Here is a 229,683-nt window from a genome sequence, read left to right on the forward strand (position 1 = left end):
CTGGGTCGTTCCGCAGGCTCTACTCCCGCCCAACTGGGTCGTTCCGCAGGCTCTACTCCCGCCCAACTGGGTCGTTCCGCAGGCTCTACTCCCGCATCAACACGACCGACGCCGCTGCCGTCGCCGCCGCCACCGAACCCACGGCAGGCCAGGCGCCGATCTTCTTCGCCAGCGGGTGCGAGGCCCCGAAACCCACGAGGTAGGTCGCCAGGAGCGCGCCGGCGACCTTCGGGCCCGAGGACGCATTCCATGAGAGCGTGCATGCGACACCTGCCGCCGCGAGGACAGCGCCTCCGAGTTGCCGGTTCTTCGTCTTCCGTGCCACCGCGAAACCGCCGAGGAGTCCGCCGGCCGCGAGCGCCGACGTTGCAATCGTATTCAGAGCCATACCCCCGACAGTAGTGCCGAAGGGCGCCGCACGCCGCATACGAGGTCGGTCAGGACTTCGCCGCTTCACGCACCCGAATGGCCCGGGCGAGGTGGTCCCGCTGTTCGATGACGAGCCTGCGAAGCGCCGCAGGCGCCCACTGGTGAGCAGCGAGCCACGCGTCGGCGTCCTCGGTGCTCTGCTGCTGCGGGAACAATCCGATGACGAGCCTCCGGGCGATCTCGATACTTCGCCCGGCCCAGAGGTCAGCGATCGCCTCGAAGTAGCGAGAGTCGAAGGACGTCGACACATCACGTCGCCCACCGGCACGGAACCCGGAGACCGTTGCGTCGACTGCGTCGTTGGACAGGTCGTCGGAGTCCATCAAGGCCGACCACGCCGCAGACTTCGCTTCGGACGTCGGTCGGGCCGAGATCGCAGCGCGATACGAATTGCGGCTGGAAGCCGAGGCGTCCAAGGTCAATTCGGCATCGATCGCGTCCTTGTGGGCGCGGCCGGATGCGCTGAGAGCGCGCATCAGCAACCACCGTTGCTGTGGATCGAGATCGAGGCCCGCGAGGGGCAGGGTGCCGTCGAGTAGTCCGAAGATGTCCTCGGCCCTGGAATCGGAGTTCTGGGCCGCCGCGCCGACCGCGCGCAGCCACACCACTTGGGCGTCACTTCCAGCATCGGCCGACATCAGTCGAGACCAGCACGTGTCCAACCAGAGTCGAGCCGCATCCTGACCGTCCGGAAGGTAGTGATCGATCGTGTACTGGGCGTTGGCGAGAACGGCCTCCAAGATGCCGACCTTGCTCTCCGACGGCGCGAACCGCGAGACGAGGTCCAAGAACTTCGTCGGTGCGAATTCTGCGTCCCGTGTCGCGTTCCACAATGCCGACCAGATCAATCCCCGAGCCAAGGGATCGACAATTCGGTCCAGAGAGCCGGAGATAGTGGCAAGGGATTTCTCGTCGAGTCGAATCTTGGCGTATGTCAGGTCGTCATCGTTGAGGAGAATCAATGCGGCACTGGGCAATTCGATAGGTGTACTCGCATCGACGATATCGACCTCGCGACGCTCCGTCCGAACGAGATTGCCATCGGCATCCGCGTCGTACAGTCCGATGGCCAGGCGGTGCGGGCGTGGATCGGTCTGCTCGACGCTGCTGCCGGTGTAGGAGAGTGTCGATACGCCGCTGGTCTGTAGCCAGGCGGTGGCCCAGCTGTCCAGATTCCTCCCGGAGGCGGCGGAGGCATGAGTCAGCAGATCGGCCAGTGTCGTGTTGCCGAAAGCGAACTCGGCGAAATACCTCCGCGAGGCCTCGAAGAAAGCCTCGTCGCCGACGTATGCCGCCAGTTGTTTGAGCACGCTGGCGCCCTTGGCGTAGGTGATGCCGTCGAAGTTCAGTTTGGCAGCTTCGAGGTCGGTGATGTCGGCGACGATGGGGTGGGTGGTCGGGAGTTGGTCCTGCAGATACGCCCAGGCCTTACGCCTGTTCGCGAAACTGACCCAGGCGTCGGTGAAGCGCGTTGCGTCTGCGGAGGCGAATGCGCCCATGAAGTCGGCGAAGGATTCTTTCAGCCACAGGTCGTCCCACCACTCCATGGTCACGAGATCGCCGAACCACATGTGCGCCATTTCGTGCAGAATCGTGTTGGCACGAGCTTCGTACTGAGCATCTGTTGCAGCGGAACGGAATACGTAGGATTCGGTGAACGTGACCAAGCCGGGATTCTCCATTGCGCCGAGGTTGTACTCGGGAACGAAGATCTGGTCGTATTTGCCGAACGGGTACGGGTATCGGAATTTGTCGTGGAAGAAGTCGAGCCCCCGACGAGTGATATCGAAGATGTCCTCGGGATCGAAGTATTCGGCGAGCGAAGCTCTGCACAGTGCGCCGAGCTCCACGGTGAGATCGTCTCGAGTCCAGGATGAGTCGGACCGGTGATAGGGGCCTGCGGCGACGGCGGTGATATACGTCGAGATGGGCAAGGTGGGGGCGAAGGTCACCGTGTCTCCCGTGCGGATTCCAGTCCGGTTGGAGAGAACTTCCCAGCCCGACGGCGCGGTGACCACAAAGGTGAACGGCGCCTTGATATCGGGCTGTTCGAAATTCGCGAACACGCGTCGGGCGTCGGCAGGTTCGAACTGGGTGTAGAGATATACCTCGTCGTCGACAGGGTCGACGAAACGGTGAAGACCCTCACCGGACCGGCTGTAGCGAGCCAACGTGTCGACGACGACCGTGTTTCTCGAGGCCAAGCCGAAGAGCTGAATGCGTGCGCCGTCGTAGACCACTGGAATTTCGACGTCGTTGAGCCTGACCGATTTTACTTCCGCGCCGAGGAAATCGATCCAGGTCGCCGGGGTGGACGCGTCGAAGTCGATGGTGGTGCGAGAAGTGAACGTGTCGGTGCCGGCGTCGGTCGCACCGAGTAGATCCAGCTCGATCCGATACGAGACTTCGGTGATGTGTCGCGAGCGACGGCGTGTCTCGGTACGGGTGAGGTTCGCAGTGTTCACCTGTCGAGCGTAAGCCGCTCGGTAGCGCTGCGGGTGGGCACACCCGTCGCCGCTGCGCCGCATAGTCTTGTGCGCATGACATTTCTGGTACGGCTCGTTATCAACGCTCTTGCGATCTGGTTGGCTGCGCAGTGGGTCGGTGGCATCGAACTCGCGAGCTCAGGCCGTGGAACAGGATGGGATTTGATCGTCCTGGCGGGTATTGCAGCGGTCTTCACCATCGTCAATGCGTTCATCAAGCCGATGGTGAAACTGCTGTCGCTTCCCCTGGTCATTTTGACGCTCGGACTGTTCACCCTCGTCATCAACGCGCTGATGCTGCTCCTCACCGCATGGATTTCCTCGGTGACCGATTACGGCTTGGCGATTGCCGGCTTCGGTGCAGCATTCTGGGGCGCACTCATCATTTCGATCGTCAACTTCCTGCTCGGCGCGTTCGTACCCGAGAACCGCTGACGGTCTACGCGAACGCCAATGCGGCTCCGGTCGTCAAGCCCCACACCAGCATCGCCAGACCGGAGTCGCGAAGCGCCGGGATGAGTGCGAATCCTGTCGCACCCGTACGTACCGGCGTGTTTGCGCGTGCCGCCAGCGGCAACGCGAGCAGCGCGAGCAGCGCCCACGGCGTACGCGCGACGAGCGCGACCGTCACCGCGAACGGAACGATCATCAGTGCAAGGTGGAGCAGGCGGGTGCGGGAGTCACCCAGTCGCACAGCGAGTGTGTGTTTTCCGGAGTCCGGATCGGTGTCGATGTCACGAAGGTTGTTGGCGACGAGCACAGCGCTCGAGAACGATCCGACTGCGACGGCCGCGACCGCTCCGACCCAGTCGACCCGACCCGCCTGCACGAACTGGGTGCCGAGAACCGCGACGAGGCCGAAGAATACGAAGACCGCTACCTCACCCAAGCCGCTGTATCCGTAGGGCTTCTTGCCGCCGGTGTAGAACCAAGCACCCGCGATGCAGACAACACCGACGAGGATGAGCCACCATGCGCTGGTCACCGCCAACGCGATCCCGGCAACTCCGCCCACTACGAAACATCCGACGGCAGCAGCCTTGACGGAACCGGGCGAGGCAACCTTCGACCCGACGAGCCGGAGCGGGCCGACGCGTTCGTCGTCGGTTCCACGGATGCCGTCGGAGTAGTCGTTGGCGTAGTTGACACCGATGATGAGCGCCAGCGATACGACGAGCGCGAGCAGCGCCTTCCACCACACTGCGTCACCGAGTGACGCCGCTGCACCTGTTCCGACGAGAACGGGCGCAATCGCGTTGGGCAACGTGCGCGGGCGTGCGCCTTCGATCCATTGAGCAGTGGTGGCCATGCTGTGATCCTTCCGCATCGCCGTCGTAGATCTACTCGGAGGGCCGAGTAACAAGGCCCGAATCAGGGAAGAGGCAGACGAGGCAACTCGGGTAGCTGAAATTTCGGCAGCTGAAGCGGCGGCAACTGGAACGGCCGCGGAGGTGGCGGAGCGGGTGGGGCTTCGGTGCTCTCATCGTCAGGCACGTACCGAGTTTCGGTTGTCGAAGCAGGAGGCGGCGCAGTGGTCGTAACGGGCGGAGCATCCGCCGTCGGGACCACGACCGTGGTGGTTACCACTGCTTTCGGCAAGGACGTCGTGGTGGGCACGGCCTCAGCAGTGGGTTTCTCGACGGCGGTGTCCTGGGTTCCGGTCAGCGACGGTTCCTCACCGGCGCCGGGCCACAGCATCCAGATGAAGAAGCCCAATGCAGCGACGGTGGGAAGTCCGAAACGTGCGAGCGGGGTCAACAGTGATGTGACGCTCCAGGTTGTGACGCTCCAGCGTGAGGCCCCGGATCCGGCTGTCTGCTGCTGGTCGACCCGCGCCGCGTACAGGGCTGCGCCGCGAGCACTGATCAGCTCCGGATCGCCCGGAACGACAACCGGAATCCGGAGATATCGCCCGAGTACCTCTTTCAACAGGGGAATTCTGGCGCCGCCACCGACTGCGACCACCACCTCGGGCGGAATCTCGGACATGTCGGCGAGATCGCGAAGGGCGATTGCCGAGTGCTCGGCCGCCCGCATGATCTGCAGTTCGAACATGTGCCGATCCAGCAGTCGGAATGCGCCGTCGGAAGTCTGCGTCGCCTCGTGCGTGGACAGTGCTTCCTTGACTTCACAACTGAATTCCAACAGCGCGTGTTCTTCGGCTTCGGTGCGCGGTATCGCAAGGATATCGAGGGTGAGGAGATGATCTCGCACAGCGCGATCGAGGACCTCACCGCTCATCTCGGATGTTCGAGTCGCGGCGTAGACGGTTCCGCTGTCGATGTCCGCGACGGTCATCTCGAGACCGGTAGCCCCGAGGTCGTAGAGCGCGACGGTGCGATACCGGAATTCAGGGTCCGCTCTCAGCTGTTCGAGAGTGCCCGCAACCTCCGAGATCACGCGTACCTCCGACACGTACTCCTCTACCAGCGCCGCCTTCAACGCGGCACTGTAGCCGGGGTCGGGGAAGGCGACGCCGAGAGAATGCGGAGCGTCCGAACGATCGACAACGACCCGGATAGCGTGCGCGACGTCCTCGGCATCGGGGCTCGGACCGGCAGTGGGGAACCATTCGGTGGAGAACGACCGGCCGTCGACGGTGCGCACTGCTCGAATGCCACTGACACCCATCGATATGCCGACTGCTGAATCCATTGCTCTCGTGGCTTCCCTTCCCTTGCCGGCGGCGGAACACCTGTGGAACTTCCGCGTCAGCCTACCGTGTAAGGGTCGGTTTTCCGATCGATAACAGACCAGAAGGTGCTTTTCGGTGAGTGAAGTTTCCGTTCACACATCGGGGTCCATGCCCCGCCGAACACTGAGTTACGTGTCCAATCCCCAGCCTTGCACCACCTCGACGGACTCGCCCAAGGGTCGGGTCATGGACCACAGTGGGACCGCCCGGCAATAAGAAATTTTCCATTCGCCGTCCTCGACGACGTATTTGTCCTCGTACTCCATGGACGACACGGTTTCGGTGCGTGCGGTCATATCGAGTTGGCGAAACGCCAGTGTCCACTTGCCTTCGGCATGGTCATCGTCGATGAGCGTAATTTCCGGGTGAAATGCGTGGTGCATGTCGAGAACGACATAGCTTCCCGATTCCTTCTTCAGCGCAACTTTGCGGAAGATTTCGACGACTGGATCCGCGTCTTCGTATTTTCCCAGTCGGCCGTAGTCCATGATCGCGCCGCGTTCGATGAAGCATGCGCGAAACATGTTGGCGTCTTTGGCATCACACGCCCTCAGATAGCGATGTTTGAGAGACTTGATTGCCTCGATCTTCTCGAGGGCGGACATTCTTTGCTCGATCGATGGAACGCTCACATCAGAATCCTTTCGTCGGGAAAATTTGAATCGGTTCGAGCCTCAATCGATTACCGCGGAACTGTACTGCGGTGGATTGCCCAGCATCGGCCGATGCGAAGGAGGCCGATTTCCGCCGACGTCGACCACACCGAGTTCGGCGGCGAGCTCTGCACCGACCAGAACGTTTCCCGTGCGCTGCATCAGATGCGGATCACGGGCCAACGCTGCGATGATCCTTCCGGTGAATTCCGGTGTTTCCGCGGTAGCAGCCAACGATGCGTACGCGTCCGGATTCGCGGCAAAGCTCGCGAGTGTGCGCTCGGTCTTGAGCAAGCCCATCCAGATCGAGATCACTGCCACACCGAACGGCCGGAAGTCGTGAGCCATGTCGTGAGCCATCTTGTCCACCGCTGCTTTTCCTGCACCGTAAGCAGGTCCGTGCATGTAGCACGTGCCGCCGAAGCTCGAAGTGTTCACCACGAGGCCGCTTCCACCTTCGATCAGCAATGGCGCCGCGAAGTGCGTCGCGACATAGGTCGATCGCATTCCGACATCGAGCAAATCGAGCAACGACAACGGCTTCTCCCAGAACGGACCCTTCATGGTCAGCGCATCAGGAACGGCGAGCGCATTGTTGACAAGAATGTCCAGTCGACCTTGCTCTTTGCGAACTTGCTCGAAGAGATTCTCGACCTCGCCGTCCACCGAGTGGTCGGTGATCACTGGGATACCTGTTCCGCCGCGGCGAGTGATCTCCTCGGCCGTCGCGAAGACAGTGCCCGGAAGGGGTGAATCCCCGACCGATGCAGTACGTCCCGTGACATACACGGTGGCCCCGGTATCGCCGAGGGCCAAGGCGATTCCCTTGCCGGCGCCGCGGCTTGCGCCTGTTACCACGGCGACGATGTCAGATTTCGAACTCAACACGAACTCCTCTGTTCATTCTTCCGTTACGGGATTGCCGAAACGGTACGCATCCGATTTTCAAGTGCAGTAAACAAAGTAGAAAGCCGGCTCACCGAAGGATCCCCTTCGGTGAGCCGTATGAGTCAGTAAAGCGGGTGCAGGGTCGGCCGAGTGAATTCATGGCACGCGGTCCGAACCGTAGCGTCAGATCATCGCTCGCAGTGGACCCTCCGGCACTTCACCCATGGTGGTGAGAGCTGTTGAATGGTAAAGGGTTCCCGGAACGTGAATCGCATGCTGCAAGCCGACGTGCGCGTCACGCCAGTAGCGCTGCACGAGATTGGTACGTCGTACAGCATTGCCGCCCGAACGCGAGAAGATCTCGTCGACCGCATGTACAGCCCGCCAGGCTGAGCGCACCTGATTCCGCCGGACCAGCGAACGGTCCTCGAACGAGATCGTCTGTCCGGCGTCCGCGAGATCGTAGACGCGTGAAATTCCGTCGAGCAGTTGTGTTCGTGACGCGGCGATCTCGGCCGCGGCATCGGAGATCGCGTACATCACATAGGGGTCATCTTTGATTCTGGTCCCGATGGCGGAGACGCGTTCCCGCTGGTAGTCGAGATGCGCGGCCAGTGCACCCTCGGCGATGCCGATGACGGCAGCGGTGATTCCGAGCGGAAACATCGTCCAGAACGGCAACTTGTATACGGTTTCGGTTCGGCCGACGCGCTCTGCAACTCCTTCCCCCGCCTGCACTTCCTCGTAATCCATTGTCCGATAAGACGGCACGAAGGCCCCATCTACGACGACGTCTTTGCTGCCGGTTCCTTGCAGCCCGATGACATCCCAAGTGTCGTCGATGATCGTGTAGTCCTTACGTGGCAATACCACGTGGATGATCGTGGGCGGCATCACGGCGTTTCCCTCGGCATCGCCGACCATCGCGCCCAGAAAGATCCAGTCACAGTGATCTGTGCCCGAGGAGAAGTTCCAGTGTCCGTGCAGGATGTATCCGCCGTCGGTGGGCGTCGCTACGCCTTGCGCGGCGTAGGGAGATGCGATCCAGGTGTCTGGGTCCTCGCCCCACACTTCCTCTTGGAGTTTGCGGTCCATCAGGGCCATCTCCCACGGGTGGACTCCGCCCACGCCACACACCCATCCGGTGGAACCGCAATGCTTGGCGACGGCCATGACGGACTCGGCGAAGTCCCGAGGATGGGCCGCATATCCGCCGAAGTCGGTGGGTTGCAGCATCCTCATCACCCCGGCTTGTCGGACCAGTTTCACGCTCTGGTCCGAGAGCTTGCCGAGATCCTCGGTCTCCTGGGCCGCGCCAGCCAGCTGAGCGGCCATTTCTTCGACTTTGAGAACCACTTCATGCGCCATCGTGTACCTCCGTGTGATGTCGGGCGACTCACCCTGTAGCTGAGTCCTTGATCACAGTAGGTTCCGGCGGTCCTCCGAAAAAACGGGAGCTCCCGCTCATCGGAAGCGCAGTGTTGCTGTGACTGTTTTGTCGAAGACGGCAATCATGCTCGCGGTGACCGCCTGCAGTGGCTCGAATCGTCCGATCTCATGACATCCGGACGTCCTCGGATGACCAATATGCTTTCGTCGAGGTGATGTGTCCTTCCACATCGAACGTCATCACATCGAACGGCTCGATTATGACAACTCCTTCCGCCGTGTAGGTGCGTACCCGAAAGTGGAAAGCTGCTGAATCGCCGCTGTGGCGGAAATTGAGCAGTTCGGTCTCTCGTCGGGTCTGAATCAACGGCGTGAAGAATGCCGCAATCGCTTTCCTGCCACAGATCGGATCTGATCCGACCGGATCCTGCACTGTTGCTCCTTCGGCGTACAGGATTGCGATCTGCTCCGTCGAGGTCGCATCAGCGATCGCGGTCAGGTACTGGTTGACGGTGGAGAGAGCCTTCTCTCTGGTGACTTCGGTAGGGGTCATGTGAAGAAAATACGGCCGTCCACAGTCTTGAACGCCGCTACTCCTACTGAGCGGACCGGTCGGTGGAGCTTCTCGCGCCGCATGATGCCACTCGATTGTTCCGGCCGGCTTCCCGATGAGCGGAAGGGCTCACTTCGATAGTCGAACAGACGCAATACGTTGTTGTCGGTTGTCGGTTGTCGGTCTTCGGGCAGAGCGCGTTTCGACTGCACAGCGAAGAGGCGCTGCAATCACAGCAAGGTCGTTCTCTCCCCAATTCTTGAACGGGAAACGAGGAATCATGAGTGAAGTCAAGGGTCTCGGATACGTGACCATCGAGGCAACGGATATCGATCGGTGGCGCGAGCTGGCGTTCGATGTACTGGGTTTCGACGAGGGGTCCGGCCCGGATCGAGAAGCCCTGTATCTGCGAATGGACGAGCGTGCGTCACGGCTGACCGTGGTCCCGAGTTCGCACGATCGCGTGACAGCAGTCGGATGGGAAGTGCGCGATCAGTTGGCCTTGGCTCACCTTCGAGGTCGGCTGGAAGAAGCAGGTTACGTCGTCGAGCCGATGTCGCAGGAGGCAACCGACACTCGACGGGTCGAGGAAGGGTTCGCCATGACGGACCCGGGCGGCACACCGCTCGAGTTCTTTCACGGACCGGTTCTCGACCACAGTCCGGTGCTCACCAAGCATGCCCAGAAGTTCGTCACAGGCGATCAGGGGTTGGGGCATGTGGTCGTCCCATCGACGAATTTCGATGAAACCTATCGTTTCTACACCGAGACACTGGGATTCCTACCGCGCGGAGCCATGCGGATGCCCGTGCCTGCGGAGTTCGGCGTACAGCGGATCAGATTTCTCGGCGTGAATCAGCGTCACCACAGCCTCGCCCTGATGCCGGTCCCCGAAGGCAAAGATCCTGGACTGGTGCACATCATGGTCGAAGTCGACCAACTGGACGCGGTCGGACGGGCGCTCGACGAGGTGATGAAACGGCGGTTCCCGGTATCGTCGACCCTCGGTCGGCACACCAACGACCAGATGATCTCGTTCTATGTCCAGTCACCGGGTGGATGGGACATCGAGTACGGAACCGAAGGCTCGCTCGTCGACGAGGCTTTCTACACTTCCGAAGAAATTACGCAGGACAGCTACTGGGGCCATGACTGGGCTTGGGCACGGGAACTGGCGGAAGCTCGAGACGCGGCCGACAACGCTTGAATGAAAAGAAGTGCGGTCACGTAACGGTGTAGCGCTGATGTGCTCGTCTATCGAGTGCGCAATCCTGGGTTGCCTACTCGATAGGCGACTCAGGCCCGACCACACGCAAGACCGCAGGTTTGCGAGCGTTCGATCATGCTCCACTGCAGCATGATCGAACGCTACGCTACGCTGCGTAGGTGGTGGCCGCACTACGGTGCCGGCACACGCCTTGCGTCCCTATGTGCTAAATATCCCGAATGTCGCCAGAACCCGTGATGCTCATGCCTTGGACATCGGATTGACTCCCACAGAACGCGAAATCTCGCGCGACGCGGAGCGTACCGCGCTGACCATTCGAGAATCGATGTGATCGAGTGGACCGCAGATGGAAATGGCGGCCACGGTATGACGGCCGTCGCTCGACATGGCCTGGCCTGCGCTGACAGCGCTTGCCACACAGCCGATATCGACGAGTCCTTCCCCGCGGTCGAAGGCTATGTCATCTCTGCGTACGTTCCCGACCTCTCGCGAAAGTTCCTCTCGGGTAACGATCGTTCTGGGTGTGCCGGGTTTCATGCGGTCGAACACTGGAGAGTGTAGGTATTCTTCCGGCTCGGCGGCCAGTAGCGCTTTACCCAGTGCTGTGCGGTGCGCCGGCTGATGGCCCCCGATGCGCGTGGGTATATGTGCACCGAATTCGCCATCGAGCTTTTCCCAATACACAACGTCTCCGCCGTCGAGGTAGGCAAGGTGTACAACTAGCTTTGTGCGTTGCTGCAGTTCGAACAGATGAGGACGGGCCAGCCGATAGAACCAGTGGGTGCGCACCCCTTCTGAGCCGAGTTCGAACATCCGAACGCCGATTTCGTATACATCACCGACACGTAGCAGCCACCGGAGACGGACCATGCGTTCGAGTAGACGGTGCGCCGACGAGCGCGGGATCCCGGTGGCATGAACCATTTGCGTCAGTGTCAGAAAGCCCTCTGTCTGTAATGTCTCGAGCATGAGCTCGGCCCTGCTGAGCTGGTCCGAGGGCGGGTCGACATGTACATGCATCGGTTACCAACCTCCCGCGCTTTCGGTAGGGACGACGGCCCTACTGTGATCTGATCCACAGTATCTCACTCTGCTTCCGACCAGCGATTTCGGAGGATGAAGAGATCGAATGCACCTTGGCCAACCGAGATGAGCAGGCGGCCGCGGGCAGGCGTCGACTGGTCGGTCGCCTTTGCGGGTCGTGTGTTCGAGGGCGCCCCAATAAATGCTGAAACGGACGAACCCGACGTACCCTGTGCACTATGTCTGAGGCAAGTGAACTCGAAAATGCCCGTGGTGCTGCACAAACGAGGCTGGAACGAGCGGTCGGTGAAGGAAGACTGACGCTTGCACAATATTCCGACCACGCGGCCGTGGTGTGGGCGCCGACGGTAAAGCAGAACGAACTCGATGCGATAGCGCCCAACACGATGGAACCCGTCCCGACACGTGCGCAATCTCAGTCGAAAATCCTGTGCCTGTTGAGTGATGTGAAGCGCGCGGGCCGATGGGCCTTGGCGAAGTCGACAGTGGCAATGCTGATCATGGGTGACCTCACCTTGGATCTACGGTCCGCAATCATCGGCTCCAACGAATCGACCATCACCATCGTCTCGCTCTTCGGCGACTCCGAGCTGATCGTGCCCGACGGCGTGAACGTCGAGATCGGAGGATTCGACCTCCTCGGCGATCGCGACATCGATACGGGGTCGGTCGACCCGGGACCGTATGCGCCCACCATCAAGATCCGATCGTTCTCGATGTTCGGTGACCTGAAAGTGCGGTCCGCACGCTGACCGTCACTGGGTCGACCCGTCACAGGGCCAGTGACGTTTCCGTCGGACCAGGCTCGGCACCGACCCGGCGGAACCACTCGCGGCCGAAGGCAGCTGTGAGCATGTCGAGCGGCAGATCCAGGAACGGTCCGAAGTCGCCGACCTGAGTCTGATGCGCGTGCATCGCTGCCCGCTTGGCGTCCATCGCGGCGCTGACGTCGACGATCGTGGTGATCTCTGCTTCCGGGAGCCCGAACGAATCGAGGTCGGGCGGAGAGTTCTCCTCGGACCAATTCGGGTTTGCCATCACGAGAGCCTTCATATGGTCGCGGTTGGTCGTAGCCTCGTAGACGTGTGCGATGCCTGCTAGTTCGGCCGCACGCATACCCACTACATGCACCTTGATGTGATCGGGATGCCCGTAACCACCGTTGGGGTCGTAGATCGTGAGGACATCGGCCTGCTCTTCTGCGAGCACGTCGGCCAGCTTTCGCGCGGCCGCATCCACATCGGCATTGCAGAACGCCTCGGGATTGTCGTTCTCGACGGTCCCGGCCATCCCCGAGTCCGCATAGTGCAGCATCACCACACGGTCGGCGCCGAGGACCGACGCAGAGCTCTCCACCTCGAACTTGCGTCGCTCGACCAGGGTTTCGCCGTCGCGGAGGATGCCGTCGGGGAACTCGCCGAGTGCACCGTCGGTTGCGACGACCAGAACGACGCGGTGACCGGCGTCGGCGGCGAGACGCATGATCCCGCCGGTGGTGAAGACCTCGTCGTCGGGATGGGCGTGAAAGCAGACCAGAGTGCTCATGCCCGAAATGCTTGCACGAACGCTCCGACAGTTCCTACTCGGTCGAGCCGGAGCACACCGAGCGCACACCCTTTTTGCCAACCGCACCCCCGTCCTCGGACGTCGAAATGGCGTTTCGGTTTGCAAAAACGGTGCGCGCTTACCCAAGCAGCGAGACCTACGACGGCGTCAGCCCGGCCAACGCGAGACGCAGCGCCGCTCGATCGAGTTTTCCGGGGCCGCGGGTGGGCAGGGAGTCGAGCAGGTACAGCTCGCGGGGCGCGGCGGTGACGTCCAACGTGCTCCCGACGTGTTCGCGTAACGCCGCCAATGTCACTGGACCGCCGACGACAGCGACCACGACTCGGTGTCCGAGGCGCTCGTCGTCGAGGCCGACCACCGCGCACTCGTGCACCGCCGGGTGCGTCGAGAGTGCAGCTTCCACGACTTGCGGGACGACGGTGAGTCCGCCGGTCGTGATGGCCTCGTCGAGGCGGCCCTGTATCGACAGCACCCCGTCGAGGAGACCTCCGGCATCGTCGGTGCGGAACCACCCCGGCTCGGCGAAGGCAGGGTGATCGGGCATGCCGCGGTAGCCGAGCGCGAGGGTGGCCCCACCGAGTACGACTCTGCCGTTGTCTATCCGGACCAGGGCGCCATCGAGCGGCATGCCGTCGTACACGCAACCGCCGGCGGTCTCGCTCATCCCATAGGTGCCGACGAGGGTGATTCCGGCTGCGGCCGCCCGATCGCGTAGGGGCGCGGGTGCGGCTGCGCCACCGAGCAGTACCGCATCCAACGACGCGAGTGCCTCGACGGCAGCAGGCTGGTCCAGCGCTTTGACGAGCTGGGTGGGAACGAGCGAGGTGTATCGACGCGGGCCTGCGAGCGCGCCGACGGCAGCAGGCAGTGCCGACGGGTCGAACCCGGTGGAGACGTCGAGTATCACCGGTTCGGTGCCGGCGAGAACACTGCGTAGCAACACCTGTAACCCGGCGATGTGATGGGCGGGTAACGCCAACAGCCATGAGCCGGGGCCGCCGATGCGCTCGTGCGTAGCCGTGCCACTTGCCCGCAACGCTGCCGCGGAGAGCATCGCACCCTTCGGGGTTCCTGTGGTGCCGGACGTGGCCACGACGAGGGCGGCGGCGGAATCGATCGGTGTGCCGGGAGCCAAAGCGTCGCGCAACCGGGCGCTCTCGCGCTCGTCGGATGCCGGGACCGGAAGTACCGCAGGGCAATTCCCGTCGAGTATGTCGCTCAGCCGCGGCAACAGATCTGCCGCGGCTGGCCCGGCCGGGATAGGTAGTTCTTCGAGCAGGTCCACATCGGCGAGCCTAATCGGATGCTCCCAGTGTGAACGGATCGGCGAGAGGCCATCCGCCCGTCGTGAGATTGGACCGAACCCGATCGATGTCCTCTTCCCGTGGCATCTCGTTGGTGATCTTGGTGATGGTGACCGCGATACCTGCCTTGTCCGCGGGAAGTTGCCCGTCGGCGATGAGCGCATCCATGACGGAATGAACCTCTTCGTCGGACAGTCGGCGGGCCAGCAGCGCCAGCAGCGGAATGTAGTCCGCGTCGGGTACGCCTTCGGGGTACCCGACGCGGAACCAATCGAGGATCGCGGTGAGGAACGAAGGAACCGCCATCTACTTCAGCGATACCGGATCTGCGAGGGGCCATCCGCCTGCAGCGAGTCGGGCCGAGACGCGAGCAATGTCTTCGGGGGTCGGCTCGGTATCGATCAGTTCCTTGATGAACTCGGAGATCTCGTCGTTGGAGATCGCCCCGGCACTCAGCGCACCACCGATGGGGGCGACCAAGCCGAGTACGACCTCGTGTACTTGGGCGTCGGTCAATTCGGCGCGACGCAGCAGAGCCACGAGGGGGAAGCGATCCTTCGGAGGTATGCCCTCCGGGTAGCCGGCACGCAACCATTGGAGGACGGATGCGGGAAACGGGGTCTTGGGGTCGGTCATGACGGCTGTCCTTCCTGGTCGACTAGTGAAGATGGATCAGAAGACGGAAATTCCGAACGTGTTGTCAAGGAAGTCCTTCATGATGAAGAGAATCCCAGCGACGATGGCGAGTACGACAACGGCGAAGCAGAGCGCCGCGACGGCGGTGGCTGCGACTGGGCGGGTAGTGCGGAGCTGGGTGGTGCCGGTCGCATCGTCCGGTGTCTCACCGACGGCGAGGGCTCTGAGGCCTAGAGCGAAGATTGCCGGCAGGCCTGCTCCGAGAAGCAGCCCGACGAGTACGACTTTCCACAGCGAGTCGAGCGTGTGCGTGAGGGTTTCCATTGCCGTTCTTCCTAAACCGTTGTGGGGGACTTCTCGTCGGCCGGAACGAGGCCGCCGTCCCACTCGTCGTTGACGTTGTTCGGGTCGATCGGCTGGCGACGCGACCGCAGGTACATGAAGGCCGCCAAGGCGATGAGAATGGCGAAGACGACCAGCACGCCGGGCAGTCCGCCGACGAGATCGGCGAGGTGCCAGCACGCCGCGCCGACGACGCCTGCGAGGGGCAGGGTGATGACCCACGCGACGGCCATCCGTCCCGCGACGTTCCAGCGGACCTGTGCGCCCGGCTTTCCCACGCCCGAGCCGAGGATGGATCCGGTCGCAACCTGGGTCGTCGACAACGGAAGTCCCAGGTGGCTGGAGGTCAGGATGATTGCGGCGGAGGAAGATTCCGCTGCCATTCCCTGGGGGGACGCGATTTCGACGAGTCCCTTGCCGAGGGTGCGGATGACACGCCAACCACCGAGGTAGGTGCCCAGTGCGATCGCGAGTGCGCAGGTGAACTTGACCCACAACGGCATGTCGGCTTCGGGGCTGACCGTGCCATACGCGACGAGAGCCAGGAAGATGACGCCCATCGTCTTCTGGGCGTCGTTGGTGCCGTGGGCGAGCGAGACCAGCGATGCGGAGCCGATCTGGCCCCAGCGGAAGCCACGCTCCCTCGACTTCTCCGGCACCGCATTGGTGATGCGGTAGATGAGCCGGGTGCCGACAGTGGCAACGAGACCTGCGACGACGGGTGCAAGCACGGCGGGGAGCACGATTTTGCTCCACACGCCGTCCCAGACGACCCCCGACGTGCCGAGGCCTGCGATCGTCGCGCCGATGAGCCCGCCGAACAGTGCATGTGACGAGCTGGACGGTATGCCGAGGAGCCACGTTGCGAGATTCCACAGTATCCCGCCGACGAGACCGGCGAAGATGATGGTCAGCAGTGCTTGGCCACCGGTATCGCCGAGGTTGACGATGCCTTTGGCGACGGTCGCTGCCACCTCCACGGACAGGAATGCGCCGACGAGATTCAAGACGGCGGACAGGGTGACTGCAACCTTGGGCTTCAGTGCCCCTGTTGCGATCGACGTCGCCATGGCGTTGGCGGTGTCATGGAAACCGTTGGTGAAGTCGAACGCCAAAGCGGTCACGACGACAACCAGAAGTACGACGAATTCTGCGCTCACACTACAAAGTGTGACGCCTGTGCACCTCGATCCGTTAACTTCCCCTGAAGTGTTCTTCTTCGGTCCCTGCCCGACGCCACCTGTTCACCTCCCGTTCACTTGAGCGTCCTATATGTCCGATTCCAAAGAGGTCTGCGTCACGTCGTGCCGACCGTGCCTTCGGAGACGTCTGTGGGACAGTGGAGCCCGTGAAATTCGACGACGGAATCGGTGGTGAGCTCGGGGGCCGGGACGACTCTGTGGCCGCTGCGCTGTCGTATCTCGACTCCGTCGATCCAGCGTCCGGGGCGGACGCCCGCATCGGCTGGGACGGTTTACAGGCTGCGTCTCCGGATTCCGGTCCCACCCAGACTTCGGTGCAAACATTTCTATGGATGCATCTACGCCTTCTCGGTGAGGATCGGGACCGCTCGTGGGAAGTCGCGCGCGCACTCGCCGATCTGCTCGATCGTCTCGGCCACGCCAGGTACGCCGACATCGCGCGAAGTGAACAGACTCGAGTTCTGCTCTCGGCGGTAGACGACGCAACCTGGCAAGAGCTGTACCTCGTCGCCGTCGCCGAATCCGGAATCGGGCCGGCGGACACCGAATTGGTCACCTGGCAGCAGGCACCGGAAGGCACCGAACGAGCGATCGTCGAGCTGATCGGGGAGACCCTCGAAGTCGCCACGGTTGCCGGTGAGTTCACGCCGTCCAGGCTTCACGCACCGCCGCTGAAGGCGAGTGCGCTGGCCGCCCGTCGGCGCGGTATGACCGACGCGGTCCTGCGCACCGATCGGCTCGGTGGTGTGCTCCTGGAACAGCTACTCGACCACCGGATCGCCATCTGGTCCGCCTACAGCACCCCGCGGGCCGAGCTCTATCGCGGACTGACCGAGGAGCTGCACAGCGCGAACGAGCCCGCTTTCGGATGCGTCCGTCGACTCGAGGGCATCCTCGACCTGGTCGGCGACGGCATCACGCTGACCGACACCGGTTTTCTTCCCGACTCGGTCGTGGAGCGGGCAATCGGCACCCTGTGGTCGCCGCGGGAATGGCCGTTTCCTTCAGGCTCCGAACGTGAGACGGCACCGGTCCTGACCGTTCGGCGGCTCTTGCTACGGCTCGGGTTGGTTCGCAAACACCAGGGTCGGCTGGTGCCGACGGCCAGGGCACGTGGAATGAGTGCCGACGGGATGTGGCGGACCCTCGTTGCCCGGCTGGTCGGGACCCAGTACCACCCGGAAACGATTGCAGCCGAAGTGGTGCTCGGCGAGGTCGCCCGAGGACGTAGGCCCGTCGAGACCGCCGGACTCACCTCGGCTCTGCTGGCGGCCGAAGGGTGGACGCACAGCGGTGAATCTCCTCGCGTAGCCGACATCGAGCCACTCGCCGACGTCATGACGGCCGAACTCACCGCGCTGGGGGCATTTTCGTTCCCTGATTCGCGATCCGGGCAGTTCTCGGAAACCCCGTCGCCCGACGGCGTTCGACTCGCAGCAGCGCTGCTCCGGCATCGCCTGTTGCACACGCAGCTTCCGTCTATCTGATCTTGTCGATCTCGCACACCGCTAGGCTGGACGAACACGTAGTTCGGTCGGACCGCGCAGAAGAGCAGGGAGATGCCGGTGGACCACGATCCCACCTCGCCCAATCTTCGGCCGCGGGCCCGAAGGCAGAGCGATTCTGCACGGCGTTACCTCGATGTCGAAGCAACCACTCCGGCCCTGCGGAACACCGTCGAACTGGCAGCGAAGAGCGTCGGATTCACCATTGCGCAATTGAACGTACTCGACGATGAAACTATGTACACCCTGGTCAACGTCGGTGGGCCTCCGATGTCTACGGTGGCGCGCTCCATCACGTTGTGCGACGACGTCGTCCGCAGTGGTAAGTCGGCGCTGATTTCCCGCACTCGCGTCGACGCCACCGCACGGCAACATGACATTCTCGATCAGATCGGGCTGGAGTCGTACGCGTCGGTCCCGCTTCGTGGTCGCGAAGGTCTGGTGATCGGGACACTGTGTCTGCTCGATCCACTGTCGAGGGAGGTCGACGACGGCCAACTGCAGGAACTGGAGCAGTTTGCGTCCGTTCTCGAGGAGCAACTGGACCTGCATCGACGCGTCGGATCGACCACCGCCAAGCTCGACAGCGATGTCGATCTGGCCGGTGCACTGCGTGGCGGTCAGATCGTGCCGTGGTTCCAATCGATCGTCGACCTCCGGACCGAGGAGATCGTCGGCTTCGAGGCGTTGGCGAGATGGCATCATCCGACCGATGGCCTGGTGTCGCCGGCGGACTTCGTCCCCTTGGCCGAGTCGAGCGAACTGATCATCGACGTCGACCTGGAAGTTCTGCGGCAGGCCGTGCGCGCGGCGGAGACATGGCAGAAACTTCGGCCGGGTCTGCGGCTCAGCGTCAACCTGTCCGGGCGTCATCTGGCCCACCCGGACGCCGTGGCCCAGTTGCAGTGCGCGGTGTCGGAGGCCGATGTCGACCCGCGCTCGATCTCGCTCGAGCTCACCGAGACGTCCGCGGTGACCGACGGTCCCATGATTCGACGCCACATCGACGACGTACACGCCCTCGGGTTTCGAGTACTGCTCGACGATTTCGGCTCTGGTTGGTCATCGTTGGAACGGCTCGTCACCCTCGAGCCCGATGGAATCAAAATCGATGGTCAGTTGTCTCGCCTGGTGGACACTCCTCGTGGAAAAGCTCTGCTCGGCGCCATCTCGAAAGTCACGCGGGAGCTCGGAATGTCGATGATCATCGAAGGTATCGAGACCCGCGAACAAGCCGATATCGCCGTCGAACTCGGATGCACGCTCGCACAAGGTTTTCTCTGGTCACACCCGCAATCGGCCGGTGCGGTCCTCCGCCTGCTCAGCGGTGATCAGTCGCCGCGCACATCGCGCCTCAGCGGATGATCGGCCGGGATCTGCACCAACACGATGTCTACGCCGTCCGGGTCGCGTAACCACATCTCGATCAGACCCCAGAACTCCGTTTTCGCTGCTCGTTCGACTCGAACCCCGCGAGCACGCAATTCGGCGGCGGCGGACTCGATATCTCGGACCTGCAGCCACAAGGCGCCGTCGAACGACGTCGGTTCGGTCCCTCCGCCGTGTGCGGCGATCTCGATGAGGCTCTGGCCGGCGAAGAACACGGTGCCGGCGCTGTATTCGCGATGTATGGCCAGACCGAGGCCGTCCCGATAGAACGCGAGGGTGCGCTGGTAGTCGGTAGGGCGCAGAATCGTTCGACTACTCAAGATCTCCACACCACATCGATATCACATACGCGTCGACGTGTCGGTCGCCGTCACGGTGTCGCCTCGTGTCCGGGCGCGTTGTGGGTTCTGCGCGACTCCTTCATCTCGGCCTCGAATACATGCCGCTTTCCTTCCTGCAGTTCGGCACGTACCTGTTGCTCGTGGCTTCGGAAATGAGACCAGTAGAGATCGTCGAATTCCTCGACGATCTGGAACGACCACCGTCCGTCGATCGCATTGCGTCCGACCATCTCGGTTTCGAGCCTGTCCGCCTGCGTGCGATGCCCGGCCTCCCGCAGCGCGGTGACTGCCTCGCCGAGTTGGAGGTCGGCATGACCCATCAGCTGATGGAACGAGTAGAGGTAACCGCGGGCCCGTTCGATGGTTTCGAGGGCCTCGGAGACCTTTCCGACCGCCGCGACGGTGTCGTCGGAGGTGTTTGCCGGCCGTACATGCTCGGTCTCGGGTTTCTGGCGATCGTTGCTCATGACGCAGGCATGCCCCCACCGGCTCGATCCGAACCTGGTTCCTCAGATCAGGGTGGTCACCACTCGGTTGCCACCGGCAGCTTTGGCCTCGTACATCATCGAATCCGCAACGCGAGTTGCGGTGCCGACGGGATCGGCGCTGTCGGTCCATAGATCCGATTCGGCGTAGAGGATGGCGGCCCCGATGCTGACCGTCACCGGTACGGCGTCGTTCGCGCCGTGGAGTGCGCGCCTGACTCCGTGAATCAAAGCGTCGATGTGCAGGCGTGAGGTGACTACGGCAGCCAGATATTCCTCGCCGCCGGTACGGCCCACGACCCCGTATCTGGACACGTGAGCGGCCAGGCGTTCCCCTACCCGGCAGATGACAGCGTCACCCTCGTCATGGCCGTAGATGTCGTTGACCGACTTGAAATTGTCGATGTCGACGACCACCACCGCGGCGCACCACCCGTGGCGTTGTCCCTGCGGCAGCAGGTCCTCGATCGCAGTGGTCAATCCTCTGCGATTGAGTAGTCCGGTCAGCGGATCGAGGACCGAGCTCCGAGCGTCCGCCGACAATGTCGTCAGAAATATGTGAGAGGTGATCGGCACACTCATGATCGCGAGCAGTACCACGTTGGTTCTGACCAACAGATTCAGCGTGTCCGTCCGGCCCTGCAGATACAGGGCCCCCGCGATGCCGAGTACGACGGCGGATGCGAAGCCCAGATGCAGCACGACCCATCGCGGGCTCACGAAGAACGTGACGAAACCACCGATCACCGCGAACAGGACGCAACCGAGCAGTGCGTTTCCCAGCTCCATCAACACCAGTGCAGAGGTGATGCCGAGATCTGCGTACAACGCGAACAGAACGACCCCGAGTCTCCCGGGGAACGGCAACAGGAGCCACAGTGCCGCGATGATCAGGTTGGTGATGCACAGCGTCAACGTCCAGATCGTCGCGGGAGCTCCGCTCGGACCCCCGTTGGCGAACAAGGATACGAAGGACATGACGCTGATGTTGATCATCGACAGCGCGATGAGTAGTCGGATGACTTTGCCCGATGGATGAGAGTTCTGGAACTCGCGCATCCATTCGTAGTCGTGAGCTGCCGTGAACCACTCGACGACAGCCTTCCGTGCGCCGACGGCCGGCGGCCGACGGCTGGGTAGAGCCTGGCGCGAGAGGGACATGAGGGGGGGTGTCGACTCTTTTTTCAGAAGTAGCGGGGGAACGGTGACCAGTCGGGATCGCGCTTCTCGAGGAAAGAGTCACGGCCTTCGACGGCTTCATCGGTCATGTACGCCAACCGTGTCGCCTCGCCCGCGAACAACTGCTGACCGACGAGGCCGTCGTCCTGCAGGTTGAACGCATATTTGAGCATCCGCTGCGCTTGCGGCGACTTGGCGTTGATCTTCGCGGCCCACTCGATGGCCACGTTCTCGAGTTCGTCGTGATCGACGACGCGATTGACGGCACCCATGCGATGCATGTCCTCGGCCGTGTAGGTGTCGCCGAGGAAGAAGATCTCGCGAGCGAACTTCTGTCCCACCATCTTGGCGAGGTATGCGCTGCCGTAACCGCCGTCGAAGCTGCCGACGTCGGCATCGGTTTGCTTGAACCGGGCGTGCTCGCGGCTGGCGAGAGTCAGATCGCATACGACGTGCAGGCTGTGGCCACCGCCCGCTGCCCAGCCGTTGACGAGGCAGATGACGACCTTCGGCATGAAGCGGATCAGCCGCTGCACTTCGAGGATGTGTAACCGGCCTGCGCGTGCTCGGTCCACCGTCTCGGCAGTCTCGCCGTCGGCGTACTGATAACCGCTTCTGCCTCGAATCCGCTGGTCACCACCGGAACAGAACGACCACACGCCGTCCTTCGAGCTCGGTCCGTTGCCGGTCAGCAACACCGTGCCGACGTCGGAGCTCATCCGAGCATGCTCGAGCGCGCGGTACAGCTCGTCGACGGTGTGGGGACGGAATGCGTTCCTGATGTCGGGTCGATCGAATGCCACGCGCACCGTGTCGTCACGTACGTGGCGGTGATACGTGATATCGGTGAGGTCTTCGAAGCCGGGAACGGTTTGCCACAGGGAAGGAGTGAAGGTCACCAGGCCACGATAGAGCGCCACGATCGGTACGTCGCGAATACCCGGTTCCTGACTACGGGTTACGGTGCTGGAATGAGCGAACAGGCAGGCCAGGACCAGTACGAACGACACGGCGGGTTTCCTAAGTACAGACAAGCCGACGTCGGACCTGAATACGGCAGGCTCGTGGAAGGGCTGCGAACGCTTCAGGATCTGGCGGTGAGCACCGCGCCGACGCCGGAGGCAACCGTCGAGGCCGCCGAACGAGTCGAAGCATTGATCGATCTGCTGAAGCCGTTCCAGGTGCCGGAGGGTCTCGCACCTGCCGGCCGTGTGATGACCCTTCCCGGCCGCGGCTCGCTGCTGATGCTGCCGTGGACCATCGAGAAGTTCGATGCCGAAGGAGTCCGTAGCCGTGGCGTGTTCCGTCGTTATCACCTCGGTGGAAACGGAGCTGCGCACGGCGGCACGCTCCCGTTGCTGTTCGACGACATGTTGGGGCTGATTCAGCATGCTTACGGCAGGCCCATCAGCCGGACCGCATTCCTGCACGTCAATTACCGCAAGATCACCCCACTGGACACCGAACTCGTCGTCGAGGGCAGTGTCGACCGCGTCGAAGGCCGCAAGACGTTCATCAACGCCGTACTACGCGATCTGGAAGGCAACGTTCTCGCCGACTGCAATGCGCTGATGCTGCAGCTTCTGGAGGGTCAGCCGTGAACCCACCTTCCATCGAGGAGTTTCTCGATGGATCCCACGTCCTCTCGATTCCCTTGCACACCAAGTTTCGCGGCATCACCACCCGCGAAGTCATGCTGGTCCGAGGACCTGCAGGGTGGGGTGAATTCTCGCCGTTCATCGAGTACGACGACCAGGAATCCTCCGCGTGGCTGCGCTCTGCCATCGAAGCCGCCTGGGAGGGGCCGCCTGCGCCTTACCGCGAGCGGGTCCGCGTCAATGCGACAGTGCCCGCCGTCTCGGCGGCCGAGGTGCCGGCAATTCTCGATCGGTTCCCCGGCGTCGACACCGCCAAAGTGAAGGTGGCCGAAAAGGGGCAGAGCGTCGCCGACGACGTCGAACGCGTGCGTGCGGTGCGCGCACTCGTTCCGCGGGTTCGCGTCGACGCGAACGGAGGCTGGACCGTTGATGAAGCCGTAGAGGTCCTGTCGAGGTTGCTCGACGACGGCGAACTCGAATACGCCGAACAGCCGTGTGCGACGGTGCCCGAGCTCGTCGAGGTTCGTCGACGTCTACCGGCCGTTCGGATCGCCGCGGACGAAAGTATCAGGCGTGCCGGGGACCCACTGCGAGTCGTTCGAGCTGGGGGAGCAGATGTCGCCGTACTCAAGGTGGCTCCGCTCGGTGGGATGCGCGCATTGCTCGAGCTGGCAGGCGAACTGGGCGAATACGGGGTTCCCGTGGTGGTCTCGAGTGCCTTGGACTCTGCTGTCGGTATGGCATCCGGACTTGCTGCCGCGGCGGCCATTCCGAAATTGGAGTTCGCGTGCGGCCTCGGCACCGGAAGTCTGTTCGAATCCGATGTCGTTGCCCTGCAGGACCTTCTCGACGGCACTATGCGCGCCGAGCCTGTAGAGCCCGACCCGGAGCGGTTGGCGGCGCTGGCGGCACCGGAGGATCGGGCGCTGTGGTGGCGCGAGCGGGTGCGGCGGTGTTGGGCGGAGTGACCTGGGAGTGACCTGGAAGTGAGCAGAGAATCGGGAGCGCAGCCGGTGGAGTGCCCTGGAAACAATCCTGCGGTACTCTTTCCACGTCGTTCGCCGAACGTGAAGATCTGGGAGGAATTTCGAAGTGGTTGCTGCACTGAAGGAATCGTTGCTCGACGAGTCCAAGCGCGATGTTGTGGTGCGTGATGTCTTGGCTTTGATCGACGCGGAGGTGTCGGACAAGAAGGGCGCGAGCGGCTTGGCCGTCAAGGGCGGTTACGGGGCGGTCAAGAAGGTCGGCCCGTCGTACATCGAGCGGGCCGTCGAACAGTTGTGGCCCGAGTTCGTGGACAAGTTGGAGCCGCTGTGGCAGTCGTACAATGCTGCTCCGGTGGGGTCGTTCTCGGACTATCTCGTCGCCAACTCGGATCAGGCATCGGACGCGCTGCTGGCGGTCACGGATGAGCGTATCGATGAGACGGACAAGAGCGTGGTGAAGAAGTTCTACGGGAGCCTTCGTGGCTCGGCGAAGAAGAATGTTGCCGAGGCGTTGCCGCGCGTCGGTGACCTGGTCACCAAGTACGCAGGCTAGGCACTTCGTTTCGGGTGAAGGGGATACGTTCGCAAGGACGTATCCCCTTCACCTGCTTGTGAGGCGACCGTTCTTGATCGCCTGCAGCAGCAGTGCATGATCAGCCTCGGTTTGATCGGCGTACAGCCGCGCGAATCTGGAAAGTGCCACATCGAGAACGTCGGATTTGCCCACGTATCCGGCGATCATCGACGCCCCGCTGGTTCGGGCGTGACCTTTCGCCAGCAATCTGCCGACGACACCTGCGTAGTCGACGAGCGCAGGGGCGTCGATCGAGGACAGGTCGATGGTGCCCTTCATGTTGCGGAACTGTCGCACGTAGTACTGACGCCCGTCGATGGTCGTCCACCCCAGCAGCGGATCGCTCACGGTCTGCAGATCCTGCTGGTACTCCACGACGCGTTGGCCCTGATGTGCGTGCCACGCGGACTCACCGTGGACATAGGGGGCCAGGACCGAGCGTCGTGCCTGCTTGAGTTGGAGGAACACGACGTCGTCGGGACTGCTGCCTTCCAGGAGCGCCACGTAGGCGCGTAGGCCCACACTGCCGACGCCGACGACGCGATGCGCGACGTCGATCAACGTGTATCCGCCGAGCACGCGTCGCCAATGCGGGGACAGGGTGGCCAGGTACTCGTCGAGTCCTTGGGCGAGAAGTTCTTCGTCGCGGGCGGGGATGCGCGTGGTGATCGGTGGCTCCTCGACCAGGCGGCGCTGCCCCTCGTGTTCGAAGGTGAATCGGGGGAGCGCACGGTCGCTGGTACTTCGCCGTGCCTTCTTCGATGCCCGTTTGATTTCCTTGCGCAACGACCCTTCGGTGGCGTCGGCCTGGAGCCTTTCGGCCGTCAAGCGTTGGAAGGACCGCGACATCAGTGGTTCGTCGGCCAGTCTCGACACTTCGAGTCGGTAGGCGCGGACGCAGGCAGCTACCGCCTCCTCGCATTGGGATTCGCTGCGGCCGTTCTGCCGCCCTGCCACCCAGATGCTCGCGGCGAGGCGTCGTAGATCCCATTCCCAGCCGCCCGGGTGTGCCTCGTCGAAATCGTTGAGATCGATCACCAGGTCGCGTTCGGGGGAAGCGTAGAACCCGAAATTGCCCAGGTGCGAGTCCCCGCTGATGATCGGCGTGATTCCCGTGGACGGCAACAGTGCGACGTCTCGTGCCATGACGATCGCAGTCCCGCGGAGGAACCCGTACGGAGACTCGGCCATCCGCTCGACGCGCACCGGTATCAGCCAGTCGATGCGACCGTCGTGGGAGAACTCGATCTGCCGGATCGGATCCGGTCGATCGGGGGGCGCGGTCCAGTCGCCCATCGATTCGCGGGAGACCTTCTCGCGCAGGCTTCGACCGAGCTCGTATCGCTCGGCCCTCGGCGTCGGACGAGCCCTCAACGTCGCGAAAGACCGTTTGTCGTCCTCGCCGATGCCGGCGACGACGGCGTGGCCATGGGGAGCGTTGGGCATAGGTGAACTCTAGGACCTGGCTGTCTCGGAGATCGGTCAGGTCGTGCAGCGGGGCGGCGGCGTCAGGGGCGCGTGGGGCGATCGATCGAGCGCACCTGAGGTGGGAGCCCCCATTCGGTTCGGCCGAGCCTGCTGAGTGGGGCGATGTCGGCGAACGACGGCAGGCCGTCTTCGGCGAGGAATTCGGGGCGCACGGCGACCGCGACGACGTTGCCCATGACGACGAAGGAGTCACCCACTTCGATGATCCGATGCAGGGTCGCCTCGATGGCTATCGGTGATTCGGCGACGCGAGGGGGCGAGACTTTCTCGCTGGGCTCGTGCGAGATGCCGAGTTCGTCCAGTTCACTGACGCCGTGTTCGTAGTCGGCGGACGACGCATTCACCTGTTCCATGAGCGGTTCGGTTGCGAGATTGATCACGAACTCGCCCGTTGCCTCGATGTTCCGCAGGCTGTCCTTTCGGCCCACGGAGGTGAATTGCACCACCGGCGGGTTGGCCGAGGACACCGAAAAGAAGCTGTAGGGAGCGAGGTTCGCCACGCCTTCCGACGACAGTGTCGACACCCAGGCGATGGGTCGCGGCACGACCGAGGCGGTGAGCACGCGATAGAAGCCGCTCGGGGGCATTTCGGACGGATGGAAGACTGTACGCATCGGTTCATCGTGTCAAAGGACTTCGGAGCAGACGGCATCGGTTATTCGAAAGGCCGGCCTGGGATTCGAAGACTGGGCCGAATACGCCGCACCGCGTCGAATCTGACAACCTTGGAGACGTGAATCCGTCCAGTGCTCAGGCCACCGCCGTCGTCGACGAGCTGGTTCGGGGTGGTGTTCGTGAGGTCGTGCTGTGCCCGGGCTCGCGTAATGCTCCGCTCGCGTTCGCGCTACAGGAAGCCGACGCTGCAGGCTTGTTGCGGCTGCACATGCGGATCGACGAGAGAACCGCGGGATTCCTTGCGATCGGGTTGATTCTGGCCGGGGGTCGTCCCGTTCCGGTGGTCATGACTTCCGGAACCGCGGTCGCCAATCTGGGGCCTGCCGTTCTCGAAGCGAACTATGCGCGGATGCCGCTGATCGTGCTGAGTGCGAACCGTCCCTACGAGATGCTCGGCACCGGCGCGAATCAGACCATCGAGCAGCTGGGGCTTTTCGGCAGTCAGGTGCGGGCGACGGTCAGCCTGGGTCTGGCCGAGGATGGGTCCGGACAGAACAGTCAGTGGCGCAGCGCGGTGTGCAGGGTGCTGGCGGCGGCGCGTGGAACTCGATCGGGCAACGCCGGTCCGGTGCATTTCGACATTCCGCTACGTGAACCTTTGGTGCCCGATATCGGCGACCGCGAGCCCGCCGCTCTCGGACGTCCCGACGGCGCAGCCTGGACGACGACTCAGCAAGCGACCCTCGATGTGCCGGTCGACATCGATCTCACCGTGGACACGATCGTCGTCTCCGGTCACGGCGCAGCCCTGCGGCCCGAACTGGCAGGACTGCCGACGGTCGCGGAACCGACGGCTCCCTTGCATGGCGTCCCTCTGCATCCGATGGCCCTGTCGCAGCTGAAGCCGCGTCAGGTGATCATCACCGGGCGTCCGACACTGCATCGAACCGTCTCGAAAGTGCTGGCCGATCCGGCTGTCGACGTCTTCGCCTTGACGACGGGTCCGCGGTGGCCCGACGTGTCCGGCAACGTCCTTGCCACCGGCACCCGCGCGCTCGTGTCGGGGACGCCGAGGGCAGCTTGGTTGGAGCGTTGCGCGACGCTGTCCGAGACAGCGGACCACGCTGTCCGAGATCAGCTCGATGCGCATCCCAAGCCGACGGGACTTCACGTCGCGGCAACGGTGATGTCCTCGCTGCGCGTCGGCGATCGGTTGCTGTTGGGGGCGTCGAACCCGGTTCGCGACGCGGCCCTGGTGAGTTATCCGAGCGAAGGCATTTCCGTGTTGTCCAACCGTGGGGTCGCGGGAATCGACGGCACGGTCTCGACGGCTGTCGGGGCGGCGCTGGCGGGCGGGGGTCGCACGATTGCGCTTCTCGGCGACCTGACTTTTCTCCACGACGCTTCCGGCCTGCTCATCGGTACGGGGGAGCCACGGCCGAGGGATCTGACGATCGTCGTCGCCAACGACGACGGCGGTGGCATCTTCGAACTTCTCGAGCAGGGGGATCCGCAGTACGCCGGTGCGTTCGAGCGAGTGTTCGGAACTCCTCACGGCATGGATCTGGCGGCGTTGTGCGCGGCGTACCGCATCCCGCATCGCAGTGTCGACACGGCGGAGCTTGCCGTTCTGCTGGAGGGCAATGCCGATGGCATTCGCGTCCTCGAGGTCACCACCGAGCGTTCGGGGCTACGGGAGTTGCACGCGGGGATTCGCGCTCGCCTCTAGGGGGTGTCGTTTGGATCTTTCTGTGCCGCAACCCAATCGATGGTTTCCTGGGTTTCGGTGTCGATGATGTCTTTGATCATGTCGTTGACGAGCGACTCGATCTTGCCGCCGATGAGTGGAATCTTGACCGTCGAGCTGCCCTTGACAGTCAGCTTCGCCCCGGTGCCCGCAGGCCGGAGAGCCAACGTGCCTGCGACCTTGGCTGGGAGTGAAGACGATCCGCCCGTCAAGGTGCCGTCCGCGTGGTCGCCCTGCAGCGGGCCCCAATGGTCGGACCGGGTGATCAGCAGGGTGCCCTTGATGACCTTCTTGACCAATGCCGGTAGCTCGGTCACGCCGACTTCTTCCGAGATGTCCACCGTCAGACCGCCGTCCTCGTGACTGGTCAGCTGGTATCCCTCGGTCTTCTCGGCCTTGGCGAACCTGGCCATCCACTGCTCCTCGCTGCTCAGTGCCTGGTAGACCTGGGCGGGAGTGTGCTCGGAGGAAATGGTGAACTCGAAGTCGCGCGACATGTCAGCAGAGGCTACCGTCAGGCGCCCACCTGTGCGTCGAACTCGGGAAGTAACCTCTATCGACGTGGACGCCCCAGACAGTGCCGACGAACCGAACAAGGGGTTGGCGCGTACGCGGATTTCGGTTCTCGTCGTCGCAATCGGAATTTCCGTGTTGGCGTTTCTTCTGGTCGTCGCGGCGTGGCAGAACGATCGAACGATCACCTCCGACGAGGGAACGGCGACGGCCGAGGTCCTCTCGGCAGGCAGACTTCGCTCTGCGGTCAGCTTCATCACCCCCGACGGGGTCACCCACAATCCGCAACTGGGTGTGCTCTATCCGACCAATTTGATTGCCGGACAACGAATCGACGTCGAATACAACAAGGCCGATCCCGATCTCGTGCGCGTATCCGGTCGCGATGCGAGCGTGGCAATCATCCCGGCCGCGTCGGTCATCGTCGTGACCTGGCTGATTGCCGGTCCGGCACAACTGATCCTTCGTAGGCGTGAACAAGCCCATCGGTAACCGTTCGGACGAACTTCGCTCGCCCGTAACGTCGACGCTCCCTGACAGTCGAAGACGCTCCCCACACTGAGGATCGTGCGAGTAGCCATCGTTGCGGAATCGTTCCTACCCAACATGAACGGCGTCACCAACTCGGTGCTCAGAGTGCTCGAGCATCTCGAACGAACCGGCCACGACGCCATGGTCATCGCGCCGGACAACCCGTCGGGCCCCCGGGCAGCGATTCTGTACGGGGGAACCCCGGTTCACCGGGTGCCGGCCGTCATGGTGCCCAGGGTGAGCTCGCTCCCCGTCGGCGTGCCGGGGCCTTCCCTGACGGCGGCTCTGCGCGGGTTCGGCCCCGACGTCGTGCATCTCGCATCGCCGTTCGTCCTCGGCGCGGGCGGGATGGCGGCCGCCAAACGGCTGGGAGTTCCCTCGGTCGCGGTCTACCAGACCGATGTCGCAGGGTTCGCCGAAAGCTACGGGCTCGGCCTGACGTCGAAAGCTGTGTGGCGGTGGACACGTCGGGTTCACCGCGGTGCGGCGCGGACGCTGGCGCCGTCCTCGTCTGCGGTCCAGGCGCTGGAACAGCACGGTGTGCCACGGGTGCATCGATGGGCCCGAGGCGTCGACGCTGTCCGGTTCGCACCGTCCGCTCGCCGAGAAGGACTACGCAGACAGTGGGCACCGGATGGCAAGCTCATCGTCGGGTTCGTCGGAAGGCTTGCACCGGAGAAGCACCTCGAGCGGCTCGCCTCGCTGAGCGAGTCCACCCAACTCGTGATCGTCGGTGACGGTCCGGAGCGGGGTGCGCTCGAGAAGCTGATGCCGTCGGCGATCTTCACCGGGCAGCTCGGCAGCCAAGAGCTCGCCCAGGCGTTCGCGAGCTTCGACATCTTCGTTCACCCAGGCGAACACGAGACGTTCTGTCAGGCGGTCCAAGAAGCCCTCGCCAGTGGAATCCCCGTCATCGGACCCGACGCAGGTGGACCACGAGACCTGATCACGCACTGCCGCAACGGATATCTGCTGCCGGTGGACCGGTTCGCGGAACTCCTTCCGAGGGCGGTGTCGGCACTCGCGTCGCCGAGGATGCGAGCCCGGTTCGGTGAGGCGGCCCGGAGGTCAGTGCTGCACCGCACCTGGCCCGTGATCTGCGAGGAACTTCTCGAGCACTACTACGAGGTCCTCGGTTGGGAAAACCGGGCCGCGCTCCGAACGGCGTGACCCGTAAGCTCGAGACGTGCCTACAAGTTCGCGTGCAACGCTCGACAAGGACCCACACGAGGTCGCATCGATGTTCGACGGCGTCGCCCGTCGCTACGACATCACCAACACCGTGCTGTCCTTCGGTCAGGACCGCAGCTGGCGGAAGTCCACGCGCGCCGCGTTGAACCTGAAAGCGGGCGAGAAAGTCCTCGATCTCGCTGCCGGGACCGGGGTGTCGACGGTCGAACTCGCTCGCAGTGGTGCGTGGTGCGTCGCCACCGACTTCTCGAAGGGGATGCTGCAGGCAGGTTCCGGTCGTCCGGTCCCAATGGTGGCGGGTGACGCGATGCACCTGCCGTACGCCGACGCGAGCTTCGACGCAGCAACCATTTCTTTCGGCCTGCGCAATGTCTCCGATTTCGAGGCCGGACTACGTGAGATCGCCCGCGTCACCAAGCCCGGCGGAAGGCTCGTCGTCTGCGAATTCTCGACGCCGGTCTTTCGGCCGTTCCGCACGGTCTACATGGAATACCTGATGAAAGCGCTTCCCGCAGTCGCTCGGGCGGTCTCGAGCAACCCAGACGCGTACGTGTACCTGGCCGAGTCGATCCGGGCATGGCCCACGCAGGACGAACTCGCGACGCGCATCGCCGACAGCGGTTGGTCGAACGTGCAGTGGCGGAACCTGACCGGTGGGGTCGTGGCTCTGCACCGTGCCGTTCGCTGATCACCTCAGCTGAACGGCGGTCGGGAATCGGCTTTCAGTGACACGCTGCCCGACGCGCGCCACGCACGTGCAACGAGGTCCGAATCGGCTTCGGTGACGAGGTTTCCCATCACCCGTACCGCGATCTTCATCAGAGCTGTCGAACGCATGCCGATAGGTCCCGTTGCCGGTAGGAACCGGGGGACGGTGAGTAGGCCTGCGAGTCGGCGGGCTATGGAAAATGCCTGCCCGTAATGCTCGCGCAGCAGCGCGGGCCACGCCTCGCTCAGGTCGTTCTCGTCGAGCATGTCCGCGATCAAGCGTCCACCTTCGAGCCCGTAGTCGATCCCTTCACCGTTGAGCGGATTCACACAGGCAGCCGCGTCGCCGATGATCGCCCAGTTCTTTCCTGCGACGTTGGACACCGCGCCACCCATCGGCAGCAGGGCCGACGCCACCGCCCGAAGGTCGCCGGTCAGTCCCCAGTCTGCGCGACGCTGCTCGGTGTAGAGATCCAGCAGCGGACGCAGTGCGCCCGGCCCAGGCCGCTTGGCCGTCGCCAGCGTGCCGACACCGATGTTCACCTCGCCGGTGCCGAGCGGGAAGATCCAGCCATAGCCCGGTTGCAGCACTCCCTCGCCGTCGCGCAGCTCGAGATGTGAGGAAATCCATGGGTCTTCGCTTCGGCCGGAGGAAATGTAGGCGCGAGCGGCGACCCCGAACGTGGTGTCCCGATGCCACTCGCGGCCCAGCTTCCTACCGAGTGAGGACCGAACGCCGTCGGCGATGATCAGCGTTTTGCATGTGAGAGTACGTTCGGTACCGCCGTGCTCGAAGGTGACCGACTCGACACCGCGTCCGCTTTGCGCCACCGACACCGCCTTGGCGCCTTCGAACATTCGAGCGCCGGACTCCAGCGCTGTGCGACGGATTCTGTCGTCGAGCTCCGAGCGGGGGACTGCGCTGCCTACCGTCGGAAGTGAGCCGCCCGGCCACTCGAGCTGCAGTTCCTGACCGAATCCGGACAGTCGCAGACCACGGTTCTCGACGCGTCCGCGGACCCACTCGCCCAGGCCGAGTCGATCGAGTTCGGCGATGGCACGTGGGGTCAGGCCGTCGCCGCACGTCTTGTCACGCGGGAACTTCGCAGCGTCGGCGAGAACTACCTGCCGACCGGCGCGCGCCGCCCAGGCCGCCGCCGCAGAACCCGCGGGGCCTGCGCCGATTACCAGGACTTCGGCTTCGGTGGGAAACTCCGCAGTAGTGGACACAGATCCAGTATGCAGTGGACCGCGGCGCTGCCCACCGCGCCCGGACGTGGGGTGAAGCACCTTGTGGCTACGGCGCGCACTAGATTCACTACGGTAGTAGCGGGTATCCGGGGGCGCCGACTAGCAGACGAGATTTTCAGATCCGATCAAGACACCGAGGACAGGACCAACAAACGTGAGCACAGACGACGCGGCCGGATCGACGGTCGTTGCCGGGGTGGATCTGGTCGATCCAGAGCTTGCACGAACCGTGGCCGAAGGTTTGGTCAGCGTCGAGAATCTGATGATCTCGGAACTGTCCGACGGCGAAGACTTCCTCACCGAGGCCGCGTTGCATCTCGCGCGGGCCGGTGGAAAGCGTTTCCGCCCGTTGTTCACCGTGCTGACTGCCCAGCTGGGACCCAATCCGACCGATGATGCAGTGGTGACCGCGGCGACGGTCGTCGAGCTCGTCCATTTGGCCACGCTCTACCACGACGACGTCATGGACGAAGCCTCGATGCGACGTGGCGCCGAGAGCGCCAACGCGCGGTGGGGAAACAGCATCGCGATCCTGGCAGGTGACTACCTCTTCGCGCACGCGTCGCGGCTGGTCTCCACGCTCGGTCCCGAGGCAGTTCGAATCATCGCCGAGACGTTCGCAGAGCTGGTCACCGGACAGATGCGCGAGACGATCGGTGCCAAAGCGGACCAGGATCCCGTCGCGCATTACCTCAAGGTCGTGTGGGAGAAGACCGGGTCCTTGATCGCCGCGTGCGGAAGGTTCGGTGGGACGTTCTCCGGCGGGGACAGCGACCATGTCGCCGGCCTCGAACGACTGGGCGATGCCGTAGGCACGGCGTTCCAGATCTCCGACGACATCATCGACATCTCTTCGGAGTCGGAGCAGTCCGGTAAGACGCCCGGCACCGATCTGCGCGAAGGTGTCCATACTCTGCCTGTGCTCTACGCACTCGCCGAGCAGGGTGTCGACGGCGACCGCCTTCGAGTACTGCTGGACGGACCGGTCACCGACGACGCCGAATTGGCGGAAGCACTCCAATTGTTGGAACGCTCGCCAGGAATGGCAAAGGCCAAAGCGACACTGGAAGAGTTCGCCGACAAGGCCTATGCCGAGCTGGCGAAGCTCCCACAGGGTGCCGCGAACGACGCGCTGGGACGCCTGGTCCACTACACCGTCGAGCGAGTGGGCTGACCGCAGGGAACCTTGTCGAGTGTCGTGGACGTTCTCACAGTGAACAACCACGACACTCGAGGAAGAGGCACCATTGCGCTTCGCAAACGGGGCAAAGACGTTCGGGCTGCTGGTCGCGATGTCCGCGCTGATCGTATTCATCGGTGCACTGTTTCGGAGCCCGGTCATACTCTTCGGCTCGATCGTCTTTGCCGTCGGAATGAACGGCTACGTCTATTTCAACAGTGCAAAGCTCGCGCTGCGATCGATGCATGCCCAGCCGGTGACTCAGCTCGAGGCACCCGCCATGTACAAGATCGTGCTCGAGCTCGCCACCACCGCGCATCAGCCCATGCCGGCGCTGTACATCAGTCCCACCAACAGTCCCAATGCGTTCGCCACGGGCCGCAATCCGAGGAACGCGGCAGTGTGCTGTACCACCGGAATCCTGGCGATCCTCGACGAACGTGAACTCCGAGCCGTTCTGGGACATGAGCTTTCTCACGTCTACAACCGGGACATCCTGATCTCTTCAGTCGCAGGGGCGATGGCCGCAGTGGTCAGCGGTCTTGCGAATTTTGCGCTGTACGCGTCCATGTTCGGCGGCCGCGGAAACGGGGGCACCAATCCGATCGCGATCGTACTCGTCTCGTTGCTGGGACCTATCGCGGCAACCGTCGTCAAGCTCGCGGTGTCGCGGTCGCGGGAGTATCAGGCCGATCAGTCGGGCGCCGAGCTCACCGGTGATCCGCTCGCGTTGGCATCGGCGCTGCGCAAGTTGGAGCGCGGCATTGCGGCCGCCCCATTGCCGCCTGAACCGCGGATAGCCGCGGAGTCGCACCTGATGATCGCGAACCCGTTCAGAGCGGGAGAGAAGGCCGGACGGCTCTTCTCGACTCACCCGCCGATGGCTGACCGGATCGAGCGACTCGAGCGGATGGCGATGGGCGGCTGACGACGTAGGTGGAAAGTGAGCCTCAGCTCATGTCTTACCCACCTACGTCGTATCAACCCACGTCGTATCAAGCCCCGTCGATCACCTACCGGTAGTTGACGAACTGCAATGCGATGCCGAAGTCCTCGCCCTTGAGCATCGACTGAATGGCTTGCAGATCGTCACGCTTCTTGCTGCTGACGCGAAGCTCGTCCCCTTGAATCTGCGCTTTGACGCCCTTGGGCCCGTCGTCGCGAATCTTCTTGGTGATCTTCTTGGCGTTCTCGGTGGTGATTCCCTGTACCAGCTTGCCGGTGACCTTGTAGATCTTGCCGGATGGCGACGGGTCGTTGGCCTCGAACGCCTTGAGTGAGACGTCGCGTCGGATCAACTTTTCCTTGAACACGTCGAGCGCTGCCTTGACCTTTTCTTCACTCTCGGACGTGATGACGATCACTTCGGATTCGCCGCTGCCCGACCACTCGATCGTCGTATCCGAGCCGCGAAAATCGAAGCGCGTCGACAGCTCCTTCGCCGCCTGTCCTACTGCGTTGTCGACCTCCTGACGGTCGACCTTGCTCACCACATCGAAGGACGAATCTGCCACTTGACTACTCCTGTGTCGAATCGAATTGCGCAAGGCACTTACCCCGACGTTAGCCCGTTTGCATGGCCTCTATGCACCCGGTTTGCGTTCGAGGGGCACGTTCGTTGTATTCTTCAAACCGCATCGAGGAGAGCGAATCTCTTTGGTGCAAGCACGGCAGATTGCCCGAGCGGCCAATGGGAGCGGACTGTAAATCCGTCGGCGTATGCCTACGTAGGTTCGAATCCTACATCTGCCACCCAGGAGCCCCAGCGAGTTTCGACTCGCTGGGGTTTCTACTTGAAGAGTTACGTTTCACCGGCGCTGAGCATGCAATTTGGTACTCGACGCTAGGAATGTGTAACCTCTTGAAGGCTTCAGTGCACGGCTTGCCGTGCTTGGCGCCACGCCCCCTTAGCTCAGTCGGTAGAGCGTTTCCATGGTAAGGAAAAGGTCAACGGTTCGATTCCGTTAGGGGGCTCGCTGGGTTGGATGGTTCGCGTCGGCACCCTTACTTTCGGTTACATACTCGGAAGTGAGAAGGTGTAGGGGTGAGCACCTGAGGCGGTGTAGCTCAGTTGGTAGAGCAAACGACTCATAATCGTTGCGTCGCCGGTTCAAGTCCGGTCACCGCTACACAAGAAGACCAGATACACGCAGCACCAGAAGTAAGCACAGTCCTGATTAACCGGATCAGATTTACCCGAAAGTAGGCGTCCAGTGGCCTCCTCCACCGATGTGCGGCCCAAGGTCACCTTGGCCTGCGAGGTTTGCAAGCACCGCAACTACATCACGAAGAAGAACCGTCGTAACGATCCCGATCGCCTCGAGCTGAAGAAATTCTGCCCGAACTGCGGCACGCACCGCTCACACCGCGAATCTCGTTAGGAAGCGGCCGGTTCGCCGGCCGCTCTTCTTCGTTCGGAGTCGATGCCACGCGTTGGGCTTACTCTTCGAACCCTAACGTCTGCGGCGTCCTGGGTAGAAAAGGTTCGTATACCGCGTGACTGAGTCAGTTCAAGATCCCGCCGCGCATGCTGCCGGTATGGTCGGCCACCACTACAGGGTGGACCACCCGTACGAGGTCGGTCGCGAAAAGGTGCGGGAGTATGCCCGCGCCGTTCAGGATCTGCATCCGGCGCACCATGACGAGGATGCTGCCAAGGCACTCGGCTACGACGGCCTGCTGGCCCCGCTGACCTTCATCTCTCTCGTCGGCATCATCGCGCAGTCGAAGATGTTCAGAGAGATCATCACCGGTTACGACCCGAGTCAGATTCTTCAGACCGATCAGCGTCTGCAGTTTCACAAGGCGATCCAGGTCGGGGACGAGCTCACGTGCGATGTGCACCTCGAATCTTTCCGTCAGATGAGTGGTAGCGACATCATCACGACGAAGAACATCGTCACGGACCAACACGGCGAACTCGTACAGACCACCTGGACGACCCTGGTGGCCCGTACGGGAGGCGAAGTCGACGAGAACATCGCCCACGCAGTGAAGGACGTGATCATGCATGGCGCTTCGTAGTTTTGCCGATGTCACGGTCGGTGAGGAACTTCCCGATCGGATCGTCAAACTCACCCGTGGGGACTTGGTCAATTACGCCGGGGTGTCCGGAGATCCGAACCCGATTCACTGGAGCGACGAGGTCGTCAAGCTCGCCGGGTTGGACAATGTGATCGCGCACGGCATGTTGACGATGGGTCTCGGGGCGGGTTTTTTGACAGCATGGCTCGGCGATCCAGGTGCGGTCACCGAGTACAACGTGCGTTTCACCAGTTCGGTGTACGTTCCGGCAGATTCGGCCGCGTCCGTGGAATACACCGGCAAGGTCAAATCGGTCGATGCGGAGTCCAAGTCGGCAGTCATCGCGATCACCGCGAAGTTCGAGGGCAAGAAGATCTTCGGACGGGCGACTGCGACCGTTCGTCTGGCGTAACCGGCCTGTAGATCCGCTGATCCCGCGCAGGGATTTCAGGGTTTACACGCCGTGCAGTACACTGAGATTTCTGGGGTTACTCAGCGCTGCGCGCTGCCATGGCTATCATTTCGAAAGTCCAGGGTCAGCGCGTATGTTGTGTGATGCGGTGTTGTGTAATTCCAGGACGGTTCCACCCGCGTGCGGGTGGTACCGAAGGGGCGTAGCTCAATTGGTAGAGCAACGGTCTCCAAAACCGTAGGTTGCAGGTTCAAGTCCTGTCGCCCCTGCCCATGTTGCTCGTCTCCCGCCGTCGGCGGGAGCTGCAATGGTGTCAGCTACTGAGAGGAACGACGGTGAGCGAGGAGCGCGGAAAGCGCGACGACCAGTCCGAGGACTCGTCGACGCCCGACGACGCCGCGGCCCGCACCGCCGACCGAGCTGCCACCGAGGGTGCAGCCGATTCGACAGCAGGGGTCCGGCCGACCGGCAAGCGAACAACTCGTCGGACGCGCATGGCGTCGGATGCAGAGTCTGCCGATGGAGCATCCTCCGGCAAGGTCTCCGTCACCAAGTCGGCGACAGCCAAGATTTCCACTCGTGCTGACAGAACTCGTCAGCCGAAGCGCATGAATATCTTCAAGCGCTTGCGTAAGTTTCTCCGTGAGGTCATCGCCGAGTTGCGAAAGGTCATCTGGCCGAACCGCAAGCAGATGGTCACCTACACCTCGGTAGTGCTCGCGTTCGTGGTGTTCATGGTTGCGTTCATCAGCGGCTCGGATCTGGCGTTCATCAAGGGTATCGGCTGGCTGTTCGGCTGAAACTTCACGACCAACACTGCGACGACCAGGTCGACGACCGCCGACACGCACGAAACGAAAGAAAGGGTGCTGCTGTGAGCACGCCGCACAACGACGCCACCGAAGTGGCCGCATTCGACGCCGATGTCGAGGCGACCAAGCAGGGCCTCGAAGCGGAGCAGGCCGCTCAGGACCGCGAGACCGACGAAGCCATCAAGGCCGACGTCGCGGCAGCCGCCGGTGAAGAGGTCTCAGAAGAGGTTCCAGCCGAAGGTGACGACGTCGATTCAGCCGTCGATGCCGATATCTCTGCAGAACCCGAGGATCCAGTTGCGGAGATGAAGGCTGCGCTGCGGCGCGCCCCCGGCGACTGGTACGTCATCCACTCGTACGCAGGGTACGAGAACAAGGTCAAGGCCAACCTCGAAACCCGAGTTCAGAACCTTGACGTCGGCGACTACATCTTCCAGGTCGAGGTTCCGATCGAAGAGGTCACCGAGATCAAGAACGGCCAGCGCAAGCAGGTCAACCGTAAGGTTCTGCCGGGTTACATCTTGGTCCGCATGGAACTGAACGACGAGTCCTGGGGCGCGGTGCGAAACACCCCCGGTGTAACCGGGTTCGTCGGCGCGACCTCGCGCCCTTCCCCGTTGACCATCAACGAGGTCGTCAAGTTCCTGATGCCGCAGGAAGGCTCGAAGAAGGACGCCAAGGACTCGAAGACGTCCGGCGATCAGGGCGAGTCCTCTTCGAAGCCGACAATCGAGGTCGACTTCGAGGTCGGCGAGTCGGTCACCGTGATGGACGGCCCGTTCGCGACCCTTCCGGCCAGCATCAGCGAGGTCAATGCCGAGCAGCAGAAGCTCAAGGTTCTGGTGTCGATCTTCGGTCGAGAGACTCCGGTCGAACTCGGCTTCACCCAGGTCGCCAAGATCTAGCCGGCCTCCTCACAACTTGCAGTAGCAACCGCAAGAAACCCGAGCGAATACAAGGAAAAAGAAATGCCCCCGAAGAAGAAGAAGAAGCTAGCCGGGATTATCAAGCTCCAGATCCAGGCAGGAATGGCCAACCCGGCCCCTCCCGTCGGTCCCGCGCTGGGTCAGCACGGCGTCAACATCATGGAGTTCTGCAAGGCGTACAACGCAGCGACGGAGTCGCAGCGCGGAAACGTCGTGCCGGTCGAGATCTCGGTCTACGAAGACCGCACGTTCGACTTCAAGCTCAAGACTCCTCCGGCAGCCAAACTGCTCCTCAAAGCAGCAGGCGTAGCCAAGGGTTCGGGCGAGCCGCACAAGACCAAGGTCGCCAAGGTGACCATGGATCAGGTGCGCGAGATCGCCAAGACCAAGGCAGAAGACTTGAACGCCAACGACATCGATCAGGCCGCGAAGATCATCGCAGGCACTGCTCGCTCGATGGGTATCACCGTAGAGGGATGACCTCCTCGTCAGCTCCTACCCGGAGTTGACCACCGTACGACGTGGTAGGGCCGGCCAGGCCCGTCAACCACTTCTGAACCAACGATTGGACAGTAAACATGGCAAAGCGAAGTAAGGCGTACCTCGAGCAGGCAGCGAAGATCGACGCTGACAACCTGTACTCGCCGCTCGAAGCAGCACAGTTGGCCAAGGACACGGCGTCGACCAAGTTCGATCCGACCGTCGAGGTTGCTGTTCGTCTCGGTGTCGACCCTCGCAAGGCCGATCAGATGGTGCGCGGCACCGTCAACCTTCCCCACGGCACCGGCAAGACCGCTCGGGTTATTGTTTTTGCCGCTGGCGAGAAGGCTATCGAGGCGCAGGCAGCAGGAGCCGACGTTGTCGGCGCCGAGGATCTGATCGAGCGCATTCAGGGCGGATTCCTGGACTTCGACGCAGCGATCGCTACCCCTGACCAGATGGCCAAGGTCGGCCGCATCGCCCGCGTCCTCGGACCGCGTGGCCTGATGCCGAACCCGAAGACGGGCACAGTCACCAATGATGTGACCAAGGCCGTCAACGACATCAAGGGCGGCAAGATCAACTTCCGTGTCGACAAGCAGGCCAACCTGCACTTCGTCATCGGCAAGGCGTCGTTCGATCAGACCAAGTTGGTGGAGAACTACGGCGCTGCACTGGACGAGATCCTGCGTGCAAAGCCGTCTTCCGCCAAGGGCCGCTACATCAAGAAGATCACCGTATCGACCACGACGGGCCCGGGCATTCAGGTCGACCCGACCCGCACGCGTAACCTTCTCGAGAACGATGTGACCGGGTAGTCACACCGCAACGACAAGAAAAAGGCCGGCCCCCTCGATGGGGCCGGCCTTTTTGCGTCAGATAGTTGCGGCCTTCGCGAAGTTGGTTGATAGCTCGCCGAGAATTTCGTCCCACAGCGGCTTTGGAAGGTCGTGCCCCATGCCCTCGATCAGATGCAATTTCGATCCTTCGATCGCACGCGCGACGGCCCTTCCGCCTGCCGGCCGCATCAGCCGGTCGGCGCGTCCATGGATCACGACGGCAGGGGAAGTGATCGATGCGGCAATCCGCCGCAGACTGCCGGTTCCGGTCACTGCAGCCATGTGGCGGAGTGCACCCGCGGGGTAGTAGTTGCGGTCGTACATCTCACCGGCTGTCACGAGTAGCTCGGTGAGCGGTGTGGGGTAGGCAGGGCTGCCGATGACCCGTCGGGTATTGGCCGAGTGCGCGATGATCTGCTCGCGCGTTGCATCCGGTCCTGGGCCCTTCATGAGTGGGAGCAACGCTCGTGGATCAGGTGGCGGCAGGAAGGCCTCGTTGGTACTGGAGAAGATGATTGCGGTGCTCGATACTCGGTCCGGATACAGGCCGGAGAACACCTGCGCGATCATTCCGCCCATCGAAGCACCGATGACGTGCACCCGTGGGATCTCGAGGTAGTCGAGCAGTCCGAGCGCATCGAGTGCCATGTCCTTCAAGGTGTACGGAACTCTGCTGGATGCTCCGAGTTCGGTACGCAACAACCGCAGCAGCATCGAACCTTCGATACGGTGGCCGTCCATCTTGGTGGACAGGCCGATGTCACGATTGTCGAATCGGATGACTCGAAAGCCTTGCTGGACAATCCGTTCGCAGAACTCGCGCGGCCACAACGTCATCTGGGCGCTCAGGCCCATGATCATCAGCACCACTGGGTCGTTCGGATTGCCCATGTCCTCGTAGGCGATCTCGATCGAATTGGAGGGCGCGAAACCCGTCGTGGAGTGCATGGTTCTCCTTACCAGCCAGGCTCGCCGAGTAGTGGAACCACGAGGAAGCTCGGGTGCTCGGGGTCGAGGATCAAGTCTTGTCTTCGCCCCCGCGTGCGGAGCAGATCCGGGAGAATCGGCATGAATCGTGGTGCGTCGGTGGGGAAGACGTCGACCCGAAGACGATGGCCCGCTGCGATCATCGCTTCGGTGGTCAGTAGATCGATATCGAGAGTCAACGGTCGTCCGATGGGAACAGGTAGGAGTGTGGCTGCCGTGAGCGGGTGATGTGGACGGGTGTAGTCACCGTTGGGTGCGTAGAGGGACATTTCGTCGTCCACCGCGCGACGTGTAGTCAACAGTGCGCCGTTGGTCAGGACGGTGGATCGCCCGTGCGGATCGACGTCGCACAGCATGATCGCCCAGAGCGCTTCCGGGGCATGACACACCACTCGGAGGTGCAGATTGATCGGACCCGACAGTACGGTGTCGGAGTGGGCGACGGGCGTGGTGAAGGTCAGTGCTCCACGCTCTGCGGTTCTGTTGTCATAGGTGAATCCACCACCGAGAACGGCGGGGATACCGGCGAGAACCTGAGTGGTGTCGCGCGAGATGATCGACCACAACGACGGCCGCACCGTGAATTCACCGCACGTCCCGTCAGGTGAGCTCCCGAGGCTTCCATCGTCCACCGCATGTGGCGCCGTCCCCGACGTCGCAGCCGAGAGATACAGGCGCGTGGGTTGCGCCTGCGGTGCGGGGAACCTGCCGTGCGCGGTCCATTGTCCGCCTTGTTGGCGAAGGGTGACGGGTCCGTAGTTCTCGATTCCGTTGTCCTCGTCGCGAAGCCACTTGTCGAACCAAGCGCGCTCGAGCACATCGAGTCGTGGTGGAAACCCGGGTTCGCCGAATCCGATACCCGGGTTCCCGTGGTAGCCGTCGCCGACGAGAAGCTGTTTGTCTCCGCGGGGTAGTGCGAGTCGGTTGTAGATATCGGGCGCCGATCCGCCGAAGATGTCGTGCCAGCAGCCGTAAAGAAATGTCGGGGCAGTGATCTCCTCGATCGTCGCGTTGATCGTGTCGTAGTAGTCGACGTCGTAGATTCGCGGATCACCGCCTGTGACGAAACCTCTTGCCAAGTCCAGGAGATCGGTTGCGGGCGAGCGCAATCGGTCCCGTAGCCACTCCGAGAACTCGAGATCGCCGAGGGACGGTGCCCACTTGAGCGCATTGACTGCGGTGAGCCACAACGGAATGAACAGTGACGGCGCACCACCGGTCGCGAAGATTTCCCGAACTATGTCCACCGACCCTTCCACGGCGAAAACTGCCTCTAGTCCGGCGGGGCGTTTGGAAGCAGACTGGAGCGCGTTGATCGCGGAATACGAAATCCCGGCCATTCCGATTCGACCGTTGCACCATCCCTGGGCCCGTGCCCATTCGATGATCTCGAGTGAATCGAGTTGCTCACGGGTACCGAGAACATCCCATGTTCCCGTCGATGACCCGGTTCCGCGAACGTCGACGATGATCTGCACGTATCCACTACGCACCAGATGGCGATTGACCGACATCAAGTCGGCGGCTCCACCCGCAACGACCCTGGTTATCTCGGTGATGCCATCGAACGGGGTGCCCTTCAAATCGAATGATGCAGAGAACTTTCTGATCAGAGGACCGAGCACCGGAGTGTCGAGGACCGAGTCGATCCCCTTGATGAGCAGTTTGTTGTAGGGCGTGATGTTGAGGACGGTAGGAAATTCGGCCTGCACAGCACGTCCCGATGCATCGGCAGGGCGAAAGACGTAGGCACGCAGCACAGCGCCGTCGCTCATCGGTATTCGTACGTTCTTCGAGATGGCGATCTTCGGGTGGAGCGGGTGCTCGTCGATCAGTGCACGCCACCGCTGAGCTGCGGTACCCCCACTGGGGTCGCGCTCGCTTCCCGACCCGGGAGCGCGCCCGGGTCGAAGCAGTGGACGTAGTTGTGCTGCCGTCATGTTCTGATTGAACAGTCATCGACGCCGTTTGTCTTACAACAGGGCAATATTGTCCCAACTGACAGTGTGTTCGGCGAGTAGTTGGTGCGTGGTCACAGGGCGCCGACCATGCTCTGCGTGCAACTCTTTTCGAAACCAGGCCTGCCGGTCACCGCTCGTTTTGGAGTTGACGCCCTGGCTGAGGTAACCTGGGCGACGGTTCTGATCACGGTGACTTTCGAGTGACCGCAGGATGATCCGCCCAAATCAAGTTCTACCCAAGACCGTTGGTCACCGCCTTTCTCGAGGGCTTGTTCTGATTTCGGAACGTCCTGAGAGGTATGCGGTTGAAGGTCCGAGCATGTTCGGACGACCCACGCAGGAGAACGAGGTCAGGGACCTGCTGTACGGCCTCCGAGCCGTGTGTATGTCTACGCCCCGTGTGCTTCTTGCGCCGGGGCGTTCGTCGTTTTCCGGCCCTCTCGCGATCGACAAAACCTCAACGAGAGGAGGCGAAGTATGGCAAAGCCCGAAAAGATCTCAGCAGTATCGGAGATCACCGAACAGTTCAAGGGATCGACGGCTGCTGTCGTCACGGAATACCGCGGTTTGTCGGTTTCCGGTCTGACGCAGCTCCGACGTGCACTTGGCGATGGTGCCACGTACTCCGTCGCCAAGAACACCCTGGTCAAGCGTGCAGCTGCCGAGGCCGGTATCACCGGGCTCGACCAATTGTTCGTCGGACCGACCGCCATTGCATTCATCAAGGGCGAGCCGGTCGACGCTGCGAAGGCCATCAAGGCCTTCGCTAAGGACAACAAGGCCTTGGTCATCAAGGGCGGCTACATGGACGGCGCAACGCTGTCCGTGGACGAGATCAACAAGATCGCCGACCTCGAGTCGCGCGAAATCCTGTTGGCAAAGCTCGCAGGTGCCATGAAGGGCAACTTGTCGAAGGCTGCAGGCCTGTTCAACGCTCCCGCATCGCAGTTCGCCCGCTTGGCGTTCGCATTGCAGGAGAAGAAGGCAGCAGGAGAACCCGCAGCTGCCGAGGCTCCTGTAGAAGCAGAAGCCCCGGCGGAAGCTCCCGCCGAAAGCTGATCCGCGCACCAGCGAACAGCTCAACCCGAAACACTTTCGTCGCGGATCAGCGACTGGAGTACTTATCAGGAAGGACCCGCCACCATGGCGAAGCTCAGCACCGAAGAATTGCTCGGCCAGTTCAAGGAGCTCACCCTCCTCGAGCTCAGTGAGTTCGTAAAGGCATTCGAGGAGACCTTCGAGGTCACCGCAGCCGCTCCCGTCGCAGTTGCCGCTGCAGGCGCAGCCGGCGCTCCGGCCGAGGCTGCAGAAGAGCAGGACGAGTTCGACGTCGTGCTCGAGTCGGCTGGCGACAAGAAGATTCAGGTCATCAAGGTCGTCCGTGAGGTCGTTTCCGGCCTGGGCCTGAAGGAAGCCAAGGATCTCGTCGAGAGCGCTCCGAAGGCCATCCTGGAGAAGGTTGCCAAGGATGCTGCCGAGGCAGCCAAGGAGAAGCTCGAAGCAGCAGGCGCGAAGATCTCCATCAAGTAATTCTTGATGGGCCGTCTTCACGGTCTGTTCTGTTACAACGAAAGGGCCATTCCCATAACGGGAATGGCCCTTTTTGTGCTCTTTGAGTGAATTCTTTTGGAGCGTGCCTTCTGCTTTGCGCGCCGAATGGTGACCGGATGGTCTTTTCGACCCGCAGAAAACAGTGTTCGACGACAGACCGGCGCACGTTCGCAGCGCCTCCACTCGGAGCCGGGCGAAAATTCGGCGAGTTGCCCGCGTGCCGCCCTGTGATGGGTCACACTGACTACAGGATCCGGGTCCGGGTTCGAGGATGTTGTTACTCGGCAGTAGGCTCCATTGTCGGTGCGGACACTTACATGCGATAGAGTGACGCAACCCACATGAGGGTCGATGTCAACGAACTGTGGAGGTCAGCGTGGGAGTCGAGGTTTCGGTCGAGGGATTGACCAAGTCTTTCGGTGTACAGAAGATTTGGCAGGACGTCTCTTTGACGTTGCCGTCGGGTGAAGTCAGTGCGCTGCTGGGGCCGTCGGGGACGGGTAAGTCGGTGTTCTTGAAGTCGTTGATCGGTTTGCTCCGTCCTGAGCACGGCAAGATCTTCATCGACGGGACGGACATCTTGCAGTGCTCCTCACGGGAGCTCTACGAGATCCGCAAGTTGTTCGGGGTGCTGTTCCAGGACGGCGCACTGTTCGGCTCGATGAATCTTTACGACAATGTCGCGTTCCCGCTTCGTGAGCACACGAAGAAGTCCGAGTCGGACGTCCGCAAGATCGTCATGGAGAAGCTGGAGCTGACGGGTCTGATCGGCGCGGAGGAGAAGCTTCCAGGTGAGATTTCCGGCGGTATGCGTAAGCGCGCCGGCCTGGCCCGTGCCCTGGTACTCGACCCGGAAATCATCCTCGTCGACGAGCCGGACTCCGGTTTGGACCCAGTGCGCACGACCTACATCTCGCAGACTTTGATCGATATCAACGCCGAGATCGATGCCACCATTCTGATCGTCTCGCACAACATCAACCTGGCGCGGACGGTCCCGGACAACATCGGGATGCTCTTCCGTCGTCAGCTGGTGATGTTCGGTCCCCGCGAGGTGCTGTTGACCTCCGACGAGCCGGTGGTGAAGCAGTTCTTGAACGGCACGATGATCGGACCGATCGGAATGTCGGAGGAGAAGGACGAAGCGCAGATGGCGCAGGAGCAGGCGATGGTCGATGCCGGCCACCATGCCGGCGGTGTCGAGGACGTCGAAGGCATTGTCCCGCAGATGAAGGCCACCCCAGGCACACCGGTGCGCAAGGCGGTGGGGCGTCGGCAGGAACGAGTACGACAGATCATGCACACGCTCCCGCACAGCGCGCAGGTCGCCATTCAGGAAAGCCTCGACACCACCGACCCGGGTGATCACATTCCGGCCTACAGTGGCGCGGGCTCGTACGAAGAGGGCACATACGCCGAAGCCGGTCAGGGCCAGGTCAACGACAATGCTGCTTACAGCAACCAGGGTTACGACAACGCTGCTTACGACAACGCTGCTTACGACAACGCTGCTTACGGCAACGCTGGTTACGGCAACGCTGGTTACAGCAACCCGGGTCAGGACAATTCCGGGTACGACAATTCCGGTTACGAGGCGGGGCACAACGATCCGGGCCACGGCCCATCGCAGGGGCGGGGACAGTAAGGGTTATGGGCAGTTCCAAAAAATCCGTTTTCGCTCCGGCGAAAGCCGGAATTGCGCAAGCCGGAAATATTGTCGAACTGCTCGTAGAGGTCGCACGGAACACATTCAGAAGGCCTTTTCAATTTCGTGAGTTCATCGAGCAGGCCTGGTTCATCGCCAGCGTCACGATTTTGCCGACTGCTCTGGTTGCCATTCCGTTCGGCGCCGTCGTCTCACTGCAGACCGGATCGTTGATCAAGCAGCTCGGTGCAGAGTCCTTCACCGGTGCCGCAAGTGTTCTCGCCGTCATTCAGCAGGGAAGTCCGATCGTGACTGCACTGCTCATTGCCGGCGCTGCCGGTTCTGCAGTGACCGCTGACCTCGGTTCCCGGACGATCCGCGAAGAGATCGACGCAATGCGCGTGTTGGGTATCGATCCGGTGCATCGACTGGTGGTTCCTCGAGTCCTCGCGATGATCCTTATCGCGTTGCTGCTCAACGGCCTCGTATCGGTCGTCGGCATCACCGGTGGTTACTTCTTCAATGTCGTTCTCCAAGGTGGCACTCCGGGCGCCTATCTCTCGTCGTTCTCGGCGCTCGCCCAGCTTCCGGATCTCTACGTTGCGGAATTGAAGGCGGCCATCTTCGGCCTCATCGCCGGAATCATCGCCTCCTACAAGGGCCTCAACCCGAACCCGGGTCCGAAGGGCGTGGGTGAGGCAGTGAATCAGACGGTGGTCATCACCTTCCTGTTGTTGTTCTTCGCCAACCTCATTCTCACCCTGGTTTACCTCCAGGTTGTTCCGGCGAAGGGAAGCTGACCCGCAATGACCATCTCCAAAGGTCGGGGCGACCGTACCCTCATGCGCGTCAAACGCGTTGCGAGTGCACCGCTGAACGTGCTCGACAAAGCCGGCGAGCAAATGTCCTTCTATGCCCGTGCCATCGGGTGGATACCTCGGACTCTGATTCATTACAAGAAGGAAGTTCTGCGTCTTCTTGCAGAGGTCACCTTCGGTAGCGGTGCACTCGCCGTCATCGGCGGCACCATCGGTGTCATCGTGATGCTGTCCGGCGCAACAGGCGTCGTAGTCGGACTACAGGGTTATGCTGCGCTGGAGCAGCTCGGCAGTTCCGTCCTCACCGGCTTCTTGTCCGCATACGTCAATACCCGCGAAATCGCTCCTATCGTCGCCGGTCTCGCGCTGTCCGCGACGGTCGGAGCCGGCTTCACTGCGCAACTCGGGGCGATGCGCATCTCGGAAGAGATCGACGCGCTGGAGGTCATGGCAGTTCCCAGCGTGCCGTTCTTGGTCACGACCCGCATGATTGCCGGTTTCGTCGCCGTCATTCCCTTGTACATCGTGGGTCTGCTCGCGTCGTATATCGCTTCACGTGGGATCAGCACGATCTTCAACGGCCAGTCCGGCGGATCGTACGACCACTACTTCAACCTCTTCCTACCGCCGGAAGACGTTCTGTATTCGTTCCTGAAGGTGTTGATCTTCGCCTTCGTGTTGATCATGATCCATTGCTACTACGGATTCCATGCTTCGGGCGGTCCGGCAGGCGTGGGTGTCGCCGTGGGACGCGCCGTTCGAACTGCCATCGTGACGATTGCTGTTCTGGACTTCTTCCTCAGTCTCGCTATCTGGGGTACCACCACCACAGTGAGGGTTGCCGGATGATCGACTCGCCATCGCGATTGAGGCGACTACTGCTCGGGCTTGCATTCTTCTTGATTCTCATCCTGTTCGTCGGGTGGTCGATCACCTCGTACAACAAGACCTTCAAGAAGGTCGTGAGCATCGATCTCGTGACCGATTCGGTCGGCAACGCCTTGCCGTCCAACGCAGACGTCAAGGTCCGTGGCCTCATCGTCGGTGAGGTGCGCTCGGCGTCTACCCAAGACGGGGTCGTCACCGCACATCTGGCAATCGATCCGGACAAGGCGGAGTTGATCCCGTCGAACACCACGGCTCGGCTGCTTCCGAAGACGTTGTTCGGTGAGCGGTACGTATCGCTGATAGTCCCACCGGGTGATACGGCGTCGCCGATTACCAATGGCACTGTGTTGAAGCAGGACACCAGCGGCAATGCGATCGAGGTCGGGCAATTGCTCGACAATCTGCTGCCGTTGCTCGAAGCGATTCCGCCGCAGGACCTGGCGAGTACGCTCGGTGCGCTCGCGCAGGGGCTGAGCGGGCGCGGAGAACAGCTCGGCTTCACGATCGACCGGTTGGACAATATCTTCAAGGGCTTGAACACCGAACTCCCGAATATTCAGCAGGGTCTGCGTGGCCTTGCCGACTTCTCCGAGACGTATTCCGATGCGGCTCCGCAGCTGATCGATGCTCTGGACAATCTCAGTGTCACCGGAAACACGTTGGTAGAACAGCGTCCTGCGGTGGATACGTTGATTTCCTCATTGACGGCGACCAGTTCGAGTACAGCCGATTTCCTCCAGGCCAACTCGTCGAATCTGATCGCTATCGCTGCCGATTCGCGGGAGGCGCTGGAGTTGCTGGCACAGTATTCGCCGTCGTTCGGATGCACATTTGCACAGTTCGCCCCCATTGTGGCGCGCGCGCAAGAGGTCGTCGGCGTCGGTGACGAGTATCGAGGTATCAACGTTTCGGCATCCTTCGTCAACCCCAAGGGGCGGTATTTGCCCAATCAGGATGAGCCGCGATTGTTCGACGATCGCGGACCGCGCTGCTACACCCCGGCGGACACTGCTGCAGGCGAGTTCTTTCCCCAGTATCCCGGTGGTTCGGCGAACGACGGCTCCTACCAGGTTCCATCCAGAAACCCAGGCCCGCAAGATGTTCCGGAGCTACCGGTCCCGCAGTACTCGGCAGTTCCCCGGGCGGCGACAACCGGTGACGCTGCTCCGGCAAGCTACGAGGGTTCCGATTACGAGCGCGACACCCTGGCCGTGATCTACGGCCAGGCAGGGGGAGTGACCCCGGACGAGATTCCCTCGTGGACGACGACTTTGGGCGCGCCGGCACTGAGAGGAGCGGAGGTGACCATCAAATGAGGGGACTTCTTGCTCCACTCGTCAAGTTGATCGCGTTCGCCGTGGTGACGATCTTGGCCACCGCGACGCTCGCATTCTCGATTGCCAACATCAGTGGCGGCGGTGGCGAGACCTACAGCGCTGTGTTCAGCGATGTGGCGTCGCTGAACAAGGGCGACGAGGTCCGCATCGCAGGCGTCCGCGTCGGTGACGTCAAAGACATAAAGATCGTCAACGAGCGCGAGGCCGAAGTCGAGTTCTCGGTTACGGGTCGAGACTGGCTGCCGGCCACCGTCACTGCGAATCTGCGGTACCGGAACCTGGTAGGCCAGCGCTACATAGCGCTCGAGCAGGGTGCCGGTGAACAAGGCCGCAAGATCAACCCGGGTGAGACAATTCCACTCGAGCAGACGAAGCCCGCTGTGAATCTGACGACGCTGTTCGACGGTTTTCGTCCGTTGTTCACCACACTCAACGCCGACGACGTGAACAAGCTGTCGTACCAGATCATCCAAGTGTTCCAGGGTGAGTCGGGGACGATCTCGGAGTTGGTACGCAGCACCGCGAGCCTCACGAACACCGTTGCAGACAAGGACCAGGTGATCGGCGCCGTCATCACCAATCTCAATACGGTGCTGCAAACGGTCAATCAGCATGACAAGGAACTCGACTCGTTGATCGTCAATACCCAGCAACTGGTGTCGGGACTCTCCGCCGATCGTGAGGTCGTCGGCTCGGCCGTCACCTCGCTCGCCGGCCTGACCGATGCGACGGCTGGTCTGCTCGAGCCGACACGTCCGGCGATTCAGGGTTCGATCGCTGCACTGAACACGTTGGCGACGACGTTGAACAACCGAGAGGATGACCTGACGAAGGTAATCCAGACGTTGCCGAAGAAGCTCGACAAATTGGTTCGTACCGCACAGCAGGGATCGTGGTTCACCTTCTACCTGTGCGGTCTCGACATCAAGGCCGGGCCGGGTTCGTCACCCAATCTGAATTTGCCGACAGGACTTCCGACCGTGAATCAGCCGCTGTACACGAACTCGGCTTCGCGTTGCAAAGCTGGGGGGATCCAAGGATGACAAAGCGCAGCCCGCTGGTACTAGGTGCGCTCGGCATTTCGATCGTGCTGCTTGCGACAATTTCGGTCTTCTTTCTCGATAAGCTTCCCATTCTCGGGGCCGGCTCGACGTTCAGTGCCGAGTTTTCCGAAGCTGCAGGCCTGAAGCCCGGCAACGAAGTTCGCATCGCCGGGGTCAAGGTAGGCAAGGTCGACTCCGTGGAACTCGCGGGTGACCGTGTCGTCGTCGATTTCCGAGTCCAGGACGCATGGGTCGGCAACAACTCGTCCGCATCCATCCAGATCAAGACCGTGCTGGGTCAGAAGTACCTTGCCATCGATCCCCGCGGCGACGCGGTGCTCAAACCCAAGGACCCGATCCCGTTGGAGCGCACCACGTCCCCGTACGATGTCATCGACGCGTTCTCCGACGCGGCATCGACCATCACCGACATCGACACCCCACAACTGGCATCGAGCTTCGAGGCGCTCTCGCAAGCGTTCTCCGAAACCCCGGCCGACGTTCGGGCGTCGCTGGATGGGGTGAGCCGGTTGTCGGAGACCATCGCCAGCCGTGACACGGATCTGAAAAAGCTGTTCGAGGCGACGGGCAAGACGTCGAAGGTTCTGGCAGACCGAAACGAAGAATTCAACCGCCTCATCACCGATGCCGGCCCATTGTTGGCCGAGCTCAACAATCGGCAGCAGTCGATCTCGCAGCTTCTGACCGGCGTCCAACGCCTTTCGACGCAGCTCACAGGGCTGGTTCGTGACAACGAAGAGCAGATCAACCCGATGCTCCAGCAGTTGAACGGAGTCATCGACATTCTCAACGAGAACAACGACGCGCTCTCCCGTGGACTGGAGCTCTACGCACCCTTCGTGCGGCTCTACGCCAACGTCGTAGGTAACGGACGCTGGCTCGACATCACGTTGGCCAACCTCACGCCTCCTGGCCTGCCACTTATCCCTGGCTACCGTCAGCCTGCGCAAGACCTGGGGGGCAACTGATGAGTGACACCGGAGAATCCGTGAAGAAGGCCGGCGGGGGCCGTGTGGTCATCATCATCGGCGTCGTCATCGTCGCCCTGGTCGTCGCAGTCGGCGGCTGGTGGCTGCTCACACGCGCTGGTTCGACGAACATCACCGCATACTTCGACAAGTCGGTCGGAATCTATTCCGGTTCCGATGTGCGCGTGCTGGGGGTGGAGGTTGGGAAAGTGACCTCCGTGGTGCCGCAGGGTGACCAGGTCGAGGTGAAGATGCGCGTCCAGCGGGGTGTCGACATTCCCGCAGATGCCAAGGCCGCTCAGATCACGCCATCGTTGGTGTCCGACCGATACGTTCAGCTCGCCCCCGCTTATACCGGCGGCGACACGATGGCCGACGGCGCGGTGATTCCGCGTGAGCGCACCGCCACCCCGGTCGAGGTCGATCAGCTCTACGCCAGTATCGAGGAGCTCTCCAGTGCTCTCGGGCCGGACGGGGCGAACAAGAACGGTGCTCTCACCGATCTGGTCAACACCGGTGCAGCCAACCTCGACGGTAACGGAGAGGCTTTGGGGGACACGATCACTCAGCTGTCCGAGGCGTCGCGAACTCTCAGCGACTCACGCGCCGACTTGTTCGACACGGTGAAGAACCTGCAGACTTTCGTGTCGGCGCTTGCTGCCAACGATCAGCAGGTTCGGGAGTTCAACAATCAGCTCGCAGACCTGACCGGCTTCCTCAATGGAGAGCGCGATGACCTCGGCGCTGCGTTGAATCAACTGTCCATCTCCCTCGGTGACGTCGCTGTGTTCGTCGCAGACAACCGTGAACAGCTCGTCACAGCGGCCAACGGATTGGTGCAGCCGACACAGACGCTTTCGGATCACAAGGAGTCGCTGGTCGAAACGCTGACGATTCTGCCGCTTGCGATCAGTAATCTGGTCAACTCGTACGACGCAGAGTCGGGCACTCTCGCATCCCGTGCGAACTTGCAGGGTGAGACTCAAGATCCGCTGGGAACCGTATGCAGGCTGATCGACCTCGGCAAGCTCGTGCCGGGCGACCCGCGATTCGAACAACTGGGTGCCCAGATTCAGCCGATCATCGACCGTTGTGGTGAGTTCACCAAGCTGATCCAGGGACCAGTCCTCGACAATCCGGATCTCATCCTTCCGTTCGGATTGCTCAGCGGTGAAAAGGAACAAAGAAATGCGGTGCCGGGTACTGTGCCGGGAACGGTCTCACCGCGTCTGAGCAGCGGAACCCCATTGCCCGGAATCGAGCAGTCGCTTGGAGGCGGACAGTGAGCACGTCCAAAATGGGTAGGCGCCCACTCGTTGCGATCGTTGGAGCTGCAATCGTCGTAGTGTCGGCTAGTGCATGCTCGCAAGGGGTCTACTCGATTCCGCTACCAGGTGGCGCGGACACCGGCAGTGACCCGATGCACCTCACGATCCAGTTCGAGGACGTCCTCGATCTGGTTCCGCAATCGACGGTCAAGGTAGACGGCGTCGAGGTCGGTCGCGTCGATTCGATCACGGTCGCGGACGGGGAATGGACGGCCAACGTGGGTGTCGTCGTCAACAACTCGGTAGATCTGCCTGCCAATGCCTTTGCCGCCGTGGACCAGACCTCGATCCTCGGTGAGAAGTTCATTCAGCTCACGGTGCCCGAGGGCGATGCGGATCCGCAGAAGCTGTCCGACGGTGACACGATTCCGCTGGATCGGACTCGCGCCACCACCAATATCGAGCAGGTGTTCGGCGCGTTGTCGTTGCTGCTCAACGGCGGTGGTGTCGGTCAGCTAGCCCCGATAGTCAAGGAGCTCAACGCGGCTTTTTCCGGTCGAGAAGGGACGACCCGGAGTTTGCTCGAGCAGGCGAACACGTTGATCGGCGGGTTGGATGAGCAGCGCAACGACATCACCAGAGCGTTGGACGGACTCGATGTTCTGACGACCGAGGTCAGTGGTCAAACGGAGAAAATCGACAGGGTGTTGCAGGACCTGCCGATCGCTACGGCGACGTTGGAGCAGCAGCGTCCGCAGCTCACCCAGATGTTGTCTCAGCTCGATCGTCTCGGCGCCGTCGGTACCGATGTCATCGAGCAGTCGAAGGACGATCTCATCGCCGATCTACGTGCGCTTCGGCCGACGCTGCAGGCGCTCGCGGGCGCGGCCGACGATATCGTCACCTCGGCGCCTCTGGTCCCGACGCTTCCGTTCCCCGACGGTATCGAAGAGGTGACTCAGGGGAACTCGGCCAATCTGTTCCTCTCACTCGATCTGTCGATCGGAACTACTCTGCGTAATCTTGGTGTCGGGGAGGGCGATCCGGTCTACATCCCGCCGAAGTTCGGTGACACCTTGCCTCTGGTCGACCCGACGAACCCGTACTACAACGGTAACGGGCCACGTCCAGGCTGGCCCACAGTCTCGTTGCTGCCGTTGCCGCCGATCACTCCTGCCCCTACACCGGCGCCCGGTGTGCCGGTGGCACCAGGCACCGAGCCTGTGTCGGCAGTTGTGAACCGTGATGCGGAACCGACCTCGTTCGGTCCGCTCAATGATCTGATCGAGCAATTCGGAGGTGGACAGTGAGGTCGAGGCTGGTCAAATTTCAGCTCATCGCGTTCGTCCTCGTCGCCGTGCTCGGCGTTCTTTACGTCGGCGGAAAGTACGTTCGTCTCGACAACCTGCTCGGTTTCGGGCAGTACAGCGTCAACGCTCAGTTCGCGGACTCCGGGGGCATCTTCAAGAATGCTGAAGTGACCTACCGCGGTGTGCCAGTGGGAACGGTCGGCGCTTTGTCGCTGACCTCGGACGGCATCAACGTGGAGTTGCTGTTGAACGATGGTGGACCGAGCATTCCGTCTTCGGCGAAGGCCGTGGTTGCCAACAGATCTGCGATCGGAGAGCAGTATGTCGATCTGCAGCCGACAAGCGACGAGGGACCGTATCTGGAAGACGGTTCGATCATCACCGAAGCGAACACGTCGACCCCCGTCCCGGTGGAAAAGGTACTCGCCAGCACCGACAGGCTGGTGAGTTCGATTCCGACGAAAAATCTGACGACCGTAGTGAGGGAACTCGGAGCCGCATTCAATGGCAAGGGCGACGACCTTCAGGTACTGATCGATTCGCTTGGAACGCTGACGGAAACCGGTAACGAGGCACTACCCCAGACGCTGGCGCTCGTTCGTGACACCCGAACGGTCCTGGACACGCAATCCGAACAGTCCTCGTCGATTCGGCAATTCAGCAACGATCTGAACAACGTGACAGCCCAGCTGCGAAGCAACGATCCCGACATCAGAAGACTCATCAATACCGGGACAGCGGCAAGCGATCAGGTGGGCGCGTTGATTGCGGAAGCCGGTCCGGCTCTGACGACGGATCTGACGAACATCAATTCGGTGACCTCGCTTGCCGCGCCGCGAACGCTGGCGCTGAAACCGTTGCTGATCTTCCTGCCTGCCTTGGCAGCGGGCGCGAGCACGATCACGCCGGGGGACGGCACCGTTCACCAGGGGCTATTGCTGGAAGCGAACAATCCACCACCCTGCACAATCGGCTACGAGGGTTCGCAGGCGATCCTGGACGAGGAGAAGGCGAAGAACCCCAACTTCGATCTGACCCAGGAAAACTATCCCCTGAACTTGCAAGCGAATTGTGCGACACCACAGGGCAGTATCACCGGTGTGCGTAGCTCGAATCGCATAGTTTTCGCAGACCCGGCGACACCCCAACCGTGGGATCTGAAGCCGAAGGTCGATCCGGACAAGCTCAACCTGAATCCGATCGCCACTCAGCTAGCGCCCCTGGTAGGAGCGTCGCCGAAGTAAGCGTCGGTACCGTGGCCGGTGGCTGCGTTCCTACCGATGGAACGATAGAAGACAGGTAACTAAGTTACTGAGTAGTAGGGTTGTGAGTGTGACGTCAAACACCGACACCCAGGAAGCGACACCGTCGTCTCCTGGGTCGAAGAACAAAGCAAGGCCGGTCCTGATCGGCGTATCCATCGTTGCCGTCGCAGCTCTCGTCGCTGCGGTGTGGTTCGGAATAGGCTGGGGGCAAGCACTCTTCGTCGACAAGCCCATCGCCGACACGCGAGATTCTGCGTTGACCGGCGCGCAGCAGGTGGCGATCAATCTCAACACCGTCGACGCAGCCAATATCGACCAGTCGTTCGAGGACATGAAGTCCTCGATCACCGGTGACTCGATGTTGAACGACCTTACTTCCACTCAGTCGAGCATTTCCGACGAAGTACGCAATTCGGGTGCCAAAGGTTCAGCCGAACTGCTGCACGGGACCCTCACCGAACTCAGTACCGACGAGGGAACCGCAACAGCGCTCGTGGTCATCGCCACGACCACGACCTGGCCGGATCGCCCCGCAGTCAAGAGCAAGCTGACCTTGCGTCTGTTCATGGAAGACGTGGACGGTACGTGGAAGGCGAACAAGGTCGACCCCGTCGGGACCGGAATCGCCCTCGACAACGGTGCTGTCGACCCGAACGCGGTGCCGGTCGATCCGAATGCCGCGCCGGTCGATCCGAATGCCGGGCCGGCGGATCCGAATGCCGCGCCGGTCGATCCAGGTGCCGCACCGTCCACAGTCGAAGGTCCCGCACCAGTACCCGACGCAACCGGTGGACAGTAAGCCCATCCGGATGTTTCGTCGAACCACGTGCGTCGGTCGAAGAACGTATCTCACAAGGAGTTGTCCGCAGTGCCTCCTCAGCGCCGGAAAATAGTTCCCCCCAACACCACCAGCAAGGCCCGCAAGAAGGTCGCCGGATCGAACCGACCTCCGAGCGGAGAACCTGTGCAGGTGCAGGATCCTGCCATTCGCGAAGCGTCTCCAGCGGCGAATACGTCCGGAATCGGTCCCTCCAGCGGTACACAAGCGGCCGACACGACGTCACCTGCGACGCCGAAGGTGTCCACTGCGAAGGCTGAGAAAGCAGACACGGCAAAGCCCGCCGATGCTCCGAATGCCGGCGCTGTCACCGCTTCGAATCGGACGAACCGAAAACCGGTGATCGTGGTCGGCGTAGTCGCCGTCGCCCTGGCCGCCTTTGCAGTGATTGCGGCATTTCGACCTGGTGCGACGATCGACAACCAGGCCTGGGTAGATCAGGGCGCAACGTCCGAGGCCACTCGTGCTGCGACGGATGCCGTCGTAACTTTGTACTCGTACAAAGACACGACCATCGACGAGGATTTCGACAGGGCGCGAACCTACCTCAATCCACAGATGCTGTCCGATTTCGACGAGGCGGCCGAGACGACCAAGTCGGCGGTTCAGCAGACCCAGACGGCGACCGAGGCCAGCTTGACCGATATCGGTGTCACGATCCTCGAGGACGACAAAGCTGAACTGGTTGCGAACCTGAATGTCAGTGCAACTCAGGCAGGTGTCGCGCAAGGCAACGCCGAAGGACCGATCACCATCAACCTCGAGAAGGTCGACGGGAAGTGGCTGTTGTCGGCGCTGACGGACAAGTAGCGCTTTCGTCGGATCGTGGCCGACCCGTGCTTGTGATCGGATACACGCAGAAGGTCGGTGCAATCTGCGGTTAACATCGCGACTGCGTCCTGCAGTGGGGCGAGCTCTGGTTGCTCGAGGTCGCCGCGGGGTGCGCGGGCGGCCAGGGGCGGGTTTCGCGAGATCACGGAGCAGTCATGACCGACACGACAAGTGCACGAGTTTCAACGCAGTCCTCCGGGAGGGTTGGATTTTCGGAGCGGGTGAACCCCGAGCTGATGCGGCTGTTGAGCGCCGTCGACCTGGACACGGAGTATGTCCGGGGCGAGGGCACAGTCTTGTTCGACGCCGAAGGTCGAAGCTATCTCGATTTCGCAGGCGCATATGGGGCCTTGCCTTTCGGGCACAATCCTCGAGCTGTGTGGCAGGCGATGGACGCCGTACGCAACAGTGGTGAGGCCGTCTTCGTGCAACCGGCTGTGCTCTCTGCGGCCGGGGATCTTGCGTCGAGTTTGGTCTCTGTCGCGCCTGCAGGACTGGGGCGTGTCACGTTTGTCAACAGTGGCGCCGAGGCAGTGGAGGTCGCCATCAAAATCGCACGATCAGCGACAGGGCGGCTGGGAGTTCTCAGCACACACAACAGTTTTCACGGAAAAACGCTGGGCGCGCTGTCGGCCACCGGAAATGCCAAGTATCAGGCGGGCTTCGGGGCTCCGGCCCCCGGGTTTGCCTCCATTGCCTTCGGTGACAGCGACGCGCTGGACGCAGCGCTCACCGACAATCCAGATCAGTACGCGGTATTCGTGGTCGAGCCCATTCAGGGGGAGGGCGGGGTGATCACGCCACCGGAGGGATACCTGCGCCGCGTTCGTGAAATATGCTCTGCGCATGGAGTTCTCATGGCACTCGACGAAGTGCAGACCGGACTGGGGCGAACCGGACGGCTGTTCGCCTGTGAACACGAATCGGTAGTCCCGGACATCCTGACGCTTGCCAAGGCTCTGGGCGGTGGTGTTCTTCCCAGTGGCGCAGTGCTGTGCAAGCCGGAGTTGGTCGGCGAAAGCTTCTCTCTCCGACACACTTCGACGTTCGCTGGAAATGCATTGACCGCTCGCGTCGGAGTGGCAGTAGTGGATGAACTGATTGCCGATAGCCAGGCGCTGGTCCGGAGAGTCCGCGGTTGCGGTGAGGTGTTGAAGAGTGAGCTGGAGAGGATCGCACGGAAGTATCCATCAGTCGTCACCGACGTTCGTGGACGTGGACTTCTCCTCGGCGTCGAGCTTACGGAAGACATCAATTTCGTGGGCGTGCAGTCACTCCTCGGTTCTATCGCGCATCAGCAGAATCTTGCGGTGATGATCTCCTCCTATCTGTCCCGGGTCGAAGGAATACGCCTGGCGCCGACACTGTTCGGGGCGCGGGTGCTTCGCGTCGAGCCGCCGCTGACCGTCTCCGACTCCGAATGCCGTCAGTTCGTGGCAGCGTTGGATCGTGCCCTCTCCTTCGTGGCAGAGGGTGATCTGGGCGGCCTGATCGGCCACCTCGTCGGACGGCCGGCCAAAGCGGAGCCGACGGTATATCCGACCGGGGCCCGGCGGATCCCGCACCTACCGGCACAGGAGAGCGACCACCGATTCGGTTTCATCGCGCACCCCCTGAACTTGGAGGTGTTCGGCGCGTTCGACCCGACTCTCGTCGAATTCACACATGCGGAGCGAGCGGAACTGTTGAATCGATTCGCCTCGGCGACATCGGAATTGAATCCGTCCCCGTTCGTCATCGGCAGTGGCCGGATTGTTCCGACGTCAGGGGTTGCAGCACACGGCTATCTGATCGGATTGCCGTACACCTCGGCGGCACTGCTCGAGCTGCCTGCCGAGGTAGCGGTGGCGTCGGTGTCGGCGGCAGTGCAGTTGGCATTCGACGCGGGTGCAGAAGTCGTGGGTCTGGGCGGGTACTCCTCGGTGGTCACCGCCAACGGTCTGGCGCTCGGTGAGATGTCGGGCGTCGTGACGACGGGTAACTCGTTCACTGCCGCAGCCAGTATCCGCGCGGTTCGACGTGTCTGCTCTGAGCGTGGGCTCGACCTTGCCGATCTGCGCGTGACCATCCTCGGTGCCGCGGGTGCAATCGGTCGGACGATTGCGCGTGTACTGGCGCCGGACGTCGGCACCGTCACTTTGGTAGGCCGTCCCGGTGAACGAGGACAGATTGCCCCGAAGCTATGGGATGCGGCAATCGAAATCGCAGCTGCCGCGCGTGGGGGGAGAGGTGCGCTGGCAATTGCGGCAGAGCAAGCAGGCGGCTCGGTCGACGACTTGATCGGATCAGGGCATCTGGAATTCTTCGACGACCCGGCGGCGGGCGTTGCGCGCGCCCATATCGTGATCGCAGCGACATCGGCTCCACACGCGTTGATCGACGCAGCCGACCTGGCTCCGAATGCGATTGTGTGTGACGTCGCTCAGCCGCCGAACATTCCTTACGACGTCGGCCTCGTCCGCCCTGACGTGACCGTGTTCGACGGTGGGATCGTGCGTTTGCCCGAGGGTTCGGACTTCGGACTTACTTTCGGCCTCGCACCTGGCCTGACCTACGCATGCATGGCCGAGACGATGTTGTTGTCGCTGTCTCGGGAATTCGACCTCCGCAGTCTCGGTACCGCTCTGGACAGTGCGAATGTCGAACGGCTCGGAGAGCTGGCCGACCGCTACGGTTTCGAGCTGGCAGAGGCGACCCGCTGGCGCGAGACGAAGTAGGAACTCGCCGGTAGCGGTGGTGACGGGTGGGCGTGGTCGAGTGGCTACTGCCCGCCCGGCACGTCGCGCCCAATCGCATGAATGGCGCACCCAAGTCATCTGATCGTATGAATGGCACATCGAAGCGATGGTGGGGTGGGTGCGCCTCGGTTCGGCCGATCCGGAGTGAAAAGCGCATGGAAAGCGCATGGAATGCGCATGGAACGCGGACTTGCCGCCCAGCCCTCTTGACGCGCGGGCGTGCAGGGTCCAGTCTTGTCGTCGTAAGCACCCCCGCGGTGAACGATCGGAGTGTTCGATCGAACGCACGGTCTGCGACTCGCCGTTCTCAGGGCCTCGCAGTATCGAATCCCGGGTGCTACTTTTGATGCCCCTGTTGCGCTGTGCGCACGTATGGGGTACCTTTGGACGTTGCGCTGGGTGCCTCCTGTCCACCTCTCGATTGCTGTGCTGCGAAGTGATTACTTCGTCGGTGTTGTGATGGGGATTCGTTCGGGTTGTGACCAGCGAATTCGCCCCACATTAGCAAGCAGATACAGCGGCGGTCGCACTGCACGAGCGGCCCGCGTGAGGTGCTGGAAGGACGCATCTTGGCAGTCTCTAGCCAGACCAAGGCAGTTGTCGGAACACCGGGAGCCCCGAGGAGGGTTTCGTTCGCGAATATTCGCGAACCGTTGGAGGTACCCGGTCTCCTAGATGTACAGACGGACTCTTTCGAATGGCTGGTAGGTGCGCAGAGTTGGCGCGACCGTGCCGCCGCGCGCGGAGACAGTGGTGTCTCCGGCGGTCTCGAGGACATCCTGACCGAGCTGTCCCCGATCGAGGACTTCTCGGGCTCTATGTCCCTTTCCTTCTCTGATCCACGGTTCGACGAGGTCAAGGCCTCGATGGACGAGTGCAAAGACAAGGACATGACGTACGCGGCGCCATTGTTCGTGACGGCCGAGTTCATCAACAACAACACCGGTGAGATCAAGAGCCAGACGGTCTTCATGGGTGATTTCCCCATGATGACCGGCAAGGGCACGTTCATCATCAACGGCACCGAGCGTGTCGTCGTCTCCCAGCTCGTCCGCTCTCCAGGCGTCTACTTCGATCATTCGGTCGACAAGACGACGGAGAAGGACCTGCACAGCGTCAAGGTCATTCCTGGTCGCGGTGCCTGGTTGGAGTTCGACGTCGACAAGCGCGACACCGTCGGTGTTCGTATCGACCGTAAGCGTCGCCAGCCCGTCACGGTGCTGCTGAAGGCTCTCGGCTGGTCCACGGAGCAGATCACGGAGCGCTTCGGCTTCTCCGAGATCCTCATGGCCACGCTGGAGAAGGACAACACAGCCGGTACCGACGAGGCGCTTCTCGATATCTACCGCAAGTTGCGTCCAGGCGAGCCGCCCACGAAGGAGAGCGCGCAGACGCTCCTGGAGAACTTGTTCTTCAAGGACAAGCGCTACGACCTCGCCCGCGTGGGTCGTTACAAGATCAACAAGAAGCTCGGCCTCAATGCAGGTCAGCCGATCGTCGCTTCGACGCTCACTGAAGAAGACATCGTCGCCACCATCGAGTACCTCGTGCGTTTGCACGCAGGTGACACCTCGATGACGGCACCGGATGGTGTCGAGGTTCCCGTCGAGGTCGACGATATCGACCACTTCGGCAATCGTCGTCTCCGTACCGTCGGTGAGCTGATTCAGAACCAGATCCGCGTGGGGCTTTCCCGCATGGAGCGCGTCGTTCGCGAACGTATGACGACTCAGGATGTCGAGGCCATCACGCCGCAGACCCTGATCAACATCCGTCCCGTCGTCGCCGCGATCAAGGAGTTCTTCGGAACCTCCCAGCTGTCGCAGTTCATGGACCAGAACAACCCGCTGTCGGGTCTGACGCACAAGCGTCGCCTGTCGGCCCTCGGACCGGGTGGTCTCTCCCGTGAGCGCGCCGGCCTCGAGGTCCGTGACGTTCACCCGTCGCACTACGGCCGTATGTGCCCCATCGAGACCCCTGAAGGCCCGAATATCGGCCTGATCGGCTCGCTGTCGGTTTACGCACGGGTCAACCCGTTCGGCTTCATCGAGACTCCGTACCGCAAGGTCGTCGACGGTCAGGTCACCGACGATGTCGATTACCTGACGGCCGATGAAGAGGATCGCCACACGCTCGCACAGGCCAACGCGCCTCTGGACGACAGCGACCATTTCGTCGAGGACAAGATTCTTGTTCGCCGTAAGGGTGGCGAGGTCGAGTTCGTGTCGTCCGCGGACATCGACTACATGGACGTTTCACCGCGCCAGATGGTCTCGGTCGCAACCGCGATGATTCCGTTCCTCGAGCACGACGATGCCAACCGTGCCCTGATGGGTGCGAACATGCAGCGTCAGGCCGTTCCGCTGGTACGCAGCGAATCGCCGATCGTCGGTACCGGCATGGAACTGCGCGCCGCAGTCGATGCAGGTGACGTCGTGATCAGCGAAATGACCGGTGTGGTCGAAGAGGTCTCCGCCGACTACGTCACGGTCATGGCCGACGACGGTAGCCGCAAGACCTACCGGATGCGCAAGTTTGCGCGTTCCAACCAGGGCACGTGTGCCAACCAGCGTCCGATCGTGGACGAGGGTCAGCGCGTCGAGTCCGGTCAGGTCCTCGCCGACGGCCCATGCACCGAAGACGGTGAAATGGCGCTCGGCAAGAACCTGCTCGTGGCGATCATGCCGTGGGAAGGCCACAACTACGAGGACGCGATCATTCTTTCGCAGCGTCTCGTGGAAGAGGACGTTCTCACCTCGATTCACATCGAGGAGCACGAGATCGATGCTCGCGACACCAAGCTCGGTGCCGAGGAGATCACTCGTGACATTCCGAACGTGTCCGACGAGGTCCTCGCCGACCTCGACGAGCGCGGCATCATCCGTATCGGTGCCGAGGTTCGTGACGGCGACGTGCTGGTCGGAAAGGTCACGCCGAAGGGCGAGACCGAGCTGACCCCGGAAGAGCGTCTCCTGCGTGCCATCTTCGGTGAGAAGGCTCGCGAGGTTCGCGATACTTCCCTCAAGGTTCCGCACGGCGAGAACGGAAAGGTCATCGGCATTCGCGTGTTCTCACGCGACGACGACGACGATCTGCCTCCCGGCGTCAACGAGTTGGTCCGCGTGTACGTCGCCCAGAAGCGCAAGATTCAGGACGGCGACAAGCTCGCAGGCCGGCACGGTAACAAGGGCGTCATCGGCAAGATCCTCCCGCAGGAGGACATGCCGTTCCTGTCCGACGGCACCCCGATCGACATCATTCTCAACACCCACGGTGTTCCGCGTCGTATGAACATCGGTCAGATCTTGGAGACCCACCTCGGGTGGATCGGCAAGACCGGCTGGAATGTTCAAGTGGCCACGGACGGCACCCGGCCCGATTGGGCCGAGCGTCTTCCGGAGGAGATGCTCTCGGCACCTGCGGACAGCAATATCGCCACCCCGGTGTTCGACGGCGCCAAGGAGAATCAGCTGACCGGCCTGCTGGCCAGCACGATTCCCAACCGCGACGGCGAGCAGATGGTCGGTCCGGACGGAAAGGCCACCTTGTTCGACGGCCGTTCCGGCGAGCCGTTCCCGTACCCGGTGTCCGTGGGCTACATGTACATCATCAAGCTGCACCACTTGGTCGACGACAAGATCCACGCTCGTTCGACCGGGCCGTACTCGATGATCACTCAGCAGCCCCTCGGTGGTAAAGCGCAGTTCGGTGGACAGCGCTTCGGTGAGATGGAGTGCTGGGCCATGCAGGCCTACGGCGCTGCGTACACGCTGCAGGAACTTCTCACCATCAAGTCGGACGACGTTGTCGGCCGCGTGAAGGTGTACGAAGCGATCGTCAAGGGCGAGAACATTCCCGAGCCCGGTATCCCCGAGTCCTTCAAGGTGCTCCTCAAAGAGCTCCAGTCACTGTGCCTCAACGTGGAGGTGCTGTCCTCGGACGGCGCTGCCATCACGATGGCCGACGGTGACGACGAGGACCTCGAGCGTGCCGCGGCCAACCTGGGAATCAACCTCTCCCGCAACGAAGCTGCAACGGTCGACGACCTCGCTCAGTAGTTCTACGGTCCTCGGGCCTGCGGTTATCGCAGGCCCGAGGGCGCTCTTTCTCATATGACTGTTCTCAATGGCAGTTTGGTACAACACCCATAACGGGGAAAGGAAGTTACGTGCTCGACGTCAACTTCTTCGATGAACTTCGCATTGGCCTCGCCACTGCGGACGACATCCGTCAGTGGTCCTACGGTGAGGTCAAAAAGCCGGAGACTATCAACTACCGCACGCTCAAGCCCGAGAAGGACGGCCTCTTCTGCGAGAAGATCTTCGGCCCCACTCGGGACTGGGAGTGCTACTGCGGTAAGTACAAGCGTGTCCGGTTCAAGGGCATCATCTGTGAGCGTTGTGGCGTCGAGGTCACTCGCGCCAAGGTGCGTCGTGAGCGCATGGGGCACATCGAACTCGCCGCTCCCGTCACGCACATCTGGTACTTCAAGGGTGTGCCGTCACGTCTCGGTTACCTGCTCGACCTGGCTCCGAAGGATCTCGAAAAGATCATCTACTTCGCTGCCTACGTCATCACGACGGTCGACGACGAGCTCCGTCACAACGAGCTGTCGACTCTCGAGGCCGAGATGGAGGTCGAGAAGAAGTCGGTCGCCGATCAGCGTGACGCCGACCTCGAAGCTCGTGCGCAGAAGCTCGAAGCCGACATCGCCGAGCTCGAAGCCGAGGGTGCCAAGTCGGACGTACGTCGCAAGGTGAAGGACGGCGGCGAGCGCGAAATGCGTCAGCTGCGCGACCGTTCGCAGCGCGAGCTGGATCGTCTGGAAGAGATCTGGACTACGTTCACGAAGCTGACCCCGAAGCAGCTCATCGTCGACGAGCTCATCTACCGCGAGCTCATCGACCGGTACGGCGAGTACTTCACCGGTGCCATGGGTGCCGAGTCGATCCAGAAGCTCATGCAGACCTTCGACATCGACGCCGAGGCAGAGTCGCTGCGCGAGACCATTCGTAGCGGCAAGGGCCAGAAGAAGCTTCGCGCGCTCAAGCGTCTGAAGGTCGTCGCGGCCTTCCAGAACAACCGCAACTCGCCGATGGGCATGGTTCTCGACGCTGTTCCGGTCATCCCACCGGAGCTTCGCCCGATGGTTCAGCTCGACGGTGGACGTTTCGCGACGTCCGACCTCAACGACCTGTACCGCCGTGTCATCAACCGCAACAACCGCCTCAAGCGACTGATCGATCTCGGTGCTCCCGAGATCATCGTCAACAACGAGAAGCGGATGCTGCAGGAGTCGGTCGACGCACTGTTCGACAACGGCCGTCGTGGACGTCCGGTCACCGGACCGGGTAACCGTCCGCTCAAGTCGCTGTCCGACTTGCTCAAGGGCAAGCAGGGTCGCTTCCGCCAGAACCTCCTCGGTAAGCGCGTCGACTACTCGGGTCGTTCCGTGATCGTCGTCGGTCCTCAGCTCAAGCTGCACCAGTGTGGTCTGCCGAAGCTGATGGCACTCGAGCTGTTCAAGCCGTTCGTGATGAAGCGCCTGGTGGATCTGAACCACGCGCAGAACATCAAGTCGGCCAAGCGCATGGTCGAGCGTCAGCGTCCGCAGGTGTGGGATGTCCTCGAAGAGGTCATCGCCGAGCATCCAGTGCTGCTGAACCGTGCACCTACCCTGCACCGGTTGGGCATCCAGGCGTTCGAGCCACAGCTCGTCGAGGGCAAGGCAATCCAGCTGCATCCGCTCGTGTGTGAGGCGTTCAACGCCGACTTCGACGGTGACCAGATGGCTGTCCACCTGCCGCTGTCGGCAGAGGCTCAGGCCGAGGCACGCATCTTGATGCTGTCCTCGAACAACATCCTCTCGCCTGCGTCGGGTCGTCCGCTCGCCATGCCGCGTCTGGACATGGTCACGGGTCTGTTCCACCTGACTCGTCTCGACGACGGTGCCATCGGTGAACGTGCCGACGCCAAGACGGACCATGCCGAGTTCGGTGCGTACTCCAGCCCGGCCGAGGCCCAGATGGCCGTCGACCGCGGTTCGCTCACCGTGCAGTCGCAGATCAAGGTTCGGTTGACGCTGCAGCGTCCGCCGCGCGACATCGAGACCGAGCGTTTCCCCGACGGTTGGCGTCGTGGCGAGTCTTGGATCGCGGAAACGACATTGGGACGCGTTCTCTTCAACGAGCTGCTGCCGGCGGACTACCCGTTCGTCAACGAGCAGATGCCGAAGAAGCGTCAGGCGACGATCATCAACGATCTCGCCGAGCGTTACCCGATGATCGTTGTTGCGCAGACCGTCGACAAGCTGAAGGACGCAGGCTTCTACTGGGCCACGCGTTCGGGTGTCACGATCTCCATCTCCGACGTCCTCGTGCCGCCGGAGAAGCCGGCGATCATGGAGACCTTCGAGGCGCAGGCCGATCAGATCGAAAAGAAGTACCAGCGTGGCGCACTCGACAAGGTCGAGCGCAACTCTGCACTGGTCAAGATCTGGCAGGACGCGACCGAGCAGGTCGGTAAGGCCATGGAGGCGCACTTCCCCGACGACAACCCCATCCCGATGATCGTGAAGTCCGGCGCAGCCGGAAACATGACTCAGGTGCGGTCGCTCGCCGGCATGAAGGGCCTGGTGACCAACCCGAAGGGTGAGTTCATCCCGCGTCCGATCAAGTCTTCCTTCAAGGAAGGCCTGACGGTTCTCGAGTACTTCATCAACACGCACGGTGCTCGTAAGGGTCTGGCGGATACGGCACTTCGTACCGCCGACTCGGGTTACCTGACCCGTCGTCTCGTCGACGTTTCGCAGGATGTCATCGTTCGGGAAACCGACTGTGGCACCGAGCGCGGCATCAACACGACCATCGCCGAGAAGCTCGCCGATGGCACGATGATCCGCGACGCTCACGTCGAGACCAGCACGTACGCCCGTACATTGGCGAGCGATGCTGTCGACGCGAACGGCACGGTCATCGTCGCTCGTGGACATGACCTCGGCGATCCGGCCATCGACGCGTTGCTCGAAGCGGGCGTCACGTCGGTCAAGGTTCGCTCGGTCCTGACCTGCACCACCGGTACCGGCGTCTGCGCCACTTGCTACGGCCGTTCGATGGCCACCGGCAAGTTGGTCGACATCGGTGAGGCCGTCGGTATCGTCGCCGCACAGTCGATCGGTGAGCCCGGTACTCAGCTGACCATGCGTACCTTCCACCAGGGTGGTGTCGCCGGAGATGACATCACCGGTGGTCTGCCTCGCGTGCAGGAGCTGTTCGAGGCACGTGTGCCGAAGGGCAAGGCTCCGATCGCGGACGTGTCGGGTCGCATCCAGCTCGAGGACGGCGATCGTTTCTACAAGATCACCATCGTCCCGGACGACGGCGGTGAGGAGGTTGTCTACGACAAGCTCTCCAAGCGTCAGCGTCTGCGTGCTTTCAAGCACGACGACGGCACCGAGCGACTTCTGTCGGACGGTGACCACGTCGAGGTCGGCCAGCAGCTCATGGAAGGTGCTGCCGATCCGCACGAGGTTCTGCGCGTGATGGGTCCTCGTCAGGTTCAGATCCACCTGGTGAACGAGGTCCAGGAGGTGTACCGGTCGCAGGGTGTGTCGATTCACGACAAGCACATCGAGACGATCGTGCGCCAGATGCTCCGTCGTGTCACGATCATCGACTCCGGCTCCACCGAATTCCTGCCCGGTTCACTTACCGAGCGCAGCGAATTCGAGGCGTCGAACCGTCGCGTCGTGTCCGAAGGTGGCGAGCCCGCAGCCGGACGGCCGGTCCTGATGGGTATCACCAAGGCCTCGCTGGCAACCGATTCGTGGCTGTCTGCAGCGTCCTTCCAGGAGACCACTCGTGTGCTCACCGATGCGGCTATCAACTGCCGTAGCGACAAGCTCATAGGTCTGAAGGAGAACGTCATCATCGGAAAGCTCATCCCGGCTGGTACCGGCATCAACCGGTACCGCAACATCCAGGTGCAGCCGACCGAAGAGGCGCGTGCCGCGGCATACGCGGTGCCGTCGTACGACGATCAGTACTACAGCCCGGATGGCTTCGGAGCCAACACCGGCGCAGCAGTGCCGCTCGACGACTACGGCTTCTCCAACGAGTACCGCTAGGCGTTTCTGCTAGAAGACGAAAGCCCCGCACTCCGACTTCGGTCGGGAGGCGGGGTTTTTTTCGTGCGATAAAACGAATCAAGCCCCGCACTCCGACTTCGGTCGGGAGGCGGGGCTTTCGTCGTGCGATAAAACGAATCAAGCCCCGCACCCATTTTCCTGGGTGCGGGGCTGTTCCGTGAGTTGACGAATTCGGTTCGCGAACTCTGCTGACGGGTGGCGCTGGGACTCTCACCTACCGCCCGTCGGCAATCACTTTCGCGATGTTCCGTTCGGCGAGCGCGGTGATGGTGAGAGAGGGGTTGGCTGCGCCGGTGCTACCGGGGATCAAGGCGCCGTCTACGACGTAGAGTCCGTCGTGCCCTTTGACGCGTCCGTACGAGTCGGTGACGTCGCCGAGGACCGCACCACCGAGCGGGTGGGCGGTGAAGGTGTCGTCGACGTCGCGGGTGAACGGCTCCGCGGAGACTACGGTGCCGCCGGCCTGAGCCATCTTGTTCTGCACTGCGCGTAGTGCTTCGACGGTGTCACGGCTGCCGCCTTTGGGCCAGTTCAGCGTCATCGAGTCGGTGGCGGCGTTGTAATGGAAGTCTGCCCGGAGTGGGTCGATCGTCATGCCGAGCGAGCCGATGAAGCCGAGGTCCGTGGGTACGCCTGGGACATACCAGTTCTCGACGGTGAGGGGGAGTCCGGAATCGTCGACGATTCGGGATGCGCACGGTGCGCCCTGCGGTACGCCTGCAGCAGGTCCGAGCGATCGCGTCATCGAGGCGTCGCCGTTGGTGCCCCAACCACGACCGACGAACTCGTTCAGATTGCCCAAGGTGCCGGTGGCCTGCGCACGCACGAGAAGCTCTGTGGTGCCGATGGATCCGGCTCCGAGAACGAGTTTGTCGCAGGTGAGCATACGAGTTTCGAGAACATTGCCTACCGCGTCGAGGCGTCGTACCTCGACGCGGTAGCGGCCGCCGGATTCAGTGCCGATCGAGGCGACTTCGTGGCTGTGGCAGACGGTTGCCCGTCCGGTGTTCTCGGCCTGCGGGATGTAGTTCTGGGTCAGGTCGTGCTTTGCGCCGTTCGAGTTTCCGAAGGTGCTTGCTCCGACGGTTGCGGACGGGCGGGACCGTCCGGTCATCTCATCGCGCAGAACGTTCCAGTTCCAGTTGCCGTCGACTCGTTCGGGTTGGTAGCCGGCGCGTCGGGCGTGGTCGTCCCAGGTTCGAGAGTGCGCGAAATTTGCGCTGTTGTAGATGTCGTCGGGCATCTGCGACGGCATCAGCATTGATCGGGCCTTGGGGTACCAGGTTCCGGCCATGTCGTCGTAGCTGAGCCTGCCGCCGAAGGAGAGGTCGAAGAATCGGCGTTCCGGTGCGATCGTGACGCCGGTGTAGACGATGGACCCTCCGCCGACAGCTGCGCCGCGCCAGACGGAGAGGTTCTCGAATCGGGTGGTGTCGAGTACGCCGCCGAACCTGTCCACGGGCCCGACGGGTAGGCCGGTGATGTTGGTGAACGAGTCTTGTTGCCACAGGCCACGGCCGTCGGCGGTCATGTCGGCGGTGAAGATCTCGCGCCATGGGTCCCTCGGCCAGCGCAGACCGCGTTCGAGGACGGTGACCTGACTACCGGCCTGCGCGAGGCGTAGCGCGGCCGCGCTGGCTCCGAAGCCGGAACCGATGACGATGACCGACGAGTGCTCCGGCGGTCGTGGCGGATCGACGAAGATTTCTGGGACGAGTGACCGGATCGAGCCGACGCCGATCGGGATCGCGTGTGCTCGGGTTCGGGAAAGAAGTGGAGGTGCGGTAAGTCCAACGAGCCCTGCTGCTGCCAGTTGAAGGAGTTGCCTGCGTTTCACGTGTATTTGTCCCCTGAAGTCGATCGCGGCTCGTCGGCCATTGTTCCTCATTGCGGGGCATAAATGCGACTGGTCTTTCGGATTACGTGAGATTTACCAGACGCAGCCCTGGGTGAGCAGGTGTTGCCAGCTCCTCCACAGGTGTGGCTGAAATACTGGCGCGAATGATCATCGTTCTGGGGGCCGTATTCGTTGCGGTCGCGTTGCTGGGCATTGCCGCGCATATTGTCGATTCGACGGGTCAGTTCATGCTCGTTGCGGCCGCGCTTGCTCGTCTTCTCATGGTGGCGGCCGTTCCGGGTGCTGTGCTTCTCGGTGTGGGTGTCGGGTGGTGGGGCGTCGCGTTCGGGTCGTTGGTTGTCGTGGTTGCTCTCACGGCTCAGTTCCCTCTGGTTCGGTCGCGGTTTCGCAAGCCCAACACTCAGGGCACACGGTTCGGTGTGCTCAGTGCCAACATTCTGCTCGGTGAGGCTGATGCGGGTGCTGTGGTGGCTGCGGTCGATGCTCACTCGCCCGATGTGCTGACCGTTGTCGAGTTGACTCCTTCGGCGCACGAGGGGCTCGTTGCGGCGGGGATTCTCGAGCGCCTTCCGTACACGTTCGTCAGCGCGGCGTCGGGTGGAAACGGGACAGGCATCTATTCGCGATATCCCATCAGTGACGAGACTCGGCACGATGGCTACATCACCGAATTACTTTCGGCACGTGTGCAGGTTCCTGATGGTCCGTGGCCGCTGGTGTTTGCGGTCCACCCGGTGCCGCCGTGGCCACGGCACCCGTCGGAGTGGGTGCGCGAACTTGCCGCGCTCGGGCAGTTGATGGACAAGATCCCGCTCGACGACGGCCCAGTGGTGGTGTCGGGGGATTTCAATGCGACGTTCGACCACAAGCGGTACCGAGACTTGCTGAGCGATCGTTACCGTGACGCGGCGATGGAGGTCGGCGCTGGTCACTTGGCTACGTATTCTGCGGACGCGTGGTATCCGCCGTTGATAGCGATCGACCACATTCTTGTCAGCGACGCCGCGGTGATCGATGTGGGAGTCGTCGAACTTCCCGGCTCCGATCACCGCGGCATCCGCGCGGACTTGCTGCTACGCGCGCTCTGAGGCCGTCAGTCTTTGTGGGCGTAGTCCGGGAGTTCTTGGACTGCCCATTTGTTTCCGTCGGGATCGGCGAAGAACACGAACTTGCCCCATCCCAGGTCGACGACGGGGTCGACGTCGAGGCCTGCCGCGATGAGGTGCTCGCGCGCTTGTTCGGCGCTGGCGACGACGACCTGCATGCCCTCGACGCTCCCCGGTGCGGCAGTGGTGATGCCTTCACCGATGGCGATGGAGCAGACAGATCCGGGTGGGGTCAATTGTACGAAGCGGATTTCGTCCGTTGGCCGCTCGTCGTGGTCTGCGTTGAATCCGATCTTGACGTAGAAGTCCTTGGCTCGGTCGACGTCGCTCACCGGGATCATGACGAGTTCGAGTTTGATGTCCATGTTTCGTTCGCTCCCTTTCGTTGTGGTGACAGCAAGCCTGCCAAGTATTGCGGACAGTTTCGGTCCGCGAGTCGAGTTTTCGTTCGGTGAACACTGCTGGCCAGAGAAATATGCACGACCGATCGGCTGTTGACGCTGGTGTGCTTCTGTCCATACTCGATCGCTCCCGCACGAGGACAGGCTTCGACGACGCTTCCGCTCCGACCGGGTCGATCGAGCGCGCTGTCCACGCCGAACAGCTTGGCTACCACCGGTTCTGGGTGGCAGAGCATCACGGCGTTCCCGGTATTGCCAGTGGTGCCCCGCCGGTGTTGCTTGCGGCAATCGGCGCGCAGACCTCGCGGATCCGGCTCGGTTCCGGTGGCGTCATGTTGCCGAACCATCAGCCGTTCGTCGTCGCCGAGCAGTTCGCACTGCTCGCCGCTCTCTACCCGGGGCGTGTGGACGTGGGTCTCGGGCGCTCGCTCGGCTTCACCGAGCCTGTTCGCCGCGCGCTCCGAACCGGTCGTGAGGAAGCGGATACGTTCGCCGACGATCTGGCCGAACTGTCGAGATTTCTCGACGGGACGGGCCCGGTGACGGTCAGGCCGGCGGTGCCTGCCCCGCCGATGTACGTCCTGGCGACAGGGAAGGGGTTGGCGATAGCAGCGAAAGCTGGGTTGCCCGTGGTGGTCGGCGGTCCGATTCTCTGGGGTGACGGTGCCGAGATCGCAGCCTATCGACGTCAGTTCCGTGCCACCGAGCTCTCCCCGACTCCCCGCGTCATCGTCTCGCTCGACATCATGATCGCGGACTCGGCAGCCCGTGCTCGCGAGTTGATGCTGCCCGAGGCCTGGGCAATGGCTCAATCGAGGAACACCGGAGAGTTTCCACCGCTCGTTCCGATCCGAGAAATCGATCTCGACGCCGTGCCCACTCGAACGAGGGAGCGAGTGGAACGTTCGATCGATTCATCGGTGTACGGCACGGCCCACGAGGTTGCCATTCGGCTCGAGGAGTTGATCGAGCGCACCGACGCCGACGAGATTTTGGCGTCGACTTCGACCTACGACCGAACTGCGCTGGCAGTCGCCGACGCCGAATTATGGAAGCTGTTTGCTCCTTCGCTGTCGACTCGAGCCATCGCCGAGTGAAGGTGTTGCGCAGTACAGTGAAGAACGAGACGAATCAGTCACCGGAGAGGTCGTCATGGCAGGCAAGAAGCTGGACAGAGTTCATGCACAATCCGCGCTCGAGACAGTGCGTGAGAACCCGCTGATCGCGGTGATCGCTGCGGCGCCTGCCTTGGTCGTTTTCGGGCTCGTGTGGTGGCTCGCCGGGTTCGGAACCGCAGTGGTTCTACTTCTCGCGATCGGCGTCGTCGGCCTGGTCGTCGCCAAGTTGCGCAGCTAGTCCGTCGTTTCCCGGGGGATATGGAACTGCGAGAGCGAGCACGTGCCCGGCCCCAGTTCGGCCCACGGCGTTGCGGTGGTCAGCACGGCGATGGCTGACGTCGGGAACTTCATGGTGATGGCATCGATAGCCGAGGACTCGTTTTCCGACGCCAGTTCCAGTGCCGTCCAGGGTATTCCGGGTGCGTGTCCAACGATGAGCAGGGTCGAAACGGCAGCTTCGGTCAGCGCGATTTCCTCGAAAATTTCTTCGGGGGAGCCGCCGTAGATCCGTTGTTCGAATCTCACCGGCGCATCGATGCCCGTCGCGATCAAGGTTTCTCGGGTGCGGGTGGCAGTGGAGCAAATGACGGCGTCGATGTTGCCGACGTTCTCGGCTATCCAGCGGCCTGCGAGTGTTGCCTCGCGCCGGCCACGATCTGCGAGGGGGCGATCGTGATCCGGCGTCCCTTCCGGGTAGCCGGATTTACCATGTCGCATGAGTACGAGGGTGCGCAGTTCGGCCATCGATCCACCGTATCGGGCCGGGGCCACCACATCCATATGCTTGCGCAGCGGAGGTTGCGATGCAGACCACAGGGTGCGCACCTGCTACCTTGAACGCCGTTCAAGTTTGCGCTCACAAGGAGTCGTCATGGCAGGTCTCGAAGGTGCACAGAGCTCGGCAGCGTCCAGTTCCGAAGCAGTGTCCGGTTCCAAGGTAAGGATTTCGGCACGGGACATGGCGCAGATCGCGGTCTTCGCCGCGCTGCTGGCCGCCCTGGGACTCCCCGGCGCAATCACGGTGGGTTTCAGTGGCGTTCCCATCACGCTCCAAACCCTCGGCGTCATCCTCGCCGGTGCGATCCTCGGTGCCCGCAAGGGCACGGCGGCCGTCGTGGTGTTCATCGCGCTGACTCTCATCGGTCTGCCTCTGCTGTCCGGTGGTCGCACCGGTCTTACAGCACTCGCGGGCCCCAGCGCCGGATATCTCATCGGGTGGATCCCGGCGGCGTTCGTCATCGGCCTGCTGACGGCCCGCATCCTCCCGAAATATCCGATAGCACTCGGTCTCGCGATCAACGCCCTCGGCGCGATCGTGATCATCTACATTTTCGGCACGATCGGCCTGTTGCTGCGCACCGACATCGGCGTGTGGGGCGCGATCTCCACCAACTTCGCATTCATCCCTGGTGACCTGGTCAAGGTCGTCATCGGCGCCGTGGTCGCCAAAAGTGTGCACCGAGCGTATCCCGGTTTGATTCGTTCGTGAGTCTGCTTCTGGGCGGGCGCGGGTCCTCGCTCGCGATCGACTGGAACGGGCGAGCCCTCACCTACCAACAGCTCGACGCCGCCGTCGAAAAATGGCCCGAGTCTCGGATGCACGACGCGTCGGAGTTGGACCTTCCCGATGCCCTGATCTGCGTGTTCGCCGCAGCGAGTCAGGGAGCAACGGTGCGAGTGGAGAATCCGGACGCCAGGCCGGTCCACGGGAACGTGGATCCCGACGCGTTCCTGCTCGTTGCGACTTCGGGTTCGACCGGCAGACCGCGCGCGCTGGCTCGTACTGCTGCGTCGTGGACCGACAGCTTCGCCGAGTTCACCTCGATCACCGGCATCACCGCTGCTGATCGAGTGTTGGTCACCGGTCCGTTGCACGCCACGATGCACTTGTTCGCGGCCGTTCATGCTCTGTGGATCGGTGCCTGTGTCACAGACGACAGCGGGAGTGCGACGGTGGCTCATGCCGTCCCAGCGGTCCTTCGCGATCTCCTCGATCGAGCACCGGCGCTTCGCCTCGCTGTCGTGGCCGGTACGGCTCTGGATGCGGGAGCGCAGGAACGCGCGCACGGTATCGACCTCGTCGAGTACTACGGGGCGGCGGAGCTGTCCTTGGTCGCTGCGCGTCGGGTGCCGGAACCGTTGACTTTGCTCGCGGGCCTCGAAGCGGAGGTTCGCGACGGGCTTCTGTTCGTGCGGTCGCCGTATCGGGTCCTCGGAGCTCCGGAGTGGTTCGGTGTCGGAGACCTGGCCGAGCTCGGGCCGAATCGGCAGCTCGTCGTACGCGGGCGCGGTGATGCCGCGGTCAACGTGGGCGGAACTACGGTGATCGCGGAGGACGTCGAGTTTGTGCTGGATTCGATCGATGGTGTTCGAGCTTCGGCTGTCGTCGGAACGCCGCATTCGGTGCTCGGTGCGACGGTGACTGCCGTTGTGGAGCTTCACGGCGGGGCGGACGTGGATTCCGTCAAAGCCGAGGCCCGCGGACGCTTGTTTCGTGAAGCCGTGCCCAGGCGCTGGATCGTCGTCCCCGCTCTGCCTCGCACCGGTAGCGGCAAGATCGCCCGTGCGCGGGTGACAGACTCGATCTCATGACCTCCGCTCCAGTTCTCGTCGCTCCGTGGCGGACCCCGATCGGTACAGCCGGTCACGGGTTTGCCGATCTGACGACGACCGACCTCGCTGCTCCGGTGTTGCGGGCAGTGTTGGCGTCGTTGCGTGAATCGGGGTGCGAGGACGCAGTGGACGACGTGGTTCTCGGCAATTGTCTCGGGCCCGGTGGCGATCCGGCCCGTATTGCAGCGCTGAGCGCCGGCCTCGGCGTCGAGGTGCCGGGGGTGACGGTCGATCGGCAGTGTGGTTCGGGGCTCGAAGCGGTGATGCAGGCCGCGATGCGGGTACGCAGCGGTGACGAGAGCGTGATCCTTGCGGGCGGAGTCGAATCGGCGAGTACCGCACCGTGGCGGTTCTGGCCACCGCAGGCGGGGTCGGAACCAGTTCGCTACACCCGTGCGCCCTTTGCACCCGACGGCTTCGAGGACCCGGACATGGGCGTCGCTGCCGACGATCTTGCTCGCCTTCGAGGTATCGACCGTGTTCGCCTGGACGGGTATGCCGCACGGTCACATCGGCTTGCCGCCGAATCCGATTTCACTTCCGAGATCGTGCCGGTCGCCGGGATCGAGCGAGATCAGCGCATCAGATCGAATATGACCGCCGAACGGCTGGCGCGGCTTCGCCCGAGTTTCTCGCCGTCGGGTACCGGTACGGCCGGTAACTCGTGCGGGATCTCCGATGGCGCAGCGGCGCTCGCAGTCACCACCGAATCGCGTGCGAAAGGCCTTCCAGCGCTGCGTGTTCTGGGCGCGGCCGTCGCCGGCTCGGATCCGGCGTTGCCCGGCCTCGGGCCGGTTCCCGCTATCGAGAAGGTGTTGCGTCGAACGGGCGTCGCCCTGTCCGACGTGGGAGTCGTGGAGATCACCGAGGCTTTCGCGTCGGTGGTACTCGCGGTGTCGGACGAACTGGGGCTGGATGAGAACCTACTGTGCCCGCAGGGTGGCGCCATTGCGATGGGTCATCCGTGGGGGGCATCGGGCGCAATTCTGTTGGTGCGCTTGGCTTCTCAAATGCTGGCTGACGGCGGCCCCGAGTTGGGGCTGGCTGCGTGCGCCATCGGCGGCGGACAAGGGATTGCGATGATCGTGGAGCGTGCGTGGTGAGTGAAGTGGTGTTCGAGAGTGTCAAGCATGCGTTCGGTGATCGTGAGGTGTTGCGCGGCATCGATCTTCGGTTCAGTGAGCGACGTGTGGGCATCATCGGATCCAACGGTTCGGGTAAGTCGACACTGGCTCGGATGATCAACGGTCTGTTGGCACCGACGTCGGGGACGGTGACCGTCGACGGTGTGGACGCATCCAAGAAGGGCGCGCAGGTCCGTAAGAAGGTCGGCTTCGTCTTCACCGATCCCGATACTCAGATCGTCATGCCTACTGTTTCGGAGGATCTCGCGTTCTCGCTGCGCCGTTCGGGACTGAGCAAGACAGAGATCGCTGAACGTGTGCACGAGATCCTGGTGCGATTCCGTCTCGACCGCCACGCAGAGCATCCGTCCCATCTGTTGTCCGGCGGGCAGAAACAGCTCCTGGCGATCGGAGCCGTCCTCATCCGGCGCCCCGAGGTCGTCATTGCCGACGAGCCGACGACGCTCCTCGATCTGCGCAATGCCCGCGTCGTCGCCGAGGCACTCGATTCGATGGATCAGCAAGTGATCGTCGTGACGCATCATTTGGCGCTGCTGGACAGCTTCGAGCGCGTCATCGTCATCGACGACGGGCTCGTCGCGTTCGACGGCGCCCCGAAGGATGCGGTTCCGGCATATCGGGAACTCGTCGAATGATCGGCCTGTATCGGCCGGGGACGTCGTTCCTGCACCGATTGCCTGCGTGGGTGAAGCTGCTCCTGCTCATCATCTCGATCGTCACCGCGACCGTCGTGGTCCGAACACCGATTCAGGTCGGGATCGTCGCTGCACTGGTCGCGGCACTGTTCCTTCTTGCTCGGATACCTGTGAAAGTTGCTCTCGCCCAACTGCGCCCGATCATCTGGATGCTGCTGATCATCGGCGTCTTCCAGGTGATCATCACCTCTCCCGCTCGTGCTGTCGTGGTGTGCGGCGTTCTGCTGATCTCGGTGGCATTGGCCGCGCTGGTCACGCTCACCACACGCGTGACCGACATGCTCGACACCGTCACCCGCGCTCTGGGGCCGCTACGCAGATTCGGCGTCGACCCCGACCGGATCGGCCTCATGCTCGCCCTGGCCATCAGGTGCATTCCCATTCTCGCGACGATCGTGCACGAGGTCGCCGAGGCACGGAAAGCGCGGGGCCTGCAATGGTCCATGACTGCGCTCGTGACGCCCGTCCTCGTCCGTGCGCTGCGAACCGCGGACGCGATGGGCGATGCTCTCGTCGCGCGGGGCGTCGACGATGACTGAGGTCCTCCAGTGAGCGAACTACTGACCGGTCGGATCGCGCGGTATATCCGCGACAAACCTTCCTCGCTTGCCGTCGTCGACAGTGGAGGCGCAGTGACGTACGGCGAGTTCGGTGAGCTGGTCACAGCCGCGGCGGCCGGCATGTCGGGAATGCGAAGAGTGGCTGTGCTCCCGACGTCGGACATCGGATCGCTCGTAGCCGTGACAGCGGCGATGTCGTCGGGAATCGGTGTGGTGCTTCTGCATCGTCACTTGCTGCCCGAGCAGTTCGCGCGCGTGCTGTCTCTGACGCGACCCGATGTCGTTCTGGCAGCACCGAATCAGCATGCGCGGTTGCGGAGGATGGGCGCCGCGGCCCCGACGTCTGTCGACAGCATCCAGGTCCAGGGTGTTCTGGCGCATGGCGCTGCCGACGAAGACAGTGAACTTCTCATCGGAATCACCTCGGGCACGACGGGGGAACCCAAACTGTTCGTCCGCGATCAACGATCCTGGGCCCGTACCCTCGACCGTTCCGACTCGACCTTCGACATCCGCGCGGGTGACCGCGTGGCGACGCCGGGCGTACTCGACCACACGCACTTTCTCTACGGTGCGCTGCACGGACTCACCCGCGGCGCGATCGTCGACGTCCGACCGGTGGACAGTTCGCTTTCCAGCGGCGCGACACACCTGTATTCGGTGCCGACAATTGCCTGGGATGTGGTCCGGTCCGGAATCGGCCCGGTGCCGAGTGTGCGCGAAGTGCTGTCCAGCGCGGCGCGGTGGCCGTCCTCAGGCAGATCGGCGCTGCAGGAAGCACTCCCGAATGCCTCGCTCGTGCACTTCTACGGAGCGTCGGAGTTAAGTTTCGTCTCCTTCGACCGCGGTATCGACCCGGGACCGGGGACATTGTTCGACGGCGTCGACATCGAGATCAGGGATTCGGAGATCAGGGATTCGATCGTCCACGTGCGCAGCGACATGCTGTTCGACGGCTACCTGACCGAGGATGGTGTGACCGGCGGCCCCGTCGACGGGTGGATGACCGTGGGGGACCGAGGGAGACTCGGGAGCGGTGAAAACCTGTCGGGCGGTGAAAACTTGGCGAGCGGTGAAAACTTGGCGGGCGGTGAAAATCCGGCGGGCGGTGGGAATCTGGGGGACATGGGGAGTCTCGAGGGAAGGCAGTTGACGTTACTCGGCAGGGACACCGACATTCTGATTCGTGCGGGTTTGAATGTGGAGTTGGCTCCCATCGAGTCCGCGCTCACCGCGATTCCTGGCATTGTGGAGGCAGCGTGCGTCGGAGTCCCGGACGTTCGTATGGGGGAAGTTCCAGCGGTGGTGATCGTGGAAGGTGCGAACCCGCCGTCCACCGCCGAGATCTGGCGGCACCTGCGTCGAGAGCTACCGAGCCCTAGTATTCCGGTGCAGATTCTGACGCTCGAGCAGTTGCCGCGGACGCCGCGGGGTAAGGTCGATCGTCAGGAGATCGGGGCAATTTTCGCGACCGTCCGTACTGCGCCGTCGACGACGAACCAGACTGTCAGCGAACCACTTTCGTAACGGTGCCGAATGTCGACCTGTTCTTTGCCGAGAACCGGATACAAGTACTCGATGACGGCCCGGTGTCGTCCGGCGACGAGATCGGGGTAGTCGACCAGGAACTCCTCGACGGCATGCCAGTATGCCGCGTTGTTGACGTGATCGAACGAGTCGATATCGGTGGCACGCAACGGAAACTGGATATCGGTGTCCGACTCGTGCGGCACCGGCTCGGTGAGCCATGCCTTCCATTTGAGTCGATGTTGATCGGTGGTGCGTGCAAGCATGTCGAGGGCATCGTCGCTGATCCGTGTCGGCATACCGGTCTTCGCGCTGATGCTGATCCAGAAACCCTCGGTTTCGATGGAGCCGCCTTTGCTGGTCGACATCGAGACCCGCATGTTGGACCAACGCGTCGACATCGATGAACACCAGCGCCGCAGATGGATGTGGTCGGGGAACTGTACTGGTTCATGGACGTCGATGACCGTACGCCGAACGATCCAGAATGGATCGGTGAGGCCGAGGGGTGTCGCTGCAAGATTGTCCGACCCGATGTCCTGCAGATAGCGCGCGATGCCGTCGAAACGCAAGCGGCCGGCTGGGGCGACATCACCGGTACGTACCGGCCAATCGGTTTCGAACCCTTCTCCTTCGGCAGGTAGTGGTGCCAGGGCGTCGTCGAAGCCCGCTGGCTCTACGGTTCCGGCATTGTCCACGTGTGTCGCTCCTTGTTACCGGTGGGTTCGTTTCTCGAATCGAACCTACCCGGTGCGGGTCAGAGAACTCGACGAGCCTTCATCCCGTCGAAGACCGGAGCGACGCGGACGACATCGCCGGTGGTGGGGGCGTGGACCATCTGACCATTGCCGATGTAGATGGCCACGTGCCCCGGCCCACCGGATTGCCAGTTCCCGAACAGTAGATCCCCGGGCTGAGCCATCGACAACGGAATCTCGGTGCCGACACCCCATTGGGTCTCCGAGGTTCGGGGGAGCGTCACCGCGCCACCGGAGGCCTTGTACACCGCGTACGACGTCAAGCCCGAGCAGTCGAACCCCCCACCGGACGGCCCGTTGATGTTGCCGCCGCCCCACACGTACGGCAGGCCGAGGTAGTCCATGGCGAGTTGCACTGCTCGTCCGCCGATACCGGCAATATCGATGCCGGCGAACGGCGTCAGGATCGCGGCGAACTGCATTTCAGTCGCGCGAATCTTGGCAACGTACGGCTTCGTCTGGTTCTCGTAATCGGGTGTTCCCGACGGCATTCCGCCGGACTTGAGGACCGCGCCTGCGCCGGCGTTGTAGCCGGCGATGGTCAGGTCGAGACTGTCGCCCTTGACCAATCCGGCCGACTTCCACTTCTCGACTTGACTGTTGATGTCGCAGAGCAGGTTTCCCGACGCCATGACCGAATCGGCGATGCCGTTGATGTCGGCTACGCCGTCGCCGTCGGCATCTTTGCCGTAGGTGCGCCAGGTGGCGGGCATGAACTGGCCGGGTCCGCGGGCACCGGACACCGATACCGGTGAGGTCGGTCCGTGCCGGAATCCGTTCTCCGCTGCGTACAACGCGGCGATCGTCGGTGCTTTGACTCCGCCACAGATCGATCCTGCGCGGGTCAGCCACGGAACGAACGCGGTGATCGCTCCTATCGGTGACAGCGAGACCCCGGTGAAAGTCGCAGGTAGACCGGGGAACAGCGCCCGCCTGAGTGCTTCGGCGGCAGGCATGAACGCAGTTTGGTTGGTGATCTGCCCGAGTGAGTACGTCAATCCGCCGAATTGGACCGATCCTGCGTTGGTGGGAAACACCGAGGGCGCAAAGGCGCTTGGCGTAGTGGTCGTATCGGTTGTCGTCGAGATCGCGGCGGCAACAGGCGCTGGAACGTCGGCGACGGGAGCGGTTTCCAGCTTGGCGGGTTCTGCTGGCTTCGGGGGCAACATCGGTTCGGCTGCATCTTCGATGGCCGTCGCTGCGTTGTCAAGGGCAGTGCCCGCGACATCGGCTGCCGGCGCGGGCAATGTACCGAGCAGGTCATCGAGTTGCTTCTGCAACGTTGGACCGGTGTCCTCCGCGGCCGCCGCGACGCTGTGGGCGCCGTCTTTGACCTGTGGGGGAAGGTCTGTCGCTGCCACCGCTCCTGCAGCGGACACGATTACGGCAACGATGACTGCGATTGGATCGCCTGCCATGTAACAACTCCTGGTGCTCGAGCTCTCCCCGACGTTCCATGTCAACCCATTCATGTGAGGTGACTCACACATCATGCACGTTGGGACCGATTCGCGGAGCGAAATAGAACACGTTCTAGTGGGTGGCGACAAAAAATCACCCCTGACGCACACTTCACACCGACCCGAGCTGGTGTTCCGCGTAGGTTGGCGGTGAGAAATCACTACCGACAATTCCGAGCAGGGGAGCGAAAGATCATCGACAAATACGTGCTGTCGCCCGAGACCGTGTGGGACCCCGGTGCGCAGCTACTGTCGCAGTGCGTAGTCGTGGAGAACGCCGACCGCACGCTGTATCTGTCCGGCCAGACATCGATCACCGCAGATGGTCGGTTCGCGGGCATCGGAGATGTCTCGGCTCAGATCCGGCTGGCGTTCGAGAACATTCGGCTCATTCTCGACGCGGCCGGCGGTACCTTGGCCAACGTCGTCAAACTGACCGTGTACTTCACCGACCTCGGTGACTTGGACACGTACACCGGCATTTTGGGCGAGCTGTTCGTCGAGAGCAGGCCTGCGCAGACCGTTGTCGAAATCAGCAGGCTCGCGATGGACGAGTTGCTGATCGAGATCGATGCGATCGCGGTGCTCTAGACGAGCGTCGACCAGTAGTCGGAGAACTCGATTCCGATCGCTGCGATGACGATTGCGTACCAGATCGCCAAGATCGTCCAGCGCCATTCGAGGAGAACTCGGGTGATGGTGCCTGCGTGTTCGCGGTCGACCAGTTGGGACAGCGAGACTATGAAGATCGGTATCGTCACCGCCCACACGACCATGCAGTACGGGCACAGCGCATGGATCTCGTAGAGGCTCTGGTAGATCAGCCAATGCACGAACACCACACCGAGTGCCGTGCCGGTGCTGAGACCGAGCCAATACCAGTGCGGCAGTGCGATTCGGCCGAACGTCAGAATTCCCGTCATCAGCACCACGGTGAAGGCTACGATCCCGATGATCGGGTTGGGGAACCCGAACAACGCGGCCTGCTCGGTCGTCATGACCGAACCGCAGGACAGCACCGGATTGAGATTGCAGGACGGCACGTATGCGCTGTCTTCGAGCAATTTGATTCGCTCGATAGTCAGGGTCAGGGCCCCGAGGAGACCGAGAAAGCCGCCGATCGTGAGGACCCAGGCGGTGGCTCTACTCGCTCTCACTTCGCAGCCATCACTGTGCAGCGGTGATCGCGGCGCGCAAACCGTCCGGAGTCGGGTTCGACACGACGGTCCCGTTGACGGAGACGGTCGGTGTGCTCGAGATGCCCTCGTCGAGCGCGGCCTTCGTCTGGCTCGTCACGTAATCGGTGTAGGTGCCGTCGGTGATGCAGCTCGACAGCTCCGGGCTTTCGATGCCTGCCTGCCGGGCGATGGCTACGAGTTCGTCGTCGCTCAGGCCTGCTCCGCCCTCGGTGGGCTGCTGATCGAACATCGCCTTGTGCCAGGCAGGCCACGCGGAGGAGTCGGCTTCGGCGACGCACAGGCTCGCGTTCGCGGCGCGCGTGGAGTAATTGGTCGAGGACATGCGGTCGAGGATCGCGATCGGCCGGTAGTCGACGGCAATGGTGTTGTCCGCGACCAGTTCGGCGAGAGTGTCTCCGCTGATCGACTCGAACTGCTTGCACGCCGGGCACTGGAAGTCCTCGACGACGCTGACGACGACGGCAGCATTCGGATCACCGATTCGGATCGCCCCGTTGTCCTGAGTCGACGAGGGGGCTGCGGCCGGTGCGTCGGAATCGGAGTTCTTCGATGCGATGGAAAATCCGATGACGGCAATCAAGGCGACGAGTACGACGGCGATTCCGATCTGAATCAACGTGCGTCGCTTCTTGTCTTTTCCTTGCATGGCAGCTGTGGCAGCCTGTGCCTTCTTCTTGCTTTCGTTGCTCACTGCAGATCCCTTGCTCGCCCGACCAATGAAGTCCGGGACAATCATAGGCGGGTAAACCTGAGGTCAGGCTGAGCGCTGGACTGTCAGGTCAGCGAGATGATTCGTTCGACGGCGAATCCGTAGCCCGCCACTCCGAGGCCGGCGATGACGCCGCTGGCTATGGGAGATACGAACGAGTGGTGACGGAATTCCTCGCGAGCGTGCACATTGCTGATGTGCACCTCGATGATGGGGACTTCGGGGATGACGAGTGCGTCGCGCAATGCCACGGATGTGTGCGTCAGACCGCCGGGATTGATGACGATTCCCGACGCGGTACCGCGTGCCTGGTGTATCCAGTCGATGAGCTGTCCCTCGTGATTGGACTGCTCGGCGCGGATGGTTCGACCGTGTGCTGCGGCGGTCTTATCACACAGTGCGACGACGTCGGCGAGGGTTTCGTGGCCGTACACCTCGGGTTGGCGAGTGCCGAGCATGTTCAGGTTCGGTCCGTTGAGCACGAGGATGTGTCCTTGGGCTGCGCTCGAGTCGCCGACCATGTGATCGCTCACTTTCATTCAGGGCGCGTACTACCGAAGGCGATCATTTCACAGGTCGTTGACACACTGTCCTAGTGAAAGCTGCGTGGCTGGTCTGGGGTGTAGGCGTCTTCGCATACATCGTCGCCGTCCTGCACCGCACCGCGTTCGGGGTGGCAGGACTGAACGCGGCCGATCGGTTCTCGGTCAGCCCGTCGCTGCTGTCGTCGTTCGTCGTTCTTCAGGTCGTCGTCTACGCCGCGATGCAGATTCCTGCCGGTGTGGTGCTCGATCGCGTCGGTTCACGCAAGATGATCGCGCTCGGTGCTCTGTTGATGACGATTGCGCAGATCACGCTCGCGCTGACGGAGTCGCTTCCGGTGGCGGTCGCCGCACGGGCGCTCGTCGGGGTGGGCGATGCGTTGACCTTCATTTCGGTGCTGCGACTCGTCCCGCGGTGGTTCGCTCCGCGGCAGGTTCCTATCGTCTCGCAGCTGACTGGTTTGTTCGGTCAGACCGGTCAGATTCTGTCGGCGGTGCCGTTCTTGATGTTGCTCGACGGGCCGGGCTGGACGTTTGCGTTCGGCAGTGCCGCGTCGCTCGGTTTACTTGCGTTCGTCCTGGCATTGGCGCTGATACGCGATGTGCCGCCAGGATCGGAGGTCGTCGAGCCGTCGACCTCGATGCGCGAGACTCTCGCCACGATCGGGCAGGTGTGGCGCCGCCCGGGCACTCGTCTCGGTTTCTTCAGCCATATGGGGACGCAGTTCTCCATCACCGTTTTCGCTTTGTTGTGGGGGATTCCCTACTTGACTTCGGGACAGGGTCTGTCTGCATCGACCGCGGGTGTGTTGCTGTCCATCTCGGTGTTCTCGGCCGTCGTGTCCGGTTTACTTCTCGGATTTCTGACGGGCCGGTACCCGATGCGGCGGTCGTGGCTGGTGTTGGCCATCATGATCAGCAATGCCGTGATGTGGGCGATCGTTCTTGCTCTACCGGGGCCGGCGCCACTGTGGTTGCTGGTGATGCTCGTCGTCGTCATTTCGGTCGGGGGACCGGGGTCGGTCATCGGATTCGACTACGCCCGTACGTTCAATCCGAGCGCCAATCTCGGCACTGCCCAGGGAATGGTGAACATTGGTGGATTCCTGGCTTCGCTGCTCGTGATCGCGTCCATCGGAGCGATTCTGCAAGCGAACGGCGGGTACACCTTCGACGCGTTCCGGTTGGCGTTTCTCGCGCAGTATCCGGTGTGGGTGGTTGCGATCACCGGAGTCCTGCTGACGCGTCGTAAAACTCGACGGCAGTTGGCAGTGGAAGGGATCCATCCGCGCACGATGCGGGAGATTTTCCAGTCGCGTCGAAAATCGTAACTAGACGCCGCGGTGGCAGGGTTGCGCGTCTGACAAATCGGATTGCAATCTCGCGTTCCCGAGAGCATGCTGGTGTTCCCAATTTACTTGTGTGTTGCAAGCAAACATATCGTAAAGGTGTAACCAAGCGGTGGTAACCGAACAAGAAGTGACGCAGCCCGCGTCCGGCGAACTCTCGCACCGTCAGATCATGACGATCCTGTCGGGGCTGATGATGGGGATGTTCCTCGCGGCGCTCGATCAGACGATCGTGTCGACGTCGGTCCGCACGATCGCCGACGACCTCAACGGATTCTCGGTACTCGCGTGGGTCACCACGGCGTACCTGATCACCTCGACGATTTCGACGCCGTTGTACGGAAAGCTTTCCGATCTCTACGGCCGTAAACCATTCTTCATGACGGCGATTTCCATCTTCGTCATCGGCTCGATGCTGTGCGGTATTTCGACGTCGATGTACGAGCTCGCGGCATTCCGGGCAGTTCAGGGCCTCGGCGCCGGTGGGCTGATGTCGATGGCGCTCGCCATCATCGGGGACATCGTTCCGCCGCGTGAGCGCGCGAAGTACCAGGGCTACTTTCTTGCCGTGTTCGGTACTTCGAGTGTGCTCGGTCCCGTCATCGGTGGTCTGCTTGCCGGCCAATCCACGATTCTCGGCATCACGGGTTGGCGGTGGGTGTTCTATATCAACGTCCCGCTCGGCATCATCGCGCTTGTCGTCGTGTGGCGCGTGCTGAACCTTCCGGTGTTCCGACGCGAGGCACGCGTCGACTGGTGGGGCGCGCTCCTGTTGGCGGTCGGTCTTGTCCCGTTGCTCATCATCGCCGAGCAGGGCCGGGTGTGGGGTTGGACTTCGCCGCTCGCGTTGATGTGTTTTGCGATCGGTGTCGTGGGCGTCCTCGCATTCGTTTTCGTGGAAGTGAAGATGGGCGACGACGCGCTCATCCCGATGCGCTTTTTCCGCAATCGATTGTTCGCATTGTGTATCGCGGTCAGTGTCATCGCTGGTGCGGCAATGTTCGGTGGCATTTCGCTATTGCCGCAGTATTTGCAGGTCGTCAAGGGATCGTCGCCGACGCTCGCCGGCTATCAGACGCTTCCGATGGTGGGGGCTCTCATGATTTCGTCGATCGTGTCGGGGCGCATGATTTCGAAAACTGGCCGCTACAAGATCTTTCCGGTAGTTGGCACAGCACTGATGGCGATCGGAATGTTCCTCTTCCACTATGTGCACGCGGATACTCCGCTGTGGCAGACCATGCTGATCATGGCGTTGTTCGGTATCGGTCTCGGTTCCATGATGCAACCGCTGACATTGGCAATTCAGAATGCGATGCCGCCCAAGGACATGGGAGTGTCGACAGCGGCTGCGACCTTCTTCCGCCAGATCGGTGCGACGCTCGGCGTCGCGGTCTTCCTGTCGATGCTGTTCACACAGCTCACACCGAAGACCACTGACGCACTGGTCGCGGCCAGTACGACGCCGGAGTTCCAGCAGGCCGTCCAATCGGCGTCGACGAGTGCGGACCCGCTGGAGAAGGGCTTCGCCGACGCCATCATTGCTCAGGACTCGTCGATCGCCGGCAGTGCATTGGTCGACAGTTCGTTCATGCAAAAGCTCGACAGCGCGCTGGCCGAACCTTTCCGTGTCGGATTCTCCGATGCCATGGACTATGTCTTCCTGGCCGTCTCCATCCTGATGGTCATCGGATTCGTGCTGGTCATCTTCGTCAAGGAGGTTCCGCTGCGGACGATGTCCGGCCTCGCAGCTGCCCAGCAGGAACGCGACGAAGCTGCGAAGGACGAAGCTGAGAAGGACGAAGCTGCGAAGGGCGAAGCCGCGAGGGGTGGCACGGCGAAGGGCGAAGCTGCCGGGGGTGAGGCGGCGAAGGTCGAGGCTGCAAGAGCAGGCAGGGATCTTTAACGAAAGCTGCGCCGGGGAAAGTACTGCGCTGGGGAAGTGGCCCGCTAGAAAAGTGCGGCCTGCACGCAAAGTGCTGCGCTGACGATCTCTGCGGTGAGCGATCGCTATCCAAGATGCGGCACTGCCCGGCTCGGTCGAGCAGGGCACTACCCGGCTCGGTCGAGCAAAGTTCGGAGCATGACTCGAGCAGCTACGCAGGCAGATCGATCCCTCGGAACACTCTCAGGTCCCTCGTAACTTTCGATGGTTACGAGGGACCTCCTGTTCCACATTTCAAAACGGCGCGGGGCCATCTGCATCCTCCGCGTTCCCACGAGTCCAGGGATTCCCTGGACGGTTGGGACCGCTGATGCTCGCGGCACTTTCATTGCTGCGCGCTGAGTCGAGGTGGCCTCCGCTGTGCCGGCCCGATTGGGCGGCCTGGCACTCGGTGAACGGTGTGCCCGGTCCGTCAGGTCCGGCGAGCTCGGTTGCCGTCTTGTTCGTGCTCGCAGGCTGGCGGCGGCATTGGGGGTGTCGCTTGCGTGGAATGTGGGGTAGCAGGCGGCAGTCGGACAGATCGGTCATCCCGACTGTGCCCCCAGGCAGAGTGATCGCTGTCGAGCCGGAACTCGAAGTCCAGTAGTCGATGCCCCGCGAGAGCATGACAGGAACCCAGACGCCCATTGTCTTGAGCATGTGGTGATAGCGGCAGAGGCAATGCAGATTGGTCAGTACCGTCCATCCGCCGTGTTTCGGGTCGTAGTGACGATAGGGCACCACATGGTCGATTTCGCAGGCTGCGGCCGGAACGTCACATCCCGGATGCCGGCAGGTGCGATCCCGCTGTCGAACGCATTTCGCCAGTTCGCTACTCGGGCGATAAGTGAGCGCACCGTCGGGTGGTTCGAGGAATCCGCCGTGACCATCGGGGTGCAGAGCCTCAGCCCGTGCTGGCTCAGCTGCAACAGCCTCTTCGATGTGCGCTACCAGCGTGTAGGACCCGGAGTAATCGGTAGCGGACTCAGTTGCGTTCGGCGCTGTGGTGCACTGCTGTGGCTTTGCCGGACGCTTCGGAAGGGTGAGTCCGCGCCTGCGGCGTCCATGACCCAACGGATTGAGCACAGTGTGCTTACCGAGATTGACTCCAGTCCCAGTCCCAGTCCCAGTCCCGGTGCCAGTGCCAGTGCCTGCGGAGTCGCCGGGCCCGTCACTCTCGGCACCTGCACCTGCACCTGCACCCATCCGCGCGTCACCCTCGCCACGCTCTGACCGAACATCGAGGCCCTGATCAGGGATCACGTCTACTAGACCGAGCGATGCGGCGAGATCGGCCGCTTCGGTCAGCAGTAGCTGCCAGTCTCCGTTTGCAGCAAGTTCGCGGGCATAGTCCGCATCGATCAATCCGTGCCCTGCGAGGTACCCGGGTAGGTCGGCGAGTCCAGCAAGGGTCGGTAGATCGATCGTCACTGTGGTCAGTGGGCTACGGCGGTCAGGCAATTCCCGTCGGGCGGTGCACGGATTGTCTTCGTCCTGTTCGCACGTGCACGAAACAAATGTCTCTTGATGCATGAGCGCCACGTACGCGGCCGCGAGTCGCTGGCCACGAGTGCGCGGATCACGGCGGCACAGAGTGTTCGCCATTTCGTTGACCAGTTGCCAGCACGCCGCGGCGTCACCTGCTTCGAGGTCTGCCTCGATGGTGGCGATCATGTCTCTGTCGCGGTATCGAACGCGGGTGAGCTTGACGAGATCCTTGCGAAGCGCAGCCGCCTCCTCCGGTGCAACGCGCTGCACGATTTCACAGATCTCGGTGGCGAGTGGCCCGGGGGGGAGGCGGCGCGCTGCGTGGAGAATTTCGGACTCGATGCGGACGGCAACTTCGAGTGAGAGTGGGTTGGTGTTTCGATAGATCGCCCGAACCCGCGCGAGATCCAACTCGCCGGCGTCGAATGCTGCTCTGACCCTGGGCAATCGGAGTCGGAGATCCATACCGATCTCTGCATAAGTGTCCGCCACAGCCTTGGAACATCCCAGCGCCCTCGCTGTCTCCGATGCCGCATAGCTCCCGGCATCCATGATCACCTCACCGACCTGCACGTTCTGGTGAATGCACGAATCCCAGATCGACGCTGCGAGCCGAACTTTGCGTGCGCAGGCCTGGTTCTCGATCACCGCTGCGTCGGAGAGCTTCTGAAGCGATGATCGATCGATGACTGGCTTCGGCTGCGGACCTATGTACGAAGCGAATGCACTTCTGCGACTCGAACTCATGAATCGAAGCCCCCCGGCAAGTCGATGTTAGAACGTATGTTCGATACTATCGCTTCCTGGGCTGCCCGTCAAGGGTTGGCTTCGCCGATTCGCTTGTAGTGCAGTCGAATACAAAATTCGAGTGCATACACCATGCCGTCAACATCCCGGCCCGAAGCCCTCTGGCCTGCGGTCGGCCAGCTCGCGGCGTGTTGGGCGCCCTGTGGCTCTGGGGTCAGCCCCTGTGCTGCAGTCGCACCCTTTGGCGGTTCGGCTACCCCGACCAGTCCGACGGTGTCGAGTTCGATCGCCGGATCGTTCAGAACCCGCTCGCAGGCGAGCTAGGGATGCTTCGCGGCAAGGGTGGACCGCCAACGCGCGCCCGCGCGAACGGCCGACGACGACAACGCAACCGTGGGCATGGTTGTCCCTGCGGTCTGCCAGTCTGGGCTCTGCGTAAGCGCTCTCTCGTCCTCCGGCCGAGCTCGACGGCTCCTCTCCGGACAACCCCTCGCGTCCTGCGGCCAGCTCGACGCGGTGCCCACTCCCGGGGTCGATGGCATGGAAGTGCTCGCTCGACGATTGACACCCCCTGACCGCCGGAGGGTCGACAACAATTAACAAGCAAGCGTGCTTGCTTTTTTATCGATCAGGTGTGAAACTTCCTCCATGACCGACCTCGACTCGATCGTCGATGACCTCCGCGCCGAGGGTGATGCGCTCGACGCTCTCGTTGCTGGACTGACACAAGACCAGTGGGCGACGCTCACACCAGCACCGGGATGGACCGTTGCGCATCAGATCGCGCATCTGTCCTGGACCGACAATGTTGCCGAACGCACCACCGCGGGGGCGTCGGGGGATGCGATCGCTGCCGCAGAGTTCGATGGCGTGCTGAAGGCTGCATGGTCCGATCCCGCTGGTTTCGTCGACAGCGCCGCAGCGGAGGAGGCCAGCAATTCTGAACTCCTCGAGCTCTGGCGCACCCGCAGGCATGCGATGACCGACGCACTGAAACGTGTCCCGTCGGGTGTCAAGATTCCGTGGTTCGGACCGCCCATGAGCGCTGCTTCGATGGCAACGGCTCGCCTCATGGAAACCTGGGCTCACGGCCAGGATGTCGCCGACGCACTCGGTATCACCCGCGAGCCGACCGAGCGCATCGAAGCTGTCGCACACATCGGCGTCCGTACCCGCGATTTTGCATATGTGGTCAACCAACAGACTCCGCCGTCCGAGCCGTTCCGAGTCGAGCTGACCTCCCCCTTGGGTGAGCTGTGGACCTGGGGCCCCGGTGACGCTGCTCAACGCGTCACCGGCTCGGCGGTGGATTTTTGTCTGCTGGTGACGCAGCGGGCGCACCCGGAGAATCTCGACATCGAAGCCGTCGGACCGGACGCTCAGCACTGGCTGACCATCGCTCAAGCCTTCGCAGGCCCTCCAGGACCAGGACGAACCAAACAATGACAGTCAGAATCGGCAACTGTTCCGGCTTCTACGGCGACCGACTCTCGGCGATGCGTGAGATGCTCGAGGGCGGCGAACTCGACTATCTCACCGGCGATTACCTCGCGGAGCTGACGATGCTCATCCTGGGCCGTGATCGGGCGAAGGATCAGTCTCGCGGTTACGCAAAGACTTTCCTCCGCCAGGCCGAGGACTGCCTGGGGCTCGCGCTCGACAAGGGCGTCAAAATCGTCTCGAATGCTGGTGGCCTCAACCCGAGTGGCCTGGTCGAGGCACTCGACAAGCTCGGCACCGGCGCCGAAATCGCCTATGTGCACGGCGACGACTTGCTACCGCGGGCCCAAGAACTCGGCCTCGGTAGCCCGCTCACCGCCAATGCGTACCTCGGGGCCTGGGGTATCGTCGAGGCGCTGAACGCGGGTGCCGACGTCGTCGTCACCGGGCGTGTCACCGACGCTTCCGTTATCGTCGGACCAGCCGCCGCCCACTTCGGTTGGAGCAGAACCGATTACGACGCTCTCGCCGGAGCGGTTGTTGCCGGGCACATCATCGAATGCGGTACGCAGGCTACCGGTGGCAACTACTCGTTCTTCACCGAGATCGCGGATATGTCGCGGCCAGGATTCCCGATTGCCGAGATCGAGGCGGACGGATCGTCTGTCATCACCAAACACGAAGGCACCTCGGGTGCGGTGAGCGTCGGTACCGTCACAGCTCAACTGCTGTACGAGATCACCGGTGGCCGCTACGCGAACCCCGATGCCACAGCTCGAATCGACACAGCGTCGGTGTCACAGGTCGGAGCCGATCGAGTGCTGGTCAGCGGCGTGAAAGGCGAAGCGCCCCCGCCCACTGCCAAGGTGTCTCTCAACGCACTCGGCGGATTCCGCAACGAGTTCACCCTGATCCTGACCGGCCTCGACATCGAGGCCAAAGCCGCACTGGCGCAGCAGCAGTTCGAGTCCTGGCTTCCGTCGCGGCCGACCGAACTCGACTGGACGCTCGTGCGCACCGACAAGCCCGACGCCGAGACCGAGGAAACCGCGAGTGCCCTGCTCCGGTGCGTCGTTCGCGACAGCGATCCGAATGTTGTCGGGCGGCAGTTCTCCTCGGTGGCAGTCGAGCTGGCACTGGCCAGCTATCCGGGGCTTTCGGTGACGGCACCTCCCGGGAACGGAGCGCCGTACGGCGTGTTCACCGCCGGCTATGTGCCGATCGGCGAAGTGCCACATGTGGTCGTACTACCGGACGGGACGCAACGGGGGATCGAACCCGCGACCGAGACGCTCGAACTCGAACCGTTGACCGAACCAGACCTACCACCGGTGAGAGAGACGGAACCGACCATCCGCGTTCCACTCGGCACCATTGCCGCCGCACGCAGCGGAGACAAGGGTGGAAATGCGAACGTCGGCGTCTGGGTTCGCACGGACGACGAATTTGCTTGGCTGGCTCACGCTTTGACGGTCGAGCAGGTCGCACTCATGCTGCCGGAGACCGCGGATCTCGTCGTCACCAGACACGTTCTTCCGAAACTGCGGGCCGTCAACTTCGTCATCGAAGGAATCCTCGGAGAAGGCGTTGCGTCGCAGGCTCGTTTCGATCCACAGGCCAAGGGGCTCGGTGAATGGCTGCGTTCGCGCCACATCGACATTCCCGAAACTCTCGTCTTCACAGGGACACTCTCATGACGATATGGAATACTCCCGAGCGCGAGCAACTCCGAAAGACCGTGCGTAGCTTCGTCGAACACGACATAGTGCCGTACCTGAACGATTGGGAAGCAGCGGGGGAGCTACCCCGCGAGCTCCATCGGAAAGCTGCGGCACTCGGTTTACTCGGCGCAGGTTTCCCGGAGAGTGTGGGTGGTGAGGGCGGGGACTTCGCCGACGCCGTCGTCATCTGCGAGGAAATCCACCAGGCCGGTGCCTCTGGTGGATTGTTCGCATCGTTGTTCACCGGTGGAATCGCGCTGCCGCATCTGGTGGCCGCAGGCGACACCGAGCAGATCGACAGGTGGGTTCGACCGACCCTCGCCGGCGAGAAAATCGGTTCGCTGGCCATCACCGAACCCGGTGGCGGCTCCGACGTCGGGCATCTGCGGACCAAGGCCGTGAAAGACGGTGACCACTATGTCGTCAACGGCGCCAAAACGTACATCACCTCGGGCTGCCGCGCGGACTTCGTCGTCACGGCGGTGCGTACCGGCGGCGACGGGGCAGCGGGGGTGTCGCTACTCGTGATCGAGAAGGACACACCAGGTTTCGAGGTGACGAGCAAACTCGAGAAGATGGGCTGGCGTGCCTCCGACACCGCGGAGCTGTCGTTCACCGACGCCCGAGTGCCGGTGGGCAATCTCGTCGGGGCCGAGAACTCCGGTTTCGCGCAGATTGCGCAGGCCTTCCTCACCGAACGTATCGCTCTCGCCGCGCAGGCGTACTCCAGCGCCCAACGCTGCTTGGATCTGACTCTGCAGTGGGTCCGCGATCGTGAAACTTTCGGCAAACCGCTCATCGCCAGGCAGTCCGTGCAGAACACGGTCACCGAGATGGCGCGCAAGATCGACGTTGCGCGGGTGTACACGCATTATCTCGTGGCGCAGTCCCTCGAATCGAGCAACGACTTCATCGCCGAGGTGTGTTTCGCGAAGAACACTGCCGTCGAGGCCGGTGAGTGGGTGGCCAACCAGGCAGTTCAGCTGTTCGGCGGCCTGGGCTACATGTGCGAAAGCGAAGTCGAGCGGCAATACCGCGACATGCGCATCCTCGGCATCGGCGGCGGCACGACCGAAATTCTGACAGGACTTGCAGCAAAACGATTGGGGTATCAGGCATGAGCGTGCTGAAGTCCACTCTCGACACTGCCTCCGCGCAGTACGTCGAGGCAACCGAGGCGATGAACACCAAACTCGCCGAGATCGATGTCGAGCACACCAAGGCTCTGCTCGGCGGAGGCGAGAAGTACATCGAGCGTCATCGGGGGCGCGGCAAACTCCTTGCCCGCGAACGCATCGAGTTACTCGTCGACGAGGACTCGGCGTTCCTCGAACTATGCCCACTTGCTGCCTGGGGCAGCGACTTTCCGGTCGGCGCCAGCACGGTGGTGGGCATCGGCGTCGTCTGCGGCATCGAATGCCTGATCGTGGCAAACGATCCGACGGTCCGCGGCGGTGCCAGCAACCCGTGGACGTTGAAGAAGGGGTTCCGCGCCAACGACATCGCTATGCAGAACCGTCTGCCGGTCATCTCGCTCGTCGAGTCCGGTGGCGCCGATCTGCCGACGCAGAAGGAAGTTTTCATTCCTGGCGGCCGCATGTTCCGTGACCTCACACAACTGTCGGCTGCGGGCATCCCCACCATCGCCCTCGTCTTCGGTAACTCCACGGCAGGTGGAGCGTACATTCCCGGTCTCTCGGACCATGTCGTCATGATCAAGGAACAGTCCAAGGTCTTCCTGGCCGGACCCCCGCTGGTGAAGATGGCCACCGGTGAGGAATCCGACGACGAGTCACTCGGAGGTGCCGAAATGCATGCCCGAAAGTCCGGTCTCGCAGACTATTTCGCCGTCGATGAGCAGGACGCCATTCGCATCGGTCGCAGTATCGTCGAGCGTTTGAACTGGAAGAAACAGGGCCCGGAACCGCGCGCCGACGTCATCGAACCCCTCGCTGATCCCGAAGAACTCCTCGGCATAGTTCCCACCGACCTGAAGATTCCGTTCGATCCGCGCGAGGTCATCGCTCGCATCGTCGACGGTTCCGATTTCGACGAGTTCAAGCCGATGTACGGGTCTTCGCTCGTTACCGGCTGGGCCGAACTACACGGCTACCCGATCGGCATTCTCGCCAACGCGCGAGGCGTCCTGTTCAGTGAGGAATCGCAGAAGGCGACACAGTTCATCCAGCTCGCCAACCGCTCGAACACACCACTTCTCTTCCTGCACAACACCACCGGCTACATGGTCGGCAAGGAGTACGAGGAAGGCGGCATGATCAAGCACGGTTCGATGATGATCAACGCCGTCTCCAACTCCACTGTCCCGCACATCTCCATCCTGCTGGGCGCGTCGTACGGTGCGGGTCACTACGGCATGTGTGGGCGGGCCTTCGACCCACGCTTTCTGTTCGCCTGGCCGTCGAGCAAGTCCGCGGTCATGGGCGGTGCCCAACTCGCCGGTGTCATCTCCATCGTCGGACGTGCTGCTGCCGAAGGTCGCGGCCAGGTGTTCGACGAAGCAGCAGACGCCGGCATGCGCGCGATGATCGAGAAGCAGATCGACGCGGAGTCGCTGCCACTGTTCCTCTCCGGTCGCCTGTACGACGACGGAGTGATCGACCCCCGTGACACCCGTACGGTAGTGGGAATGTGCCTCTCGGCCATCGCCTCTGCCCCGATCGAAGGCACCGCGAACTTCGGTGTCTTCCGGATGTGACGCATATGACTGTCAACTCGATCCTGGTCGCCAACCGCGGCGAAATCGCGCGACGCGTCTTCGCTTCCTGCCGTCGCGAGGGCATCGACACCGTTGCCGTCTTCTCCGACGCCGACGCGGATTCTCCGCACGTGCGGGAAGCCGACACCGCGGTACGTTTGCCCGGAAATTCCTCGGCCGAGACGTACCTGCGCGGCGAACTCGTCATCGCAGCAGCGATCCGAGCCGGCGCCGACGCTGTCCACCCCGGTTACGGGTTCCTTTCCGAGAATGCGGAATTCGCGCAGCAGGTGCAGGACGCGGGTTTGATCTGGATCGGACCGCCGGCCGAGGCCATCGAACTGATGGGCAGCAAGGTCGAGTCCAAGAAGATGATGGCCGACGCCGGGGTGCCGGTGCTGACGCAGCTCGATCCGGCGGCGATCGGCGAGGACGAGCTCCCGGTTCTCGTCAAGGCATCTGCGGGTGGCGGCGGACGAGGCATGCGGATCGTGCGTGAACTTGCCGCGCTGCATGCAGAAATCGAAGCGGCACAGCGGGAAGCATTGTCGGCATTCGGTGACTCGACGGTGTTCTGCGAGCGATACATCGAAACCGGTCGCCACATCGAGGTACAGGTCATGGCCGACCGTCAGGGCAACGTGTGGACGGTCGGCGAGCGAGAGTGCTCGCTGCAGCGTCGACACCAGAAGGTCGTGGAGGAAGCGCCGTCGCCACTCGTCGAGCGGGTCCCTGGTATGCGCCAGCGGCTCTTCGACGCGGCCCGCTTGGCCACCGAGGCCATCCGGTACGAGGGAGCCGGAACCGTCGAATTCCTGGCGGACGAGAGTGGGAACTTCTTCTTTCTCGAGATGAACACTCGCCTTCAGGTGGAGCATCCCGTCACCGAATGTACGACGGGGTTGGATCTGGTTGCGTTGCAGATCCACGTTGCCGGAGGCGGTTCGTTGCCAGCAGATCAGCCTGTCGCCGTGGGCCATTCGATCGAAGTTCGGCTCTATGCGGAGGACCCGTCGCAGGATTGGCAACCACAGAGTGGGCCGGTTCATCGGTTCGAGATTCCGGGTGCGCACTTCGCGGTTCTCGAGAAGGCAGGTATCAGGGTCGATTCGGGTATCGAGAGTGGCACTGTCGTCGGCGTTCATTACGATCCGATGCTGGCCAAGGTCATCTCTTATGCACCTACCCGTGAGCAGGCTTCGAAGCTGCTGGCGAAAGCATTGCAGAATGCGCAGATTCACGGATTGAAGACCAACCGGGACCTCCTGGTCAATGTCCTGCGTCATCCGGCTTTCGTGGCGGGGGACACCGACACGGCGTTCTTCGACACCCATGGGCTCGATACGCTCGCTCGTCCGATAGGAGGCGTCCATGCAGTGCAGCTGTCGGCACTCGCTGCTGCGCTTGCCGATGCAGCCGCCAATCGCAGGACGGCACGTGTCGACAAGGGGCTGCCGAGCGGGTGGCGCAACCTTCCATCCCAGCCGCAGCGCAAGTCTTACCGAACCGATGCCTCGTTGTGTGGGGTCGAGTCCGGTGACATCACCGTCGAATACACCCTCGGCCGGTACGGGCTCACGACAACCCTGGACGGCGTCGGGTTGGTGTCCAGTTCGCCTACGCGAGTAGTGCTCGACGAGAACGGTATTCGTCGCTTCTTCGACGTCGCACGATACGGCGTCGACATCTTCGTCGACTCTTCCCTCGGGCCCGTTCGGTTGGTCAGGACACCGCGCTTCACCGACCCGAGCGAGGAGGTGGCGGCGGGATCGCTGCTTGCTCCGATGCCGGGCAACGTCGTTCGCGTCGGCGCGGCAGCAGGTGACACGGTGACGGCCGGTCAGCCGATTCTGTGGCTCGAAGCGATGAAGATGGAACACACGGTGACCGCTCCAGCGGCGGGTGTACTCACCGAGCTGAATGTCGAAGTGGGACAGCAGGTAGAAGTCGGTGCCTTACTCGCCGTGGTCACCGAGGCAGTAGTCACCGAAGCAGTAGTCACCGAAGCAGTAGTGAGTGAAGAGGAGAACACATGAGCTTCATCGAAACCGAGGAGCAGAAGGCGCTGCGTACTGCAGTATCTTCTCTCGGCAAGCGCTTCAACTACATCGACTACGTGCTCCCCAAAGCGCGGCGTGGTGAACCGCTGACCGAATTGTGGAACGAAGCAGGCAAGCTCGGGTTCCTGGGGGTGAATCTTCCCGAGGAGTACGGCGGTGGTGGAGCAGGCATCTACGAGCTCGCGCTCGTGCAGGAAGAACTCTCTGCCCATGGTGCAGGTTTGCTCCTGGTTGTGGTGAGCCCCGCGATATGCGGCACCATCATCGGTAAGTACGGCACCGAGGACCAGAAGCAGACGTGGTTGACCGCGCTTGCCGACGGGTCGAAGATCATGGCCTTCGGGATCACCGAGCCCGACGCCGGATCGAACTCGCATCAGATCACGACCACGGCCAGAAGAGATGGCGAAGACTGGATCGTCAACGGCAGCAAGATCTATATCTCCGGGGTCGATCAGGCCGATGCCGTGCTCATCGTCGCCAGGACGGAAGACAGCAAGAGCGGCAAGCTGAAGCCGGCGCTGTTCGTCGTGCCGACGGACGCCGAGGGATTCCAGAAGACTCGGATGCAGATGGACATCATCGAGCCGGACCACCAGTTCACGTTGTTCCTCGATGATGTTCGGTTGCCGGCCGACGCCCTCGTCGGTGAAGCCGATGCCGCGCTCATGCAACTGTTCGCCGGGCTCAATCCCGAACGCATCCTCGGTGCCGCGATGGCGGTCGGCATGGGCCGCTACGCACTCGACGCCGCGGTGAAGTACGCCAATCAACGCACGGTGTGGAAGACGCCGATCGGTGCGCATCAGGGTTTGGCGCATCCGCTCGCGCAGGTCAAGATCGAGCTCGAGCTCGCCAAGCTGATGATGCAGAAAGCCGCAGTTCTCTACGACAGCGGTGACGATTTCGGTGCTGCGGAGGCCGCGAACATGGCCAAGTACGCAGCAGCAGAGGCGAGCATCAAAGCGCTCGATCAGGCCATTCAGACCCACGGCGGCGCGGGCCTGACCGAGGAGTACGGACTGGCTTCGATGCTCGGCGCCGTTCGTATCGGCCGTGTTGCGCCGGTCAGCCGCGAGATGATCCTGAACTTCGTCTCGCAGCATTCGCTGGGCTTGCCGAGGTCGTACTGATGGCAGTGCAGGTTCACACCGCGGATGCAGTGACCACGCTGACCCTGGACACACCGCACAATCGAAACGCGTTGTCCACCGTCCTGGTCGACGAGCTCACCGCCGGACTCGTCGATGCAGGCAAGGACCCTGCTATTCGTGCGGTCGTACTCGCGCACACGGGCAACACCTTCTGCGCCGGAGCCGACATGTCCGAGGCCGGTGGTTCGGTCGAGGGCAGAACCGCCCAGATGCTGGGGTTACTACGGTTGATCCTCGAGACACCCAAGCCGGTCATCGGAAAGATCGACGGCCATGTGCGCGCAGGAGGAATGGGGCTCGTCGGTGCCTGTGACATCGTCGTGGCCGGGCCCGGCAGTACGTTTGCGCTGACCGAGGCCCGCCTCGGGCTCGCGCCGTCCGTCATCTCGCTCACTGTCCTTCCTCGACTCGGTTCGCGGGCAGCGAGCCGATACTTTCTGACCGGTGAGAAGTTCGGGGCCCACGAAGCCGAGGCCATCGGGTTGATCAGTGCAGCAGCCTCGGATCCGCAGTCGATGATCGAGGAACTTGTCGCATCGATTTCTCAGGCTTCACCGCAGGGGCTGGCAGAGTCGAAATGGTTGACCACAGCCTCGATACTTGCCGAATTCGATCGCCGCGGCGAGGAGCTCGCCGCACATTCGGCGAGGCTGTTCGAATCGGAAGAGGCGAGAGAAGGGATGATGTCCTTTCTACAAAAGCGTCCACCGAGTTGGGCGATACCGAACACCGGGAAGAAGTAGTAAAGATGGCGTCGCCGCGTGAACCCAAGCAGGACCGAAGTAGGGCCACGCGGTTGCGTCTGCTCGAAGCAACGATCGACTCCCTCGCCGAGCAGGGCTGGGGCAGCACCACGGTAGCCGTCGTGGCAGAACGAGCAGGGGTGTCCCGCGGTGCCACCCAACACCACTTTCCGACGCGCGAAGACCTGATCACCGCTGCCCTCGAGTACATGTTCGATACCCGAATGGAGCACGCCGGACGCGAGTCGGTGGCCCTACCCGTCGGGCCGGCCAGAACCGAGGCCGTGGTGGATCGGCTCGTGAACTACTACACCGGCCCACTGTTCAAGGCAGCGCTGCAGGTGTGGACTGCGGCTGCAGCCGACCCAGAGATGCGCGCAAGAGTCCTGCCACTCGAGGAAAAGTTCGGTCGTGTCGCACATCGCACTGCCGTCGCACATCTCGGTGCCGATGATCGCGATCCGCAGACCCACCGGTTGGTACAGGCGACGCTCGACTTGGCCCGCGGCCTGGGGTTGGCCGATGTACTCAGCGACGACTCGCGAAGACGCGCGGAAATCGTTCGGGCCTGGTCAGGTGTGCTCGACGCGTCCCTTCGCATTCGGCAGGACGACACCGTGACCGCCCTACACAAGGGTTAATTCTTCCGACGGACATTCAGTAGAGTCCTGGGCATGCGGGGGAGAGTGGCCATCGGCCTGGCGGTGTGCGGCATGCTCCTGGGCGGCTGCGGAAACGGTGACGACGCTGCGCCGTCGAGCCAGGATTCGGCCGAAGCCGCCGCCGCTGAGCCTGGACCGTTCTTCGGCCAGTGCGGTTCGGTCGCGGACGAGGAAGTGCGTGGAGCGTTCGCGGTGACGGCGTTCACGATGATCACCCGTAACTCGGTGGGATGCGAATGGGAAGTTGCGGGTTTCTCCGGGCCGTCGGTCAGCTTCTCCTGGTATCGGGGCAGCCCCATCGACAGGGAGCGCTCCGGATCGGAATTGATCGGTAGACCGGCCGAGGACATCGAGATCGACGGTCACCCCGGATTCTCCGCCTCAACGGAGGGCTCCCTGTGTGAAGTCGGCGTGCAATTCGGTAAGGACTTCATACATTGGTCGGTCTCGTACGGGGACCTGCGACCGTCGGCCGATCCGTGCGGTGTCGCCGAACAACTCGCGACCCTGACCGTGGAGAGGTCCCAGTGAAAAAAGTCCTGATCCTGGCAGCGGCTCTCCTTCTCGCGGGCTGCAGCACAACCGTGCAGGGGACTCCGCGGGCGGCTGGTTTCGACGGTTCGGGAGGCGGGGATCTGCCCAACCTGTTGACCGAATGCGATTGGGTTCTCGACGACCAGATCGCGGCAACCGTGGGCGGCGACGCCATCGCGCGTGGATTCTTCGGAGCCATCTGCCGCTGGGACGTCAGTGGCCCCAACGGCATCGTGAAGGTCACGTCCAACTGGTTCGAGAATGGATCGTTGGCCACCGAACGTGAAACCAACGAGAAGATGATGTACAGCGTTACCGATATTTCGGTGAAGGGACGCAACGCAATTCGCAGTCAGCCGCCCAAGGATCCCGACTCGTGCGGTGTCAGCGCAGGCGGGCCCGACGCAGGCATCGTGGGGTGGTGGGTCCAGTACCTGCCAGGGTCGGGCCATCCGGACCCTTGTGCGGCGGCGACCGAGTTGATGGAACTGACTCTCGACCTGAGCCAGTAGATGTCCAAGCCCGGCCAGTAGCACAGCGGGGGTCGTTTTGACCCGAGGCAACGCCGCCGGGTATCGTAATGCGTCGTGTCCGGCATGCCCGGGCCGTCTGTGTGCCTATGCGAGGTACAGCCGTGCTCATGTTCGGATTCGAGCAAGCGATACGGCTGCCGTGTGGGGGTATGCGACACACCCGACCGCGGGGTGCAAGAGACCCGCGGAGGTAGTAAGGGTGAGGAGCAGTGTTCTCTTGCTCCAACTGCTAGATCCCTGAGTCTCGATCAAGATGAGACTCGTAACACGAAGAAAGCCGGTTCATGCCAACTATCAACCAGCTGGTCCGCAAGGGTCGCACCGATAAGGTGCGGAAGCTCAAGACCGCTGCCCTCAAGGGAAGCCCACAGCGTCGTGGCGTGTGCACTCGCGTGTACACCACCACTCCGAAGAAGCCGAACTCCGCTCTCCGTAAGGTCGCGCGCGTGCGCTTGACCAGTGCGGTCGAGGTCACTGCCTACATCCCCGGTGAAGGCCACAACCTGCAGGAGCACTCCATGGTGCTCGTTCGCGGTGGTCGTGTGAAGGACCTTCCGGGTGTGCGCTACAAGATCATCCGCGGCTCGCTCGATACCCAGGGCGTCAAGAACCGCAAGCAGGCTCGTAGCCGCTACGGCGCCAAGAAGGAGAAGAGCTAATGCCACGCAAGGGCCCAGCACCCAAGCGGCCGCTGATCAACGACCCGGTTTACGGTTCCCCGTTGGTCACGCAGCTCGTCAACAAGATCCTCATCGACGGCAAGAAGTCGACCGCTGAGCGCATCGTCTACCAGGCACTCGAGCAGGCGCGCGAGAAGACCGGCACCGACCCCGTCGTCACGCTCAAGCGTGCACTCGACAATGTCAAGCCGGCCCTCGAGGTTCGCAGCCGTCGCGTCGGTGGCGCCACCTACCAGGTGCCCGTCGAGGTTCGCCCCGGCCGTTCCACCACGTTGGCATTGCGCTGGCTGGTCACCTTCTCGCGTGCTCGTCGTGAGAAGACAATGGTCGAGCGTCTCGCCAACGAGTTGCTCGACGCCAGCAACGGCCTCGGTGCCGCTGTGAAGCGTCGCGAGGACACGCACAAGATGGCAGAAGCCAACAAGGCGTTCGCGCATTACCGCTGGTGATACTTGTCGGGAGGGTGCGGAGCTTCATAGCCTCCGCATCTCACCGGCGCTTTACCTAGTACCTGGCCCCGTGCGAGAACTGCAGCGCTGGACCAGCCCCACCTCTTCGACTTATAAGACGGGATGAATTCCGTGGCACAGGAAGTGCTGACCGACCTTAACAAGGTCCGCAACATCGGCATCATGGCCCACATCGATGCCGGTAAAACCACTACCACCGAGCGCATCCTGTTCTACACCGGGGTGAACTACAAGATCGGTGAGACGCACGACGGTGCGTCGACGACAGACTGGATGGAGCAGGAGCAGGAGCGTGGCATCACCATCACGTCCGCTGCTGTCACGTGCTTCTGGAACCAGAACCAGATCAACATCATCGATACGCCCGGCCACGTCGACTTCACGGTCGAGGTCGAGCGTTCACTCCGCGTGTTGGATGGCGCCGTAGCCGTATTCGACGGCAAAGAGGGCGTCGAGCCTCAGTCGGAGCAGGTGTGGCGTCAGGCAGACAAGTACGACGTTCCGCGTATCTGCTTCGTCAACAAGATGGACAAGCTCGGTGCAGATTTCTACTACACCGTGCAGACCATCAAGGATCGGCTCGGTGCCACGCCTTTGGTCATCCAGCTGCCGATCGGTTCAGAGAGTGAATTCGAGGGCGTCGTAGACCTCGTAGAAATGCGCGCACTGGTCTGGAGTGGCGAGACCAAGCTGGGCGAGGAGTACGAGGTTCGCGAGATCCCCGCTGACCTCAAAGAGCGCGCAGACGAGTACCGCACGTTGCTGCTCGAGACCGTAGCCGAGTCCGATGAGGCGCTTCTGGAGAAGCACTTCGGCGGCGAAGAGCTGACGGTCGAAGAGATCAAGGGCGCCATCCGCAAGATGACGGTCAACAGCGAGCTGTACCCGATTCTGTGTGGATCCGCGTTCAAGAACAAGGGCGTCCAGCCCATGCTCGACGCGGTCATCGACTACCTGCCTTCACCGCTGGACGTCGAGTCCATCACCGGCCAGGCAGTCGGCGATGAAGAAAAGTTGCTCACTCGCAAGCCTGCAGCCGACGAGCCGTTCGCGGCTCTCGCATTCAAGATTGCGACGCACCCTTTCTTCGGCAAGCTGACCTACATCCGGGTTTACTCCGGTCACGTCGAATCCGGAGCTCAGGTCGTCAACTCGACCAAGGGCAAGAAGGAGCGTCTGGGCAAGATCTTCCAGATGCACTCCAACAAGGAAAACCCGGTGCCTTCTGCCAGCGTCGGTCACATCTACGCCGTGATCGGTCTGAAAGATACGACGACGGGTGACACCCTCTGCGATCCGCAGAACCAGATCATTCTCGAATCCATGAGCTTTCCGGATCCGGTCATCCAGGTCTCGATCGAGCCCAAGACCAAGTCCGACCAGGAACGTCTGGGAATGGCTATCCAGAAGCTCGCCGAAGAGGATCCGACCTTCTCCGTCAAACTGGACGAGGACACCGGTCAGACCGTCATCGGCGGTATGGGCGAGCTGCATCTCGATATCCTTGTCGACCGCATGAAGCGCGAATTCAAGGTCGAGGCCAATGTGGGTAAGCCGCAGGTCGCGTACCGCGAGACCATCCGCAAGACGGTCGAGAAGCACGATTACACCCACAAGAAGCAGACCGGTGGCTCCGGCCAGTTCGCGAAGGTCGTCATCAAGCTCGAGCCTTTCGAAGGCGAAGACGGCGCGACGTACGAGTTCGAGAACAAGGTCAGTGGTGGTCGTGTGCCGAAGGAATACATCGGTTCGGTCGACGCCGGAGCTCAGGACGCCATGCAGTACGGCGTTCTTGCCGGATACCCCCTGGTCAACGTCAAGCTCACGCTCCTCGACGGTGCGTACCACGACGTCGACTCGTCGGAGATGGCCTTCAAGGTCGCCGGCTCACAAGCGTTCAAGGAAGCCGCTCGCAAGGCCGGCCCTGTCATTCTCGAGCCCGTCATGGCCGTAGAGGTCATCACGCCCGAGGATTACATGGGTGAGGTCATCGGCGACTTGAACTCCCGCCGTGGTCAGATTCAGGCCATGGAGGAACGCAGCGGTGCCCGTATCGTCAAGGCACAGGTTCCGCTGTCGGAGATGTTCGGCTACATCGGAGACCTTCGGTCGAAGACTCAGGGCCGCGCTAACTACTCCATGGTGTTCGATTCCTACGCTGAAGTTCCTGTGAACGTCGCGAAGGAAATCATCGCGAAGGCAATGGGAGAGTAATTTCTTCCCAGCTGGGCACGCTGTATCTGTTCCACCGCACGACCCCTGCAGTTCACAAGAGCTGTACGAGACAACCGCACTGCTGCATTAACGCAAGCACCAATCAGTCCAGGAGGACATAGTGGCGAAGGCGAAGTTCGAGCGGACGAAGCCGCACGTCAACATCGGAACCATCGGTCACGTTGACCACGGCAAAACGACGCTGACGGCAGCAATCACCAAGGTTCTGCACGACAAGTACCCGGACCTCAACGAGGCCTCGGCCTTCGATGAGATCGACAAGGCTCCGGAGGAGAAGGCTCGTGGTATCACGATCAACATCTCCCACGTCGAGTACCAGACCGAAAAGCGCCACTACGCACACGTAGACGCGCCCGGCCACGCCGACTACATCAAGAACATGATCACCGGTGCTGCGCAGATGGACGGCGCAATCCTGGTGGTAGCGGCAACCGACGGCCCGATGCCGCAGACGCGTGAGCATGTGCTCCTCGCCAAGCAGGTCGGCGTTCCGTACATCCTCGTCGCCCTGAACAAGTCCGACATGGTCGACGACGAAGAGATCATCGAGCTCGTCGAGATGGAGGTCCGCGAGCTTCTCGCTGCGCAGGACTTCGACGAGGATGCACCGGTTATCAAGGTGTCCGCACTCAAGGCACTCGAGGGTGACCCCAAGTGGGCCGAGAGCGTTCTCGAGCTCATGCAGGCCGTCGACGATTCTGTCCCGGACCCTGTCCGCGAGACGGATAAGCCGTTCCTCATGCCAGTCGAGGACGTTTTCACCATCACCGGCCGTGGCACGGTTGTGACCGGACGTATCGAGCGCGGCTCGGTGAACGTCAACGAAGAGGTCGAGATCGTCGGCATCCGCCCCGGTTCGACCAAGACCACGGTCACCGGTATCGAGATGTTCCGTAAGCTGCTCGACTCGGGCCAGGCCGGCGACAACGTCGGACTGCTCGTTCGTGGCATCAAGCGCGAAGATGTCGAGCGTGGACAGGTTGTCATCAAGCCGGGCACCACGACTCCCCACACGGAGTTCGAGGGCAACGCTTACATCCTGTCCAAGGACGAGGGCGGCCGTCACACGCCGTTCTTCAACAACTACCGCCCGCAGTTCTACTTCCGTACCACGGACGTTACGGGCGTTGTGACCCTTCCCGAGGGCACCGAGATGGTCATGCCTGGTGACAACACCGAGATGACCGTCGTGCTGATCCAGCCGGTCGCCATGGACGAGGGCCTGCGTTTCGCTATCCGCGAGGGCGGTCGTACCGTCGGCGCCGGTCGCGTCACGAAGATCCTCAAGTGATTTAGCTTCACTCGAGAAGAGGCGCCCATCTCCGCAAGGAGATGGGCGCCTCTTTTTGTGTGTTGGTTGGTACCCGCTACCACCCCGCTTGAATGGTCCATTCATACGATCAGATAGCTACCGGGGATCATTCACGCGCAGTGCGCTACTTGGACGGCACGGCAGCGTTCACATGCATCTGGATCCGAAGAGCGACTGCTCCGCCTTCGACGGACTCGGCAATGAACTCCGCCTTCTTCTCGACGGTCCGTGTGAAGGCGTCGATGTCGATGGCAGGCGATACCGACACTGTGACCGCGAGTGTGGCGGTCCCTCGGTCGTCGATAGCTCGGCCCCTGGAGGATTCGACTTCAGGGAAGGTCGAGAGATCAGCGGCGATCCCGCGTGCCAGTGCGCCGAGGTCGACTCGGACCGCGAGGGCTTCCTCGGCGTAGATCTGCATCGTCCCGGTGCGCCGCGGCGACAGGTTGCCGATAATCAGTGCAAGTGCACCGATGGCGCTGACGATGGCAGTCGCGGCGAGTGCTGCCTCCCACCAATCCTGCGCAGGTAGTCCCGCGATCGTGGCTCGGTCGAATCGAGACAGTGTGCGCACCGCGAGCGGAAGGTCGAAGTACCAGGCGAGTGCGAATGCACCGGCAGCGAGCAGCGCTACGCCGAGTAGAACGACGAGCAGGCGGTCGACGACTGCAGTTGCGCGCTTCATCTGCGTGCCTGGTGGAGTCGGATTCGGGTATCTCTGGCGTCGGCCAGCACCGACAGCGTCGGTGCTACAGCATCACGGACAGCTTCGGTCAGCGCCTCGTCTTCGCCTGCTTCGGTTCGGTGTACCTCGACGGTGATGCGCTTCTTCGTGACCGTCGTGCGAGCGGATTCGACTCCGGGAACTTCGCCTGCGTGATCACTGCACATGCGTGCGACGTCGGTTGGTCGCATCCATACCATCGGCGAAGGCGATGTCGGCGACGTAACCCCGGTGTGTGTCTGCGTGCGGGGCTTGGTTCCGATGACGAGAAGTATCAGTCCGGCAACTATCGCTGCTCCCGATGCGGTGATCATCCATGGCGCCCAATGCAATTCGGAAATCCAGTTGACGGTGTTGCGAATCCAGGGAGCCCCGACGATGGTGTCGTGCACGATCAAGAATTCTCGACCTGCGACGAAGGCCAGTGCCAGCAGGCCGAAGGCGAGCACAACAGCGACGGGGAGTGCGGCCGGACTTGCCGTCGGTGGGCGCGGTCTAGGTACCTCAACAGCCGTGTCGTCCGAGACCTGTTGTTCCACAGGTTCTCCGGCGGATGTGGCTGCGACCATGACGTTGAGCCGATACAAGGGCAGGCCAACGATGTTGTCGAGGGCACGGGCAACCTCGGTGTAGACGGCCTCGGAGACGTCGGCGATTCGGCACGGCCACGTCAGACTCACATAGAGGTTGATCGAGACCGAGTACTCGCCGACCGATGCATCTGCGCGCGGCAGGTCGCGGCCAGTCAAGCGTGATATCCCACCGACGCTACGGACGACAGCCGGCACGGTCAGGGCCGCTGCGACGGCCACGCGTTCGATGGCGCGTTCCTTGATGACGAGGGTTCCTCGCCCGCCAGTGTCGGCCGTTGCGGCGATGTCTGTATCAACCACGGCCGCGACCGCGGCTACGCAGCAACGTAGTGAGGTCGAGTCGACCATCGAGGTGAGCACCGATCGCGACCCCGACGGCCCCGAGGAACAGCGCTAGTACGAATCCGCTGAACCCGCCGATGATTCCAGCAAGCGCCAACAGCAACCCCGTGAGCAACCCCGCGAGTGTGTACGTCATCGATGACTCCCTGTCGGTTGTGTTGCGACGTCTTCGACGGTGACCACGATCGGGACCGACACGTGTGGACCGACGGCATCACGCACTCCGCGTGCGACCGCGTGCACGTCGCTGGGGTACTCGACGCTGATATGGATCTCGCAGACGTCGACGTCGATCCGGATTCCGACGACCCTACGACCGGGCAGGTACGTCGCGATCTCACCGAACTCGCCCGGATGCAGTGCACTGACACCCGCAATACTCAGCGTGATCGATGCGACCGTGTCAGCGAGTTCGATCTCGCGTGGCGCGGTCACTGCACACGCGGTCGGAGGTCCGGATCAGGTCCGGTCTCGGTGTCGTCGAAAAGCATGACGTCGTAGACGGTGACGTTGACCTCGGTGACCTCGAGGCCCGTCATCCGTTCGACGGCAGTGATGATGTTGCGGCGAATACCTGCGGCCAGCTCGTGCAGCGCTACGCCGTACTCGGCGACGATGCCGATGTCGATCGCGGCCTGTTTCTCGCCCACCTCGACGGCCACTCCCTGGCTGTGGTTGACCCGGGCACCCGGTATCCGATCGCGGAGAGCTCCGACCGCTCTGGCTGTGCCGCCACCGACGTCGTAGACGCCGTCGATCTCGCGGGTGGCGATGCCGGCGATCTTTGCGACGACGGCATCGGCGATGATCGTTCGCCCCTGCGTGGTGGTCAGTGCTGCCGAACCCGCTGCAGCGAACCTGGGGTCTGTGGTCATACCTCTGATCGTAGTGATGCCGCCCCGGTGCGGCTACACAAAGACAACATGGCATGCGCGGGTTGTCTGGGAGAGCCGAAGCGGCCGGCCAGCGCCGAAACAGTCGCCGTCTGGTAAAGATCAGTCATGGCAATTGTGATCGTTGGAGCAGGGTTGGCAGGTCTGCGGACCGCCCAGGAACTACGCAAACTCGAGTACGGCGGCGACATCGTGCTCGTCGGTGACGAGAACCATTTGCCGTACGACAGACCTCCACTGTCGAAGGAGGTCATTCGCGGCGAACGCGAGGACACCACCTTCGAACCTGCCGAGTACTTCCTGGAGCACAGCATCGAACTGCGCCTGGGCTCGGCTGCAGTAGCAGTGAATACCGCCGCACAGACTGTGGAACTGGCCGACGGATCGACTCTGGCCTACGACGAACTCGTGATCGCGACGGGCCTGCATCCGCGACTGATTCCCTCGCTACCGGACCTGGCGGGTGTGCACGTGCTGCGTTCGAGAGACGACGCTGCGGCGTTACGCAAAGACGTCGAATCCAGCAGCCGTGCTCTTGTCGTCGGTGCAGGTTTCATCGGATGTGAACTTGCGGCAGGACTCCGGCACGCGGGTGCCGACGTCGTGATCGTCGAACCGCAACAGACACCGCTCGGGTCGGTGCTCGGCGCCGAGGTGGGCGAGCTCGTTGCTCGATTGCACCGGGACGAGGGCGTCGACCTCAGGACCGGCATCGGCATCAAGACCCTGCGCGGATCCGATCGGGTCACCCACGCCGTGCTCACCGATGACACCGAGATCGAGGTCGACACCGTAGTGATCGGTGTGGGATCGATACCTGTCACAGGCTTTCTGGGGAGCTCGGGAATCGAGATCGCCGACGGCATCTCCGCGGACGCTGTCGGACGCACGAGCGATCCACATGTGTGGACGGTCGGCGATGTCGCCGCCTGGACCGTCGGTGACGCGAATAAGCGGGTCGAGCATTGGAGCAACGTCGGCGATCAGGTCCGGGTCATGGTGCCCGCAATCCTCGGCCACGACGCAGCCCCGGCGCGTCCGCAGGTGCCCTACTTCTGGAGTGACCAATACGATCTGAAGATTCAAGCGCTCGGAACACCTTCTGCTGACGATTCTGTCAAGATCATCGATGATGACGGCAGAAAGTTCTTGGCCTACTACTTCCGTGACGGAATTCTTACCGCTGTTGTCGGTGCCGGGAAAGCTGGGGGAGTGATGAAGATGCGCGCGAAGATCGGACAGCCTTTTGAGTGAACTTCTCACAGCCGGTGATATCGCCGACGCAGAGGACGTTCTCGCGCCTGTCGTGCGTCGGACGCCTGTCGTGGCGTCGCGGATACTCTCCGACCTGACCGGTCACGAAGTGCGTCTCAAGTGCGAAAACCTCCAGCGCACCGGCTCCTTCAAACCGCGCGGGGCGTACAACCGGATCTCCCGACTCACCGAATTCGAGCGCGCCAACGGAGTCGTCGCTGCGAGTGCAGGCAATCATGCGCAGGGAGTCGCCTGGGCTGCAACCGAATTGAACATCGCCTCGACGGTGTTCATGCCGACGGGTGCCTCGCTGCCGAAGCTCGTCGCCACCAAGGCCTACGGTGCCACGGTGAACCTCGTCGGCGATACCGTCGACGAGGCACTGATCCACGCGCGTGAGTTCGCGGAGCGGACCGGCGCCGTCCTGATACACCCGTTCGATCATGCCGACATCGTTGCCGGGCAGGCGACACTCGGAACCGAACTGCTCGGGCAGATGCCCGAGGTCGGTACCGTCCTCGTTCCGACCGGGGGCGGCGGTCTGCTGGCCGGCGTCGCCGCTGCCTTTCATTTCCACAAACCAGGTGTGCGGATCATCGGGGTGCAGGCCGAGGGTGCGGCTGCGTGGCCGGCTTCGCTCAGCGCGGGTCATCCGATCGCAGCGGCATCGATGTCCACGATGGCCGACGGCATCGCGGTGGGGTTACCGGGTGCAGTGCCGTTCGCTCACGTGGCCGACTGGGTCGACGCCGTCGTCACCGTCAGCGAGGACGCACTCTCGCGCGCGTTGCTGCTCTGCATCGAACGCGCCAAACTCATCGTCGAGCCTGCAGGTGCAGCCGCGGTGGCCGCACTGATGAGCCGCGAAGACCTCGAGCTTCGGGGTCCGGTCTGCGCGATCCTGTCCGGCGGCAACATCGATCCGCTGCTGCTGACCCATGTCATCACCCACGGACTGCGCGCCGCAGGCCGATACTTGGCTGTCCGCGTCACGATTTCGGATCGACCGGGCGGGCTGCTGTCTTTGCTCGAGGTCGTCAAAAATCTTGGTGCGAGCGTCGTCGACGTCGTGCACTCGAGGACCGGTGGTCAGCTCGGCCTGGAGGAGGTCGAAGTCCTGCTCACCGTCGAAACCCGAGGCCCGATTCACCGTCAGGAGATTCTCGACGCACTCGACGCATCAGCATTCGGGGTCGGCACGCTGTAGGACCGGCCTGCGCAAGAGTTCGCCGACAAATCTGCCAAGCGGTACTTGTTCCCCGGATACTTGTCGGTGACTGCCCGTACGATCCGAGCGTGCTGTCAGGGTGGGCGAACGTGCCCGATTAGTTTTCGACGCGGCAAGAGTCTGCAGTGTTCGAGACCTCAGTGTCTGCAGTAACGAGAAGTACGTGTTCATGACAAAGACAGGGGAGGGTACGTCGTGGCAAATGCCGTCGAAGTAGACAACCTCGTACTCGAGTACGGGAAGAACGTCGCGCTCAACGGGATCAGCTTCTCGGTGCCGGAGGGAACGGTTCTCGGAGTTCTGGGACCGAACGGCGCAGGCAAGACGACGGCGGTTCGCATCTTGGCGACGTTGTTGAAGGCGACGTCGGGAACCGCGAAGGTATTCGGCCTGGATGTCGGCAAGCAGGCCGACGAGGTTCGCTCGACCATCGGTTTGACCGGCCAGTTCGCGGCGGTAGACGAGTACCTCACCGGTTACGAGAATCTCGAGATGGTCGGTCGCCTGTTCGGGCTGAAGAAGGCCGAGGCGCGCTCGCGCGCGGACACTCTGCTGGAACGATTCGATCTGCTCGATGCTCGCGACCGCACAGCCAAGCAGTATTCGGGCGGTATGCGTCGACGCCTCGACATCGCTGCCAGTCTCATCGGTCGGCCGCGGGTGCTGTTTCTCGACGAGCCTACGACCGGTCTCGATCCTCGCAGCCGAATCGGCATGTGGGACTTCATCTCCGATCTGGTCAAGGACGGCACGACCATTCTGCTGACCACGCAGTACCTGGAGGAAGCAGACCGGTTGGCCGACAAGATCATCGTCCTCGACAAGGGGTCGATCATCGCCGAGGGCACCGCTGATCAGCTGAAGGCGCAGGTCGGCGGTGAGCGTCTCGAGTTCGTACTCACCGATCCTGACGATCGGGCACGCGCTCATGAATTGTTGGCTCCGCTCGGGGTCGACGAACCGCAGTGGGACGCGCAGGCACGCCGAATCGTCATGTCGGTCGACGGTGGCGCGGACGACTTGACGACAGCCCTGTTGAAGCTGCGCGAAGCGGCTATCTCTGTGGTCGACGTCGGTTTGCGGCGCCCCAACCTGGACGATGTGTTCCTCAGTCTCACCGGCCATGCGACCGTGTCGGACGCTGCAGTGGAGGTAGACAAATGAGTGTAGTGCGCGATTCGCTGATCATCGGCAAGCGCAATCTGATCAAGATCAAGCGGGTTCCGGATCTGCTGGTCTTCGCGACGCTGTCGCCCATCATGTTCGTGCTGCTGTTCGCATACGTGTTCGGCAGTGCCGTCGACATTCCGGGCGGCGGCGACTACAAGAGCTTCCTGATGGGTGGCATCTTCGTTCAGACGATGATCTTCGGTGCCACGATCACCGGATCTTCGCTGGCAGAGGATCTGCAAAAGGGCGTGATGGACAGGTTCCGTTCGCTGCCGATGGCACGCTCGGCTGTGGTCATCGGGCGAACTGCCGCCGACGTGGGCAACAACTTGGTGACCATCACGATCATGTCAATCACTGGCTTGATCGTCGGCTGGCGTATTACGACGTCGTTTTTCGAGGCTTTGGCGGGGTACGTTCTGCTGCTGCTGTTCGCTTACTCGATCTCGTGGGTGATGGCGTTCGTCGGGCTGTCGGTGCGGTCACCGGAGATCTTCAACAATGCGTCGTTCATCGTGATATTCCCCGTAACCTTCATCGCGAACACCTTCGTGCCCATCGACGGCTTCCCGCCGGTGCTCAAAGCGATCGCCGAATGGAATCCGATTTCCTCGACCGTCCAGGCGGTACGCGAGTTGTTCGGCAACACAAGTCCTTTGGCGCCGCCGCCGGATGTGTGGCCACTGCAGAACCCAGTGCTTTATACGCTCATCTGGGTCGTCGTGCTGCTGGTGGTCTTCGTGCCGTTGTCGGTGCGTAAGTACGAGAGAACGCTTACTGCTTGAGGCTGGTCTCGAGGAAATCCAGTACCTCGGTCCACATCCGGCGCTGCGCCTTCGCGGTGCCCGCGGGCGTTCCACCGGACACAGCGTCGTAGTTCCGGTCGACGGTCGTGGGCGTTGCGGGGGGACGCAGAACGTGACCGGCATTCGGCAGGATCAGCAACCGGTCCGTATTGCGTTTGCGTCTTGCGATCAACGCGCGCGCCATCCGGTCGGACGGGTACGCCGCGTCGTCATCGCCGGCGATCGCCAGCAGCGGAGCGTCGATCCTGTCGACTGGGATGGTCGCGTCGTAGACATCTTTGTCGTTTTTCAGCCCGGCAGCGTACGCGGGTCGTAGCGATAGCGCTTGCGAGGTCGGGCCGGTCGAAAAGACCCGTCGGACCGCCGTCCTGATCAGCTGCCCAATGAGTCGTTCGCTTCGAATGGGCATGTACGGCAACGGTTCACCGCCGACGGTCAGCGAAGACGTACGGGGCGGAGGTCCACCTTTGCACCGGGCTTGCAGGACGACATGGGAGGGTGACATCGCGATGACGCCGCGCACCGGAAGGCTTGGAGTGCGGGCCAAAGCGGACAAGGCCACCGACACCCCGACCGAGCATGAGTAGACCGCAATGCGATGTGCGTCGACACGTTGATGCCCGGCGAAAGCTGCCATTCCAGCGGCGATCGCTTCTACCGGTATTTCCTCGAACTGCTCGGGGAGCCCGGTGTCGTCCATATAGGACAGCACGGCTGCCACGTATCCATGTGAGGCGAGCAGCGCTGCGGTAGGCGCTGCCGGTCGTGCGCCTGTGGTGTCGGGGAGAACTATGACCCCGGCCAGTGCGTCGTCGCCGGTATCGGGCAGATAAATCCGCAGTCGCCACCCGACGCCCGCGAGATCCTCGCGAACCAGATCTCCGCCCCAGGTGCGACGCACTGTGGTGCTGGACGAGCCCTCCACTGCGTGCACCGAGATTCGATAGTCGAGCCCGCCGTCCGACCCGGCGAAGCTGACCGGTACGACGCCTTCGTCGACGAAGAACATATTCCACCAGGGGCGATCGGGGTCGGTGATCAACAGCCGACCTTCGGCATCGATGTTGTAATCCTGATGTGACACCCAGTGGTGGTTGTTCGCATCCACCGTCGCGACATCGAGATGGACTGGAAGGCCGGGTGCAACGCCCAGGACACGAAAGGTGGTGGGGCCGTCGATTGGGCCCTCGACTGGGTCGACCTGCAGGGACACGGCATCCATTGTCCAAGTGTGCGCCGCGACCGCGTTCGGTGTCGGTCTTATAACGCAAGTTTCCCCGGTCGGATGACTACCGACCGGGGAAACTCGACTGAACCGAGACGAATGTCTACGAGTGGTAAGGCTCTGCGCTGACGAGCGTGACCTTCATGATCTTGCCGTTCGGCAGCGTGTACTGGCGGGTGTCGCCGACCTTGGCGTTGATGAGTGAACCACCCAGCGGAGAGCTAGGGGAGTAGACCTCGAGCTTGGAGTCGGTGGAACCCTCTTCGCGGGTGGCGATGAGGAAAGTCTCGGCGTCGGACTCGTCACCGTCGTAGTAGACCTTCACCACGGACCCGGGCAGAGCTACACCGGACTGGGTGGGCGCCTCGCCGACCTTGGCGGAGTTCAACAGTTCCTGCAGCTGGCGAATACGGGCTTCCTGCTGGCCCTGATCCTCGCGTGCAGCGTGGTAGCCGCCGTTCTCTTTCAGATCGCCCTCTTCGCGTCGCTCGTTGATTTCGGCGGCGATGATCGGACGATTGGAAATGAGTTGGTCGAGTTCGCTCTTGAGCCTGTCGTGGGACTCCTGGGTAAGCCAGGTCACCTGGGTCTCGGTCATCTCGATCACTCCCTTGTAGTAGAAGTCGCGGTGGACTCCCCGTTTTATGCGGACGGCGCACGCGGCGAACCTGGGGATTGCAATGTGCAGATTCCCAGGCGTTGTAGGCCCGTTTCTCGAGCCACTGGAGCGCAGCGTCAGCCGCGAGCCACAGTGCCGCCCTGGCCGTCAATGCAGCAATACACGGCTCCAAAGCGGAACCGTGTACCGGCCGATCTTACCACGAGCAGGCGCTAGGTCAGCCTGCACGCAAATAATCGGGGACTTTCAGGCTGCATCCGTAGATGTCGCCGACGGCGGGCGGTTGAGAAGTACGTATCTCCGACTTTACCTCGACCTCGCGTGCGTCCGAGCCGGGTACGAGTACTTCGCGGCGTCCGGTTTCCGATCCGTCACGCGAACGCGCCCGCACGATACAGACCGCGTCGTCCTGCGGATCTGCGCGCGTGACGCTGAAACGAATGGAGACGGTGGAATCGTCGAGCAGGTCGAACGCGAGGGCTGTTCCCTCGATGTCCTTCACCGAAAACTTCACGTACCCGATGTATGCGATCCCCAGGCCGGCGAGGAGCACCACGATAAGCAGCAGGTTCTTGGTGCGACGGGACATCGATCGTGACGTCGACGCGGGATAACGGCCTTCGGGGAGCGTGGAAGTCATGCATGCTTTCGTCGTGAAGGTCGGGGGAACTCGGTGTTCGCTGGTGGATCTACGGCAGCCGGTGCGCGTTGTGTCGGCGCCAAGTGGAACTATATGTGTAGGGAAGAAGCAGGCGAAGCTGAGGTGAGGAAAGAACGTGTCCGGACTACGGCTCATGGCGGTGCACGCCCATCCCGACGACGAATCGAGCAAGGGCGCAGCGACGACGGCTCGGTATGCCGCCGAGAACAACGATGTCCTGGTCGTGACGTTGACCGGTGGTGAACGGGGAGACATCCTCAATCCGGCGATGGACATCCCCGGTGTGAACGATCGCATCGAGGAAGTGCGGCGGGAAGAGATGGCTGAGGCTGCCCGCATTCTCGGGGTACGCCAACACTGGCTCGGTTTCGTCGATTCGGGTTTGCCCGAGGGCGACCCGCTGCCCCCGCTGCCCGAGGGGTGCTTTGCGCTGGTTCCACTCGAGGAGTCCACCGAGGCACTGGTCAAGGTTGTCCGCGAATTCAAGCCGCACGCGATGACCACGTACGACGAGAAGGGCGGATACCCGCACCCGGACCACATTCGGTGTCACGAGGTATCGGTTGCGGCCTTCGAAGCCGCAGGTGATCCCACGAAGTTCCCCGATGCCGGGGAACCATGGACGCCACTCAAGCTCTATTACTCGCACGGTTTCCTTCGTAAACGGATGCAACTGTTCAACGACTGGTTCGTCGACCGCGGCGAAGAGAGCCCATTCGCCGACTGGTTGAAACGGTGGACCACGGACCGCGACGAAATCATGGAGAGAATTACCACTCAGGTCACTGCTGACGCATACTTCGAGCAGCGCGACGACGCTTTGCGGGCGCATGCGACGCAGATCGATCCGAACGGGGTGTTCTTCGCCGTACCTGTCGATGTGCAGCGCAAGCTCTGGCCCACCGAAGAGTTCGAATTGGCGAAGACGCGGGTCAAGACGTCGTTGCCCGAAACCGATTTGTTCGCCGGCATCGAAACGAAGGAGGTCTGAGTGATCATCTCGCTATTGGCCCAGCAGCCGACCGGCCCGGAGTTCGGTAAATCCTCGCCCGTCGGGCTCGTGATCATCGTCGCACTTCTCGTCGGTACAGCCCTGCTGATCTGGTCGATGAACAAACAGATCAAGAAGCTTCCCGAAACTTTCGAGAAGGAAGACCCGCGGCCTGATCAAGAACTCGACGAGGGGACCGATCGCGGCGCGCTGACGGTGGATCCGACGAAGACGTCGACTGGGGACAAGCGGGCCGACAAGGACGAGACTTAGCCGTGCTCGGTGCCAACGCACTCGGAGTATCGACCAGTCCCTACCTGCTTCAGCATGCGGACAATCCGGTGCATTGGCAGCAATGGTCGCCCGAGGCGTTGAACTCTGCAGTAGAACGCGATGTGCCGATTCTGCTCTCGATCGGGTATTCGGCCTGTCACTGGTGTCACGTGATGGCGCACGAATCCTTCGAGGACGAGACGGTCGCGGCGCTGATGAACGCCAACTTCGTGTGTATCAAGGTCGATCGTGAGGAGCGGCCCGACCTCGACGCCGTCTACATGAACGCGACCGTGGCGATGACGGGTCAGGGCGGCTGGCCGATGACGTGCTTTCTGACGCCCGACGCCGAACCGTTCTACTGCGGCACTTACTTCCCGCCGAGACCGCGCGGTGGAACGCCCTCGTTCGAGCAATTGCTGACCGCGATATCGGACACCTGGAGTACGCGTCGGGAAGAAGTGTTCGACGCATCCGCTGCGATCGTTGCGGCCCTCCGAAACAATTCGGGGCAGATGCCGACATCGGAGCGTCCGATCGACTCCGACCTGATGGCGGACGCCGTGGCCTCGGTACTCGCGGACGAAGACGTCGATCGTGGTGGTTTCGGCGGGGCACCGAAGTTTCCGCCGGGTGCACTGTTGGAAGGTCTGCTGCGTCATCACGAGCGCACTGGTTCGGCGGCGGCACTCGAGACGGTCCAACGCACCGCGGCCGCGATGGCTCGCGGCGGAATCTACGACCAGATCGGTGGCGGGTTCGCGCGCTACTCGGTCGACGCCGAATGGGTCGTGCCGCACTTCGAGAAGATGCTCTACGACAACGCGCTTCTACTTCGGTTGTACGGGCACCTCGCCCGGGTGACGGGGGATCCGCTGGCTGTTCGCGTAGCCGAGGCGACCGCGGGCTTTCTGCTACGCGAACTGCGAACCGACAATGGGTGTTTCGCCTCCGCGCTCGATGCCGACACCGACGGTGTGGAGGGATCGACCTACGCGTGGACACCGGAACAGCTCGTGGACGTTCTCGGATTCGAAGATGGCGTCTGGGCTGCAGGCATGTTCGTCGTCGACAGCGCAGGGACATTCGAAGCGGGCATGTCGGTTCTGCAGTTGCCCGAGGATCCTGACGATCTCGAGCGGTACCGGCGCGTGGCCGAACTGTTGCTTTCGGTTCGGGATCAGCGCCCACAACCAGGCCGCGACGACAAGGTGGTCACCGCGTGGAACGGCCTGGCAATCACAGCACTCGCCGAAGTGGGCGCGGGGCTGGGACGTTCGGAGTGGGTCGACGCCGCCGTCGCCTGCGGTGAACAACTCTTCGCGACGCACTTCGAGAACGGACGACTGCGACGCGCCTCGCTCGGCACCCACGTCGGCGTCGCAACGGGTGTGCTCGAGGACTACTCCTGCCTCGCCGTCGCCTCGCTGGCACTTTTCCAGGCCACCGGAGAGGAGATCTGGTCGATTCGGGCGCAGGCGATTCTCGACGCTGCGATCGAACACTTCGCCGACCCGGATCATCCCGGCAGTTGGTTCGATACCGCCGATGACGCCGAAGTATTGGTGACGAGGCCGCGAGACCCACTCGACAATGCAACCCCGTCGGGAGCATCGACGGTGACGGAGGCTCTTCTGACGGCAGAGGCGCTTGTGCCGCCCGAAGTGTCGGCTCGATACGGAGAGCTCGCCTCGGCGGGGCTCGCCCGTGCGGCTCTGATTCTGGAACGGGCACCGCGATCGGGAGGCCACTGGCTCACCGTCGCCGAGGCTTCGGTGCGGGGACCCTTGCAGGTGGCCGTGTCGAGTGTCGGGAACAGCAGGCTGCTCGCCGTTGCTCGCGCCCACGCTCCCGGGGGTACGACGATCATGGCCGGAGCGGAGAATTCCAGCGCGCTACTGGCGGGTCGGCCGATGATCGCTGGCAACGAGGCGGCGTACGTGTGTCGCGGATTCGTCTGCGATCGCCCCGTCACCACCGAGGTCGAGCTCATCGCCGCATTGCAGCGCTGACCCTGGCTAGAACAGCACCAACCACACGGCGACGAGGTGGCAGATCGCAGCAAGCACCGTGGCCGCATGGAAGAACTCGTGGTGCCCGAACGTAGTGGGCCAGGGATTGGGCCATTTCGTCGCGTACAGGACGGCTCCGACGCTGTACAGGATACCGCCGACGAGCAACAGGATGAACGGTGCGAAGCCCACTTGCTGGATGAGCGTCGGTGCGACCGGCACGATGGCCCAGCCGAGAATCAGGTACAGCGGCACGCCCACCCAGACGGGTGCGAGAGGCCACAGCATCTTGAGTGCGACCCCGCTGAGGGCGCCGATCCAGACGACGATCAGCAGGGTCTTGCCCGTTGCTGCCGGGAGTCCGAGTACGGCGAACGGCGTGTAGCTGCCGGCGATGAACAGAAAGATCATCGAGTGATCGGCACGCTTCATCCACGTGCGAGAGGCCGGGGTTTTCCAATGGATTCGGTGGTAAGTAGCGCTGACGCCGAAGACACCGCAGACAGTGCTCGCGTAGACCGCGGTAGCGATTCCGGCACTGACGGAGACCAAGCTGAAGGCCAACGTGACCAGGACGATGCCCGCCACGACGGAGACCGCGAAAGCATAGAGATGAATCCACCCGCGCATCCGAGGTTTCGCGGGCAGTTGGTCGATCCCGAACATCGTCATGCGATCACTTCCTCTCGACTCCGAACTTACGCAACCGTAGGTTCGGTCCGTACTCTACCGGCGAGTAGCTTCGTTTCGTCGGCGTAAGGTTGTGCTCCGTGGTGATCCGACTGTGGTGATGTCTCGGTGAAAATTCTCCCGACGAACGTACGTAACGTGCTGTACAACGTGTACGAGCGGCGCTTGCTCATGCAGCTCGACGGCATGCGGCATCCTCGTCACGTTGCAGTGATGTGTGATGGAAATCGCCGCTGGGCACGTGAGAACGGCTTCACCGACGTCGCGCACGGGCATCGCATGGGTGCACTGAAGATCGCCGAGATGCTCGGTTGGTGCGACGCCGCGGGAATCGAGATGGCCACCATCTATCTACTCTCGACCGAGAATCTGTCCCGCGACCCGGACGAGCTCGATTCACTGCTCGAGATCATCACCGACGTCGTCGAGGAGATTTGCGGACCCGAGCAGAATTGGGGAGTCAAGATCGTCGGCACCCTCGAGCTCCTTCCACCGTCGACGGCGCGCAGGCTCGAAGAGGCCGCCGCTCATACCGCGGGGCGAACCGGAACGCATGTCAACGTCGCAGTGGGCTACGGCGGTCGTCAAGAAATCGCCGACGCAGTGCAGTTATTGGTGAGGGAGAAGATTGCCGAGGGACTCACCGGGGACGACTTGGTGAAATCCATCGACGTCGACGGCATCGATACTCACCTCTACACCTCCGGCCAGCCCGATCCTGATCTGGTGATTCGCACCTCGGGTGAACAACGGCTCTCCGGATTTCTGCTGTGGCAGAGCGCGTACTCGGAAATCTGGTTCACCGAGGCGTACTGGCCCGAATTCCGCCGAGTCGATTTCCTTCGAGCACTGCGTGACTATGCAGCCAGGCATCGCAGATTCGGAATCTGACTACCGATCTACAACTTGCGCAATCGGAGCCTGTTGATGGCGTGATCGCTGTCCTTGCGCAGCACCATCGTGGCCCGAGGACGCGTCGGCAGAATGTTCTCGACGAGATTCGGCAGATTGATCGAGTGCCAGAGATCCTCGGCCGCCATGCGTGCGTGCTCGTCGGGCAGATTCGCGTAGTGATGGAAGTGCGCGTCGGGATCGGCGAACGACGTCTTACGCAGCGCGAGAAAGCGCTTCACGTACCAGCGTTCGATGTCCTCGATTCTGGCGTCGACGTAGATCGAGAAGTCGAACAGATCCGACACCATCAAACGTGAACCGGTCTGCAGAACGTTGAGGCCTTCGACGATGAGAATGTCCGGCTGACGAACCATGTGGAACTGGCCCTTCAGAATGTCGTAGGACACGTGCGAATAGACCGGTGCGGCAACCTCTTCGGCTCCCGACTTCACCTCGGTGACGAAGCGGAGCAGCTTGCGCCGATCGTAGCTCTCGGGAAATCCCTTGCGGTGCAGGATGCCGCGACGCATCAACTCTGTCGTCGAATACAGGAAGCCGTCGGTGGTGACCAGATCGACGCGCGGATGGTGGTCCCACCGCGCGAGGAGTGCTTGCAGAACTCGGGCCGTCGTCGACTTTCCGACCGCGACACTGCCGGCGACTCCGATGACGAAGGGCACCTGACGATCCGGGTGCTTCTCGCCGAGAAATGTTGCCGTGGCCGCGAACAGCCGTTGCCGTGCGGCGACCTGAAGGTGAATGAGTCGAGCCAGAGGTAGATACACCTCGGCGACTTCTTCGAGATCGATCTGCTCACCCAAGCCGCGGAGGCCGACGAGTTCTTCCTCGGTGAGCACCAGTGGCGTCGACTGCCGAAGAGTGCGCCACTGGGCGCGATCGAACTCGACGTAGGGGCTGGGTTCGCTCATTCGGAGGTACACACCTCGTGTGCCTGGTGCGTACCTGGGAGTACGCACCAGGCGCACGAGGGACACTGAAGTCGCATGGCTTCAGATTGTGCTTGGTGCCACTGATACTCACACGGGCGGGGTAGTTCACTGTTCGTTCATCTCACTGCGGCCACTATCGTCGAATCTTATGAATGCCGATTCGCTCGTCCGTGAGTATCTACAACTCGGTCTGAAATTCGACCGACTCGAAGAGGGCTTCGTCGACGCGTACACCGGTGACCCCGAGTTGCGTCGACAGACCGAGAATGCACCCGCTCCCGATCCGGCTGCGCTCGCGCGGGAGGCCGTCGCACTGCGGGCCGAGCTGGCAAACACAGATCTGACGGTGCAACGTGCCGAGTTCATCGATGTCCACTTACGCGCGCTGGAATGCTCGGGCCGCAAGTTCGCAGGAGAAGACATCGGTTTCGTCGACGAGGTCTTCGCATATTTCGATGTCCGCATCGAACCCGGGGATCAGGACCACTATGTGCAGGCACACCGAAAGATGGACGAGGTGTTGTCGGGTCCGGGTTCGCTTGCCGAGCGATTGGCCGCTCACCGCGCCAGAGACGTCATACCGGCCGATCGACTGCAGGAATGTGTCGACGCCTTCTCGAGTGCCTTGCGTGATCTCGTGCGAGCAGAGTACTCACTGCCCGAGACCGAGCAGGTGCGTTACGAGGTGGTGGGGGACAAGCCGTGGTCAGGATTCAACTATTACCTCGGTGACTTCAAGTCCACCGTGGCCATCAACTCCGATCTCGAACAGCACATGGCGAACCTCCCACACCTCATCGCGCATGAGGCTTACCCCGGACATCACACCGAGCATTGCCGGAAAGAGATGGGCCTGGTCGGTTCCGGGCAGCAGGAACAGACCTTGTTTCTCGTCAACACTCCGCAATGCCTGATGGCGGAGGGGCTTGCCGATCTGGCGCTCGAGTCGATCGTCGGACCAGGATGGGGATTGTGGGCGCAGGAAATCTACGCCGACCTCGGCCTGCGGTTCGACGGGGACAAGGCCGAGCGACTGTCGACGGCGTCGGGCCAGCTGCTCGGGGTGCGGCAGGACGCGGCATTGTTGCTGCACGATCGACACAAGAGTCAGGATGACGTCGCGGCGTACCTGGAAAAATGGGGCCTCGCATCGCCCAAGCGTGCTCGGCAGAGTCTGAAGTTCTTGTCCTCGCCGTTGTGGCGTGCCTACAGCAGCACATACGTCGAGGGCTACAAACTTCTCGGTGGTTGGTTGGCTCAGGGCAAGACCGTCAGCGAGCGATCGGCGTTGTTCGGACGCCTCCTCGACGAGCCGCTGACACCGGGGCAATTGCGCATCTCGTAAACTGAGGGCGCCCACATTGCTGCGCTCATTTGGAGACCCCTGTTATGACTGACGTCAACAACCTGTCCCTTGCCGAACTCGATCCTGAGGTCGCCGAGGCCATGGCAGGCGAACTGGGGCGTCAGCGTGACACGCTCGAGATGATCGCATCGGAAAACTTCGTTCCCCGCGCCGTTCTGCAGGCACAGGGCAGCGTGCTGACGAACAAGTACGCCGAGGGCTACCCCGGCCGTCGCTACTACGGTGGCTGCGAGCACGTCGACGTCATCGAGGACCTGGCCCGCAATCGTGCCAAGGAACTCTTCGGCGCCGAGTTCGCCAACGTCCAGCCGCACGCCGGTGCACAGGCCAACGCGGCAGTGTTGATGGCTCTGATCAACCCGGGCGACAAGATCATGGGCCTCGATCTGGCACACGGCGGCCACCTCACGCACGGTATGAAGCTGAACTTCTCCGGCAAGTTGTACGAGGTCGAGTCCTACGGCGTCAGCAAAGAAGACCACCGGATCGATATGGATCAGGTGCGCAAGCAGGCCATCGAGGCCAAGCCACAGGTCCTGATCGCCGGCTGGTCCGCTTACCCGCGCTTCCAGGACTTCGAAGCCTTCCGTTCGATCGCAGACGAGGTCGGCGCATTGCTCTGGGTCGATATGGCGCACTTCGCCGGACTCGTCGCAGCAGGTCTGCATCCCTCGCCCGTTCCCTACGCCGACGTCGTGTCCTCGACCGTGCACAAAACTCTCGGCGGACCCCGGTCCGGCTTGATCCTCGCGAAGAAGGAATGGGCGAAGAAGCTCAACTCCGCGGTGTTCCCCGGCCAGCAAGGTGGCCCACTCATGCATGCGATCGCCGCCAAGGCCGTCGCTTTCAAGATCGCTGCGACGCCGGAGTTCAAGGAGCGCCAGGAGCGCACCCTCCTCGGAGCTTCACTCCTCGCGGATCGCCTGAACGGCAAAGACATCGCGGACAAGGGAATCTCGGTTCTCACCGGCGGCACCGACGTGCACCTCGCACTGGTGGACCTGCGTAACAGTCAGCTCGACGGCCAACAGGCCGAGGACCTTCTCCACGAGGTCGGCATCACCGTCAACCGCAACGCCGTGCCGTTCGATCCGCGCCCGCCGATGGTCACCTCCGGCCTTCGCATCGGCACCTCGGCCCTCGCGACGCGTGGCTTCGGTGAAGCAGAGTTCACCGAGGTCGCCGACATCATCGGCACCGCCCTCGCCACCGGCGAAGCCAGTGACTCGTTGAAAGAGCGCGTCGTCAAGGTCGCACAGAGCAAGCCGCTCTACGACGGCCTCGAAGACTGGGGCCTGATCGGCTGATTGCCGGCCGCTTCGCTGGGTCGGCAGGTCGGCCTGTTGATCTCACCCGACCTGTTGATCTCACCCGGCCTGCTTGAATGGTCCATTCATACGAATCGATCGTATGAATGGACCATTGAAGCGGACGGATGGTGGCCTCCCCGCCACGGTGCGATGGGTTAACGCGTTGTTCACCGACACGCACCCTGCTACCCGCACGAATCCTCGGAATCGGCGGTACCGTCGGCAGTAACAGCCAGCGGGGAAGCTGACTGTGCGGGAGGTTCTGATACGTGACTGAGCTAGTGAGTGCGAGAGGGCCGGCACCCGGCCCTCGTGTCAGCTGACACGTCAGGACCGACCGGCCGAGCGACAAGCGTTCGTGTGGCGTCGCGCGAACAATAGGAGCCCCACGTGACCACTTCACGCTCCGTTTCCGCCCCTCTTCGGACATTCGTGCTGGACACCTCGGTTCTACTGTCGGATCCCTGGGCTGTTATTCGCTTCGCCGAGCACAATGTGGTGCTCCCTCTCGTCGTCATCAGCGAGTTGGAGGGTAAACGCCATCACCACGAGCTGGGATGGTTCGCGCGGGAGTCATTGCGCATGCTCGACGATCTTCGCGTAGAACACGGTCGGCTCGATCAACCTGTTCCGATCGGAACGCAGGGCGGCACACTGCAGGTCGAGCTCAATCACACCGACGCAGCCGTTCTGCCTGTCGGTTTCCGTACCGACTCCAACGATTCGCGGATCTTGGCGTGCGCACTCAACCTGGCGGCCGAGGGCAAAGAAGTAGTCCTCGTCAGCAAGGACATCCCGCTGCGAGTGAAAGCCGGGGCGGTGGGATTGCCCGCCGACGAGTATCACGCCCACGACGTCGTGCCTTCGGGTTGGACCGGCATGGCCGAACTGGAAGTGCAGCCGGCCGATATCGATCGGTTGTTCGCGGACGGTGTCATCGACCTGGACGGTGCACGAGACATGCCGTGTCACACAGGAATTCGCTTGCTCGGGGGCCGTTCGAGTGCATTGGGACGCGTCACAGCGGACAAGCAGGTGCAGCTCGTGCGCGGCGAACGTGAAGCATTCGGCTTGCATGGGCGCTCCGCTGAACAGCGGGTTGCGCTCGACTTGCTGCTCGACGAGAGCATCGGCATCGTCTCGCTCGGTGGTAAGGCCGGAACGGGTAAATCTGCGCTGGCACTGACCGCAGGTCTGGAGGCCGTGCTCGAGCGTCGTACGCATCGGAAGGTCGTCGTCTTCCGCCCTCTGTACGCGGTCGGTGGTCAGGAGCTCGGCTATCTACCCGGCAGTGAGAGCGAGAAAATGGGCCCGTGGGGTCAGGCGGTGTTCGACACCTTGGAAGGGCTCGCAAGCCCGGAGGTGATGGAAGAAGTCATTGCACGCGGAATGCTGGAAGTGTTGCCGCTCACGCATATTCGTGGACGGTCGCTGCACGATTCCTTCGTCATCGTCGACGAGGCTCAATCACTCGAACGTAATGTTCTGCTCACGGTTCTGTCCAGGCTCGGTAGCGGCTCCCGGGTCGTTCTCACCCACGACGTGGCGCAGCGTGACAATCTCCGCGTAGGACGGCACGACGGCGTCGCAGCGGTGATCGAAAAGCTCAAGGGCCACCCGCTTTTCGCGCACATCACCCTCACCCGAAGCGAGCGTTCGCCGATCGCCGCCCTGGTGACAGAGATGCTCGAGGAGTTCGGGCCTTCAGGGGCGTAGACGCATGGAGTGGAAATGCGTTCCGAGGGACGCATTTCCACTCATGAGCGCAGTCGCCACAGCCCACGCACCAACGCCTTCGCAAAGTCGAGATTGTCGAAATAGTCACGCCACACGAGGATCTTGCCGTCGCGCAGCTCGAAAGTGCCGCACACCCAGAACTCGACACGCAATCGGCGCCAGATCAGTACGTCGGTTCGTTCGGTGAGCACCACGTCGCCGTCGGGAGCTGCGGCGATGTTGTGGATGGTGACGTCGAATCCGTAGTTCGGCTTCGCCATGACCGCCAGCGCTTTGCGGACTCGGGCTATGCCACGCACTTTCGGAAATCCCACGTTGTGCCAGATGATTCCGTCGTCGAGGAGTGCCGCCGCACGATCGACGTCGCGCTCCGCCAGCGCCCGCAGCATGTCCTCGACGGTCTTGGTCGACCGAAGTAGATCTGTCACTTGGTGAATCTCCCCAATCCGGTCCCGTCGAAGTACTCGAGGGTGACGGTGTTGCCGTTGAACTTTGCCTGGGACACGGTGCCGTCGGGTGCGTTCTCGCTTCGCACATCGAAGGTGAACGTATCACCGTCCCAGTGTGTCAGCTCGTACGAAGTGTCCTTGGGACCGATGGCCAGAGTCAGGGTGCCGTTGTCGTCGGTGACCGTCGCAGGACCCCAGAACGAGTTCTGATACACCCCGGCGTAGACCGTGAGTGGCTGCGCGGGAGCAGGATCGGCGGGTGGTGTCTTGCCGACGAGTTCGCCCATCGGTTCGTCCATTCCCTCGAACGCATTCTTGTAGATCGTTCGCCAATCCTGTCGAACCTCGCCGAATTGCACGAGATCGGCGAACTCGGCCGATACCGTCTCGGCGATGCCGATAGGTGCAGCGTTGGTCAGCACGACGATGGAGACATCGAGCGAGGGGATCGTCACGAAATTTGTGCCCGCGCCGAGCTCGAACGCTCCCGAATGACTCACCTGTGTGCGTCCGGCCCCCGAGTTCGAGACGTTGAATCCGTATCCGTAGTAGCCGGCCCGAGTATCCGGGGTACCGGATGGGGACGAGACGATCTCGGCCGTCACCGCGGGCAGCAGGGCATCGGGTTCGATGACCTGCTTGCCGTCGAAAGTGCCTTCGGCGGCGAGCATCGTCATCCACTTCGCCATGTCGTTCGCCGAGGAACTCACCCCACCCGCAGGCGATTGTGCGTCCGGTTCTCGCTGAAATGCTGCCTCGTACGCGCCGTCGACGAGCACGTGTGGGACCGCGCGGTCGGTGCGGGCCATGTAGTCCGCGAATCGCGAACTGGTCGACGCCATGCCGAGGGGGCCGTAGATCGCGTCCTGGCTGAGGGTCTCCCAATCCTTGCCCGACGCCTGCGCTACCGCCTCGGCCCCAGCGGTGACGCCGAAGTTGGTGTAGTTGTACGTCGAGCGGAACGGATCCAGGGGAATGTCCTTCAGTCGCGCGAGTACTTGGCGGCGGTCGTAGCCGATTTCCTCGAGGTTGTCGCCCGCGTGATCGGGCAGCCCGCTGCGATGGGCGTAGAAATCGCCGACCGTGACGTTCTGGGTCACATACGGATCCGCGAGCGCGAACCACGGGAGCTCCGAGACCACAGGAGTTGTCCAATCGACCACTCCGCTACCGACCTGCGAAGCGACTACCGTCGAGCCGACGGGTTTGGACAACGATGCCAGTTGGAATACCGTATCGCCGTCGACCGCATCGTCCTTACCGACCTCACGCACCCCGAATCCCTTGGAGTACACGACTTCTCCCTTATGTACGACGGCGACAGCCATCCCCGGGATTTTCGAGGACTCCATCAGTTCGGCGGCGATGCCGTCGAGTTTTCCTACCGCGTCGTCGATCTGGCCGTCGGGAACGTCGACGCCGGGCACCTGGCCGGGTGAGAGTCCGGAGTCCTCCTCCGACGACGCTTCTGCCGTGGCGGTGGCCGTCGTGGTCGCCGTTTCGGTGTCACCGGAGGAGCACCCGACGAGGGCCGTCATCGACGTGGCGAGAGCGAGGGCCAGATACATCTTCTTCGAGCGCATCACAGGAGTCCTCTCCAGGAGCGAATGGATTAGGAAGAGCGTAAACCCTGCTCGCGTGGGATTTGGGAGAATTCACAGAGGTCAGGGGCACGAGACTCGACGTTCGGTGGGAGGCGCTACGGTATTCGGATGCCTACGAACTTCACTGACGGTGACCTGTTGCTCCGATTGGAGCCCGCCGTGGAAGAGAATCTGCGCCGACACATCGAAGAAGCAGAGGATTGGCACCCCCACGATTTCGCGCCGTGGGACGACGGCAAGAACTTCGCGTTTCTCGGTGGCGAGGACTGGTCGGCCGAACAATCCCACCTCAGCGAGGTCGAGATCCTCTCCGCCACGGTCAGCGTCCTCGTTGCCGACAATCTGCCCGCCTACCACCGTGAACTGGCCCGTGCACTGACCGGTCAGGGCGCATGGTGGAAGTGGACCGGCCGATGGACGTCGGAAGAGAATCGTCAGGCGATAGCGCTACGCGATTTTTTGGTCTTGACGCGTGCTGTCGATCCCGTCGCTCTCGAACGTGCTCGGATGGAAGAGATGACGAAGGGCTACGACGCGCCCAGCCTGCACGTTCTCGATATCCTCGCGCATTTCGCCGTGGACGAGTCAGCGGCCGTGCTGCGAAATAACAATACGATCGCACTCGGTGGCGACCCTGTCCTGGCCAAGATTTTGTCGAAGATCGCCCAGGACGATGCCCTGCAGTCGAAGTTCTACGCGAACATGGTCACCGAAGCACTCGGTGTCGCCCCTGATCAGACCGTGCGCGCTATCGCCGACCGCATCAACGGGTACTCGATCCCTGTGGTGGATCTGCCGGGTAAGGGAAACAGCACCGAATTGCTCGCCGACGCCGGTATCTACACGGTGGAGCAGCAGAGCGAGAAGGTGTTCAAGCCATTGTTGGTGGAATGGAACATCTTCGGCCGCGACGACCTCGGCGACGAGGGCAACACGGCGCGCGACGAGCTGAGCGCGTTCGCCTGAGCTGGGCTCACGACTCCTGAACGCGTGAGTGGTTCATTCATACGAAGCAATCGTATGAATGAACCACTCGAGCTGAAGCAGGGCGGCCTACTGGCGCCGCTTGTCTACCAGCGGTGAAGTCAGTCCTCGACCTTCGCCATGGCCAGCACGTCGAGCCGCTTGTCGAGCTCTTCCTCGCTGAGCTTGTCGCCGATCAGCCCTCGGTCGATAACCGTCTGACGGATCGTCTTCTTCTCCTTGAGTGCCTGCTTGGCGACGGCCGCAGCCTCCTCGTATCCGATGGCGGAGTTCAGCGGCGTCACGATGGACGGCGAGGACTCGGCAAGGGTCTTGAGGTGCTCGACGTTGGCGGTCAGCCCGCTGATGCACTTGTCGGCGAACAGTACCGAGACATTGGCGAGCAGGGTGAAGGACTCGAGCACGTTGCGTGCCATCACCGGGATGTAGACGTTGAGCTCGAAGGCGCCCGAGGCGCCACCGAACGCGACGGCTGCATCGTTGCCGACGACCTGCACGGCGACCTGTGTAACTGCTTCTGGCAGAACAGGATTGACCTTGCCGGGCATGATCGAGCTACCCGGCTGCAGGTCGGGAAGTGACAGCTCGCCGAGTCCGGTGAGTGGTCCCGAACCCATCCAGCGAATGTCGTTGGCAATCTTGGTCAGCGACACCGCGATGGTGCGCAGTGCGCCGGATGCCTCGACGAGTCCGTCCCGAGCTGCCTGCGCCTCGAAGGCGTTCTTGGCTGCGGTCAGGGCTTCGATTCCGGTCGATTCAACCAGTGCTGCAACAACTTTCGTCCCGAAACCGTCGGGAGCGTTGAGGCCCGTGCCCACCGCGGTGCCGCCGATCGGGAGTTCACCCAAACGGGGCAGGGTCGCCTCGACGCGCTCGATTCCGGCTTCGATCTGGCGGGCGTACCCGCCGAACTCCTGGCCGAGAGTGACCGGAACAGCATCCATGAGGTGCGTGCGTCCGGACTTGACCACTGTCTTCCACTCGACGGCCTTCGCGGCCAGCGCGGAATGCAGGTGCTTCAGTGCAGGCACGAGCGAAGTGACCGCTGCCTCGGTCGCGGCGACGTGGGTAGCCGTCGGGAAAGTATCGTTCGAGGACTGCGACATGTTGACGTGGTCGTTGGGGTGTACCTCCACGCCCTTCGCCTTGGCGATCGACGCGATGACCTCGTTGGCGTTCATGTTGGAGCTGGTTCCCGAACCGGTCTGGAAGACGTCGATGGGGAACTGGTCGTCGTGCAGACCTTCGGCGATTTCGTTCGCAGCCGCGATGATCGCGTCGGCAAGCGTGCCGTCGAGCAGTCCGAGGTCCCTGTTGACCTGCGCGCAGGCTGCCTTGAGCAGGCCCATCGCGCGGATCTGAGTGCGCTCGAGCGGACGGCCGGAGATGGGGAAGTTCTCGACCGCTCGCTGCGTCTGGGCGCGCCAGAGTGCATCGATCGGTACGCGAACCTCTCCCATGGTGTCATGCTCGATCCGGAATTGCTGTTCGTCTGTCTGCGTCATGAGCCTTACTTTGCCAGTTAGGTACGGGTAATTGTCGTGCCGGGTCAGCGCACCGGCCGAACCGTCAGAAAGAAGGAGCCTGACCGCTCGTGTCGCCGTCGAAATCGACCGAGGAGTACTCGCGAAGCTTCTCGAGGCGGTGGTACGCGTCGATCATTCGAACGGTGCCGGACTTGGAGCGCATCACGATGGACTGAGTGTGCGCACCGCCGCCCGCGTAGCGCACGCCGCGCAGCAGGTCGCCGTCGGTGACGCCGGTAGCGGTGAAGAATACGTTTTCACCCGACACCAAGTCGACGGTGTTGAGAACGCGGTCGAGGTCGTGACCGGCGTCGATCGCTTTCTGCTTCTCTTCGTCGTCCATGGGGGCGAGGCGGCCCTGCAGGGCGCCGTCCATGCAACGCATCGCAGCGGCAGCGATGATGCCCTCGGGGGTGCCGCCGATACCGATCAGCAGATCAGTGCCGGAATCGGGACGTGCGGCTGCGATCGCGCCTGCAACGTCACCGTCGGAGATGAGCCGGATGCGTGATCCCGCGTCGCGAACGGCCTGAATAAGTTCTGCGTGACGGGGGCGGTCCAGGATGCACACGGTGACATCGGATGCGGATCCCTTCTTGATCTTGGCGATCCGAGCGATGTTCTCGGCTACCGGTGCTGTGATGTCGATGACATCGGCGTAGTCGGGTCCGACGGCAATCTTCTCCATGTAGAACACGGCAGAGGGGTCGAACATGGCGCCGCGCTCAGCGACGGCCAGGACGGCGATCGCGTTCGGCATGCCCTTGGCCATCAGCGTGGTTCCGTCGACGGGGTCGACGGCGAAGTCGACCTCGGGTCCGTTGCCGTTGCCGACCTGCTCGCCGTTGTAGAGCATAGGCGCTTCGTCCTTCTCGCCTTCGCCGATCACGACGACGCCGCGCATGGAGACCGAGCTGACCAGCTGACGCATAGCGTCCACCGCTGCTCCGTCGCCGCCTTCCTTGTCGCCACGTCCCACCCAGCGGCCCGAGGCGAGTGCGCCGGCCTCGGTGACTCGTACGAGTTCTAGGGCGAGATTGCGATCTGGCGCCATGGCGCGGGTGGACTCGGTGCTGGTCGTCATCGGTTTGTAGCCTCCTGGTAGGTGGGGGTCTTACCCAGCGCGATTATCTCATTCAGTGCCGTTGTCCGCCGAGGAGGGCATGCGCCGACCCGGCAGCGACGTCCAGCGGGGATACTGGAGTAGTGGCGAACAGTAAACCCCGGATCCTGAACAACAACCGTGACATGGTCTGGTCACTCATTCCGCTCGTGATCGCCTGTCTGCTGATTGCCGGAATCGCCAGTCAGTGCACGTTGAGCCCGGGCGGACCGACGCAGGGACCGATCCCGAACTTCGACGTGAACGCGGCAATGCAGTACGACGCGTCCGAGCTCGACTTCCCGATCCGTAACCCCAAGGTCCCCGACGACTGGACGCCGAACTCGGGCAGCCGCGGATCCATCGCCGGCGATCAGGGTGGGGACACCAGCACCGTCGGATACATCTCCGATGCCGGTCGCTACAACCGGCTGACGCAATCGAACGCAAGTGAAGACGTGCTCGTGCCGTTCGCGGTCGGTGAGCCGCGATTCGCCTCGGGAACTCAGTCGATCGACGGCAAGGAGTGGGTCGTCTACACGCAGCAGAGTGAAGAGCCGGTGTGGGTGACCGATCTGGGTGACGTGCGGCTGCTCATCACCGGTAGCGGATCGTCCGAGGAGTTCACCACGCTCGCCGCCGCGACTACCGAAGCGACACCTCTGACGCCCTGAGTCGACGCCTTGTCGAGCGTCAGTCCTGATCCTTCACGTGTGCGAGGGCATTCTCGACGCGCTTACGTGCACCGGCGAGGTGCTCCTCGCAGCGGGTCGCGAGCAATTCGCCTCGTTCCCACAACGCGAGCGAAGCGTCGAGATCGAGGCCGCCCTGTTCGAGAACCTTCACCACGTCGACCAGTTCGTCTCGGGCAGCCTCGTAGCCCATTTCTTTGATCGGTGTTTCAGTCAAGAGTTTTCTCCTATCGAACTTTGCCCATGACCGCGGCAGTCACAGCGCCGTCGGCCACTCGTACTCGGATCTGTGTTCCTGGCGGTGCGTCGTCGACCGAACGCAACACCTCGGGATCGCCGCCGGTGACCATGCGTTGCACGACGGCGTAGCCACGCGCCAGCGTCGCTGCGGGCCCGAGGGATTGCGATCGATTTCGTAAGTGTTCGACCAGGGTTTCCTGTTTTGCCAGTTCGCGCAGAACGTCACGTCGGGTTGCCTCGCGCAGTCGCGTGATCTCCTCGCCGCGTCGCTCGATACCTGCGATCGGGTCGGCAAGGACCGGGCGATGTCGGATCATCTCGAGCCCTCGCGCTTCCCTGGCGACCCAGTTTCGGAGCGCAGCAGCAGTTCTGGACCTCAGGTCGGCGACGAGATTCTGCTCGGCGACGGCGTCGGGCACCACCAGCTTGGCGGCGTCGGTCGGAGTCGCGGCACGTAGGTCGGCGACGTGATCGCTGAGCGGGCTGTCCGGTTCGTGTCCGATGGCGCTGACGATCGGTGTGGTCGCGGCCGAGATCGCGCGGCACAGCGCTTCGTCGGAGAACGGCAACAGATCTTCGACGCTACCGCCCCCGCGGGCGAGGATGATGACGTCGACGTCACTGTTGTCGTTGAGTTCCTTCAACGCGCCGAGGATCGCGGGTACTGCCTGCGGGCCCTGTACCGGAGTGTGTCTGACTTCGAATCGCACTGCCGGCCAACGCCTTTGCGCGACGGTCAGCACGTCCTTTTCGGCGGCACTCGCGCGTGCGGTGATCAGTCCGATCGTGCCGGGTAGAAACGGAAGTGGCCGTTTGAGGCGCGGATCGAACAGGCCTTCAGCAGTCAGGAGGCTGCGTAGACGTTCGACTCGGGCAAGCAGTTCGCCGACGCCGACGGCGCGAATGTCGGTGGCACGCAACGAGACTGTGCCTCGGCCGGTGTAGAAAGACAGCTTGCCGTACAGGATGACCTGCGCGCCTTCGGTCAGTGGGACCGGTGACCGCTCCAGCAGTTGCGGCGAGCAGGTGACCGACAGTGACATGTCGGCCGACGGGTCACGCAGGACGAGAAACGCGGTCCGGGTGCCTGGCCTGGCATTGATCTGGGTCAGTTGGCCCTCGACCCAGACGCTCCCGAGTCGGTCGATCCACCCGGCGACTTTCATCGCTACCGTGCGGACCGGCCACGGCTCTTCGGCGCTGCTCGGACCTGGGCCTGACGTCTGATTGGTTGCGCTCACTTGGCTTTCGCTGTGGTGATTCGGTTCTCGAGCATCGTCAGGAACGGAGCGCGTGCGCGCGAATCGGCCTCGTAGTCGAGGAGCGTCTCCAAGTCGTCGAGCGACAGGGTGCGCAGACGAGCACGTAATTGTGCGAGCGCTAGGGCGTCGTAATCGAGGAGGTCGACAATCTCCGGTCGCTCGGTGGACGTCACGGCCTGCACGTCTTTCTCGACCTCGACCTCGACCTCGACCTCGACCTCGGCCGGGGGAGTGGAGTACAGCGCAAAACGGCCGGTCGCAGCGACAGGCTCGTGGTCCGGGACGTCGAGCTCTTCGTTCTCGTTCAGCGATGGTGGGGCATGGTCGTCGTCGAACACAGCCCAAGACGGCTGCTCCTGAGCAGGGGTTCCGACGAGAGGCAACGACGAGATGACCTCGTCACCCTTGATCGCGAGAGCGGTGACCTGCTGTTGGAGGCGCATCGAGCTGGCCAGTATTTCGCTGACGACCGTCATCGGAAAGGTGACCGCGGTACCGGGGAGCTTGCGCGCCTCTTCGACGACGGTCACCACCACGCCCGCGGCCACACGTGCAGCAAAAGGGACACGAGTCATATTCACAGCCTGCCTGATGTCCAGGCATTTGGGTAGCCGACAGGCGGGTCGCCCACTAGTCGGAATCGGGGCGCCCTGCTCACGTATCCTGTAGTCATGTCTTCGGCTGTTCCACTGAACCTGGGTATCGCACGTCCATCGGGCGCTGATTCCGCCCCTTACACCGGAGGAAAACGAGTACTCCTTGCAGAGCCTCGCGGCTACTGCGCCGGCGTCGATCGCGCCGTCGAGACTGTGGAGAAGGCGCTGGAGCAGCATGGTGCTCCGGTGTACGTCCGTAAGGAGATCGTGCACAATCGGCATGTCGTCGAAACGCTTGCCGATCGCGGCGCCGTCTTCGTCGAGGAGACCGACGAGGTGCCTGAAGGCGCACTGTTGGTGTTCTCCGCGCACGGCGTATCGCCCGCGGTACACGCTTCGGCCGCGGAGCGTCAGCTCCGCACCATCGACGCCACCTGCCCCCTCGTCACCAAGGTTCACCAGGAAGCCAAACGGTTCGCCCGCGACGACTACGACATTCTGCTGATCGGCCACGAAGGGCACGAGGAGGTGGAAGGCACTGCGGGTGAGGCACCTGAACATGTGCAGCTCGTGGATGGTCCCGACTCTGTCGACGCCGTCACCGTGCGTGATCCGAACAAGGTCATCTGGCTGTCGCAGACCACACTCAGCGTCGACGAGACGATGCTCACGGTGGCACGTCTACGTGAGCGCTTCCCGACCTTGCAGGATCCGCCGAGCGACGACATTTGCTACGCGACACAGAACCGTCAGGTCGCGGTCAAGGTGATGGCACCCGAGTGCGATCTGGTGATCGTCGTCGGATCGACGAACTCCTCGAACTCGGTCCGGCTCGTAGAAGTAGCACTCTCCGCTGGTGCGCGCGCCAGCTACCTCGTCGATTACGCGAAGGAGATCGACCTGGCCTGGCTGGACGGAGTGCAGACCGTCGGCATCACGTCGGGTGCGTCGGTGCCGGAAATTCTTGTACAGGGAGTCATCGATCTGCTGTCCGAGCACGGCTATGCCGATGTGCAGCCCGTGACCACGGCCAACGAAACCCTCGTCTTCTCACTCCCGCGCGAGCTTCGGCCGACCAAGGCCTGATCGGCTTCCGCTTTCGGGCGAGCCTAGTCAGGGTTCGGTACGGTCCCGGTAGCGAACCTGCGGGACCGGATGAGGCGGGACATGTGCGCTTGTCGGTGCCGAACGCGGCGCTGAATACGGATCGACGTCAGTTTGGCGGGGCGCCCGTGGTTGCGGCGGTCGGGGTGCAGAGCGCCTCGTCGGGAGCGGCGCCCGATCCGGGTCGTCCTGTTCGGGGCGGTACGGGTCTGCGCGATACGAGTCGGCGCCATACGAATCAGCGGCCGGGCGGTCGTAGGACGGCTCGACTCGTTCGCGCCGCGCTCGACGGCCCTCGGTGCTCGGACGGCCCTCGGTGCTCGGACGGCTCTGGCGGTCTCCAGTGCTCGGGCGGCCTTCAGTGCTCGGGCGGCCTTCGGTACTCGAACGGCTCCCGCGGCCCTCGGCGCTCTGCCGGCGCGCGTCGGCACTTCGGCGCCCGCCGTCGGTCGAGTGGCCGTCGGATGCGGTTCCCCGTCCGGAAACCCGATTCTCTGGACCGCGCACCGAATCCGGTGCGCTCGTCGTCTTCGCCCTGGACGCTCTCGCACGGTCACGTGTTTGCTTGGCCCGGTCACGAACCGAGCGAGTGGGGGCGTGGGTGGACTGCTTCTTGAGGAAGATGCGTGCACCGCCGATCCCGATCGCCAGAACAGTGCCCAGCAACATCAACGGAAACCGATTGACCAGTGGAATGGCGGCATTCAGCATAATGTCCTTCACGCCGGTTCCTGGATTCTCGGTGAAGTACTGATACGCCATGGGGACCGCGACGAACAGGATCAAGGGAGCCTGGACCAGCGCCGTGAAGAGGCCGCGATAGCGGACCAGGACAACTGCGGCAACTACGCCGATGATGTAAAAACAGGCGAAGGCAGCGGTCAGCTCGGTTCCGCGGGCTGCGTCGATGACGAATCCGAGAAAACTGGCACCGCCGGCGATAGCCACCGCCCCCCACGCTGGGACGCCGGGCACTGATGCGAGGGCTGAACGTTGATCCAGCGGAACCCCGGAACGGGCTCGTTGGGATGTAGACACCCACCGAGATTAGCGGCTGATCACCCGACTGCGTCGCTGACGTGACCGAACTGGTGCAACGGATGCGACGAATCGGACACTTTCGGTCGGCTGTCGACCCGGCGGACCTCGACGACTTCGGTATCGAACAGTTCGAGCTCGGAGAGCTTGCGTGCTGTCACCGTGACCCTGGAATCAACCGAAGACACGGTGGAGTTGAACGAGTCGACTGCCTTGCCGAGATGCCCGCCGAGCTTGTCCAGGTGCGCGGCAACGACTCCGAGTCTGGAATACAGCTCTCGTCCGAGCATCTGAATTCGAGCGGCGTCCTCGGCGAGCGACTCCTGCTTCCAGGTGTACGCAACCGTGCGTAGGAGAGCGACCAGAGTAGTGGGAGTGGCAAGTATCACATTTCTCGTGAACGCATATTCCAGCAGCGACGAATCGGACGTGAGCGCTGCGTCGAGAAACGGATCGCCGGGAACGAAGAGAATCACGAACTCGGGCGTCGGCTCGAACGAGCGCCAATACTCCTTGGCCGACAATTGATCGACATGTGTTCGCAGGTGCCGGGCATGCCGAGTCAACTGCTTGCTTCGAGCATCGGCGTCTTCCTCCTGCGCGGCGTCAAGATAGGCCGCGAACGGAACTTTGGCATCCACCACGATCTGCCGACCACCCGCCAACCGGACGATCATGTCCGGGCGAACCCCGTCCCGGGTGACCTGGGTGTCGAAATCGCAGTGCTTGACCATGCCGGCGAGCTCGACGACCCGTTCGAGTTGGATCTCACCCCAACGTCCACGAATCTGCGGGGCGCGCAATGCGGTGACCAGTTGGGACGTCTGCGTGGACAGATGAACCGATGCACGTTGCATCCCGGTCACCTGCTCGGTCAGACCGGCGTATGCGCGGATTCGACTGTGCTCTACCTGTCTTACCTGCTCGGTGAGAGCGTCCACGGCGTCGTGCAGCGGTTCCACCAGATGTGACACTTGCTGGCCGATTGCTCCTGAATGCCTGCGGGCCGAATCCTCGTTGACGGCATCGAGCGACCGTCGCAGCAGGGCCTCGTTGTCACGGAGTGCCGCCAACTGTGCCTCGGCGCGCACTGCACGATCTCCGAACCTGCTCGAGTGCAACAACCATCCGATGGCTGCCCCGAGAGCGAAGGCGAATGCCATTCCGACAGCGGTAAGTGCGTTCATGACGCAGATGATGCCCGACGGTACCGACAGACTTCTCGGATCAGCCCGAGTGCCTGTCCGTCTCGCAGGGCGCAGGGGCCGACTGGCCGTAGCGGTTGAGCGAGTTTGTCGGTGGCCTCCGTTAGCGTCGTATTCATGAAGATCCTGCACACCTCGGACTGGCACATCGGCCGCACGTTCCACGGCGTCGACCTGCTCGCCGACCAGGCTGCTGCGCTGGTGGCCATTGCGGATCTGGTTGCAGCACAAAGAATCGACGTGGTGGTCGTGCCGGGTGACATATACGATCGCGCCGTGCCGAGCGCAGATGCGGTCCTCGTGTGCAACAGAGGACTGGAGGCAATCCGCGCGGCGGGCGCTGTCATCGTGGCGACGTCGGGCAATCATGATTCGCCGGCGCGACTCGGTGCGGGCGCAGCCTTCGCCTCGGCAGGCGGCTTGCATCTGATGACCCGTGTGTGTGAGGTAGGCACTCCGGTGGTGATCGACGACGAGTTCGGCCCGGTCGCCTTCTACGGAATTCCTTATCTGGAGCCGGAAACCACGCGGCTCGAACTCGACGTTCCCGGTGCGCGGTCGCACGCGGATGTCTTGGATGCGGCAATGGAGCGCATCACCGCAGATCTCGACGGCCGACGGAGCGGTCCGGATCACGTGCGATCGGTGGTGCTGGCTCATGCGTTCGTCGTCGGCGGTGAAGCGACGGGTTCCGAGCGTTCCATCTCGGTAGGTGGGGTCGAGACCGTTTCAGCATCTGCATTCGACGGTGTCGACTATGTTGCGCTGGGCCACTTGCACTCTCCGCAGACGCTGACCGATCGTGTTCGCTATTCGGGCTCACCGTTGCCGTATTCGTTCGGTGAACGGTCTCACCGGAAAGCTGTGTGGATACTCCAGCTCGATGCGGACGGTCTGGGCACGGTCGAGAAAGTAGATCTGCCGGTCGTCCGAGGTTTGAGCAGGATCGAAGGCACCGTCGAAGAGCTCACCACTGCAAGCGAATTCGCTGATGCCGAAGAGCACTACGTGTCGGCCGTCCTGACCGATCCGGTTCGTCCGGTCGATGCCATGCGCGCGCTGCGTACCCGCTTCCCGCACGCTGTTCACCTCGAATGGTCGCGTCCTGCAGGCACTTCCGAGCTGCGGTACCGCGATCGTGTGCGCGGTCGCACCGATATCGATATTGCCACCTCGTTCCTCACCGACATGCGAAGTATTCCCGAAGCGCGGGAGGTTTCGTTGCTCGAACGAGCGTTGGCCGCGGTGCAGCGCGAGGACGTGTCCCGTGACGACGAGCGGGTCGAGCAGTACGAGTTGTCCGGACGCAGCGCATGAGCCGACCGGCATGAGACTGCATCGACTCGAGATCACTGCATTCGGTCCCTTCGCGCGAACCGAATCCGTCGACTTCGACGCCCTCGGTGCCGACGGGCTGTTTCTGCTCCACGGTCAGACCGGTGCGGGCAAGACCACTGTTCTCGACGCCGTCGCCTTTGCCCTGTACGGGACGGTTCCGGGTGCGCGCAGGGAAGGTAAGCGTCTTCTGTCCGACCATGCGGCGCCCGGTTCAGTACCCAAAGTGGTGCTCGAGGCGACTCTCGGTGGCAGACGCGTCCGGATCGTTCGCTCTCCCGAGTACATGCGGCCCAAGAAGGGCGGGAGGACGGGCACCACCAAGGAAAATGCGAAGGCCAGTCTGACGTGGCTCGACGGCGACGGGCAGAACCTGACCCGCCTCGACGAGATCGGTGAGGCAGTGGGTGCCGCGCTCGGGATGAGCGCAGACCAGTTTTTTCAGGTCGTCCTCCTGCCTCAGGGTGAGTTCGCTCGGTTCCTGCGTGCAGACAGCGAAGAGCGCGGCAATCTCCTCGAGAGGTTGTTCGACACCAGCAGGTTCGGCGATGTGGAGCAGTGGTTTGCCAACGAAAGGCGTTCCAGTGCAGCGTTGATGGAGTCTTCGCGCATTGCCATCGACAAGTTGCTCGGTCGGATCGCCACGGCCTCGGGTGAGGACGAAGAACTCGACCGGGAACCGATGGAGTGGGCCACCGATGTTCTGGGGCGTGCTCGCGGTGCGCACGCCGACGCGTCGACGGCGCTCGCAACTGCACGCGGCAAGGCCGACACCGCCGCCGCGGCACTCGATCGCCACAAAACTCTCCTCGTGCTGCGGCAACGCCGAGACCTCGCGCGGAAACAGCTGGCAGAGTTCCATCGGGCGGCCCCCGAACGTGACGTGATTCGCCGAGAAGTCGAACGGTCCGCCGCTGCCGGCCCCATCGCGACACTCGCCGCCGAGTATGCGAAGACAACGCGGACCTACGACCTCGCTGCGCGTGAGGCAGAGTCGGCGCGTGGCTCGTTGGCGATGGTCGATGGATCTGGGATGGTCCTTGCCGCGTCGTCCTCGGATGCAGACGAAGCTCGGACGGTCGTCGCCAATGCGGTTCGCGAGTGGACGACTTCGGTGGTCGGCCTCCAAGAGATGCGGCAGTTGGCTATTCGCGCCGATGCGGAGGAAGCCGTTGCTCGCAAGCTGACGTCCGAGTGTCGTGCCGTCGAGAAGGCTGTTGAGGCGGCACTCGTCCTCAGGGAACAGTTGCCTGCGGCGATCGTCGAAGCAGAACTCGCAGCGACCACCGCGGTGAACACTGCCGCGAACGTGCCTGCGCTCGAGTCCGAATCTGCCGCTGTCTCCGATGCGGTCACGGCGGCAATCGAACTTACGAAGACACGAACCGCGCTCGCCGCGGCCGAGTCGGCTCGCGAAGCGGCTCGCACGGCGCACAACGACGCTTGGGAACATTTACTCGATCTGCGAGACCGACGTCTCACCGGGATGGCCGCGGAGTTGGCCACCGAGCTTGTCGACGGCAGCCCGTGCGGAGTCTGCGGATCCCGGTCTCACCCGGAGCCTGCGTCGGCCGCCGATTCGACGGTCACGAAGGCGGACGAAGCAGCGGCGAGCAGTGCCGAGCGTAGAGCGGCCGCTGCCAAGGATCTTCGGACTGAGGAGGCGGCCCATCTGGTCCGAGTGCTCGATGCACTCATTGCTCGTTCAGGTGGCCGCGGTAGCGATGAACTGGTGGTGGCCCTCGATGAGGTGACTACTCGGTTGACGGCGGCAAAGACAGCCGCGGCTTCACTCGACGACCTTCGAGCGGCGTTGGCTCATCTCAGGTCGGAGGATCACCGGCTCGCGTCAGTCATTGCCGAGCATCGATCCACGGCAGCGGGTCTCGCAGCACGGGCCGCGCAGGTTCGGAGTTCCGTCGAGGCGATGCGCGCACGTGTCACCGCCGCTGTCGATGGCGACGAGACGCTCGATCAGCGTGTGGCGCGCCTCGAGAAGCTGATCGCACTCTCCACCGATCTTCAACACAAGAGGGTCGCTGCCGCTCGCGCGGCCGACATCAGCGGGGCGATCGCCGAGCGACTGACAGTGCAGGTGTCGGAATCCGGCTTCGAGTCCGCCGAGGACGCAGCGGCCCTGGTGATCCCCGCCGAGCGAGTCCGGAGCATCGAGAAGCAACTCGCTGCAGCACATGACATTCGCGCTCATGCCGAGCAGGTTCTCGCCGAACCCGCGATCGCCGCCATCGAAGACGCCGACACCGAACCGGTGGAGACGCCACCCTGGCAGGAGGCTGCCGACGCTGCTGCCGTCGAGCTCGATGGTGCCGTTGCACGCCAGGCCGAATGCAAGCGGCGATTCGAGCAAGTGGAAGAACTGACCGCCCAGTTGTGGGCTGCAGTCGACCACGCGGCACCGATGCAGGCCAAGCACGACCAGTTGGCTGCACTGACCGACGTCGTCGCAGGCCGGGGACAGAATGCTCGAAAGATGTCACTCCGGTCGTATGTGTTGGCCTCTCGCCTCGAGGACGTCGCCGAGTCGGCGTCGGCGAGACTCCAGCGTATGTCAGCGGGGCGATACGAGTTCGTCCATTCCGACGAGGCCGAATCTCGCGGGAGGCGTGGCGGATTGGGCCTCGACATCCGCGACGACTACACCGGAGTCGTCCGTTCGGCGAAGACACTGTCGGGAGGAGAGTCGTTCCTGGCGTCGTTGGCGCTTGCTCTCGGGCTGGCGGACGTCGTGGCCGCAGAATCAGGCGGAGTCGTCCTCGACACGATGTTCATCGACGAAGGCTTCGGCACGCTGGACGCCGACACCTTGGAATCGGTCATGGGGGTTCTGGACGAACTCAGGGCCGGCGGGCGTGTGGTGGGAATCGTCTCCCACGTCGATGAGATGCGTCAACGAATACCGAGCAGGCTCCACGTCATCCGTGAACGGGACGGGTCGAGGCTTCAGCTCTTTTCGGCGTCCTGAGCTGACTTTTCGTCCTCGTCCTCGTCTTTCTCGTCGGTCAGTAGTTCGTCCGGATCCGGCGCCGACTCCTCTAGTTCTGCCTGGCTGGCCTCGTTCGAGCGTTCGTCGGCTTGCTCGGAGACGTAGCGAATCAGGACCGCGGCTACGGCGGCGGCAGGTACAGCGAGGAAGGCACCGACTATGCCGAACACCGAACCGCCACCGGTGACGGCCAACAGCACGATCGCGGGATGCAGATTCATACTGCGACTCTGCAGAACCGGTTGCAGAACGTTTCCTTCGAGCTGCTGAACGGCGAAAATGATGGCCAACACGATCAGCGCGGTGGTCGGTCCGTTGGCGACAAGTGCGACCAAGACGGCCAAGGCGCCTGCAACGAATGCACCGACGATGGGGATGAATCCGCCGAGAAAGGTGATGGTGGCGAGGACGAGCGCCAGCGGCACATTGAGAACGATCAATCCGAGGCCGATGAAGAATGCGTCGATGAGGCTCACCACTGCCTGGGTTCGGATGAACCCACCGAGCGTCGCCCACATTCGTGCCAGGATCTCGGCGAGATGTCTTCCTGCACGACCACCGGCGAAGCCGTGCAGCCACGGAGTGAATTTGGGCCCGTCCTTGACGAAAAAGAACGTCAGTACGAGGACAAGTGCCAGGGTGATGAGAATCGAGCTCGCGGCCGTAACACCACTGAAAACACCGGAGGCAATGGCGGTTCCGCTTTCCTGCAACCGGGAGGTGATGGCCGAGACAGCATTGTCGATCTGCTCGTCCTGCAGGTTGATCGGCGGGCCCTTGAGCCAGTCCTGTACCTGGGACACGCCCTGTGTCGCTTTGTCTACGAGCTCGGGCGCCGAGTCCACGACGGACGGGACGATCAGTGTGATCACGCCGCCGATGACGAGGAAGAAGACGACGAGCGAAGTCGTGGCCGCGAGCGCGGCCGGGATACCTACGCGCATGAGCCACTTGGTCGGCGGCCATAGAACCGTTGCCACGATGATCGCGAGCAGCGACGGGAGTATGACTACCCACAGCGCCGAGATGATCCAGCCGAGTACCCAGGCCCCAGCGGCTACCGATACGAGGATCAGCGACCACTTTGCCAGCCACACCCCACCGACACCGATGAGGTCGCCGCGATCGCGCCCAGGCTTACCGTTGGGCACTGTCTGTTCCGTCACGTCGGTTGTCCTTTTCGGTGGCTTCGGACTCGGGTACCCGAGTGACTCTAACGTCTCGATTGCCTGTACTACCCAACTGTCGACGCGCTCAATCCTCAGGCCGCCTCGTGCGCCAGTAGCCAGGTCTTCGCAGGCAATCCCCATCTGAAACCGCCGAGTGCCCCACCGATGCGAAAGACCCGGTGACACGGAACGAACAGTGCCGCTGCGTTGCGCGCGCAGGCCGATGCCGCGCCGCGGATGGCGGCCGGACGGCCGGCCATATCCGCGAACTCCGAGTACGTCACCGGAGATCCGGCGGGAACGGTCCGAAGCACTTTCCACGCATGCATCAGAAACTCGCCGGATTGTTGTGCGACGGGTATGTCGTCGATGACCGTGAGCTCACCGTGGTGGTAGTCCTCGATTGCCGCGGTGATACTGCCGAGGTTCGATACCATCCGGATGTCGTTGGGCCGCAACGACTTGTGAATCAGCGGTTGCAGGTCTTCGGTAGTTGCAGTCCATCCGGACGCCAGCACGCAGCCTTCGGCGTCGACTATGGCGGTGAACGGTCCGATCGGTGTGTCGGTTGTGGCGGCAGTTGCAGTCATAGTCCTCTTCTTTCGAGCGCGATGTTCCACAGGTGCATCGAGACGTACGAGCGCCACGGCGCCCATCGGCTCGTATCGGTGAGGGGGATGCCGAGCGCTTCGGCGCCCTGACGGACGACGAGGTCGGTGTCGAGCAGCACGTCCGGGTCGGCCAGCAATCGCATCACCACGTATCTGGCAGTCCACGGGCCGATGCCTTTGAGTGCGAGTAGGTCTCGTTCGAGGTCTCCTGCCGATCGCGCGACGTGCAACTCGATCTTGCCCGACGCGATCGCGTCGGCCACTCCGATGATCGCGCCGACCCGTGCCTTGGGGCCGGTGAGTACTTCGTGTCCGTGTTCGGCGACGGCGGACGCGTCGGGAAACAGTCGGGTGATGGTGCCGCCGCCCGGATCCTCGATCCGCTCGCCCAGCGCCTCGACCAGGCGTGCGGTATGTGTGGCAGCTGCACCCAGCGAGATCTGTTGGCCGATCATGGTCCGTAACAGCAACTCTGTGCCGTCGACATTTCCGAGGACGCGTATGCCCGGGTGTGCCGCAATATTCGGTGCCAGAGCCGGATCCGCGGACAGGGCGGTATCCACGGCCTCCGGGTCCGCATCCAGATCGAGCAGGCGTCGGACGCGGGCCACGGCGGGAGCCAAATCGCGCATATCGTGCAGGCTCAACGTCGTGTCGACGTAACCGTCCTCGATCCGAAGTCCGACGATCCCATGTCCGTGCGGGAGTCGAAGGGATCGGCGGTACGTTCGATCGTCGAAGGACTCGACGCCGGGCACCGCGTGACCGCGAAGGAACCATTCGAGCCAGGTTCGGTCCAACGGCCTGCGGTAGGGGAGTCGAAGTGTGACGGTCCCGTTGCTGGACAGGGTCTTCGTTCGGGTGGCTTCGGCGCGCAGCGTGGTGGGGTTTACCGCGAACACTTCACGGACCGTGTCGTTGAACTGGCGGACGCTGGAGAACCCGGAAGCGAAGGCGATGTCGGTCATCGTCATCGTCGTGGTCTGGATCAACGTCCGAGCCGTGTGCGCCCGATGCGCACGCGCCAATGCCAACGGTCCGGCTCCGATCTCGGCGTTGAGAACCCGCGTCAGTTGGCGGGTGGAGTACCCGAGCGAATCGGCCAGTGAGTCCACGCCGCCACGCTCTACCGCGCCGTCGGAAATGAGCCGCATAGCGCGGGAGGTCAAGTCCGAGTTGGTATTCCATTGCGGAGAGCCGGGGGTGGCGTCGGGTTGGCAGCGTCGGCAGGCTCGAAACCCGGCCTGTTGCGCTGCCGCTGCCGTCGGAACGAACTGGACGTTCTTCGCCTTGGGTGTGACTGCCGGGCACGACGGGCGGCAGTAGATGCCCGTCGTGCGGACTGCCGTGAAGAACTGCCCGTCGAAGCGGGTGTCTCGTGCAGATACGGCCCGGTAGCACCGCTCGAAGTCCAACTCCATGCGATCCACTGTGTCACCGGTGGACGCGCCGCGCTAGCGGGAATCAGCCATCGGTGTGTGGAGCATCAACAGCAGCGTGCCCCGGGGTGTGCATCGGCCTCGGCGTAGCGGTCCCGCCAGAACTGGCGCTCCGACGGAACCGGCTCGTCCGGATGCACCCGTCGCATATGGGCGAGGTAGTGCTCGTAGTCTTTGTCACCCATCACCGAGGTGATCCACCACCACAGGCCGTGCATGTCAGTGCTGCCCGGCGTGTGCGGCGCCGGGTGCTCGGACGGTGCCGTCGGCGATCAGTGTGTCCCAATCCTGCTGGATCTCTTTCTCCGCGGCCGTCGGGATGAAGCCCGCGGGGGCGAAGATCTTCGAGGGAACTTCGGGATCCTCGTTGTTCGGAAGCCCGCCTGCCCGAATGGCTTTGATGCACACCACGAGGCCGGCTACGGCAACGATGAGAACCAACACCGCGAAGATGATCGACAGTGTGCCCTGGATGAAGGTGTTGCGGATGACGGCATCGATCGCCTCGGACGTCTTCGCGCTCTGGAACTCGGTAAGCCCCTGAGCCTTCGCGTCGACGAAGATGCTGTGCTGCTTCCAGTAACCGATGGCAGGGATGTCGGAGAAGATCTTCTGGTACGACGCGGTCATCGTGACGATGAGATCCCAGATCAACGGAACGCCGGGGATCCACGCCCATTTGTAGTATCCGCGCTTGACCACGATGGTCATCACGACGGTGAGAGCGATCGCGGCAAGGAGTTGGTTGGCGATACCGAACAATGGGAACAAGGTATTGATGCCACCGAGTGGATCGGTGACGCCCATGAGCAGGATTGCACCCCACGCCGCAACAACTACGAACGAGCACAGCCACGCGCCGGGACGCCACGACGGGTCCTTGAACTTCTTCGCCGACGCGCCGGGAAGGTTGCCGATGCTGTCGGAGAGCATGAAACGTGCCACGCGGGTTCCGGCGTCGACGGTGGTGAGGATGAAAAGTGCTTCGAACATGATGGCGAAGTGGTACCAGAACGACTTGAGGCTTGCGCCCCCGAAGACTTGGTGCAGGACCTCGGACATTCCGAACGCGAGGGTGGGAGCGCCGCCGGTGCGCGAGATGATCGATTCTTCACCGACGGCTGCTGCGGCCTGGGTGAATTGATCAGGCGTGATGTCGGTACCGCCGAGCCCGAGACCGTTCACATAGGTGGCCGCACTTTCGGCTGTTCCGCCGGTGAGTGCTTCTGGCGCATTGAGGGCGAAGTACAAATGCTGGTCGAGGATGCATGCGGTGACGAGGGCCATGATCGCGACGAACGATTCGGTGAGCATGCCGCCGTAGCCGATCATCCGCATCTGCTTTTCTTTCTCGAGCAGCTTCGGAGTCGTGCCGGAACAGATCAGCGCGTGGAAGCCGGAGAGAGCGCCGCAGGCAATGGTGATGAACAGGAACGGGAAGAGTGAGCCCGAGAACGCCGGGCCGTTGCCTTCGGTCGCGAACGACGTCATGGCCGGCATCTGAATCTCCGGGCGGGCGATGAGGATACCGATAGCCAACAAGGCGATGGTGCCCACCTTCATGAAGGTCGACAGGTAGTCACGCGGGGCGAGGAGCAGCCACACCGGCAGGATCGATGCGGCGAGACCGTAGCCGATGAGAAGCCAGGCGACAGTGACTTTGGAGAGGGTGAACCAGTCGGTGCCCCAGCCGGTTTCGGCGACCCAGCCGCCTGAGATGATCGCGAACAGTAGGAGTGTTACACCGATGAGCGAGACCTCGGACACCTTTCCTGGTCGAAGGTATCGCAGGTAGACGCCCATGAAGAGTGCGATAGGGATGGTCAGTGCGATGGAGAATACTCCCCATGGGCTCTCTGCCAACGCGTTGACGACAACGAGCGCAAGGACCGCGATGATGATGATCATGATGACGAAAACGCCGATCAGAGCGGCGATTCCACCGACCACACCGAGTTCGTCGCGAGCCATCTGGCCGAGGCTGCGCCCGCGACGGCGCGTCGAGATCCACAGGACGAGGAAGTCCTGGACGCCTCCAGCGAACACAACTCCGATGATGATCCACATCGTGCCGGGGAGATAACCCATCTGGGCAGCGAGAACTGGGCCGACGAGGGGACCCGCGCCTGCAATCGCGGCGAAGTGGTGACCGAACAAAACCCGACGGTCCGTCGGCATGTAGTCCTTGCCGTTTTCGAGAATTTCCGCAGGGGTTGCCCGATCGTCTCGTGGATGGACGATCTTGTTCTCGATCAAGCGTGCGTAGAAGCGAAAAGCGATGACGTAGGTGCACACGGCGGCAATCACGAACCACACGGCGTTGATGTTCTCGCCGCGGATGATGGCGACGACGACCCACGCGACGCCGCCGAGCAAGCCGATCACGACGAACATCAGTCGCTTCGCCGTCGTCATCGGACTGGTGTCCACAACGCCCACCGGGGGGAGATCTGGATCCGTTTTCAACAACTCGACGTGGGGATTACCGTGCGGCTTCAGTGTCATCTCATGGACTCCATGCATCGCGGATGTGACTGTGATCACCCTAAGCATGTAGACGGCTCGCGTCGGGGATTTCTGGCATGGACATGGGCCCGAAGGTCGCTAGTGCGCGCCGAACGGTACTGCCGGCAACTTCGTCGTATTATTCGTCTTTCATCGATCATCGGGGGATTTCGCAATGTCAGGTCCGTTCGAGCAGTCGCAGTACCAGCAGCAGGCCTATCCGTCCGCGCAGCCCTATGCACAGCCCTATGTGCAGGCACCGCCGATGCCGCCGTCCAATGCCGGTTGGGCAGTGGTCGCTGTCATCTTCTTCTGGCCGCTGGCGATCTCGGCGTTCAACCATGCACTGAAGGTTCACCCACTGTGGTTGATCGGCGACATTCAGGGCGCGGAGTACTCCTCGAAGCGCGCCGGATTCTTCGGCAAGCTGTCGCTCGGGATCTTTTTCGGCTTCTTCCTGCTGTACATCCTGTTCATCGCGCTGATCGTCGCCACTAGCTAGCGGTTGTATTGGGTCTGACGGCTCTTCTTGTGCGCGAAGCGTTTTAGTATCGATCGCATGGACACACTCGGACTCGGCAGAATCGGTTTCTCCATCGGCGTCACTCACTCGTATCTGGAAGATGCGTGTGAGTTGGAGTCGCTCGGCTACAGCGCTCTGTGGTTGCCGGGCGGGCAAATCGACCGGCTCGGGCGGCTCGCCGATCTCGTGCACGCGACCGAGTCGGTGAAAGTCGTGCCCGGCATCGTCCCGGTCGACGTCTACAGCGCGTCGGCGACGGCTCAGCTGTACAACGAACTCGAGGACTCGGGGCGATTCGTTCTCGGGCTGGGTGGTCCGCAGGCGGCCCGTCCTCTTGAAAGATTGAGTGCATACCTGGACGAACTCGACGTCCCCTCAGATCGAGTAGTTCTCGCAGCGCTCGGTCCCAAGAAACTGGAGATGGCTCGACGTCGAGCTGCCGGTGCAGTGGCCTTGTTGGTGACCCCGGAGTACACAGAGCGAGCGCGGGCACTCCTCGGCCCGGATCGAACGTTGGTGATCGACCAATTCGTCGTATTGGAAACCGATCCCGGGCGTGCCCGCACGATCGCCCGCGAGCCACTGTCTTTTCTGGCGTCCGTGGACGGCTACCGCCAGAATTTTCTTCGCATGGGCTTCACCAGCGACGACGTCGATCAGCTCAGCGACAAGCTGGTCGATGCCGTGGTCGCATGGGGGAGCGTCGAGGACATCGCCGAACGCGTCGATGCACAACTGCGGGCGGGGGCCGATCATGTCGTCTTGGCCCCGTTGGGCTCGTCGGCCGTCACTGCGGGCCGGGCACTGTCGGGGCTGGTAATCGGGCCAAAGTAGACTCCATAGACCGTGAGCCTCACCCTCGGAATCGTCGGACTGCCCAACGTCGGCAAGTCCACCCTGTTCAATGCGCTGACCAACAACGATGTGCTGGCCGCGAACTACCCGTTCGCGACCATCGAGCCCAATGTCGGCGTCGTTGCGCTGCCTGACCCGCGGCTGGGCAAGCTTGCCGAGGTCTTCGGTTCGGAGAAGCTGGTGCCCGCGCTGGTGTCGTTCGTCGACATCGCAGGGATCGTCAAGGGTGCTTCCGAGGGCGCCGGGCTCGGCAACAAATTCCTCGCGAACATCCGCGAAGCCGACGCCATCTGCCAGGTCGTTCGCGTCTTCGCTGACGATGACGTGGTGCACGTCGACGGCCGCGTCGATCCGTCCGCCGACATCGAGGTCATCGAAACCGAGCTGGCCATCGCCGACCTGCAGACCTTGGAGAAGGCAATCCCGCGCGTGGAGAAGGAGGCGCGGATCAAGAAGGACCGCAAGCCTGCGCTCGACGCCGCCATTGCCGCCCAGGCAGTGCTCAATGAGGGCAAGACACTGTTCTCTCAGAAGGACAAGCTGGACTTCGAGCTGCTCAAGGAATTCCAACTCCTCACCACCAAGCCGTTCCTCTACGTCTTCAACGCCGACGAGAGTGTGCTCACCGACGACGCCAAGGTCGGCGAGCTCGCCCGCCTCGTCGCACCCGCAGACGCCGTGTTCCTGGACGCGAAGATCGAGTCCGAACTGCTCGAACTCGACGCCGAATCTGCCGCGGAACTGCTCGAATCCGTCGGCCAGACCGAACCGGGTCTCGACGCCCTGGCTCGCGCCGGCTTCCACACCCTCGGGTTGCAGACCTACCTCACCGCAGGCCCGAAAGAAGCTCGCGCGTGGACGATCAACAAGGGCGCCACCGCGCCTCAGGCCGCCGGCGTCATCCACACCGACTTCGAGCGTGGATTCATCAAGGCAGAGGTCGTCAGCTTCGACGACCTCATCGAGGCCGGATCCATGGCCGCAGCCAAGGCAGCAGGCAAAGTCCGGATCGAAGGCAAGGAATACGTCATGGTCGACGGGGATGTCGTGGAGTTCCGCTTCAACGTCTGACCGAGGTTCACGTAGCGGTTCGAGTGGACCGTCCCGCGGACCTGTGACTACTGGGTGTCCACCAAGCGCATCGGTTCACCCACGAAGACGCCGGTTTTCGTGGGTGTCACGCACAACCGCGTGCGATTGCTCGCCGCCGATCGGCCAATCGGCATTCGGAATGTGATGGTGTCCAATTGGCGAGAGGAGGCCTACTCGCGCCTGACTACATCGACCGATATCTCCACCGCCGAAACCTGTCCTCTGTTCTCCAGCCAGTGGAGCGTGTTCCGGTCTTCGGGCCAACCCATACCCGGACCGTACTCGGTGGTGATCCCGTCGCGATGGTCCGTGATCGTTCCCTGCAGCACGTAGACCGTTCCTGGCCTGCCTTTGTGGTCATGTACCGGGCCGAAAATACCTCCAGGCTCCATGGTCACCATGCGCGTGCGCAACTGCCACCCGTCCATGCCCTGGATCTCGGAGCCGAGGTCAACCGTCGACAACAACTCGACCACGACCCCCTTCGTCTCTGGCCCCAGCTGCTCTTCACTCATCGTCCTGTCCTCTCGTGCGCAGAACCCACAGAGACAACCTCAATCTGCTGACGTCGATGTGTATTCGCCAATTATCCCGCCCTTGTCTAGTCTGCAGCGGCCAAGAGGCTCGCTGGCGTCGAATGGAGACTTGATTGCTCTCGTAGCCCAATGACACGTTGTGGCGGGCTCCGTCGGCGATTCTTCGGCACTGCTTCCTCGCAGCGGTGACAATTGAAAGTAGAAGCGCGACAACTGTTTCTGCTTGGATGTGTAGGAAATGTCCACGCTGCAGCCTGAATCGACTACTCCCCGGATCCCAACTGACTCAGTACAGTCGAAATATGCTCGGTCGAGAAGTGCAGTTGACGGCGCTGCCGGACGGAAGTGTCCGCGCGGACAACTTCGGCGTAGTCGAAAAGGACGTCGGATCACCGACGAAGACGCAGGTGCTCGTAGGTATCCGACGGCTCGGTCTCAACGCGGGGCTTGCCCACCGCCTCGGAGGTGAAGGCACGGCCTACGGGCCGGGGATCGGCGTCGGTGATGTTCCGTCAAGTGATGCCGTCGTCGAGGTGCTCGAGTCGGGCGTCGACGGTTTTCAGCCCGGAGATCTCGCCGTAGGCAAGGTTCCTTGGTGTACGACTGCTGTCGTGGAAGCGGATGAGCTTCGCAGAATTGCCGACACGGAGTCGAATGAGGGTCTCGACGCTCATCTCACGGTTCTCGGGCACGTCGGCTTCACCGCATACACCGGGTTGATTCGCGTCGGTGATGTACAGCCCGAGGACGTCGTCTACGTTTCCGGCGCGGCGGGCGGAGTGGGCAGCTGCGTCGTACAGTTCGCCAAGGCCCGCGGTGCAACGGTCATCGGCGTCGTCGGCTCGGGGGACAAGGTTGCGCTCCTTACTGATGTGCTCGGTGCTGACCGGGCAATCAATAGACATGATGGTCCTGCCGTCGATCTCTTGCGCGATGCCGCACCCGACGGCATCGACCTCTACTACGACAATGTTGGTGGGGAGCAACTCGAAGCAGCACTCGAGGTACTGAATTTCGGTGGTCGAGCGGTGATCTGCGGCGCAGTCGGGGACGCCGGCGGTCCGGCAAACTACCGCAGGCTCATTTACCAGGAACTCACCATGAAGGGCTTCACGGTCACGGCGCACGAGGATCTCCGCGACCAGTTCGAACACGAGGTCGGTGGATGGTTGCGGGAGGGCAAGATTCGCAGCCTGCACACGGTATTCGATGGGATCGGTCGCATTCCCGAGGCGTTCGTGTCACTTCTGACCGGCGGCAGCTCGGGCCGGGTGATCGTGTCGGTCCCGTCGCAGCTTCGGAAGTGACCGCTACTTCTTACCCCGAAGCCGCTTCTCCAGCGGGGTCGGGAAGCTGGGGACAACCGCGGTCCCGTCGAGCAGGTCGGTGATCCTTCCTGCCTCCGCGGCAATTGCCTCGACTCCCGAACCGACCTCCTCGAACAGTTCGGTCACGACCTCACCGGCGGGCGTGACGGCCCAGCCGCCGACAATGCGGCCATCCGACCAGATCGTCGGACCGATGTTGCCGTACGAGTCGAACAGTGGAGCTTTGTGTTCGCCGAGGTACCAGTTGCGGTGCTTCCACCCCATCGGTGTGGAATCGAGCGCGGGAAGCAGCATCACCCCGGTCCCGCCCTTCTGCAAGACGGTGTCGGCCAGCATGATCCCGTCGCCGGCGTCGAGTTCCACTTCGACGGTGTCGAGGCCGGCAACTGCGGCTCGTGTCTGAGTTTTGTTCCAGCCGGTCCACCATTGAACATCGTCGAGCGTTGCTGGGCCGAACACGTCGAGCCAGCGTCGCGCAAGCTCGCGGCGGCTCTCGGCCTCGTCGAGGTGGGGAATCCCGCCGGGCCACCAGTGATCGATCGGTCCCCACCCGTGCCTGCGTGATGTCCACGCACCGCGGGGTTCGACGCGCACCATGCGTCCTTCGGCGGCCATCATCGACAACACCTGCGAAGTCACGTAACGCTTGACGTCGTACGCCTTGTCGGTGGTGGGAAGTAGAGCGGTTCTCAGTAGCGGCGCCGCAGCCGACAACTCCGCACCCGTCGCCGAGCCTGCGGCCCTCAACGCACCCTCAGCCTGCTTCTCGACGGCATCGAGCCAACCCGGCACATCCTCGATGACGGGCTCGGTCGGAAGCGTCGACACCTCTTTGATCAGTCTCGCGCGCATCGTTCGGGCCACCCCGACGCTTGCTGCCGCATGGATGATCGGGACGTCGTCGTGCGCGACTACGAACAGGGTGCGACGCATCGCCATGAGCCGCACCAGGTTTCGTCGGTCGTACATGGCGGTGCGGACATCTTCGATGGACAGCGATCGGGCGCGTGCGAGCACCGACAAGTAGACGGTGGCCGGGTCGGTGGCGTGCAAGGCCAGCAGTGAGGAGACGACGTCCTCGGCGGTCGGGGAGTCCGCGAAGTGGCGCGCGAGGAGGTGGGCTCGGCGCTGGGCGTCGGTGATCTTCACTCGGACAGTGTGCCTCTCCGATCTCGAGGGCATCGGCAACTCCGTCGTGTCATGATGCATGCATGGTTGTCCCGCCGGCCCACTCCGCAGCTACGCGCCAGATCCTGGCGGGTCTCCCGGCTCATCGACGAGAAACTTTTCAGCTGCGGTACGAAATGTGGTGGCCCGATCTGCACGACGCTGTCACCGCGATCTATCCGGAGCCGGACGCCGTAGTGTCGCGCCTGGTGGAAGCTGCAGCGAGAGGCTTCGCGCAGCGCCCTGCGGAGTTGCATCGGCTGGACGAACGCAGGCTTCTCCGGCCCGACTGGTTCCAGCGGCCGGACATGTTCGGCTACGCCTGTTATGTCGAGCGGTACGGAGAGACGTTGGCGGGTCTCGGGCAGCGACTCGATCATCTCACCGACCTGGGAGTGACGTATCTGCACCTGATGCCGCTACTGGCTACGCGGCCGGGCGACAACGACGGTGGCTATGCGGTCACCGACTACCGATCGGTCCGCCCCGACCTGGGAACCAACGAGGACCTGAGCGCACTCGCGAGAACGCTACGTGAGCGCGACATCAGCCTCGTGGTCGATCTCGTCGTCAATCATGTTGCCCGCGAGCATGAATGGGCTGAGAAGGCGCGTTCCGGCGACCAGAAGTTCCGCGACTACTTCTTGATCTACCCGGATCGGAGTACACCGGATTCGTTCGAACGGACGCTGCCCGAGGTGTTTCCCGACTTCGCGCCGGGCAGCTTCACCTTCGACGACCGCATGGGGGAGTGGGTGTGGACCACTTTCAACGAGTGGCAATGGGACCTGAACTGGGCCAATCCGAATGTGCTGCTCGAGTTTGCAGACATCGTCATGCACCTTGCGAACCTCGGCGTGGAGGTTCTTCGGTTGGACGCGATCGCGTTCCTGTGGAAGCGGCTCGGAACCAATTGTCAGAACCAGCCCGAGGTCCACGCCATCACCCAGGCCCTGCGGGCAACCGCACGGCTCGCTGCGCCGGCTGTGCTGTTCAAGGCAGAAGCGATCGTCGGACCCCGAGATCTGATGCCCTACCTGGGTCTGGGCCCGCACACCGGTCGGGTCTCCGACATCGCGTACCACAACAGTCTGATGGTGCAGGTGTGGTCGATGCTGGCGACCGGCAGTACCGCGCTCGCTCGGCACGCCCTCGCGTCGCTGCCTCCGACTCCGCCGAGCGGCACCTGGGTGACGTACGTCCGATCCCACGACGACATCGGCTGGGCCATCGACGACGGTGATGCCACCGCGCTGGGGTTGACGGGCGCAGGGCACCGGCACTTTCTCGCCGAGTGGTACAGCGGTGAATTCGATGGTTCCTGGGCCGAAGGGCTCGTATTTCAACACAACGAAAAGACCGACGACCGCCGAATCAGCGGAACCTCAGCAGCATTGACCGGACTCGGCCCGTCGAGGCTGGATCCGGACGGAGCCTTCGCCCGCATCTTTCTCTCGTACGCCGTCATCTCGGTGTGGGGTGGCATCCCCGTCGTGTGGAGCGGAGACGAACTGGGATCCGCCGGTGACGCGGAGTGGGCCTCCGAACCCGGGCACGGCGACGACAATCGCTGGATCCACCGTCCCCGCATCACCGACGAAGATCGCGCACGACGCCTGATAGCAGGCACCGACGAACAACGGGTGTTCGACGGGATCGCACGGATCGCCCGGGTGCGCGCAGGCCTCCCGATGTTGCATGCCGAGGCGCCGGTGGACCTGCCGACCGACTTCGACGACGGCCTCTTGGTGGTCCGTCGACGCCACCCCAGTGGCACCGTCCTCGCACTCTTCAACATGACCTCCGAGTATCGACCGTTTCCGTATTCGCATGTGCTCGATCTCGGCGTCGAACACCCTCGGGAAGTCCTCGCACAACACGATCTGATGGCCGATGAGTTCGGTTCGGTATGGATGCCGCCCTACGCCGCATGGTGGATCATTTGACCGCGCGTATCACCGGAACCGCCGCCCTTCGGCCAGTGGAGACATTCTTTTCATTACGCTGTCACCCATGACACGACCTGCGATCGACTTGGACTACATCGTCCTCGACTGCCCCGACACCGCAGCACTGGCCGGGTTCTACGGCAAGATGCTCGGGTGGAACATCGTCCGATCCGAGAAGGATTGGACAATTCTCCAAGGCCCGGGCAATCTTCGATTGGCGTTTCAGCAGGCCGAGGACTTCGTTCCGCTGGAATGGCCGTCGGAGGGGATCAAGACTCACTTGGACCTGGTCGTCGACGACATGGCCGCCTCCGAGGAATTCGTCGTGGGACTCGGCGCCACGAAAGTGACCGGGCCACTCGATCAGCCGAGTTTCACCGTCTTCCGCGATCCCGTCGGTCATCTCTTCTGTCTGTGCCTGCGCTGACCTAGACTTACGCTGCGTATGACACCGGGGCCATCGTTGCCTGTACCTGCAGCCACTGCGCCAAGATTTGGCAACCGGTCAGTCCGCTCGCATCGAGAGGTTCACTCGCGTAGGCGGTGTGGCGATCGCCGGACGGATTGGATATGCGCCACTTCCGCCATACCAATGTCCTGGGTAGATATCCGCTGAGCTCGGTGGCGGCGACGCGCAGGCGTCGTACATCTCTTCGCCACTGCTTGGGCGACAGGCGGGTCTTGGCTGCATTTTGAAAACCATTGCTGCGCAGCAGTATCCACAGCTGCTGTAGCCACACTTTCGGAGTGCGAAACGACATCCACCGGGTGAGGTCCGCGATGTCACGAATGTAGCTGTCGTCGCTTGCATTGCAGATCATGTCCGCGGGTTGCCCGATCCAGATCACCGCGACCGAGTCCGGAAGCGTCGGTCCGTCCCCGGCAACCCCACGTCCCGAGCAGGCGGGCACGGCGCCCGCAGGTTGTTGGGGATCGGAGATCAACCCGGCGGCGGCGACGGTGGGAAGGTGCACCTCCCCGCGTGCGAGAAGCCCCAACACCTCACGAATGACCGAACAGCCCTGGGAATAGCCGATGAGTGCAATCGGTCCCGTGGTTACCTCGATCGCCGAGATCAGACTTCGGACACCGAGCTCGGTGCTGTGCGAGAAGCTGAGGCCACCGACTGCCACCGGACCGTACGACGCGGGGTAGCCGACCCACCTTCCGTCGAATCTTTCATCCAATTCGCCGGTGACGCTGCTCAGCAGCCCGGAGACCTCGGTGCGGTCGTCGTCCGGGTGAGATTCCCCGGTGCCACCGACCGCGAGCACCGTCATCTGAGTCATGTTCACCAGCATGCGCGAGGAGTCTGAGGCCAGCACCCGCACAATGCTGAGAAGAGTCTGTCAAACAGGTCTGCCGAGGCGAGCGGCCATCTCGTCGACCGCGTCGTGCACGAGCCCTGCATAGACATCCGGGTCGTCCACCGCCGAGGCACTCGATGTGGCGCTGATGGTCACCACGTCGCCGATGCCGTGAATACCGTGGGTGAGGCTCATGACCGGTGACAGTGCCGGAAAGCCTGCGGTGAATCGGACGCGTCCGCCGCCCAAGGTCAGATCGGCGGCCCCTCGATTCACACTCGACACGACGGTATTGCCGGTGACCGTATCGGGTATCACGGCGGGGTCGAACTGACGGATTCCCCATCGGAGTAGTACTGCGGGCACCATCTCGGACGCGAGAGCCTGTGCGGCCATGGCCGGATGATCGGCACGCGCGCGACGCTCGCGGAGCGCTGCCGAAATGTGCTTCGCTCGCTCGAGCGGGTCGACGATGCCCGGATAAAGATCGATACCTGCATTACGAAAGTGGTTGCGGGCCCGCCGCGGCCCGCTCTTTCCCAAGGTGACCTCTGCGCCGAGCAGCTCCGGAACAGGGTCGCCGCAGCGTCTCAGATAATTCGTCAGCGCTATGGACACCGCCGTGATGGCGCCGACTGTGACGGTAACCCCGGGACCGCTCAGCTCGGCACGGTCCCGGACGACGGTTCGGATGCTTCTCTCGCCCGCTGGCGCAACGTTGACGCGGATCTTCTCCCTGCCGGGTGACTGTGGGGGTATCAACCCCGCAGCAGTGTCGGCTGCGAGTGTCCTTTCGAGTGCTTGGGCGCGGCGCGATTGTTTGACGAATTCGATGGGACGGAAGCGTCCGCGAGGGTTGTGCAGCGGGGTGGACGAATCACGCTCGCCGAAGAGCTGTCGTGCGAGCGCGGAGGCGACACGGCCGTCGGCGAGGGCGTGTGAAACCTGCAGCACTGCAACGAGTGCGGGCCCGGTACATCGTGGAGCACCTGAGACGGAGCCGAAAAGATGTAGAAGCCAAGGAGTTTCGAGCGGATCGACTGGGCTGGCGAACAGGTCGGCGACGGATCTCAGGCATCCTGTCCATGTTCCCTCGGGCAGAGTATGCGAGATGACCTGGTGCGGTCCGACGGTCATCGGCACGGTCCGTGGATAGCCGAAGGCGTCGGCGAAGCGGATGCCGAGTTCAGGGACGCTGCGGGCATTGGACACGAGTTGATCCACTACGTCGACGGCAGGGGTGATCGTTTCGAAGCAGTAGAGCAGAAATTGGTCGTTCGGAATTTTCGAAGACATCCAATAGGCCTGAGCGTCGGTCGGGTGCAAACGTCCGGACATCTCGACAGAATAGTCGAAATCTCAGCGAGCAACTGGAACGCGTTCTAATGTAACTCGAATGGAACGGTTGAGCGGACTGGACGCGAGCTTTCTGTATCTTGAAACTCCTGAGCAGCCACTGAATGTGTGCGGTCTCATCGAACTCGAAGCGGTGGGTGATGACGTCGACTACGACGCCGATGCCCTCAAGGTCGAGCTGTTGCGGCGACTGGAGGGCATACCGACACTCCGCAAGAAGCTCCACGACAGCGTCTTCAATCTCGACCACCCTGTTTGGGTCGAAGACGAGAACTTCGACATCGACAAGCATTTCTATCGCATGACCCTCCCCGCGCCCGCCGGCAAAGACGAAGTCGCAGCGGCATGTGCGCATTTCTCCGTGCAACCCCTGGACCGTTCGCGGCCGCTGTGGGAGATGTGGGTGCTCGAAGGAGCGAAGAACGGTAAGACTCCCATTTTCCTGAAGATGCATCACTCGACCGTCGACGGCATCTCCGCAGCGAACATTATTTCGCTACTGTGCAGCATCGATCGGGACGCGGAACCACTTCCACCATCACCGGGAGTCGGATCGGTCAACAATTTCGATCTGGCAGTGGGAAGTGCAGTTTCCTTCGCGAGCAGGCCCTTGCAAGCACTCAGTATTCTTCCCGCCACGGTACGAACCCTCACCGGGTGGATCGGGCGAGCTAGAAGCGGGCGTGCCATGCCGCCGCCGTTCGTGGCGCCGCGAACGCAGTTCAACGGCACACTGAGTCGGCACCGCAGCGTTGCCTTCGAGCAACTGAAGCTCTCCGACGTCAAGGAAATCAAGAACGCATTCGACGCCAAGGTGAACGACGTCGTGCTGGCAATGTGTGCGGGTGCGATTCGTATCTACCTCGAAAAATCCGATGGTCTGCCGGAAGAGTCGCTCATCGCCGTCGTCCCGGTGTCGGTACACGAGAAGAGCAGCAGACCGGGGACCAACCAGGTATCGGCAATGTTCGCATCGCTGGCCACCGACATCGACGACCCGGTCGAACGATTGCTCGCTATCTCTGCGAGCCATGAGGTCGGCAAGGAGCACAACAGGGAAATCGGTGCGACTCTGTTGCAGGACTGGGCCCAATTTGCCTCTCCAGCAACATTTGCCGCCGCCATGCGCGCCTACGCGGCTCTCGATCTCGCCCAGCATCACCCCGTTGTGCACAACTTGGTGATGTCGAATGTCCCCGGTCCACCGATGCCGTTGTATTTCCTCGGGGCCAAGGTGACCGGAATGTTTCCTCTAGGACCGATATTGCACGGTGCTGGTCTCAATATCACCGTCATGTCCGGTGACGGGCGCCTCGACATCGGTCTGATCGCGGACCGCGAACAAACACCGGATTTGGATCGGCTCGCCGACGCGATGGGCGAGTCGCTCGCAGAGCTTCTCGATGCAGCACAAACACGAACAAAGGAGAGCTGATGCGGGTGCTCGTCACCGGCGGTACCGGTTTCGTCGGGGCATGGACCGCGAAGGCAGCCGTCGACGCCGGACACGAAGTTCGTTTCCTGGTCAGAAATCCCGACAGATTGCAGACGAGCGCAGCCCAGATAGGTCTGGACGTCAGTGACTTCCGCCTCGGGGACATCACCGACGCCGACTCGATCTCGCGGGCTATGGATGGCTGCGACAGTGTCGTTCATGCCGCAGCCGTCGTCGCCACCGATCCATCTCGCGCCGAAGAGATGATCGCGACGAACATGCTGGGTGCCGAGAACGTGCTCGGAACTGCCGCCGCTCTCGGCTTGGACCCGATCGTGCACGTCTCGAGCTTCACGGCCCTGTTTCGTCCGGGGTTGGAAATGCTTCGCGCCGATCTTCCGGTCGTCGGTGGAACCGATGCATACGGACGCACCAAGTCCCAGGTCGACCTCTATGCACGCGGAATGCAAGACGGCGGTGCGCCGGTCGTCATCACTTACCCCGGCATGGTGCTCGGACCTCCCGCAGGTGACCAGTTCGGTGAAGCCGCAGACGGCGTCGAATCAGCCCTGAAAATGCGAATGCTGCCGGGACGCAGTGCAGCCTGGACTGTCGTCGACGTCCGTGATCTCGCGGCGGTGCATGCGGCTTTGCTCGAACCCGGGCGTGGGCCGCGCCGCTACATGGTGGGTGGGAAGCGGATACCGATCGGGTCGATTGCCGAGATGCTGCGGAAGATCACGGGTACTACAGTCCTCCCGGTCCCCGTTCCCGACGTTGCGTTGCGATTGCTGGGACGAGCATCCGACATCGTCGATTCGGTGTCACCGATCGAGACCCCCGTATCTCGTTCACCGATTTCCGAGGCCGCGATGCAGTACTACACGCAGATGCCGCCCTCCGACGATTCACCGAGCGAGAAAGATCTGGGAGTGCACTACCGCGGGTCTCTCGATACGCTCGATGCCACGGTCGCAGGCCTGCGCAGCGTCGGCCGGTTGTGACTGAGCCTCGCCTGACTTCGACTCCACCCCAGGGGTATTCGTAACAGGACTCGTGGAGAAAAAATGCGGCGCCGCAAGAGCGGCGCCGCATTTTTTCGGTTCACGATCCGATCGGGGGAAAGAGCGTCAGCCGACGTTCACCAAGCCCACGGTCGGGAAGTAGAAGCAGTTGTTGACGCCATCGGCAGTCTTGTGTTCTACATTGCCGAACACGGCTGCGAGAACGGTGCCCGAGCCGGTTTCCACCGGTGCGAGGCGCGCCCCGGCGGCCGGCAACTTGGCGATAGCAGTGGTCAACGCTCCACGTACCAACTCGGTAGTGATGGGGTCGAGCTTGGCATTGTCGAGTATCGAATCGACGAATGTCGTAGTGGCTCCGCCCATGTCGGCGAATCCGCCCTTCAAGGTGTTGACGTTGAACCACGCCACCTGCATGCCCGCCTTGTTCGCCGAGTCATCGACGATGCCTGCCGGGAGGAAGGCGAACATCGTCTCGCCCTTCTCCACAGCGTTGAGTGGGGGAAGTAGTGGTGCCTTCGCATTCGGCCAAGGCCCTCCCGCTGCTCCCGCTACTGCGGGAGAGATGCCGAAGGGTACGCCCGGAACCGAAGCGCAATTGATGGCCGCTGTCGGGTAGAAGAACGGCGTGATACCGAGTTCGGTAAGGATCTTGTTGGCAGCGTCGAGAGCCGCAAGGGGGTTGGCGTCGACGTCGTCGGCCACCGCAGTGCGGGCTCCCGAGATCGCGGTCGCTGCGGCCAGCGCAGGATCGGTAGCCGAGGCGCCCTGCTGCTGGAGCGCCGTTACTGCCTGCGATAGTGGATCCATTGGTGCCTGGTCTGCCGTCGCGGTGGCGGGCAGCGCAAGCAAAGCTGCGCAGGAGAGTGCGACTGTTCCAGCTATTCGACCGAACCGAGACGACATGTGTTGCTCCTGTGACTGATGAAACCAATGTTACGAATGTGGTGATCCGACCACACTCGCACATAAATTCTCAAGCCCAGAGGTCCTCGGTTATTCAATCGATACCCGCCGCAGACCGAAGATTTCCGCGAATCAGCTAACCGACATTGATTCCGTAGTCGCGAACAATGCCGGTCAAACCGGATGCATAACCCTGTCCGATTGCCCGGAATTTCCATTCCTGACCTCTTCGGTACAACTCCCCGAACACCATGGCGGTTTCGGTCGACGCGTCCTCGCTGAGATCGAAGCGAGCCAGCTCACGATTGTCGGCGCGATCGACAACCCTGATGAATGCATTGACGACTTGGCCGAAATTCTGGCCCAGAGAATCGGCGTCGTGGATCGAGACCGGGAACACGATCGATTCGACTTTCGGCGAGAGTGCCACGAGGTCGATGTTGATGCTCTCGTCGTCGCCCTCGCCCTCGCCGGTTCGGTTGTCGCCGGTGTGCTCGATGGCACCGTCCGGTGAACGGAGATTGTTGTAGAACACGAAGAACAGATCGTCGACCGACTTCTTGTTCGAGTCCAGACCGATCGCGCTTGCGTCCAGGTCGAAGTCGCCTCCCGTGGTGTCGCGGACATCCCACCCCAGACCGACCGATACTGCCGTGAGGTTGGGGGCCTCCTTGGTCAGCGACACATTTCCGCCCTTGGAAAGCGTTACGCCCATGAAAATCTCTCCTTCGATGGTCCTGAACCGATGACTCCACAGTAGGTTGTGCCCGCGTGGGCCGGCGAAGGTACGTGCTCGCGCGTCCGTGCAGAGAGAGACAAATGGGACTGTGGAGTCTGAAGTGACTAGCGGTACTGGAGTGAGTGTGGTGCAATACGAAAACAGAAAAATGTAGCAGCGCGCTAATTGATCAGCCGTGCGACACGCCGAATCGACCTATCTACGTGGGGGGCTTGAAGTGCACGTTTCACGACGCGAGCTGTTCAAATACGCGGCGGTGGGGTCGGTTACTGCCGTCGGATTGGCGACGTTGGGCGCCCGTACTGCCGCGCACGCCGACGGGTTGGGCACGCTTGTCGACTACTCGGGCGGGGTCCCCTCGCCGGAGGCGATCAAAGCGGCAGGTCACCAAGGGGCCGTTCGCTATGTTTCCGATCGCAGACCCGGTGCCGAATGGATGCTCGGCAAGCCGATGAAGCGCGACGAGGCCGATGCGCTGACCGACGCAGGGTTGGAAGTGGTGTCCAACTATCAGTTCGGCAAGGGCGCAACGTCCGATTGGAGAGGCGGATACGCGGCCGGGGTCAAGCATGCGAACCGGGGTCTGGAACTGCATCGAGCCGCCGGTGGACCCCAGAACCGGCCTATCTACGCTTCGATCGACGACAATCCCACCGCAGTCGAGTTCGCCACGATGATCGCGCCGTACATCCTTGGTTGGCAATCTGTCGTCGGAGCCGAGAACACCGGGATCTACGCCAATTCACCGACCATCGAATTGGCGTCCATTGCCGGGCTCGGACAGTGGTATTGGCAGCACAATTGGGGCACTCCGAAAGGCTTCCGACATCCTGCCGCGCATCTACATCAAGTGCAGATCGACAAAGGAAAGGTCGACGGCATCGCCGTCGACATCAATGTAATTCTCAAGCCCGATTACGGCCAATGGTCCCTAGCTTGATTCGCAAAAGAAAGACGATATGAATCTCATCGATGTAATTTATACGATCGCCGGATACATCTATCAGTTCCTGTCGGATTCCTTCGCTTCTTGATGCGAGTCTCGTCCATGAGATTCGCGTACCAGTAGCAGGAATGCAATGGCCGCGAGCGCGGCGACTGCGCAGGAGAAGACCACACCAGCGGTGACGAGGCCCCAGGCATTCGCGGCTGCTCCTGCTCCGATCACGGGCACCGAGATGGCGATGTACAGAACGACGAAGAATGTCGACGTCACTTCGGCGCGTCGATCCACCGGTAGCTCTGCGGTCACCGTCGCCATTCCCTTGCTGAACGTCACTCCCTGTCCGACTCCGCTCACCACAGCGCTCAGAATCAGCAGGGGCAGCGACGCCGTCAGCAGTGAGATCGCGAGTACAGCGACGCCGGCGAACAGTACGACGCACCCTGCCCGCAGCGCGAACGACGTATCCAGGGCGCGGAGCCCGATCTGAGCGGCCGCGGACGAGGCGAACAGCAGGAAGACGACAGCGCCGGTCACAGCGTGGTCGTCGATGCCGAGGACGCTGGACATGAAGCCCGGCGAGACGCCGGTGAACAGGCCCAGCACAGCGAATCCGGCGAAGCCGGCAATCGATGCTCGGAGAAACGTGCCGCGGAGAGGCGCCGGAATCGACAGTCTCTGCAGGTGTGGTCTGGCTCCGCGGGCAACTTTCACCGTCTCGGGGGAGAGGTACACCGCGACCGCCGCGAGGATCAGCAAACCGATATCGACGATGAACGTCAGCTGCATCGGGTGCGGCAGATACTGAACCAGTACACCGGCAAGTAGTGGCCCGAGACCGAGTCCGCCGATGTTCGCCGCCGTCGCGATCGCCGGTGCGTGTGCGCGCCACTTGTCCGGCACCAATTCCACCAATGTCACGGTGGCAGTTCCGACGAATATGCCCGCCGATAGTCCAGAGAGCACCCGTCCGATCAACAGAGCGGTGAGCGATCCGGCGAAAATGAACACCAGCGCACTGACGATGCCGAATGCGATTCCGGCAAGCAGCATCGGGCGACGACCCAGTGAGTCCGACCAACGACCGAACGCCAGGAGTGCAGTGAGCACTCCCAGCGCATAGGCAGCAAAAATTATGGTTACGACGAAAACGGAGAATCCGAACTCGGCCTGGTACAGCGAGTAGACCGGCGTCGGCATCGTGGTGCCGATCATCGCTACCGCGAATGCATAGGTAATCGCAACGAATGCGAGAGGTCTGCTCACGAGCAGACCCTACTCACATGATGATCAGGCTACGTAGAAGGTACCGATCGTGGGAAGGAATCCGCAGGTCCGCGCCGGTGCAGCGGGATCTTCGACGGACTTCGTCGTGATGGAACCGGATGCGACTGCGAGGACGCGTCCCGGTCCGGTATCAGCAATACCGGAGATCGTGGCAGGGCCGCCCGGGTTGATGGCCGACGCTCCGGTCAACTCCTGGGTCCCGGTGCGACGGTTGTCGAGATTGAGCCACGTCACGGTGAACGGTGACTCCTGCTGAGCTGCAAGAGGTGCTGTGCCGAGGGCGGTGAAAACGAAGCCGGCGTGACCTGCAGCAGGTCCGGGAGGCGGAAGCGTTGCGGGGCCGGGTACGGCCAGCGCGGTGCCGATGGAATCTGCCTTGTCCGAGATGCAGCCCTTACCGATGGTCGGGTAGAGGAACTGCGCGATGACCGGCCCGTCGGACGGAGGCAGTTCGGGTCCGCCGCCACCGGATCCGTCGAGGAACGTGATGACCCGTGTAAGAGTGGCTTTCACCGTCTCAGGAATGGCGGGATTGTCCAGCAGCTGACGTGCCTGGGCGAGGAGATCGCCTTGCGGGCCCGCTGCGACGTCGGTCGGACCTGCGGCGGCACCCATGATGGCGGGGGCGAAAGACGCAAGTGCTTCGATCTGCGCGTAGTCCGGTAGTGGCTGGTCCGGAGCGGGGAGGAACATAGGAGGCAGCTCGGCTGCAGGCGGTGCTGGCTCTGCAGAAGCAAAGGTCGGCAGCGCGAGCGCAGCGGCGCATGCCACCGCCGCAACAGTGACGACTTTGCGTGTTACCCCGGTACGAAGCACTTGATTTTCCCCATCCTGATCGTAAAACGGGCCATGAAGCGGTTGTTGGCTCGAGGGGTCACTCTATGTATCCGACCCTTGCTTGTACAGCCGGTACTCTCGGGCGTTGTCCGACTTTGTACGGGCGCGACTCGGCATTGACCGTCCACGGACATTAGCGTGTTACAGAAGTGAATAGTGTGATTGGTGATGCAAATGTTATTTGTGAACATCCATGATGATCGTCCACAAATTCTGTGAACCGCGTGCGCGAAGCCTGATCGGGTTCCCTATAAGAAGCCCGATCGGGCTCCCTATAAGCTCGGCTGTCGATCTCGAACCGAGACGACCGAACAGCACCGAGCGGGAGCGAGAGACAACAGGTGAACCGACTGGTTCGATACGCCCCCTTCCTGCTTGCGCTGTCGGTCCTGGCCCGTCTCGCCTGGGCCTTCGCCACGCCCAATGGGATGAACCTCGTCGACCTGCACGTCTACGTGGACGGTTCGGCAGCATTGCTGAAAGACGATCTCTACAACTTCACCTACTCGGTGAAGACTCCCGACTTTCCGCTTCCGTTCACCTATCCGCCGTTCGCAGCGTTGGTCTTCTTTCCACTGCACTATCTGCCGTTCACCGTCGTCGGAATCGCCTGGCAGTTGGCGACGATGGCAGCGATGTTCCTGCTCATCAAGCTCAGCCTCGGACTGATGCTCGGTGACGACGTGGCAGGCACTTCACGCTGGACCCGCATTGCCATGGCATGGACAGCGCTGGCCCTGTGGACCGAACCCGTGCGCACCACTCTCGACTACGGACAGGTCAACGTCTTCCTCGCCCTGGGCGCGGTCGTGGCGATCCGCAGTACGCGTTGGTGGGTGGCAGGTGGACTCATCGGTTTCGTCGCAGGAATCAAGCTCACGCCGGCGATAACCGGGCTCTACTTCCTGGCCACGAAGCGTTGGAAGGCAGCGATCTTCTCGGCCGTCGCCTTCGCTGCCACCGTCGCGCTCAGTTATCTGGTTCTCGGCCATCAAGCAGGGACCTACTTCACCACTCTGCTCGGTGACGCCGATCGAATCGGGCCGGTCGGCTCGGTGTGGAACCAGTCGCTGCGCGGAGCAATGAGCAGGATCGCCGGACACGACATCGAATCCGGGCCGTTGTGGATGGGCGGCGTCCTCGTAGTCTCCGCTCTCGCAGTTGCTGCATGGCGCTCGCTACGGCGCGACGATCGACTCGGCATCCTCCTCGTCGTTCAACTGTTGGGACTGCTCATCTCACCCATCTCGTGGTCACACCACTGGGTATGGGTGATGCCGCTGCTCGTGTGGCTCGTACACGGGCCGGACCGCGATGCATTGTTCACCCGGATCGTGGCCGGATACTGGCTGGTCACCAGCGTCATCGGCATCCCTTGGATCCTCAGCTTCTTCCAGGAATCGATCTGGCTCGTATCCCGCCCAGGGATACTCGCCTGGCTCGGAACCGTCGACGTACTCGGAGCACTCCTCGTGTACATCCTGGCTATCTATCTGAGACGACGACGGGTCAATCTCGAATCAGCAGATTCTCGATCTCGCGAGCCAGATCCACGTCCTTCGAGGTGAGCCCGCCCTCGGAGTGCGTGGACAGCGTGAAGGTCAACTTTCGCCATCGGATATCGATGTCAGGATGGTGCCCCGCAGCCTCGGCAGCAGTCGCCACCCGTGACACGAACTGGATCGCCGCCGGAAACGTCGGCAATTCGACCGTTCGGGTGATCGAGGATCCATCGAGACTCCACTCCGGCAGACTGCTCATTGCGTCGTCGATCTCGGCGTTGGACAGTAGTTCACTCATGGAAACGATCCTGGCATGACCGACGCCGAAAAATCAGCTGGTTCCGCCCCTGACATCACCACTTCTGCCGTCGTGGTGGCTGGTGCCATCGTCGCCGACGGGCTACTCCTACTCGCTCAGCGAGCACGTCCACCGGAGCTCGCGGGCCTGTGGGAGCTGCCGGGAGGAAAGGTCGAATCCGGCGAAAGCGACGTTCAGGCGTTGATGCGTGAACTACACGAGGAACTCGGCGTCGACACCGCTGTCGGTGCGCAGCTGGCCGGCGATGTCCCCATCGGAGCCGGGCGAATTCTGCGCGCCTATCGCGTCGAGCTGGTCGCGGGATCGCCTGCCCCACTTGATCATTCAGATCTGCGGTGGGTCGACGCCGCCGGCCTGCGCGAGATGGATCTGGTCGATGCGGACCGCGAATGGGTAACCGAACTTGCACTGATGCTCAGGTAGAGCGGGCCTTCTTCAGGCCCTTTTTCAGGTCCTTACCGGAGACGCCCTGATCTTCGAGTTTCTTCATCCTCATGATCACCACGGGGCACTTGATGCAGCGCGTCTTCTTGCGGCAACATTTTTTCTTGGGCTTGAGACCCGACACCTTCTTGGCCTTGATCTTGCCCATGTGAACGTCTCCGAAAATCTCGCATTTCAAGGTGAACTTGTGGAAAAGGGTACTGCGTGTCGCAGGTCACCCTGGGGTAGCGGGTAAACTTGTTCAGTCGCGAGATTCTCGCGGTGCAGCGCGCTTCTCTAGCGTCATAAGCCCGCTAGCGAACAAGAGCCCGCATTCAACCCAGGAGAACCTTTCGCGTGAGCGCCCCAAGCAGTGCAGATAACATCGACAGCACCACCACTTTTCGCAACGTAGCCATCGTTGCACACGTCGACCATGGCAAGACCACCCTGGTCGACGCCATGCTCCGGCAGTCGGGAGCGTTCGAGGAACGCGCCGAAGCGATCGATCGCGTGATGGACTCGGGTGACCTCGAGAGGGAAAAGGGCATCACGATTCTGGCCAAGAACACGGCCGTTCACCGACGTAACCCCGACGGCACCATGACCGTCATCAACGTCATCGACACCCCCGGGCACGCCGACTTCGGTGGCGAGGTCGAACGCGGCCTGTCCATGGTCGACGGCGTCGTCCTTCTCGTCGATGCATCCGAGGGTCCGCTACCGCAGACCCGCTTCGTGCTGCGCAAGGCGCTCGCTGCGTCGCTGCCCGTCATCTTGGTCGTGAACAAGACCGATCGACCCGACGCACGAATCGAAGAGGTCGTCTCCGAGAGTCACGACCTGCTTCTCGATCTCGCTTCCGACCTCGACGACGAAGCCTCCGAGGCTGCTGAGCTCGCCCTCGACCTTCCTGTCCTCTACGCCTCCGGCCGTGAGGGCAAGGCATCGAAGGTTCAGCCCGAGAACGGCAACGCTCCTGATGCGGAGAACCTCGACGAACTGTTCGAGGTCCTGCTCAGCTACGTTCCTGCTCCCAAGGGAAGCGTCGACGCACCTCTGCAGGCACACGTCACCAACCTCGATGCTTCCGCTTTCTTGGGTCGCCTCGCTCTGGTTCGCATCCACAACGGCCAGCTCAGCAAGGGCCAGACCGTGAGCTGGATGCGTGAGATCGACGGCGAGCCCGTCGTCCAGAAGACGAAGATCACCGAGCTGCTCAACACCATCGGTGTGGAGCGCGTACCGGGTGAGAAGGGTGTTGCAGGTGACATCGTCGCCGTTGCAGGCTTCCCGGACATCATGATCGGTGACACCCTCGCCGACCTCGAGAACCCTGTCGCCTTGCCGCGGATCACGGTCGACCAGCCGGCGATCTCGGTCACCATCGGCACCAACACGAGCCCGCTCGTCGGCCGCGTAAGCGGTCACAAGCTGACCTCGCGCATGGTCAAGAGCCGTCTCGATCAGGAACTCGTCGGTAACGTCTCGCTGAAGGTTCTCGACATCGGCCGTCCCGATGCCTGGGAGGTCCAGGGCCGTGGTGAGTTGGCCCTCGCCATCCTCGTCGAGCAGATGCGTCGTGAAGGCTTCGAGCTGACCGTCGGCAAGCCCCAGGTGGTCACCCGCCTGGTCGACGGCAAGGTTCACGAGCCGTTCGAAGAACTGACCGTCGACTCCCCGGAGGAATACCTCGGCGGTGTCACTCAGCTGCTCGCCGCACGCAAGGGCAAGATGGTGCAGATGACGAACCACGGCGCAGGCTGGGTTCGTATGGAGTTCATCGTTCCCTCGCGTGGCCTCATCGGTTTCCGCACCGACTTCCTCACCGACACGCGTGGCACCGGTATCGCCAACGCTGTTTTCCACGGTTACGGACCATGGGCAGGGGAGATTCGCGCACGCCACACCGGTTCGCTCGTCTCCGACCGCGCCGGCAGCGTCACTCCGTTCGCCATGATCCAGTTGGCAGACCGAGGCACGTTCTTCGTCGAGCCGGGTGTCGATACCTACGAGGGCATGGTCGTGGGCATCAACCCGCGTCAGGAAGACCTCGATATCAACGTCACGCGTGAGAAGAAGCTGACCAACATGCGTCAGTCTTCGGCCGACGTCATGGAGACTCTGGCCAAGCCGAAGAAGATGGACCTGGAAATGGCCATGGAGTTCTGTGCAGTCGACGAGTGCGTCGAAGTGACCCCCGAGGTCGTTCGCGTCCGTAAGGTGCACCTCGATTCCAACGAGCGCGCTCGTGAGCGTTCGCGCAGCAAGTCGCGTGACAAGGCTGCTCTGTAAAGAGCGGTAGCTTTCGTACATCGCGCTGGACGCCCGTGTATGCGCAGTCGGTTCGACAGGAGACTGCGCATACACGGGCTACGACGAAGGAGATGCATTTGCGGCGAGCGCGCCCCCTGGGCATCGGAACCATCGCATTGGTTCTGCCCACTCTGGTTCTCTCAGCATGCACCGCCAACCCGCCGCCTCCGGTCGAGAGCGAACCGACACCCGTCATCACGACGACGGAGGTTCCCGTCGAGACCGGAGATCCCGTTGTCGTCGCGATCGATGATGTCGGCATCGGATTCAATCCTCATCTTTTGTCGGACCAGTCGCCTGCCAACTCCGCGGTGAGCGCGCTCGTCCTACCGAGTCCGTTTCGGCCGGCCACCGATCCGTCGAACCCCGCGGTGACCGTGTGGCTCCAGGACCCTTCGCTGTTGTTGTCGGCGGAGGTGACGTCGCAGAATCCATTCACGGTCACCTATCAGCTCCGCAACGAAGCCCAATGGTCCGACAGTGCGCCGATCGCCGCCGAGGACTTCCGGTACCTCTGGCAACAGATGATCTCGCAACCCGGAGTCATCGACCCGGCTGGCTACGGCCTCATCGACAACGTTGCCTCCTCCGGTGGCGGCAAGAGCGTCGCCGTGACATTCGCCGAGCCGTATCAGAACTGGCGACGGCTCTTCTCCGATTTGCTCCCGAGTCATCTACTCAAAGATTCCCCCGGTGGCTTCGAAACCGGCCTCGTCGACAATGTGCCGGTCTCCGGCGGTCAGTTCAGTGTCAAGTCGATCGACGAAGGACGCGACGAAATCCTTCTCGAACGCAACGATCGATTCTGGGACGAACCGGCGAAGCCTGACCGAATTCTGCTTCGTCGAGGTGGTACTTCTGCCCAGTTGGCCGACTCGCTTCGGTCGAAAGACGCTCAGGTAGCCCAGGTTCGGGCAAGTACCGCTACTAGGGCGCAGCTGGCGGCGATACCAGGGGTTCGCACCGACGTCAGATTTCAGCCACGCGTTCTCGATCTGACCCTCAACGGCCGAACCGCGATGCTGTCGGATCCAAACGTGCGAGCGGGGATCTTCGGCCTTCTCGATCCGGCACTGCTGTCGACGGTTGCCGCAGGGACGGGTTCGGCCGATCACCCAGCGCGCGCGCAACTGTCGAGCCCATCGGACCCCGGTTATGCCCCAACTGCTCCCGCCCCGATCGATCGCCAGAGTGCGCTCGCACTACTCGCCGGAGCCGGCTTCGTGCCAGGTCTGGATGGGGCGCTCGAAAAGGACGGAGTGCCAGTCGAATTCGTCATCGGAGCAGTAGAGGATGATTCCACCTCGCTCGCCGTCGCGAACACTGTTGCCGACCAACTGTCAGGCGTGGGCATCGATGCGTCGGTGACCCCGCTGCCACCCGAAGAGTTGTACAGCACGGCACTCGTAGGCGGCGGGGTCGACGCCTTGGTCGGATGGACAAGTGTAGGAAACGATCCCGCGACGGTGATGGCGTCGAGATTCGGGTGCGCACCGGCTCCGGCCCCTACTCAGCCGGGTGTCACCGACGAGGCCAAGGCGCGTCCGCCGAGCAACCTCTCCGGTTTATGTGTACCGGAGTTGCAGAATTCGGTGAATCTGGCTCTGCGCGGCGAACTTCCGGCGGACCAGTTGGTCGCGGAAGCGGAGCCGAAATTGTGGGCGTTGTCCGCAGTTCTTCCGATCATGCAGGATTCGTCCGTTGTCGCCGTCGGCACCGGTGTCGAAGGTGTGTCGTTGGCAGGACCGATCGAGGTAGGCATCTTCGGTGACGCTGCGCAGTGGATGAGGACCAAGACCAAGTGAGACTTCTTCTCGTTCATGCGCATCCGGATGACGAAACCATCACCACCGGTGGAACTATCGCCCACTACGCTCGAGCAGGTTTCGAGGTTACGGTCCTCACGTGCTCACTCGGCGAAGAAGGCGAAGTCATCGGTGACCGGTGGGCAGGCCTCGTCGCAGACCGAGCCGATCAGCTCGGTGGATACCGAATTCACGAATTGCACAGGGCGCTGGCAGTTCTCGGTGCCCAGAGTCCGACATTCCTGGGCGGCGCCGGACGGTGGCGAGACTCCGGCATGGCGGGTACCCCGGCGGCTCTGAATCCGCGGGCGTTCGTCAACGCCGATCGTGACGAGGCTCTGTCGGCACTACTCTCGGTCATCCGCACGGTTCGGCCTCATGTCGTCGTCGCCTACGACCCGGAGGGTGGGTACGGACATCCCGACCATCAACAAGTGCATTCGTTGGTGACGGAGGCTGTCGATATCGCAGACAGTGACCGCTACCCGGAAGTGGGTGCACCGTGGGGACCGCAGAAGCTCTACTGGACTGTCACCGGCGAGAAACAGCTGGCGCGTGGATTGGATTCGATCGCGGACATTCCCGACGGCTGGCGAATGCCCGAGCCCGGTGAACTGCCCAGTGTGCCCGAGGCGACCATCACCACCTCGCTCGACGTCAGCGGCGTTCTCGGCAGCAAACGCGCGGCCCTCGAGGCACACGCCACCCAGGTGACCGTCGCGCCTTCGGGCACCGAGTACGCCTTGTCGAACAACATCGCGCAACCGATCCTGGTCGAGGAACAATTCGTTCTCGTTCGAGGCGATCGGGGAGAGCTCGACGCGTCGGGTAGAGAAAGCGACCTGTTCGCAGGCGTAGTGGAATATGATCTGGATCACTAGATCTTCTTCAGTGCGGTCGGCCGAGCAGGGGAATACACAAAATGTACAACTGGGTCGTGCAGGACGCCATCGTTGCGTTCGTCAATTCGTTGATACCTGATTTCCCCCGTCAGGAGATGTTGTATCAGTCCGGTCTCACCGATCTCGCGTCCGCGCTGAGCAACCTGCTGACCGCTTTGGGATACCCGCCGGTCTCCTGACCGCGGGGAGTACGCCAGTATTGGCAACATGATCTCGAAGGCCGCATCCAATGCTGTCGTCCTCGTATCGAGGACAACGCTCGCAGTACTGATTTTCGACGGCTTTCTCTGCGGCGTACTGTCCGTATTCTTCCTCCCGGCCTACCTCGGGCCGGTGCCCTTTCCAGTCAGCGCACTGCTGGCGGGAATCGCCAACGTCATGCTTCTCTACGCCGCGCGCAAAGTGGCAGAACGACCCCTCGCCATCGCGTCGCCGCTGATCGCTTGGGGTGTCGCAGTGCTGATCTGCATGTTCGGCGGCCCCGGCGGCGATGTGCTGTTGCTTTCCGATTGGCGGACGGCATTGTTGCTGGTGGCAGGTATTGCACCGTCCGGAGTTCTGCTGTTCACCTGGAGGCTGACGGCGCTCACATCAGGCCCGCATGGGAGCCGGCCGCCTGCAGCACATCCTCGATCATCTTCGGAGTCAACCGCCCGGTGAACGTGTTCTGCTGACTGACGTGATAGCTGCCGAACAACCGGATCGACCCCAGATCGACCTCGACGCCATGGCCGAATTTCGGGCGTGGACGGGGAATGTCCCAACCGTTCGCTGCCAGCACAGGTAGTAGGGCCTGCCAACCGAATCCGCCGAGCACGATCACCGATTTCAGTGTCGGCTTCAGCAAGCTCAATTCGATGTCGAGCCACGTGCGACAACGATCACGCTCGGTGACGGTCGGCTTGTTGTCCGGTGGAGCGCAATGAACCGGCGCAGTGATTCTGACCCCGCGCAGCGTCAGGCCGTCACCGATGTGAGTGGCCGTCGGCTGATTGGCAAGCCCAACGGCATGCAGTGCCGCGTAGAGAAAGTCACCGCTGCGGTCCCCGGTGAACATGCGCCCGGTGCGATTACCCCCGTGTGCGGCGGGTGCGAGGCCGACGATCAGAACCGACGCATCCGCGGGGCCGAACCCTGGAACCGCTTTGCCCCAGTAGGTTTCGTCCCGAAACGCGGCTCGTTTCTCGGTCGCTACTTTCTCCCGCCAGGCGACCAGCCTGGGGCAAGCTCGGCAGGCGCTGACGGCCAGGTCGAGTTCGGCGATGGTGGCAGGAGTGGAGCCTGCGGAATGACAGGGGGGAGCAGGAGTGTTCAGCGGGCCCATTTGTCACCGGCTCCGGGGGTGACGGCTTCGATGAGGGTCCATGCCTGGTCTGCGGGAATGTCGAGAACTTCGTAGTGTCCGACGCCTGCTGGTGTGGCCGCGACGATTGTCGCGACACCGGCGCGCCGTTGGAAGAATGTTTGTTCGACCGTCCATCCGATGATCCCGGCGGCCTCGAGCGAGTGCCGGGTGCGGTCGAGAGAACCGTGGCGGGTGATCAACCAGCCCGGCAACACTGCGTGGCCGAGGCCTCGATATCGATCCTGTGCGACGAATACCGCTCCGAGCAGCACCAGCACCATGACAATCCACACGGTTGTCGGGATCGGAGCACCGAGGGCTTCGGCGATCGCGAGCCCGGCAGCGACAACGAGTACGGGGACCACTGCTCGGGTGTATCTGCGACGTTTGGCTGCCGGTCCGTGCGGCGTCAGCGGTTTCTGCGCGTTCTCGTGCAGCCCGGCGTCACCGAGCACCACCGTCATCATGCGGAGCGCTTCGCGTGCGGGTGCTTGCGGTAACAGCAGTGACGATTCCTTCTTCTCCGCGCTGACACCCGTCATGATCGCGTCGAGCTTCGCGCCTTTGGCGATCCGCAGCAGCAGAGGTTCGGACAGTGAGGTGCCACGAAGGCGTTTTCGGTCGAGCGTCGTCGAACGAGTCTTGAGGAGTCCGTGGTTGACGTGCAGGCGCGCGCCGTCATCGGTGACGGTCAGATTGCCGTACGCGATCAGGTAGCGCGCGCATGCGAAGAGACTGGCGACGATCAGCAGTATCAGCAGTCCTAGGCCGATCACCAGGGCGATACCGAAACGCTCCGCGGAGTCGATACTGCTGGAGACGAGGGAAGAATTTGCGACCCGCTCACCGAATCCGTATTGGAAGAGCACCCCGACCGCCGCCGCGATGGCCACGACACCGGTGAACGAGAACGGTGCATACCGGACCCACTCGGACTTCCAGTGCGCAATCTCGGTTGCCGCGGGAGGCTCCTTCCTGAGTGCATCGGGCCCCCGCTCGGCTCGGTGCAACAGCTGATCGCGCAACGCGGGGACCACCCTCGAATCGAGGGCGTTCAATTCGAATTTCTCACCCTTACCCGCCTGCTGCCCGGTGCCGATCCGCAAGATCGACAGACCGAGAAGCCGATGCATGACGCCCGCTTCGACGTCGACCGAGCGAATTCGGCTGCGCGGCACGGACAGCAGCTTCTTCTGAAACACCCCGGTGCGCAGTTGCACATGCACCGGGCCGATCCGATAACTGGTGGTGAACCAGCGCAGTAACGCGAACAGCACCACCAGGGTCACAATGATCAAACCCCACAGGTGGTTACCACTCCGACTGCCGATCACGAAAGACACGAACAATACCGGCAGGACCTTGACCGCCTCGTTGACCGGATGAACCAACAGCATCCGCTTGTCCAGACGCAGCCACGGTTGCTGCTCCTCGGCGACCAGAAGTTCGGTGTCGGTGCTCACGTCGCGTCGCCCAACGTTCTACCCGCGATCTCGGTGAGCTGAGCGACGGTACGATCAGCCACCTCCTTGTCCAAAGCCGTGATCTTGACCGCGCCCGCCGAGGACGCAGTGGTGACAGTGACCGTGGACAAACCCAGCATGCGGTCGATCGGCCCACGCTCGGTATCGACCGTCTGCACCCGCGAGATCGGTGCAATGCGTCGTTCCTGATCGAACCAGCCGGTCAGCGTGTACACCGCCGTGTCACTGATCTCCCAACGATGCACGCGATACCGCCACACCGGGACGACGACGATATGAACGGCAGCGAACACGACCGACACGACGAAGACCGCCGCATGAGGCCACGTCGTCCACTTACCTTCGATCACGGCCCACACGAGCTGGGCGATGAACAGCGGAACCCACATCAACGACGCATTGATGGCCCACAATTGCCGCGCACGCGGACTCGGACGCCACGCAGGATCGGTCATTGTGATCATGCCCCAATCTAATCTGGTCGTTCCGCAGGCTCCACTCCTGCCCTAATCTGGTCGTTCCGCAGGCTCCACTCCTGCCTGGTCTGGTCGTTCCGCAGGCTCCACTCCTGCCTGGTCTGGTCGTTCCGCAGGCTCCACTCCTGCCCCGCCCGACCACCGCCGGTGGCACGCCGACCCGTCGGTGGCGCATGATCGACGGGTGACCATGCTGCCTGATCCTGTAACCGCCGCTGCTCCCGAACCAGAAAAGGTCCCCGCCCCCTCCGCAATGCGTCGCGTTCTACGGCGCGCCCGCGACGGGGTATCGCTCAACGTCGACGAAGCCACGGTGCTGCTGCACGCACGCGGTGACGACCTGGTGGACCTCTGCACTTCGGCGTCGCGGGTGCGGGATGCGGGTCTCGAGTCGGCGGGCCGCCCCAAGACGGTCTCGTATTCGCGCAAGGTGTTCATCCCGATCACTCGCCTGTGCCGCGACAAATGCCATTACTGCACGTTCGTGACGGTGCCGGGGAAGTTGCGCGCCGAGGGCCACGGACTGTTCATGGATCCCGACGAGATCATCGAGGTTGCGCGCAAAGGCGCGGAATTGGGATGCAAAGAAGCACTGTTCACCCTCGGAGACCGGCCGGAAGATCGCTGGCCCGAGGCCAAGGAGTGGCTCGATTCCCGTGGTTACGACTCCACGTTGGACTACGTCCGGGCCATGTCGATCCGAGTTCTCGAAGAAACCGGATTGCTTCCTCACCTCAATCCTGGAGTCATGAGCTGGCAGGAACTCTCTCGCCTCAAGCCCGTCGCACCGTCGATGGGAATGATGCTCGAGACGACCTCCCGCCGACTGTTCGAGGAAAAAGGTCAGGCTCACTACGGCAGCCCGGACAAGGATCCCGATGTTCGGCTACGAACGCTGACCGATGCAGGACGCCTCAACATCCCGTTCACCACCGGCATCCTCGTCGGAATCGGAGAAACCATCCGCGATCGCGCCGAGTCGATCATGGCTATTCGCAAGGTGCACAAGGCCTTCGGTCATGTGCAAGAGATCATCGTGCAGAACTTCCTCGCCAAGAACGACACCGTGATGCGAGATACGCCCGACGCAGGCATGGAGGAATTCCTCGCAACCATCGCGGTCACGCGCGTGCTGCTCGGTCCGTCGATGCGTATTCAAGCACCACCGAACCTCGTCGCCGTCGAAGAGACCGCGGCGTTGCTCGGTGCTGGCGTCGACGACTGGGGTGGCGTCTCTCCGCTGACTCCGGATCACGTGAACCCGGAACGGCCATGGCCGAATCTCGACACCTTGGCCGAGCTGTCCGAAGCCGCCGGATACACGCTGACCGAACGCACGGCAGCGCAACCGCAGTACGTTCTCGCGGGCGCGCCATGGATCGATCCGCGTATCTCCGCGCACGTGAATGCACTGGCAGATCCGAAGACCGGCATGGCGCGTGACGGCGTCCTCCCGACGGGGCTTCCGTGGCAGGAGCCGGACGAGGAGTGGGTGTCCTCGGGCCGAGTGGATCTGAACACCGAGATCGACACCGAGGGGCGCAACACCGAAACACGTAGCGACCTGGACAACGCATTCGGGGATTGGGAGTCCATCCGGGAGCAAGTGCGCGATCTGGCAGGCCTCGAACGCGTCGACAGGGATCTGGTGGCCGCGCTCCGAGCGGCCGAGAAGGATCCCGCGGGTCTGTCCGACGAGCAGTACCTGGCGCTCGCGACGGCCGAGGGGACCGGAATGGACGCCGTCGCAGCCCTCGCCGACGACCTACGCAGGCAGGTCAACGGCGAGACCGTCACCTACGTCGTCAACCGGAACATCAACTTCACCAACATCTGCTACACCGGCTGCCGGTTCTGTGCTTTCGCGCAGCGCAAGGGTGACGCCGATGCGTTCACGCTGTCCACGGCCGAAGTGGCGGACCGCGCCTGGGAGGCACACGCGCTCGGTGCAACCGAGGTCTGCATGCAGGGCGGTATCGACCCGGAACTGCCGGTCACCGGTTACGCGGACCTGGTGCGCGCAGTGAAAGCACGGGTGCCGTCGATGCACGTCCATGCGTTCTCGCCGATGGAGATCGTCAACGGGGCTTCGCGAGGTGGACAGTCGATTCGCGATTGGCTCGTCGAGCTTCGTGCCGCGGGACTGGACACCATTCCCGGTACTGCGGCCGAGATCCTCGACGACGAGGTCCGCTGGGTGTTGACGAAGGGCAAGTTGCCTGCCGCAGAGTGGATCGAAGTTGTCACCACCGCCCACGAAGTAGGCCTGCGATCGAGCTCGACGATGATGTACGGCCATGTCGACAATCCGTCGCATTGGGTCGGTCATATGAACGTGCTCAAGGGAATTCAGGACAAGACAGGTGGATTCACCGAGTTCGTGCCACTTCCGTTCGTGCACCAGTCCTCGCCGCTGTATCTCGCCGGAGCGTCGCGCCCCGGCCCGACCAACCGTGACAACCGAGCAGTGCATGCATTGGCGCGAATCATGCTCCACGGACGTATCGACAGCATTCAGACTTCGTGGGTCAAGCTCGGTATCACCGGCACTCAGGCGATGCTCAACGGGGGCGCGAACGACCTCGGCGGCACGTTGATGGAGGAGACCATCTCGCGGATGGCGGGAAGCCAGAACGGATCGGAGAAGACCGTCGCCGAGCTCCACGAGATTGCCAACGGGATCGGTCGTCCTGCTCGTGAACGCACGACGACGTATGGTCTCGTCGACAAGTTCCCCGCGGTCGGACTCGTCTGAGCATGGACGATCGCACAGTCGTCACGGCCCTCGATCGGGCCGTGGCCATCATCGACCCTGTTCTCGACATCCTCGCCGAACGTGATCCGGTAGGCCTGAAGGCGAGAACGTTTCGAACACCGACCGCCGAAGACACCGCCATCGACACCGTGCTCGACACGTTGGCGAAGACCCTGAACGCCACCGACTTCCCCGGGACCGCAGCATGGCTCGAGCTCGATGCGCAGGCCCGCTCGCACTGGTGGGTCGCGCGGATCGGCGCCCTCAACACCGTGGCCGTCGCGTTCCCCAGCGTCTTCGGTGTACTGGTCAACAGGCTGCCGTTGCAGGATTTGCTCGGCTTCGCGAATCAGGCGATGGTTCTCGTTGCCGTCGGCAGAGAGAACGGCGTGACGGACCGGTCGGCACACGTGAGCATGCTCGCGTCCGTGCTGTGCGGCCGTGAGGTCGACCTCGACGGCTCCGAGCCCGACACGTCACCCGCGCCCCGCCGCGAATGCGGGCCCTTTGCGCTACTGCATGCGATGTGGGACGTCGCTGCTGTGCTCAGGGACGTCTCGAGCGAGTTGGCCAAGCGTCCGCACAGCCGTGGAATCTACCGTGTGCTCTCCGCGATTCCGCTGGTCGGTGGCGTGGCAAGCTACGTCGGGGAGCGTGGGGCGCTGTCCCGGGCTGCCAAGCAGGGGCTCGGATGGGTTCATGCGAACGCCGAAAGTCCGAGCCACGTAGGCTCGAAGGGGCTTCTCGGATGATCCGAGTGTCACAGTGAGGACACCCTGCGCTGATTGTCGTAAATCTACGACGCGATACTAGGATTCTCAGGGCACTGCAAGCAGTGAACAACGCTTCGGTGCCGATTACTGGAAAGGGAGGGAGACCAGCAGTGACGTACACGATTGCGGAACCGTGCGTGGATGTACTCGACAAGGCATGCATCGAAGAATGCCCGGTGGACTGCATTTACGAAGGTGGCCGCATGCTGTACATCCACCCCGACGAGTGCGTCGACTGTGGTGCATGCGAACCGGTCTGCCCCGTCGAGGCGATCTTCTACGAGGACGACGTCCCGGAGCAGTGGAGTGGTTACGTGAGCGCGAACGTCGATTTCTTCGACGATCTGGGTTCACCCGGTGGGGCCGCGAAGCTGGGCAAGACCGATTTCGACCCACCGTTCATCAAGGCTTTGCCTCCCATGGGTGAGAGCTGACATTGGCGCGTATCTCCGTCGCGTCCGGCCTGCCCAACTTCCCCTGGGACTCACTGACTGCCGCGAAAGACAAGGCGCAGTCGCACCCGGATGGGATCGTGGATCTGTCGGTAGGCACCCCAGTCGACCCGGTTGCACCGATCATTCGTGCAGCGCTGGCGTCGGTATCCGATATACCTGGTTACCCGATGACCGTCGGCACGCTTGCGTTGCGTGAAGCAGCAGTCGCTGCGCTTGCGCGGCGGTACGGCGTAACGGGGATCAGTGTCGACGCCGTTCTGCCTGCCATCGGCACCAAGGAAATGATCGCCTGGTTACCGAGCCTTCTCGGTCTCGGTAACGGCGACCTCGTGGTCATCCCCGAACTGGCCTACCCGACTTACGAAGTCGGAGCCCTCCTTGCAGGTACGCGCATCATTCGTGCCGACGGCTTGAATCGACTCGGGCCCGAGCGCGCATCGCTCGTATTCGTGAACTCTCCTGCGAACCCGAGCGGCAAGGTGCTCGGCCTCGAGCACCTCCGCAAAGTGGTCTCGTGGGCCCGTGAGCGCGACGCCGTGGTCGTCTCCGACGAGTGCTACCTCGGCCTGACCTGGGAAGGCGAGGCGCTCTCGATCCTCGACCCCCGTGTCAGCGACGGCGACCATACCAATCTCCTTGCCGTGCACTCACTTTCCAAGACATCCAATCTCGCGAGCTATCGCGCCGGCTTCGTCGTCGGCGACCAGAAATTGGTCACCGAACTGCTCGAAGTCCGCAAACACGCAGGAATGATCATGCCGTTGCCGATCCAGGCTGCGATGACCGCGGCACTATCCGACGACGAGCACGAGAACATCCAGCGTGAGCGCTACCGTGCCCGTCGCACCACACTGCTCTCCGCCGTCGAAGCAGCCGGGTTCGAAATAGATCACTCCGAAGCCGGGCTGTATCTCTGGGCCACCCGCGGGGAACCCTGCCGGGACACCATCGATTGGCTCGCCGAGCGAGGCATCCTTGCCGCACCGGGTGAGTTCTACGGACCTCGCGGATCTCAGCACGTCCGTATCGCGCTGACCGCCACCGACGAGCGCATCCGGACTGCCGCGGAGCGTTTGACGGCCTAGGTTCGCGAGTATCCGGTTGCACGTTGTCCGGCCTGGGTGTTTCCATTCAGTTCATGACCGTCAGTATGTTGCTCAGCTTTGCAGGGGTGTGCTTCCTACTGGCGATCCTTCCTGGACCGGATTCGTTTCTCGTGCTTCGATACAGCATCGGAGGGCAGCGACCCGGAATTGCTGCTGCCATGGGCGTCGCGCTCGGTGGCTTGTTCTGGGCAGTGCTGGTTGCCGTCGGACTTGCAGCCATCGTCGAGCAGTCTGCGACCGTGTACCGAATCATCAAGATCCTCGGTGGCCTGTACCTGCTGTATCTCGGGGTACGTGCGTTCATGGCGCGCCGGAAGACGAAGGTCGACGGTGAACCGATGGTGCCGGTCGTGGCCTCGGCTCGGTCCGCGTTCGGTGCCGGTGTCCTCTCGTGCGCACTCAATCCCAAAGTCGGGCTGTTCTATCTCGCTGTCGTTCCCCAGTTCCTGACCGTGGTCACCTTCGCCGGAGCCATGACTCTCGGGGCCGTGGAAGTGGTTGTCGCCGCACTGGTCATGGGCGTCTTCTCGGTCGCGGCCTCGCGCGCCGTCGTGCTGCTGCGGCGACCGAAGGTGACCGACTGGCTCGATCGCATCAGTGCAGGAATCCTCGCGGCCCTCGGCATCGGCACAGTCGCGTCCTCGGTGTAGGCACAGGTGCTTTCACCGAGTTCGAGCGTGGGTCAGGCGATGTCCCAACCACCGCGCCTGATGCGGAGGATGTAGACCAGTTCATTGCTACCGAAAGCCTCGACCGTGGTGAACCGCTTGGGCGCGGCATTGACCGACGGATTGCGTGCATTCGCTTCCTCGTAGATCTGTGCGGCCCGCAGGTCTGCGAGTTCCACGCGTGTCCAGAAGTCGTCGGACTGCACCGAATAGACCAGCCGAGGAGCACCGTCGCTGATGTGCGCGACCTCGATGTCGTCCTCGTTGTCCAGGTCGTCGTCCAGATCTTCCTCGTCAGCGATTTCCTGGTCGGCATCGGTTCCGATCAAATAGACCCCGGGCTGCAGGTCTCCGGCGGGCACCGTCATGTACTCGGCGTAGTCACCGGTGTCGATTCCGTCGGCATCCATGTATGTACGGTAACCATGTGCTGCTCCGATCATTGAATCCACTCGCCGTCGCTCGCGGACACGATATTGCCGACGCTGTGACGATCGGCGGTGTCTCCCTCTCCCGCGGCGACATTCTCGGCGCCGCGACATCGGTCGCCGAGCGGATCTCGCGGGCGGAACGCCTGGCAGTTCTGGCGACTCCCAGCGTCAAGACTGTGCTTGCCGTAGTCGGCGCGCTGATTGCAGGTGTGACCGTGGTGCCGATCCCGCCCGATGCCGGGCATGCCGAACGCGAACACATGCTGCGCGACTCCGGTGCACAGGCATGGCTCGGCGAAGCGCCCGAAGACACGGCGGGCCTCGAGGTCCTGCCGGTTCGGCAGCACGCCAGGTCCTGGCACAGCTACCCCGATCCACACCCGTCGTCCATCGCTTTCATTCTTTACACCTCCGGTACGACCGGCCCGCCGAAAGGCGTCCTGTTGTCGAGGGAAGCGATCGCGGCCGGCATCGACGCGGTAGCGCAGGCATGGGCTTGGACATCTCGGGACACTGTGGTGCACGGACTTCCGCTGTTCCATGTCCACGGACTGCTCCTCGGAATGCTGGGTCCGCTGCGCGTCGGAAGTCCGCTCGTGCACACCGGTAAGCCGACTCCCGAGTTGTATGCCGCCGCGAAAGGGACGCTGTATTTCGGTGTCCCGACGGTGTGGTCCCGCATCGCCGCCGACGAGACGTCCGCGAGAGCCCTCGCGCACGCCCGTCTGCTCGTCTCCGGTAGTGCTCCGCTCCCCGTACCGGTGTTCGAGAAACTGAAGGAACTGACCGGCCAGGCGCCTATCGAGCGTTACGGCATGAGCGAAACACTGATCACCATCAGTACCCGCGCCGACGGGGAACGTAGGCCCGGCTCCGTGGGACTGCCGGTCGATGGCGTCGAAACGCGAATCGTGAGCGAGGCGGGGGAGGCGCTCCCACACGACGGCGAGTCGATCGGAGCGCTGCAGGTACACGGTCCGATGCTGTTCGCCGGCTACCTGAACAACCCGGAGGCGACGGCGAAGGTCTTCACCGAGGACGGGTGGTTCGACACCGGCGACGTAGCCGTCATCGGTCCGGACGGATTCCATCGCATCGTCGGACGCGCATCCACCGATCTGATCAAGACCGGCGGCTATCGCGTCGGTGCCGGTGAGATCGAGACCGTTCTGCTGGGTGACCCGAGCGTCGACGAGGTCGCCGTCGTGGGGCTTCCGGATGACGACCTCGGTCAGCGCATCGTCGCATTCGTCGTCGGTACCGGCGTCGAACCGTCGGCTCTCATCGATCTCGTCGCAAACGAACTCTCGATTCACAAGCGGCCGAGGGAGATTCGCGTCGTAGATTCATTGCCACGCAACGCGATGGGCAAGGTTCAGAAAAAGCAGCTCGGCTGAGCGGGCTATTCGACGAGACGACCGAAGCCGACGACGGCCGAATCCTCGGATACGTCGACGGTATGTACGCGGATCTTTCCGAGTTCGTTGCCACCCACCGTGGTGGCGGTGTTTCCGTCGATCGCCACGACGATGTTGGTGTGCTGACCTACCCAACTGCTGTTGTCGTAGAGCACGACGTCCCCGACCGCCGGAACGTATCCCTTCGGTTCGAATCTGCCCTCGTCTTGGTAATACTCGGTCAGCGTGTATACACCGGGGATCCGCCAGCCACCGGAATTCGGATTGCTCAGTGGCTGTCCTGCCTCACGCATGATCCAGCTGACGAAGTTTGCGCACCACGCTTCTTCGACACCGTCGGAATAGAAGGATCCCGGGTTCTGTCGGCTGTGTTCGGTGCGGAGAAGTTCGACGACCGCGGCCTGCTCCGAAGACAGAGCCGAAGCGTCGACGTCGGGAAAAGCAGTGGTGTCCCACGGCAAGTATCTACTCGGCGCCAACCACAACACGCCCGCTGCCAACAACACGGTGGCGGCAAGGACGCCGGCGACCCACCCCCACTTTCGACGGCTCGTGCGCGGGGACGGTGAAGTAATCCCCGATTGTGCTCGCACGGGCGCAGTGTCGACCCCGTCATTTCCCATTTGCGGAGTGTATCGGCCTTCGCGTTGGATGAGTGCGTAGGCAGCGCTGCTACTGTCGGCCCCGCGACGAAGCTGTTTCGGCCAAATTCTTCGGAAGGCTCTTGATGGAATACGACCTACAGCGATTCGTAGACGCGCAGGATCCGGTGTGGGACACCGTCCGCGCCGAACTGAAAGCCGGCCGCAAAAGTACCCATTGGATGTGGTTCGTTTTCCCACAACTCGCTGGGCTCGGACGGAGCGCGACGGCTCAGCATTTCGGTATCGCAGACCGCGTGGAAGCGCAGATGTACCTCTCGCACGAAGTGCTGGGACCTCGACTGCGCAAGGCCGCGGCGATGGTGGCGAAGATCGCCGACGGGACCGCCGCCGACATTTTCGGATATCCGGACGATCTGAAGCTGCAGTCGTCGATGACCTTGTTCGCCGAAGTCGACCCTGGTAGTTCGATTTTCGGCGAGGTATTACAGAAGTACTACGACGGTAAACCGGACGAGCGAACTATCGATCTGCTCGACGACTAACATCATCTTTCATGACGAACGAGCAACTGGGATCCATCGCCTTCATCCAAGCGACGTGGCACAGCGAGATAGTCGACCGTGCGCGCCAGGGATTCGTTTCCGAGTTGGTGGCGCAGGGCTATCCGGAAGCTTCGGTCGTCCAGTTCGCGGTTCCAGGCGCTTTCGAGATTCCATTGCACGCCCAGCGTCTGGCACGCACGGGGAAGTACTCGGCAATCGTGGCCGCCGCACTCGTCGTGGACGGCGGAATCTATCGGCACGAATTCGTCGAATCGGCGGTCATCGACGGCCTGATGCGAGTCCAGCTGGACACCGACGTACCCGTGTTCTCCGTAGTGCTGACGCCCCACCACTTTCACGAGCACGCCGATCACGCCGCGTTCTTCACCGCGCATCTGGAGCGTAAGGGAATCGAGGCGGCACACGCAGTGGTGACGACCCTCGACTCCCTTGGAACCATCTAGTCGTTGGCGTGTAGCGCGGCGTTCAGTTCGACGCCGGTGCCCTTCCACGGCACGACCTCGACGGCACCGGATACCGAGTTTCGACGGAACAGCAGATTGCTGTTTCCGTTGAGCGTCGCAGCCTTCACGACGGTGCCGTCAGGGCCGGTCACCTTCGTTCCCGCGGTGATGTAGAGGCCCGCCTCGACAACACAGTCGTCGCCGAGGGAAATGCCGAGTCCGGAGTTGGCACCGAGTAGGCAACGCTCGCCGACCGAGATGACGTTCTTGCCGCCGCCGGACAGTGTGCCCATGATCGACGCGCCACCGCCGACGTCGGAGCCATCACCGACGACGACTCCGGCCGAGATTCGGCCCTCGACCATCGAATTGCCGAGCGTGCCGGCGTTGAAGTTGACGAATCCCTCGTGCATGACCGTCGTTCCGCTTGCCAGATGCGCGCCCAGACGGACCCGATCGGCGTCGGCGATCCGGACACCGGACGGCGCGACGTAGTCGACGAGACGGGGGAACTTGTCGATGCTGAGAACCGTGACGTGGCCGCGCGCGCGTAGGCGAGTGCGGACTGTCTCGAAACCGTCGACCGCTGCCGGTCCGAAGTTGGTCCATACGACGTTGGCAAGAAAGCCGAACTGGCCGTCCAGGCTGAGCCCGTGCGGCTGAACGAGACGATGCGAGAGCAGATGCAGGCGCAAGTAGACGTCGTGCGCGTCGATCGGTGCGTCATCGAGCGAGGCGATGGTCGTTCGGACGGCGACGACGTCGACTCCGCGGGCCTCGTCCGGGCCGACGAGGGCGGCGAACTCGGCGGGGATGTCAGACCCCTCGAGCCGCGTGGTGCCGACGGGCCCGTTACCGCCCAGCTCGGGGCTGGGGTACCAGGTGTCGAGGACGACTCCGCTGGTGGTGATGTTGGCAATGCCTATTGCTGATGCTCCCTGTGCGCTCACAGGTACCGAGGATACGGCGTGCGTCGTCGAAGACAGAAGTGCGACGGCGACGGGCGTGCGTGCTAAACATGATTCATGACTTTGGGGGCGCAATTCCGACGGTGGGGCACGGGTGCTGTAGCGGCCGTATTGATCGCAGGAGGAACAACGGTCTTGCAGGCGCCGACGGCGTCCGCGGCGCCTGAGTGTGCTGCGGTGAGCGCACCGCCGGTGAAGGTCGCCCAGATCGACGGGTCGGCTCTCGAAGGGCTGGCGGTCGACGGGCAGGGCAGGCTCTACACGACCGACATCGTCACTGGCCGGGTCTACCGGATCGATGCGCCGGGTCAGGCTGCGTATCCCATCGCGACGGTGCCCAGCGGCGGCGGTGGCGCCCTTGGCTGGATGCCGGACGGCACCTTGCTCGTCGGGTACGGCGCCGATCCCCGCGTCTTCGTCGGCGATCTCATCAAGGCTGCGGGCATCGTTCGGTTGAACATCGATACGCTCGAGCTCAGCCCGTTCGCGACTGGTTTGAGTGCCGCCAACGGCCTCGCGGTCGCCGGCGATGGGACTGTATATGCGACCAACGATTTCGGTGGACTCATCGGGCAGGTTCGCCCCGACGGATCGGTGAATTCCGAGTGGGCAAGGTTCCCCAGTGCAAACGGCGCCGTGCTCGATCCTGCGGGTGAGTACCTGTATGTGTCTCGGACGTTCGTGAACTCCGGCGTGAGCCGAATCCCTGTCGCCGATCCATCGAGGCCGGAGAGCATCCTAGACTTCTCCGGTCTCGATGCACTGAGCGCACCGGACGGTCTGACACTCGATTCCGCAGGCCGCCCCGTCGTCCCGCTCAACGCCCGCGGGCAAGTAGTTCGCATCGATGCACCCGGGCAGTACTGCGTCCTCGGCAGTGGCATTCCGTTGTCGAGTGTTCTGATCTATGGCCGTGGTGAACAGGGTTTCTCCGCTGGAAAGCTGTTCCGGGCAGGATTCGATGGCGCGGTGTACGAAATTCCGGGTGGCGCAGATTAGTGGCGCGAGTTATGGCTGCGGAATGAGCTGGAAGTAGTCTCGTACGGTGAGTTCGCACCCGGCTTTGAATCTGCATTCCGACCCCATCGATCTGACAGCGGCGCTGGTGGACATACCCAGTGTTTCGCGGGAAGAGTCGGTGATCGCCGATGCGGTGGAGGCCGCGCTGCGTGAACAGACTGTCGGATTCGAGATCATCCGGAGCGGTAATGCGGTTCTTGCGCGCACCGATCGTGGGCTTCCCAGTCGAGTGATGCTCGCCGGTCACCTCGATACCGTCCCTATTGCCGACAATGTGCCGAGCAGACGTGAACGCGACAGTGTCGAGGGCGATGTCCTGCATGGTTGTGGCACGGTCGACATGAAGTCGGGCGACGCTGTCTTTCTTCATCTCGCCGCCACCATCGACGACCCTGCGCACGACATCACGCTGGTGTTCTACGACTGTGAAGAGATCGATGCGGCGCTCAACGGCCTGGGCCGGATCGAACGTGAGCTGCCGGAGTGGCTGGCGGCCGACGTGGCGATTCTTGGTGAGCCGTCCGGTGGATTCATCGAGGCGGGCTGCCAGGGCACGCTGCGAGTGCGGCTTTCAGCGGGTGGGACGAGAGCGCACAGTGCGCGATCATGGCTGGGGGACAATGCAATTCACAAGTTCGGTGCTGTACTCAACAGGTTGGCTGCATACAGCGCACGAGAGGTGGACATCGATGGCTGCTTGTACCGCGAAGGTCTGCAGGCTGTCCGTATCTCCGGTGGCGTGGCCGGCAATGTCGTCCCCGACGCAGCCGAGCTGGATGTGAACTTTCGCTTCGCCCCCGATCGGAGTGTCGAGCAAGCGATCGAGCATGTCCGTGACGTCGTCGACGGTCTCGATCTCGGATTCGAGGTCACCGATTCTTCACCCGGTGCGTTGCCTGGACTCGCCGCGCCTGCTGCTGCGGCGCTGATCGAAGCGGCCGGTGGCCGATTTCGCGCCAAGTACGGCTGGACCGACGTGTCGCGGTTCTCGGCGCTCGGTATCCCGGCGGTCAACTACGGTCCCGGAGACCCGAACTTGGCGCACAAGCGCGACGAGCGAGTGCCCACCGAGCAGATCACGAACGTCACGGCTGTCCTGCGGGGATACCTCACCGCTGGATGACCTGTGGTTCCGATCGCCTGTGGGCCGGATAGCCTGTAAAACATGGAGACGCCAGCGAGACACAAGGGACCGGTGACGTTGCGTCGCGGACGCAACACCGAGTCGTCGACCTCTGATCAGCGGTTGCTCGATCAGCGCGGGACGGGAAACTGGAATCACACCGACACGTGGCGGGTGCTGCGGATTCAGAGTGAGTTCGTGGAGGGTTTCGGCGCTCTCGCCGAGGTGCCGAGGGCGGTCTCGGTGTTCGGTTCGGCTCGAACCCCGCGTGATCACGATGAGTACAAGTCTGCCCGCGAGCTCGGAAGTGCTTTGGCGGTAGCGGGATTCGCGGTCATCACCGGCGGCGGCCCTGGAATCATGGAAGCTGCGAACCGCGGTGCGAGTAGCGTCGACGGCTACTCGATCGGGCTCGGCATCGAGCTGCCCTTCGAGCAGGGCCTCAACGATTGGGTAGATCTGGGTATCGACTTTCGGTACTTTTTCGTCCGGAAGACGATGTTCGTGAAGTACTCCCAGGCATTCATTTGTCTCCCAGGCGGTTTCGGCACTCTCGACGAGTTGTTCGAGGCTCTCACCTTGGTGCAGACGGGCAAGGTGACGCGCTTTCCGATCGTCCTGATCGGCACCGAATTCTGGTCCGGTCTCATCAGCTGGATCAAGGACACCCTGGTCGCGCAAGGCAAGGTTTCCCCGGCGGACCTGGACTTGATTCGTTGTACCGACAGCGTCGAGGAAGCAGTGCTGATCGTGAGCAGTGTTTGCGGAGAGTCGGAGTGAGCGAAGCTGTCGTAATCAACAGGGTGTGCGTCTACTGCGCATCGGGGCCGGTGGATTCGTCGTTTCTCGAGCTGGCCCGCGAACTCGGCACCGCGATCGGCCAACGGGGATGGCAGTTGGTCTCCGGTGGCGGAAACGTCTCGATGATGGGGGCGGTAGCCGAATCGGCCCGTGCTGCAGGCGCTTTCACAGTCGGTGTCATCCCGAAAGCTCTCGTTCATCGAGAGGTCGCCGACGTCGACGCCGATGAATTGATCGTCACCGACACCATGCGTGAGCGCAAGAAGATCATGGAAGACCGGGCCGACGCGTTCATCGCGCTACCCGGCGGCATCGGAACGCTGGAGGAACTGTTCGAGACCTGGACGGCCGGGTATCTGGGCATGCACGACAAGCCCGTGGTGCTACTGGATCCAACGGACCATTACGCGGGCCTGTTGCAGTGGCTCGACGGGCTGTCCTCGACGGGCTTCGTCCAACAGCGGGCACTGGACAAGCTGATCAGGACAGCCACCGTCGCCGATGCGCTCGCCGCCTGTTCTCCTCGATGAAACCAAAGGTTACTCTGGAGTAAGGTAATGGGGATCACATCGCTCGAAGGGGAGTACATGGCTGTCGATGCCCGTCAGAAGATTGGACTGACCGACCTCGCGGTCGCGTTGCCGAAAATGGTGACGGAGGTGCCGAGCATGCTGCGCGGTGTCTTGGGCTTTACTCGCAAACCTCATCACAAGGCCTCGATCGGCCTGGTGTTCCAGGATGCCGCTGCCAAGCGCGGAGACCGACCGTTCGTGCGATTCGAAGGTGAATCGGTGTCGTACGCCGAGGCCAACGCGATGGTCAATCGGTATGCCCACGTGTTCACCGACCTGGGCGTAAAGCGCGGCGACGTGGTCGGTGTGCTCAGCAAGAACAGGCCGGAGGCGCTTTTCGCGGCGCTCGCTGCCGTCAAGCTCGGCGCTACCGCCGGAATGCTGAATTACAACCAGCGGGGCAACGTCCTCGAACACAGCCTCGGCATCCTGTCGGCGACCGTACTGGTCCTCGACGAGAACGCTCAGGAAGCGCTCGATTCCTTGGACGACGCTCCCGAGGCGGGCGTAGTTCTGCCGATGCGCGAGCTTGCCGAACTCGCGGCGGATGCCAGCGCGGACAACCCTTCGGTGACTGCGCAGATCCAGGCCAAAGAGAATGCCTTCTACATTTTCACCTCCGGCACCACCGGCCTGCCGAAGGCAAGTTTGATGAGCCATTTCCGCTGGCTCAAGTCGATGTCCGGGCTGGGCAACATGGGTGTGCGGCTGCGCGAAGACGACGTCATCTACTGCTGCCTGCCGCTCTATCACAACAATGCGCTGACGGTGACGCTGTCGTCGGTGCTCGCCGGCGGTGCGGCGATGGCCATCGGTAAACAGTTCTCGGTCAGCAACTTCTGGGAAGACGTCAAGGTCAACAAGGCGACCGCGTTCACCTACATCGGCGAATTGTGCCGCTACCTGCTGACCCAGGAGAAGCGGCCGGACGACCGAGACAACACGATCGAGCTCGTCGTAGGCAACGGCTTACGCCCCGAGATCTGGGAAGAGTTCACCGAGCGTTTCGGAATCTCGCGAGTTGCGGAGTTCTACGGCGCCAGCGAATGCAACATCGCGTTCATCAACGCATTGAACATGAAGAAGACTGCAGGCATCTGCCCGCTGCCGTATGCCGTCGTCGAATACGACGAGGAGTCGGGCGAGGCGAAGCGCGGAAGCAACGGCCGGCTTCGCAAGGTCGGAAGCGGCGAGGTAGGTCTTTTGCTGTCCAAGGTCACCGACCGCGCGCCGTTCGACGGCTACTCGGACGAGAAGGCGACGGAGAAGAAGCTCGTTCGAGACGGTTTCAAAAATGGAGACTGCTGGTTCGACACCGGCGACCTGGTCCGGCATCAGGGTTGGATGCACGTCGCGTTCGTCGACCGACTCGGTGACACTTTCCGGTGGAAGGGAGAGAACGTCGCCACGACGCAGGTCGAGGGCGCGCTCGGCGGACACCCATCGGTGGACGGTGTGGTCGTGTACGGCGTCGACATCGAAGGAACCGACGGCAAGGCAGGTATGGCTGCGGTGACGTTGCGTGACGGTGAGAGCTTCGATGGAAAATCGGTCGCCGAGCATCTCTACGACAAACTGCCCTCGTACGCGGTTCCGCTGTTCGTCCGTGTCGTGGACAGTCTCGAGCAGACCTCGACGTTCAAGAGCCAGAAGGTTGCCCTGCGCAAACTCGGCTACGGCGACGACCCCGAGGCCGAGTTGTACGTACTCCGCGGCAAGTCGGGTGGGTACGACAAGGCGTACGACGGATACGTCGACGAGGTAGCTGCAGGCAAGGCCCCCAGGGGTTAGGGAAGAAGCGAAGCGGTCAGTGTGACTTCCAGCCACTGGCCGAATCGATCTTCTCGACCAGCCCGAGCGGCCGCGCAGCATTCGGTGCGTGCAGGGATGCCACTATTGATTCATGAACACCCTTTGCGGCAAATCGGTCGCCACCGACCGCGCACTCGTCATGGCGATTGTGAACCGCACCCCGGATTCGTTCTACGACAAAGGTGCGAATTTCACCGACGACGCGGCCATGGCGTCGGTGCACCGCGCTGTTGCCGAGGGTGCGGACATGGTCGACATCGGCGGTGTGAAAGCCGGCCCCGGTGATGTGGTCGACGCGGCCGAGGAAATCCGTCGCGTCATTCCGTTCGTCGAAGCCATTCGAGGCGAATATCCCGATCTGTTGATCAGTGTCGATACCTGGCGTAGCGAGGTGGCAAGGCTCGCGTGCGGAGTCGGTGCAGATTTGATCAACGACACCTGGGCGGGGGCCGATCCCGGTCTCGTTACAGTCGCGGCGCAAGAGGGCGTCGGGATCGTGTGTTCACACACCGGAGGCGCGACGCCACGGACGCGTCCGCACCGCGTCCGATATACCGATGTCGTTGCCGATGTCGTCGCCGAGGTGACGAACGCAGCAGAAGCGGCGCTTGCCGCCGGAGTTCGTCGCGACTCGATTCTGATCGATCCGACCCACGATTTCGGAAAAAACACCTATCACGGGCTCGAGTTGTTGCGGCGAGTGGACGTTCTTGTAAACACCGGATGGCCAGTGCTGATGGCGCTCAGCAACAAGGATTTCATAGGCGAGACTCTAGGTGTAGAACTCGCCGACCGGTTGGAGGGAACATTGGCAGCGACAGCATTGGCCGCAGCAGGCGGAGCTCGCATGTTCCGAGTGCACGAGGTCGCATCGACCAGAAGAGTCGTAGACATGGTTGCCGCAATTCTGGGGACGAGGATTCCCGAACGAACCATCAGGGGGCTCGCATGACGTTGGCCGACCGAACGGCTGTGAGGGAATCGTGGGCAGCCTCGCACAGTTGGGATGAACCTTCATGGTCTCTGGCGGAGCTGGAAGCCGCGAAGAAGGGCCGAACCGTCTCGGTGGTTTTACCAGCCCTCAACGAACAACAGACCGTGGCCGCGGTCATCGACACGATCCACCCCTTGCTGGGAGGCCTGGTCGACGAACTGATCGTCTTGGACTCCGGGTCCACCGACGCCACTGCCGAACGTGCAAGGGCCGCCGGAGCACGAGTGATCAGTCGAGAGGAAGCGATTCCAGGACTCGAACCAGTGCCCGGCAAAGGCGAAGTGCTGTGGCGCGCTGTTGCAGCGTCTACCGGTGACCTCATCGCCTTCGTGGACTCCGACCTCATCAATCCCGACCCGGCCTTCGTTCCGAAGCTGCTGGGGCCGTTGTTGACGGTCGAGGGAATTCATTTGGTGAAGGGGTATTACCGGCGCCCGTTACGGGTGAGCGGCGGCGAGGACGCCAACGGTGGAGGACGAGTCACCGAGCTCGTCGCCCGCCCCCTGCTGGCGGCTATGCGTCCGGAATTGACCAGCGTGATCCAACCGCTCGGTGGTGAGTACGCGGGCACCCGCGAGTTGTTGTCTGCCGTCCCGTTCGCCCCCGGCTACGGCGTCGAGATCGGACTGCTGCTCGATACCTACGATCGGCTCGGTCTCGACGCAATCGGCCAGGTCAATCTCGGTGTACGCAAGCATCGGAACCGTCCGCTCGTCGAACTCGGTGCCATGAGTCGTCAGATCGTCGGCACCATGCTCGGGCGATGCGGAATCCCGGACTCGGGGGCCGGGCTGACACAGTTCCGCGTCGACGGTGACTCGTTCGTCCCGTTCTCGACGGAGGTCTCGTTGGAGGATCGACCGGCAATCAACACCTTGCACGTGTGACGGGCAGGGCTGCGTGAGACGATCGATCCATGCTGACGCTCCTTCTCTACGTCGTCATCATCGCCGTGATCGCAGCCCTGCTCTTCTTCGTGGCAAGCGTCGTGTTCGGACGCGGTGAAGAACTCGGTCCGCTGCCCGAAGGCACCACCGCTACGGTGCTGCCCGCAGAAGGTGTGACCGGCGACGATGTACGAACGCTGAAATTTCAGCAAACGGTGCGTGGCTACAAGCAGAGCGAAGTCGATTGGGCTCTCGACCGGTTGGGCGCCGAGATCGATCTGCTGCGGTCTGCTCTGGCAGCAGCGAAGTCCGAGGAATGACGGCGGTACCCGGACCGGACGGTCTACTGCGCTGTCCATGGGGTGCTACCGCAGACGACCTCTATCGGGAGTATCACGACACCGAATGGGGCCGGGAAGTGCACGGCCGGGATGCGCTGTACGAGCGACTGTGCCTCGAATCGTTCCAAGCCGGCCTGTCGTGGATCACCATCTTGCGTAAACGCGACAGCTTTCGGCGCGCGTTCGCGGGTTTCGACCCGGAGAAGGTCGCTCGCTTCGGCGAGGACGACATCGCCCGACTGATGGCCGATGCCTCCATCGTCCGCAACAAGGCCAAGATCGCCGCAACGATAGCCAACGCGCGGGTCGTCCTCGACCTGGTTGGAACCGATCTCGATACTCTGCTGTGGTCGTTCGCGACCCCGCCGCGACCGAGCCGGCTCGTCGACGCCTCCGAGGTGCCGGCGGTGACCGCGGAGTCGACGGCGATGGCTGCCGACCTCAAGCGTCGTGGCCTGCGGTTCTTCGGACCGACAACGGCCTACGCGCTGATGCAGGCCACCGGAATGGTGGACGATCACCTGTCTGGCTGTCTGATGCCGGCCCTCAATACCGACTCCAGTTCCCGATATCGGCCTCGATAGGGAAGAATAGTGTTCAAGAACCTTTCTCGCCCTGCGGCGAGAAATCTTTTTTGGCCGAGGCGCAGTGCAGTGTGGCGCAGATCTGGAGGGAGCAGAGGATGGCGGCGATGAAGCCCCGGACCGGAGACGGTCCCCTCGAAGCAACCAAAGAGGGACGAGGAATCGTGATGAGGGTGCCGCTGGAAGGCGGTGGGCGCCTGGTCGTCGAACTCACCCCAGACGAGGCAGCAGCACTCGGTGAGGAATTGAGGGGCGTCACCGGATAGCTGCTGTTCTTTTCTACCCATAGCCCCGTGCGCGAAGTCGGCGAACGGGGCTTTGTGGTGATCCCAGTCCATACGGAGAGAACAAAAATGCTGAGCGAAGTGATGGATCTACTGGTCTGCCCGCACTGCACCTCGGATTTCGAGGCCATCGAGGACGGTCGCGTCGTGCGGTGCGACCGTGGGCATACCTTCGACGTTGCACGTCAGGGCTATGTCAGTTTGCTGGCGGGAAACGCAGGCAAGATCGTCGGTGATTCCGCCGAGATGATCGAGGCGCGGTCGGAGTTTCTCGACAGCGGACACTTCGATCGGATCATCGCTGCCGTAGCAGCGGCCATGTCGGCACACAATCCCGCCACCGTGCTGGAGGTGGGCGCGGGTACCGGACACTATCTGGCGGCGGTACTCGAGACGTTCGAGCGCATGAGAGGCATCGGACTCGACGTGTCCAAGCCGGCGGCCAGAAAAGTGGCTCGTGCGCATCCGCGACTGGGATCCGTCGTGGCCGACGTGTGGCAACCTCTGCCGGTACGAACCGGATCGGTGGATGCGGTCAGTTGTGTGTTTTCGCCGCGGAACGCCGCCGAGCTACGACGCATTCTGGCACCGAACGGAGTCTTGGTCGTCGTCACTCCGACCGAACATCATCAGCAGGAACTGATCGAGGCCCTCGGCCTCCTCAGCGTCGACGAGGACAAGGCGCGGCGCCTCGGAGAATCTCTCGCAGGCCGCTTCGAGCAGACGGACGCCACACGCGTCGAGTTCACGATGGCGCTCGATCACGCCGGCGTCGCAAGCCTTGTGGGGATGGGCCCGTCGGCGCGGCATTCCACGGATGCCTCGCGCCGCACTGCAATCGCCGCCTTACCGGACACAGTCGAGGTGACGGCCTCGGTGACCGTCGGTACTTACCGGGCCCTGGCCGCCAGCGCTGCGTTGTAGACGTCGAGCGTCTGCTGCGCGATGGCAGCCCATGAGAATTCGGCGACGGCCCGTGCTCGACCAGCTTTGCCCATCGCCGTCGCAGTCTTCGGGTCGAGTGCGACAGCGTTGACAGTGTCGGCCAAGGAACGCTCGAACACCTGTGGCTCGTAGGAGTTGTAGTGCACGAGGCGTCCGGTGACACCGTCGACGACCACCTCGGGAATGCCGCCGACGTCGGATGCGACGACGGCAGTTTCGGTGGCCATGGCTTCGAGGTTGACGATCCCGAGAGGCTCGTATACCGACGGGCATACGAATACGTCTGCCGCCGAAAGTATTTCGCGCACCTTTTCGGTGGGAAGCATCTCGCGAACCCAGAACACATTCGATCGGGTCTCGGCGAGTTCGGCTACTGCTCGCTCGGTGTCGGCGGCAATCTCAGGGGTGTCCGGTGCGCCCGCGCACAGGACCAGTTGAATGGCCGGGTCGAAATGATGCGCTGCCGCAATGAGGTGGCCGACACCCTTTTGACGGGTGATGCGTCCGACGAACGCCGCCATCGGCCTGTTCGGGTCGACGCCGATGTCTGCCAGTGCGGAATCCTCGGGGTCCGCCGCTGGACCTGGATGCCAATTCTCGGTGTCGATACCGTTGCGTACCACGTGGACTCGGCTGGGATCCAGGCGCGGATAGGCGTCGAGAACATCCTTGGCCATGCCCTCGCTGACCGCGATGACGGCATCCGCGTACTCGACAGCGTTGCGTTCGGACCAGGAAGAGATGCGATAACCGCCACCCAGTTGCTCGGCCTTCCACGGCCTGCGGGGCTCGAGAGAATGGGCAGTGAGAATGTGCGGCACGCCGTACAGTTCGGCTGCGAGATGCCCGGCAAGCCCGGTGTACCAGGTGTGCGAGTGCACGACATCGGCGCCGGCCGCAGCGTCTGCCATCCGTAATTCGGCGGACAGTGTCGTCAGGGCGGCGTTGGCCCCTGCCAATGCGGGATCGGGATCGTGAACCTGCGCGGTATCGCGCGGCGCCCCCATACAGTGAATGTCGACCTCGCACAGGGATCTCAACTGTGCCGATAGCTCGGTCACATGTACACCTGCGCCGCCGTAGACCTCCGGCGGATATTCCCTTGTCATCATCGCCACGCGCACATCTGTCAACCTACATTCCTTCTGTGAAACGCGTGTACTGCTGGCAAGGTTCATCCGGTGCGGATAGGTTGGGCACGTGAGGACACAACCGCACGTACTAGGCATTGTGCTGGCAGGCGGTGAGGGTAAGCGTCTCTACCCGATGACCGCCGACCGAGCCAAACCCGCCGTCCCCTTCGGTGGCGCATATCGACTGATCGACTTCGTGCTCAGTAATCTCGTCAATGCCGGTTACCTCCGGCTGTGCGTGCTGACTCAGTACAAGTCCCATTCGCTGGACCGTCATATCTCGCAAACCTGGCGTCTGTCGGGCTTCGCCGGGGAATACATCACTCCGGTACCGGCACAGCAACGTCTGGGCCCACGCTGGTACACCGGCAGCGCCGACGCGATCTTCCAGTCGCTCAACCTGGTCTACGACGAAGACCCCGAGTACATCGTCGTTTTCGGCGCCGATCACGTGTATCGCATGGACCCGGAACAGATGGTCCAGCAGCACATCGATTCGGGTGCAGGCGTCACCGTGGCGGGCATCAGGGTTCCGCGTAGCGAAGCGTATGCATTCGGCTGCATCGACTCCGATGAGAACGGCAACATCACCCAGTTTCTCGAGAAGCCGGCGCACCCACCGGGGACTCCCGACGACCCGAACGTCACCTATGCCTCGATGGGCAACTACGTGTTCACCACCAAGGTGCTCATCGACGCCATCAAAGCCGACGCCGAGAACTCCGACTCCGACCACGACATGGGCGGCGACATCATTCCGGCTCTCGTCGAAGCGGGTGTCGCGTCGGTATACGACTTCAACGACAACGTCGTTCCCGGTGCTACCGAACGCGACCGAGGCTACTGGCGTGACGTCGGCACCATCGACGCGTTCTACGACGCGCACATGGATCTGGTGTCCGTGCATCCGATCTTCAATCTCTACAACCGTCGCTGGCCCATTCGCGGTGCCGCCGAGAACCTTCCGCCCGCAAAATTCGTGCAAGGCGGTCTCGCACAGGAATCCGTTGTGGGTGCAGGCTGCATCCTGTCGGCGGCAACGGTTCGCAATTCGGTTCTGAGCTCGAACGTCATGATCGACAGTGGCGCGACCGTGGAGGGTAGCGTCCTGATGCCCGGGGTGAAAATCGGCAAGGGTGCGGTCGTTCGTCGGGCGATCCTGGACAAGAACGTCGTCGTCGGTGACGGCGAAATTGTCGGCGTCGACATCGAGCGCGACAAGGAACGCTTCAATGTCTCCGCCGGTGGCATCGTCACCGTCGGCAAGGGCATCTGGATCTAGCGCCCGCAGATCGCCGCCCGTGTCTAACTCCGTGAGGCGCAGATCAACCCGTCGCCGAGGGGGAGCAGGACTGTCGTGAGGCGGTCGTCCTCGGCGATGGCGCGGGCGGCAGCACGGACGGCGACGGTAGTGGCGTCACGCTGGGTGGAATCGGGAACCCGTCCGCCCAGCAGGGCGTTGTGCAGCACCAGAACTCCGCCGGGTCGGAGTAGTCGCACGCTCTCCTGCACGAAATGCAAATGGTCCACCGGACTGGTGTCGATGAACACCAAGTCGTAGGTGTCGTCGGCGAGGCGGGGGAGGACATCGAGCGCCCATCCGTTGATGAGGCGCGTCCGCGATGGCGCGATACCCCCGGCACGGAACGCCTCCTTGGCGGCGCGCTGATGCTCGGGTTCGGTGTCGATGGTGGTGAGTACACCGTCCTCGCGCATGCCGTCGAGCAGCCACAGGCCGGACACTCCCGCACCAGTTCCGACCTCGACGACGGTCTTGGCGCCGAGCATCTGAGCGAAGATGCTCAGTACCGCGCCGACGGACGGTGGCACGGGTGCGGCACCGAGATCGTCAGCGCGTTCACGAGCATTGACGAGGATCTCGTCTTCCTGCACGGACTCCTCGGCGTAGGTGAGCAACTTCTCGGCATTTGTCAGCACATGCCGAGGCTATCGCGGCAGGAGCAAAGCCTGCGGAGCGACTCGGCCGATCTGGGTGCCACTTTCTCAGCGGCACCTCAGCTTTTTCATACGGTGGGCACACCCGGATGCGACAAGCTACTGGAGATCGCTTGATCGAGAAGACACACGCGGGAACATCTCGGCGGAGCCGCAGGTTGTACACGGCACGGGAGCTACACCAACGTGGTCCTGAGCAGGAGGATCCAACTATCTACAAGATCAACGGAGATCGAGACACAGCTCGATTGCCCGAGACCGCCGATTCTGCTGCTGCAGCGGATCTGAGCGGCACCGCCGTATTCGACGCTACCGGCGAAAAGAACACGATGCCGTCCTGGGACGAGCTCGTTCGCGAACATGGCGACCGCGTCTACCGCTTGGCATACCGGCTGTCCGGCAACGCGCAGGATGCCGAAGATCTCACACAGGACACGTTCATTCGTGTGTTCCGTTCGCTGTCGAACTACCAGCCCGGCACGTTCGAAGGCTGGCTGCACCGCATCACCACCAACCTGTTTCTCGACATGGTCCGTCGACGCAATCGGATTCGAATGGAAGCACTACCCGAGGACTACGACCGGGTCCCTTCCGAGCTCCCGAACCCGGAACAGATCTACCACGACGCACGCCTCGACCCCGATCTGCAGTCCGCGCTGGACTCGTTGGCGCCGGAGTTTCGCGCCGCGATCGTGCTCTGTGACATCGAAGGGCTGTCGTACGAAGAGATCGGTGCAACACTCGGTGTGAAGCTCGGAACCGTCCGAAGTCGAATCCACCGTGGACGCGCAGCGCTTCGCGAGTATCTTCGAGTGAACGGAAAGGTCGAGACGGATCACGCAAGTGTCCAGTAGCTACCAGGAGGGTTGGATGACGCAGGCCCGCAAGCCACGACAGTTCAGCTCGACCGAGCATCTGGCCAGTGAAGCAGTTGCCGCCTTCGTCGACGGCGAACTTCGAATGACCGCCTACTTACGGGCCGCCCACCACATCGCCGAGTGCCACGAGTGCGCCGCCGAGGTGGATGCGCAGCAGCAGGCGCGTAGCGCGTTACAAGGCGCGGGCGAGTTGTCCATGCCCCACTCGCTTCGTGGTCTGCTCAGCCAGATTCCGATGTGCGAACCAACCGAAGCCAAGGACGCGATCAGCCGCAGTAAACGCGCGATCGTCACCTCCGTTGTGGGTATCCGCAGGCGTCGTCGGTAGCCTGTGCGCGTGAGCACCCATACAGATCCCGAGGCACCCAGACTGCCTCCAAGGCCGCTCTATCGGCCCGAGGTGGATCCGGCGTCGGCTGCGGCGTTCGGACGTCCGAAGGGCCTCGACGGGTCGTTCACACCTCCAGCCCGACGGGCAGAGCCTTCTCCCCGAATCGCGGTGCGCACACCCGACCCAGTTCTCGCAGAGGCGTTCGGCCGCCCCACGGACGCGGACGAGTCCTTGCAACGCGATCCTGACCGAACATCCACCGACGCGGTATCCGAGCCCGAACCCGAGGATCCGTGGCGTGACCCGCATTCCTCGGTGCGGCTGGGCAACGCCGCCGAACCGGTTCCGGAACCTCCGGTTGCGCCCGACGGTCCCAAGCTCGGTGTCCGGGAGGTGCTGTTCGGCGAACGCGTCGCGCCCAAGACTCTCGTGGTGCTCGGGGCCATCGCCCTGGCGATCGGCCTCGTCGGCGGGCTGGTGGGCCGTGAGACTGCCGAGGTGACCGGCGCCTTGACCAGTCAGAAGGTCAACCTGACTCAATCGAGTGGGGAAGACCTCCCGCAGGGGCAGGTCGCCAAAGTGGCCGACGCAGTCCTGCCTGCCGTCGTCTCGATTCAGGTGACTCTCGGCGAGAACGCAGGTACCGGATCCGGCGTCGTCATCGACGGAGCCGGGTACATCGTGACCAACAACCACGTGATCTCGATGGCGGCCACCAACCCGGATCGTGCAACGCTGCAAGTGACCTTCTCCGACGGCACCAAGGTGCCCGCGAAGATCGTCGGCCGCGACACCAAGACGGATCTGGCCGTGCTCAAGACCGACGTCGGAAATCTGACGGTTGCACAGTTGGGTAATTCTGCAGACGTCCAGGTCGGCGAGGACGTCGTAGCGGTCGGCTCGCCTCTCGGCTTGAGCAAGACAGTCACCCGCGGAATTGTGAGCGCGCTCGATCGTCCGGTTCGCCTGTCCGGTGAAGGCACCGACACCGACGCGGTCATCGATGCTGTGCAGACCGATGCCGCGATCAACCCTGGTAACTCCGGGGGACCCCTGATCGACGCCGAAGGGCGTGTCATCGGGATCAACTCGGCCATCCGAAGCGAAAGCGGCGGCTCGGTTGGTCTTGGATTCGCCATTCCGATCGATGACGTCACCAAAGTCGCCCAGTCGCTCATCGCCAACGGGAAGATGCAACACCCGGACATCGGCATCAATGCGCGTTCGGTCATCAACGACGCTACGTCCGGTGCCGAAGTCGCCAACGTGCGTGCCGGTGGGCCCGCTCAGCAAGCAGGCATCGTCGAGGGTGACGTGATCACCAAGGTCGGCGATCGCGCTGTGACGAGCGCCGACGAACTGGTCGTCGCCGTGCAGTCGAGCCAGATCGGTGAGTCGACGCCTGTGCAGCTGATCCGGTCGGGTCGGCTGGTCGATGTCACCGTCACCCCAATTTCGGACTGAGGAAGTAGGCTGACGACGTGTTCGGCAACATTGGCTGGGGAGAGCTCGTCGTGCTCCTGGTAGCAGCGCTCGTCATCCTTGGTCCTGACCGGCTCCCCGGCGCCATCAGTTGGGTCACCAAGTCGATCCGTCAGGTCAAGGACTACGCGAACGGCGCGAGTCAGCAGCTCAAAGACGAATTGGGTACGGACTTCGAGGATCTTCGCAAGCCCCTCGCCGACCTCAATCAGCTTCGCGGCATGACCCCGCGCGCGGTCATCACCAAGCACTTGCTCGACGGCGACGATTCGATCTTCACGGGCAACTTCGATTCCAAGAAGCCGACCACCGGCTCTTCGGTCAGCGGCTCGTCGAGCAGCGGCTCTTCGACCAACGGCTCTCTGCCCAAGCCGGACAGTAAGCCGTCACTGGAGAAGAAGCTTCCCACCGGTAAGACTCCGCCCATCGATTCGGACGCCACCTAAATTCCCGCCCGGACGTCCGGTCAGAGCACCTTGTTCAGAAAGTCTTGCGTCCGCGGGTTCTGCGGGTTCCCGAAGAGTTGATCGGGCGTACCTTCTTCGACGATGACTCCTTCTGCCATGAAGATGATCCGGTCGGACACTTCGCGCGCAAATCCCATCTCATGGGTCACGACGACCATCGTCATGCCGCCCTTCGCAAGATCGCGCAGCACCTGGAGAACCTCACCGACCATTTCGGGATCGAGGGCTGAGGTCGCCTCGTCGAACAACATGATCGACGGGCTCATCGCCAGGGCTCGGGCAATCGCGACGCGCTGCTTCTGTCCACCGGACAGGCTGGCAGGTTTGTAGTGGGCACGATCGGAGAGGCCGACCTGCTCGAGCAGTTCGAGCGCGGAGTTCTTGGCCTCTGCCTTGGATTCCTTCTTGGTCTCCACGGGGGCAAGCATGACGTTCTCGAGGGCCGTCATGTGCGGGAAGAGATTGAAATGTTGGAACACCATGCCGATGTTCTGCCGGACCTTGTCGAGGTTCACGTTCTTGTCCGTGAGGTCGACGCCGTCGACGACGACGTGGCCGCCGGTGATGTCCTCGAGCTTGTTGAGGCACCGTAGCAGCGTGCTCTTGCCGGATCCGGACGGCCCGATGATGCACACCACTTCACCGTTTGCGATATCGGCGTCGATGCCTTTGAGCACTTCGTTGTCACCGAATGCTTTGTGTAGGTCCTTGATGGCTATCTTGACGCCGGGCCTGCCTTCGACCGGCACAGCTTTGCTCAGGTCCGCGGTCATTTGTTGATCCTCTTCTCGATCCGGTTCGACAGCTTGGTGAGGGCCATGATGATGATGAAGTACATGACGCCGATGATCAGCCACATGTTGAAGGACTGGAAGTTGCGCGCAATGATGATGCGGCCGGTCTGGGTCAATTCGGCGAGGCCGATGACCGACAGGATCGACGTGTCCTTGAGTGTGATCACGAACTGATTGATGTACGACGGGATCATCGTTCGAACTGCCTGCGGCATCACCACTTTTCGCATCGACTTCAGGTAGCTGATACCGAGGCTTCGCGACGCTTCCATCTGGCCCTTGTCGACAGCGAGTATGCCGCCGCGCACGATCTCGGCCATGTAGGCACCGGCGTTGAGTGAGAGTGTGATGACGCCTGCGGTGAACGCCGACATCTGGAAGTCCAGCGCGGCAGGGATACCGAAGTAGATGAAGAATGCCTGCACGAGAAGCGGTGTGCCACGGAAGACATCGACATAGGTTGTGCCGATGCCGCGCAGGACGATGTTCGTCGATACGCGGAAGAGGCCGAAGATCGCGCCGAGCACCAGGGCGATCGCGATCGAGATCGCAGTCAGCAGGATCGTCAGCCAGAGGCCTTCGAGCAGCAGCTTCCAGGTGCTCTTGATCAGGCCGAGAATCGAGTTGTCGTCGGTGCTGGCAGCGGAATTGAGATAGGTGTCGAGGATCTGGTCGTATTCGCCGCTGGCACGCAGGTTCGCCAGGCCGGCGTTGAATTCCTCCAGCAGCTGTGCGTTCTGACCCTTCGCGACGGCGAAGCCATAGCTGGCGCCAGGCTCCTTCTCGGTGACTGTCTTGAAGCCGTTGCCCTGCTTGATGCCGTATGCCAGCACCGGATAGTCCTCGAACACCGCGGCGGAGTTGCCGGTTCGGACCTCGTCGAACATCGATGAGGAATCGGCGAAGTACCGGGTGCTGAATCCGTACTGTTCCTTGATGGATTCGGCGAAGGTGGCGCCTTCGGTGCCGTTCTTGACCGCGACGGTCTTACCGCGAAGGTCCTCGTACGACGTCACCGAATCGTTCGAGTCGAGGACGCCCATCTGTACGCCGGAATCGAAGTACGGATCGGAGAAGTCGAAAGTAGCCTTGCGGGCATCCGTGATCGACATTCCGGCGATCATGCCGTTGAACTGACCGCCGGTGACGCCCTGCAGTGCGGCGTCGAATCCGACTGGGCTGACGTCGTACTCGAATCCCTGGTCCTCTGCGATCGCCGCGAGCAGATCCATGTCGATTCCGACGAGTTTGCCGCTTTCGTCCTGGAATTCGAACGGAGCGAACGTGATATCGGTTGCGATGGAGTAGTTCTGACCCGGCGGCGGAGCCGGCTGAGCGGCTGCGACGGCGGGTGCGAGAACTGATCCCAGGAGAACGGAGAACAGCACGAACGCCAGCGCGACTGCGCCACGGCCGTTCGATTGCGGCGTTTTCATGCTTGCCACTCTCTACCGGATTGTGTCCGAGTGGCAAGTGTTTCGAGGTTACCGGCGGGTTGTATCGATGCTGAGCGACATGCCGACCAGTCCCCGCTCACGCACAGCGAGCTTCGCTGCGACGGCTTCGAGTGCCTTCGCTGCCGGAGTCTCGGGGTGACCCAGCACGATGGGAATCCCGTTGTCACCGCCTTCTCGAACCGCGGTGTCGAGCGGAATCTGGCCCAGCAGAGGAACAGTGGCGCCGACAGCCTTGGTCAAGCGGTCGGACACGTCCTGGCCGCCGCCCGACCCGAAGATGTCCATGCGAGTGCCGTCGGGCAGCTCGAGCCAGGACATGTTCTCCACGACTCCGGCAATACGTTGGCGGGTCTGTAGTGCGATGGCTCCTGCGCGTTCGGCAACCTCCGCTGCTGCCTGCTGCGGTGTGGTGACAACGAGTATCTCTGCGCCGGGAACCAATTGCGCCACCGAGATCGCGATGTCTCCGGTGCCGGGTGGGAGGTCGAGAAGAAGGACGTCGAGATCTCCCCAGAACACGTCCGCGAGGAACTGTTGCAAGGCGCGGTGCAACATGGGACCGCGCCATACGACGGGGGTGTTGCCCTGGGTGAACTGGGCAATGGAAATGAACTTCACGCCGTAAGCCTGTGGTGGCATGATCATCTTCTCGACCTGGGTCGGCTTGGCATCGTTGCCGAACATCCGAGGAACCGAATGACCGTAGATGTCGGCGTCGAGCACACCCACCGACAGGCCGCGGGCGGCCAACGATGCGGCGAGGTTGACCGTGACGGAAGACTTTCCGACGCCACCCTTGCCCGACGCGACGGCGTACACGCGAGTCAGCGACCCGGGCTGGGCGAACGGAATGAGGGGTTCGGCGGAATCGCCTCGGAGGGATCTGCGGAGTTCGGTGCGCTGCTCGTCGTTCATCACATCGAGTTCGACGGTGATGACGCCGACTCCCGGGACGTCGGCGACGGCTTTCTTGACGCTCTCGCTGATCTCGCCCTTCATCGGGCATCCGGCGGTGGTGAGGTAGATGCCCACGTCGACTGCGCCGCCGTCGCCGATCGTGACGCTCTTGACCATGCCGAGATCGGTGATCGGTTTGTGAATTTCCGGATCGATGACCTTCGAAAGTGCTGTTCGAACGTCGGATTCCGTAAGGACTGCCATGACCCCATGCTATCGGGGCCCCGACGCTAGTGGATGCGGGGGAGCTCGTCCGAGGTCGGGACGATTCCGGTTGCGTAACCGGTGGACCAGGCGAGCACATTGGCGACGTATGCCATCGAATTGTTGTACCGCAGAATTGCCTTGGTCGTCTGGCCGAGATCGCGCAGGTCCAGTCCGCCGTCGCAGAGGTACTTACCGGTGGCGAGAGCCGCGTCGTAGAGGTTCTGGGGGTCGGAGATGCCGTCGCCGTTACCGTCGGCGTGGTAGTGATTCCAGGTCTCCGGTAGGAACTGCATCGGTCCGACGGCGCGATCGAAATGTGGGTCGCCGTCGAGGGCGCCCCCGTCGGTGTCGGCGATGACGTTGTTTCCGGCGAGCGAGCCGTCCAATCGGGGGCCGAGGATCGGTTCGAACAATTCGCCCGCGTCATCTGCTTTGCCGTTGTTCGCATGCGTGGACTCGACGCGGCCGATACCGGCGATGACGGTCCAGCTGATACCGCAGCCCGGCAGCTCGGCGGTCAGGATCTGCTCGGCGTTCTTGTATGCCGACACGTTGACCGTGGGGATGGCGATCGGGCTGGCCATCAGGGACGTGGGTAGCTCGGGCGTCGGCGCAACCGCGGGTTGCGGGGCGACGGCCACGGCCAGCGCGACCGGTGCCTCGGCTGCGGCCACGGGCTGAGCGTCGGTCTCCGATGCGAGGGGACGTGGAGTCTCGACCACGGGCTCCGACTGCTCGGTCGTCGACTCCGATGCCATGAACGGGAGGTACTCCGCTGCTCCTGCGCTGGAAGCCGCAGTGATGAGACCTGCGGGGACAAGACCGGTCAGAGCGATCACCGAATTCCGCCGCATAGTGGAGTTCGATGCTCTTCTGTGACGTCCCACGCCTGGTACCTCCTCGTCGCCCCGTTGTTTCGAGGCTTTCCGTTTGAATTCCGGAGTCGAGGGTACCCGATTCGAGATGATTTCGTTACCGCGCCGTTATAGAGCGTGTCATGCGAGGTCAAGCCGCCGCCGAAACGTTATTCGATGTGATCCGTGCCGGACCCCCATGTCTCCCCGTCACTTTTGGACGCGGGACGTGAGGCTTTCTTTCTGGACTTCTTCGCCGGCGCCGGTGAAACGCCGTTCAACTGTTCGAGAAGTTCCCTGATCTCGTCGAGTTCGCGGCGCAGATAGTCGCGGGTGGCGACCTCGCCGACGGCGATGCGCAGTGACGCGAGTTCGCGGGCGAGGAACTCGGTGTCCGCTTTGGTCTGCTGCGCTCGTGCTCGATCTTCCTCCAGCGACACGCGGTCGCGGTCGTCCTGACGGTTCTGCGCAAGCAGGATCAGCGGTGCCGCATATGCAGCCTGGGTGGAGAACGCGAGGTTGAGCAGGATGAACGGGTATGGATCCCAGCGCAGATTGACCGCAACGACGTTGAGGAAGATCCAGACGATGACGATGGCGGTCTGAATGATGAGGTAGCGCCCGGTGCCGAGGAATCGTGCAGCCTTTTCACCGGATCTGCCCACGTCGACGTCGAGGTGGAAGTTGAACAGCTTGGTCCCGCGTGGGGTGTCCATCCGTTGGCGGGCTGTTTCCTTCATCGGCCGGCCACCTCTTGCTCTCGCCAATCCTCCGGTAACAGGTGATCGAGAAGGTCGTCCACTGTTACCGCACCCACCAAATGGTCCTCGTCGTCGACTACCGGGCCGCAGACCAGGTTGTATGTCGCGAAATACCGCGTGACGGTCGTCAAACTGTCGTCGGTGGAGAGACGGGGGAGTGCACTGTCGAGTACACCACCGATCAAGCTGGCGGGCGGTTCACGGAGCAACTGCTGCAGATGAACGCATCCGAGATAGGACCCTGTAGGCGTCGCGGTCGGCGGTCGAACGACGAAGACCAACGAGGCCAATGCCGGAGTCAGATCCGGATTACGCGCCCGCGCGAGTGCTTCGGCGACGGTGGTCGACGCCGTCAGGATGACCGGCTGGGGCGTCATCATGCCACCGGCCGTATCGGGAGAGTGCGCGAGCAAACGGCGAACAGGTGCCGAGTCCTCCGGGTCCATCAGGCGCAGTAGTGATTCCGCCTCGGTTTTCGGCAGCTCACCGAGCAGGTCGGCGGCGTCGTCGGGGTCCATCGCTTCGAGCACGTCCACCCCACGGTCGACGCCCAGGTAATGCATCAACTCCACCTGATCGTCATCGGGTAGTTCCTGCACGATGTCGGCCAAGCGTTCGTCGTCCAGCGCCATCGCTACTTCCATCCGCCTTTTGACGGGGAGTTCGCGCATCGCGTGCGCCACGTCGGCGGCACGGAGGTCCTCGAACTGCATCAGAAGTTGCGCGACGCCCTGTCCGGGCAACGACAGTTCGTTCTGCGTCAAACCCTGCACGTGCTGCCAATCGACCACGTGGATCGCGCCGCGTCGGGCAAGTCGTTGACGCTGGCGCCGCACTGCGACACGAGCGACGAGCCAATCCCGGGTACGTGTCAGTTCGATCCCGAGATCCACCACGATCGAGTCGACATCGTGCATCTCTTCGAGCTCTGGGTCGTCGACGCGGACCTTGGAATCGAGGATCTGCGCGAAGACCAGAATCTCGTTCGCGCGCTGGGTGAATCGACGCAGACTCACGTTGCCGGTGTTGAGTTGCACCGAGTTCGGCTCGATACTCGTGACTCGAAGCATCGGCACGAAAATTCTTCGGCGCGTGGAAAGTTCGACGACCACGCCCAGCACGCGCGGTTGGGCGCGTCCGATGCGCATGGTGATGACCAGATCGCGCACACGGCCGATCGACTCACCATCGGGACCGAGAACCACCAGGCCCGCCAGCCTGGCCGCAAATACCTTGCTCAGAGCTGCCATGATGTCAAGGTTAGAGCGTCAACGGATATTTCAGAGAATCAGACAGGGGTGGCGTGAACGTGACTTCGGTGGAGCGAGACCGTCCGCGTCGATCGGTTCTTGCCGTTCCCGGCAGTTCCGCGAAGATGATCGAGAAAGCCAAGACACTTCCCGCCGACGCGATCTTTCTCGACCTCGAGGATGCGGTCGCCGCGATCGCGAAGGTAGAAGCGCGTGGACGGATAGTGGAGGCGCTCAACTCCGACGGCTGGGGTGAACAGATCAAGGTCGTCCGCGTCAACGATTGGACGACGCCGTGGACGCACGGTGATGTGATCGAGGTCGTCTCCGGTGCAGGCGGCAACCTGGACGCGATCCTGCTCCCCAAGGTCGAGACCGCCTCGCACGTCCAGGCGCTCGATCTGTTGCTCACGCAGGTGGAAAAGCTTGCGGGTCTGCCGGTGGGCGCAATCGACATCGAGCCACAGATCGAGAGTGCGAGAAGCCTGCGCAACATCGACGCGATCGCTACTGCGAGTCCTCGTGTCCGAACCCTGGTCTTCGGTCCTGCAGACCTGATGGCCAGCGTCAACATGCGCACACTTGTCGTCGGCGAACAACCTGAGGGCTACGACACCGGCGACGCTTATCACCACATTCTGATGACCATCCTGTTGGCCGCGCGCACCCACGGGCTGCAGGCGATCGACGGACCGTACCTCCAGATTCGCGACCTCGACGCGTTCCGGCGCGCCGCGGGACGCACCGCGGGCCTCGGTTTCGACGGGAAATGGGTACTGCACCCGACGCAGATCGATGCTGCCAACGAGATATTCAGCCCGCGTCAGTCCGACTTCGACAAGGCCGAGATGATCCTCGAGGCCTACGAGTTCCATACCTCCGCCGCAGGCGGCGGCCGTGGTGCTGTCATGTTGGGGGACGAGATGATCGACGAGGCCAGCCGAAAGCTTGCGCTTGTCGTATCGGCGAAGGGGAGAGCCGCAGGCATGACGCGGACGACCTCGTTCACGCCGCCGGCAACGTAATTCGCCCGGAGACACACAGGGCATGGTGAAACACCACAACGGGTATCTGTTGTGTCCGTTCCCAGGCACAATGGATACATGACGAATCCACTCTCGCAGCCCGGCCGCGGTGGCCAAGGACTTCCGACTCCTCCGTCAGGATGGCCGATCGGCTCCTACCCCACCTATGCCGAGGCTCAGAAGGCTGTCGACTACCTCTCCGATCAGGAGTTCTCCGTTCAAGACGTCACGATCGTCGGCGTCGACCTCATGCAGGTCGAGCGAGTCCTGGGCAGACTCACGTGGGCCAAAGTTATTGGCGGAGGAATTGTTTCGGGCGCGTGGCTGGGCGTATTCCTCGGTCTCGTCCTCGGAATCTTCACCAACGGCAACCTTTTCGGTGCTTTGGCCATCGGAATCGTCGGCGGCATCATCTTCGGCCTCATCTCCACTGCCATTCCGTACGCAGCAACGCGCGGGCAACGTGACTTCGCGTCGAGCATGCAGCTCGTCGCCGGTCGCTACGACGTCTTGTGCGAGCCCAAGAGTGCCGAGAAGGCCCGGGACATGCTCGCGAAGCTGTCGATCTGACCCGATAGCGGAGTCAGGGACATTACGGAATAGTCCCAATTTCGCCTCGAGGACTGTGAGTTCAGTTACGTTTCTCTACGCGCAGGGTAGACCAGAGCAACTGCTGCGCGAGTAATCGAAAATACGGAGGCGGAAAGTGCCGAGACAACGTGGTCCGAGGCCGAGAAACGCAACCAGGATAGGGGTGTTGGCCGCAGCTGCTCTGGTCGTCACTCCGTTGTTGGCGGCATGTGGATCTTCAGACAGCAGCACCCCGGTGCTGAGTTTCTATACAGCCGCGGACGGTGCCGAGCAGTACGCGGCCGCCGCGCAGGCCTGTTCGGCGGCGTCGGGTGGCCGCTACACCGTGGAGCAACGAACACTCCCCAAGAGCGCCAACGATCAGCGGCTTCAGCTGGCTCGACGGTTGGCGGGCAACGACAGTTCACTCGATCTGATGACACTCGACGTCGTCTGGACGGCGGAGTTCGCCGAAGCAGGTTGGGCGCTGCCGGTTCCCGAGGAGTTGTCCGCCACACTGCGCGACGGGTCGACCCTCGAAGGTCCCCTGGCAACGGCGCAATGGCAGGACCAGCTGTACGCGGTTCCGCTCAACTCGAACACGCAGCTGCTCTGGTATCGCCCGGACCAGGTTCCCGGCGGCGTACCCCCGCAAACGTGGGATCAGTTGATCGACGTCGCCGAAGCGAATGCGGCAGAGGGCAAACCGTCGTACATCGGGGTTCAGGCCAAGCAGTACGAGGGCCTGATGGTGTGGTTCAACAGCCTCCTCGTCAGCGCAGGCGGGCAGGTAGTCGGTGATGACGGTACGACTGTCACCCTCAACGACACTCCGGAGCATCGCGCGGCCACCGAAAAAGCACTCTCGATCATGAAACGAGTTGCAACCGCCGACGGTGCGGATCCGTCGATTTCTCAGACCGACGAAGCGACGGCCCGACTCGGACTCGAAGCAGGTAGCTCCGCATTCGAGGTCAACTACCCGTTCGTCCTGCCCGGCCTGAAAGAGAACGCGATCGCCGGTGCGGTTCCATTTCTCGATCTGTCGAATGTTCCTGCCGATCAACAGGATGCGGCAATCGCCGAGGTCTTCCGAAGCGCTCCGTATCCAGCTGTCAAGGAAAACACGCCCGCCAAGGTCACGATCGGTGGATTCAACATCGGCGTGGCGAACACGACCCAGCACGAGGACCTCGCCTGGGAAGCCGTCGCATGCTTGACGAACGAGGAGAACCAGCGAAACAACGCAGTCAACGGCGGCGTGCCACCGGTCCTGCGGCAGCTTTACCAGGATCCTGAGTTCCAGGCGGTCTACCCAGCGTGGGAAGGCGTGCTCAACTCGATCGAGAACTCTGCGGTCCGACCCGTTTCCCCGGCATATCAGTCCATTTCGATCCTGCTCACCGACGCGCTGAATCCACCGCAGAACATCGACCCTGTCGCCGACGTGGACAAGCTCGCCGATCTCGTTACCAAGGCCGTCAACTCGGAAGGGCTGATCCCATGAGCGCACCGACAACCGAGCCCGAATCCGGGTCCGTCGCGCCGGCCAGACAGGATGCGCTGAAACAGATATCAGAAGGTAAAAAGGCCGAGCGTCGACTCGGGCTCATGCTGGTTGCGCCCGCCGCGATCATCATGGTGGCAGTCACCGGGTATCCGATCGTCTATGCACTCTGGCTCAGTCTGCAGAAGTACAACTTGGCCTTCCCCGACGACCGTGAGTTCGTAGGCTTCTCGAACTACGTGACGGTGCTCTCGGACAGTTACTGGTGGCAAGCGTTCGGTGTCACAGTGGGAATCACGATCGTGTCGGTGATCATCGAGTTCGTCCTCGGGTTGGCTGTGGCACTTGTCATGCACCGCACCATCTTCGGTCGCGGTCTCGTTCGTACCGTGGTCCTGATTCCGTACGGCATCGTGACGGTCGCGGCGGCATACAGCTGGTACTACGCGTGGACGCCGGGCACCGGGTATCTCGCCAACCTCCTGCCCGACGGCAGTGCGCCTCTCACCGAACAGTTCCCGTCGTTGGCGATCATCGTCCTCGCCGAGGTGTGGAAGACCACGCCGTTCATGGCTCTTCTGCTGCTGGCCGGACTCGCACTCGTCCCGGACGATCTGCTCAAGGCTGCCGAGGTCGATGGGGCCGGTGCCTGGACGAGGTTGCTGCGCATCACGATTCCGCTGATGAAGCCGGCGATTCTCGTCGCGGTCCTCTTCCGCACCTTGGATGCGTTCCGCATCTTCGACAACATCTACGTGTTGACCAAGGGCAGCAACGGCACGGGCTCGGTGTCGATTCTCGGTTACGACAACCTGTTCGGCGCATTCAATCTCGGACTCGGTTCGGCGATCAGCGTTCTCATCTTCTTCTGCGTCGCCATCATCGCGTTCGTGTTCATCAAGCTGTTCGGGGCTTCGGCGCCGGGCTCGGACGACGGAGGCCGTAAATAATGACGACAGTGACGCCTCGTAAGAAGGTCGGCTGGACGGTCATCAATGTCCTCGTCCTGCTGTACGCGCTCGTTCCGTTGGCCTGGATCATCAGTTTGTCGTTCAAGTCGACGGCCACGATCACCGACGGCGCGTTCATTCCCCGGTCCTTCACGTTCGACAACTACAAGGGAATCTTCTCCACCAGTCAGTTCACGTCGGCTCTGATCAACTCGATCGGAATCGGTCTCATCACCACGGTCATCGCCGTCGTGATCGGCACGATGGCGGCATATGCCGTCGCGCGATTGGACTTCCCCGGCAAGAAGTTGCTCGTCGGTGTCGCGTTGCTCATCGCGATGTTCCCGCAGATCTCGCTCGTCACTCCGCTGTTCGACATCGAGCGTGCTCTCGGCCTTTTCGACACCTGGCTGGGTCTGATCATCCCGTACACCACGTTCGCTTTGCCGCTGGCGATCTACACGCTCTCCGCGTTCTTCCGGGAGATTCCTTGGGAGCTCGAGAAAGCGGCGAAGATGGATGGCGCCACTCCAGCTCAAGCTTTCCGTAAAGTCATCGCTCCGCTGGCGGCTCCCGGCATCGTGACGGCCGCCATCTTGGTGTTCATCTTCGCCTGGAACGACCTGCTGTTGGCCATCTCGTTGACTGCGACCGAGAGGTCCATCACCGCGCCCGCCGCGATCGCGCAGTTCACCGGCAGCTCGCAGTTCGAGGAGCCGACAGGATCGATCGCAGCAGCAGCAGTGGTCATCACCATTCCAATCATCGTTTTCGTGCTCTTTTTCCAACGACGCATCGTGGCGGGCTTGACGTCCGGCGCAGTGAAGGGATAACCGTCATGTCCGAAATTGTTCTCGAAAACATCACCAAGCTCTTCCCGGACGGTGCCGCTGCCGTCAGCGACGTGTCCATGACCATCGCGGACGGCGAGTTCATCATTCTCGTCGGGCCGTCGGGGTGTGGAAAGTCCACGACGCTCAACATGATCGCGGGTCTCGAGGACATCTCGTCCGGTGAGCTGCGTATCGCAGGGGAGCGTGTCAACGAGAAGGCTCCGAAGGATCGCGATATCGCGATGGTGTTCCAGTCCTACGCGTTGTACCCGCATATGACGGTGCGACAGAACATCGCGTTCCCGTTGACTCTCGCCAAGCTCAGCAAGAACGAGATCAACGAGAAGGTGGAGGAGGCTGCGAAGATCCTCGATCTGACCCAGCACCTCGATCGTCGGCCGGCAAATCTCTCCGGCGGCCAGCGTCAGCGAGTTGCGATGGGGCGCGCCATCGTTCGCACCCCCAAGGCGTTCCTCATGGATGAGCCGTTGTCGAACCTCGACGCCAAGCTGCGTGTGCAGACGCGTGCGGAGATCTCCAGGCTGCAGAAGCGTCTGGGCACCACCACGGTGTACGTGACGCACGATCAGACCGAGGCCATGACTCTCGGCGATCGGGTCGTGGTGTTGCGTGGTGGACGCGTGCAGCAGATCGGCTCACCGCAGGAGCTCTACGACAAGCCCAAGAACCTGTTCGTGGGCGGTTTCATCGGATCTCCTTCGATGAACTTCGTGCCGGGACAGCTCACCGCGAACGGTGTGTCCACCGACCTCGGCGACATCGAGCTTCCACTGGACCGAATGGACTCGATCAAGTCGAAGAATCCGGGGCGTGAAGTTGTCGTCGGCATTCGGCCCGAACATTTCGAGGATGCTGCACTCATCGACGGTTACCAGAAGATCAGCGGCGCGGTCTTCACCGCGAAAGTCGACGTTCTCGAGTCGATGGGCAGTGACAAGTACGTGTACTTCACGCTCGCGGGTGCTCAGGTCGAGTCCGCCGAACTACAGGAATTGGCTGCCGATGCGGGCATCGGCAATCTCGGTGGCGCGCAGGTCGTTGCACGGTTGGCGGCAGAGTCCAAGGCAGCCGAGGGCAGCCAGATCGAGTTGTGGTTCGATCCCGCGAAGGTGTCCGTGTTCGACCATGCATCGGGTGCAAACCTGACCCTGTAGGCGGTCCGGCGCGCAGGTAGGCGGAAATCGATGGCCCACTATCGGTTTCCGTGTACCTGCGCGACCCCGCTGTCGCGCGCAACCTCGGTGACGTTGACGGTTACAGGTGGTTCCACTCGTATTGCCGTTGCAGCCAAGGCCACGATGGTGCACGCGATCGCTCCGGCGACGAATGCAAACGTGTACACCATTTCGCGTGGAATCGAGGTTCCTGCAATGGTGTAGGTGGCCAGCATAGTGGTGAGAAGTGCACTCGCAATGGACGTTCCGACGGTTCGGACGATCGAGTTGACGCTGTTCGCGACGCCGGTGTCGGAGGCGGAGACCTCGGCCATCAGCAGGTTCGGTATCGCCGCGAAGGCGAGGCTGACGAAGACGCTGACGATCGACGTCGCGAGAATGACCTGCCAGGTGGCGGTGTGGAAGAAGACGAAGAACACGAAGCCGAAGACTCCGATTCCACCGCTCGTGATCAGTATCGGTCGTGCACCGAAGCGTCGGATGAATATCCCGCTGCAGGTTGCGGCAATGACGCCGACGACAGCTCCGGGCAGCAGATACACGACGCTGGCCCCGAGCACGGTTGCGCTGAAGCCGTAACCGGCGAGTTCACGAGGTGTCTGCACGAAGTACGAGCACGCGAGGAAGTTGACGAACATTCCGATACCGACGAAGAGTGTTGCGATATTGGTCGCCAGCAGCGGTCCGTGCGTGAGTAGGCGCGGTGCCACGAGGGGAGCTGCGGTCTTGTTCTCGAATATCCACCACAGTGCGAGCGTGATGGCTCCGATGATCGCGCAGGCAAGGTTCGCGACCGAGCCCCACCCCCAATCCCTGCCCTGCGTCAACGCAAGGAAAAGCAGGACCAGCGCTATGGCGAGGAGGACTGCGCCCCACCAGTCCACCGAGCCACGGCCAGTGCGGGCTCGCGCTGGAACGGCGAACCACGCGATCACGAGAGCCCCGAGGACGAACACCGCGGTCAGCCAGAAGACGCGGTGGTAGTCGGCGCCGTCCGCGGTCAGCAAACCCGTCAGGACGAGCCCGAACCCGCCACCGACGCCGAGAGTGCCGGAAAGAATGGCCATCGAGCCGACAAGTTTTCTGTGCGGCATCTCGTCGCGAAGGATTGCCAACGCAATCGGAAACAGCGCGTACGACACACCTTGAAGCACCCGTCCGAAGATCAGAAGTGCGAGGGAGTGGGTGCTCGCGGCGATGAGGGAACCTGCGAGCACGAGCAGCAGAACGCCGATGAGTACCGGGCGTTTGCCGTGCAGGTCTGCCAACCTGCCGATGACCGGGGTCGCGACGACGGCGGCGAGGAGATTGGCGGTGAGCACCCATCCGGCGGCGGTAGGGCTGACGTCGAGCTGCATCCCTATCGTTCCGACGATCGGGATGACCATCGTCTGGAGGACGGCAACCGTCATCACCACGAAGCACAGACCCGGCAGCAGTAGAACTCCTGGTCGTAGATCTTCCGTGCGAACCGCGGATGACATGCGGAAGAACCCCGTTACATTTCGATGGAGCAAGAGACATCAAAAAACTTGATGTGTGCACCTAAATGCTTATCAGAGTTTCTGTAGAGGGGGAAGGCGCGCATGTCTCTCGCGACTACGACGCGAGGTTCACGAACGTTGGGTGTCTCGCGCCCGCTCGCGGAGTTCGGAGACGATCTCGTCGTTCCAGATATGTTCGCGCACCAGGCGATACCGTTCGCGGATCATCCACAGGTACGCCTCGGCGTCCGTCTTGCCTTCCAGGATGTCGGCGGCGCGCACCATCCTGACGACGGGGAGGAACTCTTCGCCGAACCAGCGTCGGGCAACGGTTGGGCGATCGACGAATTCGGATAACTCCTGGATCAGCCGGAAACCCCAGGCCTCGACGCATTCGCTCAATTCCGCGTACTCGAACGGATCGGTGACCTGCACCGCGTCGCGGGCTTTGCCGACCAAGGGCACGCGGGTGAGGAAGATGCGTCGGTGATCTTTGATGAGCAGATCGCCGCGTCTGGTGATGCCCTCGGGGGAGATGCGCGTGATGATCTCGGTGACCAGAGCGTCGATCGTGGTTCGGTGCATGGCGAAAGCGATGGACACCCGATGGTGGCCGTCGAGTACGAAATGCATCGACCCGATGCGATACACCTGAATCGGCGGCATGGACTCGCCGCGTCGTTGGGCCGCCGCGAGGCGCTGCCACCGCTCCCGAACCCGTGCCGAGGTCGGCCGGAAGAATCGATCGAAGTCGCGTGTGCGGTCCACGCTTCCGACGATGGAGTCGACTCGGATGACCTGCAAGCCGAGTTGGCGCTCACCCACCTTGCCGAGGGCGGCGACGACCTCGTCGAACGGCAGGATGGTGTTGACATCGTCAGGCTGTCGACGCAGCCACCCGACCAATCGTGCGATGTCGGCGCGACGGCGCTGCCGCGTGAAATCGTTCTCCGCATCGGCGGTGGGAAAGCCGGTGTCACGTGCCATGTCGTCGCCTCACGATCGTGGGTACGTTCTCAGCTGCGCGGCCACCCGGTTCGATCTCGAGCAAGGTGTATCCGACCGTGTTGAGGACGGTGGCCCCGTGCAACTCGAGGTCTTCCGGTGTCTGCCCGTGGGGATGGATGTGACCGTGCACAAGCAACTGGGGTTGCAGCGAACGGACGACGTCGTCCAGACACTCGAATCCGACGTGCGCGGGATCGGTGTCGTCGCCGACTCCGAAGGGCGGGCTGTGTGTCAGGAGCACGTCCACACCGCGCAGGTCGCCGCGCACCGTTCGTTTCCACGACTCGGTGCGGGTGAGGGACCTGGCTCGGCGACGCTGTTGACGTTGAGTCCACTGATTCGGGCCATCGTTGTAGCGAATCGATCCACCCAGGCCCGCGATGCGTAACCCCGCCGCCGACACGATGGTGCGGTCGGCGTTCACCGCACCTACCGGCCCTGGCCAGGTGCTGGGCAGACCCGCGCGCATCCATCCGACCCGCCCGGCCGAGTATCCCGTCAAGTCTGCGTCGTGATTTCCGGGGACGAACACGCACGGCGCATTCAACGCATCGGTCAGGTATTCCAAGTATTCGAAGGGCAGGTCGCCGGCCCCGAGAACGAGGTCGACATCGAGCGAGCGCACCTGTGTGCTCCACAGGGTCTCGATAGTTTCGTCGGAGACGGCTAGGACGGAGACCACGTGCCCGACGCTACCGACAACCACCTTTCCTGATGCACCGAACGCGTCGTTCGGACTGCGGTGGTGTTGGATGGCACTGTGAGCGACAGCGTCATTTCCTCGGTCCGCGCACAGCTCGTCGCGCAGATCGGGGACGAGAATCCCCGCCCCTACTCGGTCACCTTCCTCGGTCTCGAATCGTTGGAAGTGCTGACATTTCTGCCCCGGCAGGATGCGTTCGCCAGATTCGCGACTCTGGGATGTTCTCGATACCCCATGTCCGATCCCAGTGAGATGATCGCCGACGCGACCCGCGGTCCCCGAGCCGAACTCATTCTCATCACAAGAGTCTTCGACGGTATCGACACCTCGTTCCTGCAGAACATCGCCAAGTTGGCGGCGTCGCCGTCGGTGGAAGGGGTGGTTCTGCGCCCTGATCTTCTGCTCGATATCGGCGAACCGTTGTGGAAGGGCGCGCCCTTCACTGCGGTGTTGCTCGGAGACAGTGAGATCGACGATCTGGTGCTGCCGGAGCCTGCAGATCCGGTGAAGTTCCTGCAGTTGGTTCCGATCACCAGTACCGAGGCGGCATGGGTACGACTGCGCGGCGCCGAAGCGCTTCGGGACGCATGGAAAGAAGCAGGTATCGACGTTCGCGACCCTGCTCGGTCGGCTGTGACCCTCTAGTCACGCCGAGTTCTACGCGGCTTGCCGGCGGTCAGAGCCAGTTGTTGCGCCGGAACGTCGCGAACAAGCTGATGCAAACGACCGCAACAACTCCGATGACGCCGTAGTAGCCGTATTTCCAATGCAGTTCCGGGATATTGTCGAAGTTCATGCCGTAGATGCCTGCCACCATTGTCGGCACCGCGGCGATCGCCACCCACGCCGAGATCTTGCGCATGTCCATGTTCTGCTGCATCGTCACCCGCGCCAACGCCGCATCGACCAGCGAACTCAGCACCTCGTCGAACTCGGCCACCCGCTCCGCAACCAGCGTGTGGTGGTCCGCGACATCGCGCAGGTACCGGCGTATCGCCTTCGGAACAGGAGTGTCCACACCCTGCACCAACTGGCTTAACGGTGTCGACAGTGGCGTGACCGAGCGTCGCAACTCGACGACCTCGCGTTTGAGTAGATAGATGTTCTCGATCGGAACGTGATCATCGGGGGAGAACACTTCCTCCTCCATCACGTCGACGTCACGTTCGATCGAAGACGTCACCGCCAGATACTCGTCGACGACGTGATCGGCGACGGCATGCAGAACTGCGGTCGGCCCCAGCGCGAGGTGCTCCGGATTCTGCTCCAGTCGATGACGCACGCCGGAGAGCCCGGAATGTTCGCCGTGCCGGACGGTCACCACGAAGTCCCGACCGAGGAAGACCATGATCTCCCCGCTCTCGACCAACTCGTTGGCCGTCGTCGCCGATTCGTGCTCGACGTAGCTCACCGTTCGGAGAACGAGAAACGAAACGTCGTCGTATCGTTCGAGCTTGGGGCGCTGGTGGGCGTGAACCGCGTCCTCTGCCATCAACTCGTGCAGGCCGTAGCACTCGGCCACACTGTTCATCTGGCCTTCGTCCGGGGCATGCAGGCCGACCCAGACGAATCCGTCGCCGCGTCTGCGGACCTCCGCGATGGCAGCGGAATGGGTGAATTTGCCTTCCAACCGGACGCCGTCGACGTACACGGCGCAGTCGACGATCGCGCGGGCGGTCGGCACCGGGACTTTCGGCACGCGAGCCGCCGACCGGGTAGAGGGCCGCAGCGAGTGCAGGGACGGCAGCGAAGGCCGTGGTGGTAGAGATGGCATGGCTGCACTCCTTCGTCGAGGGCGGGTTCTTCGAGGGCGGATTGTTCTGGGCGGCGGGCGACGCGCAATCGTACGCCTGAGAGACTTTCTCTCGTGCGCATCGATCTTCACACCCATTCTTCCGCCTCCGACGGCACCGATACGCCGGCGGAGTTGGTACGTGCGGCGCGCGCGGCAGGTCTCGATGTCGTTGCGCTGACCGATCACGACACTACGGCCGGTTGGGACGAGGCGATGGAGGCGGCGCCTGCCGGTCTGACCGTGGTGCGCGGAATGGAGATGTCCTGCACCGGTCGAGGCGAGGACGGTGATCCGGTTCCGGTGCACCTGCTGGCGTACTTGTTCGATCCCGAGAACGAAGCCTTCGCGCTCGAACGTGCGCGATTGCGCGAGGAACGCAGTACGAGGATCAGGCGCATGGCCGAGCTACTGGCCGTCGACTATCCCAGCATCGACCCGGAGGACATTCTTGCCAGGACCGGTCCGTCGGCCGGACGACCCCACCTGGCACGTGCACTCGTCGACGCCGGCGCCGTCCCGAGCGTGCAGGCAGCGTTCGACGGCCCCTTGAGTACCGGGAGCCTGTACTACGTCCCCAAAGTCGATACCCCGCTCGATCGGGCCGTGAAGATGATCGCGGCAGCGGGAGGAGTCAGCGTGCTCGCGCACGCACGCGCCAGGACCCGGGGAAGACTGCTCGATCTCGCACAGATCCGTGAACTCGTCTCGCTCGAGCCCGGAGGAACCGGAGGACTCGGGGGTATCGAGGTCGACCATGCCGATCACAACGCCGAGGACGCTCGGGTACTCAGAGAGCTCGCCGGCGAGCTCGACCTGATCGTCACAGGCTCGTCCGACTATCACGGTCGAAACAAGGAACTCAAGCTCGGTCGACACTTGACGTCCGTGAACGACTACGAGCGGTTGGTATCGCAGGCATCTGGACTGTCTGTATGAGCTTCGATACCACTCTCTACCTCACAGTCCTGATCACTCTGTTCGTCATCATGGACCCACCCGGTGCCATTCCTGTCTTCCTGTCCCTGGTCGGACGCAAGAGTAAAGAAGAGCGACATCGCGCCGCCTGGCAAGCTCCCGCGGTCTCGCTGACGGTCATCACCGTCTTCGCCATCGGTGGCCAGGCTATTCTCGGCTACCTGCACATCGGAATACCGGCGCTTCAGGGTGCGGGAGGTCTGCTGCTTCTACTCATCGCACTGTCACTGCTCACCGGCAAAAGTGCAGGTGGTGGCACCGAGGCCGAGGAAGTCAACGTCGCCCTCGTCCCCCTCGGCACCCCGCTGATGGCGGGGCCGGGTGCGATCGCAGCCGTCATCGTCTATGTCAGCCAAGCCGACGGGCGGGTCGGGTCCCTCGCAGCCGTCGCGCTTGCCATCGTCACCATTCACATACTGTTCTTCGCAGTGCTCAGATTCTCGACGGTATTGATACGAATCCTGGGTGTCGGTGGCATCACCTTGCTTGCTCGCATCGCGGGCCTACTGCTGGCTGCAATTGCCGTCCAGCTCATCGCGGACTCGGTCCGCGGCTTCATCACAGGAGGTTGACGGGTGTGCTTAGAGCGTTGAGTGGGGCCGTCGCAGCAGGGCTCGTCGTCATGGCCATCCTTGTCGTGGGCGCCCAGTACCTTGGAAATCAACGTGCGTTTCCCGGGCCGGGCACAGTCTCGGTAGTGGCCCACATCGCGGCCGCAGTCGCCGCCATCCTCGCGCAGCACTTCGCCGATCACCGTCGTCGAGGGTCTTCGGCTCTCGCATCGACCGTCGTTCTTGTCATCGCAGGTGTGTTGCTCTGGACTCAGTGGTGGAGTTGACCTCACATGTCGGTGGCGATGCCCGACATGTTGCCAACCCGCAGACCGCAGTGGCACACTGACTTCTGCAGTTTTCGGCGCCACCGCGTCATACCGACTGTGTAGATCGGTACACCCGTAGACGCAGCCGTACGATGGCGCGCTCGGTGACACCTCCCTCGAATTGCTGAACGGTATCGAAACCGGATTCCATAGGAGCTAACGTGTCCACCGTGACCGAACCGACCAGCAACACAGCAAACCTGTCCGCTATCACCGACGAGGAAATATTCCTCGGCCACGTCGGTGGAAAGCTGTCCGTGGAACTGACCTCCCCACTCGAGACTCAGCGTGACCTTTCCATCGCGTACACCCCAGGGGTAGCCCAGGTGAGTCGCGCTATCGCGCACGACGCCGCGCTTGCCAAGAAGTACACCTGGACCGACCGCCTCGTCGCTGTCATCTCCGACGGTTCGGCTGTACTGGGGCTCGGCGACATCGGCCCCCGCGCATCGCTTCCGGTCATGGAAGGTAAAGCGGCACTGTTCAAGAAATTTTCCGGCCTGAACTCCATCCCGATCGTCATCGACACCCAGGACGTCGACGAGATCGTCGACACCATCGTTCGTCTGCGTCACAGCTTCGGTGCCGTCAATCTCGAAGACATCTCGGCGCCGCGCTGCTTCGAAATCGAGAGGCGCGTCATCGAAGCCCTCGACTGCCCGGTGATGCACGACGACCAGCACGGCACCGCCATCGTCGTTCTCGCTGCCCTCAACGGCGCAGCGAAGTTCCAGGGGCGTAGCACTGCAGGGTTGAAGGTCGTCATCTCCGGGGCCGGTGCTGCAGGCGTCGCGTGCGCCAACATTCTTTTGGCGGCAGGCACTCCGGATGTCGTCGTGCTCGATTCCAAGGGAATCGTCTCGGCCGATCGCACCGACTTGAACTCGGTGAAAACAGACCTGGCATCGCGGACCAATCCTCGCGGGCTGTCGGGGAGTGCTGCCGATGCGCTCGCCGGAGCCGACGTGTTTCTCGGAGTCTCCGCTGGACAGATCGACGAGTCCTGCATCGCGTCGATGGCACCGGAGTCGATCGTGTTCGCCCTCTCGAACCCGGATCCCGAGATTCACCCTGAGCGAGCGAGCCTCTACGCCGCGATCGTCGCGACAGGTCGCAGTGACTTCCCGAATCAGATCAACAATGTGCTCGCCTTCCCCGGCGTGTTCAAAGGCGCACTCGACGCCGGAGCACGCCGCATAACCGAAGGCATGAAACTCGCCGCTGCCGAGGCAATCCTCTCGGTTCTCGGCGATGAGTTGGCTGCGGACAAAATCGTGCCGAGCCCGCTCGACCCTCGCGTAGCCCCGGCCGTTGCGGACGCAGTTGCGGCAGCAGCGCGAGCCGAGGGTGTCGCGTAGGACCGAATAGAAGAAGCACCCCGGACCTAGCCTCAACCAGGCATGGTGCGGGGTGCTTTTTCGTTCTCTCGAGCTAAACCTCGGCCACGCGCGAAGGCATGCGTTTGAGCCGACCTGTACCCGGAACCGAAGCCCAGACCGCAAGGGCCAGCAGACCGTCCACGATCAGGGTCAGCACCGCGACCAGGATTGCGCCGACAAGCACGCGCCCGTAGTCGTAGAGTGCGAGGCCGTCGAAAATGTAGCGACCGAGCCCACCGAGGTTGACGTAGGCCGCAACGGTCGCGGTGGCGATGATCTGAAGCGTGGTGTTTCTGAGGCCACCGATCATCAGCGGCAGCGCGTTGGGGATTTCCACGCGGAAGAGCACTTGCAGTTCGGTCATGCCCATAGCTCTGGCAGCGTCCACCACATCGGCGTCGACGTTCGCAATTCCGGAGTAGGTCCCGGCAAGGAGAGGTGGAATACCGAGGAGAACCAGCGCGATGATCGGGGGCACCAGTCCTAACCCGATGACCAGAACCAGGAACACCAGAATGCCGAGTGTCGGTAGCGATCGGAGTGCATTGACGAGTCCGACGACGAGGGCTTCACCTCTCCTGAGGTGTCCGATCAGCAGGCCGATGGGTATCGCGATGGCCGCCGAGATCACCACCGCGAGCAGGCTGTACCAGATGTGCTCGACAATGCGGGCGCCGATTCCGGTGGGCCCGGCCCAGTTTCCGGCGTCGAAGATGTAGGAAAAGGCCTCCGAGAACAAGTTCATGCCGGCCTCTCCGTCGAGCCTGTGGCCTTCTGGGAAGCGGTGGTCTTCTTCTTCGAGGCCGAGCTGAGGCGAGTCCACGGTGTGAGCCAACGGCCGAGTAGATACAGCACCGCATCGAATACGAGCGCCAGAAAGACGATGGAAATGATGCCGGCCACGATCTGGTCCGGGTAGTCACGCTGATAGCCCTGGGTGAACAGTTGACCGAGGCCACCGATGCCGATTACCGAGCCGACCGACACGAGCGAAATATTAGTGACCGCCACGACCCTGACGTTCGCGATCAGCACCGGAAGTGACAGCGGCAACTCGACGGATACCGCGCGCCGAATCGTCGAGTAACCCATGGCCTCGGCAGAATCGACCACTGCGAACGGCACCGAGTCCAACGCTTCGGGAACGGCCCGAATCAGAAGAGCAGTCGAGTACACCGACAGCGCGATGACGACGTTGAGCGGATCGAGAATGGGGAGACCGACGATCGCTGGAACAGTGACGAACAGTGCCAGTGAGGGGATGGTGAAAGCAATGCTGGCCAGCGTCAGCGTGGTGCGTCGCACCCATCGTGTGTTCCGGATGAGTGTGCCGACTGGTATCGCAATGACCAGTCCGATGAGCAACGGAACAAGCGAAAGGTAGAGGTGCGTCTTGGCGAGGCCCAGGACGACATCGAAGTTGTCGACCAGCCACTTCACTGCTTGTCGTCCTCGCTGTGTTGGATGGAACTGCTGTGTTGCCCCGAACTGAAGTGGTGCCGGTTTCGTTCTTCGTCCTCGGACTTACGTTGCATAGCAAGGTTTTCGAGGATCTCTGCGGCGTCGACGCTGCCGACAGCTGCTCCGGTGTCGTCGACCGCGACCCCGATTCCCGACGGCGACGAGATGGCCGAGTCGAGCGCTTGGCGCAGATCCCCACCTTGGGTGAACAGTGACCCGCCCGCTGCGGTGCTGTCCTCCAGCGCCCGACCGTCGCGAACCTTCTCGACCCCGGTGACATCGATCCAACCGAGTGGACGACGTGCCGAGTCCACAACGAGAACCCACTGCCCCTGGTTCAGCCGAAGGGACTTCACTTCGCTCTCGGTTGCGGTGTCGATCGAGTGCAGGGTGACCGACTGAGCCGACCTGAAGGAGAGTCCACGGTAGCCACGATCGCGACCGACGAACGAGGCCACGAAGGAGGTGGCCGGTGCAGACAAGATGGTCTCTGGCTTGTCGTACTGCTGCAGTCTCCCATGGGGTCCGAAGACGGCAATGTGATCGCCGAGTCGGACGGCTTCGTCGATGTCGTGAGTGACGAACACTATGGTCTTCTTCAAGTCCGCTTGTAGGCGGAGCATTTCGGTTTGCAGGTCCTCGCGGACCACCGGATCGACAGCACTGAAAGGCTCGTCCATCAACAGGATCGGCGGATCCGCGGCCAGTGCGCGGGCGACACCGACTCTTTGCTGCTGGCCACCGGACAACTGCGCCGGGTAGCGAGAAGCGAAAGCTGGGTCGAGGCCTACTCGTTCGAGAACATCCAATGCGGCCTTGCGCGCGGCGCGCCTCGTGGCGCCACGCAACACCGGCACGGTGGCGACGTTGTCGACGACCGTGCGGTGCGGCAACAGGCCTGCGCTCTGAATGACGTACCCGATGCCGCGCCGCAGCTTCACGGCGTCGGCGTCGGCGATGTTCTTTCCATCGACCGTGATCACTCCCGAAGTGGGAGTGATCATGCGGTTGATCATCCGCATCGAGGTTGTCTTACCGCAACCCGACGGCCCGACGAACACCGTGAACGACTGGGGTTCGATCACCAGATCAAGCGAGTCGACGGCCGTCGTGCCGTCCGGATATGTCTTGTTCACACTCTCGAAAGTGATCACTACTGGGGTGCCTCTCGTCGGTGCACTGGCAAACCGCCGGTGAAGAGCATGCGTCGATGGACGTGCAATCAGCTGATCGGCTTGTCCAGTCCCTTCTGCGCTACCCAGGCCTTCGCCGCTGCCGCCGGTTCGACTTTGGCGTCACCGGAAACCGAAGTGTTGAGGGCGATCAGTTCTTCGGTGGTGATCTGCGCGGACACTGCGTCGAGGACTTTCGTGAGCTTGTCCGACTGCTTCGCGGTATTGAGGACCGGGATGATGTTCTGTGCAGCGAAGTTGTTCTCCGGGTCCTCGAGTACTACGAGGTCGTTCTGCGCGATTGCGGGCGAAGTGGTGAAGATGTCGGCGGCAGTGACCTTGCCGGAGACCAGAGCTTCGACGGTCGCTGGGCCGCCCCCGTCGGAGATCGGAACGTAGTTTCCTGCCGCGATGTCGAGGCCGTACTTCGAACTCAACCCCGGTAGCCCACCGACGCGTTCCTGGAACTCGGGCGTGCCCGCGAAGGTGACGTCCGCAGAGAAGGGCGCTAGATCGCCGATTGTGGTCAGCTTGCGTTCGGTGGCCGTCGAACGGCTGACGACGACGGCATCCTTGTCCTCACCGGGTGCCTGTGCCGTCACGGACAAGTCCGGCCCGAGTGCGTCGGGGAGGGCAGCCAGAACATCCTCGGACGAAGTCGCCGTTGCCGACTCGTCCAAGTACTGTAGGAGGTTGCCTGTGTAATCGGGGACCAGATCGATCGACCCGTCCTTCACTGCCGGGATGTAGGCTTCACGGCTGCCGATGTTGAATTTGGTCCCCACCTCGAAACCATTGGCGCGCAGTGCTTCTGCATAAATATTCGCCACGGTCTCGGACTCCGGGAAGTTGGCCGAGCCCACCACGATGGAGTTGGTGTCCCCGTTGCTCCCGCCGCCACTGGACAAGGGATCGTCATTGTTGCCGCATGCTGTCAGCGCGAGCGCCGAAATCGACAGTGCAGCCAGGACGCGTGTGGTTCGGGTGATGTTCATGTGGTCCTTCCATCGGTACCGGCGCGTCGACTGACCGGTTCTCTAGGCAGCTCGGGATGGTGATCCGAGCAAGTCTAGACATAGGGTTGCCCCGAAGAGCATCTCGTTGGCCTCAGTTCCCGTTGTGGTGGAACGATAAACCTTGCCACCGACATCGGCTGTGAACGGAGCTTGTGGAAAAGTGCGTGTGTCAGGCCTACGGGTCGTAGTTCTAGCCCTCCTCTCGTGCGCCGCGATGTCGTGCGGGGCAGCTGAGCAGCCTTCCTCGACCATCGTGGTGGGTTCATCGGACACCGTGCACAGTGAGCTTTTGGCGCAGATTTACGCCGGGGCGCTTCGCTCGACCGGAGCAGAGGTGCGCACCGAGTTGGACGCGGGTGACAGCGGTGACTCCCTGGCGGCACTCGACCGAGGCGACGTCGACGTCGTGCCGGAGCTGATGGGCGAACTCCTCGACACGTTCGATTCGACGTCCGAGGCTACCGAAGCGGACGATGTGTTCGCCGACCTCAACAAGTCGCTTCCGCAGGGGTTGTCCGTCTCGGACTATGCCACCGCCGAAGACGGTGTGGCACTGGTCATCGCCGACGGCGCGCCTTTTTCGGGAGCCGAAACGATCACCGATATCGCGTCGAACTGTTCGCAGGCCACGGTATCGGTCACTTCGGCGAACGCCGAGGCATTGAACAGAGTGCGGGATCGCTACGGGTGCAGTTTTGCCTCGGTCCGGATCGAGGCCGACGAAGATGCAGTCGTCGAGGCGGTCGAGGTAGCGGAGGGTGTGTCCGCCGGCGTGATTCGTACCGCGTCGTCAGGGCCGAAGGCCAAGGATCTGACCGCACTCGAAGACGACGAAGGAGCGTTCCGGGCCCAGAACGTCGTACCACTCTTTCGAGACGGCGTGTTGAACGAGAACGAAATCAAAGCGTTCGGCGTGGTCGCCGGTGAATTGACGACCGCAGACCTCGCCGACATGATCGGCGAGGTCCGCGGGGGTGCGAAATCAGACGAGGTCGCTGCTCGTTGGCTCGGCGAACACAACCTCTGAAGTGCGCACTCTCGTGCCGAGAAATGCGCCCATGTGGTGCACTGCATCAGCTGCCTCGCGCAGTATCGAGGCCTGCAGGTGCGCGACGTGCCACAGCTTTTCGTATTCGACATAGTCGACTTCGACGCCGGACAACAGGAGCTTGTCGTGAAAGGCGACGATCTGTGGATACAGCACCTCGGATGTTCCGACATGCATGACGACCGGCGGTAGCCCCGACAAATCCCCGTGCAGGGGAGCGAATCTCTGATCGAGTGGATCACCTTCGTGCAGATACGCATCGGCGGAGGAGAACGACCAAGCCGTATTGACGACCAGATCTCGATCGAATTGCGCGTCGCGAGCACCAGGGTCGACCCATGGAGAGATCAATCCGAGTGCGGCAGGCAGAATTCCGTCGTCCACGAGTCGACGAGCCGTAGCAACTGCCAGACCACCGCCGGCGGAGTCGCCTGCAATCGCAACCCGATCAGCACTGAACCCGTGCGAAGTCACCAACTCGCGGAAGGCGGCAACGGCGTCGTTCAATCCAGCGGGCAACGGATTTTCCGGTGCCAGTGAGTAGTCGAGAACGTATACCGCGCTGGCAGACTCGCGAGCAAGGTGTGCCGCCAGCGAGCGGTGAGTGGCAATCGAACCGATGGTGTACGCGCCGCCGTGCAGGTAGAGCACTGCCGTCGTACGTTCCGTCGCGCCGACTGTGATGCGTTCCGCCTGTCGTCCGGCGAGCGTGAGCTTTTCGCTGACGGTTCCGTGCGGCAAGGTCTGCAGTGGAGATGCCGCTTCGAGAATTTTGCGTTGAACCGTGAACGGTAAGCGCGCATTCAACGCCAACCGATAGAACGGCTTCAACGATGCAGCGACAAGGGGGAGTGGCAGATAAAAGGACCTCATGCTCTATATCTTTCGCGGCATGACGCGGGCGGACACCGTGGCGATGACCCGCTGATACTTCGAACCGGTCACCCGCTGCAACAGGTCGAGCGCGATGGCATCGGCTCCGATGAGCACTCGGCCCTTCCCCTTCTCCACCCCCGCGAGGATGGTCTTGGCTGCCTTGTCAGGTGTGGTCTTTGCCAGCTTCGAATCGAAGAACTTCGCAACGGACGCTTGGTCGTAGTTCTCGGCGACGGTGGCATTACGCGCGATAGCGGTCTTGATGCCACCCGGATGCACCACTGTCATCTTCACCGGCGCCTTCGAGATCAGTAGCTCTATCCGAAGTGCCTCGCTGAACCCGCGGACCGCGAATTTCGCGGCGTTGTATGCAGCTTGCGACGGCATCGCCAATAACCCGAAGAGGCTCGAGATGTTCACGATGTGTCCGTCACCGGAAGCTTGAATATGGGGAAGAAATGCCTTGGTGCCGTTGACAACTCCCCAGAAATCGACATCGACGATGCGCTCGATGTCCTTGAACGAGGAGCTCTCCACGTCACCGTGATAGGCGATACCCGCATTGTTGTAGATCTGATTGATCTTCCCGAATCGGGCGGCGACGGCATCTGCATAGTCGAGCACGGTCTCGCGCTGCGTGACGTCGAGGAAGTCGGACTTCACCTCGGCGCCGAGTGCCTCCGCCTGCCGAACGGTCTCTTCGAGCCCGTTGACGTCGACGTCCGAGAGTGCGAGCTTTGCGCCTCGCCGGGCAAGCTCGAGCGCGAGTGCACGGCCGATCCCCGAACCTGCGCCGGTGACGACTGCTACTTTGCCGGTAAATTCGTGCGCTGACTTCGAACTCACTGTGTCACTACCTTGGTGTCGGTGCCGGCCAGGGTGCTGCCGAGAGGGCTGGGAAGGTCGGAAGCTGCAGTACTGCGGTACGCAGCGAGGTCGAACTTTCTGGTGATCTTTCGGAAACGGAACGTGAAGTCCGGCCACAGAGTGGTGTTGTTGCCATGTTTGTCCAGGTACCAGCTAGCACAACCCCCGTTCATCCAGACGCTGTCGGCCATTCGGTCCTGAAGATCGGCGTTGTAGTCGTCCTGGATATCCTTTCGAACCTCGATGACGCCGATGTCGTGCTTGTCGATCGTGTCGATGGCGTCGATGACGTAGTTGAGCTGTGATTCGATCATGAAGACCATCGACGTGTGTCCCAAACCGGTATTCGGGCCTACGAGAAAGAACATGTTGGGGAAGTTCGAGATGGCCGCGCCCTTGTATCCCTGCTGACCTTCCTTTTCGAAGGTCTGCGCGAGCGACTCACCGTTCTTGCCGTAGATACCCTGGTACGCAGGCGAATCCGTGACATGGAAACCGGTGGCCACGATCAGCGCATCGATCGGGCGTTCGGTTCCGTCCGTGCTGACGATCGAGTGGGCGCGAACCTCGCGGATACCCTCGGTGACGAGGTCGACGTTCGTGCGGTCCAAGGCGGGGTAGTACGTATTGGAGATGAGCATGCGCTTGCATCCGATACGGAAGTTCGGCGTGACCTTCTTACGCAACGACTTGTCCTTGATGCCGTTGACGATCTGTCGGCGCGCTACCAACTCCAAAATTTTCATCAGCTTCGGCTGCTTGGCGAGGCCGAGGACCTGAGTCTCGCGCGCTGCGTAGATTCCGGTCCGCGAGAGGCGCTGGAATCCGGGAATGTGCTTGAACGCGAAGCGCTCGAACTTTGTGTAGGCGCGGTCGGCGCGAGGAAGAATCCAGGGCGCGGTTCGCTGATAGACGTCGAGGTGCGAGACCGTCTCCGCGATGGCAGGGACGATCTGGATGGCGGAGGCGCCGGTTCCGATGACCGCGACGCGTTTGCCGTCGAGCTTCGCGTCGTGATTCCACTGCGCCGAATGGAAAATTTCACCCTCGAAGCCTTCGATTCCCTTGATAGGTGGAAGGTTCGGCTCGCACAGTGCGCCGACGGCGGGAACGACGATCTTTGCCGAGTATTCACCGGTGCTGGCGCTGATGTCCCACCGTGAAGTGTCTGCATTCCAGCGAACCGAGGTGACGTCCGAACCGAACACGTGTCGGTCCATGACGCCGTACTTGCGAGCGACGGATTCGATGTACTTCTGGATTTCGGGCTGCGTGGAGAACGAGCGAGTCCACTCCGGGTTGAGGGCGAACGAGTACGAGTACAGGTGCGAGGGAACATCGCACGCAGCTCCCGGGTAAGTGTTGTCGCGCCACGTCCCCCCGACGTCGCTTCCACGTTCGAGGACGAGGAAGTTCCTCTTGCCCTCCTGCGTCAGCTTGATCGCAGCACCGAGGCCTGCGAACCCGCTACCGATGATGACAGTGTCGACCTGGCGCGGCGTAGTCACGCGCTCCGAAGTGTCCGTTACCGAGAGACTCATGTAAGTGAGCGTAGAAGCTTGTTGAGTGTGAGTCAACAGTTATTGACTGTTGATCAGTAGACTGATGTGATGGCCAGTGTGAAGCACGGAGCGCAGACTGCGAAACCGGCAGCAGTAAAGCGGACCCGCCTGAGTCCGGAAGATCGTCGAGCGCAGTTGATCGCACTCGGAACCGACATGCTCTCCGAACGTCCCCTCGAGCAGATTTCGGTCGAAGACATCGCCGATCAAGCAGGCGTTTCCCGCGGTCTGCTGTTCCACTACTTCGCCTCGAAACGGGACTTTCACCTCGCCATCGTCCGCGAGACCAGCAACACGATGCTCGAACGCACGGCGCCGGACACCAGTCTCGAACCATTGGAACTCCTCCGCGAATCAGTGGCCAATTACGTCGACTACGTCACCGAGAACCGAGACACCTACATTTCGCTACTCCGAGGAACAGTAGGGGGAGACGCCGATATGCGAGAGGTGTTCGAGCAAACCCGGACCACCATGGCCGACCGAACCGTCACCCAGCTCTACAAACTCGATATCGAGCCCACACCGACCATCCGCCTTGCCGTACGCGGCTGGATCGCGTTCGTCGAAGAAGCGACCAT

Annotated in this window: 226 protein-coding genes and 4 tRNA genes (1 of these 230 only partly in view); 136 read left to right on the forward strand and 94 right to left on the reverse strand. The window is 62.6% G+C overall.

The window, feature by feature from the left end:
* Positions 1–85: 85 nt before the first annotated feature.
* Together ABIB36_RS16815 and pepN are read right to left on the reverse strand one after the other, a co-directional pair.
* Entirely contained in the window at positions 86–388 is a 303-nt protein-coding gene (locus ABIB36_RS16815; protein ID WP_354561239.1) for a hypothetical protein, read from the reverse strand.
* A gap of 49 nt (positions 389–437) precedes the next feature.
* On the reverse strand, positions 438–2,894 hold the full coding sequence (gene pepN / locus ABIB36_RS16820; RefSeq protein ID WP_354561240.1) for an aminopeptidase N: 2,457 nt from the start codon (positions 2,892–2,894) through the stop codon (positions 438–440).
* A gap of 75 nt (positions 2,895–2,969) precedes the next feature.
* On the opposite strand from pepN, the gene ABIB36_RS16825 reads away from it, so the two are divergent.
* Positions 2,970–3,350 carry a phage holin family protein gene (locus tag ABIB36_RS16825; RefSeq protein WP_084346175.1) on the forward strand — a complete coding sequence of 127 codons (381 nt, stop codon included), beginning with the start codon at positions 2,970–2,972 and terminating at the stop codon, positions 3,348–3,350.
* Positions 3,351–3,354: 4 nt separating this feature from the next.
* Here ABIB36_RS16825 and ABIB36_RS16830 read toward each other — a convergent pair whose 3' ends face one another.
* The 6 genes from ABIB36_RS16830 to ABIB36_RS16855 form a co-directional block, all read right to left on the reverse strand.
* Positions 3,355–4,224: a 1,4-dihydroxy-2-naphthoate polyprenyltransferase gene (locus ABIB36_RS16830; protein ID WP_354561243.1), complete on the reverse strand. Its 870-nt coding sequence runs from the start codon at positions 4,222–4,224 to the stop codon at positions 3,355–3,357.
* Between the two features lie 62 nt (positions 4,225–4,286).
* Complete coding sequence (locus ABIB36_RS16835) at positions 4,287–5,570, reverse strand: DUF7159 family protein (RefSeq protein WP_354561245.1); 1,284 nt, start codon at positions 5,568–5,570, stop codon at positions 4,287–4,289.
* A gap of 168 nt (positions 5,571–5,738) precedes the next feature.
* Positions 5,739–6,215, reverse strand: a complete 477-nt coding sequence (locus tag ABIB36_RS16840) for a nuclear transport factor 2 family protein (RefSeq protein ID WP_502944927.1) — start codon at positions 6,213–6,215, stop codon at positions 5,739–5,741.
* 69 nt (positions 6,216–6,284) lie between these two features.
* Complete coding sequence (locus ABIB36_RS16845; protein ID WP_354561249.1) at positions 6,285–7,148, reverse strand: SDR family NAD(P)-dependent oxidoreductase; 864 nt, start codon at positions 7,146–7,148, stop codon at positions 6,285–6,287.
* Between the two features lie 186 nt (positions 7,149–7,334).
* Positions 7,335–8,519, reverse strand: coding sequence for an acyl-CoA dehydrogenase family protein (locus tag ABIB36_RS16850; RefSeq protein ID WP_084346172.1), 1,185 nt, complete (start codon positions 8,517–8,519; stop codon positions 7,335–7,337).
* A 187-nt stretch (positions 8,520–8,706) separates the two neighbouring features.
* Positions 8,707–9,093 (reverse strand): nuclear transport factor 2 family protein, encoded by a 387-nt coding sequence (locus ABIB36_RS16855; protein WP_354561252.1) that lies wholly within the window; start codon positions 9,091–9,093, stop codon positions 8,707–8,709.
* Positions 9,094–9,373: 280 nt separating this feature from the next.
* Here ABIB36_RS16855 and ABIB36_RS16860 point away from each other — a divergent pair, with 280 nt between their 5' ends.
* Positions 9,374–10,300: a VOC family protein gene (locus ABIB36_RS16860; RefSeq protein WP_354561254.1), complete on the forward strand. Its 927-nt coding sequence runs from the start codon at positions 9,374–9,376 to the stop codon at positions 10,298–10,300.
* Positions 10,301–10,561: 261 nt separating this feature from the next.
* On the opposite strand, the gene ABIB36_RS16865 is transcribed toward ABIB36_RS16860, so the two are convergent.
* Entirely contained in the window at positions 10,562–11,341 is a 780-nt protein-coding gene (locus tag ABIB36_RS16865) for an IclR family transcriptional regulator (protein WP_084346170.1), read from the reverse strand.
* Between the two features lie 242 nt (positions 11,342–11,583).
* On the opposite strand from ABIB36_RS16865, the gene ABIB36_RS16870 reads away from it, so the two are divergent.
* Positions 11,584–12,117: a LiaF domain-containing protein gene (locus ABIB36_RS16870; protein WP_084346169.1), complete on the forward strand. Its 534-nt coding sequence runs from the start codon at positions 11,584–11,586 to the stop codon at positions 12,115–12,117.
* Positions 12,118–12,136: 19 nt separating this feature from the next.
* Here ABIB36_RS16870 and ABIB36_RS16875 read toward each other — a convergent pair whose 3' ends face one another.
* The 6 genes from ABIB36_RS16875 to ABIB36_RS16900 form a co-directional block, all read right to left on the reverse strand.
* Positions 12,137–12,910: a PIG-L family deacetylase gene (locus tag ABIB36_RS16875; RefSeq protein WP_084346168.1), complete on the reverse strand. Its 774-nt coding sequence runs from the start codon at positions 12,908–12,910 to the stop codon at positions 12,137–12,139.
* Positions 12,911–13,067: 157 nt separating this feature from the next.
* Complete coding sequence (menE, locus tag ABIB36_RS16880) at positions 13,068–14,216, reverse strand: o-succinylbenzoate--CoA ligase (protein ID WP_354561258.1); 1,149 nt, start codon at positions 14,214–14,216, stop codon at positions 13,068–13,070.
* 10 nt (positions 14,217–14,226) lie between these two features.
* The gene (locus tag ABIB36_RS16885) at positions 14,227–14,541 is read right to left on the reverse strand and encodes a DUF3349 domain-containing protein (protein WP_084346166.1); all 315 of its coding nucleotides are present in this window, start codon (positions 14,539–14,541) and stop codon (positions 14,227–14,229) included.
* Entirely contained in the window at positions 14,542–14,871 is a 330-nt protein-coding gene (locus ABIB36_RS16890; protein WP_084346165.1) for a DUF3349 domain-containing protein, read from the reverse strand.
* A gap of 36 nt (positions 14,872–14,907) precedes the next feature.
* A complete protein-coding gene (locus ABIB36_RS16895; RefSeq protein ID WP_136171164.1) occupies positions 14,908–15,195 on the reverse strand; it encodes a hypothetical protein in 288 nt (95 codons plus the stop codon).
* A gap of 11 nt (positions 15,196–15,206) precedes the next feature.
* Positions 15,207–16,373: an inorganic phosphate transporter gene (locus ABIB36_RS16900; RefSeq protein ID WP_084346163.1), complete on the reverse strand. Its 1,167-nt coding sequence runs from the start codon at positions 16,371–16,373 to the stop codon at positions 15,207–15,209.
* 188 nt (positions 16,374–16,561) lie between these two features.
* On the opposite strand from ABIB36_RS16900, the gene ABIB36_RS16905 reads away from it, so the two are divergent.
* Together ABIB36_RS16905 and ABIB36_RS16910 are read left to right on the forward strand one after the other, a co-directional pair.
* Entirely contained in the window at positions 16,562–17,902 is a 1,341-nt protein-coding gene (locus ABIB36_RS16905) for a hypothetical protein (RefSeq protein ID WP_354561261.1), read from the forward strand.
* 78 nt (positions 17,903–17,980) lie between these two features.
* Entirely contained in the window at positions 17,981–19,285 is a 1,305-nt protein-coding gene (locus tag ABIB36_RS16910) for a sensor domain-containing phosphodiesterase (protein WP_084346378.1), read from the forward strand.
* Here the strand turns inward: ABIB36_RS16910 and ABIB36_RS16915 are convergent.
* From ABIB36_RS16915 to ABIB36_RS16930, 4 genes are read right to left on the reverse strand one after another with little or no spacing between them, the layout of a single operon-like run.
* Positions 19,252–19,638, reverse strand: coding sequence for a VOC family protein (locus tag ABIB36_RS16915; RefSeq protein ID WP_084346162.1), 387 nt, complete (start codon positions 19,636–19,638; stop codon positions 19,252–19,254). The genes ABIB36_RS16910 and ABIB36_RS16915 overlap by 34 nt on opposite strands.
* Positions 19,639–19,679: 41 nt before the next feature.
* Positions 19,680–20,117 (reverse strand): hypothetical protein, encoded by a 438-nt coding sequence (locus tag ABIB36_RS16920; RefSeq protein ID WP_084346161.1) that lies wholly within the window; start codon positions 20,115–20,117, stop codon positions 19,680–19,682.
* A gap of 42 nt (positions 20,118–20,159) precedes the next feature.
* Complete coding sequence (locus tag ABIB36_RS16925) at positions 20,160–21,296, reverse strand: GGDEF domain-containing protein (RefSeq protein WP_084346160.1); 1,137 nt, start codon at positions 21,294–21,296, stop codon at positions 20,160–20,162.
* Positions 21,297–21,319: 23 nt separating this feature from the next.
* A complete protein-coding gene (locus tag ABIB36_RS16930) occupies positions 21,320–22,213 on the reverse strand; it encodes a 1,4-dihydroxy-2-naphthoyl-CoA synthase (RefSeq protein ID WP_084346377.1) in 894 nt (297 codons plus the stop codon).
* Positions 22,214–22,285: 72 nt separating this feature from the next.
* Between ABIB36_RS16930 and ABIB36_RS16935 the strand changes: the two genes are divergently transcribed.
* The 3 genes from ABIB36_RS16935 (at position 22,286) to ABIB36_RS16945 (ending at position 24,451) form a co-directional block, all read left to right on the forward strand.
* A complete protein-coding gene (locus ABIB36_RS16935; protein WP_084346159.1) occupies positions 22,286–22,915 on the forward strand; it encodes a PaaI family thioesterase in 630 nt (209 codons plus the stop codon).
* Positions 22,912–23,880 (forward strand): o-succinylbenzoate synthase, encoded by a 969-nt coding sequence (locus ABIB36_RS16940; protein WP_354561268.1) that lies wholly within the window; start codon positions 22,912–22,914, stop codon positions 23,878–23,880. Before ABIB36_RS16935 ends, ABIB36_RS16940 begins: the two co-directional genes overlap by 4 nt.
* Before the next feature lie 124 nt (positions 23,881–24,004).
* Positions 24,005–24,451: a DUF6918 family protein gene (locus ABIB36_RS16945; protein ID WP_084346157.1), complete on the forward strand. Its 447-nt coding sequence runs from the start codon at positions 24,005–24,007 to the stop codon at positions 24,449–24,451.
* 48 nt (positions 24,452–24,499) lie between these two features.
* On the opposite strand, the gene ABIB36_RS16950 is transcribed toward ABIB36_RS16945, so the two are convergent.
* Together ABIB36_RS16950 and ABIB36_RS16955 are read right to left on the reverse strand one after the other, a co-directional pair.
* A complete protein-coding gene (locus ABIB36_RS16950) occupies positions 24,500–25,918 on the reverse strand; it encodes a DUF2252 domain-containing protein (RefSeq protein WP_084346156.1) in 1,419 nt (472 codons plus the stop codon).
* Between the two features lie 62 nt (positions 25,919–25,980).
* Positions 25,981–26,574, reverse strand: coding sequence for a flavin reductase family protein (locus ABIB36_RS16955; RefSeq protein WP_084346155.1), 594 nt, complete (start codon positions 26,572–26,574; stop codon positions 25,981–25,983).
* 119 nt (positions 26,575–26,693) lie between these two features.
* Between ABIB36_RS16955 and menD the strand changes: the two genes are divergently transcribed.
* The gene (gene menD, locus ABIB36_RS16960; protein WP_084346154.1) at positions 26,694–28,304 is read left to right on the forward strand and encodes a 2-succinyl-5-enolpyruvyl-6-hydroxy-3-cyclohexene-1-carboxylic-acid synthase; all 1,611 of its coding nucleotides are present in this window, start codon (positions 26,694–26,696) and stop codon (positions 28,302–28,304) included.
* Here the strand turns inward: menD and ABIB36_RS16965 are convergent.
* A complete protein-coding gene (locus ABIB36_RS16965; RefSeq protein ID WP_354561272.1) occupies positions 28,301–28,819 on the reverse strand; it encodes a DUF2505 domain-containing protein in 519 nt (172 codons plus the stop codon). The two genes, menD and ABIB36_RS16965, sit on opposite strands and share 4 nt — an antisense overlap.
* Before the next feature lie 64 nt (positions 28,820–28,883).
* Here ABIB36_RS16965 and ABIB36_RS16970 point away from each other — a divergent pair, with 64 nt between their 5' ends.
* From ABIB36_RS16970 to ABIB36_RS16980, 3 genes are all read left to right on the forward strand, one after another.
* Positions 28,884–29,327 carry a DUF3592 domain-containing protein gene (locus ABIB36_RS16970; RefSeq protein ID WP_256895537.1) on the forward strand — a complete coding sequence of 148 codons (444 nt, stop codon included), beginning with the start codon at positions 28,884–28,886 and terminating at the stop codon, positions 29,325–29,327.
* Between the two features lie 75 nt (positions 29,328–29,402).
* The gene (locus ABIB36_RS16975) at positions 29,403–30,536 is read left to right on the forward strand and encodes a glycosyltransferase family 4 protein (protein ID WP_354561274.1); all 1,134 of its coding nucleotides are present in this window, start codon (positions 29,403–29,405) and stop codon (positions 30,534–30,536) included.
* A gap of 16 nt (positions 30,537–30,552) precedes the next feature.
* A complete protein-coding gene (locus tag ABIB36_RS16980; RefSeq protein ID WP_084346152.1) occupies positions 30,553–31,245 on the forward strand; it encodes a demethylmenaquinone methyltransferase in 693 nt (230 codons plus the stop codon).
* A 5-nt stretch (positions 31,246–31,250) separates the two neighbouring features.
* Here the strand turns inward: ABIB36_RS16980 and ABIB36_RS16985 are convergent, their stop codons facing one another.
* Positions 31,251–32,495, reverse strand: a complete 1,245-nt coding sequence (locus tag ABIB36_RS16985) for a geranylgeranyl reductase family protein (protein WP_084346151.1) — start codon at positions 32,493–32,495, stop codon at positions 31,251–31,253.
* A gap of 175 nt (positions 32,496–32,670) precedes the next feature.
* Between ABIB36_RS16985 and ABIB36_RS16990 the strand changes: the two genes are divergently transcribed.
* Together ABIB36_RS16990 and htpX are read left to right on the forward strand one after the other, a co-directional pair.
* A complete protein-coding gene (locus ABIB36_RS16990; protein WP_084346150.1) occupies positions 32,671–33,690 on the forward strand; it encodes a polyprenyl synthetase family protein in 1,020 nt (339 codons plus the stop codon).
* Between the two features lie 73 nt (positions 33,691–33,763).
* Positions 33,764–34,624, forward strand: coding sequence for a zinc metalloprotease HtpX (htpX, locus tag ABIB36_RS16995; protein WP_354561279.1), 861 nt, complete (start codon positions 33,764–33,766; stop codon positions 34,622–34,624).
* Between the two features lie 85 nt (positions 34,625–34,709).
* Here the strand turns inward: htpX and ABIB36_RS17000 are convergent, their stop codons facing one another.
* Entirely contained in the window at positions 34,710–35,210 is a 501-nt protein-coding gene (locus ABIB36_RS17000) for a YajQ family cyclic di-GMP-binding protein (protein ID WP_084346148.1), read from the reverse strand.
* Positions 35,211–35,365: 155 nt separating this feature from the next.
* Between ABIB36_RS17000 and ABIB36_RS17005 the strand changes: the two genes are divergently transcribed.
* From ABIB36_RS17005 to rplA, 11 genes are all read left to right on the forward strand, one after another.
* Positions 35,366–35,448, forward strand: a tRNA-Tyr gene (locus ABIB36_RS17005).
* A gap of 149 nt (positions 35,449–35,597) precedes the next feature.
* Positions 35,598–35,670: transfer RNA gene (locus ABIB36_RS17010), tRNA-Thr, on the forward strand.
* 82 nt (positions 35,671–35,752) lie between these two features.
* Positions 35,753–35,825: transfer RNA gene (locus tag ABIB36_RS17015), tRNA-Met, on the forward strand.
* Positions 35,826–35,909: 84 nt separating this feature from the next.
* Positions 35,910–36,077 (forward strand): 50S ribosomal protein L33, encoded by a 168-nt coding sequence (rpmG, locus tag ABIB36_RS17020; RefSeq protein ID WP_084346147.1) that lies wholly within the window; start codon positions 35,910–35,912, stop codon positions 36,075–36,077.
* Between the two features lie 157 nt (positions 36,078–36,234).
* A complete protein-coding gene (gene hadA / locus ABIB36_RS17025; RefSeq protein ID WP_179142253.1) occupies positions 36,235–36,720 on the forward strand; it encodes a (3R)-hydroxyacyl-ACP dehydratase subunit HadA in 486 nt (161 codons plus the stop codon).
* A complete protein-coding gene (gene hadB, locus ABIB36_RS17030) occupies positions 36,707–37,132 on the forward strand; it encodes a (3R)-hydroxyacyl-ACP dehydratase subunit HadB (RefSeq protein WP_084346145.1) in 426 nt (141 codons plus the stop codon). Before hadA ends, hadB begins: the two co-directional genes overlap by 14 nt.
* A gap of 196 nt (positions 37,133–37,328) precedes the next feature.
* Positions 37,329–37,401: transfer RNA gene (locus ABIB36_RS17035), tRNA-Trp, on the forward strand.
* 66 nt (positions 37,402–37,467) lie between these two features.
* Positions 37,468–37,932, forward strand: a complete 465-nt coding sequence (gene secE / locus ABIB36_RS17040) for a preprotein translocase subunit SecE (protein ID WP_354561284.1) — start codon at positions 37,468–37,470, stop codon at positions 37,930–37,932.
* A gap of 74 nt (positions 37,933–38,006) precedes the next feature.
* Positions 38,007–38,849, forward strand: a complete 843-nt coding sequence (nusG, locus tag ABIB36_RS17045; RefSeq protein WP_084346143.1) for a transcription termination/antitermination protein NusG — start codon at positions 38,007–38,009, stop codon at positions 38,847–38,849.
* 63 nt (positions 38,850–38,912) lie between these two features.
* Positions 38,913–39,350 carry a 50S ribosomal protein L11 gene (gene rplK, locus ABIB36_RS17050; RefSeq protein WP_084346142.1) on the forward strand — a complete coding sequence of 146 codons (438 nt, stop codon included), beginning with the start codon at positions 38,913–38,915 and terminating at the stop codon, positions 39,348–39,350.
* Between the two features lie 98 nt (positions 39,351–39,448).
* Positions 39,449–40,168 carry a 50S ribosomal protein L1 gene (rplA, locus tag ABIB36_RS17055; RefSeq protein ID WP_084346141.1) on the forward strand — a complete coding sequence of 240 codons (720 nt, stop codon included), beginning with the start codon at positions 39,449–39,451 and terminating at the stop codon, positions 40,166–40,168.
* 57 nt (positions 40,169–40,225) lie between these two features.
* Here the strand turns inward: rplA and ABIB36_RS17060 are convergent, their stop codons facing one another.
* Positions 40,226–41,137 (reverse strand): alpha/beta fold hydrolase, encoded by a 912-nt coding sequence (locus ABIB36_RS17060; protein WP_084346140.1) that lies wholly within the window; start codon positions 41,135–41,137, stop codon positions 40,226–40,228.
* Positions 41,138–41,145: 8 nt separating this feature from the next.
* A complete protein-coding gene (locus ABIB36_RS17065) occupies positions 41,146–43,116 on the reverse strand; it encodes a CocE/NonD family hydrolase (protein ID WP_084346139.1) in 1,971 nt (656 codons plus the stop codon).
* Between the two features lie 498 nt (positions 43,117–43,614).
* On the opposite strand from ABIB36_RS17065, the gene rplJ reads away from it, so the two are divergent.
* The 16 genes from rplJ to ABIB36_RS17145 all read left to right on the forward strand — a co-directional run bounded on the left by rplJ (position 43,615) and on the right by ABIB36_RS17145 (position 67,783).
* Positions 43,615–44,196 (forward strand): 50S ribosomal protein L10, encoded by a 582-nt coding sequence (gene rplJ, locus ABIB36_RS17070; RefSeq protein WP_084346138.1) that lies wholly within the window; start codon positions 43,615–43,617, stop codon positions 44,194–44,196.
* 84 nt (positions 44,197–44,280) lie between these two features.
* Complete coding sequence (gene rplL, locus ABIB36_RS17075; protein ID WP_084346137.1) at positions 44,281–44,667, forward strand: 50S ribosomal protein L7/L12; 387 nt, start codon at positions 44,281–44,283, stop codon at positions 44,665–44,667.
* Between the two features lie 397 nt (positions 44,668–45,064).
* A complete protein-coding gene (locus tag ABIB36_RS17080) occupies positions 45,065–46,333 on the forward strand; it encodes an ABC transporter ATP-binding protein (RefSeq protein ID WP_354561291.1) in 1,269 nt (422 codons plus the stop codon).
* Positions 46,334–46,338: 5 nt separating this feature from the next.
* Positions 46,339–47,133, forward strand: a complete 795-nt coding sequence (locus ABIB36_RS17085) for an MlaE family ABC transporter permease (protein WP_084346135.1) — start codon at positions 46,339–46,341, stop codon at positions 47,131–47,133.
* Between the two features lie 6 nt (positions 47,134–47,139).
* Positions 47,140–48,000: an MlaE family ABC transporter permease gene (locus ABIB36_RS17090; protein ID WP_084346134.1), complete on the forward strand. Its 861-nt coding sequence runs from the start codon at positions 47,140–47,142 to the stop codon at positions 47,998–48,000.
* Positions 47,997–49,355, forward strand: coding sequence for an MCE family protein (locus ABIB36_RS17095; protein WP_084346133.1), 1,359 nt, complete (start codon positions 47,997–47,999; stop codon positions 49,353–49,355). The genes ABIB36_RS17090 and ABIB36_RS17095 overlap by 4 nt, the downstream gene beginning before the upstream one ends.
* The gene (locus ABIB36_RS17100) at positions 49,352–50,419 is read left to right on the forward strand and encodes an MCE family protein (protein WP_084346132.1); all 1,068 of its coding nucleotides are present in this window, start codon (positions 49,352–49,354) and stop codon (positions 50,417–50,419) included. Before ABIB36_RS17095 ends, ABIB36_RS17100 begins: the two co-directional genes overlap by 4 nt.
* Positions 50,416–51,408 carry an MCE family protein gene (locus ABIB36_RS17105; RefSeq protein WP_084346131.1) on the forward strand — a complete coding sequence of 331 codons (993 nt, stop codon included), beginning with the start codon at positions 50,416–50,418 and terminating at the stop codon, positions 51,406–51,408. The genes ABIB36_RS17100 and ABIB36_RS17105 overlap by 4 nt, the downstream gene beginning before the upstream one ends.
* The gene (locus ABIB36_RS17110; protein ID WP_084346130.1) at positions 51,408–52,694 is read left to right on the forward strand and encodes an MCE family protein; all 1,287 of its coding nucleotides are present in this window, start codon (positions 51,408–51,410) and stop codon (positions 52,692–52,694) included. The genes ABIB36_RS17105 and ABIB36_RS17110 overlap by 1 nt, the downstream gene beginning before the upstream one ends.
* 11 nt (positions 52,695–52,705) lie before the next feature.
* The gene (locus ABIB36_RS17115; protein ID WP_354561579.1) at positions 52,706–53,986 is read left to right on the forward strand and encodes an MCE family protein; all 1,281 of its coding nucleotides are present in this window, start codon (positions 52,706–52,708) and stop codon (positions 53,984–53,986) included.
* A complete protein-coding gene (locus ABIB36_RS17120) occupies positions 53,983–55,230 on the forward strand; it encodes an MCE family protein (protein WP_084346129.1) in 1,248 nt (415 codons plus the stop codon). The genes ABIB36_RS17115 and ABIB36_RS17120 overlap by 4 nt, the downstream gene beginning before the upstream one ends.
* Before the next feature lie 88 nt (positions 55,231–55,318).
* Positions 55,319–56,050 (forward strand): hypothetical protein, encoded by a 732-nt coding sequence (locus tag ABIB36_RS17125; RefSeq protein ID WP_084346128.1) that lies wholly within the window; start codon positions 55,319–55,321, stop codon positions 56,048–56,050.
* Between the two features lie 69 nt (positions 56,051–56,119).
* A complete protein-coding gene (locus ABIB36_RS17130) occupies positions 56,120–56,899 on the forward strand; it encodes a hypothetical protein (protein WP_354561300.1) in 780 nt (259 codons plus the stop codon).
* 176 nt (positions 56,900–57,075) lie between these two features.
* Positions 57,076–59,637: an aminotransferase class III-fold pyridoxal phosphate-dependent enzyme gene (locus ABIB36_RS17135; RefSeq protein ID WP_084346127.1), complete on the forward strand. Its 2,562-nt coding sequence runs from the start codon at positions 57,076–57,078 to the stop codon at positions 59,635–59,637.
* Between the two features lie 572 nt (positions 59,638–60,209).
* Positions 60,210–63,716 carry a DNA-directed RNA polymerase subunit beta gene (gene rpoB / locus ABIB36_RS17140; protein WP_084346126.1) on the forward strand — a complete coding sequence of 1,169 codons (3,507 nt, stop codon included), beginning with the start codon at positions 60,210–60,212 and terminating at the stop codon, positions 63,714–63,716.
* 110 nt (positions 63,717–63,826) lie between these two features.
* Complete coding sequence (locus ABIB36_RS17145) at positions 63,827–67,783, forward strand: DNA-directed RNA polymerase subunit beta' (RefSeq protein ID WP_084346125.1); 3,957 nt, start codon at positions 63,827–63,829, stop codon at positions 67,781–67,783.
* Between the two features lie 235 nt (positions 67,784–68,018).
* Here the strand turns inward: ABIB36_RS17145 and ABIB36_RS17150 are convergent, their stop codons facing one another.
* On the reverse strand, positions 68,019–69,641 hold the full coding sequence (locus ABIB36_RS17150; RefSeq protein WP_354561302.1) for a GMC oxidoreductase: 1,623 nt from the start codon (positions 69,639–69,641) through the stop codon (positions 68,019–68,021).
* 164 nt (positions 69,642–69,805) lie between these two features.
* On the opposite strand from ABIB36_RS17150, the gene ABIB36_RS17155 reads away from it, so the two are divergent.
* Complete coding sequence (locus tag ABIB36_RS17155; RefSeq protein ID WP_354561305.1) at positions 69,806–70,750, forward strand: endonuclease/exonuclease/phosphatase family protein; 945 nt, start codon at positions 69,806–69,808, stop codon at positions 70,748–70,750.
* Between the two features lie 5 nt (positions 70,751–70,755).
* On the opposite strand, the gene ABIB36_RS17160 is transcribed toward ABIB36_RS17155, so the two are convergent.
* Positions 70,756–71,133 carry a VOC family protein gene (locus ABIB36_RS17160; RefSeq protein WP_354561308.1) on the reverse strand — a complete coding sequence of 126 codons (378 nt, stop codon included), beginning with the start codon at positions 71,131–71,133 and terminating at the stop codon, positions 70,756–70,758.
* 110 nt (positions 71,134–71,243) lie between these two features.
* Here ABIB36_RS17160 and ABIB36_RS17165 point away from each other — a divergent pair, with 110 nt between their 5' ends.
* On the forward strand, positions 71,244–72,266 hold the full coding sequence (locus tag ABIB36_RS17165; protein ID WP_502944923.1) for an MsnO8 family LLM class oxidoreductase: 1,023 nt from the start codon (positions 71,244–71,246) through the stop codon (positions 72,264–72,266).
* A 55-nt stretch (positions 72,267–72,321) separates the two neighbouring features.
* A complete protein-coding gene (locus ABIB36_RS17170) occupies positions 72,322–72,525 on the forward strand; it encodes a hypothetical protein (protein ID WP_084346120.1) in 204 nt (67 codons plus the stop codon).
* Here the strand turns inward: ABIB36_RS17170 and ABIB36_RS17175 are convergent.
* Positions 72,522–73,031 (reverse strand): SixA phosphatase family protein, encoded by a 510-nt coding sequence (locus ABIB36_RS17175; RefSeq protein WP_354561312.1) that lies wholly within the window; start codon positions 73,029–73,031, stop codon positions 72,522–72,524. The two genes, ABIB36_RS17170 and ABIB36_RS17175, sit on opposite strands and share 4 nt — an antisense overlap.
* A gap of 127 nt (positions 73,032–73,158) precedes the next feature.
* Between ABIB36_RS17175 and ABIB36_RS17180 the strand changes: the two genes are divergently transcribed.
* From ABIB36_RS17180 to ABIB36_RS17205, 6 genes are read left to right on the forward strand one after another with little or no spacing between them, the layout of a single operon-like run.
* Positions 73,159–73,776 carry a biotin transporter BioY gene (locus tag ABIB36_RS17180; RefSeq protein ID WP_084346119.1) on the forward strand — a complete coding sequence of 206 codons (618 nt, stop codon included), beginning with the start codon at positions 73,159–73,161 and terminating at the stop codon, positions 73,774–73,776.
* Complete coding sequence (locus tag ABIB36_RS17185; RefSeq protein ID WP_354561314.1) at positions 73,773–74,879, forward strand: AMP-binding protein; 1,107 nt, start codon at positions 73,773–73,775, stop codon at positions 74,877–74,879. Before ABIB36_RS17180 ends, ABIB36_RS17185 begins: the two co-directional genes overlap by 4 nt.
* Positions 74,876–76,003: a thiolase family protein gene (locus ABIB36_RS17190; protein WP_354561316.1), complete on the forward strand. Its 1,128-nt coding sequence runs from the start codon at positions 74,876–74,878 to the stop codon at positions 76,001–76,003. Before ABIB36_RS17185 ends, ABIB36_RS17190 begins: the two co-directional genes overlap by 4 nt.
* A complete protein-coding gene (locus ABIB36_RS17195) occupies positions 76,000–76,680 on the forward strand; it encodes an energy-coupling factor ABC transporter ATP-binding protein (RefSeq protein WP_354561318.1) in 681 nt (226 codons plus the stop codon). The genes ABIB36_RS17190 and ABIB36_RS17195 overlap by 4 nt, the downstream gene beginning before the upstream one ends.
* Positions 76,677–77,279: an energy-coupling factor transporter transmembrane component T family protein gene (locus ABIB36_RS17200; protein ID WP_084346116.1), complete on the forward strand. Its 603-nt coding sequence runs from the start codon at positions 76,677–76,679 to the stop codon at positions 77,277–77,279. Before ABIB36_RS17195 ends, ABIB36_RS17200 begins: the two co-directional genes overlap by 4 nt.
* 9 nt (positions 77,280–77,288) lie before the next feature.
* A complete protein-coding gene (locus ABIB36_RS17205) occupies positions 77,289–78,827 on the forward strand; it encodes an AMP-binding protein (RefSeq protein WP_354561319.1) in 1,539 nt (512 codons plus the stop codon).
* On the opposite strand, the gene ABIB36_RS17210 is transcribed toward ABIB36_RS17205, so the two are convergent.
* Together ABIB36_RS17210 and ABIB36_RS17215 are read right to left on the reverse strand one after the other, a co-directional pair.
* On the reverse strand, positions 78,746–79,525 hold the full coding sequence (locus tag ABIB36_RS17210) for an acyl-[acyl-carrier-protein] thioesterase (protein ID WP_354561321.1): 780 nt from the start codon (positions 79,523–79,525) through the stop codon (positions 78,746–78,748). The genes ABIB36_RS17205 and ABIB36_RS17210 overlap by 82 nt on opposite strands.
* A gap of 59 nt (positions 79,526–79,584) precedes the next feature.
* On the reverse strand, positions 79,585–81,003 hold the full coding sequence (locus tag ABIB36_RS17215; protein WP_354561322.1) for a C40 family peptidase: 1,419 nt from the start codon (positions 81,001–81,003) through the stop codon (positions 79,585–79,587).
* Positions 81,004–81,195: 192 nt separating this feature from the next.
* On the opposite strand from ABIB36_RS17215, the gene ABIB36_RS17220 reads away from it, so the two are divergent.
* Entirely contained in the window at positions 81,196–81,636 is a 441-nt protein-coding gene (locus ABIB36_RS17220; protein WP_256895535.1) for a RidA family protein, read from the forward strand.
* Here the strand turns inward: ABIB36_RS17220 and ABIB36_RS17225 are convergent.
* The 3 genes from ABIB36_RS17225 to aroQ form a co-directional block, all read right to left on the reverse strand.
* On the reverse strand, positions 81,633–82,202 hold the full coding sequence (locus tag ABIB36_RS17225) for a vitamin K epoxide reductase family protein (protein WP_084346112.1): 570 nt from the start codon (positions 82,200–82,202) through the stop codon (positions 81,633–81,635). The genes ABIB36_RS17220 and ABIB36_RS17225 overlap by 4 nt on opposite strands.
* A gap of 10 nt (positions 82,203–82,212) precedes the next feature.
* Positions 82,213–82,935 carry a DsbA family protein gene (locus ABIB36_RS17230; protein ID WP_256895534.1) on the reverse strand — a complete coding sequence of 241 codons (723 nt, stop codon included), beginning with the start codon at positions 82,933–82,935 and terminating at the stop codon, positions 82,213–82,215.
* Positions 82,936–83,018: 83 nt separating this feature from the next.
* Entirely contained in the window at positions 83,019–83,492 is a 474-nt protein-coding gene (aroQ, locus tag ABIB36_RS17235; protein ID WP_354561323.1) for a type II 3-dehydroquinate dehydratase, read from the reverse strand.
* A gap of 56 nt (positions 83,493–83,548) precedes the next feature.
* Here aroQ and ABIB36_RS17240 point away from each other — a divergent pair, with 56 nt between their 5' ends.
* Complete coding sequence (locus ABIB36_RS17240; RefSeq protein ID WP_354561325.1) at positions 83,549–84,826, forward strand: MFS transporter; 1,278 nt, start codon at positions 83,549–83,551, stop codon at positions 84,824–84,826.
* A gap of 190 nt (positions 84,827–85,016) precedes the next feature.
* Positions 85,017–86,750, forward strand: coding sequence for an MDR family MFS transporter (locus ABIB36_RS17245; RefSeq protein WP_354561327.1), 1,734 nt, complete (start codon positions 85,017–85,019; stop codon positions 86,748–86,750).
* A gap of 273 nt (positions 86,751–87,023) precedes the next feature.
* Here the strand turns inward: ABIB36_RS17245 and ABIB36_RS17250 are convergent, their stop codons facing one another.
* Positions 87,024–89,003, reverse strand: a complete 1,980-nt coding sequence (locus ABIB36_RS17250) for an HNH endonuclease signature motif containing protein (RefSeq protein WP_354561329.1) — start codon at positions 89,001–89,003, stop codon at positions 87,024–87,026.
* 648 nt (positions 89,004–89,651) lie between these two features.
* Here ABIB36_RS17250 and ABIB36_RS17255 point away from each other — a divergent pair.
* From ABIB36_RS17255 to tuf, 14 genes are all read left to right on the forward strand, one after another.
* Positions 89,652–90,449 carry a TIGR03084 family metal-binding protein gene (locus ABIB36_RS17255; protein WP_354561332.1) on the forward strand — a complete coding sequence of 266 codons (798 nt, stop codon included), beginning with the start codon at positions 89,652–89,654 and terminating at the stop codon, positions 90,447–90,449.
* A complete protein-coding gene (locus ABIB36_RS17260) occupies positions 90,446–92,140 on the forward strand; it encodes an acyclic terpene utilization AtuA family protein (RefSeq protein WP_354561334.1) in 1,695 nt (564 codons plus the stop codon). The genes ABIB36_RS17255 and ABIB36_RS17260 overlap by 4 nt, the downstream gene beginning before the upstream one ends.
* Positions 92,137–93,285: an acyl-CoA dehydrogenase family protein gene (locus ABIB36_RS17265; RefSeq protein ID WP_354561337.1), complete on the forward strand. Its 1,149-nt coding sequence runs from the start codon at positions 92,137–92,139 to the stop codon at positions 93,283–93,285. Before ABIB36_RS17260 ends, ABIB36_RS17265 begins: the two co-directional genes overlap by 4 nt.
* Positions 93,282–94,880 (forward strand): acyl-CoA carboxylase subunit beta, encoded by a 1,599-nt coding sequence (locus tag ABIB36_RS17270; protein ID WP_084346105.1) that lies wholly within the window; start codon positions 93,282–93,284, stop codon positions 94,878–94,880. Before ABIB36_RS17265 ends, ABIB36_RS17270 begins: the two co-directional genes overlap by 4 nt.
* Positions 94,881–94,885: 5 nt before the next feature.
* Positions 94,886–96,916 (forward strand): acetyl/propionyl/methylcrotonyl-CoA carboxylase subunit alpha, encoded by a 2,031-nt coding sequence (locus ABIB36_RS17275; RefSeq protein WP_354561340.1) that lies wholly within the window; start codon positions 94,886–94,888, stop codon positions 96,914–96,916.
* Positions 96,913–98,073, forward strand: a complete 1,161-nt coding sequence (locus tag ABIB36_RS17280; protein WP_084346104.1) for an acyl-CoA dehydrogenase family protein — start codon at positions 96,913–96,915, stop codon at positions 98,071–98,073. The genes ABIB36_RS17275 and ABIB36_RS17280 overlap by 4 nt, the downstream gene beginning before the upstream one ends.
* Positions 98,073–98,837 (forward strand): enoyl-CoA hydratase family protein, encoded by a 765-nt coding sequence (locus ABIB36_RS17285; RefSeq protein ID WP_354561343.1) that lies wholly within the window; start codon positions 98,073–98,075, stop codon positions 98,835–98,837. The genes ABIB36_RS17280 and ABIB36_RS17285 overlap by 1 nt, the downstream gene beginning before the upstream one ends.
* A 5-nt stretch (positions 98,838–98,842) precedes the next feature.
* Positions 98,843–99,478 carry a TetR/AcrR family transcriptional regulator gene (locus ABIB36_RS17290; RefSeq protein ID WP_354561345.1) on the forward strand — a complete coding sequence of 212 codons (636 nt, stop codon included), beginning with the start codon at positions 98,843–98,845 and terminating at the stop codon, positions 99,476–99,478.
* Between the two features lie 33 nt (positions 99,479–99,511).
* Complete coding sequence (locus ABIB36_RS17295; protein ID WP_354561348.1) at positions 99,512–100,030, forward strand: DUF3558 domain-containing protein; 519 nt, start codon at positions 99,512–99,514, stop codon at positions 100,028–100,030.
* Entirely contained in the window at positions 100,027–100,545 is a 519-nt protein-coding gene (locus ABIB36_RS17300; protein WP_354561350.1) for a DUF3558 domain-containing protein, read from the forward strand. The genes ABIB36_RS17295 and ABIB36_RS17300 overlap by 4 nt, the downstream gene beginning before the upstream one ends.
* A gap of 305 nt (positions 100,546–100,850) precedes the next feature.
* Positions 100,851–101,225 carry a 30S ribosomal protein S12 gene (rpsL, locus tag ABIB36_RS17305; RefSeq protein WP_072805599.1) on the forward strand — a complete coding sequence of 125 codons (375 nt, stop codon included), beginning with the start codon at positions 100,851–100,853 and terminating at the stop codon, positions 101,223–101,225.
* Positions 101,225–101,695 (forward strand): 30S ribosomal protein S7, encoded by a 471-nt coding sequence (gene rpsG, locus ABIB36_RS17310; protein WP_072805598.1) that lies wholly within the window; start codon positions 101,225–101,227, stop codon positions 101,693–101,695. Before rpsL ends, rpsG begins: the two co-directional genes overlap by 1 nt.
* A gap of 132 nt (positions 101,696–101,827) precedes the next feature.
* The gene (fusA, locus tag ABIB36_RS17315) at positions 101,828–103,930 is read left to right on the forward strand and encodes an elongation factor G (RefSeq protein ID WP_354561354.1); all 2,103 of its coding nucleotides are present in this window, start codon (positions 101,828–101,830) and stop codon (positions 103,928–103,930) included.
* Positions 103,931–104,051: 121 nt separating this feature from the next.
* Positions 104,052–105,242, forward strand: coding sequence for an elongation factor Tu (gene tuf, locus ABIB36_RS17320; protein ID WP_354561357.1), 1,191 nt, complete (start codon positions 104,052–104,054; stop codon positions 105,240–105,242).
* A gap of 145 nt (positions 105,243–105,387) precedes the next feature.
* Here the strand turns inward: tuf and ABIB36_RS17325 are convergent, their stop codons facing one another.
* Genes ABIB36_RS17325 through ABIB36_RS17345 form a run of 5 tightly spaced genes read right to left on the reverse strand, consistent with a single transcriptional unit; the run spans position 105,388 to position 107,797 of the window.
* Positions 105,388–105,948: a hypothetical protein gene (locus ABIB36_RS17325; protein ID WP_084346099.1), complete on the reverse strand. Its 561-nt coding sequence runs from the start codon at positions 105,946–105,948 to the stop codon at positions 105,388–105,390.
* On the reverse strand, positions 105,945–106,880 hold the full coding sequence (locus ABIB36_RS17330; RefSeq protein WP_256895532.1) for a DUF6286 domain-containing Asp23/Gls24 family envelope stress response protein: 936 nt from the start codon (positions 106,878–106,880) through the stop codon (positions 105,945–105,947). The genes ABIB36_RS17325 and ABIB36_RS17330 overlap by 4 nt, the downstream gene beginning before the upstream one ends.
* Entirely contained in the window at positions 106,873–107,058 is a 186-nt protein-coding gene (locus tag ABIB36_RS17335) for a DUF2273 domain-containing protein (protein WP_084346363.1), read from the reverse strand. Before ABIB36_RS17335 ends, ABIB36_RS17330 begins: the two co-directional genes overlap by 8 nt.
* Entirely contained in the window at positions 107,055–107,357 is a 303-nt protein-coding gene (locus ABIB36_RS17340; protein ID WP_084346098.1) for an Asp23/Gls24 family envelope stress response protein, read from the reverse strand. The genes ABIB36_RS17335 and ABIB36_RS17340 overlap by 4 nt, the downstream gene beginning before the upstream one ends.
* Entirely contained in the window at positions 107,354–107,797 is a 444-nt protein-coding gene (locus ABIB36_RS17345) for an Asp23/Gls24 family envelope stress response protein (RefSeq protein ID WP_084346097.1), read from the reverse strand. The genes ABIB36_RS17340 and ABIB36_RS17345 overlap by 4 nt, the downstream gene beginning before the upstream one ends.
* Before the next feature lie 126 nt (positions 107,798–107,923).
* Between ABIB36_RS17345 and ABIB36_RS17350 the strand changes: the two genes are divergently transcribed.
* The 4 genes from ABIB36_RS17350 (at position 107,924) to ABIB36_RS17365 (ending at position 112,252) form a co-directional block, all read left to right on the forward strand.
* The gene (locus tag ABIB36_RS17350; protein WP_354561363.1) at positions 107,924–109,069 is read left to right on the forward strand and encodes an NAD(P)/FAD-dependent oxidoreductase; all 1,146 of its coding nucleotides are present in this window, start codon (positions 107,924–107,926) and stop codon (positions 109,067–109,069) included.
* Entirely contained in the window at positions 109,062–110,276 is a 1,215-nt protein-coding gene (ilvA, locus tag ABIB36_RS17355) for a threonine ammonia-lyase (RefSeq protein ID WP_354561366.1), read from the forward strand. The genes ABIB36_RS17350 and ilvA overlap by 8 nt, the downstream gene beginning before the upstream one ends.
* Positions 110,277–110,492: 216 nt before the next feature.
* Positions 110,493–111,461, forward strand: a complete 969-nt coding sequence (locus ABIB36_RS17360; protein ID WP_084346094.1) for an ATP-binding cassette domain-containing protein — start codon at positions 110,493–110,495, stop codon at positions 111,459–111,461.
* The gene (locus ABIB36_RS17365) at positions 111,458–112,252 is read left to right on the forward strand and encodes an ABC transporter permease (protein WP_084346093.1); all 795 of its coding nucleotides are present in this window, start codon (positions 111,458–111,460) and stop codon (positions 112,250–112,252) included. The genes ABIB36_RS17360 and ABIB36_RS17365 overlap by 4 nt, the downstream gene beginning before the upstream one ends.
* Here ABIB36_RS17365 and ABIB36_RS17370 read toward each other — a convergent pair.
* From ABIB36_RS17370 to ABIB36_RS17380, 3 genes are all read right to left on the reverse strand, one after another.
* The gene (locus ABIB36_RS17370) at positions 112,242–113,495 is read right to left on the reverse strand and encodes an acyl-CoA thioester hydrolase/BAAT C-terminal domain-containing protein (RefSeq protein WP_354561370.1); all 1,254 of its coding nucleotides are present in this window, start codon (positions 113,493–113,495) and stop codon (positions 112,242–112,244) included. The two genes, ABIB36_RS17365 and ABIB36_RS17370, sit on opposite strands and share 11 nt — an antisense overlap.
* 106 nt (positions 113,496–113,601) lie before the next feature.
* Entirely contained in the window at positions 113,602–114,096 is a 495-nt protein-coding gene (gene greA / locus ABIB36_RS17375) for a transcription elongation factor GreA (protein ID WP_084346091.1), read from the reverse strand.
* Between the two features lie 238 nt (positions 114,097–114,334).
* Complete coding sequence (locus ABIB36_RS17380; RefSeq protein ID WP_084346090.1) at positions 114,335–114,757, reverse strand: DUF4307 domain-containing protein; 423 nt, start codon at positions 114,755–114,757, stop codon at positions 114,335–114,337.
* A 136-nt stretch (positions 114,758–114,893) separates the two neighbouring features.
* On the opposite strand from ABIB36_RS17380, the gene mca reads away from it, so the two are divergent.
* Genes mca through ABIB36_RS17395 form a run of 3 tightly spaced genes read left to right on the forward strand, consistent with a single transcriptional unit; the run spans position 114,894 to position 118,054 of the window.
* Positions 114,894–115,769, forward strand: a complete 876-nt coding sequence (gene mca, locus ABIB36_RS17385; protein WP_354561374.1) for a mycothiol conjugate amidase Mca — start codon at positions 114,894–114,896, stop codon at positions 115,767–115,769.
* Positions 115,770–116,042, forward strand: coding sequence for a hypothetical protein (locus ABIB36_RS17390; RefSeq protein WP_084346088.1), 273 nt, complete (start codon positions 115,770–115,772; stop codon positions 116,040–116,042). It abuts the gene before it with no gap.
* Positions 116,043–116,044: 2 nt separating this feature from the next.
* Entirely contained in the window at positions 116,045–118,054 is a 2,010-nt protein-coding gene (locus ABIB36_RS17395) for a thioredoxin domain-containing protein (protein ID WP_084346087.1), read from the forward strand.
* 6 nt (positions 118,055–118,060) lie between these two features.
* Here ABIB36_RS17395 and trhA read toward each other — a convergent pair whose 3' ends face one another.
* Positions 118,061–118,726, reverse strand: a complete 666-nt coding sequence (gene trhA / locus ABIB36_RS17400) for a PAQR family membrane homeostasis protein TrhA (protein WP_084346086.1) — start codon at positions 118,724–118,726, stop codon at positions 118,061–118,063.
* 126 nt (positions 118,727–118,852) lie between these two features.
* Between trhA and ABIB36_RS17405 the strand changes: the two genes are divergently transcribed.
* Positions 118,853–119,635, forward strand: coding sequence for an isoprenyl transferase (locus tag ABIB36_RS17405; protein ID WP_084346085.1), 783 nt, complete (start codon positions 118,853–118,855; stop codon positions 119,633–119,635).
* An 8-nt stretch (positions 119,636–119,643) separates the two neighbouring features.
* Here the strand turns inward: ABIB36_RS17405 and coaA are convergent, their stop codons facing one another.
* Entirely contained in the window at positions 119,644–120,567 is a 924-nt protein-coding gene (coaA, locus tag ABIB36_RS17410; RefSeq protein ID WP_084346084.1) for a type I pantothenate kinase, read from the reverse strand.
* Positions 120,568–120,736: 169 nt separating this feature from the next.
* On the opposite strand from coaA, the gene ABIB36_RS17415 reads away from it, so the two are divergent.
* The 3 genes from ABIB36_RS17415 (at position 120,737) to phoH2 (ending at position 124,980) form a co-directional block, all read left to right on the forward strand.
* On the forward strand, positions 120,737–121,933 hold the full coding sequence (locus ABIB36_RS17415; RefSeq protein ID WP_354561381.1) for a DUF885 domain-containing protein: 1,197 nt from the start codon (positions 120,737–120,739) through the stop codon (positions 121,931–121,933).
* A 44-nt stretch (positions 121,934–121,977) separates the two neighbouring features.
* Positions 121,978–123,261 carry a serine hydroxymethyltransferase gene (gene glyA, locus ABIB36_RS17420; RefSeq protein ID WP_084346083.1) on the forward strand — a complete coding sequence of 428 codons (1,284 nt, stop codon included), beginning with the start codon at positions 121,978–121,980 and terminating at the stop codon, positions 123,259–123,261.
* A gap of 393 nt (positions 123,262–123,654) precedes the next feature.
* Positions 123,655–124,980, forward strand: a complete 1,326-nt coding sequence (gene phoH2 / locus ABIB36_RS17425) for an RNA 5'-3' helicase PhoH2 (RefSeq protein WP_179142223.1) — start codon at positions 123,655–123,657, stop codon at positions 124,978–124,980.
* Positions 124,981–125,021: 41 nt separating this feature from the next.
* Here phoH2 and ABIB36_RS17430 read toward each other — a convergent pair whose 3' ends face one another.
* Both ABIB36_RS17430 and ABIB36_RS17435 read right to left on the reverse strand, forming a co-directional pair.
* Positions 125,022–125,438, reverse strand: a complete 417-nt coding sequence (locus ABIB36_RS17430; protein WP_373270523.1) for a limonene-1,2-epoxide hydrolase family protein — start codon at positions 125,436–125,438, stop codon at positions 125,022–125,024.
* Complete coding sequence (locus ABIB36_RS17435) at positions 125,426–127,033, reverse strand: serine hydrolase (protein ID WP_354561386.1); 1,608 nt, start codon at positions 127,031–127,033, stop codon at positions 125,426–125,428. Before ABIB36_RS17435 ends, ABIB36_RS17430 begins: the two co-directional genes overlap by 13 nt.
* A 129-nt stretch (positions 127,034–127,162) precedes the next feature.
* Between ABIB36_RS17435 and ABIB36_RS17440 the strand changes: the two genes are divergently transcribed.
* Positions 127,163–128,020 (forward strand): acyl-ACP desaturase, encoded by an 858-nt coding sequence (locus ABIB36_RS17440; RefSeq protein WP_354561389.1) that lies wholly within the window; start codon positions 127,163–127,165, stop codon positions 128,018–128,020.
* A 119-nt stretch (positions 128,021–128,139) separates the two neighbouring features.
* On the opposite strand, the gene ABIB36_RS17445 is transcribed toward ABIB36_RS17440, so the two are convergent.
* Together ABIB36_RS17445 and glpX are read right to left on the reverse strand one after the other, a co-directional pair.
* On the reverse strand, positions 128,140–129,543 hold the full coding sequence (locus ABIB36_RS17445) for a class II fumarate hydratase (protein WP_354561391.1): 1,404 nt from the start codon (positions 129,541–129,543) through the stop codon (positions 128,140–128,142).
* A gap of 64 nt (positions 129,544–129,607) precedes the next feature.
* Entirely contained in the window at positions 129,608–130,648 is a 1,041-nt protein-coding gene (glpX, locus tag ABIB36_RS17450) for a class II fructose-bisphosphatase (RefSeq protein ID WP_084346077.1), read from the reverse strand.
* Between the two features lie 122 nt (positions 130,649–130,770).
* On the opposite strand from glpX, the gene ABIB36_RS17455 reads away from it, so the two are divergent.
* Positions 130,771–131,340: a DUF4245 domain-containing protein gene (locus ABIB36_RS17455; RefSeq protein ID WP_354561394.1), complete on the forward strand. Its 570-nt coding sequence runs from the start codon at positions 130,771–130,773 to the stop codon at positions 131,338–131,340.
* Positions 131,341–131,359: 19 nt separating this feature from the next.
* On the opposite strand, the gene ABIB36_RS17460 is transcribed toward ABIB36_RS17455, so the two are convergent.
* From ABIB36_RS17460 to ABIB36_RS17470, 3 genes are read right to left on the reverse strand one after another with little or no spacing between them, the layout of a single operon-like run.
* Positions 131,360–131,575, reverse strand: coding sequence for an exodeoxyribonuclease VII small subunit (locus tag ABIB36_RS17460; protein ID WP_354561397.1), 216 nt, complete (start codon positions 131,573–131,575; stop codon positions 131,360–131,362).
* A gap of 10 nt (positions 131,576–131,585) precedes the next feature.
* On the reverse strand, positions 131,586–132,839 hold the full coding sequence (xseA, locus tag ABIB36_RS17465) for an exodeoxyribonuclease VII large subunit (protein ID WP_354561399.1): 1,254 nt from the start codon (positions 132,837–132,839) through the stop codon (positions 131,586–131,588).
* Positions 132,836–133,435: a lipid droplet-associated protein gene (locus tag ABIB36_RS17470; protein WP_354561401.1), complete on the reverse strand. Its 600-nt coding sequence runs from the start codon at positions 133,433–133,435 to the stop codon at positions 132,836–132,838. The genes xseA and ABIB36_RS17470 overlap by 4 nt, the downstream gene beginning before the upstream one ends.
* A 96-nt stretch (positions 133,436–133,531) precedes the next feature.
* Here ABIB36_RS17470 and ABIB36_RS17475 point away from each other — a divergent pair, with 96 nt between their 5' ends.
* Complete coding sequence (locus tag ABIB36_RS17475) at positions 133,532–134,542, forward strand: 4-hydroxy-3-methylbut-2-enyl diphosphate reductase (RefSeq protein WP_084346073.1); 1,011 nt, start codon at positions 133,532–133,534, stop codon at positions 134,540–134,542.
* A 27-nt stretch (positions 134,543–134,569) separates the two neighbouring features.
* Here the strand turns inward: ABIB36_RS17475 and ABIB36_RS17480 are convergent, their stop codons facing one another.
* Both ABIB36_RS17480 and ABIB36_RS17485 read right to left on the reverse strand, forming a co-directional pair.
* Positions 134,570–135,598: a DUF6542 domain-containing protein gene (locus tag ABIB36_RS17480; RefSeq protein WP_354561403.1), complete on the reverse strand. Its 1,029-nt coding sequence runs from the start codon at positions 135,596–135,598 to the stop codon at positions 134,570–134,572.
* A 20-nt stretch (positions 135,599–135,618) separates the two neighbouring features.
* Positions 135,619–136,785 carry a DNA recombination protein RmuC gene (locus ABIB36_RS17485; RefSeq protein ID WP_084346071.1) on the reverse strand — a complete coding sequence of 389 codons (1,167 nt, stop codon included), beginning with the start codon at positions 136,783–136,785 and terminating at the stop codon, positions 135,619–135,621.
* 135 nt (positions 136,786–136,920) lie between these two features.
* On the opposite strand from ABIB36_RS17485, the gene ABIB36_RS17490 reads away from it, so the two are divergent.
* Both ABIB36_RS17490 and ABIB36_RS17495 read left to right on the forward strand, forming a co-directional pair.
* The gene (locus ABIB36_RS17490; RefSeq protein ID WP_354561407.1) at positions 136,921–138,120 is read left to right on the forward strand and encodes an exonuclease SbcCD subunit D; all 1,200 of its coding nucleotides are present in this window, start codon (positions 136,921–136,923) and stop codon (positions 138,118–138,120) included.
* Positions 138,121–138,130: 10 nt separating this feature from the next.
* Complete coding sequence (locus ABIB36_RS17495) at positions 138,131–141,121, forward strand: AAA family ATPase (RefSeq protein WP_354561409.1); 2,991 nt, start codon at positions 138,131–138,133, stop codon at positions 141,119–141,121.
* Here the strand turns inward: ABIB36_RS17495 and ABIB36_RS17500 are convergent.
* From ABIB36_RS17500 to ABIB36_RS17520, 5 genes are all read right to left on the reverse strand, one after another.
* Complete coding sequence (locus ABIB36_RS17500) at positions 141,100–142,308, reverse strand: AI-2E family transporter (protein ID WP_084346068.1); 1,209 nt, start codon at positions 142,306–142,308, stop codon at positions 141,100–141,102. The genes ABIB36_RS17495 and ABIB36_RS17500 overlap by 22 nt on opposite strands.
* 95 nt (positions 142,309–142,403) lie before the next feature.
* Positions 142,404–142,901: a methylated-DNA--[protein]-cysteine S-methyltransferase gene (locus tag ABIB36_RS17505; RefSeq protein ID WP_084346067.1), complete on the reverse strand. Its 498-nt coding sequence runs from the start codon at positions 142,899–142,901 to the stop codon at positions 142,404–142,406.
* Complete coding sequence (locus ABIB36_RS17510) at positions 142,898–144,343, reverse strand: AlkA N-terminal domain-containing protein (protein WP_084346066.1); 1,446 nt, start codon at positions 144,341–144,343, stop codon at positions 142,898–142,900. Before ABIB36_RS17510 ends, ABIB36_RS17505 begins: the two co-directional genes overlap by 4 nt.
* Positions 144,344–144,408: 65 nt before the next feature.
* Positions 144,409–144,579, reverse strand: a complete 171-nt coding sequence (locus tag ABIB36_RS17515) for a YbdD/YjiX family protein (RefSeq protein ID WP_084346065.1) — start codon at positions 144,577–144,579, stop codon at positions 144,409–144,411.
* Between the two features lies 1 nt (position 144,580).
* On the reverse strand, positions 144,581–146,866 hold the full coding sequence (locus ABIB36_RS17520) for a carbon starvation CstA family protein (protein WP_354561413.1): 2,286 nt from the start codon (positions 146,864–146,866) through the stop codon (positions 144,581–144,583).
* A 175-nt stretch (positions 146,867–147,041) separates the two neighbouring features.
* On the opposite strand from ABIB36_RS17520, the gene ABIB36_RS17525 reads away from it, so the two are divergent.
* The 3 genes from ABIB36_RS17525 to ychF are packed head-to-tail and all read left to right on the forward strand — an operon-like array spanning position 147,042 to position 149,315.
* Complete coding sequence (locus tag ABIB36_RS17525) at positions 147,042–147,368, forward strand: CD225/dispanin family protein (protein ID WP_354561415.1); 327 nt, start codon at positions 147,042–147,044, stop codon at positions 147,366–147,368.
* Positions 147,369–147,425: 57 nt separating this feature from the next.
* A complete protein-coding gene (locus tag ABIB36_RS17530) occupies positions 147,426–148,223 on the forward strand; it encodes a TIGR03620 family F420-dependent LLM class oxidoreductase (RefSeq protein WP_354561417.1) in 798 nt (265 codons plus the stop codon).
* Between the two features lie 12 nt (positions 148,224–148,235).
* The gene (gene ychF / locus ABIB36_RS17535; RefSeq protein ID WP_084346062.1) at positions 148,236–149,315 is read left to right on the forward strand and encodes a redox-regulated ATPase YchF; all 1,080 of its coding nucleotides are present in this window, start codon (positions 148,236–148,238) and stop codon (positions 149,313–149,315) included.
* A 191-nt stretch (positions 149,316–149,506) separates the two neighbouring features.
* Here the strand turns inward: ychF and ABIB36_RS17540 are convergent, their stop codons facing one another.
* Positions 149,507–149,851, reverse strand: a complete 345-nt coding sequence (locus ABIB36_RS17540) for a cupin domain-containing protein (RefSeq protein ID WP_084346061.1) — start codon at positions 149,849–149,851, stop codon at positions 149,507–149,509.
* Positions 149,852–150,174: 323 nt separating this feature from the next.
* On the opposite strand from ABIB36_RS17540, the gene ABIB36_RS17545 reads away from it, so the two are divergent.
* Positions 150,175–151,179 (forward strand): zinc-binding dehydrogenase, encoded by a 1,005-nt coding sequence (locus ABIB36_RS17545; protein ID WP_354561421.1) that lies wholly within the window; start codon positions 150,175–150,177, stop codon positions 151,177–151,179.
* A gap of 3 nt (positions 151,180–151,182) precedes the next feature.
* Here ABIB36_RS17545 and ABIB36_RS17550 read toward each other — a convergent pair whose 3' ends face one another.
* Entirely contained in the window at positions 151,183–152,349 is a 1,167-nt protein-coding gene (locus ABIB36_RS17550) for a winged helix DNA-binding domain-containing protein (protein WP_354561423.1), read from the reverse strand.
* Between the two features lie 62 nt (positions 152,350–152,411).
* Here ABIB36_RS17550 and ABIB36_RS17555 point away from each other — a divergent pair, with 62 nt between their 5' ends.
* Both ABIB36_RS17555 and ABIB36_RS17560 read left to right on the forward strand, forming a co-directional pair.
* Positions 152,412–154,313 (forward strand): alpha-amylase family protein, encoded by a 1,902-nt coding sequence (locus tag ABIB36_RS17555; protein WP_084346058.1) that lies wholly within the window; start codon positions 152,412–152,414, stop codon positions 154,311–154,313.
* A 67-nt stretch (positions 154,314–154,380) separates the two neighbouring features.
* Positions 154,381–154,743, forward strand: coding sequence for a VOC family protein (locus tag ABIB36_RS17560; RefSeq protein ID WP_354561426.1), 363 nt, complete (start codon positions 154,381–154,383; stop codon positions 154,741–154,743).
* 7 nt (positions 154,744–154,750) lie between these two features.
* Here ABIB36_RS17560 and ABIB36_RS17565 read toward each other — a convergent pair whose 3' ends face one another.
* Together ABIB36_RS17565 and ABIB36_RS17570 are read right to left on the reverse strand one after the other, a co-directional pair.
* Positions 154,751–155,605: a PE-PPE domain-containing protein gene (locus ABIB36_RS17565; RefSeq protein ID WP_354561429.1), complete on the reverse strand. Its 855-nt coding sequence runs from the start codon at positions 155,603–155,605 to the stop codon at positions 154,751–154,753.
* A gap of 60 nt (positions 155,606–155,665) precedes the next feature.
* On the reverse strand, positions 155,666–156,961 hold the full coding sequence (locus tag ABIB36_RS17570) for a WS/DGAT domain-containing protein (protein ID WP_354561431.1): 1,296 nt from the start codon (positions 156,959–156,961) through the stop codon (positions 155,666–155,668).
* 58 nt (positions 156,962–157,019) lie between these two features.
* Between ABIB36_RS17570 and ABIB36_RS17575 the strand changes: the two genes are divergently transcribed.
* Positions 157,020–158,414, forward strand: a complete 1,395-nt coding sequence (locus tag ABIB36_RS17575) for a WS/DGAT/MGAT family O-acyltransferase (RefSeq protein ID WP_084346055.1) — start codon at positions 157,020–157,022, stop codon at positions 158,412–158,414.
* The gene (locus ABIB36_RS17580; protein ID WP_084346054.1) at positions 158,414–159,418 is read left to right on the forward strand and encodes an NAD-dependent epimerase/dehydratase family protein; all 1,005 of its coding nucleotides are present in this window, start codon (positions 158,414–158,416) and stop codon (positions 159,416–159,418) included. Before ABIB36_RS17575 ends, ABIB36_RS17580 begins: the two co-directional genes overlap by 1 nt.
* A gap of 126 nt (positions 159,419–159,544) precedes the next feature.
* Here the strand turns inward: ABIB36_RS17580 and ABIB36_RS17585 are convergent, their stop codons facing one another.
* Both ABIB36_RS17585 and ABIB36_RS17590 read right to left on the reverse strand, forming a co-directional pair.
* Complete coding sequence (locus ABIB36_RS17585; protein WP_354561435.1) at positions 159,545–160,342, reverse strand: hypothetical protein; 798 nt, start codon at positions 160,340–160,342, stop codon at positions 159,545–159,547.
* Positions 160,343–160,478: 136 nt separating this feature from the next.
* Positions 160,479–161,057: a TerD family protein gene (locus ABIB36_RS17590; protein ID WP_084346052.1), complete on the reverse strand. Its 579-nt coding sequence runs from the start codon at positions 161,055–161,057 to the stop codon at positions 160,479–160,481.
* A 241-nt stretch (positions 161,058–161,298) separates the two neighbouring features.
* Between ABIB36_RS17590 and ABIB36_RS17595 the strand changes: the two genes are divergently transcribed.
* Positions 161,299–162,021 carry a DUF1906 domain-containing protein gene (locus ABIB36_RS17595; RefSeq protein WP_354561437.1) on the forward strand — a complete coding sequence of 241 codons (723 nt, stop codon included), beginning with the start codon at positions 161,299–161,301 and terminating at the stop codon, positions 162,019–162,021.
* Positions 162,022–162,084: 63 nt separating this feature from the next.
* Here the strand turns inward: ABIB36_RS17595 and ABIB36_RS17600 are convergent, their stop codons facing one another.
* Together ABIB36_RS17600 and ABIB36_RS17605 are read right to left on the reverse strand one after the other, a co-directional pair.
* Positions 162,085–163,290: an MFS transporter gene (locus tag ABIB36_RS17600; RefSeq protein ID WP_354561440.1), complete on the reverse strand. Its 1,206-nt coding sequence runs from the start codon at positions 163,288–163,290 to the stop codon at positions 162,085–162,087.
* A gap of 24 nt (positions 163,291–163,314) precedes the next feature.
* Positions 163,315–164,127, reverse strand: coding sequence for an Rv1157c family protein (locus tag ABIB36_RS17605; protein WP_084346049.1), 813 nt, complete (start codon positions 164,125–164,127; stop codon positions 163,315–163,317).
* Positions 164,128–164,489: 362 nt separating this feature from the next.
* Between ABIB36_RS17605 and ABIB36_RS17610 the strand changes: the two genes are divergently transcribed.
* Entirely contained in the window at positions 164,490–165,716 is a 1,227-nt protein-coding gene (locus ABIB36_RS17610) for a mannosyltransferase (RefSeq protein WP_256895531.1), read from the forward strand.
* Here ABIB36_RS17610 and ABIB36_RS17615 read toward each other — a convergent pair.
* A complete protein-coding gene (locus ABIB36_RS17615; protein ID WP_084346047.1) occupies positions 165,658–165,948 on the reverse strand; it encodes a 4a-hydroxytetrahydrobiopterin dehydratase in 291 nt (96 codons plus the stop codon). The genes ABIB36_RS17610 and ABIB36_RS17615 overlap by 59 nt on opposite strands.
* 15 nt (positions 165,949–165,963) lie before the next feature.
* Between ABIB36_RS17615 and ABIB36_RS17620 the strand changes: the two genes are divergently transcribed.
* Positions 165,964–166,392, forward strand: coding sequence for a (deoxy)nucleoside triphosphate pyrophosphohydrolase (locus ABIB36_RS17620; protein ID WP_084346046.1), 429 nt, complete (start codon positions 165,964–165,966; stop codon positions 166,390–166,392).
* On the opposite strand, the gene ABIB36_RS17625 is transcribed toward ABIB36_RS17620, so the two are convergent.
* On the reverse strand, positions 166,385–166,561 hold the full coding sequence (locus ABIB36_RS17625; RefSeq protein ID WP_179142220.1) for a hypothetical protein: 177 nt from the start codon (positions 166,559–166,561) through the stop codon (positions 166,385–166,387). The genes ABIB36_RS17620 and ABIB36_RS17625 overlap by 8 nt on opposite strands.
* 188 nt (positions 166,562–166,749) lie before the next feature.
* Between ABIB36_RS17625 and typA the strand changes: the two genes are divergently transcribed.
* The 5 genes from typA (at position 166,750) to ABIB36_RS17650 (ending at position 172,075) form a co-directional block, all read left to right on the forward strand.
* Positions 166,750–168,687, forward strand: coding sequence for a translational GTPase TypA (typA, locus tag ABIB36_RS17630; protein WP_084346045.1), 1,938 nt, complete (start codon positions 166,750–166,752; stop codon positions 168,685–168,687).
* 92 nt (positions 168,688–168,779) lie between these two features.
* The gene (locus ABIB36_RS17635; protein ID WP_502944924.1) at positions 168,780–170,513 is read left to right on the forward strand and encodes an ABC transporter family substrate-binding protein; all 1,734 of its coding nucleotides are present in this window, start codon (positions 168,780–168,782) and stop codon (positions 170,511–170,513) included.
* Positions 170,489–171,394: an N-acetyl-1-D-myo-inositol-2-amino-2-deoxy-alpha-D-glucopyranoside deacetylase gene (gene mshB, locus ABIB36_RS17640; protein ID WP_084346044.1), complete on the forward strand. Its 906-nt coding sequence runs from the start codon at positions 170,489–170,491 to the stop codon at positions 171,392–171,394. The genes ABIB36_RS17635 and mshB overlap by 25 nt, the downstream gene beginning before the upstream one ends.
* A 41-nt stretch (positions 171,395–171,435) precedes the next feature.
* Complete coding sequence (locus tag ABIB36_RS17645) at positions 171,436–171,594, forward strand: hypothetical protein (protein WP_176224757.1); 159 nt, start codon at positions 171,436–171,438, stop codon at positions 171,592–171,594.
* A 28-nt stretch (positions 171,595–171,622) separates the two neighbouring features.
* Positions 171,623–172,075, forward strand: a complete 453-nt coding sequence (locus ABIB36_RS17650) for a hypothetical protein (RefSeq protein ID WP_084346043.1) — start codon at positions 171,623–171,625, stop codon at positions 172,073–172,075.
* Here ABIB36_RS17650 and ABIB36_RS17655 read toward each other — a convergent pair.
* From ABIB36_RS17655 to ABIB36_RS17665, 3 genes are all read right to left on the reverse strand, one after another.
* The gene (locus ABIB36_RS17655) at positions 172,002–172,739 is read right to left on the reverse strand and encodes a uracil-DNA glycosylase (RefSeq protein WP_084346042.1); all 738 of its coding nucleotides are present in this window, start codon (positions 172,737–172,739) and stop codon (positions 172,002–172,004) included. The genes ABIB36_RS17650 and ABIB36_RS17655 overlap by 74 nt on opposite strands.
* Positions 172,727–174,157 carry a PH domain-containing protein gene (locus ABIB36_RS17660; protein WP_084346357.1) on the reverse strand — a complete coding sequence of 477 codons (1,431 nt, stop codon included), beginning with the start codon at positions 174,155–174,157 and terminating at the stop codon, positions 172,727–172,729. The genes ABIB36_RS17655 and ABIB36_RS17660 overlap by 13 nt, the downstream gene beginning before the upstream one ends.
* A 62-nt stretch (positions 174,158–174,219) precedes the next feature.
* A complete protein-coding gene (locus ABIB36_RS17665; RefSeq protein ID WP_354561450.1) occupies positions 174,220–174,708 on the reverse strand; it encodes a PH domain-containing protein in 489 nt (162 codons plus the stop codon).
* Positions 174,709–174,910: 202 nt separating this feature from the next.
* Between ABIB36_RS17665 and ABIB36_RS17670 the strand changes: the two genes are divergently transcribed.
* The 5 genes from ABIB36_RS17670 to ABIB36_RS17690 all read left to right on the forward strand — a co-directional run bounded on the left by ABIB36_RS17670 (position 174,911) and on the right by ABIB36_RS17690 (position 180,459).
* A complete protein-coding gene (locus ABIB36_RS17670) occupies positions 174,911–177,475 on the forward strand; it encodes a bifunctional FO biosynthesis protein CofGH (protein WP_354561583.1) in 2,565 nt (854 codons plus the stop codon).
* Positions 177,476–177,477: 2 nt separating this feature from the next.
* Entirely contained in the window at positions 177,478–178,227 is a 750-nt protein-coding gene (locus ABIB36_RS17675) for a hypothetical protein (protein WP_084346040.1), read from the forward strand.
* A gap of 131 nt (positions 178,228–178,358) precedes the next feature.
* Positions 178,359–178,682 (forward strand): ferredoxin, encoded by a 324-nt coding sequence (gene fdxA, locus ABIB36_RS17680; RefSeq protein WP_084346039.1) that lies wholly within the window; start codon positions 178,359–178,361, stop codon positions 178,680–178,682.
* Between the two features lie 2 nt (positions 178,683–178,684).
* Positions 178,685–179,788, forward strand: coding sequence for a succinyldiaminopimelate transaminase (gene dapC / locus ABIB36_RS17685; protein WP_354561454.1), 1,104 nt, complete (start codon positions 178,685–178,687; stop codon positions 179,786–179,788).
* A 53-nt stretch (positions 179,789–179,841) separates the two neighbouring features.
* Complete coding sequence (locus tag ABIB36_RS17690) at positions 179,842–180,459, forward strand: LysE family translocator (protein WP_354561456.1); 618 nt, start codon at positions 179,842–179,844, stop codon at positions 180,457–180,459.
* Between the two features lie 32 nt (positions 180,460–180,491).
* Here ABIB36_RS17690 and ABIB36_RS17695 read toward each other — a convergent pair whose 3' ends face one another.
* Entirely contained in the window at positions 180,492–180,887 is a 396-nt protein-coding gene (locus ABIB36_RS17695) for a hypothetical protein (protein ID WP_084346037.1), read from the reverse strand.
* A gap of 2 nt (positions 180,888–180,889) precedes the next feature.
* Here ABIB36_RS17695 and ABIB36_RS17700 point away from each other — a divergent pair, with 2 nt between their 5' ends.
* On the forward strand, positions 180,890–182,305 hold the full coding sequence (locus tag ABIB36_RS17700; RefSeq protein ID WP_084346036.1) for an acyl-CoA synthetase: 1,416 nt from the start codon (positions 180,890–180,892) through the stop codon (positions 182,303–182,305).
* A gap of 5 nt (positions 182,306–182,310) precedes the next feature.
* Here the strand turns inward: ABIB36_RS17700 and ABIB36_RS17705 are convergent, their stop codons facing one another.
* Complete coding sequence (locus ABIB36_RS17705) at positions 182,311–182,901, reverse strand: CHAP domain-containing protein (protein ID WP_354561585.1); 591 nt, start codon at positions 182,899–182,901, stop codon at positions 182,311–182,313.
* A 152-nt stretch (positions 182,902–183,053) separates the two neighbouring features.
* On the opposite strand from ABIB36_RS17705, the gene ABIB36_RS17710 reads away from it, so the two are divergent.
* Together ABIB36_RS17710 and ABIB36_RS17715 are read left to right on the forward strand one after the other, a co-directional pair.
* Positions 183,054–183,473 (forward strand): DUF1810 domain-containing protein, encoded by a 420-nt coding sequence (locus ABIB36_RS17710; RefSeq protein ID WP_354561460.1) that lies wholly within the window; start codon positions 183,054–183,056, stop codon positions 183,471–183,473.
* A gap of 11 nt (positions 183,474–183,484) precedes the next feature.
* Positions 183,485–183,937, forward strand: a complete 453-nt coding sequence (locus ABIB36_RS17715; RefSeq protein WP_084346033.1) for a 6,7-dimethyl-8-ribityllumazine synthase — start codon at positions 183,485–183,487, stop codon at positions 183,935–183,937.
* On the opposite strand, the gene dapD is transcribed toward ABIB36_RS17715, so the two are convergent.
* Positions 183,934–184,887, reverse strand: coding sequence for a 2,3,4,5-tetrahydropyridine-2,6-dicarboxylate N-succinyltransferase (gene dapD / locus ABIB36_RS17720; protein WP_084346032.1), 954 nt, complete (start codon positions 184,885–184,887; stop codon positions 183,934–183,936). The genes ABIB36_RS17715 and dapD overlap by 4 nt on opposite strands.
* Positions 184,888–184,962: 75 nt before the next feature.
* Here dapD and ABIB36_RS17725 point away from each other — a divergent pair, with 75 nt between their 5' ends.
* The 11 genes from ABIB36_RS17725 to ABIB36_RS17775 all read left to right on the forward strand — a co-directional run bounded on the left by ABIB36_RS17725 (position 184,963) and on the right by ABIB36_RS17775 (position 194,247).
* Positions 184,963–185,904: an SMP-30/gluconolactonase/LRE family protein gene (locus ABIB36_RS17725; protein ID WP_084346031.1), complete on the forward strand. Its 942-nt coding sequence runs from the start codon at positions 184,963–184,965 to the stop codon at positions 185,902–185,904.
* A gap of 46 nt (positions 185,905–185,950) precedes the next feature.
* Positions 185,951–187,048: a succinyl-diaminopimelate desuccinylase gene (gene dapE, locus ABIB36_RS17730; protein WP_084346030.1), complete on the forward strand. Its 1,098-nt coding sequence runs from the start codon at positions 185,951–185,953 to the stop codon at positions 187,046–187,048.
* A gap of 42 nt (positions 187,049–187,090) precedes the next feature.
* Positions 187,091–187,828: an LOG family protein gene (locus tag ABIB36_RS17735; RefSeq protein ID WP_084346029.1), complete on the forward strand. Its 738-nt coding sequence runs from the start codon at positions 187,091–187,093 to the stop codon at positions 187,826–187,828.
* The gene (gene log / locus ABIB36_RS17740; RefSeq protein WP_084346028.1) at positions 187,825–188,379 is read left to right on the forward strand and encodes a cytokinin riboside 5'-monophosphate phosphoribohydrolase; all 555 of its coding nucleotides are present in this window, start codon (positions 187,825–187,827) and stop codon (positions 188,377–188,379) included. The genes ABIB36_RS17735 and log overlap by 4 nt, the downstream gene beginning before the upstream one ends.
* 57 nt (positions 188,380–188,436) lie before the next feature.
* A complete protein-coding gene (locus tag ABIB36_RS17745; protein ID WP_354561587.1) occupies positions 188,437–190,212 on the forward strand; it encodes a long-chain-acyl-CoA synthetase in 1,776 nt (591 codons plus the stop codon).
* 112 nt (positions 190,213–190,324) lie between these two features.
* Positions 190,325–191,185 (forward strand): dihydropteroate synthase, encoded by an 861-nt coding sequence (folP, locus tag ABIB36_RS17750; RefSeq protein WP_354561467.1) that lies wholly within the window; start codon positions 190,325–190,327, stop codon positions 191,183–191,185.
* The gene (locus tag ABIB36_RS17755; protein WP_354561469.1) at positions 191,182–192,114 is read left to right on the forward strand and encodes a glucosyl-3-phosphoglycerate synthase; all 933 of its coding nucleotides are present in this window, start codon (positions 191,182–191,184) and stop codon (positions 192,112–192,114) included. The genes folP and ABIB36_RS17755 overlap by 4 nt, the downstream gene beginning before the upstream one ends.
* Positions 192,115–192,143: 29 nt before the next feature.
* Entirely contained in the window at positions 192,144–192,434 is a 291-nt protein-coding gene (locus ABIB36_RS17760) for a DivIVA domain-containing protein (RefSeq protein WP_084346025.1), read from the forward strand.
* Complete coding sequence (locus tag ABIB36_RS17765; protein WP_354561472.1) at positions 192,431–193,039, forward strand: DNA-3-methyladenine glycosylase I; 609 nt, start codon at positions 192,431–192,433, stop codon at positions 193,037–193,039. Before ABIB36_RS17760 ends, ABIB36_RS17765 begins: the two co-directional genes overlap by 4 nt.
* A gap of 98 nt (positions 193,040–193,137) precedes the next feature.
* Positions 193,138–193,305, forward strand: coding sequence for a DUF3117 domain-containing protein (locus ABIB36_RS17770; RefSeq protein WP_084346353.1), 168 nt, complete (start codon positions 193,138–193,140; stop codon positions 193,303–193,305).
* 87 nt (positions 193,306–193,392) lie between these two features.
* The gene (locus ABIB36_RS17775) at positions 193,393–194,247 is read left to right on the forward strand and encodes a methyltransferase domain-containing protein (protein ID WP_354561475.1); all 855 of its coding nucleotides are present in this window, start codon (positions 193,393–193,395) and stop codon (positions 194,245–194,247) included.
* Here the strand turns inward: ABIB36_RS17775 and glgA are convergent.
* Positions 194,214–195,392 carry a glycogen synthase gene (gene glgA, locus ABIB36_RS17780; RefSeq protein WP_354561589.1) on the reverse strand — a complete coding sequence of 393 codons (1,179 nt, stop codon included), beginning with the start codon at positions 195,390–195,392 and terminating at the stop codon, positions 194,214–194,216. The two genes, ABIB36_RS17775 and glgA, sit on opposite strands and share 34 nt — an antisense overlap.
* Before the next feature lie 76 nt (positions 195,393–195,468).
* On the opposite strand from glgA, the gene glgC reads away from it, so the two are divergent.
* Positions 195,469–196,683 carry a glucose-1-phosphate adenylyltransferase gene (gene glgC, locus ABIB36_RS17785; RefSeq protein WP_084346022.1) on the forward strand — a complete coding sequence of 405 codons (1,215 nt, stop codon included), beginning with the start codon at positions 195,469–195,471 and terminating at the stop codon, positions 196,681–196,683.
* Between the two features lie 23 nt (positions 196,684–196,706).
* Here glgC and ABIB36_RS17790 read toward each other — a convergent pair whose 3' ends face one another.
* A complete protein-coding gene (locus tag ABIB36_RS17790; protein WP_179142219.1) occupies positions 196,707–197,339 on the reverse strand; it encodes an O-methyltransferase in 633 nt (210 codons plus the stop codon).
* Between the two features lie 239 nt (positions 197,340–197,578).
* On the opposite strand from ABIB36_RS17790, the gene sigE reads away from it, so the two are divergent.
* The 4 genes from sigE to tatB are packed head-to-tail and all read left to right on the forward strand — an operon-like array spanning position 197,579 to position 200,494.
* Positions 197,579–198,211: an RNA polymerase sigma factor SigE gene (gene sigE / locus ABIB36_RS17795; RefSeq protein WP_084346350.1), complete on the forward strand. Its 633-nt coding sequence runs from the start codon at positions 197,579–197,581 to the stop codon at positions 198,209–198,211.
* 16 nt (positions 198,212–198,227) lie between these two features.
* Positions 198,228–198,563: a hypothetical protein gene (locus tag ABIB36_RS17800; RefSeq protein WP_143542093.1), complete on the forward strand. Its 336-nt coding sequence runs from the start codon at positions 198,228–198,230 to the stop codon at positions 198,561–198,563.
* 9 nt (positions 198,564–198,572) lie between these two features.
* Positions 198,573–200,030, forward strand: a complete 1,458-nt coding sequence (locus ABIB36_RS17805; protein ID WP_256895530.1) for a S1C family serine protease — start codon at positions 198,573–198,575, stop codon at positions 200,028–200,030.
* 17 nt (positions 200,031–200,047) lie between these two features.
* The gene (gene tatB, locus ABIB36_RS17810) at positions 200,048–200,494 is read left to right on the forward strand and encodes a Sec-independent protein translocase protein TatB (protein ID WP_084346019.1); all 447 of its coding nucleotides are present in this window, start codon (positions 200,048–200,050) and stop codon (positions 200,492–200,494) included.
* 20 nt (positions 200,495–200,514) lie between these two features.
* On the opposite strand, the gene ABIB36_RS17815 is transcribed toward tatB, so the two are convergent.
* The 6 genes from ABIB36_RS17815 to ABIB36_RS17840 all read right to left on the reverse strand — a co-directional run bounded on the left by ABIB36_RS17815 (position 200,515) and on the right by ABIB36_RS17840 (position 206,795).
* Positions 200,515–201,288 (reverse strand): amino acid ABC transporter ATP-binding protein, encoded by a 774-nt coding sequence (locus ABIB36_RS17815; protein ID WP_084346018.1) that lies wholly within the window; start codon positions 201,286–201,288, stop codon positions 200,515–200,517.
* Complete coding sequence (locus ABIB36_RS17820) at positions 201,285–202,745, reverse strand: amino acid ABC transporter substrate-binding protein/permease (protein ID WP_084346349.1); 1,461 nt, start codon at positions 202,743–202,745, stop codon at positions 201,285–201,287. The genes ABIB36_RS17815 and ABIB36_RS17820 overlap by 4 nt, the downstream gene beginning before the upstream one ends.
* A gap of 48 nt (positions 202,746–202,793) precedes the next feature.
* Complete coding sequence (locus ABIB36_RS17825) at positions 202,794–203,927, reverse strand: Mrp/NBP35 family ATP-binding protein (protein ID WP_354561481.1); 1,134 nt, start codon at positions 203,925–203,927, stop codon at positions 202,794–202,796.
* A 26-nt stretch (positions 203,928–203,953) separates the two neighbouring features.
* The gene (locus ABIB36_RS17830; RefSeq protein WP_354561484.1) at positions 203,954–204,817 is read right to left on the reverse strand and encodes a lytic transglycosylase domain-containing protein; all 864 of its coding nucleotides are present in this window, start codon (positions 204,815–204,817) and stop codon (positions 203,954–203,956) included.
* Between the two features lie 137 nt (positions 204,818–204,954).
* On the reverse strand, positions 204,955–205,524 hold the full coding sequence (locus ABIB36_RS17835; RefSeq protein WP_354561486.1) for a DUF1003 domain-containing protein: 570 nt from the start codon (positions 205,522–205,524) through the stop codon (positions 204,955–204,957).
* The gene (locus tag ABIB36_RS17840) at positions 205,521–206,795 is read right to left on the reverse strand and encodes a magnesium transporter MgtE N-terminal domain-containing protein (RefSeq protein WP_084346015.1); all 1,275 of its coding nucleotides are present in this window, start codon (positions 206,793–206,795) and stop codon (positions 205,521–205,523) included. Before ABIB36_RS17840 ends, ABIB36_RS17835 begins: the two co-directional genes overlap by 4 nt.
* Before the next feature lie 59 nt (positions 206,796–206,854).
* Here ABIB36_RS17840 and ABIB36_RS17845 point away from each other — a divergent pair, with 59 nt between their 5' ends.
* From ABIB36_RS17845 to ABIB36_RS17870, 6 genes are all read left to right on the forward strand, one after another.
* Positions 206,855–207,820, forward strand: coding sequence for an HpcH/HpaI aldolase/citrate lyase family protein (locus ABIB36_RS17845; RefSeq protein ID WP_354561490.1), 966 nt, complete (start codon positions 206,855–206,857; stop codon positions 207,818–207,820).
* Positions 207,821–207,898: 78 nt separating this feature from the next.
* Positions 207,899–208,390, forward strand: coding sequence for a YflT domain-containing protein (locus tag ABIB36_RS17850; protein WP_084346014.1), 492 nt, complete (start codon positions 207,899–207,901; stop codon positions 208,388–208,390).
* Positions 208,391–208,574: 184 nt separating this feature from the next.
* Positions 208,575–209,897: an extracellular solute-binding protein gene (locus ABIB36_RS17855; protein WP_084346013.1), complete on the forward strand. Its 1,323-nt coding sequence runs from the start codon at positions 208,575–208,577 to the stop codon at positions 209,895–209,897.
* Positions 209,894–210,847, forward strand: coding sequence for a carbohydrate ABC transporter permease (locus tag ABIB36_RS17860; protein ID WP_084346012.1), 954 nt, complete (start codon positions 209,894–209,896; stop codon positions 210,845–210,847). The genes ABIB36_RS17855 and ABIB36_RS17860 overlap by 4 nt, the downstream gene beginning before the upstream one ends.
* Positions 210,847–211,680, forward strand: coding sequence for a carbohydrate ABC transporter permease (locus tag ABIB36_RS17865; RefSeq protein ID WP_084346011.1), 834 nt, complete (start codon positions 210,847–210,849; stop codon positions 211,678–211,680). Before ABIB36_RS17860 ends, ABIB36_RS17865 begins: the two co-directional genes overlap by 1 nt.
* A 5-nt stretch (positions 211,681–211,685) precedes the next feature.
* Positions 211,686–212,855, forward strand: a complete 1,170-nt coding sequence (locus ABIB36_RS17870) for an ABC transporter ATP-binding protein (protein WP_084346010.1) — start codon at positions 211,686–211,688, stop codon at positions 212,853–212,855.
* Between the two features lie 38 nt (positions 212,856–212,893).
* On the opposite strand, the gene ABIB36_RS17875 is transcribed toward ABIB36_RS17870, so the two are convergent.
* The 3 genes from ABIB36_RS17875 to ABIB36_RS17885 all read right to left on the reverse strand — a co-directional run bounded on the left by ABIB36_RS17875 (position 212,894) and on the right by ABIB36_RS17885 (position 216,050).
* Positions 212,894–214,360 carry an MFS transporter gene (locus tag ABIB36_RS17875; RefSeq protein ID WP_354561497.1) on the reverse strand — a complete coding sequence of 489 codons (1,467 nt, stop codon included), beginning with the start codon at positions 214,358–214,360 and terminating at the stop codon, positions 212,894–212,896.
* 129 nt (positions 214,361–214,489) lie between these two features.
* Complete coding sequence (locus tag ABIB36_RS17880; RefSeq protein ID WP_354561499.1) at positions 214,490–215,347, reverse strand: chromosome partitioning protein ParB; 858 nt, start codon at positions 215,345–215,347, stop codon at positions 214,490–214,492.
* The gene (locus ABIB36_RS17885) at positions 215,337–216,050 is read right to left on the reverse strand and encodes a metallophosphoesterase family protein (protein WP_354561502.1); all 714 of its coding nucleotides are present in this window, start codon (positions 216,048–216,050) and stop codon (positions 215,337–215,339) included. Before ABIB36_RS17885 ends, ABIB36_RS17880 begins: the two co-directional genes overlap by 11 nt.
* 78 nt (positions 216,051–216,128) lie before the next feature.
* Here ABIB36_RS17885 and ABIB36_RS17890 point away from each other — a divergent pair, with 78 nt between their 5' ends.
* The gene (locus tag ABIB36_RS17890) at positions 216,129–216,716 is read left to right on the forward strand and encodes a suppressor of fused domain protein (protein WP_354561504.1); all 588 of its coding nucleotides are present in this window, start codon (positions 216,129–216,131) and stop codon (positions 216,714–216,716) included.
* Between the two features lie 31 nt (positions 216,717–216,747).
* On the opposite strand, the gene ABIB36_RS17895 is transcribed toward ABIB36_RS17890, so the two are convergent.
* A complete protein-coding gene (locus ABIB36_RS17895) occupies positions 216,748–217,845 on the reverse strand; it encodes a magnesium and cobalt transport protein CorA (RefSeq protein ID WP_354561507.1) in 1,098 nt (365 codons plus the stop codon).
* 93 nt (positions 217,846–217,938) lie between these two features.
* Between ABIB36_RS17895 and ABIB36_RS17900 the strand changes: the two genes are divergently transcribed.
* The 4 genes from ABIB36_RS17900 (at position 217,939) to ABIB36_RS17915 (ending at position 221,079) form a co-directional block, all read left to right on the forward strand.
* Positions 217,939–218,802: a PHP domain-containing protein gene (locus ABIB36_RS17900; protein ID WP_354561509.1), complete on the forward strand. Its 864-nt coding sequence runs from the start codon at positions 217,939–217,941 to the stop codon at positions 218,800–218,802.
* The gene (locus ABIB36_RS17905) at positions 218,799–219,413 is read left to right on the forward strand and encodes a MarC family protein (protein WP_354561512.1); all 615 of its coding nucleotides are present in this window, start codon (positions 218,799–218,801) and stop codon (positions 219,411–219,413) included. The genes ABIB36_RS17900 and ABIB36_RS17905 overlap by 4 nt, the downstream gene beginning before the upstream one ends.
* A 5-nt stretch (positions 219,414–219,418) precedes the next feature.
* Positions 219,419–219,679, forward strand: coding sequence for a hypothetical protein (locus ABIB36_RS17910; RefSeq protein WP_354561514.1), 261 nt, complete (start codon positions 219,419–219,421; stop codon positions 219,677–219,679).
* A gap of 203 nt (positions 219,680–219,882) precedes the next feature.
* Positions 219,883–221,079, forward strand: a complete 1,197-nt coding sequence (locus ABIB36_RS17915) for an NAD(P)-dependent malic enzyme (RefSeq protein WP_354561515.1) — start codon at positions 219,883–219,885, stop codon at positions 221,077–221,079.
* Between the two features lie 73 nt (positions 221,080–221,152).
* Here the strand turns inward: ABIB36_RS17915 and ABIB36_RS17920 are convergent, their stop codons facing one another.
* The 4 genes from ABIB36_RS17920 to ABIB36_RS17935 form a co-directional block, all read right to left on the reverse strand.
* On the reverse strand, positions 221,153–221,845 hold the full coding sequence (locus tag ABIB36_RS17920) for an ABC transporter permease (protein WP_084346003.1): 693 nt from the start codon (positions 221,843–221,845) through the stop codon (positions 221,153–221,155).
* On the reverse strand, positions 221,842–222,540 hold the full coding sequence (locus ABIB36_RS17925) for an ABC transporter permease (RefSeq protein WP_354561517.1): 699 nt from the start codon (positions 222,538–222,540) through the stop codon (positions 221,842–221,844). Before ABIB36_RS17925 ends, ABIB36_RS17920 begins: the two co-directional genes overlap by 4 nt.
* Positions 222,537–223,715, reverse strand: coding sequence for an ABC transporter ATP-binding protein (locus tag ABIB36_RS17930; RefSeq protein WP_354561520.1), 1,179 nt, complete (start codon positions 223,713–223,715; stop codon positions 222,537–222,539). The genes ABIB36_RS17925 and ABIB36_RS17930 overlap by 4 nt, the downstream gene beginning before the upstream one ends.
* A gap of 68 nt (positions 223,716–223,783) precedes the next feature.
* The gene (locus tag ABIB36_RS17935) at positions 223,784–224,728 is read right to left on the reverse strand and encodes an ABC transporter substrate-binding protein (protein WP_084346000.1); all 945 of its coding nucleotides are present in this window, start codon (positions 224,726–224,728) and stop codon (positions 223,784–223,786) included.
* A 187-nt stretch (positions 224,729–224,915) separates the two neighbouring features.
* Here ABIB36_RS17935 and ABIB36_RS17940 point away from each other — a divergent pair, with 187 nt between their 5' ends.
* The gene (locus ABIB36_RS17940; protein WP_354561523.1) at positions 224,916–225,776 is read left to right on the forward strand and encodes a glycine betaine ABC transporter substrate-binding protein; all 861 of its coding nucleotides are present in this window, start codon (positions 224,916–224,918) and stop codon (positions 225,774–225,776) included.
* Here the strand turns inward: ABIB36_RS17940 and ABIB36_RS17945 are convergent.
* Genes ABIB36_RS17945 through ABIB36_RS17955 form a run of 3 tightly spaced genes read right to left on the reverse strand, consistent with a single transcriptional unit; the run spans position 225,732 to position 229,081 of the window.
* The gene (locus ABIB36_RS17945; RefSeq protein ID WP_084345998.1) at positions 225,732–226,670 is read right to left on the reverse strand and encodes an alpha/beta hydrolase; all 939 of its coding nucleotides are present in this window, start codon (positions 226,668–226,670) and stop codon (positions 225,732–225,734) included. The two genes, ABIB36_RS17940 and ABIB36_RS17945, sit on opposite strands and share 45 nt — an antisense overlap.
* A gap of 3 nt (positions 226,671–226,673) precedes the next feature.
* On the reverse strand, positions 226,674–227,519 hold the full coding sequence (locus ABIB36_RS17950; protein WP_084345997.1) for an SDR family NAD(P)-dependent oxidoreductase: 846 nt from the start codon (positions 227,517–227,519) through the stop codon (positions 226,674–226,676).
* Positions 227,516–229,081: a flavin-containing monooxygenase gene (locus ABIB36_RS17955; protein WP_084345996.1), complete on the reverse strand. Its 1,566-nt coding sequence runs from the start codon at positions 229,079–229,081 to the stop codon at positions 227,516–227,518. Before ABIB36_RS17955 ends, ABIB36_RS17950 begins: the two co-directional genes overlap by 4 nt.
* 69 nt (positions 229,082–229,150) lie before the next feature.
* Here ABIB36_RS17955 and ABIB36_RS17960 point away from each other — a divergent pair, with 69 nt between their 5' ends.
* On the forward strand, positions 229,151–229,683 hold the 5' portion of the coding sequence (locus ABIB36_RS17960) for a TetR/AcrR family transcriptional regulator (RefSeq protein WP_084345995.1). Its footprint extends 124 nt past the window's final position; only the first 533 of its 657 coding nucleotides appear in the window; it begins with the start codon at positions 229,151–229,153; its stop codon lies beyond the right edge, outside the window.

Source organism: Rhodococcus sp. UYP9, assembly GCF_040547235.1.
In the GTDB taxonomy this organism is placed as follows: Bacteria; Actinomycetota; Actinomycetes; order Mycobacteriales; family Mycobacteriaceae; genus Rhodococcoides.

Bases quoted from the DNA above. Each gene is read 5' to 3' on its own strand.
- ABIB36_RS16815 (WP_354561239.1), bottom strand. From the start codon at position 388: ATGGCTCTGAATACGATTGCAACGTCGGCGCTCGCGGCCGGCGGACTC.
- ABIB36_RS16825 (WP_084346175.1), top strand. From the start codon at position 2,970: ATGACATTTCTGGTACGGCTCGTTATCAACGCTCTTGCGATCTGGTTG.
- ABIB36_RS16830 (WP_354561243.1), bottom strand. From the start codon at position 4,224: ATGGCCACCACTGCTCAATGGATCGAAGGCGCACGCCCGCGCACGTTG.
- ABIB36_RS16835 (WP_354561245.1), bottom strand. From the start codon at position 5,570: ATGGATTCAGCAGTCGGCATATCGATGGGTGTCAGTGGCATTCGAGCA.
- ABIB36_RS16840 (WP_502944927.1), bottom strand. From the start codon at position 6,215: ATGTCCGCCCTCGAGAAGATCGAGGCAATCAAGTCTCTCAAACATCGC.
- ABIB36_RS16850 (WP_084346172.1), bottom strand. From the start codon at position 8,519: ATGGCGCATGAAGTGGTTCTCAAAGTCGAAGAAATGGCCGCTCAGCTG.
- ABIB36_RS16855 (WP_354561252.1), bottom strand. From the start codon at position 9,093: ATGACCCCTACCGAAGTCACCAGAGAGAAGGCTCTCTCCACCGTCAAC.
- ABIB36_RS16860 (WP_354561254.1), top strand. From the start codon at position 9,374: ATGAGTGAAGTCAAGGGTCTCGGATACGTGACCATCGAGGCAACGGAT.
- ABIB36_RS16865 (WP_084346170.1), bottom strand. From the start codon at position 11,341: ATGCATGTACATGTCGACCCGCCCTCGGACCAGCTCAGCAGGGCCGAG.
- ABIB36_RS16870 (WP_084346169.1), top strand. From the start codon at position 11,584: ATGTCTGAGGCAAGTGAACTCGAAAATGCCCGTGGTGCTGCACAAACG.
- ABIB36_RS16875 (WP_084346168.1), bottom strand. From the start codon at position 12,910: ATGAGCACTCTGGTCTGCTTTCACGCCCATCCCGACGACGAGGTCTTC.
- ABIB36_RS16885 (WP_084346166.1), bottom strand. From the start codon at position 14,541: ATGGCGGTTCCTTCGTTCCTCACCGCGATCCTCGATTGGTTCCGCGTC.
- ABIB36_RS16890 (WP_084346165.1), bottom strand. From the start codon at position 14,871: ATGACCGACCCCAAGACCCCGTTTCCCGCATCCGTCCTCCAATGGTTG.
- ABIB36_RS16895 (WP_136171164.1), bottom strand. From the start codon at position 15,195: ATGGAAACCCTCACGCACACGCTCGACTCGCTGTGGAAAGTCGTACTC.
- ABIB36_RS16920 (WP_084346161.1), bottom strand. From the start codon at position 20,117: ATGAGCAACGATCGCCAGAAACCCGAGACCGAGCATGTACGGCCGGCA.
- ABIB36_RS16925 (WP_084346160.1), bottom strand. From the start codon at position 21,296: ATGTCCCTCTCGCGCCAGGCTCTACCCAGCCGTCGGCCGCCGGCCGTC.
- ABIB36_RS16935 (WP_084346159.1), top strand. From the start codon at position 22,286: ATGAGCGAACAGGCAGGCCAGGACCAGTACGAACGACACGGCGGGTTT.
- ABIB36_RS16950 (WP_084346156.1), bottom strand. From the start codon at position 25,918: ATGCCCAACGCTCCCCATGGCCACGCCGTCGTCGCCGGCATCGGCGAG.
- ABIB36_RS16955 (WP_084346155.1), bottom strand. From the start codon at position 26,574: ATGCGTACAGTCTTCCATCCGTCCGAAATGCCCCCGAGCGGCTTCTAT.
- ABIB36_RS16965 (WP_354561272.1), bottom strand. From the start codon at position 28,819: ATGTCGCGCGACTTCGAGTTCACCATTTCCTCCGAGCACACTCCCGCC.
- hadA (WP_179142253.1), top strand. From the start codon at position 36,235: ATGGTCGGCCACCACTACAGGGTGGACCACCCGTACGAGGTCGGTCGC.
- hadB (WP_084346145.1), top strand. From the start codon at position 36,707: ATGGCGCTTCGTAGTTTTGCCGATGTCACGGTCGGTGAGGAACTTCCC.
- rplK (WP_084346142.1), top strand. From the start codon at position 38,913: ATGCCCCCGAAGAAGAAGAAGAAGCTAGCCGGGATTATCAAGCTCCAG.
- rplA (WP_084346141.1), top strand. From the start codon at position 39,449: ATGGCAAAGCGAAGTAAGGCGTACCTCGAGCAGGCAGCGAAGATCGAC.
- ABIB36_RS17060 (WP_084346140.1), bottom strand. From the start codon at position 41,137: ATGCACTCCACGACGGGTTTCGCGCCCTCCAATTCGATCGAGATCGCC.
- ABIB36_RS17065 (WP_084346139.1), bottom strand. From the start codon at position 43,116: ATGACGGCAGCACAACTACGTCCACTGCTTCGACCCGGGCGCGCTCCC.
- rplJ (WP_084346138.1), top strand. From the start codon at position 43,615: ATGGCAAAGCCCGAAAAGATCTCAGCAGTATCGGAGATCACCGAACAG.
- rplL (WP_084346137.1), top strand. From the start codon at position 44,281: ATGGCGAAGCTCAGCACCGAAGAATTGCTCGGCCAGTTCAAGGAGCTC.
- ABIB36_RS17085 (WP_084346135.1), top strand. From the start codon at position 46,339: ATGGGCAGTTCCAAAAAATCCGTTTTCGCTCCGGCGAAAGCCGGAATT.
- ABIB36_RS17090 (WP_084346134.1), top strand. From the start codon at position 47,140: ATGACCATCTCCAAAGGTCGGGGCGACCGTACCCTCATGCGCGTCAAA.
- ABIB36_RS17095 (WP_084346133.1), top strand. From the start codon at position 47,997: ATGATCGACTCGCCATCGCGATTGAGGCGACTACTGCTCGGGCTTGCA.
- ABIB36_RS17100 (WP_084346132.1), top strand. From the start codon at position 49,352: ATGAGGGGACTTCTTGCTCCACTCGTCAAGTTGATCGCGTTCGCCGTG.
- ABIB36_RS17105 (WP_084346131.1), top strand. From the start codon at position 50,416: ATGACAAAGCGCAGCCCGCTGGTACTAGGTGCGCTCGGCATTTCGATC.
- ABIB36_RS17110 (WP_084346130.1), top strand. From the start codon at position 51,408: ATGAGTGACACCGGAGAATCCGTGAAGAAGGCCGGCGGGGGCCGTGTG.
- ABIB36_RS17115 (WP_354561579.1), top strand. From the start codon at position 52,706: ATGGGTAGGCGCCCACTCGTTGCGATCGTTGGAGCTGCAATCGTCGTA.
- ABIB36_RS17135 (WP_084346127.1), top strand. From the start codon at position 57,076: ATGACCGACACGACAAGTGCACGAGTTTCAACGCAGTCCTCCGGGAGG.
- ABIB36_RS17155 (WP_354561305.1), top strand. From the start codon at position 69,806: ATGATCATCGTTCTGGGGGCCGTATTCGTTGCGGTCGCGTTGCTGGGC.
- ABIB36_RS17160 (WP_354561308.1), bottom strand. From the start codon at position 71,133: ATGGACATCAAACTCGAACTCGTCATGATCCCGGTGAGCGACGTCGAC.
- ABIB36_RS17165 (WP_502944923.1), top strand. From the start codon at position 71,244: ATGCACGACCGATCGGCTGTTGACGCTGGTGTGCTTCTGTCCATACTC.
- ABIB36_RS17170 (WP_084346120.1), top strand. From the start codon at position 72,322: ATGGCAGGCAAGAAGCTGGACAGAGTTCATGCACAATCCGCGCTCGAG.
- ABIB36_RS17175 (WP_354561312.1), bottom strand. From the start codon at position 73,031: ATGGCCGAACTGCGCACCCTCGTACTCATGCGACATGGTAAATCCGGC.
- ABIB36_RS17180 (WP_084346119.1), top strand. From the start codon at position 73,159: ATGGCAGGTCTCGAAGGTGCACAGAGCTCGGCAGCGTCCAGTTCCGAA.
- ABIB36_RS17190 (WP_354561316.1), top strand. From the start codon at position 74,876: ATGACCTCCGCTCCAGTTCTCGTCGCTCCGTGGCGGACCCCGATCGGT.
- ABIB36_RS17200 (WP_084346116.1), top strand. From the start codon at position 76,677: ATGATCGGCCTGTATCGGCCGGGGACGTCGTTCCTGCACCGATTGCCT.
- ABIB36_RS17215 (WP_354561322.1), bottom strand. From the start codon at position 81,003: ATGGCAGGCGATCCAATCGCAGTCATCGTTGCCGTAATCGTGTCCGCT.
- aroQ (WP_354561323.1), bottom strand. From the start codon at position 83,492: ATGAAAGTGAGCGATCACATGGTCGGCGACTCGAGCGCAGCCCAAGGA.
- ABIB36_RS17245 (WP_354561327.1), top strand. From the start codon at position 85,017: ATGACGATCCTGTCGGGGCTGATGATGGGGATGTTCCTCGCGGCGCTC.
- ABIB36_RS17250 (WP_354561329.1), bottom strand. From the start codon at position 89,003: ATGAGTTCGAGTCGCAGAAGTGCATTCGCTTCGTACATAGGTCCGCAG.
- ABIB36_RS17255 (WP_354561332.1), top strand. From the start codon at position 89,652: ATGACCGACCTCGACTCGATCGTCGATGACCTCCGCGCCGAGGGTGAT.
- ABIB36_RS17260 (WP_354561334.1), top strand. From the start codon at position 90,446: ATGACAGTCAGAATCGGCAACTGTTCCGGCTTCTACGGCGACCGACTC.
- ABIB36_RS17265 (WP_354561337.1), top strand. From the start codon at position 92,137: ATGACGATATGGAATACTCCCGAGCGCGAGCAACTCCGAAAGACCGTG.
- ABIB36_RS17270 (WP_084346105.1), top strand. From the start codon at position 93,282: ATGAGCGTGCTGAAGTCCACTCTCGACACTGCCTCCGCGCAGTACGTC.
- ABIB36_RS17275 (WP_354561340.1), top strand. From the start codon at position 94,886: ATGACTGTCAACTCGATCCTGGTCGCCAACCGCGGCGAAATCGCGCGA.
- ABIB36_RS17280 (WP_084346104.1), top strand. From the start codon at position 96,913: ATGAGCTTCATCGAAACCGAGGAGCAGAAGGCGCTGCGTACTGCAGTA.
- ABIB36_RS17285 (WP_354561343.1), top strand. From the start codon at position 98,073: ATGGCAGTGCAGGTTCACACCGCGGATGCAGTGACCACGCTGACCCTG.
- ABIB36_RS17290 (WP_354561345.1), top strand. From the start codon at position 98,843: ATGGCGTCGCCGCGTGAACCCAAGCAGGACCGAAGTAGGGCCACGCGG.
- ABIB36_RS17295 (WP_354561348.1), top strand. From the start codon at position 99,512: ATGCGGGGGAGAGTGGCCATCGGCCTGGCGGTGTGCGGCATGCTCCTG.
- rpsL (WP_072805599.1), top strand. From the start codon at position 100,851: ATGCCAACTATCAACCAGCTGGTCCGCAAGGGTCGCACCGATAAGGTG.
- rpsG (WP_072805598.1), top strand. From the start codon at position 101,225: ATGCCACGCAAGGGCCCAGCACCCAAGCGGCCGCTGATCAACGACCCG.
- ABIB36_RS17325 (WP_084346099.1), bottom strand. From the start codon at position 105,948: ATGAAGCGCGCAACTGCAGTCGTCGACCGCCTGCTCGTCGTTCTACTC.
- ABIB36_RS17335 (WP_084346363.1), bottom strand. From the start codon at position 107,058: ATGACGTACACACTCGCGGGGTTGCTCACGGGGTTGCTGTTGGCGCTT.
- ABIB36_RS17345 (WP_084346097.1), bottom strand. From the start codon at position 107,797: ATGACCACAGACCCCAGGTTCGCTGCAGCGGGTTCGGCAGCACTGACC.
- ABIB36_RS17350 (WP_354561363.1), top strand. From the start codon at position 107,924: ATGGCAATTGTGATCGTTGGAGCAGGGTTGGCAGGTCTGCGGACCGCC.
- ABIB36_RS17365 (WP_084346093.1), top strand. From the start codon at position 111,458: ATGAGTGTAGTGCGCGATTCGCTGATCATCGGCAAGCGCAATCTGATC.
- ABIB36_RS17370 (WP_354561370.1), bottom strand. From the start codon at position 113,495: ATGGATGCCGTGTCCCTGCAGGTCGACCCAGTCGAGGGCCCAATCGAC.
- greA (WP_084346091.1), bottom strand. From the start codon at position 114,096: ATGACCGAGACCCAGGTGACCTGGCTTACCCAGGAGTCCCACGACAGG.
- ABIB36_RS17380 (WP_084346090.1), bottom strand. From the start codon at position 114,757: ATGACTTCCACGCTCCCCGAAGGCCGTTATCCCGCGTCGACGTCACGA.
- trhA (WP_084346086.1), bottom strand. From the start codon at position 118,726: ATGACGATGTTCGGGATCGACCAACTGCCCGCGAAACCTCGGATGCGC.
- coaA (WP_084346084.1), bottom strand. From the start codon at position 120,567: ATGAGCGAACCCAGCCCCTACGTCGAGTTCGATCGCGCCCAGTGGCGC.
- ABIB36_RS17415 (WP_354561381.1), top strand. From the start codon at position 120,737: ATGAATGCCGATTCGCTCGTCCGTGAGTATCTACAACTCGGTCTGAAA.
- glyA (WP_084346083.1), top strand. From the start codon at position 121,978: ATGACTGACGTCAACAACCTGTCCCTTGCCGAACTCGATCCTGAGGTC.
- ABIB36_RS17435 (WP_354561386.1), bottom strand. From the start codon at position 127,033: ATGCGCTCGAAGAAGATGTATCTGGCCCTCGCTCTCGCCACGTCGATG.
- ABIB36_RS17440 (WP_354561389.1), top strand. From the start codon at position 127,163: ATGCCTACGAACTTCACTGACGGTGACCTGTTGCTCCGATTGGAGCCC.
- ABIB36_RS17445 (WP_354561391.1), bottom strand. From the start codon at position 129,543: ATGACGCAGACAGACGAACAGCAATTCCGGATCGAGCATGACACCATG.
- glpX (WP_084346077.1), bottom strand. From the start codon at position 130,648: ATGACGACCAGCACCGAGTCCACCCGCGCCATGGCGCCAGATCGCAAT.
- ABIB36_RS17470 (WP_354561401.1), bottom strand. From the start codon at position 133,435: ATGACTCGTGTCCCTTTTGCTGCACGTGTGGCCGCGGGCGTGGTGGTG.
- ABIB36_RS17475 (WP_084346073.1), top strand. From the start codon at position 133,532: ATGTCTTCGGCTGTTCCACTGAACCTGGGTATCGCACGTCCATCGGGC.
- ABIB36_RS17485 (WP_084346071.1), bottom strand. From the start codon at position 136,785: ATGAACGCACTTACCGCTGTCGGAATGGCATTCGCCTTCGCTCTCGGG.
- ABIB36_RS17490 (WP_354561407.1), top strand. From the start codon at position 136,921: ATGAAGATCCTGCACACCTCGGACTGGCACATCGGCCGCACGTTCCAC.
- ABIB36_RS17495 (WP_354561409.1), top strand. From the start codon at position 138,131: ATGAGACTGCATCGACTCGAGATCACTGCATTCGGTCCCTTCGCGCGA.
- ABIB36_RS17505 (WP_084346067.1), bottom strand. From the start codon at position 142,901: ATGACTGCAACTGCCGCCACAACCGACACACCGATCGGACCGTTCACC.
- ABIB36_RS17510 (WP_084346066.1), bottom strand. From the start codon at position 144,343: ATGGAGTTGGACTTCGAGCGGTGCTACCGGGCCGTATCTGCACGAGAC.
- ABIB36_RS17515 (WP_084346065.1), bottom strand. From the start codon at position 144,579: ATGCACGGCCTGTGGTGGTGGATCACCTCGGTGATGGGTGACAAAGAC.
- ABIB36_RS17520 (WP_354561413.1), bottom strand. From the start codon at position 146,866: ATGACACTGAAGCCGCACGGTAATCCCCACGTCGAGTTGTTGAAAACG.
- ABIB36_RS17525 (WP_354561415.1), top strand. From the start codon at position 147,042: ATGTCAGGTCCGTTCGAGCAGTCGCAGTACCAGCAGCAGGCCTATCCG.
- ABIB36_RS17530 (WP_354561417.1), top strand. From the start codon at position 147,426: ATGGACACACTCGGACTCGGCAGAATCGGTTTCTCCATCGGCGTCACT.
- ABIB36_RS17540 (WP_084346061.1), bottom strand. From the start codon at position 149,851: ATGAGTGAAGAGCAGCTGGGGCCAGAGACGAAGGGGGTCGTGGTCGAG.
- ABIB36_RS17545 (WP_354561421.1), top strand. From the start codon at position 150,175: ATGCTCGGTCGAGAAGTGCAGTTGACGGCGCTGCCGGACGGAAGTGTC.
- ABIB36_RS17555 (WP_084346058.1), top strand. From the start codon at position 152,412: ATGGTTGTCCCGCCGGCCCACTCCGCAGCTACGCGCCAGATCCTGGCG.
- ABIB36_RS17560 (WP_354561426.1), top strand. From the start codon at position 154,381: ATGACACGACCTGCGATCGACTTGGACTACATCGTCCTCGACTGCCCC.
- ABIB36_RS17565 (WP_354561429.1), bottom strand. From the start codon at position 155,605: ATGACTCAGATGACGGTGCTCGCGGTCGGTGGCACCGGGGAATCTCAC.
- ABIB36_RS17570 (WP_354561431.1), bottom strand. From the start codon at position 156,961: ATGTCCGGACGTTTGCACCCGACCGACGCTCAGGCCTATTGGATGTCT.
- ABIB36_RS17575 (WP_084346055.1), top strand. From the start codon at position 157,020: ATGGAACGGTTGAGCGGACTGGACGCGAGCTTTCTGTATCTTGAAACT.
- ABIB36_RS17580 (WP_084346054.1), top strand. From the start codon at position 158,414: ATGCGGGTGCTCGTCACCGGCGGTACCGGTTTCGTCGGGGCATGGACC.
- ABIB36_RS17585 (WP_354561435.1), bottom strand. From the start codon at position 160,342: ATGTCGTCTCGGTTCGGTCGAATAGCTGGAACAGTCGCACTCTCCTGC.
- ABIB36_RS17590 (WP_084346052.1), bottom strand. From the start codon at position 161,057: ATGGGCGTAACGCTTTCCAAGGGCGGAAATGTGTCGCTGACCAAGGAG.
- ABIB36_RS17615 (WP_084346047.1), bottom strand. From the start codon at position 165,948: ATGAGTGAACTACTGTCCAACGCCGAGATCGACGACGCAATGAGCAGT.
- ABIB36_RS17620 (WP_084346046.1), top strand. From the start codon at position 165,964: ATGACCGACGCCGAAAAATCAGCTGGTTCCGCCCCTGACATCACCACT.
- ABIB36_RS17625 (WP_179142220.1), bottom strand. From the start codon at position 166,561: ATGGGCAAGATCAAGGCCAAGAAGGTGTCGGGTCTCAAGCCCAAGAAA.
- ABIB36_RS17635 (WP_502944924.1), top strand. From the start codon at position 168,780: ATGCATTTGCGGCGAGCGCGCCCCCTGGGCATCGGAACCATCGCATTG.
- ABIB36_RS17645 (WP_176224757.1), top strand. From the start codon at position 171,436: ATGTACAACTGGGTCGTGCAGGACGCCATCGTTGCGTTCGTCAATTCG.
- ABIB36_RS17650 (WP_084346043.1), top strand. From the start codon at position 171,623: ATGATCTCGAAGGCCGCATCCAATGCTGTCGTCCTCGTATCGAGGACA.
- ABIB36_RS17655 (WP_084346042.1), bottom strand. From the start codon at position 172,739: ATGGGCCCGCTGAACACTCCTGCTCCCCCCTGTCATTCCGCAGGCTCC.
- ABIB36_RS17660 (WP_084346357.1), bottom strand. From the start codon at position 174,157: ATGCTGTTGGTTCATCCGGTCAACGAGGCGGTCAAGGTCCTGCCGGTA.
- ABIB36_RS17665 (WP_354561450.1), bottom strand. From the start codon at position 174,708: ATGATCACAATGACCGATCCTGCGTGGCGTCCGAGTCCGCGTGCGCGG.
- ABIB36_RS17670 (WP_354561583.1), top strand. From the start codon at position 174,911: ATGCTGCCTGATCCTGTAACCGCCGCTGCTCCCGAACCAGAAAAGGTC.
- ABIB36_RS17675 (WP_084346040.1), top strand. From the start codon at position 177,478: ATGGACGATCGCACAGTCGTCACGGCCCTCGATCGGGCCGTGGCCATC.
- ABIB36_RS17690 (WP_354561456.1), top strand. From the start codon at position 179,842: ATGACCGTCAGTATGTTGCTCAGCTTTGCAGGGGTGTGCTTCCTACTG.
- ABIB36_RS17695 (WP_084346037.1), bottom strand. From the start codon at position 180,887: ATGGATGCCGACGGAATCGACACCGGTGACTACGCCGAGTACATGACG.
- ABIB36_RS17700 (WP_084346036.1), top strand. From the start codon at position 180,890: ATGTACGGTAACCATGTGCTGCTCCGATCATTGAATCCACTCGCCGTC.
- ABIB36_RS17710 (WP_354561460.1), top strand. From the start codon at position 183,054: ATGGAATACGACCTACAGCGATTCGTAGACGCGCAGGATCCGGTGTGG.
- ABIB36_RS17715 (WP_084346033.1), top strand. From the start codon at position 183,485: ATGACGAACGAGCAACTGGGATCCATCGCCTTCATCCAAGCGACGTGG.
- ABIB36_RS17725 (WP_084346031.1), top strand. From the start codon at position 184,963: ATGACTTTGGGGGCGCAATTCCGACGGTGGGGCACGGGTGCTGTAGCG.
- ABIB36_RS17735 (WP_084346029.1), top strand. From the start codon at position 187,091: ATGGAGACGCCAGCGAGACACAAGGGACCGGTGACGTTGCGTCGCGGA.
- ABIB36_RS17745 (WP_354561587.1), top strand. From the start codon at position 188,437: ATGGCTGTCGATGCCCGTCAGAAGATTGGACTGACCGACCTCGCGGTC.
- folP (WP_354561467.1), top strand. From the start codon at position 190,325: ATGAACACCCTTTGCGGCAAATCGGTCGCCACCGACCGCGCACTCGTC.
- ABIB36_RS17755 (WP_354561469.1), top strand. From the start codon at position 191,182: ATGACGTTGGCCGACCGAACGGCTGTGAGGGAATCGTGGGCAGCCTCG.
- ABIB36_RS17760 (WP_084346025.1), top strand. From the start codon at position 192,144: ATGCTGACGCTCCTTCTCTACGTCGTCATCATCGCCGTGATCGCAGCC.
- ABIB36_RS17765 (WP_354561472.1), top strand. From the start codon at position 192,431: ATGACGGCGGTACCCGGACCGGACGGTCTACTGCGCTGTCCATGGGGT.
- ABIB36_RS17770 (WP_084346353.1), top strand. From the start codon at position 193,138: ATGGCGGCGATGAAGCCCCGGACCGGAGACGGTCCCCTCGAAGCAACC.
- ABIB36_RS17775 (WP_354561475.1), top strand. From the start codon at position 193,393: ATGCTGAGCGAAGTGATGGATCTACTGGTCTGCCCGCACTGCACCTCG.
- ABIB36_RS17800 (WP_143542093.1), top strand. From the start codon at position 198,228: ATGACGCAGGCCCGCAAGCCACGACAGTTCAGCTCGACCGAGCATCTG.
- ABIB36_RS17815 (WP_084346018.1), bottom strand. From the start codon at position 201,288: ATGACCGCGGACCTGAGCAAAGCTGTGCCGGTCGAAGGCAGGCCCGGC.
- ABIB36_RS17820 (WP_084346349.1), bottom strand. From the start codon at position 202,745: ATGAAAACGCCGCAATCGAACGGCCGTGGCGCAGTCGCGCTGGCGTTC.
- ABIB36_RS17825 (WP_354561481.1), bottom strand. From the start codon at position 203,927: ATGGCAGTCCTTACGGAATCCGACGTTCGAACAGCACTTTCGAAGGTC.
- ABIB36_RS17835 (WP_354561486.1), bottom strand. From the start codon at position 205,524: ATGAAGGAAACAGCCCGCCAACGGATGGACACCCCACGCGGGACCAAG.
- ABIB36_RS17840 (WP_084346015.1), bottom strand. From the start codon at position 206,795: ATGGCAGCTCTGAGCAAGGTATTTGCGGCCAGGCTGGCGGGCCTGGTG.
- ABIB36_RS17850 (WP_084346014.1), top strand. From the start codon at position 207,899: ATGACGAATCCACTCTCGCAGCCCGGCCGCGGTGGCCAAGGACTTCCG.
- ABIB36_RS17860 (WP_084346012.1), top strand. From the start codon at position 209,894: ATGAGCGCACCGACAACCGAGCCCGAATCCGGGTCCGTCGCGCCGGCC.
- ABIB36_RS17865 (WP_084346011.1), top strand. From the start codon at position 210,847: ATGACGACAGTGACGCCTCGTAAGAAGGTCGGCTGGACGGTCATCAAT.
- ABIB36_RS17870 (WP_084346010.1), top strand. From the start codon at position 211,686: ATGTCCGAAATTGTTCTCGAAAACATCACCAAGCTCTTCCCGGACGGT.
- ABIB36_RS17875 (WP_354561497.1), bottom strand. From the start codon at position 214,360: ATGTCATCCGCGGTTCGCACGGAAGATCTACGACCAGGAGTTCTACTG.
- ABIB36_RS17880 (WP_354561499.1), bottom strand. From the start codon at position 215,347: ATGGCACGTGACACCGGCTTTCCCACCGCCGATGCGGAGAACGATTTC.
- ABIB36_RS17895 (WP_354561507.1), bottom strand. From the start codon at position 217,845: ATGCCATCTCTACCACCACGGCCTTCGCTGCCGTCCCTGCACTCGCTG.
- ABIB36_RS17905 (WP_354561512.1), top strand. From the start codon at position 218,799: ATGAGCTTCGATACCACTCTCTACCTCACAGTCCTGATCACTCTGTTC.
- ABIB36_RS17920 (WP_084346003.1), bottom strand. From the start codon at position 221,845: ATGAACTTGTTCTCGGAGGCCTTTTCCTACATCTTCGACGCCGGAAAC.
- ABIB36_RS17935 (WP_084346000.1), bottom strand. From the start codon at position 224,728: ATGAACATCACCCGAACCACACGCGTCCTGGCTGCACTGTCGATTTCG.
- ABIB36_RS17945 (WP_084345998.1), bottom strand. From the start codon at position 226,670: ATGAGGTCCTTTTATCTGCCACTCCCCCTTGTCGCTGCATCGTTGAAG.
- ABIB36_RS17955 (WP_084345996.1), bottom strand. From the start codon at position 229,081: ATGAGTCTCTCGGTAACGGACACTTCGGAGCGCGTGACTACGCCGCGC.